The 210096-nt window shown below is 62.2% G+C and carries 204 protein-coding genes and 4 pseudogenes; 64 read left to right on the top strand and 144 right to left on the bottom strand.

Annotation, left to right across the window (positions count from 1 at the left end; genetic code table 11):
* Positions 1–450: 450 nt before the first annotated feature.
* Positions 451–1209, top strand: coding sequence for a hypothetical protein (locus tag AC1RL5_RS31095; RefSeq protein WP_015634689.1), 759 nt, complete (start codon positions 451–453; stop codon positions 1207–1209).
* Positions 1210–1272: 63 nt separating this feature from the next.
* Here AC1RL5_RS31095 and AC1RL5_RS31090 read toward each other — a convergent pair whose 3' ends face one another.
* From AC1RL5_RS31090 to AC1RL5_RS31080, 3 genes and pseudogenes are all read right to left on the bottom strand, one after another.
* Positions 1273–2136, bottom strand: a complete 864-nt coding sequence (locus AC1RL5_RS31090) for a methyl-accepting chemotaxis protein (protein ID WP_370059478.1) — start codon at positions 2134–2136, stop codon at positions 1273–1275.
* Positions 2134–2358: pseudogene (locus AC1RL5_RS31085) on the bottom strand (HAMP domain-containing protein); the annotation flags it as partial. The gene AC1RL5_RS31090 and the pseudogene AC1RL5_RS31085, both read right to left, overlap by 3 nt.
* Before the next feature lie 1046 nt (positions 2359–3404).
* Positions 3405–4166: an SDR family oxidoreductase gene (locus AC1RL5_RS31080; RefSeq protein WP_011060086.1), complete on the bottom strand. Its 762-nt coding sequence runs from the start codon at positions 4164–4166 to the stop codon at positions 3405–3407.
* 237 nt (positions 4167–4403) lie between these two features.
* Between AC1RL5_RS31080 and AC1RL5_RS31075 the strand changes: the two genes are divergently transcribed.
* Positions 4404–5408 carry an NADP-dependent oxidoreductase gene (locus AC1RL5_RS31075; protein ID WP_019095878.1) on the top strand — a complete coding sequence of 335 codons (1005 nt, stop codon included), beginning with the start codon at positions 4404–4406 and terminating at the stop codon, positions 5406–5408.
* A 105-nt stretch (positions 5409–5513) separates the two neighbouring features.
* Here the strand turns inward: AC1RL5_RS31075 and pyrF are convergent, their stop codons facing one another.
* Complete coding sequence (gene pyrF, locus AC1RL5_RS31070; RefSeq protein ID WP_011060084.1) at positions 5514–6215, bottom strand: orotidine-5'-phosphate decarboxylase; 702 nt, start codon at positions 6213–6215, stop codon at positions 5514–5516.
* A gap of 317 nt (positions 6216–6532) precedes the next feature.
* Here pyrF and AC1RL5_RS31065 point away from each other — a divergent pair, with 317 nt between their 5' ends.
* The 3 genes from AC1RL5_RS31065 to xopAW all read left to right on the top strand — a co-directional run bounded on the left by AC1RL5_RS31065 (position 6533) and on the right by xopAW (position 9078).
* Positions 6533–7297: a response regulator gene (locus AC1RL5_RS31065; RefSeq protein ID WP_011060083.1), complete on the top strand. Its 765-nt coding sequence runs from the start codon at positions 6533–6535 to the stop codon at positions 7295–7297.
* Positions 7297–8337, top strand: coding sequence for a sensor histidine kinase (locus tag AC1RL5_RS31060; protein WP_019095148.1), 1041 nt, complete (start codon positions 7297–7299; stop codon positions 8335–8337). The genes AC1RL5_RS31065 and AC1RL5_RS31060 overlap by 1 nt, the downstream gene beginning before the upstream one ends.
* Positions 8338–8451: 114 nt before the next feature.
* Positions 8452–9078, top strand: a complete 627-nt coding sequence (xopAW, locus tag AC1RL5_RS31055) for an EF-hand domain-containing protein (RefSeq protein WP_072451649.1) — start codon at positions 8452–8454, stop codon at positions 9076–9078.
* A 39-nt stretch (positions 9079–9117) separates the two neighbouring features.
* Here the strand turns inward: xopAW and AC1RL5_RS31050 are convergent, their stop codons facing one another.
* The 10 genes from AC1RL5_RS31050 to AC1RL5_RS31005 form a co-directional block, all read right to left on the bottom strand.
* Positions 9118–10170 (bottom strand): AI-2E family transporter, encoded by a 1053-nt coding sequence (locus tag AC1RL5_RS31050; RefSeq protein WP_011060080.1) that lies wholly within the window; start codon positions 10168–10170, stop codon positions 9118–9120.
* Positions 10171–10239: 69 nt separating this feature from the next.
* Positions 10240–11043 carry a DUF4892 domain-containing protein gene (locus AC1RL5_RS31045; RefSeq protein WP_053156988.1) on the bottom strand — a complete coding sequence of 268 codons (804 nt, stop codon included), beginning with the start codon at positions 11041–11043 and terminating at the stop codon, positions 10240–10242.
* Positions 11044–11051: 8 nt separating this feature from the next.
* Complete coding sequence (locus tag AC1RL5_RS31040) at positions 11052–11711, bottom strand: glutathione S-transferase family protein (protein ID WP_492590146.1); 660 nt, start codon at positions 11709–11711, stop codon at positions 11052–11054.
* A 50-nt stretch (positions 11712–11761) separates the two neighbouring features.
* Complete coding sequence (locus AC1RL5_RS31035) at positions 11762–12616, bottom strand: alpha/beta hydrolase (protein ID WP_041116759.1); 855 nt, start codon at positions 12614–12616, stop codon at positions 11762–11764.
* The gene (locus AC1RL5_RS31030) at positions 12613–13407 is read right to left on the bottom strand and encodes an alpha/beta fold hydrolase (protein ID WP_011060076.1); all 795 of its coding nucleotides are present in this window, start codon (positions 13405–13407) and stop codon (positions 12613–12615) included. The genes AC1RL5_RS31035 and AC1RL5_RS31030 overlap by 4 nt, the downstream gene beginning before the upstream one ends.
* A gap of 114 nt (positions 13408–13521) precedes the next feature.
* Positions 13522–13965 carry a hotdog fold thioesterase gene (locus AC1RL5_RS31025; RefSeq protein ID WP_011060075.1) on the bottom strand — a complete coding sequence of 148 codons (444 nt, stop codon included), beginning with the start codon at positions 13963–13965 and terminating at the stop codon, positions 13522–13524.
* Between the two features lie 31 nt (positions 13966–13996).
* The gene (locus tag AC1RL5_RS31020; RefSeq protein WP_103407551.1) at positions 13997–15664 is read right to left on the bottom strand and encodes an AMP-binding protein; all 1668 of its coding nucleotides are present in this window, start codon (positions 15662–15664) and stop codon (positions 13997–13999) included.
* A 170-nt stretch (positions 15665–15834) separates the two neighbouring features.
* A complete protein-coding gene (sixA, locus tag AC1RL5_RS31015; RefSeq protein WP_093406499.1) occupies positions 15835–16284 on the bottom strand; it encodes a phosphohistidine phosphatase SixA in 450 nt (149 codons plus the stop codon).
* Positions 16281–16628: a DUF4389 domain-containing protein gene (locus AC1RL5_RS31010; protein ID WP_123576770.1), complete on the bottom strand. Its 348-nt coding sequence runs from the start codon at positions 16626–16628 to the stop codon at positions 16281–16283. Before AC1RL5_RS31010 ends, sixA begins: the two co-directional genes overlap by 4 nt.
* A gap of 18 nt (positions 16629–16646) precedes the next feature.
* On the bottom strand, positions 16647–17672 hold the full coding sequence (locus tag AC1RL5_RS31005) for an NAD(P)H-dependent glycerol-3-phosphate dehydrogenase (protein WP_011060071.1): 1026 nt from the start codon (positions 17670–17672) through the stop codon (positions 16647–16649).
* A gap of 195 nt (positions 17673–17867) precedes the next feature.
* Between AC1RL5_RS31005 and AC1RL5_RS31000 the strand changes: the two genes are divergently transcribed.
* From AC1RL5_RS31000 to fabB, 5 genes are all read left to right on the top strand, one after another.
* Positions 17868–19991, top strand: coding sequence for a TonB-dependent receptor plug domain-containing protein (locus AC1RL5_RS31000; protein WP_093406504.1), 2124 nt, complete (start codon positions 17868–17870; stop codon positions 19989–19991).
* A gap of 1 nt (position 19992) precedes the next feature.
* On the top strand, positions 19993–20922 hold the full coding sequence (locus AC1RL5_RS30995; RefSeq protein WP_103407549.1) for an ABC transporter substrate-binding protein: 930 nt from the start codon (positions 19993–19995) through the stop codon (positions 20920–20922).
* On the top strand, positions 20919–22820 hold the full coding sequence (locus AC1RL5_RS30990) for an ATP-binding protein (RefSeq protein WP_015634677.1): 1902 nt from the start codon (positions 20919–20921) through the stop codon (positions 22818–22820). Before AC1RL5_RS30995 ends, AC1RL5_RS30990 begins: the two co-directional genes overlap by 4 nt.
* A 248-nt stretch (positions 22821–23068) precedes the next feature.
* Positions 23069–23584 (top strand): 3-hydroxyacyl-[acyl-carrier-protein] dehydratase FabA, encoded by a 516-nt coding sequence (gene fabA / locus AC1RL5_RS30985; protein WP_011060067.1) that lies wholly within the window; start codon positions 23069–23071, stop codon positions 23582–23584.
* A gap of 11 nt (positions 23585–23595) precedes the next feature.
* Positions 23596–24816 carry a beta-ketoacyl-ACP synthase I gene (fabB, locus tag AC1RL5_RS30980; RefSeq protein WP_072451654.1) on the top strand — a complete coding sequence of 407 codons (1221 nt, stop codon included), beginning with the start codon at positions 23596–23598 and terminating at the stop codon, positions 24814–24816.
* A 67-nt stretch (positions 24817–24883) separates the two neighbouring features.
* On the opposite strand, the gene AC1RL5_RS30975 is transcribed toward fabB, so the two are convergent.
* The 4 genes and pseudogenes from AC1RL5_RS30975 to AC1RL5_RS30960 form a co-directional block, all read right to left on the bottom strand.
* Positions 24884–25747, bottom strand: coding sequence for a methyl-accepting chemotaxis protein (locus AC1RL5_RS30975; RefSeq protein ID WP_404940410.1), 864 nt, complete (start codon positions 25745–25747; stop codon positions 24884–24886).
* Positions 25739–26509 (bottom strand): annotated as a pseudogene (locus AC1RL5_RS30970) (MCP four helix bundle domain-containing protein); the annotation flags it as partial. The pseudogene AC1RL5_RS30970 and the gene AC1RL5_RS30975, both read right to left, overlap by 9 nt.
* 139 nt (positions 26510–26648) lie before the next feature.
* Complete coding sequence (locus AC1RL5_RS30965; RefSeq protein ID WP_072451655.1) at positions 26649–27113, bottom strand: DUF3859 domain-containing protein; 465 nt, start codon at positions 27111–27113, stop codon at positions 26649–26651.
* Between the two features lie 72 nt (positions 27114–27185).
* A complete protein-coding gene (locus tag AC1RL5_RS30960) occupies positions 27186–28160 on the bottom strand; it encodes an amidohydrolase family protein (protein ID WP_370059477.1) in 975 nt (324 codons plus the stop codon).
* A 191-nt stretch (positions 28161–28351) separates the two neighbouring features.
* On the opposite strand from AC1RL5_RS30960, the gene AC1RL5_RS30955 reads away from it, so the two are divergent.
* Positions 28352–28768, top strand: coding sequence for an OsmC family protein (locus AC1RL5_RS30955; RefSeq protein WP_011060062.1), 417 nt, complete (start codon positions 28352–28354; stop codon positions 28766–28768).
* Positions 28769–28830: 62 nt separating this feature from the next.
* Complete coding sequence (locus tag AC1RL5_RS30950) at positions 28831–29703, top strand: pirin family protein (protein ID WP_072451657.1); 873 nt, start codon at positions 28831–28833, stop codon at positions 29701–29703.
* A 103-nt stretch (positions 29704–29806) separates the two neighbouring features.
* Here the strand turns inward: AC1RL5_RS30950 and AC1RL5_RS30945 are convergent, their stop codons facing one another.
* The 4 genes from AC1RL5_RS30945 to AC1RL5_RS30930 form a co-directional block, all read right to left on the bottom strand.
* Positions 29807–30535, bottom strand: coding sequence for a dienelactone hydrolase family protein (locus tag AC1RL5_RS30945; protein ID WP_015634672.1), 729 nt, complete (start codon positions 30533–30535; stop codon positions 29807–29809).
* Positions 30536–30606: 71 nt separating this feature from the next.
* Positions 30607–32511 (bottom strand): molecular chaperone HtpG, encoded by a 1905-nt coding sequence (gene htpG, locus AC1RL5_RS30940; RefSeq protein ID WP_011060059.1) that lies wholly within the window; start codon positions 32509–32511, stop codon positions 30607–30609.
* 90 nt (positions 32512–32601) lie between these two features.
* Positions 32602–33054 (bottom strand): PaaI family thioesterase, encoded by a 453-nt coding sequence (locus AC1RL5_RS30935; protein WP_015634670.1) that lies wholly within the window; start codon positions 33052–33054, stop codon positions 32602–32604.
* Positions 33051–33527: a PaaI family thioesterase gene (locus tag AC1RL5_RS30930; protein WP_015634669.1), complete on the bottom strand. Its 477-nt coding sequence runs from the start codon at positions 33525–33527 to the stop codon at positions 33051–33053. Before AC1RL5_RS30930 ends, AC1RL5_RS30935 begins: the two co-directional genes overlap by 4 nt.
* Before the next feature lie 158 nt (positions 33528–33685).
* On the opposite strand from AC1RL5_RS30930, the gene AC1RL5_RS30925 reads away from it, so the two are divergent.
* The gene (locus AC1RL5_RS30925; protein ID WP_011060058.1) at positions 33686–33937 is read left to right on the top strand and encodes a hypothetical protein; all 252 of its coding nucleotides are present in this window, start codon (positions 33686–33688) and stop codon (positions 33935–33937) included.
* A gap of 117 nt (positions 33938–34054) precedes the next feature.
* Here the strand turns inward: AC1RL5_RS30925 and AC1RL5_RS30920 are convergent, their stop codons facing one another.
* The 12 genes from AC1RL5_RS30920 to sdhC form a co-directional block, all read right to left on the bottom strand.
* Complete coding sequence (locus AC1RL5_RS30920; protein ID WP_072451659.1) at positions 34055–34528, bottom strand: hypothetical protein; 474 nt, start codon at positions 34526–34528, stop codon at positions 34055–34057.
* 43 nt (positions 34529–34571) lie between these two features.
* A complete protein-coding gene (locus AC1RL5_RS30915) occupies positions 34572–35309 on the bottom strand; it encodes a DUF599 domain-containing protein (protein WP_011060056.1) in 738 nt (245 codons plus the stop codon).
* A 176-nt stretch (positions 35310–35485) separates the two neighbouring features.
* Positions 35486–36799 (bottom strand): branched-chain amino acid transport system II carrier protein, encoded by a 1314-nt coding sequence (brnQ, locus tag AC1RL5_RS30910; RefSeq protein ID WP_011060055.1) that lies wholly within the window; start codon positions 36797–36799, stop codon positions 35486–35488.
* 328 nt (positions 36800–37127) lie between these two features.
* The gene (sucD, locus tag AC1RL5_RS30905) at positions 37128–38009 is read right to left on the bottom strand and encodes a succinate--CoA ligase subunit alpha (RefSeq protein WP_003223019.1); all 882 of its coding nucleotides are present in this window, start codon (positions 38007–38009) and stop codon (positions 37128–37130) included.
* A complete protein-coding gene (gene sucC / locus AC1RL5_RS30900; RefSeq protein ID WP_009047768.1) occupies positions 38009–39175 on the bottom strand; it encodes an ADP-forming succinate--CoA ligase subunit beta in 1167 nt (388 codons plus the stop codon). Before sucC ends, sucD begins: the two co-directional genes overlap by 1 nt.
* A 230-nt stretch (positions 39176–39405) precedes the next feature.
* A complete protein-coding gene (gene lpdA / locus AC1RL5_RS30895) occupies positions 39406–40842 on the bottom strand; it encodes a dihydrolipoyl dehydrogenase (protein WP_011060054.1) in 1437 nt (478 codons plus the stop codon).
* Positions 40843–40942: 100 nt separating this feature from the next.
* Positions 40943–42166 carry a 2-oxoglutarate dehydrogenase complex dihydrolipoyllysine-residue succinyltransferase gene (gene odhB / locus AC1RL5_RS30890; protein ID WP_025128636.1) on the bottom strand — a complete coding sequence of 408 codons (1224 nt, stop codon included), beginning with the start codon at positions 42164–42166 and terminating at the stop codon, positions 40943–40945.
* Positions 42167–42208: 42 nt separating this feature from the next.
* Positions 42209–45040 (bottom strand): 2-oxoglutarate dehydrogenase E1 component, encoded by a 2832-nt coding sequence (locus tag AC1RL5_RS30885; protein WP_011060052.1) that lies wholly within the window; start codon positions 45038–45040, stop codon positions 42209–42211.
* 263 nt (positions 45041–45303) lie between these two features.
* On the bottom strand, positions 45304–46008 hold the full coding sequence (locus AC1RL5_RS30880) for a succinate dehydrogenase iron-sulfur subunit (protein WP_011060051.1): 705 nt from the start codon (positions 46006–46008) through the stop codon (positions 45304–45306).
* A 12-nt stretch (positions 46009–46020) separates the two neighbouring features.
* Positions 46021–47793, bottom strand: coding sequence for a succinate dehydrogenase flavoprotein subunit (gene sdhA / locus AC1RL5_RS30875; protein ID WP_011060050.1), 1773 nt, complete (start codon positions 47791–47793; stop codon positions 46021–46023).
* 3 nt (positions 47794–47796) lie between these two features.
* Positions 47797–48165 (bottom strand): succinate dehydrogenase, hydrophobic membrane anchor protein, encoded by a 369-nt coding sequence (sdhD, locus tag AC1RL5_RS30870; protein WP_011060049.1) that lies wholly within the window; start codon positions 48163–48165, stop codon positions 47797–47799.
* A complete protein-coding gene (sdhC, locus tag AC1RL5_RS30865) occupies positions 48159–48545 on the bottom strand; it encodes a succinate dehydrogenase, cytochrome b556 subunit (RefSeq protein ID WP_015634665.1) in 387 nt (128 codons plus the stop codon). The genes sdhD and sdhC overlap by 7 nt, the downstream gene beginning before the upstream one ends.
* A gap of 350 nt (positions 48546–48895) precedes the next feature.
* Here sdhC and gltA point away from each other — a divergent pair, with 350 nt between their 5' ends.
* Entirely contained in the window at positions 48896–50185 is a 1290-nt protein-coding gene (gltA, locus tag AC1RL5_RS30860; RefSeq protein ID WP_011060047.1) for a citrate synthase, read from the top strand.
* Positions 50186–50471: 286 nt separating this feature from the next.
* On the opposite strand, the gene AC1RL5_RS30855 is transcribed toward gltA, so the two are convergent.
* The 3 genes from AC1RL5_RS30855 to AC1RL5_RS30845 form a co-directional block, all read right to left on the bottom strand.
* On the bottom strand, positions 50472–52130 hold the full coding sequence (locus AC1RL5_RS30855) for a cation acetate symporter (protein ID WP_011060046.1): 1659 nt from the start codon (positions 52128–52130) through the stop codon (positions 50472–50474).
* Entirely contained in the window at positions 52127–52438 is a 312-nt protein-coding gene (locus AC1RL5_RS30850) for a DUF485 domain-containing protein (RefSeq protein WP_011060045.1), read from the bottom strand. The genes AC1RL5_RS30855 and AC1RL5_RS30850 overlap by 4 nt, the downstream gene beginning before the upstream one ends.
* Before the next feature lie 190 nt (positions 52439–52628).
* Positions 52629–53480, bottom strand: a complete 852-nt coding sequence (locus AC1RL5_RS30845) for a glycine betaine ABC transporter substrate-binding protein (protein WP_011060044.1) — start codon at positions 53478–53480, stop codon at positions 52629–52631.
* 330 nt (positions 53481–53810) lie between these two features.
* Between AC1RL5_RS30845 and AC1RL5_RS30840 the strand changes: the two genes are divergently transcribed.
* Entirely contained in the window at positions 53811–55364 is a 1554-nt protein-coding gene (locus AC1RL5_RS30840) for a glycoside hydrolase family 17 protein (protein WP_103407548.1), read from the top strand.
* A gap of 27 nt (positions 55365–55391) precedes the next feature.
* Here the strand turns inward: AC1RL5_RS30840 and AC1RL5_RS30835 are convergent, their stop codons facing one another.
* Positions 55392–55757: a hypothetical protein gene (locus AC1RL5_RS30835; protein ID WP_011060042.1), complete on the bottom strand. Its 366-nt coding sequence runs from the start codon at positions 55755–55757 to the stop codon at positions 55392–55394.
* A gap of 233 nt (positions 55758–55990) precedes the next feature.
* On the opposite strand from AC1RL5_RS30835, the gene AC1RL5_RS30830 reads away from it, so the two are divergent.
* The 3 genes from AC1RL5_RS30830 to AC1RL5_RS30820 all read left to right on the top strand — a co-directional run bounded on the left by AC1RL5_RS30830 (position 55991) and on the right by AC1RL5_RS30820 (position 60245).
* Complete coding sequence (locus AC1RL5_RS30830) at positions 55991–57289, top strand: serine/threonine protein kinase (protein WP_026020029.1); 1299 nt, start codon at positions 55991–55993, stop codon at positions 57287–57289.
* Positions 57282–58070 carry an MlaA family lipoprotein gene (locus AC1RL5_RS30825; protein ID WP_011060040.1) on the top strand — a complete coding sequence of 263 codons (789 nt, stop codon included), beginning with the start codon at positions 57282–57284 and terminating at the stop codon, positions 58068–58070. Before AC1RL5_RS30830 ends, AC1RL5_RS30825 begins: the two co-directional genes overlap by 8 nt.
* A 141-nt stretch (positions 58071–58211) precedes the next feature.
* The gene (locus AC1RL5_RS30820; protein WP_492590149.1) at positions 58212–60245 is read left to right on the top strand and encodes an FUSC family protein; all 2034 of its coding nucleotides are present in this window, start codon (positions 58212–58214) and stop codon (positions 60243–60245) included.
* Positions 60246–60252: 7 nt separating this feature from the next.
* Here the strand turns inward: AC1RL5_RS30820 and AC1RL5_RS30815 are convergent, their stop codons facing one another.
* Positions 60253–61176 (bottom strand): DUF808 domain-containing protein, encoded by a 924-nt coding sequence (locus AC1RL5_RS30815; RefSeq protein WP_093406530.1) that lies wholly within the window; start codon positions 61174–61176, stop codon positions 60253–60255.
* A 169-nt stretch (positions 61177–61345) separates the two neighbouring features.
* Here AC1RL5_RS30815 and AC1RL5_RS30810 point away from each other — a divergent pair, with 169 nt between their 5' ends.
* Positions 61346–61954, top strand: coding sequence for a TetR/AcrR family transcriptional regulator (locus AC1RL5_RS30810; protein WP_011060037.1), 609 nt, complete (start codon positions 61346–61348; stop codon positions 61952–61954).
* A gap of 131 nt (positions 61955–62085) precedes the next feature.
* Here AC1RL5_RS30810 and AC1RL5_RS30805 read toward each other — a convergent pair whose 3' ends face one another.
* Positions 62086–62526 (bottom strand): GlcG/HbpS family heme-binding protein, encoded by a 441-nt coding sequence (locus tag AC1RL5_RS30805; protein ID WP_015634659.1) that lies wholly within the window; start codon positions 62524–62526, stop codon positions 62086–62088.
* A 268-nt stretch (positions 62527–62794) separates the two neighbouring features.
* On the opposite strand from AC1RL5_RS30805, the gene gcl reads away from it, so the two are divergent.
* From gcl to AC1RL5_RS30765, 8 genes are all read left to right on the top strand, one after another.
* Positions 62795–64570 carry a glyoxylate carboligase gene (gene gcl / locus AC1RL5_RS30800; RefSeq protein WP_015634658.1) on the top strand — a complete coding sequence of 592 codons (1776 nt, stop codon included), beginning with the start codon at positions 62795–62797 and terminating at the stop codon, positions 64568–64570.
* A 117-nt stretch (positions 64571–64687) separates the two neighbouring features.
* Positions 64688–65470 carry a hydroxypyruvate isomerase gene (hyi, locus tag AC1RL5_RS30795; protein ID WP_011060034.1) on the top strand — a complete coding sequence of 261 codons (783 nt, stop codon included), beginning with the start codon at positions 64688–64690 and terminating at the stop codon, positions 65468–65470.
* A 105-nt stretch (positions 65471–65575) separates the two neighbouring features.
* Positions 65576–66469, top strand: coding sequence for a 2-hydroxy-3-oxopropionate reductase (locus AC1RL5_RS30790; RefSeq protein ID WP_011060033.1), 894 nt, complete (start codon positions 65576–65578; stop codon positions 66467–66469).
* A 152-nt stretch (positions 66470–66621) separates the two neighbouring features.
* Positions 66622–67902: a glycerate kinase type-2 family protein gene (locus tag AC1RL5_RS30785; protein WP_011060032.1), complete on the top strand. Its 1281-nt coding sequence runs from the start codon at positions 66622–66624 to the stop codon at positions 67900–67902.
* Positions 67892–69307: a pyruvate kinase gene (pyk, locus tag AC1RL5_RS30780; RefSeq protein WP_015634657.1), complete on the top strand. Its 1416-nt coding sequence runs from the start codon at positions 67892–67894 to the stop codon at positions 69305–69307. Before AC1RL5_RS30785 ends, pyk begins: the two co-directional genes overlap by 11 nt.
* Before the next feature lie 102 nt (positions 69308–69409).
* The gene (locus AC1RL5_RS30775; RefSeq protein WP_015634656.1) at positions 69410–70330 is read left to right on the top strand and encodes an urea transporter; all 921 of its coding nucleotides are present in this window, start codon (positions 69410–69412) and stop codon (positions 70328–70330) included.
* A gap of 21 nt (positions 70331–70351) precedes the next feature.
* Entirely contained in the window at positions 70352–71176 is an 825-nt protein-coding gene (locus AC1RL5_RS30770) for an ion transporter (protein WP_492590151.1), read from the top strand.
* Between the two features lie 90 nt (positions 71177–71266).
* Entirely contained in the window at positions 71267–72268 is a 1002-nt protein-coding gene (locus AC1RL5_RS30765; RefSeq protein ID WP_011060028.1) for a sulfate ABC transporter substrate-binding protein, read from the top strand.
* Positions 72269–72333: 65 nt separating this feature from the next.
* Here the strand turns inward: AC1RL5_RS30765 and AC1RL5_RS30760 are convergent, their stop codons facing one another.
* Positions 72334–72783 carry a RidA family protein gene (locus AC1RL5_RS30760; RefSeq protein WP_011060027.1) on the bottom strand — a complete coding sequence of 150 codons (450 nt, stop codon included), beginning with the start codon at positions 72781–72783 and terminating at the stop codon, positions 72334–72336.
* A gap of 134 nt (positions 72784–72917) precedes the next feature.
* On the bottom strand, positions 72918–73547 hold the full coding sequence (locus AC1RL5_RS30755) for a hypothetical protein (RefSeq protein ID WP_492590153.1): 630 nt from the start codon (positions 73545–73547) through the stop codon (positions 72918–72920).
* Between the two features lie 245 nt (positions 73548–73792).
* On the opposite strand from AC1RL5_RS30755, the gene AC1RL5_RS30750 reads away from it, so the two are divergent.
* Positions 73793–75001, top strand: coding sequence for an MFS transporter (locus tag AC1RL5_RS30750; RefSeq protein ID WP_041116710.1), 1209 nt, complete (start codon positions 73793–73795; stop codon positions 74999–75001).
* 70 nt (positions 75002–75071) lie between these two features.
* Here the strand turns inward: AC1RL5_RS30750 and AC1RL5_RS30745 are convergent, their stop codons facing one another.
* The 11 genes from AC1RL5_RS30745 to ccmA form a co-directional block, all read right to left on the bottom strand.
* The gene (locus AC1RL5_RS30745) at positions 75072–76214 is read right to left on the bottom strand and encodes an alpha/beta hydrolase family protein (RefSeq protein ID WP_072451665.1); all 1143 of its coding nucleotides are present in this window, start codon (positions 76212–76214) and stop codon (positions 75072–75074) included.
* Positions 76215–76333: 119 nt separating this feature from the next.
* Positions 76334–76729, bottom strand: coding sequence for a hypothetical protein (locus AC1RL5_RS30740; RefSeq protein ID WP_492590155.1), 396 nt, complete (start codon positions 76727–76729; stop codon positions 76334–76336).
* A gap of 14 nt (positions 76730–76743) precedes the next feature.
* Complete coding sequence (gene ccmI, locus AC1RL5_RS30735) at positions 76744–77955, bottom strand: c-type cytochrome biogenesis protein CcmI (RefSeq protein WP_015634649.1); 1212 nt, start codon at positions 77953–77955, stop codon at positions 76744–76746.
* Positions 77952–78422, bottom strand: coding sequence for a cytochrome c-type biogenesis protein (locus tag AC1RL5_RS30730; RefSeq protein ID WP_011060022.1), 471 nt, complete (start codon positions 78420–78422; stop codon positions 77952–77954). Before AC1RL5_RS30730 ends, ccmI begins: the two co-directional genes overlap by 4 nt.
* Entirely contained in the window at positions 78419–78955 is a 537-nt protein-coding gene (locus tag AC1RL5_RS30725) for a DsbE family thiol:disulfide interchange protein (RefSeq protein ID WP_011060021.1), read from the bottom strand. The genes AC1RL5_RS30730 and AC1RL5_RS30725 overlap by 4 nt, the downstream gene beginning before the upstream one ends.
* Positions 78952–80940: a heme lyase CcmF/NrfE family subunit gene (locus AC1RL5_RS30720; protein ID WP_072451666.1), complete on the bottom strand. Its 1989-nt coding sequence runs from the start codon at positions 80938–80940 to the stop codon at positions 78952–78954. Before AC1RL5_RS30720 ends, AC1RL5_RS30725 begins: the two co-directional genes overlap by 4 nt.
* 3 nt (positions 80941–80943) lie before the next feature.
* A complete protein-coding gene (ccmE, locus tag AC1RL5_RS30715; RefSeq protein ID WP_011060019.1) occupies positions 80944–81399 on the bottom strand; it encodes a cytochrome c maturation protein CcmE in 456 nt (151 codons plus the stop codon).
* Complete coding sequence (ccmD, locus tag AC1RL5_RS30710; protein WP_011060018.1) at positions 81396–81572, bottom strand: heme exporter protein CcmD; 177 nt, start codon at positions 81570–81572, stop codon at positions 81396–81398. The genes ccmE and ccmD overlap by 4 nt, the downstream gene beginning before the upstream one ends.
* Complete coding sequence (locus AC1RL5_RS30705) at positions 81569–82324, bottom strand: heme ABC transporter permease (protein ID WP_072451667.1); 756 nt, start codon at positions 82322–82324, stop codon at positions 81569–81571. The genes ccmD and AC1RL5_RS30705 overlap by 4 nt, the downstream gene beginning before the upstream one ends.
* Before the next feature lie 90 nt (positions 82325–82414).
* Positions 82415–83083, bottom strand: a complete 669-nt coding sequence (ccmB, locus tag AC1RL5_RS30700; protein WP_011060016.1) for a heme exporter protein CcmB — start codon at positions 83081–83083, stop codon at positions 82415–82417.
* On the bottom strand, positions 83080–83715 hold the full coding sequence (gene ccmA / locus AC1RL5_RS30695; RefSeq protein ID WP_011060015.1) for a cytochrome c biogenesis heme-transporting ATPase CcmA: 636 nt from the start codon (positions 83713–83715) through the stop codon (positions 83080–83082). The genes ccmB and ccmA overlap by 4 nt, the downstream gene beginning before the upstream one ends.
* Positions 83716–83911: 196 nt before the next feature.
* Between ccmA and fliK the strand changes: the two genes are divergently transcribed.
* On the top strand, positions 83912–85495 hold the full coding sequence (gene fliK, locus AC1RL5_RS30690) for a flagellar hook-length control protein FliK (protein WP_072451668.1): 1584 nt from the start codon (positions 83912–83914) through the stop codon (positions 85493–85495).
* Positions 85492–85821: an EscU/YscU/HrcU family type III secretion system export apparatus switch protein gene (locus AC1RL5_RS30685; protein ID WP_011060013.1), complete on the top strand. Its 330-nt coding sequence runs from the start codon at positions 85492–85494 to the stop codon at positions 85819–85821. Before fliK ends, AC1RL5_RS30685 begins: the two co-directional genes overlap by 4 nt.
* Positions 85822–85879: 58 nt before the next feature.
* Here the strand turns inward: AC1RL5_RS30685 and AC1RL5_RS30680 are convergent, their stop codons facing one another.
* From AC1RL5_RS30680 to AC1RL5_RS30355, 66 genes are all read right to left on the bottom strand, one after another.
* Positions 85880–86272: a DUF2802 domain-containing protein gene (locus tag AC1RL5_RS30680; protein WP_011060012.1), complete on the bottom strand. Its 393-nt coding sequence runs from the start codon at positions 86270–86272 to the stop codon at positions 85880–85882.
* Positions 86273–86755: a chemotaxis protein CheW gene (locus tag AC1RL5_RS30675; RefSeq protein ID WP_011060011.1), complete on the bottom strand. Its 483-nt coding sequence runs from the start codon at positions 86753–86755 to the stop codon at positions 86273–86275. It abuts the gene before it with no gap.
* Between the two features lie 79 nt (positions 86756–86834).
* Positions 86835–87713 (bottom strand): chemotaxis protein CheW, encoded by an 879-nt coding sequence (locus tag AC1RL5_RS30670; RefSeq protein ID WP_011060010.1) that lies wholly within the window; start codon positions 87711–87713, stop codon positions 86835–86837.
* Positions 87714–87797: 84 nt separating this feature from the next.
* Positions 87798–88586, bottom strand: coding sequence for a ParA family protein (locus AC1RL5_RS30665; protein WP_011060009.1), 789 nt, complete (start codon positions 88584–88586; stop codon positions 87798–87800).
* A 50-nt stretch (positions 88587–88636) separates the two neighbouring features.
* Positions 88637–89521 (bottom strand): flagellar motor protein MotD, encoded by an 885-nt coding sequence (gene motD / locus AC1RL5_RS30660; protein WP_072451670.1) that lies wholly within the window; start codon positions 89519–89521, stop codon positions 88637–88639.
* Between the two features lie 2 nt (positions 89522–89523).
* Positions 89524–90264 (bottom strand): flagellar motor protein, encoded by a 741-nt coding sequence (locus tag AC1RL5_RS30655; protein ID WP_011060007.1) that lies wholly within the window; start codon positions 90262–90264, stop codon positions 89524–89526.
* Positions 90264–91385, bottom strand: a complete 1122-nt coding sequence (locus AC1RL5_RS30650; RefSeq protein ID WP_011060006.1) for a protein-glutamate methylesterase/protein-glutamine glutaminase — start codon at positions 91383–91385, stop codon at positions 90264–90266. The genes AC1RL5_RS30655 and AC1RL5_RS30650 overlap by 1 nt, the downstream gene beginning before the upstream one ends.
* A gap of 47 nt (positions 91386–91432) precedes the next feature.
* Entirely contained in the window at positions 91433–93718 is a 2286-nt protein-coding gene (locus tag AC1RL5_RS30645; protein ID WP_072451671.1) for a chemotaxis protein CheA, read from the bottom strand.
* Positions 93719–93730: 12 nt separating this feature from the next.
* Complete coding sequence (locus tag AC1RL5_RS30640) at positions 93731–94519, bottom strand: protein phosphatase CheZ (RefSeq protein WP_011060004.1); 789 nt, start codon at positions 94517–94519, stop codon at positions 93731–93733.
* Between the two features lie 30 nt (positions 94520–94549).
* Positions 94550–94921 carry a chemotaxis response regulator CheY gene (locus tag AC1RL5_RS30635; protein ID WP_003183998.1) on the bottom strand — a complete coding sequence of 124 codons (372 nt, stop codon included), beginning with the start codon at positions 94919–94921 and terminating at the stop codon, positions 94550–94552.
* Positions 94922–95086: 165 nt separating this feature from the next.
* Positions 95087–95827, bottom strand: a complete 741-nt coding sequence (fliA, locus tag AC1RL5_RS30630; protein WP_011060003.1) for an RNA polymerase sigma factor FliA — start codon at positions 95825–95827, stop codon at positions 95087–95089.
* Positions 95824–96654, bottom strand: a complete 831-nt coding sequence (fleN, locus tag AC1RL5_RS30625; RefSeq protein ID WP_011060002.1) for a flagellar synthesis regulator FleN — start codon at positions 96652–96654, stop codon at positions 95824–95826. The genes fliA and fleN overlap by 4 nt, the downstream gene beginning before the upstream one ends.
* 118 nt (positions 96655–96772) lie before the next feature.
* Complete coding sequence (gene flhF / locus AC1RL5_RS30620) at positions 96773–98095, bottom strand: flagellar biosynthesis GTPase FlhF (RefSeq protein ID WP_011060001.1); 1323 nt, start codon at positions 98093–98095, stop codon at positions 96773–96775.
* Between the two features lie 11 nt (positions 98096–98106).
* Complete coding sequence (flhA, locus tag AC1RL5_RS30615; protein ID WP_065363384.1) at positions 98107–100236, bottom strand: flagellar biosynthesis protein FlhA; 2130 nt, start codon at positions 100234–100236, stop codon at positions 98107–98109.
* Positions 100237–100380: 144 nt separating this feature from the next.
* Positions 100381–103899, bottom strand: a complete 3519-nt coding sequence (locus AC1RL5_RS30610) for a glycosyltransferase (protein ID WP_492590157.1) — start codon at positions 103897–103899, stop codon at positions 100381–100383.
* Positions 103900–103999: 100 nt separating this feature from the next.
* Positions 104000–105235: an FkbM family methyltransferase gene (locus AC1RL5_RS30605; protein WP_194238183.1), complete on the bottom strand. Its 1236-nt coding sequence runs from the start codon at positions 105233–105235 to the stop codon at positions 104000–104002.
* A gap of 58 nt (positions 105236–105293) precedes the next feature.
* Entirely contained in the window at positions 105294–105914 is a 621-nt protein-coding gene (locus tag AC1RL5_RS30600) for an LbetaH domain-containing protein (protein WP_492590159.1), read from the bottom strand.
* Positions 105911–107044, bottom strand: a complete 1134-nt coding sequence (locus tag AC1RL5_RS30595) for an aromatic ring-hydroxylating oxygenase subunit alpha (RefSeq protein ID WP_176876763.1) — start codon at positions 107042–107044, stop codon at positions 105911–105913. The genes AC1RL5_RS30600 and AC1RL5_RS30595 overlap by 4 nt, the downstream gene beginning before the upstream one ends.
* A gap of 48 nt (positions 107045–107092) precedes the next feature.
* Positions 107093–107731, bottom strand: a complete 639-nt coding sequence (locus AC1RL5_RS30590; protein ID WP_072451675.1) for an acetyltransferase — start codon at positions 107729–107731, stop codon at positions 107093–107095.
* Between the two features lie 17 nt (positions 107732–107748).
* Positions 107749–108507: an SDR family NAD(P)-dependent oxidoreductase gene (locus tag AC1RL5_RS30585; protein ID WP_072451676.1), complete on the bottom strand. Its 759-nt coding sequence runs from the start codon at positions 108505–108507 to the stop codon at positions 107749–107751.
* Between the two features lie 56 nt (positions 108508–108563).
* Positions 108564–109604, bottom strand: coding sequence for a ketoacyl-ACP synthase III (locus AC1RL5_RS30580; RefSeq protein WP_072451677.1), 1041 nt, complete (start codon positions 109602–109604; stop codon positions 108564–108566).
* A gap of 5 nt (positions 109605–109609) precedes the next feature.
* Positions 109610–109831 carry an acyl carrier protein gene (locus AC1RL5_RS30575; protein WP_072451678.1) on the bottom strand — a complete coding sequence of 74 codons (222 nt, stop codon included), beginning with the start codon at positions 109829–109831 and terminating at the stop codon, positions 109610–109612.
* Between the two features lie 82 nt (positions 109832–109913).
* Entirely contained in the window at positions 109914–111035 is a 1122-nt protein-coding gene (locus AC1RL5_RS30570) for a DegT/DnrJ/EryC1/StrS family aminotransferase (RefSeq protein ID WP_072451679.1), read from the bottom strand.
* A gap of 154 nt (positions 111036–111189) precedes the next feature.
* Positions 111190–112326, bottom strand: a complete 1137-nt coding sequence (flhB, locus tag AC1RL5_RS30565; protein WP_011059990.1) for a flagellar biosynthesis protein FlhB — start codon at positions 112324–112326, stop codon at positions 111190–111192.
* 3 nt (positions 112327–112329) lie between these two features.
* Positions 112330–113112 (bottom strand): flagellar biosynthetic protein FliR, encoded by a 783-nt coding sequence (fliR, locus tag AC1RL5_RS30560; protein ID WP_072451680.1) that lies wholly within the window; start codon positions 113110–113112, stop codon positions 112330–112332.
* A 4-nt stretch (positions 113113–113116) separates the two neighbouring features.
* The gene (gene fliQ / locus AC1RL5_RS30555; protein WP_011059988.1) at positions 113117–113386 is read right to left on the bottom strand and encodes a flagellar biosynthesis protein FliQ; all 270 of its coding nucleotides are present in this window, start codon (positions 113384–113386) and stop codon (positions 113117–113119) included.
* A 24-nt stretch (positions 113387–113410) separates the two neighbouring features.
* On the bottom strand, positions 113411–114160 hold the full coding sequence (gene fliP, locus AC1RL5_RS30550; RefSeq protein WP_072451681.1) for a flagellar type III secretion system pore protein FliP: 750 nt from the start codon (positions 114158–114160) through the stop codon (positions 113411–113413).
* Complete coding sequence (gene fliO / locus AC1RL5_RS30545) at positions 114160–114603, bottom strand: flagellar biosynthetic protein FliO (RefSeq protein ID WP_072451682.1); 444 nt, start codon at positions 114601–114603, stop codon at positions 114160–114162. Before fliO ends, fliP begins: the two co-directional genes overlap by 1 nt.
* Complete coding sequence (gene fliN / locus AC1RL5_RS30540; RefSeq protein WP_011059985.1) at positions 114604–115065, bottom strand: flagellar motor switch protein FliN; 462 nt, start codon at positions 115063–115065, stop codon at positions 114604–114606.
* 55 nt (positions 115066–115120) lie between these two features.
* Complete coding sequence (gene fliM, locus AC1RL5_RS30535) at positions 115121–116089, bottom strand: flagellar motor switch protein FliM (RefSeq protein ID WP_011059984.1); 969 nt, start codon at positions 116087–116089, stop codon at positions 115121–115123.
* Between the two features lie 9 nt (positions 116090–116098).
* Positions 116099–116599 carry a flagellar basal body-associated protein FliL gene (gene fliL / locus AC1RL5_RS30530; RefSeq protein ID WP_011059983.1) on the bottom strand — a complete coding sequence of 167 codons (501 nt, stop codon included), beginning with the start codon at positions 116597–116599 and terminating at the stop codon, positions 116099–116101.
* Positions 116600–116789: 190 nt separating this feature from the next.
* Positions 116790–118184 carry a flagellar hook-length control protein FliK gene (locus AC1RL5_RS30525; protein ID WP_207238963.1) on the bottom strand — a complete coding sequence of 465 codons (1395 nt, stop codon included), beginning with the start codon at positions 118182–118184 and terminating at the stop codon, positions 116790–116792.
* Between the two features lie 98 nt (positions 118185–118282).
* Entirely contained in the window at positions 118283–118627 is a 345-nt protein-coding gene (locus AC1RL5_RS30520; protein WP_011059981.1) for an Hpt domain-containing protein, read from the bottom strand.
* Positions 118628–118657: 30 nt separating this feature from the next.
* Positions 118658–120364: a fused response regulator/phosphatase gene (locus AC1RL5_RS30515; protein ID WP_065363380.1), complete on the bottom strand. Its 1707-nt coding sequence runs from the start codon at positions 120362–120364 to the stop codon at positions 118658–118660.
* A gap of 5 nt (positions 120365–120369) precedes the next feature.
* The gene (locus AC1RL5_RS30510; RefSeq protein ID WP_011059979.1) at positions 120370–120675 is read right to left on the bottom strand and encodes an STAS domain-containing protein; all 306 of its coding nucleotides are present in this window, start codon (positions 120673–120675) and stop codon (positions 120370–120372) included.
* 87 nt (positions 120676–120762) lie between these two features.
* Positions 120763–121212, bottom strand: coding sequence for a flagellar export protein FliJ (gene fliJ, locus AC1RL5_RS30505; RefSeq protein WP_011059978.1), 450 nt, complete (start codon positions 121210–121212; stop codon positions 120763–120765).
* Positions 121213–121218: 6 nt separating this feature from the next.
* On the bottom strand, positions 121219–122577 hold the full coding sequence (gene fliI / locus AC1RL5_RS30500; RefSeq protein WP_015634633.1) for a flagellar protein export ATPase FliI: 1359 nt from the start codon (positions 122575–122577) through the stop codon (positions 121219–121221).
* Positions 122567–123409, bottom strand: coding sequence for a flagellar assembly protein FliH (gene fliH, locus AC1RL5_RS30495; protein WP_019095440.1), 843 nt, complete (start codon positions 123407–123409; stop codon positions 122567–122569). Before fliH ends, fliI begins: the two co-directional genes overlap by 11 nt.
* A gap of 9 nt (positions 123410–123418) precedes the next feature.
* On the bottom strand, positions 123419–124438 hold the full coding sequence (fliG, locus tag AC1RL5_RS30490) for a flagellar motor switch protein FliG (RefSeq protein ID WP_011059975.1): 1020 nt from the start codon (positions 124436–124438) through the stop codon (positions 123419–123421).
* On the bottom strand, positions 124431–126218 hold the full coding sequence (gene fliF / locus AC1RL5_RS30485; protein WP_011059974.1) for a flagellar basal-body MS-ring/collar protein FliF: 1788 nt from the start codon (positions 126216–126218) through the stop codon (positions 124431–124433). Before fliF ends, fliG begins: the two co-directional genes overlap by 8 nt.
* Positions 126219–126233: 15 nt before the next feature.
* The gene (fliE, locus tag AC1RL5_RS30480) at positions 126234–126560 is read right to left on the bottom strand and encodes a flagellar hook-basal body complex protein FliE (protein ID WP_011059973.1); all 327 of its coding nucleotides are present in this window, start codon (positions 126558–126560) and stop codon (positions 126234–126236) included.
* Between the two features lie 128 nt (positions 126561–126688).
* Positions 126689–128095 (bottom strand): sigma-54-dependent transcriptional regulator, encoded by a 1407-nt coding sequence (locus AC1RL5_RS30475; protein ID WP_103407416.1) that lies wholly within the window; start codon positions 128093–128095, stop codon positions 126689–126691.
* A gap of 5 nt (positions 128096–128100) precedes the next feature.
* A complete protein-coding gene (locus tag AC1RL5_RS30470) occupies positions 128101–129294 on the bottom strand; it encodes a sensor histidine kinase (protein WP_207239436.1) in 1194 nt (397 codons plus the stop codon).
* Between the two features lie 128 nt (positions 129295–129422).
* Positions 129423–130898 carry a sigma-54 dependent transcriptional regulator gene (locus AC1RL5_RS30465; protein ID WP_011059970.1) on the bottom strand — a complete coding sequence of 492 codons (1476 nt, stop codon included), beginning with the start codon at positions 130896–130898 and terminating at the stop codon, positions 129423–129425.
* 171 nt (positions 130899–131069) lie between these two features.
* Positions 131070–131366 carry a flagellar protein FliT gene (gene fliT, locus AC1RL5_RS30460; RefSeq protein ID WP_011059969.1) on the bottom strand — a complete coding sequence of 99 codons (297 nt, stop codon included), beginning with the start codon at positions 131364–131366 and terminating at the stop codon, positions 131070–131072.
* An 11-nt stretch (positions 131367–131377) separates the two neighbouring features.
* A complete protein-coding gene (gene fliS / locus AC1RL5_RS30455) occupies positions 131378–131773 on the bottom strand; it encodes a flagellar export chaperone FliS (RefSeq protein WP_011059968.1) in 396 nt (131 codons plus the stop codon).
* Positions 131774–131901: 128 nt separating this feature from the next.
* Positions 131902–133356 (bottom strand): flagellar filament capping protein FliD, encoded by a 1455-nt coding sequence (gene fliD, locus AC1RL5_RS30450; RefSeq protein WP_011059967.1) that lies wholly within the window; start codon positions 133354–133356, stop codon positions 131902–131904.
* An 82-nt stretch (positions 133357–133438) separates the two neighbouring features.
* Positions 133439–133810: a flagellar protein FlaG gene (locus AC1RL5_RS30445; protein ID WP_015634628.1), complete on the bottom strand. Its 372-nt coding sequence runs from the start codon at positions 133808–133810 to the stop codon at positions 133439–133441.
* 73 nt (positions 133811–133883) lie between these two features.
* Positions 133884–134735, bottom strand: coding sequence for a flagellin domain-containing protein (locus AC1RL5_RS30440; protein WP_011059965.1), 852 nt, complete (start codon positions 134733–134735; stop codon positions 133884–133886).
* A gap of 237 nt (positions 134736–134972) precedes the next feature.
* Positions 134973–135242: a hypothetical protein gene (locus AC1RL5_RS30435; protein WP_072451687.1), complete on the bottom strand. Its 270-nt coding sequence runs from the start codon at positions 135240–135242 to the stop codon at positions 134973–134975.
* On the bottom strand, positions 135239–136528 hold the full coding sequence (locus AC1RL5_RS30430; protein WP_072451688.1) for a motility associated factor glycosyltransferase family protein: 1290 nt from the start codon (positions 136526–136528) through the stop codon (positions 135239–135241). The genes AC1RL5_RS30435 and AC1RL5_RS30430 overlap by 4 nt, the downstream gene beginning before the upstream one ends.
* An 82-nt stretch (positions 136529–136610) precedes the next feature.
* A complete protein-coding gene (locus AC1RL5_RS30425; RefSeq protein ID WP_011059962.1) occupies positions 136611–137537 on the bottom strand; it encodes a ketoacyl-ACP synthase III in 927 nt (308 codons plus the stop codon).
* Positions 137538–137768: 231 nt separating this feature from the next.
* Positions 137769–138821, bottom strand: a complete 1053-nt coding sequence (pseI, locus tag AC1RL5_RS30420) for a pseudaminic acid synthase (RefSeq protein WP_072451689.1) — start codon at positions 138819–138821, stop codon at positions 137769–137771.
* Complete coding sequence (pseG, locus tag AC1RL5_RS30415; protein WP_072451690.1) at positions 138814–140319, bottom strand: UDP-2,4-diacetamido-2,4,6-trideoxy-beta-L-altropyranose hydrolase; 1506 nt, start codon at positions 140317–140319, stop codon at positions 138814–138816. Before pseG ends, pseI begins: the two co-directional genes overlap by 8 nt.
* Entirely contained in the window at positions 140316–141023 is a 708-nt protein-coding gene (gene pseF / locus AC1RL5_RS30410) for a pseudaminic acid cytidylyltransferase (protein WP_093406569.1), read from the bottom strand. Before pseF ends, pseG begins: the two co-directional genes overlap by 4 nt.
* Before the next feature lie 97 nt (positions 141024–141120).
* Positions 141121–142290 (bottom strand): UDP-4-amino-4,6-dideoxy-N-acetyl-beta-L-altrosamine transaminase, encoded by a 1170-nt coding sequence (pseC, locus tag AC1RL5_RS30405; RefSeq protein ID WP_492590163.1) that lies wholly within the window; start codon positions 142288–142290, stop codon positions 141121–141123.
* Between the two features lie 96 nt (positions 142291–142386).
* Entirely contained in the window at positions 142387–145323 is a 2937-nt protein-coding gene (locus AC1RL5_RS30400; RefSeq protein WP_072451693.1) for a TIGR00180 family glycosyltransferase, read from the bottom strand.
* A 415-nt stretch (positions 145324–145738) separates the two neighbouring features.
* On the bottom strand, positions 145739–149308 hold the full coding sequence (locus AC1RL5_RS30395; RefSeq protein ID WP_492590165.1) for a glycosyltransferase: 3570 nt from the start codon (positions 149306–149308) through the stop codon (positions 145739–145741).
* Positions 149309–149429: 121 nt separating this feature from the next.
* Positions 149430–150998 (bottom strand): flagellar hook-associated protein 3, encoded by a 1569-nt coding sequence (locus AC1RL5_RS30390; RefSeq protein ID WP_011059955.1) that lies wholly within the window; start codon positions 150996–150998, stop codon positions 149430–149432.
* A gap of 13 nt (positions 150999–151011) precedes the next feature.
* Entirely contained in the window at positions 151012–153063 is a 2052-nt protein-coding gene (flgK, locus tag AC1RL5_RS30385) for a flagellar hook-associated protein FlgK (RefSeq protein WP_011059954.1), read from the bottom strand.
* Positions 153064–153073: 10 nt separating this feature from the next.
* Positions 153074–154336 carry a flagellar assembly peptidoglycan hydrolase FlgJ gene (flgJ, locus tag AC1RL5_RS30380; protein ID WP_072451695.1) on the bottom strand — a complete coding sequence of 421 codons (1263 nt, stop codon included), beginning with the start codon at positions 154334–154336 and terminating at the stop codon, positions 153074–153076.
* A 10-nt stretch (positions 154337–154346) separates the two neighbouring features.
* Positions 154347–155456 carry a flagellar basal body P-ring protein FlgI gene (locus AC1RL5_RS30375; protein ID WP_011059952.1) on the bottom strand — a complete coding sequence of 370 codons (1110 nt, stop codon included), beginning with the start codon at positions 155454–155456 and terminating at the stop codon, positions 154347–154349.
* 15 nt (positions 155457–155471) lie between these two features.
* Positions 155472–156167 carry a flagellar basal body L-ring protein FlgH gene (gene flgH / locus AC1RL5_RS30370; RefSeq protein WP_011059951.1) on the bottom strand — a complete coding sequence of 232 codons (696 nt, stop codon included), beginning with the start codon at positions 156165–156167 and terminating at the stop codon, positions 155472–155474.
* Positions 156168–156228: 61 nt separating this feature from the next.
* Positions 156229–157014, bottom strand: coding sequence for a flagellar basal-body rod protein FlgG (flgG, locus tag AC1RL5_RS30365; protein ID WP_011059950.1), 786 nt, complete (start codon positions 157012–157014; stop codon positions 156229–156231).
* Between the two features lie 45 nt (positions 157015–157059).
* Positions 157060–157800 (bottom strand): flagellar basal-body rod protein FlgF, encoded by a 741-nt coding sequence (gene flgF / locus AC1RL5_RS30360; protein ID WP_015634616.1) that lies wholly within the window; start codon positions 157798–157800, stop codon positions 157060–157062.
* Between the two features lie 205 nt (positions 157801–158005).
* Positions 158006–159574, bottom strand: a complete 1569-nt coding sequence (locus AC1RL5_RS30355) for a sigma-54-dependent transcriptional regulator (protein WP_093406584.1) — start codon at positions 159572–159574, stop codon at positions 158006–158008.
* A 307-nt stretch (positions 159575–159881) separates the two neighbouring features.
* Here AC1RL5_RS30355 and phhA point away from each other — a divergent pair, with 307 nt between their 5' ends.
* The 6 genes from phhA to AC1RL5_RS30325 all read left to right on the top strand — a co-directional run bounded on the left by phhA (position 159882) and on the right by AC1RL5_RS30325 (position 164198).
* A complete protein-coding gene (phhA, locus tag AC1RL5_RS30350; protein WP_011059947.1) occupies positions 159882–160673 on the top strand; it encodes a phenylalanine 4-monooxygenase in 792 nt (263 codons plus the stop codon).
* Between the two features lie 70 nt (positions 160674–160743).
* Positions 160744–161100 carry a 4a-hydroxytetrahydrobiopterin dehydratase gene (locus AC1RL5_RS30345; RefSeq protein ID WP_007930096.1) on the top strand — a complete coding sequence of 119 codons (357 nt, stop codon included), beginning with the start codon at positions 160744–160746 and terminating at the stop codon, positions 161098–161100.
* On the top strand, positions 161100–162290 hold the full coding sequence (locus AC1RL5_RS30340) for an amino acid aminotransferase (protein WP_072451696.1): 1191 nt from the start codon (positions 161100–161102) through the stop codon (positions 162288–162290). Before AC1RL5_RS30345 ends, AC1RL5_RS30340 begins: the two co-directional genes overlap by 1 nt.
* Before the next feature lie 194 nt (positions 162291–162484).
* On the top strand, positions 162485–162616 hold the full coding sequence (locus AC1RL5_RS30335; RefSeq protein WP_015634613.1) for a hypothetical protein: 132 nt from the start codon (positions 162485–162487) through the stop codon (positions 162614–162616).
* A gap of 83 nt (positions 162617–162699) precedes the next feature.
* A complete protein-coding gene (locus tag AC1RL5_RS30330) occupies positions 162700–162882 on the top strand; it encodes a hypothetical protein (RefSeq protein WP_103407421.1) in 183 nt (60 codons plus the stop codon).
* A gap of 116 nt (positions 162883–162998) precedes the next feature.
* Complete coding sequence (locus tag AC1RL5_RS30325) at positions 162999–164198, top strand: MFS transporter (RefSeq protein ID WP_072451697.1); 1200 nt, start codon at positions 162999–163001, stop codon at positions 164196–164198.
* On the opposite strand, the gene arfB is transcribed toward AC1RL5_RS30325, so the two are convergent.
* A complete protein-coding gene (gene arfB, locus AC1RL5_RS30320) occupies positions 164195–164608 on the bottom strand; it encodes an alternative ribosome rescue aminoacyl-tRNA hydrolase ArfB (protein ID WP_011059943.1) in 414 nt (137 codons plus the stop codon). The two genes, AC1RL5_RS30325 and arfB, sit on opposite strands and share 4 nt — an antisense overlap.
* 204 nt (positions 164609–164812) lie before the next feature.
* Entirely contained in the window at positions 164813–166234 is a 1422-nt protein-coding gene (locus tag AC1RL5_RS30315) for an amino acid permease (protein WP_011059942.1), read from the bottom strand.
* 1021 nt (positions 166235–167255) lie between these two features.
* Here AC1RL5_RS30315 and AC1RL5_RS30310 point away from each other — a divergent pair.
* Complete coding sequence (locus AC1RL5_RS30310) at positions 167256–167393, top strand: hypothetical protein (RefSeq protein ID WP_011059941.1); 138 nt, start codon at positions 167256–167258, stop codon at positions 167391–167393.
* Positions 167394–167456: 63 nt separating this feature from the next.
* Positions 167457–168422, top strand: a complete 966-nt coding sequence (locus AC1RL5_RS30305) for a CgnE/CgnB domain-containing protein (RefSeq protein WP_015634612.1) — start codon at positions 167457–167459, stop codon at positions 168420–168422.
* Positions 168423–168562: 140 nt separating this feature from the next.
* Here the strand turns inward: AC1RL5_RS30305 and rluB are convergent, their stop codons facing one another.
* The 6 genes from rluB to AC1RL5_RS30275 form a co-directional block, all read right to left on the bottom strand.
* Positions 168563–169753 (bottom strand): 23S rRNA pseudouridine(2605) synthase RluB, encoded by a 1191-nt coding sequence (gene rluB, locus AC1RL5_RS30300; RefSeq protein WP_041116636.1) that lies wholly within the window; start codon positions 169751–169753, stop codon positions 168563–168565.
* A 145-nt stretch (positions 169754–169898) separates the two neighbouring features.
* Positions 169899–170090, bottom strand: coding sequence for a DUF1289 domain-containing protein (locus AC1RL5_RS30295; RefSeq protein WP_011059938.1), 192 nt, complete (start codon positions 170088–170090; stop codon positions 169899–169901).
* Between the two features lie 77 nt (positions 170091–170167).
* On the bottom strand, positions 170168–171190 hold the full coding sequence (gene scpB, locus AC1RL5_RS30290; protein WP_093406594.1) for an SMC-Scp complex subunit ScpB: 1023 nt from the start codon (positions 171188–171190) through the stop codon (positions 170168–170170).
* 12 nt (positions 171191–171202) lie between these two features.
* Positions 171203–172021 carry a segregation and condensation protein A gene (locus AC1RL5_RS30285; protein WP_011059936.1) on the bottom strand — a complete coding sequence of 273 codons (819 nt, stop codon included), beginning with the start codon at positions 172019–172021 and terminating at the stop codon, positions 171203–171205.
* The gene (locus AC1RL5_RS30280) at positions 172022–172651 is read right to left on the bottom strand and encodes an L-threonylcarbamoyladenylate synthase (RefSeq protein WP_041120586.1); all 630 of its coding nucleotides are present in this window, start codon (positions 172649–172651) and stop codon (positions 172022–172024) included. It abuts the gene before it with no gap.
* A 13-nt stretch (positions 172652–172664) separates the two neighbouring features.
* Positions 172665–173525 (bottom strand): PHP domain-containing protein, encoded by an 861-nt coding sequence (locus AC1RL5_RS30275; protein ID WP_492590168.1) that lies wholly within the window; start codon positions 173523–173525, stop codon positions 172665–172667.
* An 87-nt stretch (positions 173526–173612) separates the two neighbouring features.
* Here AC1RL5_RS30275 and AC1RL5_RS30270 point away from each other — a divergent pair, with 87 nt between their 5' ends.
* The 6 genes from AC1RL5_RS30270 (at position 173613) to AC1RL5_RS30245 (ending at position 177704) form a co-directional block, all read left to right on the top strand.
* Positions 173613–174209, top strand: coding sequence for a septation protein A (locus AC1RL5_RS30270; protein ID WP_011059933.1), 597 nt, complete (start codon positions 173613–173615; stop codon positions 174207–174209).
* Between the two features lies 1 nt (position 174210).
* Positions 174211–174510 (top strand): YciI family protein, encoded by a 300-nt coding sequence (locus tag AC1RL5_RS30265; RefSeq protein ID WP_011059932.1) that lies wholly within the window; start codon positions 174211–174213, stop codon positions 174508–174510.
* A gap of 110 nt (positions 174511–174620) precedes the next feature.
* A complete protein-coding gene (locus AC1RL5_RS30260) occupies positions 174621–175031 on the top strand; it encodes an SH3 domain-containing protein (protein ID WP_019093743.1) in 411 nt (136 codons plus the stop codon).
* Between the two features lie 7 nt (positions 175032–175038).
* On the top strand, positions 175039–175716 hold the full coding sequence (locus tag AC1RL5_RS30255) for a response regulator transcription factor (protein WP_011059931.1): 678 nt from the start codon (positions 175039–175041) through the stop codon (positions 175714–175716).
* A gap of 143 nt (positions 175717–175859) precedes the next feature.
* Positions 175860–176297 carry a Spy/CpxP family protein refolding chaperone gene (locus tag AC1RL5_RS30250; protein WP_015634603.1) on the top strand — a complete coding sequence of 146 codons (438 nt, stop codon included), beginning with the start codon at positions 175860–175862 and terminating at the stop codon, positions 176295–176297.
* A 66-nt stretch (positions 176298–176363) separates the two neighbouring features.
* On the top strand, positions 176364–177704 hold the full coding sequence (locus tag AC1RL5_RS30245) for a sensor histidine kinase (RefSeq protein WP_011059929.1): 1341 nt from the start codon (positions 176364–176366) through the stop codon (positions 177702–177704).
* Between the two features lie 81 nt (positions 177705–177785).
* Here AC1RL5_RS30245 and AC1RL5_RS30240 read toward each other — a convergent pair whose 3' ends face one another.
* On the bottom strand, positions 177786–178352 hold the full coding sequence (locus tag AC1RL5_RS30240) for a nitroreductase family protein (protein WP_011059928.1): 567 nt from the start codon (positions 178350–178352) through the stop codon (positions 177786–177788).
* Between the two features lie 122 nt (positions 178353–178474).
* Here AC1RL5_RS30240 and AC1RL5_RS30235 point away from each other — a divergent pair, with 122 nt between their 5' ends.
* A complete protein-coding gene (locus tag AC1RL5_RS30235; RefSeq protein ID WP_011059927.1) occupies positions 178475–179929 on the top strand; it encodes a TrkH family potassium uptake protein in 1455 nt (484 codons plus the stop codon).
* On the opposite strand, the gene AC1RL5_RS30230 is transcribed toward AC1RL5_RS30235, so the two are convergent.
* Complete coding sequence (locus AC1RL5_RS30230; RefSeq protein WP_011059926.1) at positions 179886–180947, bottom strand: AraC family transcriptional regulator; 1062 nt, start codon at positions 180945–180947, stop codon at positions 179886–179888. The two genes, AC1RL5_RS30235 and AC1RL5_RS30230, sit on opposite strands and share 44 nt — an antisense overlap.
* A gap of 159 nt (positions 180948–181106) precedes the next feature.
* On the opposite strand from AC1RL5_RS30230, the gene AC1RL5_RS30225 reads away from it, so the two are divergent.
* Both AC1RL5_RS30225 and AC1RL5_RS30220 read left to right on the top strand, forming a co-directional pair.
* The gene (locus AC1RL5_RS30225; protein ID WP_011059925.1) at positions 181107–181418 is read left to right on the top strand and encodes an Mpo1-like protein; all 312 of its coding nucleotides are present in this window, start codon (positions 181107–181109) and stop codon (positions 181416–181418) included.
* A gap of 74 nt (positions 181419–181492) precedes the next feature.
* Positions 181493–182083 carry an HD domain-containing protein gene (locus tag AC1RL5_RS30220; protein ID WP_015634600.1) on the top strand — a complete coding sequence of 197 codons (591 nt, stop codon included), beginning with the start codon at positions 181493–181495 and terminating at the stop codon, positions 182081–182083.
* Positions 182084–182105: 22 nt separating this feature from the next.
* Here the strand turns inward: AC1RL5_RS30220 and AC1RL5_RS30215 are convergent, their stop codons facing one another.
* Positions 182106–182927, bottom strand: a complete 822-nt coding sequence (locus AC1RL5_RS30215) for a UDP-2,3-diacylglucosamine diphosphatase (RefSeq protein WP_011059923.1) — start codon at positions 182925–182927, stop codon at positions 182106–182108.
* Between the two features lie 132 nt (positions 182928–183059).
* Here AC1RL5_RS30215 and AC1RL5_RS30210 point away from each other — a divergent pair, with 132 nt between their 5' ends.
* Both AC1RL5_RS30210 and AC1RL5_RS30205 read left to right on the top strand, forming a co-directional pair.
* A complete protein-coding gene (locus AC1RL5_RS30210; protein ID WP_093406615.1) occupies positions 183060–183875 on the top strand; it encodes a helix-turn-helix transcriptional regulator in 816 nt (271 codons plus the stop codon).
* 51 nt (positions 183876–183926) lie between these two features.
* The gene (locus tag AC1RL5_RS30205) at positions 183927–184820 is read left to right on the top strand and encodes a DMT family transporter (RefSeq protein ID WP_015634597.1); all 894 of its coding nucleotides are present in this window, start codon (positions 183927–183929) and stop codon (positions 184818–184820) included.
* Here AC1RL5_RS30205 and AC1RL5_RS30200 read toward each other — a convergent pair.
* Positions 184814–185101, bottom strand: coding sequence for an Rdx family protein (locus AC1RL5_RS30200; protein WP_011059920.1), 288 nt, complete (start codon positions 185099–185101; stop codon positions 184814–184816). The genes AC1RL5_RS30205 and AC1RL5_RS30200 overlap by 7 nt on opposite strands.
* A 71-nt stretch (positions 185102–185172) precedes the next feature.
* Here AC1RL5_RS30200 and AC1RL5_RS30195 point away from each other — a divergent pair, with 71 nt between their 5' ends.
* On the top strand, positions 185173–187362 hold the full coding sequence (locus AC1RL5_RS30195) for a patatin-like phospholipase family protein (RefSeq protein WP_093406624.1): 2190 nt from the start codon (positions 185173–185175) through the stop codon (positions 187360–187362).
* Positions 187363–187458: 96 nt separating this feature from the next.
* Here the strand turns inward: AC1RL5_RS30195 and AC1RL5_RS30190 are convergent, their stop codons facing one another.
* Together AC1RL5_RS30190 and recQ are read right to left on the bottom strand one after the other, a co-directional pair.
* The gene (locus tag AC1RL5_RS30190) at positions 187459–187893 is read right to left on the bottom strand and encodes a MarR family transcriptional regulator (protein ID WP_011059918.1); all 435 of its coding nucleotides are present in this window, start codon (positions 187891–187893) and stop codon (positions 187459–187461) included.
* Positions 187894–188012: 119 nt separating this feature from the next.
* Positions 188013–190139 (bottom strand): DNA helicase RecQ, encoded by a 2127-nt coding sequence (recQ, locus tag AC1RL5_RS30185; RefSeq protein WP_065363346.1) that lies wholly within the window; start codon positions 190137–190139, stop codon positions 188013–188015.
* A gap of 274 nt (positions 190140–190413) precedes the next feature.
* Here recQ and AC1RL5_RS30180 point away from each other — a divergent pair, with 274 nt between their 5' ends.
* Positions 190414–191001 (top strand): UPF0149 family protein, encoded by a 588-nt coding sequence (locus tag AC1RL5_RS30180; RefSeq protein WP_011059916.1) that lies wholly within the window; start codon positions 190414–190416, stop codon positions 190999–191001.
* Between the two features lie 10 nt (positions 191002–191011).
* Positions 191012–191407: a YbaN family protein gene (locus AC1RL5_RS30175; protein WP_011059915.1), complete on the top strand. Its 396-nt coding sequence runs from the start codon at positions 191012–191014 to the stop codon at positions 191405–191407.
* Between the two features lie 80 nt (positions 191408–191487).
* On the opposite strand, the gene AC1RL5_RS30170 is transcribed toward AC1RL5_RS30175, so the two are convergent.
* Both AC1RL5_RS30170 and AC1RL5_RS30165 read right to left on the bottom strand, forming a co-directional pair.
* Positions 191488–192084, bottom strand: a complete 597-nt coding sequence (locus AC1RL5_RS30170; protein ID WP_015634594.1) for a tRNA-uridine aminocarboxypropyltransferase — start codon at positions 192082–192084, stop codon at positions 191488–191490.
* Positions 192085–192093: 9 nt separating this feature from the next.
* Complete coding sequence (locus AC1RL5_RS30165; protein WP_011059913.1) at positions 192094–192987, bottom strand: LysR family transcriptional regulator; 894 nt, start codon at positions 192985–192987, stop codon at positions 192094–192096.
* Positions 192988–193346: 359 nt separating this feature from the next.
* Here AC1RL5_RS30165 and speB point away from each other — a divergent pair, with 359 nt between their 5' ends.
* The 6 genes and pseudogenes from speB (at position 193347) to AC1RL5_RS30135 (ending at position 197253) form a co-directional block, all read left to right on the top strand.
* Entirely contained in the window at positions 193347–194297 is a 951-nt protein-coding gene (gene speB, locus AC1RL5_RS30160; RefSeq protein ID WP_011059912.1) for an agmatinase, read from the top strand.
* A 165-nt stretch (positions 194298–194462) separates the two neighbouring features.
* Positions 194463–194654 (top strand): annotated as a pseudogene (locus AC1RL5_RS30155) (DUF4440 domain-containing protein); the annotation flags it as partial.
* 21 nt (positions 194655–194675) lie between these two features.
* A complete protein-coding gene (locus AC1RL5_RS30150; RefSeq protein ID WP_072451701.1) occupies positions 194676–194891 on the top strand; it encodes a hypothetical protein in 216 nt (71 codons plus the stop codon).
* A gap of 132 nt (positions 194892–195023) precedes the next feature.
* Positions 195024–196403: a sodium:solute symporter family protein gene (locus tag AC1RL5_RS30145; protein ID WP_011059911.1), complete on the top strand. Its 1380-nt coding sequence runs from the start codon at positions 195024–195026 to the stop codon at positions 196401–196403.
* A 304-nt stretch (positions 196404–196707) separates the two neighbouring features.
* Positions 196708–196965: an acyl carrier protein gene (locus AC1RL5_RS30140; protein WP_072451702.1), complete on the top strand. Its 258-nt coding sequence runs from the start codon at positions 196708–196710 to the stop codon at positions 196963–196965.
* A 27-nt stretch (positions 196966–196992) separates the two neighbouring features.
* Positions 196993–197253 (top strand): hypothetical protein, encoded by a 261-nt coding sequence (locus tag AC1RL5_RS30135; RefSeq protein ID WP_093406627.1) that lies wholly within the window; start codon positions 196993–196995, stop codon positions 197251–197253.
* Positions 197254–197341: 88 nt separating this feature from the next.
* Here the strand turns inward: AC1RL5_RS30135 and AC1RL5_RS30130 are convergent, their stop codons facing one another.
* Positions 197342–197470 (bottom strand): PA1414 family protein, encoded by a 129-nt coding sequence (locus tag AC1RL5_RS30130; RefSeq protein ID WP_011059908.1) that lies wholly within the window; start codon positions 197468–197470, stop codon positions 197342–197344.
* Between the two features lie 133 nt (positions 197471–197603).
* Positions 197604–198497 carry a putrescine utilization regulator PtrR gene (gene ptrR, locus AC1RL5_RS30125; protein WP_011059907.1) on the bottom strand — a complete coding sequence of 298 codons (894 nt, stop codon included), beginning with the start codon at positions 198495–198497 and terminating at the stop codon, positions 197604–197606.
* A 104-nt stretch (positions 198498–198601) separates the two neighbouring features.
* Between ptrR and AC1RL5_RS30120 the strand changes: the two genes are divergently transcribed.
* Positions 198602–199762 carry a YbfB/YjiJ family MFS transporter gene (locus AC1RL5_RS30120; RefSeq protein ID WP_492590171.1) on the top strand — a complete coding sequence of 387 codons (1161 nt, stop codon included), beginning with the start codon at positions 198602–198604 and terminating at the stop codon, positions 199760–199762.
* An 8-nt stretch (positions 199763–199770) separates the two neighbouring features.
* Here AC1RL5_RS30120 and AC1RL5_RS30115 read toward each other — a convergent pair whose 3' ends face one another.
* The 3 genes from AC1RL5_RS30115 to AC1RL5_RS30105 all read right to left on the bottom strand — a co-directional run bounded on the left by AC1RL5_RS30115 (position 199771) and on the right by AC1RL5_RS30105 (position 202068).
* Entirely contained in the window at positions 199771–200694 is a 924-nt protein-coding gene (locus AC1RL5_RS30115) for a DMT family transporter (protein WP_207239435.1), read from the bottom strand.
* Positions 200695–200780: 86 nt separating this feature from the next.
* Positions 200781–201203 carry a DUF2177 family protein gene (locus AC1RL5_RS30110; protein WP_053149681.1) on the bottom strand — a complete coding sequence of 141 codons (423 nt, stop codon included), beginning with the start codon at positions 201201–201203 and terminating at the stop codon, positions 200781–200783.
* A 28-nt stretch (positions 201204–201231) separates the two neighbouring features.
* On the bottom strand, positions 201232–202068 hold the full coding sequence (locus tag AC1RL5_RS30105; RefSeq protein ID WP_026020046.1) for a CvfB family protein: 837 nt from the start codon (positions 202066–202068) through the stop codon (positions 201232–201234).
* 342 nt (positions 202069–202410) lie between these two features.
* Between AC1RL5_RS30105 and AC1RL5_RS30100 the strand changes: the two genes are divergently transcribed.
* The 3 genes from AC1RL5_RS30100 (at position 202411) to AC1RL5_RS30090 (ending at position 204451) form a co-directional block, all read left to right on the top strand.
* Positions 202411–202599: a PFL_1563 family small protein gene (locus AC1RL5_RS30100; RefSeq protein WP_016962619.1), complete on the top strand. Its 189-nt coding sequence runs from the start codon at positions 202411–202413 to the stop codon at positions 202597–202599.
* A gap of 197 nt (positions 202600–202796) precedes the next feature.
* On the top strand, positions 202797–203516 hold the full coding sequence (locus AC1RL5_RS30095) for a TorF family putative porin (RefSeq protein WP_011059901.1): 720 nt from the start codon (positions 202797–202799) through the stop codon (positions 203514–203516).
* A 65-nt stretch (positions 203517–203581) separates the two neighbouring features.
* Complete coding sequence (locus AC1RL5_RS30090) at positions 203582–204451, top strand: DUF6279 family lipoprotein (RefSeq protein ID WP_492590173.1); 870 nt, start codon at positions 203582–203584, stop codon at positions 204449–204451.
* A gap of 7 nt (positions 204452–204458) precedes the next feature.
* On the opposite strand, the gene AC1RL5_RS30085 is transcribed toward AC1RL5_RS30090, so the two are convergent.
* Complete coding sequence (locus tag AC1RL5_RS30085; RefSeq protein WP_011059899.1) at positions 204459–204851, bottom strand: hypothetical protein; 393 nt, start codon at positions 204849–204851, stop codon at positions 204459–204461.
* 196 nt (positions 204852–205047) lie between these two features.
* Here AC1RL5_RS30085 and AC1RL5_RS30080 point away from each other — a divergent pair, with 196 nt between their 5' ends.
* Both AC1RL5_RS30080 and AC1RL5_RS30075 read left to right on the top strand, forming a co-directional pair.
* A complete protein-coding gene (locus tag AC1RL5_RS30080; protein ID WP_258718301.1) occupies positions 205048–205791 on the top strand; it encodes a DUF899 domain-containing protein in 744 nt (247 codons plus the stop codon).
* A 117-nt stretch (positions 205792–205908) separates the two neighbouring features.
* Positions 205909–206856 (top strand): AraC family transcriptional regulator, encoded by a 948-nt coding sequence (locus AC1RL5_RS30075; RefSeq protein ID WP_053149673.1) that lies wholly within the window; start codon positions 205909–205911, stop codon positions 206854–206856.
* 140 nt (positions 206857–206996) lie between these two features.
* Here the strand turns inward: AC1RL5_RS30075 and AC1RL5_RS30070 are convergent, their stop codons facing one another.
* The 3 genes and pseudogenes from AC1RL5_RS30070 to AC1RL5_RS30060 form a co-directional block, all read right to left on the bottom strand.
* Entirely contained in the window at positions 206997–207578 is a 582-nt protein-coding gene (locus tag AC1RL5_RS30070) for a hypothetical protein (RefSeq protein ID WP_053156871.1), read from the bottom strand.
* 790 nt (positions 207579–208368) lie between these two features.
* On the bottom strand, positions 208369–208644 hold the full coding sequence (locus AC1RL5_RS30065; RefSeq protein WP_072451708.1) for a hypothetical protein: 276 nt from the start codon (positions 208642–208644) through the stop codon (positions 208369–208371).
* Positions 208645–210096 (bottom strand): annotated as a pseudogene (locus AC1RL5_RS30060) (hypothetical protein); the annotation flags it as partial. It lies immediately after the preceding gene.

Here is a 210096-nt window from a genome sequence, read left to right as displayed (position 1 = left end):
TCCCCTAGGGGACTCGAACCCCTGTTACCGCCGTGAAAGGGCGGTGTCCTAGGCCACTAGACGAAGGGGACACGCTACAGCATTCACTTCCTTCAACGTTTTGCTATTTGCTTTCCGTTGAAAGTGGCGCGCATTCTATGGATGCTTTGGGAGGCCGTCAACCCCCAGATATAATTTTATTTAAATCAATGACTTCGGGGCTGTTTTAGGCCCGCTTCAGGGTTTTCTGCCGTCCGCGCTTTGACGCCTATATTCTGGCACTCGACAAGGCGTTATAGTCCTCCACAGCCGGTGATGGCAATTTGAACCCTGGGATCCCCCGAGGCAAATGCCACCTATATAAGCAGCACAATCCATGCCCGGCTCGTCGAGCGGCGCTATGCGTCTAAATGCCAAGCCACTACACTCGCACGCGAATCCCATAACGAGGTTTTAACGGTGACACCACTCATGATCACCCTGCTGGTAATAGCCGGGATCGCACTATTGATCGCCATTGGCTACATGAACCATGTGGTGGAAAACAACAAACTGGAAAAAGCCCGCACCAAGGTCGAACTCAATGATCGCCTGCGTCGTTGCGGCGAGATCACCGAAACCTTCCCCGGCCAGTTCATGTCACCGGCCCTCAAGCTGCTGCTGACGCGCCTGGAGCTGAACGTCGTTCAGCGCATGCTCAACCTCGATAAAACCGACAGCGCCCTCAAGGCTCGCCTGGCTGAGCTCAATACCCTGGTGGGCCAGGGCGAGTCGATCCCGGTGAACAACCCACCGGCACCGATCCAGACCGAAGCCAAGGCCAAGGACGTGCGCTTCCTGCTGGAGGCCATGCACGGCCAGGTCACTCGCGCCGCCCACGACGGTTTCCTGCAGCCCAACGAAGCCAAGCGCTGGATCAAGGAGATCCGCCACATCCTGGTGCTGCTGCATATCGAGTTCTTCAACAACCTGGGCCAGTACGCCCTGCAGCAGAATCAGCCGGGCCAGGCCCGGCTGGCCTTCGAGCGTGGCGTGCAGTACCTGCGCAAGCAGCCGGACCCGGCGGTCTACAAGGAGCAACTGGAATACCTGGACAAACTCCTGGCCCGGGCCAATGCCATGGTGCTGTCGACCCTGGAACCTGCCCCGGACGAAGACAACCAGCTGACCCAGGGCCTCAAGACCGTGGAAGCCGACGCCGACTGGAAAAAGAAAGCCATCTACGACTGACAGAAAAAACCCTTGCCCGGAACACCCGGGCAAGGGTTTTAGAACGCTGCGCCCTCCCCGTCGCTACAAGCGGAAATGCCCCACCATCCCCTTCAGCTCCACGCCCAACTGCGCCAGTTCGATGCTCGACGCGGCGTTGCCCTGCATCGCCAGGGACGACTGATCGGCACTGGCGCGAATGCTGGTGACACTGCGGTTGATCTCTTCGGCCACCGAGCTCTGCTGCTCGGCCGCAGCGGCGATCTGCTGGTTCATCTGCTGGATCAATGACACCGCCGCGGCAATGCTGCCCAGGGCGCTTTCGGTCTGCAGGGCATCGCTGACCGCCAGCTTCACCAGCTCGCCACTGCTCTGGATCTGCTGCACCGAGGAGTCGGCCGCCGCGTGCAGAGCCGTCACCAACCGGGCGATCTCTTCGGTGGACTGCTGCGTGCGTTTCGCCAGGGCCCGCACTTCATCGGCCACCACCGCAAACCCCCGGCCCTGCTCCCCGGCCCTGGCGGCTTCGATAGCGGCGTTGAGGGCCAGCAGGTTGGTCTGCTCGGCCACGCTCTTGATCACATCCAGCACGCTACCGATGTTGTCGATTTCCGCGCTCAGGCTCTCGATACCACTGCTGGCACGGCTGGCGGAATCCGCCAGTTGCTCAATGCGCTGCATGCTCTGGCGCACCACTTGCTGGCCACTTTCGACCTTGTCGTCCGCCGCCTGGGCGGCTTGGGCGGCCTCCTCGGCATTGCGCGCCACATCGTGCACCGTGGCGGTCATCTGATTCATGGCCGTGGCCACTTGCTCGGTTTCTTCCTTCTGGGTGCTGACTTCCAGGTTGGTCTGCTCGGTCACCGTGGACAGCGACTGAGCCGAACTGGCCAGTTGCTCGATCCCCGCCTGCAGGCCACTGACAATGCCGCTCAGGCCGCTGCCCATCTGCTGCATGGCCTGCATCAACTGACCGATCTCGTCACGTCGGGTCACCTCCACGGTCGCGGTCAGATCACCGGCAGCAATCTGCTGAGCCACGTGCATCACACTGCGCAACGGGCGCACGATCAGGCGGGTGACGCTCAAGGCCGCCAACAGCCCCACCAACAGCGCCAGGGCCGAGGAGCCGATGATCAGCAGGGAGTTCTTGTCCAGTTCCCCCAGCATCGAATGCTCTTGCGCCCCGTACGCCTGATCAACCCGCGCCATCACCTGGGCGGCGCGCTCATGCAACTGCTGATAGACCTGCTTCTCCTGGGCCAGCAACCCGGTGTACTCGTTGAGCTTCTCGCTGAAGTTGCCGATATGCCCCGAGACTTCGTTGAGCACCGTCTGATAGCCCGCATCCTTGACCGTGGCCTTCAACTGCTCGGCCTGGGCCAGGGCCTGATCGGCCTGCTCGATCTTGCCCTGCTCGGCGGGCTCCTGGTCGCCGCCCTTGCGGTTCTGATCCAGGCGCAACCGGGCCTCATTCATGGCCTGCAGCATCAGGCGTGAAACCTGGCTGATCTGATTGGCCTGCTCGATGAATTCGGCACCATCCTTGCCCTGGGATTCCTTGAGCGTATAGGCACCGTCATCCGCCAGCCCCGCCTGCAGCACGTCCAGGTTATTGGCCACGCTGGACACCGACCAACTGGCCATTTCCAGGGCCAGGTCCTTGGCCTGGGTCAGCTCGACGAACTCGTCGAAGGCCTTGCGATAGTCCGCCAGCGCCAGCTCCACATCGCCCATCGCGGTCTGGTTGGCCGCCGACCGCACCTTGAGCTGCTGGGCCAGGGCCTGCAGGCCTTCCAGGCTTTCATGCAGGCTGTCCACGGTCTTGCTGTCGCCATGCAGAGCGTAGTCCTGCTCCTGCAGCCGCACCTTGAGCACGCCGCTATTGAGCTGGGACATCTGCTTGAGGCCATCGAAGCGCTGGCTGATGGTCTGCAGGGACCAGACACCGATCCCCGCCACCAGAGCGGTTAGGAGCAACACCAGGGCAAACCCGATACCCAGTTTCTTTGCCATGCCCAGGTTGGCAAAACGTCCACTTGCGGCCGAAGTCATGGTGCGCAGTCCCCTTCCAATCCCCAATGGCAATAGGGCCATCTTGTCTTGGCGAAGGGTCGCAACGGCATGCACCGGCGCACAAGTCTCTGACATCGGAATAATGGCAAAAAGCTACGCCGAGGTCGTTTTCAGGACACTGGAGGTCGATTCCATCGGCATCAGATCGCGGTGGCCCCGCCGTCGACCGCCAATGCATGGCCGGTGGTAAAGGCCGCGCCATCGCTGCACAGGTAGAGCACCGCACTGGCGATCTCCTCGACCTTGCCGATGCGCCCCACCGGGTGCATGGCCGCGGCGAACTCGGCCTTCTTCGGGTCCGCCTCGTAGGCACGGCGGAACATGTCGGTGTCGATCACCGCCGGGCATACCGCGTTCACGCGGATTTTCTTCTTCGCATATTCGATGGCCGCCGACTTGGTCAGGCCGATCACCGCATGCTTGGAGGCCGCATAGATGCTCATCTTCGGCGCCGCGCCCAGGCCCGCCACCGAGGCGGTGTTGACGATCGCCCCACCGCCCTGGGCCAGCAGCAGCGGCAACTGGTACTTCATGCACAGCCAGACCCCTTTGACGTTGACCCCCATGATGGCGTCGAACTCATCCATGGAGCCCTCCGCAAGGCGGCCCTTTTCGATCTCGATACCGGCATTGTTGAAGGCGTAATCCAGGCGCCCATAGGCTTCGATGGTGCGGGCCATGAGGCTTTGCACATCAGCCTCCAGGGTAACGTTGCACGGCACGAACAGCGCCTCGCCACCGGCCTCGCGGATCAGCGCCACGGTGCCCTCGCCCCCCGCCGTGTCCAGGTCCGCCACCACCACCTTCAAGCCTTGTGCGGCAAATGCCTGGGCGGTGGCCCGGCCGATACCATTGGCTGCGCCGGTCACCAGGGCCACCTGGCCGGAAAACGTCATGCTCATTGCAGGAATCCTCGATCGAATGTGGGTCAGCTACCCGGCCCAATCTAGCCACAGCCGGGGCTGGTGGCGTCAGCACTATCAAAAGCCCGGTTGGATGCTCATGCATTCTGGTGATGAATCTGCCGGGGGCTTTATCAGGGCGATCGATTGGCCTCCATTCGCTGCAGCGGCAAACCTTGCGGCACCGAGGCCAAGGGGCTATCAACTAGGGGTTCATTCATCCCACGAGTGCCTGCCATGACCGCCCTGACCAATCGCCAGTTCCTGCTCGCCAAACGCCCCATCGGACCGGCCACCCGCGATACCTTCACCTACCAGCAAGTGGCAGTGGGCGAGCCCGCCGCCGGGCAGATCCTGGTGCAGAACCAGTACCTGTCCCTGGACCCGGCCATGCGCGGCTGGATGAACGAGGGCAAGTCCTACATTGCCCCGGTGGCCATCGGCGAGGTCATGCGCGCCCTGGGCGTGGGCCAGGTGATCGCCTCCAGCCACCCCGGTTTCGCGGTGGGCGACTACGTCAATGGTGCCCTCGGCGTGCAGGACTACTTCCTCGGCGAGCCCCGAGGCTTCTACAAGGTCGACCCCAAGCTGGCCCCGCTGCCGCTCTACCTGTCAGCCCTAGGCATGACGGGCATGACCGCCTACTTCGCCCTGCTGGACGTGGGCGCGCCCAAGGCCGGCGACACCGTGGTGCTGTCCGGGGCCGCTGGCGCGGTGGGCAGCATTGCCGGGCAGATCGCCAGGATCAAGGGCTGCCGCGTGGTGGGGATTGCCGGCGGCCAGGACAAGTGCCGGTTCCTCATCGACGAGCTGGGTTTTGACGGCGCCATCGACTACAAGAACGAAGACGTCCACGCCGGCCTCAAGCGCGAGTGCCCCAAAGGCGTCGATGTGTATTTCGACAACGTCGGCGGCGACATCCTCGATGCCGTGCTCAGCCGCCTGAACGTCAAGGCGCGGGTGGTGATCTGCGGCGCCATCAGCCAGTACAACAACAAGGAGGCGGTCAAGGGGCCGGCCAACTACCTGTCGCTGCTGGTCAACCGGGCGCGTATGGAGGGGTTCGTGGTGATGGACTATGCCGCGCAGTTCGCCGAAGCCGGGCAGGAAATGGCCGGCTGGATGGCCAAGGGGCAGCTCAAGAGCAAGGAGGATATTGTCGAGGGCCTGGAAACCTTCCCGGAAACCCTGGGCAAGCTGTTCAGCGGCGAGAACTTCGGCAAGCTGATACTGAAAGTCTGAACCCGTAGGAGCCGGCTTGTCGGCGATCCGCAACGGCGGCCGGAAAGGGCCGCCAACCGCAAAACCGCTATCGCCGGCAAGCCGGCTCCTACAAGAGGAAGCGTGTTACAGGGCCAGTTCGGCCACTACGTCGGCCAGGGCCTTGGCCGGATCTGCCGCCTGGCTGATGGGGCGACCGATCACCAGGTAATCGGAGCCGGCATCCAGGGCCTGGCGCGGGGTGAGGATCCGCCGCTGGTCGTCCTGGGCGCTGCCCGCCGGGCGAATCCCCGGGGTCACCAGTTGCAGGGACGGATGGGCGCTCTTCAGGGCCTGGGCTTCCAGGGCCGAGCACACCAGGCCGTCCATGCCGGCTTTCTGCGCCAGGGCAGCCAGGCGCAGCACCTGCTCCTGGGGCTCGATGTCCAGGCCGATACCGGCAAGGTCTTCACGCTCCATGCTGGTAAGCACGGTGACGCCGATCAGCAACGGCTTGGGGCCGCTGCGCTGGTCCAGCACTTCGCGGCAGGCAGCCATCATGCGCAGACCGCCGGAGCAGTGCACATTGACCATCCACACGCCCATTTCCGCGGCGGCCTTGACCGCCATGGCGGTGGTGTTGGGAATATCGTGGAACTTCAGGTCCAGGAACACTTCGAAACCCTTGTCCCGCAGGGTCCCGACAATCTCGGCGGCGCAGCTGGTGAACAGCTCCTTGCCGACCTTGACCCGGCACAGTTTGGGGTCCAGTTGATCGGCCAGTTTCAGTGCGGCGTCACGGGTGGGGAAATCCAGGGCGACGATGATAGGAGTCTGGCAGGCGGACATGAAGGGGCTCTCAGGCAAGTCGAAATCGGCGCGGATTGTAGCGCAAGCCGCGCCGCTCCGGGACCCGATCAGAGGTAAATCCTCCTCAACGGTGCGCAAGAAGGCCGATTGCCCCGGCAATCGCTCCCCCACGCCACGGCATTTGTATCAACCTCGATACACTGACGACACGTCGGCAACAATCCCCGGCGCTACCCTCGCCAGCCGCAACACCCTCGAACAGCACTTCCAGCCCCCGGGCCGGACGCCTATGCTGAAGCCACAACCCCGCCGTCGCCCTAAGGCGCCGGCAGCCTACCTGGCAGACGACCGCACCCATGCAGAACACTTCAGCCCCTCTCAACGAAGACGCCAAAGCATTGGTCAGTGGCGACGACAAACGCTGGAACACCCGGGCCCTGATCGTCGACGACGACGTGCCGATCCGCGAGTTGCTGATCGACTACCTGGCGCGTTTCAACATTCACGCCAGCGGCGTCACCGACGGCGCGGCGATGCGCCAGGCCCTGCAGGCCGAGCACTTCGACGTGGTGGTGCTGGACCTGATGCTGCCCGGCGAAGACGGCCTGTCCCTGTGCCGCTGGCTGCGTACCGAATCGGACATCCCGATCCTCATGCTCACCGCCCGCTGCGAGCCCACCGATCGCATCATCGGCCTGGAGCTGGGGGCCGACGACTACATGGCCAAGCCTTTCGAGCCACGGGAACTGGTGGCCCGGATCCAGACCATCCTGCGCCGGGTGCGCGACGATCGCAGCGAGCAGCGGGCCAATATCCGCTTCGACAACTGGCGCCTGAACAGCGTGCTGCGCCAACTGATTTCCGCCGATGGCCTGGTGGTGCCGCTGTCCAACGCCGAGTTCCGCCTGCTCTGGGTGTTCATCGAGCGCCCGCGCCGGGTACTGAGCCGCGAACAATTGCTGGACGCCGCCCGCGGCCGATCCATCGAGGCCTTTGATCGCAGCATCGACCTGCTGGTCTCGCGCCTGCGGCAAAAGCTCGGCGACGATCCGAAGTCGCCGCAACTGATCAAGACCGTGCGCGGTGAAGGCTACCTGTTCGACGCCCGGGACATCGGCTGATGCGCGGGCGGTTCGATACGCTGTTCGGCCGCCTGTTCGGCGTCCTGCTGATCGCGATCGTCCTCGCCCACCTGCTGGCGTTCTTCTGGTTTCACCACTACGGCCCGCCCCCGCCGCCGCCCCCTCCCGATTCGGCGCAGTTGATCAATGGCCAGCCGCCGCCCCCTTATCCAAGGCGCCCGCCACGGCCCTGGTTCGGCGGCCCGCTGGTGCCCCTGACGTTCCAGTTCATCTCCCTGATCATCGCTGCCTGGTACGGCGCCAAGCTGTTGTCGCGGCCGATCCAGCGCCTGAGCGCCGCCGCCGAGCGTTTGAGCGAAGACCTCGACAGCCCGCCCCTGGAAGAGGTGGGCCCAAGGGAAGCCCGGCAAGCGGCCAGCACCTTCAACCAGATGCAGAAGCGCATCCGCGAGCAGGTGCAGCAACGCGGGCGCATGCTCGGTGCCGTCTCCCACGACCTGCGCACCCCGTTATCAAGGCTGAAACTGCGCCTGGAGCAGATCGAGGACAGCAAGCTGCAAGGGCAGATGCGCCAGGACCTGGACGACATGATCAAGATGCTCGACGCCACCCTCAGTTACCTGCACGAACAACGCACCAGCGAGGCCGAGCAATGGATGGACGTGCAGGCCCTGGTGGAGTCGCTGTGCGAGAACGCCCAGGACCAGGGCGCCGACGCTCAGGCCCAAGGCCATTGCGCGCCGCTGCTGGTGCAACCCATGGCGTTGCAGTCATGCCTCAACAACCTGCTGGACAACGCCCTGCGCTACGCCGGCCAGGCAACCCTGGCCCTGGAGGACGACCGCGGGCAACTGCTGATCCGGGTCATCGACCACGGCCCGGGAATTGCCGCCGACAAGCGTGAAGCGGTGTTCGAGCCATTCTTTCGCCTGGAAGGCTCGCGCAACCGCAACTCCGGCGGCGTCGGCCTGGGCATGACCATCGCCCGTGAAGCGGCGGAGCGCCTGGGCGGCCAACTGATCCTCGAAGAAACCCCCGGCGGCGGCCTGACCGCGGTATTGCGTCTACCCAGGCCTTGAGCGCCTTGTGTGGCGGCAGGTACAAACCGCCAATACCCAGGACAACTCCCCCCCTGAGGCTGCTTGGGCCGGTGTCCCCCCACCGGTTCTATTCATCCGCAGGGAGTGAGCCCCATGATCGATAGCCTCAGCAGCAACTATTCGAGCTATTACAGCTCCAGCAGCACCAGCCGTGGCCAGCAATTGCACAAGGAGCTGTTCGCCAAGCTCGACAGCAACGGTGATGGCGCGGTGGATCAGGACGAGCTGAAAAACGCCCTGTCGCAGAAAAGCGACAACGGCATCCTGGTCAGCCTGAGCAAGAACTTCAGCGACCTGGACAGTGACGGCAGCGGTAGCTTGAGCAGCGATGAAATGGCCGCCATGGCCCCTCCTCCGCCCAAGGACCGCGCCCCCGATACCCAACTGGCGGATGCCCTGCTCGGCGCCCTGGACAGCGATGGCGACGGAGTCATCAGCAGTGACGAACTGAGCACAGCCCTGCAAGCCTCGGGCAACAGCTCCACCAGCAGCGACACCAGCTCGGCTCTGCTGAAGATTCTCGACAGCGACAGCAGTGGCGGCATCAGTAGCGATGAGCTCAAGGCCGCGTTGCAGGCCGGAAGCAACCAGGACAGCGCCCCCCAGGACCCGCAGGCCAACCTCGCCGAAGCTCTGGGCAAGATGATCGCCAGCTTGAGCAAGCAGTATCAGTTGGACACCAGCAGCAGCCTCGGCGGCAGCGTCAACGTCGCTGCCTGACGTCCATTGCCGCTCCCGGGGGGAGCGGCAATCGGTGGTTCAACGCGGCTCCTGGGCCCGGGCCTGGCTGGCGCTCCAGTCCAGCAACAGGCTGTAGGCCACCGCCAGCAGCGTCGGGCCGATGAACAGGCCGATAAAACCGAAGGCGATCAGGCCACCGAACACTCCCAGCAGCACGATCACCAGCGGCAGGTTGCCGCCGCGGCTGATCAGGTACGGTTTGAGCACGTTGTCCACGCCGCTGATGATGAAAGTGCCCCAGATCCCCAGGAACACCGCCATGCCGTATTCGCCTTTCCAGGCCAGCCAGGCGGTAGCCGGGATCCATACCAGGGGCGGGCCCATGGGAATCAGGCTGAGCAGGAAGGTGACGATCCCCAGCACCAGCGCCCCGGGCACTCCGGCAATCAGGAAGCCGATCAGCGCCAGCAGGCCTTGGGCCGCCGCGGTGCCGATCACCCCGTTTACCACCCGTTGCACGGTGCCAGCCACCAGGTCGATGTAGTAGCCGGCGCGCTCGCCGATCAGGCGCTCCAGCAACTTGTGCACGAACAGCGCCAGGCGCGGGCCATCGCGGTAGAAGAAAAACACGAAGACGATGCTCAGGGTCAGCTCCAGAATGCCGCCGCCGATCTGCGCGCTGCGAGCCAGCAGCCAGTTGCCCACCTGCCCCAGATAGGGTTTGACCGCCAGCATCAGGGCCGCGCCCTGCTGGTCGATGCTGTTCCACAAGCCCACCAGGCGCTCGCCCACCAATGGCAGGTTGCCGAGCCACTCTGGAGCGGCGGGCAGGCCGTCGACCTGCACGTCCTTGATGAAGGCCGTGGCATCGCGCACATGGTCCGCCAGGTTGAGGCCGAGCCAGACCAGCGGCGCGGCCACCAGCACCATCCAGCCCAGGGTCAGCAGGGCCGCTGCCAGGGATTCTCGGCCATTGAGCCAGCGGGTCAGCAGGCGCATCAGCGGCCAGCTGGCAAACGCCAGCACGGCGCCCCAGAACAGCGCTGACCAGAAAGGCGCCATGACCCAGAAGCTGGCACCGAACAACACCAGGAGCAGGATCTGCACCAGCAGGCGATCGTTATTGGGCATGAAATGTCTCGCGCAAGAAGAACCAGTGAAGAGTAGGCGAACCCGCGAGCGCGGGCTGCCTGAAACAGCTTAACGCAGTAGTTCGAAATGCAGGCCTGCTGCGTCGGTGTTACCGGTTTCCATCCGCGAGGCCAGCACGCCCTGGCCAATCAGCGCCTGGCGCCAGGCTTCGGCCTGCTTGCCGGACAGGCTGATGCGCAGGGTGGTGTCCAGGTTCAGCCCGCGGGACAGCAGGTTGAGCCAGGTGGGCTGGGGCTCGGCGAGTTTCGGCAGGTCCAGCTTGCCGGTGTCCTTGAGCTGGCGCAGCAGGGTGGCCGAAGTGGGTAGCAGGTCCCCCAGCGGCGCGCTGGCGTCGAACTGCTCCACATGCAGGTAGGCCCTGCGGTTACCCCGGGTGATGCTGTACAGGGCTACCAGGGAGTTGTCCTGGGGCGCCGCCAACCGCAGCAGCAGATAGGCCTGCTGTTCATCGGCGCCAAACAGCTTGGCGTTGCCGAATACTTCGTTGGCCCACAGGCTGCTTTCACCGCAATCGCGTGCCTGGCACCAGAACAGCAGCTCGGCGCCCTGCTTTTGCAGCGCCTCCCTGGCCAGGGTGAAGGCCTCGTTGGATGTGCGCTCGGCGGGCAACTGGTAAGTGATGGCGGTGAGCTTGCCGCGGGCATTGACCTGGCCATCGAAACGCAACTGGCCGCTGATACGGCGGATCGAACCCAGGGGGTAGACGCGCTCCTGCTCCACTTCGGGGCGGTAGTCGACGATCTGTGCATCGGTCAGACGGGGGACCAGGGGCAGGTCGTGGCTGCCCGGCAGATCGGCGGCAAGCACCAGGGTACTTGCCAGGGACAGGCCCAGAACACTGATTGAACGCATGGAAACTCTCATCGGATAAGCATGGCCTGGGCGCCCTTGACGACGCTGGCATCGTCGCTGCGTTGTGGAACCTGCAAGCCTCGCTGCACCGCAGGACGGGCCTCCAGGGCCGCCATCCAGCGTTGCAACGCCGGCAGGCCCTGCACCGAAACCCCGGACCATTCATGGCCGCGCACCCAGGGGAAGGTGGCGATGTCGGCAATGCTGTAGTCGCCGGCCAGGTACTCGGCCTGTTGCAGGCGGCTGTCGAGCACTTCGTACAGGCGCCGGGTCTCGTGCTGATAACGGTCGATGGCGCCCTGCAGCTTCTCCGGGAAATAGCGGAAGAACACATTGGCCTGGCCCTGCATGGGCCCGACCCCGCCCATCTGGAACATCAGCCATTGCATGACCAGCGAACGGCCCTTGGGATCGGCCGGCAACAACTGGCCAGTGCGTTCGGCCAGGTACACCAGGATCGCGCCGGACTCGAACACCGGAAAATCGCCATTGTCGCGATCGACGATGGCCGGAATACGCCCATTGGGATTGATCTTCAGGAACGCTGGGGCCTTTTGCTCCTTCTTGTCGAAACTCAAGGCGTGCACCTCATAGGGCAGGTCGAGTTCCTCAAGCAGGATGGAAACCTTGTGACCATTGGGGGTCGCAGCGGTGTACAGATCTATCATGGTTGTCTCCCATTTCAACCCGCCCAGCCTCGACAGTTGATCCCGTCAAGTCAAGGAACGGCGAAAAACCGATTGAAACAGTCTGCGACAAAGGTGGCACCCGCCTCGTCGTTGAGGTGCAGGTGATGCCCGCCGGGCAACTGCTCAACGCTGAAGGGTAGACGCTGCAACAAGGCCTGGTGCTTGGCCAGCATGCCATCGGCGGCCACCACCAGTTGCGTCGGGCAGGCGACCCGCTGAACAAAGGACATGGCCTGCTCCTCTGTCAGGCGCAGCGGCGAAGCCAGGGTCAGGCGGCTGTCGCTGCGCCAGGTATAGCCCCCGGGCACCGGCATCAGGCCGCGCTGGGCCAGCAGTTCGGCCGCCTCGCGGCTGACCGCCACCAGGCCCTTCATGCGCGCCTCGATGGCCCGTTCCAGGGTGGCGTACACCGGCTTGCTCTTGTTCTGCAGATTCAACTGTGCCTGCAACGCCATGCCCAGGCGCTCGGCGGCGTCCTCGCCATTGGCCGTCGGCGGGATCACCCCATCGATCAGGGCCAGGTGGCTGACCCGCTCCGGCATCGCCGCCGACAGCACCAGCGAGACGATCGCCCCCAGGGAGTGACCGATCAGGGCAAAGCGCTTCCAGCCCAGTTGCTCGGCGGCTTGCAGCACGTCATAGACGTAGTCCCACAGGGCATAGCCGGCCCCCGCCGGGCGATGCCCGGAATGACCGTGGCCGGCCAGGTCCAGGGCAACGATGCGCAGGCCGGCGAGCTTGGGCGCCAGCCGGGCGAAGCTGTTGGCGTTATCCAGCCAGCCATGCAGGGCGATGACCGGCAGACCGTCCTCGGGCCCGAATAGATGGGCCGCCAGTTCGATGTGCGGCAGGTTCAGGCGGACTTCTTCGACGGCGTGGCTCATGCAGGGCTCCGTTGCCAGCGGGTGAACAGCTCCTTGAGCAGCGCCGCGGTGTCCTGGGGGCGCTCAAGGGGAAACATGTGGCCACCGGGCATGGTCAGCGACTCGCCCAGGGGCATGCGCCCGACCGCACTGGTGTGATGGCGCATCACCACCCGGCTCTGCTGTCCGCGCACCACCGCCAGCGGTACCTTGAGCTGGCGCGCACTGCCCGGGCTGGTATGAGGCACGCCGCGGTAGATGCTGATTTCCGTGGCCGGGTCAAAACGCAGGCGCAAGCGATCCCCCACCTGCTGCAGGCCGTGCTGCAGGTAAGCATCCAGGCAATCGGGATCGAAGGCCCGGAACAGCGTCTTGCGGGAGAAGTAACTGCGGGCGGCCTCGATGTCGGCAAACTCTTCGCGGCGCCCCAGGGTGCGCCCGGCCGGAGTCAGCCGGTCGATGAAGCCCAGGCGCTTGGCGGCGCGGATCACCCATTGGTCGGCCCGGGTCAGCACCGGCGAATCGAGCATCACCACCCCCCGATACAGCTCCGGGCAGCGCAGGGCCGCGTGCAGGTGCAGCACACCACCCAGCGAATGCCCCACGCCCCAGACCGGCTGGGCCTGCTGTTGCAGGTGGTGGATCAGTTCATCCACCAGGCTGCGCCAGTTGTCGTCCACCGGAAAGCGCGGGTCGTGGGCATGCTGCTGCAGATGAGCCACCTCGAATTCCGGCGCCAAGGCAGCAAACAACTTGCCGTACGTGCCGGAGGGAAACCCATTGGCGTGAGCGAAAAACACCTGTTGCGACATACCGACCTATCCATCCACCAAACGAACACCGATTGTCCGCAGGCCCTTGCACCAGGGCAATGACCGTAACGGACAGGAATGCTGACACCCAGGCTCAGCCTATGGCGCGTTGCCTCATTGCGCCGGCGGGTTCTGCCCGAGGGGCACTACCGCCATGGTCAGGCGCGAGACGCAACTGGCCTTGCCTTCATCACTGCTCAGGCGGATGTCCCAGACATGGGTGGTGCGCCCGATATGAATGGCCTTGGCCACCGCCGTGACCCGCCCGGTGCGCAAGCCCCGCAGGTGATTGGCATTGATCTCCAGCCCCACGCAGTAGAACTTGCTGGCGTCGATGCACAGGTAGCTGGCCATGGAGCCGACGGTTTCCGCCAGCACCACCGAGGCCCCGCCGTGCAGCAGCCCGTAGGGCTGGTGGGTGCGATGGTCGATGACCATGCTCGCGGTCAGTGACTGCTCGTCATAGGACTCGAAGCGAATATCCAGCACTTCGCCGATGGTGTTCTTCTGGATCGCGTTCAGTTGCTCGATGTTCGGAGTGGTGCGCCATAGACTCATCGCCGCTTCCCTTATGGGTGGTTATTGTCGGTCAATCCTGCCACAGCACGGCCTCGCTGCGCTCGCTCCAGGCTTGAAAGCTGCCGCCATAGGTGGCTTCGATCACATTGCGCTTGATCTTCAGGGTTGGAGTGAGAAAGCCGTTTTCCACCGCCCAACTGTCCTTGACCACCACCAGCCGATGCAGCCGCTCGTGCTTGTCCAGGCTGCCATTGACCTGGGCCAGCAGGCTTTCCAGGCTGCTGTGCAAGCCGTCCCGGGCACTGCCGGCGGCGGCCTGCACGCCCGCAGCCGAAAGCACGCACAGGCCCAGGGGGGCAATCAGCCCGTCGCCCACCACGCACACCTGCTCGATATGGGCATGCACCGCCAGGCGGTTCTCGATGGGCGCCGGGGCCACGTACTTGCCCTTGCTGGTCTTGAAGATCTCCTTGAGCCGGCCGGTCAGGCGCAGGTTGCCGGCGGCATCCTGCTCCCCCTTGTCGCCGGTGCGCAGGAAACCATCCTCGGTGACGGTTTCAGCGGTCTTCTGCGGGTCCTTGAAATAGCCCTGCATAGTGGCTCCGCTGCGTACCTGGACCTCCCCCGCCTCGTCGATGCGCACCTCGACTTCCGGGCAGGGCCGGCCAATCCAGCCGGGTACATGCTCACCGGAGCGGCCGATATGGGAGTAGCCGCAGCTCTCGGTCATGCCGTACACCTCCAGCACGTCCAGCCCGAGGCGTCGATACCAATGCAACAGGGTCTGGGGCACCGGTGCCGCTCCCGACAGCGCCACCCGCAACGCGTCCAGCCCGAGCCCACTCAGCACCTTGTGGCCGACACGCTTGCCGATAAAGGGCAGGCCCAGGAGAAAATCCAGGCGCTTGGCCGGCACCTTGCTGTAGACCCCCATCTGGAACTTGGTCCAGATCCGCGGCACGCCAAACAGCGCGGTGGGCCGGGCTCGCTGCAGGTCGGCGAGGAAGGTGTCCAGGCTTTCGGCGAAGAACACCGTCTGCCCGGTATAGATCGCCGCCATCTCGACAAACATGCGCTCGGCCACGTGGCACAGGGGCAGGTAGGACAGCAGCCGGTCCTCGGGGCCCAGGCCGAACATCTGCACACCATGGCTGGCGGCAAAGCCCAGGTTGCCGAAACTGTGCATTACGCCCTTGGGCAGCCCAGTGGTGCCGGACGTATAAATGATGGTGGCCAGCTGATCGGCCGCAGGGCTCGGGCTATCCTCGATCGGCGGACAGCGCTGCAGGTCTTCCCAACTGAAATCGAAAGGGCCTTCGGGGGCCAGGGGCAAGCGGATGGTGGGCAGCCCGGCCTTGATCCCGAGCGCCATTTGCGGCCAGTCGTCGAGCTTGCCGATAAAGGCCAGGGCCGACTCGGAATGCTCCAGCACCTGGGCCACCGACTCGGCCGTGAGATTGGGATACAACGGCACCGAGACATGCCCGGCGATCCAGATCGCCAGGTCGGCAATGACCCAGTGCGCGGAGTTCTTGCCAATGATTGCAATGTGGCTGCCGGAAGGCAGCTGGCGCTCGCGCAGCCATTGGGCGGCACGCCGGGCCTGCTGGCCCACCTCGAACCAGCTCAGCTCCTGCACCTGCCCGCCGGCACTGGGCTGGACCAGAAAGCGCTGCTGGGGATGACGAGCCTCGCGCTCGTAGAACACTTGCAGGGGCAAACGAAAAGCAGCAGACATGACTCGCTCCTTTGTTCTTATTCTGTTCGTGACACCAACCAAGCACTTGCTTGGTGGACTATTCCACGCACAAAGGAGCGCTGCAAGTTAAGAAATGTAGCGGATCGCAACCGGGCATCGGTGGGTTCGAGGCAACAACGGCGGCCCGGCATGCCCGGCCGCCGCGCCCATCAAGGGTGTGTCACGGCATTCAAGGTCATCAGCCCCGCCAGGGGCCAGTCGCCTTCGAGTTCCGCCAGGCTGGCGGTGTTCATCGGCTGCGGATCACGCAGGTGGCCGTGCTGCAACAGGCCGATCAGGTTGCCCACCAGGGGTTGATGGCTGACCAGCAGCAGGTTGTCGGCACTGTCCAGTTGCTCCAGCACCTGCAGCGGGTTGGCCTCGGGGGTGAGCCAGGGCACGGTGCGGATCTCGCCTTCAAACCCCAGGGCCTCGCGCACCAGTTGTGCAGTCTGCTGGGCACGTACATAAGGGCTGACGAGGATCGCGGCGATGGGCTGGCCGATCAGGTGCGCGGCGCTGCCCAGCACTTCCTCGCGACCGTGGGCCGTGAGGTTGCGCTGGGCATCGGTCGGCGCATGGGACTCGGCCTGGCCGTGACGCAGCACCCACAGCTTCACAGCTTGGGCTCCTCGTCACGCACCGGGTGAGGCGCTGGCGGCACGCTATGGGGGGCTTCGCCTTCAGGCGCCCGGGGAGCGGGCCAATCGGCGAACGGCCAGGGTTTCTGTTCGGTATGGAAGCTGCCGAACCGACCGATCTGCGCCAGGAACTGGCTCAGGCTATCGCCGAAGTTCATCAGGCCGGCATTCGGCGCGCCGTAGATCAGGCGATAGATCAACTGCACCAGCACCAGCACGCCCAGGAGAAACTGCGCCACCTGCCACACCAGCACGAATATCAGCATCCACAGCACCCGCAGGAGGATGGACTCGTATTTGGCTTCGGAATTCGTATCGTTCATGTCTGGCTCCTGTGCTGCTCAGTTGAATCCGCTGGTGGAGATAAAGTCGACGTCGGTTTTCGGCTCGCCGCGCATCAAGAGCTCGATTACCTGGTTCAGCGTACGCCCTTCGAACAGGATCGCGTGCAGGCCGGCCACCAGCGGCATGTAGACCCCCAGCTCCTGAGCCTTGACCTTGAGCACCTTGAGGGTGTTGACGCCCTCCGCCACCTCACCCAGGCGGGTCACCGCCTCTTCCAGGCTCAGGCCCTGGCCCAGGGCAAAGCCCACCTGGTAGTTGCGGCTCTTGGGCGAGGAACAGGTGACGATCAGGTCGCCGACCCCGGCCAGGCCGAGGAAAGTCATGGGGTTGGCGCCCTGGCTCACGGCAAAGCGGGTCATTTCCGCCAGCGCCCGGGTAATCAGCATGCTCTTGGTGTTTTCCCCCATGCCCAGGGCCACCGCCATGCCGGCGATGATCGCGTAGACGTTCTTCAGCGCCCCGCCCAGTTCCACACCAAAGCGGTCGGCACTGGCATACACACGGAAGGTGCGGCCGTGCAGCGCGGCCTGGACCCGCTGACAGAGCTCTTCGTCTTCACTGGCGACCACGGTGGCGGTCAGGGCGTGCTCGGCCACTTCCCGAGCCAGGTTGGGGCCGGAAAGTACGCCGATGCGCGCTTGCGGGGCGATGTCCTGGAGGATCTCGCTCATCAGCTTGAAGGTCTGGGCCTCGATGCCCTTGGTCAGGCTGACCAGCAGCTTGCCGCGGAGCAGCTCGGCGTGGGGCGCCAGCACCGAGCGCAGGGCGCTGGAGGGCAAGGCGACAAAGCACAGGTCACTGTCATTGAGGGTGGCCAGCAGGTCAGTGACCGGCTCCACCGCCGGATGAATCTTGATGCCCTTGAGATAGCGCGGATTCTCGCGGTTGACCCGAATGGCCTCGGCCTGCTCGGGGTCGCGCATCCACTGCCGCACCCGATGACCGTTCTCTGCCAGCAAATTGGCCACGGCGGTACCAAAACTTCCGCCTCCCAGGACCGCAATAGGGCGCTGTTGTGTCATATGCAATCCGTTAATCCATAGCAGTGGCGATGGCGGCATTATACGGGGCGGTTTTCTCACCACCAGCCCCAGGGGCCATTCAGGCAACCTGTCGGGAACACGTGGAGTCATTCGGGGAATGTCGGGCTTATCGACTGGAAAACTCGACTATCTCGGTTAACATGCGCGCCTTCCATCAAGATTCAAGGCTGTGTCGTGTCCGCTGGCCCCTCACCTCTTCGTCTGTCGCTGCTGCTGGGCATGTTGTTCGGCCACTCGGTGCTGGCCGACGATCTGTTCCTGGACGGCACCGCCCTGCCCGAGGTCCTCACCGCCACCCGCCTGAAACAGTCCCCTGCCGCAGTTCCCGGCAGCATGACGGTGCTCGACAACGAGTTGATCAAGGCCAGCGGCGCCCGGGACATCAGCGAACTGCTGCGCCTGGTGCCGGGGATGATGGTCGGCGCCATCAGCGGCAACCAGGCCACGGTCAACTACCACGGCACCAACGCCAGCGAAGCCCGGCGCATGCAAGTGCTGATCGACGGGCGTTCGGTGTATCGCGCCGGCCTGGCGACAGTGGACTGGAGCGATATCCCGGTGGCCATGGAAGACATCGAGCGCATCGAGGTGTTTCGCGGCCCCAATACCGTCAGCTACGGCGCCAACGCGCTGATGGCGGTGGTCAACATCATCACCCGCGCCCCGGCCAACAGCCATGGCACGCGGGTCAAGCTGACCCGGGGCCAGCGCGGCATCAGCGACTGGTACGCCAGCCAGGGTACCGGCTGGGAAAGCGGCGACCTGCGCCTGTCGCTGTCGGGGCAGGAAGATGATGGCTTCGACAAGAATCGCCTGGGGGCAGACTACCGCGACAGCAAGCGCTTGAACCGCTTCAGTCTGTCCGTGAGCCAGATGCTCAATGAACAGCAGAGCATCGACTGGCAGTTGAATGCCAAGGAAGGCACCAACCAGCGGCCCTATACCTATCAGCCGGTGTTCCACGGGGTAACCCAGCAAGGCAACAACTCCGATGTGGTGGCCAAGGATTACGCCGGGTCACTGCGCTGGAACCTGGAGCTCAACCCACAGCACAGCCTTTATATCCAGGGCTCGGCCCAGCACTGGGATCGCCAGCAGACCTGGCGTGCCTGCGACGCGGCAATTTCCTTCAGCCCCGAGCTGACACGCCTGTGGCAACTCAACCCGAACTACGCCGAGCGCCTGGCGCGCCACATGCCCGATTATTTAAGCGCGGCGCCCGGTGGAACCCCGACGGAACAGGCATTGGCCAACCAGGTCATCGACCAATGGAATACCGGCGGCAAGAATACCGTCTGCGGCAACATCGACCAGAGCTCTCGGGAAACCCGCTACGACCTGGAACTGCAGGACACCCTGAGCCTCAGCGACAACCTGCGGCTGGTCAGCGGCATGAACTATCGTTACGACCGGGCCGACTCCGAAACCTACTTCAACGGCACCCTTGACGACACCACCTGGCGCCTGTTCGGCCAGCTGGAGTGGCGGGCCAGCGAACATTGGCTGATCCAGGGCGGGGCTATGTACGAAGACACCCAGCTGACCGGCAACTCCCTGACCCCGAGGATCGCGGTCAACTACCTGATCAACCCGCGCCACGGCTTGCGGGCGGTGTATTCGGAAGCCATCCGCTCCCCGGACATGTTCGAGAACAACGTCAACTGGAGCTACCGGGTCACCGGCCTGAGTACCCCGGTCTACGGCCAGAACAGCGCCCAGTACTTCGTCAAGACCCGTGGCCCCGGCAACCTCGACCAGGAGCACATGCGTTCCCGGGAACTGGGCTACAACGGTTACTTCGTCGACCAGGCGCTGAACCTCGACATCAAGCTGTTCTATGACGAAATCACCGGGATGATCAGCGAGCCGCTGCGCAACAACCAGTACATCGCCAGCAACAGCAACGCCTCGCGCTTCGCCGGTACCGAGAGCCAGCTGGACTGGCAACTGAGCCGCGCCGACCGCCTGCGCCTGACCTACGCCTACGTCCATGCCCAGGCCAGCAACCGCCTGGACCAGCGCCTGACCGCCAGCAACAGCGGCTCCGCCGGCTGGCTGCGCAATTGGGGCCAGGGCTGGTCCAGCGCGCTCTTCTACTATGGCGACAGCGCCCTCAACGGCTACCGATTCGAACGGGTCGACACCCGCATCGCCAAGCGCCTGGCCCTGGGCAGCAAGACCAGCCTGGAACTGGCCGGCACCCTGCAGCAACGGCTCGACCACCAGCCCACCACCTTCGCCGACAATCTCTACGACTCGCGCCACGTGGTCTACTTCAGCGCGGAGCTCGAGTTCTGACATGGGCCACTGTCGGCCCTGGAAGGCCCTGCGCATACATCGTCGCCTGTGCCTGTGCCTGCTGGTACTGGGCATGCTGCTGGGCAGCCCGTTGTGGGCGGCCGATGTGCTGCTCACCGCCAGCGACGACAACAGCAGCGTGCGCACCTTCACCGAAGAACTGGCCGCCCAGCGCCCCCGGGACCAGGTGCGCTTCGTCCCCCTGGCCCAACTGCCGCCGCCGGGCCAGTTGCCCGGCAGCACGCGCCTGATCCTGCTGGACCCGCAAAGCCTCGACTGGCGCCTGCAAGATCCCTTGGGCCCGCCGACCCTGGTCCTGCGCATCAGCCGCCTGCAGGCCCAACAGCGCCTGGTGCAAAGCCCTCATCCACGGTTGAGCCTGCTATGGAGCGATCCGCCCCTGGAGCGCCAGTTACGCCTGATCCGCAGTGTTCTGCCCCAGGTGCGCCGGGTGGGGGTGCTGTACAGCGCCGACAGCCGGTTCCTGCTCAAGGAACTGCACCTGGCCGCGCAAACCCTGAACATGGAAATCATCGCCGAACCCTGGGACAGCACCAGCGACAGCCGCCCGCTGCAGAACCTGCTGCGCAACAGCGAAGTGCTGCTGGGCCTGGATGATCCGAAGCTGTACAACCCGAAAACCGTGAAGAACCTGCTACTGAGCAGCTACGCCCGGCAACAGGCGCTGATCGGCCCCAATGCCGGCTTCGTCCGGGCCGGCAGCCTGGCCAGCACCTACAGCGACCAGCAGGACTGGCTGCAGACCCTGGACAGCCTGCTCGACCAACCGCCGGCTCGCTGGCCCCGCGCGCTATACCCGACGGCTTTCAAAGTACTGAGCAACCCACAGGTGGCACGCTCGCTGGGCATCGAGGAAATCGACCCGCAGGCCGTTGCGCGCCAGTTGAGTGAAGGAGAGAAGCACCCATGACATTGCGTCGCCGATGGGATATCCAGACCCGCACTCAGCTCATCAGCCTGGGCCCGGCCCTGCTCCTGACCCTGCTGCTGATCAGCTTCTTTACCTTCGTGCGTATCCAGGACTTGCGCCAGGAGCTCAACCACACCGGGCAACTGATCGCCAATCAACTGGCGCCAGCCACCGAGTACGGGGTGATCTCCGGCAACAACGAGGGCCTGGAGAGCCTCCTGCAGGCAACCCTGGCCACGCCCCACGTGCACTTCCTGGAAGTGCAGGACAGCGCCAACAACATCCTGGTGTACGTGGAGCAGCCCTCGGCCAGCCACAACCACGCGCAGCAGATCAAGGTATTCCAGGCCCCGGTACGCCTGCAGCGCATCCAGGTGCACAACGACTTTCTGCAGAACGACCCGGCCAGCGTGGCCGCCCAGGGCGATGGTTACCTGGGCCGGGTGATCGTCGGCATGTCCAACGACGCCTTCAGCCAGCGCCAGCAGGAAATCCTCCTCAAGGCCGCCATCCTCGCGCTGTTCGCCCTGCTCTTCACCTTCCTCCTGGCCCGGCGCCTGGCGGCCGGCCTGGCACAGCCGATCCGCGCCATGGGCGATGCGGTGAAGGCAATCCAGGAAGGGGATTTCAAGACCCCGCTGCCGATCGTCGACGATGGCGAGCTGGGCAACCTGGCCCGGCACATCAACAACCTCGCCGCCGGCCTGGAACTGGCTAGCCGCGAGCAGCACCAGGCCATGTCCCAGTTGATCCAGACCCGGGAAGAGGCGGAACGGGCGAACAAGGCCAAGTCGGATTTCCTGGCGATGATGAGCCACGAGCTGCGCACACCGATGAACGGTGTACTGGGCATGCTGCAACTGCTGGAAACCACCCAGATGACCCAGGAACAGAGCGAGTACGCGGCGCTGGCGTCGGAGTCCACCGAACACCTGCTGAAGGTGATCAACGACATCCTCGACTTCTCCCGCATCGAACGCTCGGCCCTGGAACTGGAGCACATCCCGTTCAACCTTGCCGAACTGATCACCAGCTCGGCCCAGGCCTTCCAGCACAGCGCCCTGCAACGCGGCCTGGACTTGCAACTGCGGCTGCCGCCGGGCATGGAGTCGCTGCAGGTCAAGGGCGACCCGACGCGAATCCGGCAGATCCTGGTCAACCTGATCGGCAACGCCCTGAAGTTCACCGAGCAGGGCAGCATCACCATCGAGCCCCAGTGGCAGGCCCTGGATCACGAACTGCTGTGGTTCACCTGCGCAGTGCGCGACAGCGGTATCGGCATCAGCCCGGCCAGCCTGGAGCTGATGTTCGACGCCTTCCAGCAGGCCGACAGTTCGATTTCCCGTCGCTATGGCGGCACCGGCCTGGGCCTGCCCATCGCCCGCACCCTGGCCGAGCGCATGGGTGGCACCCTGCGGGCCCAGAGCGAGGAAGGCCGAGGCTCGGTGTTCACCCTGGAAATCCCCCTGGCGCTGTTCCAGCAGAGCCTGCCGGTACTGGCCCCGCGGGTGAGCAGCAATCAGCACTCCGGTGAAGGCCGCAACGTGCTGCTGGTGGAAGACAACCCGGTGAACCAGACCGTGATCCAGGCCATGCTGCGCAGCCTGGGGTTCACCGTGAGCATCGTCACCGACGGCGCCCAGGCGGTCCGCAGTGCCGAAAGCCTGATCTTCGAGGCGATTCTGATGGATTGCCGACTGCCGCTGGTCGACGGTTATGAAGCCACCCGGCAGATCCGCCAACTGCCCGGCTGTGCCGATTTACCGATCATCGCCCTGACCGCCAACGCCTTGCAGGGCGACCGTGAAGCCTGCCTTGCAGCGGGCATGAACGACTACCTGGCCAAGCCTTTCAAGCGCGCGGATCTGCAGCAAATTCTCCAACGTTGGGTGCAATAACCGGCTATTTTCCAACAGCTACGACTGGCGTCATGGGCGAAAGTGCGGCAGTCTTAGGCACCCGACGGGGCCCTGAAAAGGCCCTCAAAAAAAATTTCAGTGCACAAGTGTACATTCATGCCCTTTGCGCTGTGACTTTCACTACAACGCAATAGTCTATGAGTAGGCTGCCGGCTCGAGGCATGAACGCTTCGATCGGCCGGGAAGATTTGCCCAACCCTGCCGCACGGGACTATTGAGGAGCTCGCATGACCAAACAAAACGCCTTTACTCGGGAAGACCTGCTGCGCTGCAGTCGCGGTGAGCTGTTCGGCCCAGGTAACGCGCAACTGCCCGCCCCCAACATGCTGATGGTGGATCGCATCACCCATATCAGCGAAGAGGGTGGCAAGTACGGTAAAGGTGAGTTGGTCGCTGAGCTGGATATCACTCCAGACCTGTGGTTCTTCGCTTGCCACTTCGAAGGCGACCCGGTGATGCCAGGCTGCCTGGGCCTGGATGCCATGTGGCAACTGGTGGGCTTCTTCCTCGGCTGGCAGGGCTTGCCGGGCCGCGGTCGCGCCCTGGGTTCGGGGGAAGTGAAATTCTTCGGCCAGGTCCTGCCGACCGCCAAGAAAGTCACCTATAACATTCACATCAAGCGCGTGCTCAAGGGCAAGCTGAACATGGCCATCGCCGATGGTTCGGTCAGCGTTGACGGCCGCGAAATCTATACCGCCGAAGGCCTCCGGGTCGGCGTGTTTACTTCAACTGACAACTTCTAAGGGTTATCCGCATGCGCCGCGTCGTTATCACAGGTCTTGGCATTGTTTCGTGCCTGGGCAATGACAAAGAGACCGTCTCCGCTAACCTGCGTGCAAGTCGCCCTGGCATCCGCTTCAACCCGGAATATGCCGAAATGGGTCTGCGTAGCCAGGTTTCCGGCTCCATTGACCTGAACCTCGAAGAGCTGATCGACCGCAAGATCTATCGCTTCGTCGGCCACGCGGCGGCTTACGCCTACCTGGCCATGAAAGACGCCATCGCCGACTCCGGCCTGAGCGAAGAACAAGTGTCCAACCCGCGCACCGGCCTGATCGCCGGCTCCGGCGGCGCCTCGACCCTGAACCAGATGGAAGCGCTGGACATCCTGCGCGAGAAAGGCGTCAAGCGCGTTGGCCCATACCGCGTTACGCGGACCATGAGCAGCACCGTTTCCGCCTGCCTGGCCACCCCGTTCAAGATCAAGGGCCTGAACTACTCCATCGCTTCTGCCTGCGCCACCAGTGCTCACTGCATCGGTACCGCCATGGAACAGATCCAGATGGGCAAGCAGGACATCGTCTTCGCCGGTGGCGGTGAAGAAGAGCATTGGACCCAGTCGTTCCTGTTCGACGCCATGGGTGCCCTGTCCACCCAGTACAACGAAACCCCGGAAAAGGCCTCCCGCGCCTACGACGCCAAGCGTGACGGTTTCGTCATCGCCGGCGGTGGCGGCATGGTGGTGGTCGAGGAGCTGGAACACGCTCTGGCCCGTGGCGCCAAGATCTACGCGGAAATCGTCGGCTACGGCGCCACTTCCGATGGCTACGACATGGTGGCTCCAAGCGGCGAAGGTGCAATCCGCTGCATGGAAATGGCCATGTCCACCGTCGACACTCCTATCGACTACCTGAACACCCACGGCACTTCGACCCCGGTCGGCGACGTCGCGGAAATGAAGGGCGTGCGTGAAGTGTTCGGCGACAAGGCCCCGGCCATCAGCTCCACCAAGAGCCTGTCGGGTCACTCCCTGGGCGCTGCCGGCGTTCACGAAGCGATCTACTGCATGCTGATGATGGAAGGCAACTTCATGGCCGGTTCGGCCAACATCGACGAGCTGGATCCGGAAGTGGCCGATATGCCGATCCTGACCAAGACCCGCGAAGATGCCACCATCAACACCGTGATGAGCAACAGCTTCGGCTTCGGTGGCACCAACGCCACCCTGGTCATGAAGCGCTGGCAGGGCAAGTAAGCCCCGCCGCTTCGCCGAATGAAAAAGCCCCGACCGGTTCGGGGCTTTTTTTCGCCTGCCAGAAGGCTCAGACCGAGAAACGCGCCACCATGCTGTTCAGGTCCACCGCCAGGCGCGACAACTCCTGGCTGGCCGCACTGGTCTGATTGGCCCCGGCGGAGGTCTGCAAGGCCAGGTCGCGGATGTTCATCAGGTTGCGGTCCACCTCCCGCGCCACCGCCGCCTGCTGCTCCGAGGCGCTGGCAATGACGATGTTGCGCTCATTGATCTGGGTGAAGGCCGATGCGATTTCCTCCAGCGCCTGCCCTGCCGCCTTGGCCACCTCCAGGGTCGAATGGGCGCGGTTGTTGCTCTGCTGCATGGAACTGACGGCCTGGTCGGTGCCCTGCTGGATACCACCGATCATCTGCTCGATTTCCTGGGTCGACTGCTGGGTCCGATGAGCCAGGGCCCGGACTTCATCGGCCACCACTGCGAACCCGCGTCCCGCATCCCCGGCCCGTGCCGCCTCGATGGCCGCGTTCAACGCCAGCAGGTTGGTCTGCTCGGCAATGGAACGGATCACCTCCAGTACCTTGCTGATGCCATAGACCTTCTGCGCCAGATCCTCCACCTGGCTGGCATTGGCCGTCACGTCCTGCGCCAGCGACTCAATCGAGAGCACCGTCTGGTGCACCTGCTCGCGCCCGTGCTGGGCGATGCGGTCGGACTCCCGCGAGGCTTCGGACGTGGCCACTGCGTTACTGGCCACCTCCTCCACCGCTGCGGTCATCTGGTTTACCGCCGTGGCCGCCTGTTCGATCTCCAGGCTCTGCTGATGCAGGCCACGGGTCGCATCCTCGGTGACACAACTGAGCTCTTCCGAGGCCGAGGCCAGCTGGCTGGATGAATCGGAGATGCGCCGGATGGTTTCCCGCAGGCTGTGCTGCATGGCCTTGAGCGCGTGCAGCAGGCGCGCCGGCTCGTCCCTGCCGGTCACCGTGATAGTGCCGGTCAGATCGCCGCCGGCCACCACTTCGGCCACATTCAACGACTGCGCCAGAGGCAGGACGATACTGCGGGTCAACAACAGGGCCAGGCCGATGGTCACCAGCGCCGCCAGGGCAATCATGCCGATCACCCATACCCGCGACTTGCTGAACACCGCCTGGGCCAGATCGGTGGCATGGGTCGCGCTTTGCTTGTTCAGCTCCACCAGCTCGTGCAGGGTCGCGGCCATCTCATCGGCCAGCTGGTTCATTTCGCCATTGACCACCTTGACCGCTTCCTCCAGCTGGTTCTGGCTGGAGAGCTGCATGACCCGTTCCTGGCGTTGCAGGTACTGTTTTTCGATGGTCTTGAAGCGATCGAACAGGACCCGCTCCTGAGGCAGGAGGATCAAGGATTCGTAGCGGCTCTGGGCAACCCCCAGGACACTCTTGATCTCGTTGATCTTGTTTTCGTTCTGGGTGATCGCCTGCGGGTCGCGATTGATCAACAACCGCAGGGTCAGGGCGCGAATGCGCAGCAGGTCCTGGTTCATTTCCCCTACGGACATCACGCTGGGCAGCCAATTGCTTTCCACTTCATCGGACTGCTGGCGCATATTGCCCATCTGCATCAAGGCGAATGCCCCCAGGGCAAACACCATCAGCGCCAGCAAGCCGAAACCCAGGCTCGCCCGTAACGCAATGTTCAGACTTCTAAGACTCATTCCTCTGGCTCCTTCCTAGAGCGCTGCAAGAACTTGCAGCAGGGTGCTCTTAGACGGTATCGGGCCATTGGAAAATTGCGTAAGACAAAAACGTGATATCAAAACGCCCTAGCACTCCAATACTTGGGCGTAAAACGATTCAGCGCACAGAAAATCGCTGTTCTGCCAACAATCGGTCGCCCTGGAAGACCATGAAACGCCACTCGCCCGGGACCACCTCATGGCTTTCGGTGAACTCATAGGCCATCACGTCCTGGGGAGCGTTGGGCACCAGTTTCTGAGTGATTTCGAACTTGTCATGGCGTACCCCGTCCGGCGTACGGATGCCCGGCGTCAGGTAAAGAAGAGTCAGGGGCTGATCTTCGGCCACCTTGCCCAGCAACTGGTAACGCATGCCGAACTTGGTCCCCAGCCTGGCGGGCACCACGGAAGTCTGCTGGATCTTCTCGTTGCTGCGGCGCAGCACCCGCTCCCCCGATTGCAGCTCGGCCTTGGGACCTTCGAACACGCCGTATTCCACCGGCCCTTCGACACGGACTTCGGCGCAGGCCAGGCCACTGAAGATCATCAGCGCCGCCAGTGCGCTTAAACGAGTGAGGTGCATATCGCGCTCCTTGATTGAGATGGCGCGAGCTTATGAAGCAGGCATGACAGGCTGATGACAGTCTGGCGCCTGCTAGGGACGATGGTTGGCGGGAAGGATGGCGAGGAAATTGTCATGGGCCACCTTGCGTGCTACCTCCTGCGGCAAGGCGTCAAGAAAGCCATCGAACCCCCGCAGCTCGCTCCCCAGTTTGTTGAAGCGCCCGACCACGTCCGAACCCAGCATGAAGCGCTCCGGGAAACGCTCCACCAGCTGCAGCCAGGCCGGGTCGGGGTTGCCCTGCTTATCCAGCAGATAGGGCGTGAGCAGGCTCCAGGACAGGTCGATGTAGAGGTTGGGGTAGCTCTCCAGCAGCCGCGTCAGGGTCGGCAGCAGGAACTCCAGCCGGGTCTGGTGACGATGGATCTCGGCACTGGTGCCGGCATGGGCCCAGATAAAACGCGTATGGGGGTGATTGCGCAGCGGCTCTTCGATTTCCGCCAGGTACAGCGGATTGCGCTCGCGCTTGGAGGTGATGTTGGAGTGCAGCATAACCGGCAGGTCGTTCTCGGCCGCCAGGTGATAGACCTTGGTCATCGCCTCGTTATTGGCCCGCGGCGTGTCGCCGGCGGTCAGTGCGGTGAGATCGTCGTGCCGGGTGAAGACCTCGCCGATGCCCTGCCACAGCCCCGGGTCGAGATCGAGCATGCGCTGGATATGCGCCGCGGAGTTCTTGTCGTTGGGGTTGAACCCCGAAAGGAACGGATGAAAGCGCCGGCGCTGCTCGGCCGGCAGCTTTTTCACCGCGGCGGCCACCAGCACGTCGGTGGCGCTGTACCAGTAGGCCGCGGCATCGTCCCCGGCGTAGTAGCGCGGGCGCTTGGGCTCATCCTCGTGCCATTTCTTGGCCACCGGAATCCCGGCAATCATCACCTGCTCGATGCGGTTGTCATCCATGGCCTTGAGCAAGGCTTCCATGCCCGCGGTTTCCTGGAAGAAGTCCACGTAATGCAGGTGCGCGTCACTGTACACATAGTCACGCGCCTGGGCCACCGCCAGCGGCAGCATCAGCAGCGCCCACAAACAGCTTGCTTGAACAGGGTTCCAGTGCACCGGGCCGCCTCCCATGGATCGAAGCAGGATAGACCGCGACGCCGAGCCGCAGGTTCAGAAAAAGGGGAACGCCCGCGCTTCGATATGCTCTATAACTTCAGCACCCTTACAGCCTGATCCTTATTCATCACTGCCTGAGGTTTGCCATGACCATCACCGTCAATACCGAGTCCAGCGAAGGTTTCCGCCACAGCATCCAGGTCGACGACCACCAGTTGTTCACCGACCTGCCCAAGTCCGCCGGTGGCGAAGGCACCGCACCCGAGCCCCATGACTACTTCGATGCCGCCCTGGGCGCCTGCAAGGCCCTGACCCTCAAGCTCTACGCACAGAAGAAGAACATCCCGCTGACCGGGGTCACCGTGGAGATCAAGCACGACAACAGCGAAGAGCAGAAAGGCAAGTACGCCCTGCATGTGAAGCTGACCCTCAAGGGCGTGCTCACCGATGCCCAGCGTGATGAGCTGCACCGGGTGGCCGATCGCTGCCCGATCCACAAGCTGATGACCACCAGCGAAGTCAGCATCGAGACCCACCTCTCCGAAGGCGCCTTCAGCCAGTAGCGGCAAGGCTGGCACAAGCGGGTTATGCTCCCGGGCATAACCCGATCAGCCTGGAATCCGCCATGAACTCCCCCCTCGTGATCCGTCCCCGTGCCGAGGACGTTGAAGGCCAGCCCATCCTGCGCCCCCTGCCTTCGGCCCAGTGCCGCAGTGTCGGGCCTTTCGTGTTCTTCGACCACATGCTGGAAACCCGCTACCCGCCGGGCAAGGGCATGAATATCCGTCAGCATCCGCATATCGGCCTCTCCACCCTGACCTACCTGTTCGCCGGGCAGATCCAGCACAAGGACAGCCTGGGCTCCGACCAGATCGTGGGCGCCGGGGACGTCAGCTGGATGACCGCCGGCAGCGCCATCGCCCATGTCGAGCGCACGCCAGCGCCCTTGCAGGCCCAGGGGTTTGCCATGCACGGCCTGCAGGTCTGGCTGGCCTCGCCCAAAGAACAGGAGCAGGGCCCGGGGCACTACAGCCATCACCCGGCCAGCAGCCTGCCGGTGAGCGACAACCTGGGGGTGAGCATTCGGATGATTGCCGGCAGCGGTTTCTGCCTGGAGTCGCCGGTGCCGGTGCTCTCCCCCACCCTGTATGCCGAGCTGCGGCTGCAGACCGCCACCAGCCTGCTGATTCCCACCGAGCATCAACAGCGTGCGCTGTATGTACTGGAGGGCGAGGCACAACTGGACGGCGAGCCATTACCCGTGCACTCGCTGGTGGTATTGCCAGAGGGGGAGAACGCCACGCTGTTCGCCGAGAGCGATTGCCACGCGGTGCTGATCGGCGGCGCCGCCCTGGACGGCCCGCGGCGGATCAACTGGAACTTCGTCGCCAGCGATCCACTGTTGATCGATGAAGCTCGCAGACGCTGGGCCGCCGGGGACTGGCCGCAGGTGCCGGGAGAAAGCGAGCGCATCCAATTGCCACCCGCCCGCCACTGATCGGTAGGGGCCGATTTGCCGGCGAACAGGCCCGTGAGTCTGGCGTTGCTCTCACTGACGCCTTCGCTGGCAAGCCAGCTCCTACGGGATCAGGGTCGGTGGGTCAGCCGCTAAAGACTTCGTCCAGCAGGTAATGCATGGTGGCGAAGGCCCGGGCCGAGGTCTTGGCGTCGTACATCATCTTGCCCGGCAGGTTGGCGTGGGTGTCGGTGAAGGAATGCACCGCGCCACCGTAGCTGACCAGTTGCCAGTCCACTCCCGCGGCGTCCATTTCCGCTTCGAAGGCCGGCAGTTGCTCCTTGGCCACGAACGGGTCCGCCGCGCCGTGCAGTACCAGTACCGAGCCCTTGATGTTGTTGGCATCGGCAGGGTTGGGGGTGTCCAGGGTGCCGTGGAACGACACCGCCGCCTTCACCGGCGCGCCACTGCGGGCCAGTTCCAGGGCGCAGCAGCCGCCAAAGCAGAAGCCGAAGGTGGCCAGCCTGGAGGTGTCCACCGCGGCTTCGCCCTGGCTCTGCAAGGCCGCAAAGGCCGCCTGCATGCGCTTGCGCAACAACGCCCGATCATCCTTGAGCGGCATCATCGCGGCACCGGCCTGGCTCGCATCGCCGGGGCGCAGCGACTGGCCATACAGATCGGCGATCAGCACCACATAACCCTTGGCCGCCACCGCCTCGGCGATCTTCTCCGCGCCGGCGCTGACACCCATCCAGTTCGGCGCCATCAGCAACCCCGGACGCGCAGCTTTATGGGCGGCATCGAAGGCCAGGCGGCCTTCATAGGGCTGGCCATCGATCTGATAGACCACGGAACGCACTGTGATTTGACTCATGACTCATCTTCTCCAGTAGGGGGACACCAGAATGAAAAAACCCGCCGAAGCGGGTTTTTCTTGCAACGTGGTTAAACCGACAGCTCCACCAGCAGCTTGTTCAGCCGGCGCACATAGGCCGCCGGATCCTTCAAGCTGTCACCGGCCGCCAGGGCCGCCTGATCGAAGAGAATGTGCGACAGGTCGCCAAAGCGCTCTTCGCTCTGCTCGCCGTCGAGTTTCTCGATCAGCGGGTGAGTCGGGTTGAACTCGAAGATCGGCTTGGAATCCGGAACCTTCTGCCCGCTGGCTTCAAGGATCTGACGCATTTGCAGCCCCAGGTCCTGCTCGCCAATGGCCAGGATCGCCGGCGAGTCGGTCAGGCGGTGGGAAACCCGCACTTCGCTGACGCTCTCGCCCAGGGCGGTCTTGATCCGCTCAACCAGGCCTTCCTTGGTCTTGGCGACTTCCTCGGCAGCCTTCTTGTCCTCTTCGGAGTCGAGGTTGCCCAGGTCCAGGTCGCCGCGCGCCACGTCGACAAAACTCTTGCCGTCGAACTCGTTGAGGTAGCTCATCAGCCACTCGTCGATACGGTCGGTGAGCAGCAGCACTTCGATGCCTTTCTTGCGGAAGACTTCCAGGTGCGGGCTGTTCTTCACCTGGGCGTAGGATTCGCCGGTGAGGAAGTAGATCTTGTCCTGGCCTTCCTTGGCGCGTGCCAGGTAGTCGGCCAAGGAGACATTCTGCTCGCCGTCGTCGCCCTGGGTGGAGGCGAAGCGCAGCAGGCCGGCGATCTTCTCCTTGTTGGCGAAGTCCTCGGCCGGGCCTTCCTTCATCACCTGGCCGAAGTTCTTCCAGAAGCCCTTGTATTGCTCGGGTTCGTTCTTCGCCAGTTTCTCCAGCATGTCGAGGACACGCTTGGTCAGCGCCGACTTCATCGAGTCGATGATCGGGTCTTTCTGCAGGATTTCCCGCGAGACGTTCAGCGACAGGTCGTTGGAGTCCACCACGCCCTTGATGAAGCGCAGGTACAGCGGCAGGAACGACTCGGCCTGATCCATGACGAACACGCGCTGCACGTAGAGCTTGAGGCCCTTGGGCGCTTCACGCTGGTACAGGTCGAACGGCGCGCGAGCCGGTACGTAGAGCAGCGAGCTGTACTCCAGCTTGCCTTCGACCTTGTTGTGGCTCCAGCTCAGCGGGTTTTCGAAGTCATGGGCGATGTGCTTGTAGAACTCCTGGTATTCCTCGTCCTTGATCTCGGTACGCGGACGGGTCCACAGGGCACTGGCGCGGTTGACGGTTTCCCACTCCAGCGCAGGTTTCTCTTCGCCTTCAGCGGCAGCGGCTTCTTTGGGCAGCTCGATCGGCAGCGCGATGTGGTCGGAATACTTCTTGATGATGTTGCGCAGGCGCCAGCCATCGGCGAACTCGTCTTCACCGGATTTCAGGTGCAGGACGATGCGGGTGCCGCGCTCGGCCTTGTCGATGGTCGCAACTTCGAACTCGCCCTCGCCCTTGGAAGACCAGTGCACGCCTTCGCTGGCAGGCAGGCCGGCACGGCGGCTGAACACTTCAACCTGGTCGGCCACGATAAAGGCGGAGTAGAAGCCGACACCGAACTGACCGATCAGGTGCGAGTCCTTCTTCTGGTCGCCGGTGAGGTTCTTCATGAAATCGGCAGTGCCGGATTTGGCGATGGTCCCCAGGTGGGTGATCACATCTTCTCGGCTCATGCCGATACCGTTGTCTTCGAGGGTGACGGTTTTCGCGTCCTTGTCGAAGCTCACACGGATTTTCAGTTCGGCGCCACCTTCCAGCAACTCGGGCTTGGACAGGGCTTCGAAGCGCAATTTGTCGACGGCGTCAGAGGCGTTCGAGATCAATTCGCGAAGGAAGATTTCCTTGTTGGAATACAGCGAATGGATCATGAGGTGCAGCAGTTGCTTCACCTCGGTCTGGAAGCCCAGGGTTTCCTTTTGAGTTTCCACACTCATGGTCATCAAACTCCAATCAGATGGCATTGGCCGCGTTCCGGGAGCGGAGGGCGGCGGGATGACATGAAAGTGGGGGTCGCTCGCTGGATTTCAAGGGCCGGTGCTCTCTTCGATCTTGAAATGTGCGCGAGCGGTGGCAATCGACTCCTCGGCAGTGCTCTGCCAGGCGGTGATGGCGACATTGGCCACCCTCCTGCCCTGCCGGCACACCTGGCAGCGGGCAAAGGTGTCGCGAAACTGCCCGGCGCGCAGGTAGTCGAGGGAAAAGTCGATGATTTTCGGCACCCCGGGCGAGCCGGTGAGAATCAGCAAATGCAAGGCGGCCGCCAGTTCCATGAAACCGGCGATCACTCCACCGTGCAGGGCTGGAAGCAGAGGGTTGCCGATATTGTCCTTGTTGGCCGGCAGGCGAAACAGCAGTTCATCTCCCAGTTGCGTGCACTCGATGCCAATCAGCTTCGCGTAGGGGATCTGCTCCAGCAACGCGGTGTAATCGCCCTGCTGGCGAGCCTGCTCCAGGAGTGCTCGAAGGTCCGTGCTCATGCCCGCTCCCCCTTGATCGAGCTGGCCAGCCCGCGGCTGCCCTTGAGCCCCCGGCCCATGCGCATGAAAGTGCCGACTACATGAGCCACGGGACGCTCGGGATCATCCTGATAGGCAAAGCCGCGGGTAAAGATCACATCGGTGGTGACCCGGTAACACTGGGCAAAGCCGTGCACGTCATGATGAGGGACCGCCGGATGCATATAGTCTATGCGCAGGTCCAGGGTCGGACACACCTCGAACTCCGGCAGCACGCAAAGCGTGGCCATGCCACAGGCGCTGTCCATCAGCGTGGTCAGGGCACCGCCGTGAATGATCCCGGTTTGCGGGTCGCCGACAATCTGCGGACTGTAGGGCAAGGTCAGGGTCAGGCCCTCTTCAGAGGCGCTATGTACCCGGATGCCCAGCACCTGGCAGTGGCGCAAGGCGGAAAGAAAGCGCGCCGCACGCTCAGAAATAGGGTTTTGCGCCATGAGATTTATCTCTTTTTATTGTCGGGAATGTGCGTTGAATGAAGCAGGCAAAAGTTCCATGAAATGAGGACTTAATATATCTGTGAGTCTCAAGGAACTTAAATCACAAGGCCATGATCGAAAGGCCAGTAGATATCTTCACTAAGGAGAAACACCCCATGCGTAAGACTTTAGCTATTGCCCTGATGCTGACCGCTTCCCTCGGTCTGGCTGCCTGCGACAAAAAATCCGAGGACAAAGCTCAAGATGCCAATCAACATGCTGAGCAAGCCCAACAGAAAATGAACGAAGCTCAGGATAAAGTGAACGACGCGGCAAAAGAAAACGCCGAAGCAGCCAAAGATCAGGCTGAATCCAACAAGGCTGCTGCTGAAGAAAGCGCCAAGGAAGCAGCTCCTAAAACCAACTAAGTCGGTTTTAGCGCAACAAAGAACAAAGCCCGCCAAGTGCGGGCTTTTTCTTGCTCGTAAAACAGTCGCTCAATACAACAGTGCTTAGTTGCCGGGCAAGCAACTAAGCGTTGAAGATCAGCCGCCTGCCCCCAGGAACAATTCGTCCTGGTGGGGCTCTGCCTGCAACGGCTGCATTGGCACCGACTCATTGCCCGGGGACTCCAGTGCATAGTGCAAGGGGCTGGAAATGGGCAGCAACCTGATGGGAAAGTCGTAGTGGGCGGTAACAGGCGCCAGCCATTGGCGGGTCTGGTAATCCGCTGCCGCGATACTCATGAAGCAAGGGTGCGGGATGTCCTGCGGCGAACGCCCGGCCAGCAACATGACCCATTCCCAGTCCGTTGCCGCCTCGACCTTGAAGCTCCCGTCATCGGCCGTCAGGAACTGTGCGCCACACAAGGCGCCCTTGGCCCCGGCGATCGGCACGCCGCTCAATGCATCTACCACCCTGCCCCGGGCTTCGCCATTCAGATACAGGGTTTGCGCCCTGCAGCCCGACAACAGGAAAAACCCCAGGCACAGGTACTTCAGGGCACGCGAACTGCTCATTGGTCAACTCCTTTTAACCGTTCAATCGATCAGCCATCAACGCTCAGGCTGCATCTTTGGGGCTATCGACCACAGGTTGTTCTGTCGGTGTATAGACCATGACCTCAAGTACATCGGAGTGGAACTCCCGCCGATACAGGACAAACACCACACCCGCGCTCATCAGCATGAATAACCAGGGGCTGACGAACCAGGCCAGCATGGTCATGCCGAAGTAATAGGAACGCAATCCGAAGTTGAACTGGTTGGCCGCCATGGAAATTACCCGAGCCGCTCGCGATGCAAAAGCCTTGCGCTCCTGCTCGGAAACATGACGCTCGCCGATCATTGGCGCCGACCCCACCAGCACTGCGGCGAAGTTGTACTGGCGCATGCACCAGCTGAAGGTAAAGAAGGCATAGACGAACACCAGCGCCAGACACAGCAGCTTGATTTCCGACATGCCCTGGGACGCCTGCTGGACCATGGGAATGTCCGCCAACAGCGACACTGCACGCTCCGAGGCGCCCAGCACGGTGAGGATGCCCGCCAGGATGATCAGGGTGCTGGAGGCGAAGAACGAGGCATTGCGCTCCAGGTTGCCGATCACGCTGGCATCGGCGATACGGTTATCCCGCAGCAGCATGCGGCGCATCCAGTCCTCGCGATACAGGTGCAGGACGCTGGCCAGGCACGCGGTGTCCCTTCCCTTCCAACTGGCGTAGCGGGTATAGCCACCCCAGCAGACGACGAACCACAGGGCGGCCAGTAGGTGGATCAGGTTGGCTTGAACGAACGACATGCAAATTCCTGTAAGGCGTTGGCAGAAGACAAAAGCAAAGGGCACTGCTTCGACGCCCCGCAGGGGAAAAAGACACCGCTCTACGCCCATAAAAAATGCCCCGCATCCATCGATGCGGGGCATTTTTTAGGGGGCTCGGGGGCCGCTTGTGGCGACCCCGGGCCATCAACTTCAGGTCAGGCCAGGGCTTCGCTGCGCTTGCCCAGCAGGCGATCGCAGATCACTGCCACCACCAGCACGATCACCGACGGCACCAGCCACGCCAGGCCCTGCTCGCTCAGCGGCAAGTGCGACAGCTGGGTTGGCATCCAGCCGGCCAGGCCCGCGCCCTTGAGGGCATCGATCAGGCCGAACACGAAGGACACCAGCATCACCGGGCCGACGATACGGCGCTGGTCCTGCCAGAAGTCCTTGCAGAAGCTCAGGGCCACCAGGGCGATGCACGGCGGGTAAATCGCGGTCAGCACCGGGATCGAGAACGCGATCAGCTTGGTCAGGCCCAGGTTCGATACCAGCAGCGAGAACGCCGCGAGGATCACCACCAGCGTCTTGTAGGACAGCGGCAGGACACGGCTGAAGTACTCGGCGCAGGCACAGGTCAGGCCCACGGCGGTCACCAGGCAGGCCAGGGAGATCAGCACCGCGAGGAAACCGCTGCCCAGGGAACCGAAGGTGTGCTGCACATAGGCGTGCAATACCGCGGCGCCGTTGCTGGCACCGGCGGCCACTTCATGGCTGCCCGAGCCCAGACGGAACAGGCTGACGTAGACCAGCGCCAGGCCGACCCCGGCGATCAGGCCGGCGATCACGGCATAACGGGTAATGAGCCGAGGCGACTCGACCCCGCGGGAACGGATGGCATTGACGATGACGATGCCGAACACCAGCGCGCCCAGGGTATCCATGGTCAGGTAACCATTGATGAAGCCCTGGGAGAACGGTGCTGCAACGTACTCGGGAGTGGCGGTGCCGATGTCGCCGGCGGGCAAGGCAAAGGCCGCAATGCCCAGCACAGCCAGGGCGATGATCTTCAGCGGCGCCAGGAAGCGTCCGACGGTGTCCAGCAGCCGGCCCGGGTACAGGGAGATGAAGAACACCAGCAGGAAGTACACCGAACTGTAGAGGAACAGGGCCAGCGGGCTTTCGCCGGTCAACGGCGCCAGGCCCACTTCAAAGGACACGGTAGCGGTACGTGGCGTGGCGAACAGCGGGCCTACCGCCAGGTAGCAGACCGCTGCCAGCAGGCCACCGGCCAGCTTGCCGATAGGCGTGCTCAGCGCGTCCATGGCACCGCCAACCTTGGCCAGGGCAACCACGGTGATCACCGGCAGACCGACCGCAGTGATCAGGAAGCCCAGCGCCGCCATCCAGACATGGGGTCCGGACTGCAGGCCGACGATAGGCGGGAAAATGATGTTGCCGGCCCCGACGAACAGGGCAAAAGTCATAAAGCCGAGTGCCAGGATGTCCTGGCCTTTCAACACTTTCATTAAGGAAATACCACACTACTGAATCGGAATTTAGAGAGGGATTTCCCTTATGGGTGAGGGAAATGCTGTCAGTCCGTATAAGACTGACCCGTTTAGCGCGCAGCGACCTTGTGGGCAGCAGACGCAAAAAGAGGCGGCTAGATTACAGAATCGGTAAGACAAGCGCACTGTTCCAGGGCGAACTATCCGATATGCGACAGAATGATGTCGCATTTTTGAAATTATATTTCCCCCCGGCTCTGTGCAGGATGCAGGTCTCCTACGACAGAAAGCACAAAGGCCACCCGAAGGTGGCCTTTGTGGTTGAAGCGTCAGCTAAGCGCGAGGCTTACTTGACAGCCCAACCGGTCAGCTCGGCCAGGGCCTTGCCGATGTCTGCCAGCGAACGCACGGTTTTCACGCCTGCGTCTTGCAGAGCAGCGAATTTCTCGTCTGCAGTGCCTTTGCCGCCAGAGATGATTGCGCCAGCATGGCCCATGCGCTTGCCCGGAGGAGCAGTCACACCAGCGATGTAGGAAACAACCGGCTTGGTCACGTGAGCCTTGATGTAGGCAGCCGCTTCTTCTTCAGCCGAACCGCCGATCTCACCGATCATCACGATCGCTTCGGTCTTCGGGTCTTCCTGGAACAGCTTCAGGATGTCGATGAAGTTCGAACCCGGGATCGGGTCACCACCGATGCCGACACAGGTGGACTGACCGAAACCGGCGTCAGTAGTCTGCTTAACAGCTTCGTAGGTCAGGGTGCCGGAACGGGAAACGATACCGACCTTGCCTGGCAAGTGAATGTGACCTGGCATGATGCCGATCTTGCATTCGCCTGGGGTGATCACGCCTGGGCAGTTAGGGCCGATCAGGGTCACACCCAGCTCGTCGCACTTAACCTTGGCGTCCAGCATGTCCAGGGTAGGAATGCCTTCGGTGATGCAGACGATCAGCTTGATGCCGCCGAAGGCCGCTTCCAGGATCGAGTCCTTGCAGAAAGGAGCTGGAACGTAGATCACGCTGGCGGTAGCGCCAGTGGCAGCTACAGCGTCTTTCACGGTGTTGAACACTGGCAGGCCCAGGTGCTCGGTGCCGCCTTTGCCAGGAGTTACGCCGCCAACCATCTTGGTGCCGTACTCGATGGCTTGCTGGGTGTGGAAACTACCTTGCGAACCGGTAATGCCCTGGCAGATAACTTTGGTGTCTTTATTGATCAGGACGCTCATTATTTGCCCTCCGCAGCTTTGACAACTTGTTGAGCAGCGTCGGTCAGGCTGGTAGCAGCGATGATGTTCAAGCCGCTTTCTGCCAGTACTTTAGCGCCCAGTTCAGCGTTGTTGCCTTCAAGGCGAACAACAACCGGGATTTTCACGCCGACTTCTTTCACGGCGCCGATGATGCCTTCGGCAATCATGTCGCAACGAACGATGCCGCCGAAGATGTTGACCAGTACTGCAGCGACGTTGGTGTCGGACAGGATGATCTTGAAGGCTTCGGTCACGCGCTCTTTGGTAGCACCACCACCTACGTCGAGGAAGTTGGCTGGCTTGCCGCCGTGCAGGTTGACGATGTCCATGGTACCCATGGCCAGGCCGGCACCGTTGACCATGCAGCCGATGTTGCCTTCCAGGGCTACGTAGTTCAGTTCGAACTTGGCAGCGTGGGCTTCGCGCGGATCGTCCTGGGACGGATCGTGGAAGGTTTTCAGCTTAGGCTGACGGTACATGGCGTTGGCGTCGATGTTGATCTTCGCGTCCAGGCAGTGCAGATCGCCGTCGGCCTTGATCACCAGCGGGTTCACTTCCAGCAGGGCCAGATCGTGATCCTGGAACAGTTTGGCCAGGCCTACGAAGATCTTGGCGAACTGGGCAACTTGCTTGCCTTCCAGACCCAGTTGGAAAGCCAGCTCGCGACCCTGGAATGGCTGAGCGCCAACCAGTGGATCGATAGTGGCCTTGAGAATTTTTTCTGGAGTGTCGTGAGCGATTTTCTCGATGTCCACGCCACCTTCGGTGGAAGCCATGAACACGATGCGACGGCTCGAACGGTCAACGACAGCGCCCAGGTACAGCTCTTTAGCGATATCAGTGCACGATTCAACCAGGATCTTGGTGACAGGCTGGCCATTGGCGTCAGTCTGATAGGTCACCAGACGCTTGCCCAACCACTGCTGAGCGAATGCCTTAGCGTCTTCTTTGCTGCGAACCAGCTTAACGCCGCCCGCTTTACCGCGACCACCGGCGTGAACCTGGGCTTTGACAACCCACTCGGAGCCGCCGATTTTGTCGCAAGCTTCTGCTGCTTCTTCCGGGGTGTCTACCGCGTAGCCTTTGGATACTGGCAGGCCGTATTCAGCGAACAGCTGCTTACCCTGATACTCGTGAAGATTCATGCTTTTTACCGTCTTCGTTAGGTACTGCGCATTCGGCGCTGCGCTCAAGATTGAGTGCCGCACCACCTGTGACCGCTACTCTCAAAACCAGCGCCACACCTGAACCCGGAGCCTGGGCCCCGGTCCAGTGTGTGGCGCTACCTCGAGAGGTCGAGTCCAGCGGATATTCCGCGGTGAGTCTTGCGCACAAGGCTCACGACGGGCCAACCGCCGTGGTTTCTTATTATTGCTTAGCGTTTCTTGCGGTTGGCAATGTGGATGGCAGTGCCATTCACAGCCAGAGCTGCTTCGTGCAGGGCTTCGGACAGGGTCGGATGGGAGAAAACCATCATGCCCAGGTCTTCGGCGCTGGTGCCGAATTCCATGCCGATCGCACCTTGCTGAACCAGTTCCGCAGCGCTTGGGCCAATCACGTGGACGCCCAATACGCGGTCAGTCTTGGCATCGGCGATGACTTTGACGAAACCACCGGTGTCGTTGGCTGCCATGGCACGGCCGCTGGCGGCAAACGGAAAGGTGCCGACGTTAACTTCAACGCCTTCAGCTTTCAAGGCCTGCTCGGTTTTACCGACCCATGCAATTTCCGGGTGAGTATAGATAACCGAAGGGATCAGGTCATAGTTCATCTGGGCTTTGTGGCCCTTGATGCGCTCGGCAACCATGATGCCCTCTTCCGAGGCCTTGTGAGCCAGCATCATGCCGCGCACCACGTCACCGATGGCGTAGACGCCCGGTACGGTGGTAGCACAATGATCGTCAACGTGCACGAAACCGCGCTCGTCGAGGGTCACGCCGCAATCGGCGGCCAGCAGATCGGTGGTCACCGGACGGCGACCAACGGCTACGATCAGCTTGTCGAAAGTGATGGTCTGTTCGCCGTTGGCATCGGTATAGGTCACTACGACTTCTTCGCCGTTGACCTTGGAGCCGGTCACGCGAGCGCCCAGCTTGATGTCCAGACCCTGTTTGGTCAGGGTTTTCAGCGCTTCCTTGGAGACAGCGGTATCAGCGGCCATCAGGAAGGTGTCCAGGGCTTCCAGGACAGTCACTTGCGCACCCAGGCGCGACCATACCGAACCCAGTTCCAGGCCGATGACGCCAGCGCCGATCACGCCCAGGCGTTTTGGTACGGATTGGAATTCCAGAGCGCCGGTGGAATCGACGATGACATTCTGATCGACCGGAGCCGGTGGAATGTCGATCGGACGCGAGCCTGGAGCCAGGATCACGTTTTCGGCTTCGATCACTTCAACCGAACCGTCAGGCTTGGTGACTTCGACTTTCTTGCCGGCCAGCAGTTTGCCGTGGCCCTGGATCGAAGTGACGCCATTGGCTTTGAACAGGGTGGCAACACCGCTGGTCAGGCCTTTGACGATGTTGGCCTTGCGACCCACCATGGCTGGTACGTCCATGGTCACGCCAGCGTGGTTGATACCGTGGATGGCAAAACCGTCCTGGGCTTCGTGGAATTTCCAGGAGCTGTCCAGCAGCGCCTTGGAAGGAATGCAACCGACGTTCAGGCAAGTACCACCGAGGGCCAGCTTGCCCTCTTTATCGGTGTACTTCTCGATGCAAGCGGTGGTGAAACCGAGTTGTGCGGCCTTGATTGCGGCGACATAACCGCCTGGGCCCGCGCCAATCACTACCACGTCGAATTTCTGAGTCATAAAAGGTTCCTTTTAACGGCAAGCTAGAAGCTGCAGCCGCAAGCTTGAAGCCTCTTGCCCTGGGGCGCGAAGCTTCCCGCTTGCAGCATGCAGCTGCTTTTTAGATGTCCAGGAGCAGACGAGCCGGGTCTTCCAGCAGGTTCTTGATGGTCACCAGGAACGTCACGGCTTCTTTACCGTCGATCAGGCGGTGATCGTAGGACAGCGCCAGGTACATCATCGGACGGATGACCACTTGACCGTTGATCGCCATAGGACGCTGCAGAATGTTGTGCATGCCCAGGATCGCGGCTTGTGGCGGGTTGACGATCGGGGTCGACATCATCGAACCGAAAGTACCACCGTTGGTGATGGTGAAAGTACCACCGGTCATCTCTTCCATCGACAGCTTGCCGTCACGGGCCTTCTTGCCGAAGGTGGCGATGCCGCCTTCGATTTCGGCCAGGCTCATCAGTTCGGCGTTACGCAGAACCGGAACCACCAGGCCACGGTCGCTGGAGACCGCAACACCGATGTCGGCATAGCCGTGGTAGACGATGTCGGAACCGTCGATCGAGGCGTTGACAGCCGGGAAGCGCTTCAGGGCTTCGGTGGCGGCCTTGACGAAGAACGACATGAAGCCCAGGCGTACGCCATTGTGGGACTTCTCGAACAGGTCCTTGTACTTCGAACGCAGGGCCATGACTTCAGTCATGTCGACTTCGTTGAAGGTGGTCAGCATCGCCATGTTCGACTGGGCTTCAACCAGACGCTCGGCAACCTTGGCACGCAGGCGGGTCATAGGCACGCGCTTCTCGACGCGATCACCGGCAGCGAAGACCGGAGCAGCAGCGGCAGGAGCCGGAGCCTTGGCAGGCGCGGCAGCCGGAGCGGCTTTCTTCGCGGCAACAGCAGCGACCACGTCTTCCTTGGTCACACGGCCGCCTTTGCCGGTACCGGCAACGGAAGCGATGTTGATACCGTTTTCTTCAGCCAGCTTGCGCGCGGCAGGAGCAGCGATTGGATCGTCTTCGCCATCGGCAGCAGCCGGGGCAGCAGCGGCAGCGGCCGGAGCGGCGGCGGCAGCAGGAGCAGCGGCAGCAGCGCCGCCTTCAACGATGGAGCCCAGGACTTCGTCGGACAGAACGGTGTCGCCTTCGTTCTTGACGATAGCGCCCAGCACGCCGTCAGCGGTGGCCAGAACTTCCAGCACGACCTTGTCGGTCTCGATGTCAACGATCAGCTCGTCACGCTTGACGGCGTCGCCCGGTTGCTTGTGCCAGGTGGCAACGGTGCCATCGGCAACCGATTCCGGGAAAGTGGGGGCTTTGATCTCGATAGCCATTATCTGTGGTTCCTTAAATTCGGTTTCAGGTGCGCGAAGGCGTTAAACAGTAAAGGCATCTTGCAGCAGTTTTTCCTGCTGCTCAGCGTGCATCGATGCATAACCACAAGCTGGAGCAGCAGAAGCGTCACGGCCCGCGTACTCGAGTACGAGCGACTTGTTGTGACCGCTGATGATGCGACGCATGTGATGCTGGCTGCAGTACCAGGCACCCTGGTTCATCGGCTCTTCCTGACACCAAACGATGTGTTTGACGTTTTTGTACGGAGCCAGGACTTCGATCAGGTCGTCCTCAGGGAATGGGTACAGCTGCTCGATACGCACGATGGCGATGTCGTCACGACCTTCGGCACGGCGTTTTTCCAACAGGTCGTAGTAGACCTTGCCGCTACACAGAATGATGCGACCCACGTCTTTTGGATCCTGGGCATCGATTTCCGGGATAACGGTCTGGAACGAACCTTCCGCCAGATCTTCCAGGGTCGAGATGGCCAGTTTATGACGCAGCAGGGATTTCGGTGTCAGCACGACCAGCGGCTTGCGCAGCGGACGAATCACCTGGCGACGCAGCAAGTGGTAGATCTGAGCCGGCGTGGTCGGTACGCATACCTGGATGTTGTGCTCGGCGCACAGCTGCAGGTAACGCTCCAGACGAGCCGAGGAGTGCTCGGGACCCTGACCTTCATAACCGTGTGGCAGCAGCATGGTCAGACCGCAGAGACGGCCCCACTTGTGCTCGCCGCTGGTGATGAACTGGTCGATCACTACTTGTGCACCGTTGGCGAAGTCGCCGAACTGGGCTTCCCAGATCACCAGCGCGTTAGGCGTGGTGGTGGAGTAGCCGTATTCGAACGCCAGTACGGCTTCTTCGGACAGGAACGAATCGTACAGGTCGAAACGTGGCTGGCCTTCGTACAGGTGCTGCAACGGGATGTAGGTGCCGGCGTCCTTCTGGTTGTGCAACACCGCATGGCGGTGCGAGAAGGTGCCGCGGCCGATGTCCTGGCCGGTCATGCGAATCGGGTGACCTTCGAACGCCAGGGTCGCGTACGCCATGGTTTCAGCGTAACCCCAGTTGATCGGCAGGCCGCCGGCTTGCATCTTCTGACGGTCTTCGTAGATCTTCGCGACCTGACGCTGAACCACGAAGCCTTCCGGCAGCTCCAGCAGCTTGGCGGACAGTTCCTGAAGAGTCTTGAGGTCGAAGGTGGTGTCGTGACGCGCGGTCCAGGTATGGCCCAGGTACGGACGCCAGTCCACGAACAACTCTTTGTTCGGCTCCTTGACCAGGCTCTTGACCACGTGCAGACCGTTGTCCAGCGCGTTGCGGTATTCGTCGACTTTCGCCTGAACACGCTCTGCGTCGAGCACACCGCCCTGGGTCAGGCGATCGGCATACAGTTCACGGGTGGTGCGCTGCTTGGCGATCTGCTGATACATCAGTGGCTGGGTGCCGCTTGGCTCGTCGGCCTCGTTGTGGCCGCGACGACGGTAGCAGACCAGGTCGATCACCACGTCGCGCTTGTACTGCATGCGGTAGTCGATGGCCAGCTGGGTCACGAACAACACGGCTTCCGGATCATCACCATTCACATGGAGGATCGGTGCCTGGATCATCTTCGCAACGTCGGTGGCGTACTCGGTGGAGCGCGAGTCCAGCGGGTTGCTGATGGTGAAACCGACCTGGTTGTTGATCACGATGTGCACAGTGCCGCCGGTACGGAAACCGCGGGTCTGGGACATCTGGAAGGTTTCCATCACCACGCCCTGGCCGGCGAACGCCGCGTCACCGTGGATCGAGATCGGCAGAACCTTGTCGCCGGTCTGGTCGTTGCGACGGTCCTGACGAGCGCGCACCGAACCCTCGACCACTGGAGAAACGATTTCCAGGTGGGACGGGTTGAACGCCATCGCCAGGTGAACTTCGCCACCGGTGGTCATGACGTTGGACGAGAAGCCCTGGTGGTATTTAACGTCACCGGAACCCAGCTCGACCTTCTTCTTGCCTTCGAACTCGTCGAACAGCTCGCGCGGGTTCTTGCCGAAGGTGTTGACCAGCACGTTCAGACGGCCACGGTGGGCCATGCCGATTACCACTTCCTTGGTGCCGTAGGAACCGGAACGCTGGATCAGCTCGTCGAGCATCGGAATCAGGCTCTCGCCGCCTTCCAGACCGAAACGCTTGGTGCCCGGGTATTTGGTACCCAGGTATTTTTCCAGGCCTTCAGCCGCAGTGACGCGCTCGAGCAGGTGGCTCTTGATGTCGGCGGAATAGGTCGGACGGCCGCGTACGCTTTCCAGACGCTGCTGGAACCACTGACGCTGCTCGGAATCGGTGATGTGCGTGAATTCAGCGCCAATGGTGCGGCAATATGTCTGCTGCAACGCTTCGTGAATTTCGCGTAGGCTCGCTTCCTCTTTGCCGATGAACAGGTCGCCGGCACGGAAGGTCGTATCAAGATCGGCATTGGTCAAGCCGTAATGATTGATCGACAGGTCTGCAGGTGCAGGACGCTGCCACAGCCCCAGCGGGTCCAGCTGGGCTGCCTGGTGGCCACGCATCCGATAGGCCTGGATCAATCGCAGCACTTCAACTTGCTTCTTCTCGTGCTCACTGCTCACGCTACCGGCGGATACCGGTTGGGCGCGGCGCTGGTTCTTTGCCAGCAAGACGAAATGATCGCGGATTGTCGAGTGCGAAACATCGATGGCAGTGCTGCCGTCGGTAGGCAACTTCTGAAAGTAAGTGCGCCACTCTTCTGGCACAGCGTTAGGGTCGTGCAGGTAGAGCTCGTAGAGCTCTTCCACATAGGCAGCGTTACTACCGGATAGGTAGGCGCTGTTCCACATGCGCTGCATCACGCTTTCTTGCATGCTTGGTCACCCTCGGTTAGGGGAACACCACCGGCGACGACACCGAGCAAGCTTGCAGAAGTCCGAATGCAGCGACCAAAACAAGCCACTTAGGATCACGCTGATAGTCCGGGTACCAGCCCGGATGCCCCTGCTTGTCTCATTTCTTCAAAATATAGAGCAGCCACTTTGTGAGCTGCTGCTCAGGTTAGAGCCATGACGCGGGTTGAAGCCCGCGCCGTGGCTTTTACGGGTACAGCGGTCCTACGGGTACAGCAGCTGAATCACACGCCACTCTGCAGCAGCATGTTACGAATGTGACCGATGGCCTTAGTCGGGTTCAGGCCCTTCGGACAAACGTTGACGCAGTTCATGATGCCCCGGCAGCGGAATACGCTGAACGGGTCGTCCAGGGAAGCCAGACGCTCGGACGTCTTGGTGTCACGGCTGTCTGCCAGGAAGCGGTAGGCTTGCAGCAGGGCAGCTGGACCCAGGAACTTGTCCGGGTTCCACCAGAAGGACGGGCAAGAGGTCGAGCAGCAAGCGCACAGGATGCACTCGTACAGACCGTCGAGCTTCTCGCGCTCTTCCGGGGACTGCAGACGTTCGATGGCCGGAGCCGGCGTATCGTTCTGCAGGAATGGCTTCACCTTCTCGTATTGCTTGTAGAAGATGCTCATATCGACGACCAGGTCACGGATAACCGGCAGACCTGGCAGCGGGCGAACAACCAGCTTGTTCTTCTTGACCACGGCAGACAGCGGCGTGATGCACGCCAGACCGTTCTTGCCGTTGATGTTCATGCCATCGGAACCGCAAACGCCTTCACGGCAGGAACGACGGTAGGAAAAACCTTCGTCCTGCTCTTTGATCAGGGCCAGCACGTCCAGCACCATCAAGTCCTTGCCACCGGTGTCTACCTGGAAAACCTGGGTTTTCGGAGCCGAGTCGGTGTCAGGGTTGTAACGATAAACTTCAACTTGCAACATATCGATCACCCTTTAGTAAGTCCGGACTTTTGGTTCGAAAGTCGGAACAGTCTTCGGCGAGAAGTTGACCGCACGCTTGGCAACGCGCTTCTCACCCGGGAAGTACAGGGTGTGGCACAGCCAGTTTTCGTCGTCACGGTCTTCGAAGTCTTCACGGGCGTGAGCGCCGCGGGACTCTTTGCGCACTTCGGCAGCGATGGCAGTGGCTTCGGCCACTTCCAGCAGGTTCTGCAGCTCAAGTGCTTCGATACGCGCAGTGTTGAAAGCTTGAGACTTGTCGTTGATCTTGACGTTGGCGATACGCTCGCGCAGGTCAGCCAGCTGGGCGATACCCTTCTGCATGTATTCGCCGGTACGGAATACACCGAAGTAGTTCTGCATGCAGTTCTGCAGCTCGCGACGCAGGGTTGCAACGTCTTCACCGGTGGTGCGCTCGTTGAGCTTGGCCAGGCGGTTCAGGGCAACATCAACGTCGGTGTCGCTGGCGTCGCGGTATTCGATACCGTCGGTCAGCGCTTTTTCCAGGTGCAGACCGGCTGCACGGCCGAACACCACCAGGTCCAGCAGCGAGTTGCCGCCCAGACGGTTGGCGCCGTGTACCGATACGCAAGCCACTTCACCCACTGCGAACAGGCCAGGGATGATGGTGTCTTCGCCAGCGGCGTTCTGCGTGATGGCCTGGCCATGAATGTTGGTGGCAACGCCGCCCATCATGTAGTGGCAGGTTGGAACGACCGGAACCGGAGCAACCACCGGGTCAACGTGCGCAAACGTCTTGGACAGCTCGCAGATACCTGGCAGGCGGCTGTGCAGCACTTCCTCGCCCAGGTGGTCGAGCTTGAGCATCACGTGGTCGCCGTTCGGGCCACAGCCGTTGCCGGCGATGATTTCCTTGACCATGGAGCGCGCAACAACGTCGCGGCCAGCCAGGTCCTTGGCGTTAGGAGCATAACGCTCCATGAAACGCTCGCCATGCTTGTTGATCAGGTAACCACCCTCACCACGGCAACCTTCGGTTACCAGTACACCGGCGCCTGCAATGCCGGTCGGGTGGAACTGCCACATTTCGATGTCTTGCACCGGAACGCCAGCACGCAGCGCCATACCAACGCCGTCACCGGTGTTGATCAGGGCGTTGGTGGTGGAGGCGTAGATACGACCTGCACCGCCGGTGGCCAGAACGGTGGCCTTGGAGCGGATGTAGGTGGTTTCACCGGTTTCGATGCAGATAGCGATCACGCCGACAAAGGCGCCGTCCTGGTTCTTCACCAGATCGACTGCGTACCACTCGTTGAGGAAGGTGGTGCCGGCTTTCAGGTTGCCCTGATAAAGGGTGTGCAGCAGTGCGTGACCGGTACGGTCGGACGCTGCGCAGGTACGAGCAGCCTGGCCGCCCTTGCCGTAGTCCTTGGACTGACCGCCGAAAGGACGCTGGTAGATACGACCGGTTTCGGTACGGGAGAACGGCAGACCCATGTGGTCCAGTTCGAAGACCGCAGCCGGGCCTTCCTGACACATGTATTCGATAGCGTCCTGGTCACCGATGTAGTCGGAACCCTTGACGGTATCGTACATGTGCCAGCGCCAGTCATCGTTCGGGTCCGCCGAGGCGATCGCGCAAGTGATGCCGCCCTGGGCAGACACAGTGTGCGAACGGGTCGGGAACACCTTGGTGATCACCGCAGTCTTGTGGCCGCCCTGGGCCAGCTGCAGTGCGGCACGCATGCCGGCGCCGCCGCCGCCAATGATGATGGCGTCGAATGAAATGGTTGGAATGTTAGCCATGAATCAGATACCCCAGAGAATCTGCACACCCCAGACGAAGTAAGCGAACATCGCGACGCCGCATACTGCCTGGAAAAGGAAACGCACTGCTGTGGCCGACTTGCCCAGCGCCATCGGCGTCAGGTAGTCAGTCGAGATGGTCCACATGCCGACCCAGGCGTGAGCGCCCAGGGCCACCATGGCCAGCAGACTGAAGATACGCATCCAGTTGTTTGCGAACAGGCCATGCCACTGGGTGTAGTCAATGCCCGGATTCGCTACGAGGTATCCGATCAGGAAAATGAAATAAGCCGCGAGAACGACCGCAGACACACGCTGTGCCATCCAGTCGTAAAGGCCCGAACGCGACAGGTTCGTAACGCTGGTTACCATATCCAAACTCCCGCCAGAACGATTACCACCACGGATACGGCGATAACGATTTTCGAGCCCAGCTTGCCGCCTTCCAGCGTCTCACCGATGCCCATGTCCATAATCAGATGGCGTACACCGGCCACCAAGTGATACAGCAAGGCGGACAGGAGGCCCCATGCAACGAATTTGGCCAGCGGACTGGTCAAGCACGCCTTCACCTCGGCATAGCCTTCCTCGGAGCCCAGGGATTTGCTCAATGCATAAAGCATGATGCCGATGCCCAGGAAGAGGATGATGCCGGAAACACGGTGGAGAAACGACGTAACGCCGGTGATGGGGAGTTTGATGGTCCTTAGGTCTAGGTTTACAGGTCGTTGGCTATTCACGGCTTTTTTCACACTGAAGAGCCCCTAACAATCAGGGCAAAGTTGTTGGGGAGTGCACTGGTCAGGCAACCACTACCCAGGGAGTGCGACCCCCAGCAAAGCGGGCCCAGAAGCCTACGGAGGTCGGTGGCCGAGTATAGACAGTTAGGCTACTAATGACAACGCAAAGACCTTCCCCTAATAGCTGATTGCGTTAGCGTTATAAAAGGCGTAAATGGCGCTGAATTTCGCGAAAAAATCCCTCCCAAAGCCTTCTGGGACAAGACTTTAGGCAAATTGACATTCGGATTTATCTCACTATAGTGGTGCGGGCCCTGCGTGGGGGGTCTGTCTGATGATTTCAAGCATAAATAGGAGGCCACATGGCTGACAAAAAAGCGCAGTTGATCATCGAGGGCGCAGCCCCCGTCGAGCTGCCCATTTTAACCGGCACCGTTGGTCCCGATGTAATCGATGTTCGGGGTCTGACGGCCACGGGCCGCTTCACTTTTGACCCGGGTTTCATGTCGACCGCCTCCTGCGAGTCGAAAATCACCTACATCGACGGCGACAACGGCATTCTGCTGCATCGCGGCTACCCGATCGAACAGCTGGCCGAGAAATCGGACTACCTGGAAACCTGCTACCTGCTGCTCAACGGTGAATTGCCCACCGCCGAACAGAAGGCCCAGTTCGTCAGCACCGTGAAGAACCACACCATGGTTCACGAACAGCTCAAGAGCTTCTTCAACGGTTTCCGTCGCGACGCCCACCCGATGGCGGTGATGTGCGGCGTAGTCGGTGCGCTGTCGGCGTTCTACCACGACTCCCTGGACATCAATAACCCGCAGCACCGCGAAATCTCCGCCGTGCGCCTGGTGGCCAAGATGCCGACCCTGGCAGCGATGGTCTACAAGTACTCCATGGGCCAGCCGATGATGTACCCGCGCAACGACCTGTCGTACGCGGAAAACTTCCTGCACATGATGTTCAACACCCCGTGCGAGATCAAACCGATCAGCCCGGTACTGGCCAAGGCAATGGACCGGATCTTCATCCTCCATGCCGACCACGAGCAGAACGCCTCGACGTCCACCGTGCGCCTGGCGGGCTCCTCGGGTGCCAACCCGTTCGCCTGTATCGCTGCCGGTATCGCTGCACTCTGGGGCCCGGCCCACGGCGGTGCCAACGAAGCGGTACTGACCATGCTCGACGAAATTGGCGATGTCTCGAACATCGACAAGTTCATCGCCAAGGCCAAGGACAAGAACGATCCGTTCAAGCTCATGGGCTTCGGTCACCGCGTGTACAAGAACCGCGACCCGCGCGCCACCGTGATGAAACAGACCTGCGACGAAGTACTCAAGGAACTGGGCATCAACAACGATCCGCAACTCGAACTGGCCATGCGCCTGGAAGAGATCGCCCTGACCGACCCATACTTCATCGAGCGCTCGCTGTACCCGAACGTCGACTTCTACTCGGGGATCATCCTCAAGGCGATCGGCATTCCAACCAGCATGTTCACCGTGATCTTCGCCCTGGCGCGGACCGTCGGCTGGATCTCGCACTGGAAGGAAATGCTCTCCAGCCCGTACAAGATCGGCCGTCCACGCCAGCTGTACACCGGCTACGAGTCGCGTGACATCACCAAACTGGAAGACCGCAAATAAGACCTGCCTTGCGCAAACGTCTTAGCTGCACCGGATACGGCCTCTAACAGAGGTCGTATTTGTTTCTGCCCTCCCCTCGCCCCCCCCCAACCCGCAGGATCCGGCCTGCCGGCGAAGAGCCCTGCTCCTCACATACGCTTGCGCTGGCAAGCCAGCTCCTATGCTCCTGCACCTGCAGTCGGGGGGCTCCGGGTAGGGCGAGCGGACAGAAAAATGCCCCGGTCTCTCGATCGGGGCATTTCGCCATTACGCAGCTTCTATATAGAAGCCGATACATTCATCCCGCTTAGTGCGACACCGCCCCACTGGCACCCAGGCCGGTCTGCGAACGCACGAACTGCGGGAAGAACAGCGCCCGCTCGTTGACCGCCGCGGTCGACTTGTCGGTGATGGAGAAGAACCAGATACCGATGAAGGCGATGATCATCGAGAACAGCGCCGGGTACTCGTACGGGAAGATCGCCTTCTCGTGATGCAGGATCTGCACCCAGATGGTCGGGCCGAGGATCATCAGCGCCACGGCACTCACCAGGCCCATCCAGCCGCCAATCATGGCGCCACGGGTGGTGAGCTTCTTCCAGTACATGGAAAGCAGCAGTACCGGGAAGTTGCAGCTGGCGGCAATGGAGAACGCCAGGCCGACCATGAACGCGATGTTCTGGCTTTCAAAGAGAATGCCCAGGCCGATGGCCAGTACGCCCAATGCCACGGTGGTGATCTTGGAAACGCGGATCTCGTCCTTCTCGTTGGCCTTGCCCTTCTTGATCACGCTGGCATACAGGTCATGGGACACCGCCGAGGCGCCAGCCAGGGTCAGGCCTGCAACGACCGCCAGGATGGTGGCGAAGGCCACGGCCGAAATGAAGCCGAGGAACACGCTGCCGCCCACTGCGTTGGCCAGGTGCACCGCCGCCATGTTGTTGCCGCCCAGCAAGGCGCCTGCGGCATCCTTGAAGTCCGGGTTGGTGCTTACCAGCAGGATCGCGCCGAAGCCGATGATGAAGGTCAGGATGTAGAAGTAGCCGATGAAGCCAGTGGCATAGAGCACGCTCTTGCGAGCTTCCTTGGCATCGCTGACGGTAAAGAAGCGCATCAGGATGTGGGGCAGGCCAGCGGTACCGAACATCAACGCGAGGCCTAAGGAGAACGCCGAGATCGGATCTTTCACCAGGCCGCCGGGACTCATGATCGCTTCACCCTTGGGGTGAACCTTGATCGCTTCGGAGAACAGGGTGTTGAAGTCGAAGTTGACGTGCTTCATCACCATCAGTGCCATGAAGGACGCGCCGGAGAGCAACAGCACCGCCTTGATGATCTGCACCCAGGTCGTGGCCAGCATGCCGCCGAACAGCACGTACAGGCACATCAGGATGCCCACCAGGATCACCGCCACATGGTAGTCGAGGCCGAACAGCAACTGGATGAGCTTGCCGGCACCCACCATCTGCGCGATCAGGTAGAACGCCACCACCACCAGCGAGCCACAGGCCGACAGGGTGCGGATCTGGGTCTGCCCGAGGCGGTAGGACGCCACGTCGGCAAAGGTGTACTTGCCCAGGTTGCGCAGGCGCTCGGCGATCAGGAACAGAATGATCGGCCAGCCCACCAGGAAGCCGATGGAGTAGATCAGGCCGTCATAGCCGGAAGTGAACACCAGGGCGGAAATCCCCAGGAAGGACGCCGCGGACATGTAGTCGCCAGCGATCGCCAGGCCGTTCTGGAAGCCGGTGATCTTGCCGCCCGCCGCGTAATAGTCGGCAGCCGACTTGTTGCGCTTGGAGGCCCAGTAGGTGATGCACAGGGTGGCACCGACGAAGACCACGAACATCACGATCGCCGATACGTTGAGTGGTTGCTTGTGGACTTCGCCCGTCAAGGCGTCTGCAGCCCAGAGGGCGGGAGCGAAGGCGGCAAGACCGAGTGCTGCGAATAGACGTCGGATCATTGCTGAGCCTCCTTCAGGATCGCATTGTTCAACTCGTCGAATTCGCCGTTGGCGCGTCGCACATAGATGGCCGTCAGGATGAAGGCCGAGAGAATCAAGCCGACACCGATGGGAATGCCCCAGGTGATGGATGAGGTAGGACTGAGTTTGGCGCCCAGGATCTGGGGACCATAGGCGATCAACAGGATGAAAGCCGAGTAAAGCCCAAGCATGATCGCCGAGAGAATCCAGGCGAACCGCTCTCGTTTGCTGACCAGCTCCTTGAAACGCGGGCTGTTTTGAATCGAGAGGTAAATGCTGTCGTTCATTGTTTTTATCCTCGCAGCACAGATTTTAGGTGGAACCTAATCCACTCTATGCGGCTATGGAGCAGGTTCCAGACGACCTTAGTATTAGAACGACATTAGCGTTGGCGCCGGTTTTTTCTTCAATAAATGACAAGGCCGCCCACTGTTTCCAGTGCGCGGCCTCAAGACCCCTGATCTAGACGCGTTGTGCTTATTTAGCAGTCCACTCGGCAACCCTTTCCGGGTGCTTGCTCACCCAATCCTTGGCCGCCACATCGGGTTTTGCACCCTCTTGAATGGCCAGCATGACCTCACCGATTTCATCTTTCGAGGCCCACTGGAATTTCTTCAGGAAGGCCGCCACTTCCGGCGCCTTCTTCTCCAGGCCCTTGCTGCCGATGCTGTTGACGGTTTCAGCAGCGCCGTACACGCCCTTCGGGTCTTCGAGGAAGCGCAGTTTCCACTTGGCGAACATCCAGTGCGGCACCCAGCCGGTCACGGCGATGGAATCCTGTTTTTCTTCGGCGCGGGTCAGCTCGGCGATCATTGCCGCCCCGGAACTGGCCTGCAGCTTGTAGTCCAGGCCGTAGTCCTTGATCGCCTGGTCGGTCTTGAGCATCACCCCCGAGCCGGCGTCGATGCCGACGATCTTGTTCTTGAACGTGGTATCGGTCTTGAGGTCCTCGATGGACTTGGCCTTGACGTACTCCGGCACGATCAGGCCGATCTTGGCGTCCTTGAAGTTGGGGCCGTAATCCACCACCTTGTCCTTGTTCTTGGCCCAGTACTCGCCATGGGTCACCGGCAGCCAGGCCGAAAGCATGGCGTCGAGCTTGCCGGTGGCTACGCCCTGCCACATGATCCCGGTCGCCACCGCCTGCAGCTTGACGTCATAACCGAGCTTCTGCTTGATCACTTCCGCCGCCACATGGGTCGTCGCCACGCTGTCGGACCAGCCGTCGACATAGCCGATGCTCAGGGTCTTGCTGTCGGCACTGGCCAGAGTGGAGCTGATGGCAAGTACCAGTGCGGCACCTGCGCCTAAGAGTCGTCGCATCTTCATCGTTACTTCCCCGAAAAGTGCAGTGCCGGGCGGCTGCCAGGCACGTCAACGTATGGTTATGGTGCTCAGCGCCCCCATCACGCCTCACCGCGAACGCGTTCGATCATCAGCGGAGTACTGATGCCTGGATCATCAACCCGCCCTGTTCCGCGACCTGCTCTGTCTACGACCTCAAGGCAGCCAGCAGCGACATCAGATAGCCAGTAACCAACGGCCGGCCTCTCCCGGGCCGTGGGTCCGCCCGAACTTTGCATGTCAAAATCATGCAGCCCACCAAGCTGCGGACAAATGCGGGTAAGATGCCCGGCTTTGTTCCACGACGGCCCGATCATGCCCGCCACCCCTCGTTTCCCCGCCCTGCCCTATCTGTTCGCCTGCCTGCTCGGGCTGCTGGCCCTCTGCGGTTATTGGTACGGCCTTGGCCGGCCGGTGCACCTGCCGGATGTCGCCAGCGCCAGCCACAAGCTGCAGTGCGCTTCCTACACTCCGTTCGACAAGGACCAGTCGCCCTTCGACCAGCCGTTCAAGCTGCGCCCGCAGCGCATGGACGCCGACCTGGCCCTGCTGGCGACCCGTTTCGAATGCATTCGTACCTATTCCATGACCGGCCTGGAAGCCCTGCCTGACCTGGCGCGCAAGCACGGCCTGAAGCTGATGATCGGCGCCTGGGTCAACAGCAACCCGGTGGACACCGAGAAGGAGGTCGACCTGCTGATCGCCTCGGCCAACGCCAACCCGGACGTGGTCAGTGCGGTGATCGTCGGTAACGAAGCACTGCTGCGCAAGGAGGTCACCGGCGCGCAATTGGCGCGGCTGATCCTCAAGGTCAAGGCCGGGGTCAAGCAGCCGGTGACCTACGCCGATGTCTGGGAGTTCTGGCTCAAGCACCCGGAAATCGCCCCGACGGTGGATTTCCTCACCATCCACCTGCTGCCGTACTGGGAAGACGATCCGTCGAACATCGACGCCGCCTTGAACCACGTGGCCGAGGTGCGCCAGGTGTTCGGCAACCGCTTCGCCCCCAAGGACGTGCTGATTGGCGAGACCGGCTGGCCCAGTGAAGGCCGGCAGCGAGAAACCGCGCTGCCCAGCCGGGTCAACGAGGCCAAGTTCATCCGCGGCTTCGTCGCCCTGGCGGAACACAATGGCTGGCACTACAACCTGATCGAAGCCTTCGACCAGCCCTGGAAGCGCGCCAGCGAAGGTGCCGTCGGTGGCTACTGGGGGCTGTTCGATGCTGATCGCCAGGACAAGGGCATCCTCGCCGGCCCGGTGTCCAACCTGCCGTACTGGCCGCTGTGGCTGGGCGTCGGCGGCCTGATACTGCTCGGCACCCTGGTGCTCGGCGGCCGGCCCCGCGACCACCGCGCCGCCCTGCTGCTGCCCCTGTTGGGCGCAGTGGCCGCTTGCAGCATCGGAACCTGGGGAGAACTGGCGCGGGCAACCAGCCGTTTCGCCGGTGAATGGTGCTGGGCCGCGTTGCTGCTGGGGCTCAACCTGCTGGTGCTGGCCCACGCCGCCCTGGCCCTGAGCCCTCGCCAGGGCTGGCGCCTGGAGGCCTTCAATGCACTGGAGAAACGGGCCGGCTGGCTGCTGACGGCCGCAGGCTTCGCCGCGGCGGTGATGATGCTGGAGCTGGTGTTCGACCCGCGCTACCGCAGCTTCCCCAGCGCGGCCCTGCTACTGCCGGCACTGGTCTACCTGTGCCGCCCGGTGCGAGTGCCGCGCCGGGAGATTGCCCTGCTGACCTTTATCGTCGGTGCCGGCATTGCCCCGCAGTTGTATCAGGAAGGTCTGGCCAACCAGCAGGCCTGGGGCTGGGCCCTGGTCAGCCTGCTGATGGTAGCGGCGCTTTGGCGTAACCTGCGGGCCCGCAGGGCCTGAGGCCATAGGCCATGGCCGCTGCTGCGGCTATGGCTTGCTGGCGCGCACCAGGCGCAAGCCGGCAATCACCACGGCAAATACCGCCAGGGTGGTGTTGTAAAGGGCCAGGGCCGGGATGCCGATCAGCAACGCCAGTACGCCCAGCCCCCAACCGGCACGCCCGGGCATGACAAAACCCAGGAGCGCCACGGCCACCGCGCTCCAACCCAGCACCTTGAAGTGAATCATCCAACCCAGGCTGGAGCGCAGCCCGCACTCCCAGCGGCTGGCGGCCTCGACACAGGCACCCACCCAGCGCGCATCCTCCATGAAGCCGTAGCGCAGGCCATAACTGGCGGCCAGCCACAGCGGCAGGACCACGAGCAGCAGAATCAGGGGAAGGCGGCGGGACATGAAACACTCCGAACAGTCAAAACGGCGCCCAGCATAATCCCCCGCGAACGCTTGGCAAGCGCCAGGCGCAGATATCTGTCATGCAAATGGCGGCAAAGTGTATCGTCCGGCTACTATCACTTCCCAATAAGCCTGTCGCAGGCGTTATTTGTGCCCAACCATGGCACTTCGGCAGCAGCGCGGTGGTCATAGCCTGCGAACCTCATTCGGTACCTTCTTCTAGGGATACAGTCATGCTTCGTTCCTTGCGCTTCGCTGCCCTGTTTGGCGGCCTTATCCTGAGTGCGTCCGCGCTGGCGGTCGACGTCGACCCGGCCACCTATGGCTACCCGTTGACCAACCCCTTCGAAGCCACCATCGCCACCACGCCTCCGGAGTTGCGCCCGGAACTGCCCTCCAACGATGACATCCGCCAGTCTGACCACAGCCTGACGCTGCGTCCGGAACGGGAATTCATCCTCCCGGACAACTTCTGGGCGGTGAAGAAACTCACCTACCGCATTGCCACCCAGGACCACGCGGCGCCACTGATCTTCCTGATCGCCGGCACCGGGGCGCGCTATGACAGCAGCCTCAACGAGTACCTGAAGAAGCTCTACTACAAAGCCGGCTACCACGTGGTGCAGCTGTCCTCGCCCACCAGCTTCGACTTCATCAGCGCCGCTTCGCGCTTTGCCACCCCGGGCGTGACCCAGGAAGACGCCGAGGACATGTACCGGGTGATGCAGGCCGTACGGGCGCAGAATCCCAAGCTGCCGATCACCGAGTTCTACCTCACCGGCTACAGCCTTGGCGCGCTGGATGCGGCCTTCGTCAGCAAGCTGGATGAAACCCGGCGCAGCTTCAATTTCAAGAAGGTCCTGCTGCTCAACCCGCCGGTCAATCTCTATACCTCGATCACCAACCTCGACAAGCTGGTGCAGACCGAGGTCAAGGGCATCAACAACAGCACTACCTTCTACGAACTGGTGCTGGGCAAGCTGACCCGCTACTTCCAGCAGAAGGGCTATATCGACCTCAACGACGCCCTGCTCTACGACTTCCAGCAATCCAAGCAGCACCTGACCAACGAGCAGATGGCGATGCTGATCGGCACCTCGTTCCGTTTCTCGGCGGCGGATATCGCCTTCACCTCGGACCTGATCAACCGCCGTGGCCTGATCACCCCGCCCAAGTACCCGATCCGCGAAGGCACCAGCCTCACGCCGTTTCTCAAGCGTGCCCTGCAATGCGACTTCGACTGCTACCTGACCGAGCAGGTGATCCCCATGTGGCGCGCCCGCACCGATGGCGGCAGCCTGCTGCAACTGATCGACCAGGTCAGCCTCTACGCCCTGCAGGACTACCTCAAGGCCAGCCCGAAGATCGCCGTGATGCACAACGCCGACGACGTGATCCTCGGCCCCGGCGACCTGGGTTTCCTGCGTAAAACCTTTGGTGACCGCCTGACCGTCTACCCCCATGGCGGCCACTGCGGCAACCTCAACTACCGCGTCAACAGCGACGCCATGCTGGAGTTCTTCCGTGGCTAAACATCTCCTGCTTATCGCTGCGTTGCTCTGCGCAGGCTATGCCCAAGCCGACAACAGCAAGGCCAACATTCCCGTCACCCCCGACCCCGATGGCTTCACCGAGCCGTTGAAGAAGCTCAAGTTCAATCCGGGGCTGGACCAACGCGAGTTCGAGCGCTCGACCTTGAACGCCCTGAATATCTACGACCCGCTGGAATCGTGGAACCGCCGGGTCTACCACTTCAACTACCGCTTCGACCAATGGGTGTTCCTGCCGGTGGTGGACGGGTACCGCTACGTGACGCCGAGCTTCCTGCGCACCGGGGTCAGCAACTTCTTCAACAACCTGGGCGATGTGCCCAACCTGTTCAACAGCCTGCTGCAGTTCAAGGGCCAGCGCTCCATGGAAACCACCGCGCGCCTGCTGCTCAACACCACCATCGGCGTGGCCGGCCTGTGGGACCCGGCCACCAAGATGGGCCTGCCGCGCCAGAGCGAAGACTTCGGCCAGACCCTGGGCTTCTACGGCGTACCCGGCGGCGCGTACCTGGTGCTGCCGATCCTCGGCCCGTCGAACCTGCGTGATACCGCCGGGCTGGCGGTGGACTACACCGCCGAATCGGCGATCAACTTCCTCAATGTTTCGGAAGCCAGCAGCAACCACCCGGAAATCTGGGTCCTGCGCGGGGTCGACAAGCGCTACCAGACCAGCTTTCGCTATGGCCAGCTGAACTCGCCGTTCGAATACGAGAAAGTGCGCTACGTCTACACCGAGTCGCGCAAGCTGCAGATCGCCGAGTAACCCGGCCTCGCCCCGCCATCCGGCGGGGCGTCCGCTCACCGTCAAAGCCCCTTCCTCCCCGCTCGTTGAAAAGCCGATTGGCACACCCTGGCAAAATCGATACGATGCTAATCATTAGCTAGCTATCGATGTATCTGAAAGATGAAACTGCCGACCTTTTTCCGCGCCGATATCTGGCAAGCCCTCTTCGCCCCAGCCCCTGCCGACCTGCTGTTCGCCGCGCGCAACCTGATTGCCGGCGGCCTGGCCCTGTACCTGGCGTTCCGCCTGGATTTCGAACAACCGCAATGGGCCCTGACCACGGTATTCATCGTCAGCCAGTCCAGCAGCGGCATGGTCCTGGCCAAGGGCGCCTACCGCCTGCTGGGCACCCTGGTGGGGGCCGTGGTGTCGATACTGCTGATCGCTACCCTGGGCCAGGCGCCCCTGCTGTTCCTGCTGGCCATGGCCCTGTGGCTGGCCTTCTGTACCACCGGCGCCTCGCTGCTGCGCAACCACGCAGCCTACGGTTTCGTACTGGCGGGCTACACCACTGCCATCATCGCCCTGCCCGCCACCGCAGCGCCCTTGCAGGTGTTCGACCAGGCAGTGGCGCGCTGTTCGGAAATCGGCCTGGGGATCATCTGCGCCGCCGTGGCCAGCCAACTGCTCTGGCCGCGCCGAGTGGAACAGGCGCTGGCGGTCCAGGGCCGCGCCGCCTGGCTGGCCGGGCGCCAGGCCGCAGCCTCGGAGCTGCTGGGGGAAGACCAGCGCAAGGGGCTGCTGGAAGCCCTGGGGCGTATCGTCACCGTGGATGCCCAACGCGATCACGCCTGGTTCGAAGGCCCGCAGGGACGCCGTCGCTCCCAGGCGCTGCGGGTGCTGAGCCGCGACCTGCTGGGCTTGCTCCGGTCCGCCCGCGGCGTGGCGCGGCAACGGCAGATGCTCGACGCCGCCACCGCGCAGCAACTCCAACCCTTGCTCGGCGAGACCATCCAGGCCCTGCAGGCCGAACATGACGCCGCCCTGCCGCCCTTGCTCCAGCGCCTGCAACAGGCACTGCAGGACCCTTCGCTGTCCGCCGAAGGCCATCTGTGCCTGGTGCAACTGGCCCAGGTACTGGAGCGGGTGGAACAGAGTGCCCTGAGTGTCAGCGCCGTGGAACAGGGCCGGGTCCCGCCCGGCGCTCCCGGCGCCCTGTCCTGGCACCGGGATATCCAGCAAGGGGTGCTGGGAGGCTTGCGCAGCGCCCTGGCCTTTCTCGCCGTCGCCGGCTTCTGGCTGCTGTCCGCCTGGCCCTCGGGGCTGGGGGCTGTCTCCATCTGTGGCGTGGTGCTGAGCCTGTTCGCCGGGCGTGAGAACCCTGCCGCGTCCTGCCTGAATTTCTTCAAGGGCATTGCCCTGTCCATTCCCGTGGCGGCCTTCGTCGGCCTTGGCCTGCTGCCGGGCTGGGACGGTTTTCCCCTGCTGTGCCTGGGGCTGGCAGTGCCGCTGTTCTGCGCTTCGCTGTGCATGAGCCGACCGAAGCTCGCGCCCGTCGCCTCGGCGTTCTGCATCTTTTTCGTCAACAACGTCGGCCCCAGCAACCTGATGAGCTACGACCTCGGGACGTTCCTGAACAAGGCCATGGCCACCCTGATCGGTGTCGGCATCGCCGTGGTGGTGCTGCGCCTGGTCAGCCTCAACCCGGGCGAGCAGCACTACCGGCGGATGTTCAAGGCTTCGCTGTTCGATCTGGCGCAGCTCACCTCACGCCCGCCGGAGCAGGCCGAAAGCTGGTTCGGCGGGCGCATGGCCGATCGGCTGATCCGGGTGTCGCGGTATTGGCAGATGCAGCCCGAGAACCGCCGCAGTCACTGGGACAACGGCCTGCTGGGGCTGGACCTGGGAGATGAGCTGCTGCAATTGCGCAGTTGCCTGGACCCGGCCCGGGGCACCCTGGCCACGGAACGCGAGCATTATCTCGCGCACCTGGCGACGCTGCTCAGGCACGGTGGCCCCAGCGCCAACCACAGCGAACAGCTGGATGCGGTCTCGGCGGCCCTGCTCAAGGCCCTGGATGGCGACCGCGACCTGCCCCTGCAAGCCCGGGAGATGGCCCGGGCGGCGATCCTGCAACTGCAGTTCACCTGGCGCCGCTGGTGCCGGCAGCAACAAGCGGCCGCGCTGCCGACCCCGGTGCCGGCAGCGGGCTGAGCGCCCGTCAGCCGCGCAGTGCGCGCCAGGCCTTGCCCGCCAGGGTGACCGCCAGCAGCACCACGGCACCGGCAATGATCCCGGCCACGGCATTGAGCAGGGTCGGCATCAACGCCGATACCGGACCTATGACCCCGGCGCTGCGCTCGGCCAGCCCTTCGATCAGGTGGTGCACGACGGGCACACCGTGGGTCAGGATGCCGCCGCCGACCATGAACATCGCCGCCGTACCGATCACCGACAGGCTCTTCATCATCAGCGGCGCTGCCCGCAGGATCGCCCCACCGATGCGTTTGGCCAGGGCGGCGGGCTTGTGCACCAGCCACAGCCCCAGGTCATCGAGCTTGACGATGCCGGCCACCAGGCCGTAGACGCCGACGGTCATGACAATGGCGATACCCGAGAGCACCACCACCTGCTGGGTCAGGGAGGCCCCGGCCACGGTGCCCAGGGTGATGGCGATGATTTCCGCGGAAAGGATGAAATCGGTGCGCACCGCCCCCTTGATCTTGTCCCTCTCGAAAGCCACCAGATCCACCTGGGGGTCGGCCAGGGCTTGCAGGGTCTGGCTATGTTCGGCCGTCACTTCGGCGTGGTGCAGGTATTTGTGCGCCAGCTTCTCGAAGCCCTCGAAGCACAGGTAGGCGCCACCCAGCATCAGCAGCGGGGTCACCAGCCACGGCGCCAGGGCGCTGATGGCCAGCGCCGCCGGCACCAGGATCAGCTTGTTGCGAAACGACCCCTTGGCCACCGCCCAGACCACCGGGATTTCCCGCTCGGCGCGGACCCCGGAGACCTGCTGGGCATTGAGCGCGAGGTCGTCGCCCAGCACACCGGCGGTCTTCTTCGCCGCCATCTTGGTCATCAAGGCCACGTCATCGAGTACCGCGGCGATGTCATCGATCAATACCAGCAAACTGCTTCCGGCCATGAACCTGGCTTCCCTGCATGGAAATAAGGCGCGCAGCATAGCGTGCCGCTGGCAGCACAAGCGAGATGCCAGAAGCAGGAAAATGGCGGCCGCCGGGCATTCTTGAGCCTCGCGCGACGCCGGTGCTACCATGCGCAACCGCCCGAACAGGCAAGGAATCCCCTGGTTTATGAGCACCATCCGCGAGCGCAATAAAGAACTGATCCTGCGGGCCGCCAGTGAAGAGTTTGCCGACAAGGGCTTTGCGGCGACCAAGACCAGCGACATCGCCGCCAAGGCCGGGTTGCCCAAACCCAACGTCTACTACTACTTCAAGTCCAAGGAAAACCTCTATCGCGAGGTGCTGGAAAGCATCATCGAACCCATCCTCCAGGCCTCCACCCCGTTCAATGCCGATGGCGTGCCCAGCGAAGTGCTCAGCGGCTACATCCGCTCGAAGATCCGCATCTCCCGCGACCTGCCGTTCGCTTCCAAGGTCTTTGCCAGCGAGATCATGCATGGCGCGCCGCACCTGAGCCCGGAGCAGGTGGAACAGCTCAACGCCCAGGCCAAGCACAACATCGAGTGCATCCAGACCTGGATCGATCGCGGCCTGATCGCCCCGCTCGACCCCAACCACCTGATGTTCAGCATCTGGGCCGCGACCCAGACCTACGCCGACTTCGACTGGCAGATCTCGGTGGTCACCGGCAAGACCAAGCTCGACGAAGACGACTACGAAGCTGCGGCGCAGACTATCATCCGTCTGGTGCTCAAGGGCTGTGAACTGGATCGCTGATAGCGTTTCGATACTTTCCGGTTTGTTTCCCGGCCCGCAAGGGCGCAATAGTTTCAATCAAGATCCTGCGCGGCTTTTCGCAGCCTCGCGGGCTCGGCAGTGGCTACAGGCCGGGCCCGCGAGGTCGAGGGCTATGCGCTGACGCCAGCGTCCGCCGCCAGGCCCTGGGCTTCGATCGCGCTGATGGCGCACTGCTCATCGATGTCCGAGGTATCGCCACTGATGCCGATCGCCCCCATCACTGCCCCCGCCTGATCCCGAATCAACACCCCGCCCGGCGCAGGTACCACGCTGCCCTGCCCCAGACCGTTCAATGCGCCGATGAAGGCCGGGCGCTGCTGCGCGTCCAGGGCCAGCAGGCGCGAGCCCTTGCCCAGGGCCACCGCCCCCCAGGCCTTGCCGATGGCGATCTGCGGGCGCAGCAGGCTGGCGCCGTCCTCCCGTTGCAGGGTCACCAGGTGCCCGCCGGCATCCAGCACCGCGATGGTCAGCGGCGCCGCATTGATCTTGCGCCCCGCGTTGATGGCCTGGTTGGCCAGGTTGACTGCGACTTTCAAGGTTAAAGCGCTCATGGGTGCCGTCCTTATCTTGTTATTGAGAAAGCCTGGGGAAGCTTCTTGTAGGAGAAGTCCGATACAACAAATAGAACACAATGAATTTATTTTTTGTATACAATAATTCGCGAAAGGCAGCCCCTGCGACAAAAGGACGCCGGTTTATCGGGGCTTTGATGAAAGCCGCTGCCGCTCAAGAAAATGGATTGACCTGCGCCATCCGCCGTGAATACACTTTGCGCAAAACCACTTGTATACAATTACAAAACGCAAGAGGCACAAAACCATGAGCAAAATGAGAGCAATCGAAGCCGCCGTTCTGGTGATGCGCCGTGAAGGGGTCGATACCGCTTTTGGCATCCCGGGTGCCGCCATCAACCCGCTGTATTCCGCGCTGCAGAAGGTCGGTGGCATCGATCACGTGCTCGCTCGCCACGTCGAAGGCGCCTCGCACATGGCCGAGGGCTACACCCGCACCAAGGCCGGTAACATCGGCGTATGCATCGGCACTTCCGGCCCCGCCGGCACCGACATGGTCACCGGCCTGTACAGCGCCTCGGCCGACTCCATCCCGATTCTCTGCATCACCGGTCAGGCCCCCCGCGCCCGCCTGCACAAGGAAGACTTCCAGGCCGTGGACATCACCAGCATCGTCAAGCCGGTGACCAAATGGGCCACCACCGTGCTGGAACCGGGCCAGGTGCCCTACGCCTTCCAGAAAGCCTTTTATGAAATGCGCTCCGGCCGTCCCGGCCCGGTGCTGATCGACCTGCCGTTCGACGTGCAGATGGCGGAAATCGAATTCGACATCGACGCCTACCAGCCCCTGCCCCTGGCCAAGCCGGCGGCGACCCGCCTGCAGGCGGAAAAGGTTCTGGCCCTGCTGGACCAGGCCGAACGTCCATTGCTGGTGGCCGGTGGCGGCGTGATCAACGCCGACGCCAGCGAGCTGCTGGTAGAGTTCGCCGAACTGACCGGCATTCCGGTGATCCCGACCCTGATGGGCTGGGGCACCATCCCTGACGATCACCCACAGATGGTGGGCATGGTCGGCCTGCAGACCTCCCATCGCTACGGCAATGCCACCCTGCTCAAGTCCGACACCGTGCTGGGCATCGGCAACCGCTGGGCCAACCGCCACACCGGTTCGGTGGACGTCTACACCGAAGGCCGCAAGTTCATCCACGTGGACATCGAACCGACCCAGATCGGCCGTGTCTTCACCCCGGACCTGGGCATCGTTTCCGATGCTGGCAGCGCCCTGACCGTATTGCTGGAGGTGGCCCGCGAATGGCAGACCGCCGGCAAGCTCAAGGATCGCAGCGCCTGGCTGCATGACTGCCAGCAGCGCAAGGCCAGCCTGCACCGCAAGACCCACTTCGACAACGTGCCGGTCAAGCCGCAACGCGTGTACGAAGAAATGAACCAGGTATTCGGCAAGGACACCTGCTACGTCAGCACCATCGGCCTGTCGCAGATTGCCGGCGCGCAGTTCCTCCACGTCTACAAGCCACGCCACTGGATCAACTGCGGCCAGGCCGGCCCGTTGGGCTGGACCATCCCCGCTGCCCTGGGCGTGGTCAAGGCCGACCCGAACCGCCAGGTGGTGGCGCTGTCCGGCGACTACGACTTCCAGTTCATGATCGAAGAACTGGCGGTGGGCGCGCAGTTCAACCTGCCGTACATCCACGTGGTGGTGAACAACTCCTACCTGGGGCTGATCCGCCAGGCCCAGCGCGGTTTCGACATGGACTACTGCGTACAGCTGTCCTTCGACAACCTCAACGCGCCGGAACTCAACGGCTATGGCGTAGACCACGTGGCCGTTGCCGAAGGCCTGGGTTGCAAGGCCCTGCGGGTGTTCGAACCCAAGGACATCCAGCCGGCCCTGCGCCAGGCCCAGGAAATGCTCCAGACCTTCAAGGTACCGGTGGTGGTGGAAATCATCCTGGAGCGCGTGACCAACATTTCCATGGGCACCGAAATCAACGCGGTCAACGAGTTCGAAGACCTGGCGCTGGTGGGCAACGACGCCCCTACCGCGATTTCCCTGCTCGACTGATACCCCTGGCCGCTGGCACCGGCCGGGCCCCGCGCGCCACCTCCCGCCAGAGGTGGCGCCCGGGCCGCCCGCCCCCTGGCGCCAGCCCCAGGCTTGACCGAACCACAGGAGACCACCATGCCGCGCTTCGCTGCCAACCTGTCCATGCTGTTCACCGAACAGGACTTCCTCGCCCGCTTCAAGGCGGCCGCCGATGCCGGCTTCAGCGGCGTCGAATATCTGTTCCCGTACGAATTCAGCTCTGCCGAAATCAAGGCGCAACTTGACGCCCACGGCCTGAGCCAGGTGCTGTTCAACCTGCCGGCCGGCGACTGGGCCAAGGGTGAGCGCGGTATCGCCTGCCTGCCCGACCGGGTCGAGGAGTTCCGCGCCGGGGTCGACCTGGCCATTGCCTACGCCCAGGTCCTGGGCAATACCCAGATCAACTGCCTGGCAGGCATCCGCCCACAGGGCGCCGATGAAGCCCTGGTGGAAAAGACCTTGGTCGCCAACCTCAAGTACGCCGCCGACAAGCTCCAGGCCGTGGGCATCAAGCTGGTGATGGAAGCCATCAACACCCGCGACATTCCCGGCTTCTACCTCAACAATACCGCCCAGGCGCTGTCGATTCGCGAGCAGGTGGGCAGCGACAACCTGTACCTGCAGTACGACATCTACCACATGCAGATCATGGAGGGAGACCTGGCGCGGACCATGGCCAACCACCTGGGCCAAATCAACCACATCCAGCTGGCGGACAACCCCGGGCGCAACGAGCCGGGCACCGGCGAGATCAACTACCGCTTCCTCTTCGAGCACCTGGACCGCATCGGCTACCAGGGCTGGGTCGGTTGCGAGTACAAGCCGCTGACCACCACTGAAGCCGGCCTTGGCTGGCTGAAAACCCACAACGCAATCTGAACCTGTACCTGCGTAGGAGCCGGCTTGCCGGCGAAGAGGCCCGCAAGACCGCCTTCGCTGGCCAGCCAGCGCCCACAAGGTCCCGTTGAATAGAGGATTTTTATCATGGCTAAAATCGGATTTATCGGCACCGGCATCATGGGCCACCCAATGGCCGCCAACCTGCAGAAGGCCGGTCACAGCCTGCTGCTCTCGGAACACCACGGCAAGGCTCCGGCCGACCTGATCGCCGCCGGCGCCATCGCCCTGGCCTCGCCCCGGGACGTCGCCCAGGAAGCCGAGTTCGTCATCATCATGGTCCCCGATACCCCCCAGGTCGAAGACGTGCTGCTGCGCGCCGACGGCGTGGCCGCCGGGATCGGCAAGGGCAAGATCGTCATCGACATGAGCTCGATCTCGCCCACCGCTACCAAGGCCTTCGCCGCCAAGATCAACGAAACCGGCGCCCAGTACCTGGACGCCCCGGTGTCCGGCGGTGAAGTCGGGGCCAAGGCCGCCACCCTGAGCATCATGGTCGGTGGCGACAGCCAGGCCTTCGAACGTGCCCTGCCGCTGTTCCAGAGCATGGGCAAGAACATCACCCTGGTGGGTGGCAACGGTGACGGCCAGACTGCCAAGGTGGCCAACCAGATCATCGTCGCCCTGAACATCCAGGCCGTGGCCGAAGCCCTGCTGTTCGCCTCGAAGAACGGCGCCGACCCGGCCAAGGTGCGTGAAGCACTGATGGGTGGCTTCGCTTCCTCGAAGATCCTCGAAGTGCACGGCGAGCGGATGATCAAGGGCACCTTCGACCCGGGCTTCCGCATCAACCTGCACCAGAAGGACCTGAACCTGGCCCTGAGCGGTGCCCGCGAGCTGGGCATCAACCTGCCCAACACCGCCAACACCCAGCAAGTGTTCAGCACCTGCACCGCCATCGGTGGCGCCAACTGGGACCACTCGGCCCTGATCAAGGGCCTGGAACACATGGCCAACTTCTCGATCCGCGAGAAGAAATAAGCAGCATCCGTAGCCGCCCCGCAGGCTGCGCCAAGGTTCGCAGGAAACGCCTCACGGCGGGCCAGGGACAGGCCCTGCTGACCTTGCCGCCACCTGAGGTGGCGGCTACACCCGTTTCAAGCCCCCCATAACAAGAAATCCGGGAGCCCGCCATGTCGGTCGATCCGCAAAAATTCCTCCGTGAGCTGTTCGCCACAGCCATCGACGCCGCCCACCCGCAACAGGTTCTGCAAGCCCATCTCCCCAGCGACCGCAGCGGCCGCGTCATCGTCATCGGCGCCGGCAAGGCCGCCGCGGCCATGGCCCAGGTGGTCGAGCGCAGCTGGCAGGGCGAAGTCTCCGGGCTGGTGGTCACCCGCTACGGCCACGGCGCCCCCTGCACCAAGATCGAAGTGGTCGAAGCCGCCCACCCGGTGCCCGACGCCGCCGGCCTGGCCGTGGCCAAGCGCGTGCTGGAACTGGTCAGCAACCTGTCGGAACAGGATCGGGTGATCTTCCTGCTGTCCGGTGGCGGTTCGGCGCTGCTGGCCCTGCCAGCCGCCGGCATCACCCTGGCGGACAAGCAGGCCATCAACAAGGCCCTGCTCAAATCCGGCGCCACCATCGGCGAGATGAACTGCGTGCGCAAGCACCTCTCGGCGATCAAGGGTGGACGCCTGGCCAAGGCCTGCTGGCCGGCCACGGTCTACACCTATGCGATTTCCGATGTACCCGGCGACCTGGCCACGGTCATCGCCTCCGGCCCCACCGTGGCCGACCCCAGCACCTCGGCCGAGGCCCTGGCGATTCTCAAGCGCTATGGCATCGACGTACCGGCCGCGGTCCGCAGCTGGCTGCAGAGCCCAGAGTCGGAAACCGTCAAGCCCGGTGACCCGTGCCTGGCGCGCAGCCACTTCCAACTGATCGCCCGGCCCCAACAGTCCCTTGAGGCGGCGGCCGTGAAGGCTCGCCAGGCCGGCTTCAGTCCACTGATCCTCGGCGACCTGGAGGGAGAATCCCGGGAGGTGGCCAAGGTCCACGCCGGCATCGCCCGCCAGGTCGCCCTGCACGGCCAGCCCCTGGCGGCGCCCTGCGTGATCCTCTCCGGCGGTGAAACCACCGTCACCGTGCGCGGCAATGGCCGTGGCGGGCGCAACGCGGAGTTCCTCCTGAGCCTCACCGACAGCCTCAAGGGCTACCCGGGCATCTATGCCCTGGCCGGCGACACTGACGGCATCGACGGTTCCGAGGACAATGCCGGGGCCATCATGACCCCGGACAGCTACGCCCGCGCCGCGGCCCTGGGCCTGAGCGCCAGCGACGAGCTGGACAACAACAACGGCTATGGCTACTTCGCGGCGCTGGGGGACCTGATCGTCACCGAGCCGACCCGCACCAACGTCAACGACTTCCGCGCCATCCTGATTCTCGAGAACCCCAAACATGACGCCTGACAAGAAGGTCAAAATCCTCGCCACCCTGGGCCCGGCCATCGACGGCATCGAGGACATCCGTGAGCTGGTGCAAGCCGGGGTGAACATCTTCCGGCTCAATTTCAGCCACGGCGCCCATGCCGACCACGCCCAGCGCTACGAGTGGATCCGCCAGGTAGAGCGCGAACTGAACTACCCCCTCGGCATCCTCATGGACCTGCAAGGGCCGAAGCTGCGGGTCGGCACCTTCGCCGAGGGCAAGGTGCAACTGGTGCGCGGCCAGGCCCTGCGCCTGGACCTCGACGCGACCCCGGGCAACGCCCAGCGGGTCAGCCTGCCGCACCCGGAGATCATCGCCGCCCTGGAGCCGGGCATGGACCTGCTGCTGGACGACGGCAAGCTGCGCCTGCGGGTGATCGCCAAGCACGCCGATGCCATCGAGACCACCGTGCTCAATGGCGGTGAGCTGTCGGACCGCAAGGGCGTCAACGTGCCCCAGGCGGTACTCGACCTCAGCCCGCTGACGGCCAAGGACCGTCGCGACCTGAGCTTCGGCCTGGAACTGGGGGTGGACTGGGTGGCCCTGTCCTTCGTGCAGCGCCCGGAAGACATTCGTGAAGCCCGTGCGCTGATCGGCGACAAGGCTTACCTGATGGCCAAGATCGAGAAGCCTTCGGCCGTCACCCAACTGCGGGAAATCGCCGAGCTGAGCGATGCGATCATGGTGGCCAGGGGCGACCTGGGGGTGGAAGTACCGGCAGAAAGCGTGCCGCAGATCCAGAAAAACATCATCAGCACCTGCCGCCAGTTGGGCAAGCCGGTGGTGGTGGCCACCCAAATGCTCGAATCCATGCGTTTCTCCCCTGCGCCGACCCGGGCCGAGGTCACCGACGTCGCCAACGCCGTGGCCGAGGGTGCGGACGCCGTGATGCTGTCGGCGGAAACCGCTTCCGGCGAATACCCGCTGGAGGCCGTGCAGATGATGAGCAAGATCATCCGCCAGGTGGAAACCGGCCCGGACTACCAGACCCAACTGGACGTCAGCCGGCCCCAGGCCGAGGCCACGGTCTCGGACGCCATCAGCTGCGCGATCCGCCGGGTGTGCAGCATCCTGCCAGTGGCGGTGCTGGTGAACTACAGCGAATCCGGCAGTTCGACCCTGCGCGCCGCCCGCGAGCGGCCTTCGGTGCCGATCCTCAACCTGACGCCGAACCTTGCCACTGCTCGCCGCCTGACAGTGGCCTGGGGTGTGCATTCGGTGGTCAACGACCGACTGCGCCAGGTCGACGAGGTGTGTGCCACGGCCCTGGAAATCGCCCAGGCCCAGGGCCTGGCCAAGCGCGGCGACACCGTGGTGATCACCACCGGTGTGCCGTTCGGCCAGCCGGGCACCACCAATTCGTTGCGTGTCGAAACCCTTCTCTGACCCGCAGCCCATGGCGCCGCTGACCGGCCAGAGCCTCCCGCAGAGGAGGCCTGGGCGGGCAAGCGCAACCCTCGCCCAGGGGCCGCCCCACTGATTTGCATCATGCCTTCACAGTCTTTCAATGCCTTCTGCCCCGACTGGGCCACTGCCCTGCTTAACGGCTTCAGTCAGATCTTTCTCCAGCGCCATCCGCTGTGCGGCCTGCTGTGCCTGCTGGCGATCCTGGTCAGTGCCCCGGCACTGCTCGGCGCTGCCCTGCTGGGAGCCCTGGCCGGGCTGCTGACCGCGCAACGCCGGGGGTACGCCAAGGCCGACCGCCAGGCCGGGCTGTTCAGCTACAACGGCGTACTGCTGGGCCTGCTGCTGGGCCTGTACCTGCCCTGGTCGGTATTGCTGCCGCCGCTGATCATCGCCGCCGGCGGCCTCAGCGCGATCATTACCCAGCAATGGCTCAAACGTGCCCGCAACCCCGCCAGCCTGCCGGCCTACACCGCGCCCTTCGTCGGCCTCGGCTGGCTGCTGCTGAGCCTGATCGAGCCGCTGCCCGCGGCCACCCAGGGCGTGCCCGGGCTGTCCTTGGCGAACCTGCTGGGTGGGCTGTTCCAGGGCCTGGGGCAGATCATGTTCCTCGGCCAGCCCCTGGCCGGCCTGCTGATTCTGCTCGGCCTGCTGCTGGCCAGCCGCCGCGCGGCAGCCTGGGCCCTGTTCGGCTCCGCCTGCGGCCTGCTCTTTGCCCTGCTGCAGCAAGAGCATGCCCAGGCCCTGCAGGGCCTGGGCGGCTACAACTGCGCCCTGGTCGCCCTGGCCCTGGGCCAGCAGGCCCGGCACCCCTGGCGGCCGCTACTGGGGATGCTGCTGGCACTGCTGATCAGCCCGGGGCTGGTCGCCCTGGGTCTTGCGCCCCTGACCGCACCCTTTGTCCTGGCCTGCTGGCTGGTGCACACCGTCGACCGGGTGCTGGGCCGAAACGTGCGGGGCGACGCGCCTTGCGCTCCCCCGGCAAATCCCCCTAGGCTTCGCTGACTTTCGATTCAGGCGATTTCCATGGGCAACAGCGACAACTGGCGGCAGCGCCTCTACGTAATGATCTTCCAGACCGATACGGTGGCGGGGAGGCGCTTTGACAGCACCCTGCTGCTGATCATCCTCGCCAGCCTGGTGATCGTGATTCTCGACAGCATCGATGAGGTGCACAGCAACTACGCCGACGTCCTGGCCTACATCGAATGGGGCTTCACCCTGATCTTCGCCATCGAGTACGGACTGCGCCTGTATTGCTCCCCCAAACCCCTGCGCTACGCCTTCAGTTTCTATGGCCTGGTGGACCTGCTGGCGATCGTCCCCGGCATCCTCGCCCTGTACTACAGCGACGCCCAATACCTGCTGATCATCCGCATCATCCGCATGCTGCGGATCTTTCGCGTGCTCAAGCTGGCGCCCTACCTCAAGCAGGCCCACTACCTGCTGGACGCCCTGCGCGGCAGCAAGCAGAAGATCCTGGTGTTCCTGCTCAGCGTCTGCACCCTGGTCACGGTGTTCGGCACCCTGATGTACGTGGTCGAAGGCCCGGAGCACGGTTTCACCAGCATTCCCAAGGGCATCTACTGGGCCATCGTCACCCTGACCACCGTGGGCTACGGCGACATCGTGCCCAAGACCGTGATCGGCCAGGTGATCTCGTCCATGGTGATGATCACCGGTTACTCGATCATCGCCGTGCCCACCGGGATCTTCACCGCGGAACTGGCCAGCGCCATGCGCGGCGAGCAGCTCAAGCACGACTGCCCGGTGTGCCGCAAGAACACCCACGAACCCGCCGCGGCCTTCTGTTCCCGCTGCGGCAATGCGCTATTCAGGAAACTGGAATAAGCAAAGTACTTTTTAATCTTTAAAGAGATATAGCGCCCCGGCTATAGTCGGCGGCAAATTGCCTTCACTCTCGAACAAAAGGAATGTGCAGTGAAAAAACTCTTCAGCGCCTCGCTACTGGCCGCCGGCCTGGCCCTGGGCAGCGTCGCCCAGGCCGCACCGACCCTGCTCAACGTTTCCTACGACGTGATGCGCGACTTCTACAAGGACTACAACGCCGCCTTCCAGAAACACTGGAAAGCCGAGCACAACGAGAACATCACCCTGCAGATGTCCTTCGGCGGCTCCAGCAAACAGGCGCGCTCGGTAATCGACGGCCTGCCGGCGGATGTCATCACCATGAACATGGCCACCGACATCAACGCCCTGGCGGACAACGGCAAGCTGGTGCCGGACAACTGGGTGACCCGCCTGCCGAACAACAGCGCGCCGTTCACCTCGGCCACCGTGTTCATCGTGCGCAAGGGCAACCCCAAGGCCCTGAAGGACTGGCCGGACCTGCTCAAGGACGGCGTGCAGGTGATAGTGCCCAACCCCAAGACCTCGGGTAACGGCCGCTACACCTACCTCTCGGCCTGGGGCTATGTGCTCAAGAACGGCGGCGATGAGAACAAGGCCAAGGACTTCGTCGGCAAGCTGTTCAAGCAGGCGCCGGTGCTCGACACGGGTGGCCGCGCCGCCACCACCACCTTCATGACCAACCAGATCGGCGACGTGCTGGTGACCTTCGAGAACGAAGCGGAGATGATCGCCCGCGAATTCGGTCGCGACCAGTTCGAGGTGATCTACCCGAGTGTGTCCGCCGAAGCCGAGCCGCCGGTATCGGTGGTGGACAAGGTGGTAGAGAAGAAAGGCACCCGCGCCGCCGCCGAGGAATACCTCAAGTACCTGTGGTCGCCGGAAGGCCAGGAAATCGCCGCCAACAACTACCTGCGCCCACGGGACCCGAAAGTGCTGGCCAAGTACACCGATCGCTTCCCGAAAGTCGACTTCCTCTCGGTGGAGAAGACCTTCGGCGACTGGCGCAGCGTGCAGAAGACCCACTTCAACGACGGCGGGATCTTCGACCAGATCTACACCAACGCCAAGTGACCCCTCGCGGGTGAATGAAAAAAGCGACCTCCGGGGTCGCTTTTTTTATGCCCCAGGGATGGCGCTCAGAGGGCTCGCGCCGGAGTGAACAGCGCCGCTTCGGCGACCTGATGGCGCTCCTCCAGCACCGCCTCCGCCTCGACTTCGATCAGCCACTCTGGCAGCGACAGCCCGCTGACGATGATCCATGAAGACGCCGGCGGCTGGCTAGCAAAGCGTTCGAGCAAGACTGCGCTGATGTGTTCCTGCTGGTTGCGGGCCGCTTCGGCGATGTAGATCCGCAGCATCACCACATCCGCCAGCCGGCCACCCGCCTCGGCCAGGACCCGGGCGATATTGTCGAAGGCCTGCTCGGTCTGCTCCCGCAGGCCCGGGCCCACGGTGCGCTCCTGCTCATCCACACCCACCTGGCCGGAAAGCAGCAGGCGCCGCCCACCGCGCACCTCCACCGCCTGGCTGAAACCGTATTGCAGGGAATTGAACACACTGGCTGGGTTGAACGTCGACTTTTCCATAAGGCACTCCCGGCGCATTGAACGACCGGAAACCGTAAACCAAGCCTTTGCCGACTTCCACTGCAACCCGCGCGCAGCAACATTTGGCAATGCAAGCCCCCACCCGCCTGGTGGCAAACCCGTGCAGCAGCGGCCTACATCGGCGGTGCGACCCCATCCTTGCCCGCGGAGATCGACTGCGCGGTGAGTTTGCCGTCATCGCTCTGGGTAACGAACATCACCACCTTGACCCCGACCTTGAGCAGGCTGCGGTCGCCGGGAGTCAGGTTGACGATGGGCACATCGTCCGGCACCAGGATCTTCTGCTGGCCGCCCTTGTAGTTGACGGTCAGGGTACGGCCATTGCTCACCACCAGGTCACCGACGCTGCCGTTGGTCATGCTGCTGCCCTTAGCCAAGTCGAAAGGCCGGTGGCCATCACCCGTACCGGCCAACTGCGGTGCAAACACATGCACTTCCAGCGCCTTGAGGGTGCCGTCGGCCATGGGCATGGCCGCCGAGCCGATGTAGCTGCCGGGCTTGATGTCCTCGATATTGGCCAGGGTCACGGCACGCACCTGGGTCTGGGGCGTCAGCTCGACGCTGACATTCTCCCCACTGTTGACGTGCACCCGCACCACGTCGCCGCCGACCCCGGTGATCTCCCCACGTACGCCAATGCGCATGCCCGGCGCGTCCTGGGCCAGGGCCGCGGCGCTGCCCAGCAGGAACGCCAGGGCCAGGCATTGAAGGTTGCACAACAAACCAGGCAAAGACCGATTCATGGAACGGATTCCTCAAGGCAATGGGTGCACAGAGCCCGTCAGTCGACTGCAAGGCCCCGGGGGAGCATGAGCATGCTATCGAACAGGATGTAAGTAAATGTATCATCGCCCCTCGACAGCGACACGCCCCGGTACTCAACGGGCCTTCATCATTCGATCGCTGACCTTTGCCACCCGGCCCGCTCCATCGCTTTGCCACGGGGTCTTGCCGACCTCGCTCCTTGCGCTTGCCCCAGAGATCGCCAATGAATTCCACGACCCAGGCTCTGCCCACCGGCAGCGCGACAATGACCCGAGGCATGGTGCTGCTGTTCGCCTTCTGCTGCGGGGCCATAGTCGCCAACATCTACTACGCACAACCGATCATCGAGCTGATTGCCCCGGACCTCGGCCTGTCCAGCGCCCTGGCCAGCCTGATCGTGTCGCTGACCCAGATCGGCTACGCCCTGGGCCTGTTCTTCCTGGTGCCCCTGGGCGATTTGCTGGAAAACCGCCGGCTGATGATCTGCACCACCCTGGTGGCGATTGCCAGCCTGCTGGGCGCGGCCTTTATCCAGCAGCCCAATGCCTTTCTCCTGGTGTCGCTGTTGATCGGCTTCAGTTCGGTGTCGGTGCAGATCCTGATTCCCCTGGCCGCGCACCTGGCCCCCGAGGAAACCCGGGGCCGGGTGGTGGGCGGGATCATGGGCGGCCTGCTGCTGGGGATTCTCCTGGCCCGGCCGGTGTCCAGCGTGGTGGCCGACCACTTCGGCTGGCGGGCGATGTTCATCGCCGCGGCGCTGCTGATGGCGGCCATCAGCCTGGTGCTGATGCTCACCATTCCCAAGCGCCAGCCGGCCCACAGCGCCACCTATGGCCAACTGCTGCATTCCCTGGGCAACTTGCTGCGCCAGCAACCGGTACTGCGCCAGCGCGCCTTCTACCAGGGTTGCCTGTTCGCCACCTTCAGCCTGTTCTGGACCGCCGCACCGCTGGAGCTGGCGCGCCAGCACGGCCTGAGCCAAAGCCAGATCGCGATCTTTGCCCTGGTGGGCGCCATCGGCGCCATCGCCGCGCCCATCAGCGGGCGCCTGGCAGATGCCGGCCATACCCGCATCGCCTCACTGCTGGCCATGCTGCTGGCGGCCCTGAGCTTCATCCCCAGCCTGGTGCATCCGGCCTACAGCGTGATCGGCATGGCCGTGACCGGGGTGGTCCTGGATTTCTGCGTGCAGATGAACATGGTGCTCGGCCAGCGCGCCGTGTACGCCCTCGACGCCCACAGCCGCAGCCGCCTGAATGCGCTGTACATGACCAGCATCTTCATCGGCGGTGCCTTTGGCTCCTCGATTGCCAGTGCGGTGTACGAGCATGGCGGCTGGCTGGGCATCGTGCTGGTGGGCAGCGCCTTCCCGCTGCTGGCCTTGATGCGTTTCCTGCTGGTGCGGGACAACCGCCGCCCGGCCCGGGCCTGAGGAAAAGGCGCGGCGCCCTTGCCCCTGCCCGGAGTTGCCCGGGCAGGCAAGCTGCACCGGGGCGGGCGCCTCAGATGCGTTCGCGCACCAGGACTTCGATATTGGCCGCCGCCCCCCAGAGCCGCAGGCGCCCGATCAGGCCGGCATCGGTTTCCCCCACCAGGTACAGAGTGTCGATGGTCTGGGTCGCGGCCCATTCGACGAACTCGCTGCTGTCGAAGTCGGCCAGGCTGGCCAGCTGGAATTCACTTTCATAGAAGCCCGGGGTGACCGGGACCGGGGTGTCCTGGGGGCCGGGCGCGCCGATGAAGTCGCAGCCCAGGTGCACCACACCCCAACGGGCTACCCGCCAATTGCCCAGGGCTTCATCCAGCCGAGCCCGGGCGCCACGGGCAAAACCCAGGCCATCGATGACCACGCGGCGGTTGATGATCAGCCACAGCTTGCGCCGCCGTGGTGCCTTGAGCAGCACTTCGCCGGTGACCTTGGAGGCGCGCAATGCCAGGGCGATCACCAGCAGCAAGGGCACGAAGTAGCTGTAGAGCCTCTCGGTAGCGCTGACCGTTACCAACCCGTACAGGCGCCGCACCTCGGCCCGCTGCTGCTCCAGTTCCTTGATGCTTTCACTCAAGCCCTGCAGCCATTGGCGGATGGGAGCCGCCGTGTATTCGCCGCGGATATCCTCCAGCGCCTGCTGCACCTTGACCTCTGCCAAGACCGAAAGGCGCCCGTCCGCGGTGCGCTCCAGCGCTGCAAAACGCTCGCACAGGCTGCTGACCTGGGCCGCATCCTGGGGCTCGTAGCGAGCGATGGCCGCCTTGCAGTGCTCCACGCCCAGCATGTCCTCGATCTCCGTGGCCACGCGCCGCTGCAGCCCGGCCTGGGCCTGCTGCGCCAATTGGTAGTCGGTCTGGAACCAGTCCACGCGCACCGCCTGGGTGGCGCTGATCAGGGCCAGGGACGCCAGCAGCAGCCAGGCGTAGTCCACGCGCTTCCAGCCGATCTCGCCCAAGCGAAAGACCGAGATCAGGCTCCAGCAGAAGAAGTAGTACATGAAGACGAATGCCAGCAGCAGGCACACCGGCTCCAGCGACAGGTAGATCAGCTCCGGCACCTCGGTCGGGCCAAAGCCATACACCAGCAACAGCACACAGATCAGCGCAAGCCAGAACACCATCGGCGTGAAATAGGGTTTGTTCAGGTCATTCTTCATCGGGCGCTCAACGGCTGATACTCGGGAACACCCCGCTGTATCGGCCAGGCATCCCGAGGCTTAAATAATCCAGCCCGGGCGCAGGCTCTGGCCTGCGCCTCTGCGCTTATCGGACAGGGTTACTGGAACTGGCGACCAAGCCCGGCAGGCACACCATGGATATCGGTGTCTTCCCAGGGCCCGTCAGGGCTGATGGAGCGGCTCCAGCCATTGTTCCAGCGGTAATAGGTGCGCTGGCGGTAGAAGGTGTTGCTCTGGTCATCCAGCACATAGACCCCCAACCGCGCATCCCAATGGCTGTGCCCGCCCGGTGGCGGCGCGAAGCTGGCGGAGGTGCGTGGCAGGGGCTTGGCGGCGGGGATCGGCGCGCTGGGCGTACCCGGCGCCGTGGACGGGCGTGTGCTCGGACCTGCCGGCGGGATCGGCTCGGAGCTGGTGGGCACCGGCCGATGGACCGTACATGCGCTCAACCCCAGGACCAGTGATAACAGGGTGATACGAGCGATGGCGGTCATGGCGGCTTCTCTGATTATTGATCCGGGCTGTCGATGGTCAGCTGCTGGGCAGCGGTGGTGCTGCTGGCCAGAGGCTGGCTGCGCCCGACCCACTCGCCGGCCGTCGGCTGGCCGGCGCGGGACACGCGCGCAACCAGTTGGACTTCAGGGAAGTTCGACAGTTTCAACTGCGGCATCATCGCGTCGGCATCCGCCAGCTCGACCGTGGCCGGCAAGTCGGCCACGGTCAGGCGCTTGGCCGCCAGCGGCGCGGGTGGGCCCTGGGTGGCGCGAGCGAAGATGAACACGCTGTCGCCCGGCTGGACCTTGGCCTTGAGCTCGGCCGCCAGGTCGACCCTGACCTTGAGCACCGCGCCCTTGGCCTGAGCCTTGGCCGCAGGTTCGCTGGCAACCTTGCCGCCACTGGCCACCAGCTTCTCGCTGGCGCGGTCGATACCACCCTGCAACGCGGCGCGGGAGTTGTCGTCCGGCGGCAGTTGCGCCTGCAGGCGCTTCCAGTAGTCGATGGCTTCCTGGAAACGCCCGCCTTCGAAGGCGGCGATCCCCAGCAGCCCGAGGCTGGTGACTTCATTGGGGTCGGCTTTCAGGGCTTCGTCGGTCAGGCCCTGGACCTTGTCCGACCATTGCTTGTTGTCGGCAAAGTACTGCGCCTGGGCCCATTGCCCCAGCAGCTCGGGCTGGCGCCCGGCCAGGGCCACGGTGCGTTCGAAGATCTTCGCCGCGTCCGCCGGCCGGTCCTGGGCCATGTAGGTTCGGCCGAGGAAGTACAGGCCTTCGGCGGAATCCGGCTGGGCCGCTACCGCACGCTCCAGGCGCCGGGTCATTTCCTCCATGGACTGTGGCGCCTGGGCGAACTCCCGGGTCAGCTCGACCTTGTCGCTGGCACCAAAATGCAGGTACAGGCCCAGGCCCAGTACCGGCACCAGCAGCGCGGCCAGCAACGGCAGCGGCTTGCCCAGGCGCGAAGTGCGCACGTTAGCGCTGCCTTCGGTATCGGCCAGCAGTTCGCGCGCGGCTTCGGCACGGCCGCTGTCCATCTGTTCGGCACTGAGCACGCCTTCTTGCTGCTGGCTGTGCAGTTCGGCCACGCGCTCTTCATAAAGCGCCACGTTCAGCGCGGTACGATCCTCTTCACGCTGAGCGCGACGCTCACGCAATACCGGGATCAACAGGAAACTCAGGGCAATCAGGAGCAGCAGGCCTGCCGCAAGCCAGAAATCAATCATGGGTGGTTTTTATCCAGCAGTTGGTCGAGGCGCTGACGCTCTTCGACGGAAAGCGTGTTCGGGCTATCGCTGCGCTGCACGCGCCGACGCCGGACAATCACGACAATGATCACCAGCCCGCCCAGCAGCAACCCGGCGGGGCCGAACCAGAGCAAGGCAGTCTTGCCGGTCAGGGCCGGCCGGTAGCGCACGAAGTCACCGTAGCGATCGACCATGAAGTCGATGATCTGCTGGTTGTCCTTGCCCTCGCCGAGCATGCGGAAAATCTCTTTGCGCAGGTCGGCGGCAATCGGCGCGTTGGAATCGGCGATGTCCTGGTTCTGGCACTTGGGGCAGCGCAGTTCCTTGGTCAGCTCGTGGAACCGTTCGCGATCGGTGTCGTTGGCGAACTGGTAGGTGTCGATGGCGGCATGGGCCATGCCGGCGATGCCCAGGCCCAGGATGGCGGCGGCTAACCAGCGCTTCATGGCTTGGCCTCGTCGACCAGGGCCTGGTACTTGGCGGCCAGTTGCTCGCGCCACACCACTTCGTCGATCACCCCGACGTACTTGTCGCGGATGATGCCCTTGGCGTCGATGAAAAAGGTTTCCGGAGCGCCGTAGACGCCCAGGTTCAGCCCCAGGGAGCCCTCCTCGTCACGCACGTCCAGCAGGTAGGGATTGTGGAATTCGGCCAGCCACTTCAGGGCATCGGCGTTGACGTCCTTGTAGTTGATGCCGTAGATCACCACGCCCTTCTCGGCCAGCTTGTTCAGTACCGGGTGCTCGACCCGGCAGGAAATGCACCAGGTGCCCCAGACGTTGACCAGCGCCGGCTTGCCCAGCAGGTCGGCGCGGGTCAGGGTCTTGTCGCCCTGCACCGACGGCAGGGAGAACTCCGGGAACGGCTTGCCGATCATCGCCGACGGCAGTTCGGCCGGGTCCAGGTACAACCCCCGATAGAGGAACACCGCCACCACCAGGAACACCGCCAGGGGCAGCATCATCATCCAGCGTCTCATGCCGTAGCTCCTGTCATGCCCAGCGCTTCGCGCACGCGGCTTTTAACCTTGACCCGGTAGCGCCGGTCCAGGGCCGCCAGCAAGCCACCGAAACCGGTGAGCAGGCCGCCGAACCAGATCCAGCGCACGAACGGCTTGACGTGTACCCGCACCGCCCAGGCGCCATCGCCCAGGGGCTCGCCAAGGGCCACATACAGGTCGCGGGTGAAGCCGGCATCGATCCCGGCCTCGGTCATCATCGAACTCTGCACGGTATACAGGCGCTTCTCCGGATGCAGCACCGCCACTTCCTTGCCGTTGCGCACCACGCGGACGGTGCCCTTGTCGGAAGTGAAGTTCGGCCCTTCGAAGTGCTTGGCGCCCTCGAAGATGAAGTGATAGCCGGCCAGTTCCATGGATTCGCCCGGCGCCAGGCGCAGATCGCGCTCGGCGCTGTTCTGGCTCGACAGCACCACGCCCAGGGCGCAGACCGCGATGCCCAGGTGCGCCAGCTGCATGCCCCAGTAGCTGCGGGTCAGGCTCGGCAGGCCCTTGATCAGGCCCTTGTGCCGGGTCTTGTCGAGGATGTCGCGAGCCCCGGCCAGCAGCACCCAGGCCGCCAGCAGGAAGGTTGCCAGCACGGCCCAGTTGAAGTCGCCATAGGCGATGCCCGCAACCACGGCCAGGGCCACGCTGCCCAGCAGTACCGGGCCGAGCATGCCCACCAGCCATTTCACCGGGGTATCTTTCCAGCGCACCAGCACGCCCACCGCCATCACCACCATCAGCAGGGCCATCAGCGGAATGAACAGCGCGTTGAAGTACGGCGGGCCCACCGACAGCTTGGCGCCGGTCAGGGCGTCCAGCACCAGCGGGTACAGGGTGCCGAGGAGAATCATCGAGGCCGCCACCACCAGCACCAGGTTGTTGCCCAGCAGCAGGGTTTCCCGCGACCAGAGGTTGAAGCCCACCTGGCTCTTGACCACCGGCGCGCGCAGGGCGAACAGGGTCAGCGAACCACCCACCACGAACAGCAGGAAAATCAGGATGAACACGCCGCGCTCAGGGTCAGAGGCGAAGGCATGCACCGAAGTCAGGACGCCGGAACGCACCAGGAAAGTCCCCAGCAGGCTCAGGGAGAAGGCGGCAATCGCCAGCAGCACGGTCCAGCTCTTGAACACCCCGCGCTTTTCGGTGACCGCCAGGGAGTGGATCAGCGCCGTGCCCACCAGCCAGGGCATGAACGAGGCGTTTTCCACCGGGTCCCAGAACCACCAGCCACCCCAGCCCAGTTCGTAGTAGGCCCACCAGGAGCCCAGGGTGATGCCGATGCCGAGGAAGGCCCAGGCCACGATGGTCCAGGGCCGCGACCAGCGAGCCCAGGCGGCGTCCAGGCGACCGCCGAGCAAGGCGGCGATGGCGAAGGCGAAGGCCACCGAAAAACCCACATAGCCCATGTAGAGCATCGGCGGGTGAACGATCAGGCCAATGTCCTGCAACAGCGGGTTGAGGTCGCGACCATCGGCCGGCACCTGGGGCAGGATCCGCGAAAACGGGTTGGAGGTCATGATCAGGAACAGCAGGAAGCCGGTGCTGATCATGCCCATCACCGCCAGCACCCGGGCCAGCATCACCTGGGGCAACTGGCGCGAGAACACCGACACGGCGAAGGTCCAGCCACCGAGGATCAGTGCCCAGAGCAGCAGCGAGCCTTCGTGAGCCCCCCACACGGCGCTGAACTTGTAGTACCAGGGCAAGGCGCTGTTGGAGTTGCTGGCGACATAGGCCACCGAGAAATCGTCGCTCATGAAAGCGTAGGTCAGGCAGCCGAAGGCGAACGCCAGGAAGGCGAACTGGCCCCAGGCAGCCGGCTGGGCCAGGCTCATCCACAGGCGATCACCGCGCCAGGCCCCCAGCAGCGGCACCACGGCCTGGACCAGGGCGAAGCACAGGGCGAGGATCATCGCCAGGTGACCGAGTTCGGGAACGAACAGTGCGGAACTCATGGCTTAACCCTCTTTCGCTGGTGTCGGTGCCGACTGGCCGCTGTCTTTCAGGGCCTTGGTGACTTCCGGCGGCATGTACTTCTCGTCGTGCTTGGCCAGCACTTCATCGGCCACCACCACGCCATCGGCGTTGAGCTTGCCCAGGGCAACGATGCCCTGCCCTTCGCGGAACAGGTCCGGAAGGATGCCGCGGTAGGTGATGGTCACCGACTTGTTGAAGTCGGTGACCACGAATTTCACGTCCAGGGAGTCGGCGGAACGCTGCAGGGAACCGGCCTGGACCATGCCGCCGGCGCGGATCCGCGTGTCCAGCGGTGCTTCGCCATTGGCGATCTGGGTCGGGGTGTAGAACAGGTTGATGTTTTCCTTCAGCGCGCTGAGGGCCAGGCCAACGGCAATGCCGACACCGACCAGAATCGCCAGGATGATCAAAAGACGCTTTTTACGCAGCGGATTCACTTACCGTTCTCCCGGCGCAGACGACGCGCCTCTTGTTGCAGATAGCGCTTGCGCGCCAGGATCGGCGCCACCAGCTCACGAGCCAGGACCACCAGGCAAATGCCATAGGCCGACCAGACGTAGAGGCCGTGATGGCCCATGGCGAGAAAATCGCTGAAGGATGCAAAACTCATCGGGCGGCCTCCAGGCTGCGTTGGACTTCGGCCTTGACCCAACTGGTCCGGGCTTCACGCTTGAGCACCTCAAGGCGCATGCGCAGCAACAGCAGCACACCAAACAAACAGTAGAAACCCAACGAGGTCAGCAGCAGCGGCAGCCACATTTCCACCGGCATGGCAGGCTTTTCGGTCAGGGTGAAGGTCGCGCCCTGGTGGAGGGTGTTCCACCATTCCACCGAGTATTTGATGATCGGGATATTCACCACGCCGACAATCGCCAGCACCGCACAGGCCTTGGCGGCGCTGTCACGATTGCTGATGGCGGCATTGAGTGCAATCAGACCTGCGTACAGAAACAGCAGGATCAGCATCGACGTTAGTCGGGCATCCCAGACCCACCAGGAACCCCAGGTCGGCTTGCCCCAGATAGCCCCGGTCACCAGGGCCAGGAAAGTGATCGAGTGCCCGATGGGCGCCGCGCATTGCAGGGCGACATCGGCCAGTTTCATTTTCCACACCAGCCCGACCACACCGCACACGGCCAGCATGACGTAGCAGGACTGGGCTAGCATCGCCATCGGCACATGGATGTAGATGATGCGGAAACTGTTGCCTTGCTGGTAATCCGGTGGCGCAAAGGCCAGGCCCCAGACCACGCCGATGCCGATCAGCAACACGGCGGCAACACTCAGCCAGGGCAGCAGCTTGCCACTGATGCCGTAAAACCATTTAGGCGAGCCGAGCTTATGAAACCAAGTCCAGTTCATTCACTATTTCCATCACGGGTGCTTTTCGTGGTCGAAAAGCCTGGGTCTTTTCTCAGAAAGAAGTGATCAAAAAATGATCAGACCTCATTATTATTCGCCGACGCTGATCTTCAGGCCAGCCGCTATTGCAAAGGGTGTCAAGGTTACTGCCAGGGCGGTCAGGCTCCCAAGCCACAGCAGGTAACCGGTTGCCGGCATGCCCTGCAATGCCGCCTGCAGGGCGCCACTGCCGAGAATCAGTACCGGGATGTACAACGGCAGGATCAGCAGCGCCAGCAGCAGGCCGCCACGCTTGAGCCCTACCGTCAATGCCGCGCCTACCGCGCCCAGCAGGCTGAGCACCGGGGTCCCAAGCAGCAGGGACATCAGTAGCACCGGCAGACAGGCGGCAGGCAGCCCCAGCATCACCGCCAGCAAGGGCGCGAGCAAGACCAGTGCCAACCCGGAAAACACCCAGTGTGCCAGTACCTTGGCCAGAACCAGAAGAGCCAGGGGGTGCGGCGAAAGGACCCACTGCTCCAGGGATCCATCCTCGAAATCACTGCGAAAAAGCCCGTCCAGCGAGAGCAGGACGGACAATAGGGCCGCTACCCAGACCAGCCCCGGAGACAAGGTTTGCAACAATTGTGTCTCAGGTCCCACGGCCAGGGGGAACAGTGCGACAACGATTGCGAAAAATACCAAGGGGTTGGCCAGTTCCGCCGGGCGCCGGCACAACAGGCGCGCTTCACGGGCCACCAACAGGGCAAACACACTCATGCGGCCCACCGTCCCAGGTCAATGTCACGGTAGCCGGAAGGCATGCGGGCCAGGCTGTGGTGGGTGGTCAGGACCACCATGCCGCCACGCTCGCAATGGCCCGCCAGGTGTTCTTCGAGCTGGGCCACGCCCTGCTTGTCGAGGGCGGTGAAGGGTTCGTCGAGTATCCACAACGGCGGGCTGTCCAGGTACAGGCGCGCCAAGGCCACGCGGCGCTGCTGGCCGGCGGAAAGGGTATGGCAAGGCACATCCTCGAAACCGCGCAGGCCGACCGCCGCCAGGGCCTGCCAGATCGCCTCGCGCCGGGCAGGCTGGTGCAGGGCACAGAGCCAGCTGAGGTTCTCCTCGGGGCTCAACAGCTCCTTGATGCCGGCGGCATGGCCGATCCACAACAGGTTGCGGGCCAGTTCCGCGCGCTGGGCGTGCAATGGCTGGCCATTGAGCAGCACCTGGCCGCTGGTGGGCTGCATCAACCCGGCCAGCAGGCGCAGCAGGCTGGTCTTGCCGCTGCCGTTGGGGCCGCTGATCTGCACCATGTCGCCGCCCGTCAGACGCAACTCGAGGTGTTCAAATAGCATCCGCCAATCGCGCTCACAGGCGAGTGCTACGGCTTCGAGAAGAGGGCTGGTCAAGGGATAGCGGGCCTTTACAGGTTCAAGTCGGCAACGGAGCGGCCGTTAAAGAGATGCAGGATAAATGCATTGGCGGCCTGTTCTAGAGAGCTGCGTCAAACAATTGCAATGTTTTCACCACTCCCCCAAAGACGGGCGGCATTATACATGCGAAGCCCTACGCTTATGAGGGCTAATTTCCACAGGTTGTGTCCGAATGACAGGCGAAATGAACATCCTGCCTGCGCCCCAGGTGCCCGCGCCCGGCGCCTCGCGCCCCCAGGCGATCAGCGGGGAACTGCTGAAGCTGGTGCCGCCCCTGGAAGGCCTGATTGCCGCCGGCCAGAGCGCCAAGGCCGAAGTACTGTCGCTCAAGCAGACCGACCAGACGTTCCAGTTGCTGCTCAAAGTGACCCTGGACAACGGCCGGCAAACCACTTTGCAGGCCACCAGCAATCAACCCCTGCCCCAGGGCACCAGCCTGGCGGTCACCCAGCCCTCGGCGGGCAACCTGGCGATCACCGTGCAACAGGCCATCGCCTCCAGTGTCGCCGCCCTGACCCGCCTGGACACCAGCCAACTGCCCCCCGGCACCCTGATCCAGGCCAAGGTGCTGACCAGCCAGATGTTGCCCCAGGGCACCAGCCAGCCGGCGATCTATCGCTCCCTGGTGAGCCTGCTCAACACCGCACAGAGCGGCGCCACCCTGAGCATCGAAAGCCCGCAGCCGCTGCGCATCGGCAGCCTGCTCAGCGCCCTGGTCTCGGATGCCCAGACCCTGAGTTTCGTCCCCCTGAGCAGCCGTCAGGAGCAATTGGCCATCGCCGCCCAACTGGCCAGCCAGCAAAGCCGCCAGGGCTCCCTCAGCGGCTTGATCAACGCCCTGCAGAACCTGCCCGCCGACAGTGCCCCCTCGACCACCTCCACCGACCTGCGCGCCGCCGTCGAGCGCCTGCTGGCCGGCCTGCCCGACGTGCAGCAACTGAGCAACCCGCGCGGCGTGGCCCAGGCCTTGCTGGGCAGCGGCCTGTTCCTGGAAGCCCGGTTGCTGGCCGGAGCCAACCCAGGGCAGGTGCCGGACATGAAGGCCGACCTGTTGCGCCTGATCGCCCAGCTGACCCCAGGCCTGCCCGCCTCCACCAGCTTCAACGCCATCCTGGCCGCCAACACCCTGGCCCAGTCGCTGCCCAGCTTCGTGCGCAGCGCCCTGGGTACCCTCGGCCAGGTCAGCGCCAAGGCTTCGCCCACCGGCTTTCCATTGCCGGAACGGTTGCTGCAGAGCCTGGAAGGCGAAGGTGACCTGGAACAACTGCTGCGCCTGGCCGCCGCGGCCGTATCGCGCTTGCAGAGCCATCAACTGTCGAGCCTGGAGCAAAGCGGCCTAACCGACGATGGCCGGCTGTTGAGCACCTGGCAGTTGGAAATCCCCATGCGCAACCTGCAGGACATCGTGCCCTTGCAGGTCAAGCTGCAGCGCGAAGAGGCGCCGGAACCGGAGCCGGAACACAAACGCGAGGAACGTGAGCCCAAGCAGGCCCTGTGGCGGGTCGACCTGGCCTTCGACCTGGAGCCTCTGGGCCCGCTGCAAGTCCAGGCACAGCTGATCCAGGGCCGGCTGTCCAGCCAGCTCTGGGCCGAGCGCCCCTACACGGCGAGCCTGATTGAAAGCCACCTGGGCAACCTGCGCGAACGCCTGCTGGCCTCGGGACTGAATGTCGGCGACCTGGATTGCCACCTCGGCACTCCGCCCCAGGGCCCGCAAACCCGATTGGAACAACGCTGGGTGGACGAAACCGCATGAAGCACTCTCCGCCACCACGCCAGGCCATCGCCCTCAAATACGATGGCCAGCAAGCTCCGACCCTCACCGCCAAGGGCGATGACGAACTGGCCGAAGCCATCCTGAAGATTGCCCGGGACTATGAAGTCCCGATCTACGAGAACGCCGAGCTGGTGAAGCTGCTGGCGCGACTGGAACTGGGCGAGAGCATTCCGCCGGAGCTGTACCGGACCATCGCCGAGATCATCGCCTTCGCCTGGAACCTCAAGGGCAAGTTCCCGGCGGGGCATGATCCGCAACGGGCGGAACTGGAGAAGGACGTCACCGAACGCGGCGACGATTACTGATACAACCCGTCCGCATAAAGGCCCCAGGGGCCTTTTGCGGCGGGCGTTCGCGGCTACATCAGCCTTTGTGCAGCTTGCTGACCAGCTCCGCTTCGGCCTGGGTGAGGCCGCAGGACTGGGTCAGCTCGTCGACGCTGGCGCCCATGCCCACCAGGCGCGCGGCCTGGGCGAACGACAGGCTGGAAGGGTCACGCTGCTCCAGCTGGGCCAGCTTGTCCGGCAAAGGCGCTACCACAGCGCGCAACTCGTGCAGGTCCTCGCCCATGCGCACCGTACCGCTCTGGTAATGGTCGACGCGCTTGGCCAGCTCCTTGATCCGCTGGTCGCGCACGGCGTCACCCTCAGCCTGCTGGGCAGCAATCTGCCGCTGGTTGCGGGTGTAGGACAGGAACAGAGCCAGAGTGGCGACCCAGAGGATCGCCAGGACAATTACCGCTACCTCGAGGATCAATCAGATACTCTCCAGTTCCGACCATTCCTCTTCGCTCATCATCTTATCCAGCTCAACCAGAATCAGCAGTTCGCCGTTCTTGTTGCACACGCCCTGGATGAACTTGGCCGACTCTTCGTTGCCGACGTTCGGCGCGGTCTCGACTTCCGACTGGCGCAGGTAAACCACTTCGGCGACGCTGTCCACCATGATCCCGACCACTTGCTTGTCGGCCTCGATGATGACGATCCGGGTGTTGTCGTTGACTTCGGTCGGCACCAGGCCGAAGCGCTGGCGGGTATCGATCACGGTCACCACGTTGCCGCGCAGGTTGATGATCCCCAGCACGTAGCTGGGTGCGCCCGGCACCGGAGCGATCTCGGTGTAGCGCAGCACTTCCTGGACCCGCATCACGTTGATGCCGTAGGACTCGTTATCCAGCTTGAAGGTGACCCATTGCAGGATCGGATCTTCGGAACCCTGTGCAGACGACGACTTATTCATACCCTGACCCCTCAAATAACCGTTGAAAACGGCGTGTGTTCTGTGTGGCCACGCCCGACGGACGTGGCCTGTTGTTGGTTTACTTCGGCTTGTGGGCCGCTTGACTGATCGCCATCTGCTTGGCGCCACCGGTGGCGATCAATTCCGCCAGTTCGGCAACATCGAGCAAGGCGCACATATGTTCAATCACCGTGCCGGCCAGCCACGGGCGTTGGCCACGGTGACTGCGCCACTTGATTTCATTGGGGTCCAGGCGCAGCGAGCGGCTGACCTGGTGCACCGCCAGCCCCCACTCATAGCCTTGGACCGAGATCACGTACTGCAGGCCCTGGCGGAAATCGTCGCGGTAGCGATCCGGCATGACCCAGCGTGCGGTATCCAGCACCTTCAGGTTGCCAGCCTGGCTCGGCAGGATACCGAGGAACCATTCCGGCTGGCCGAACAGCGGCGTCAGCTCCTGCCCGGCCAGGGAATAGATCGAGCCCAGGCATACCAGGGGCACCGCCAGGGTCAGGCCCGCGACATCGAACAACAGGCACTCGAACGGCTCTGCCGCCCAGGCGGGACGATCGCTGCCGGTGACCGGAGGCGGCGTATTGCTCGGCGGCAAGTGCACTTCCACCACGGGCGGCACCAGGGCCTGGAGCATCGGCACCACGGGCGAGAGGGTGCTTGGCATGGGCTCCGGCGCTTCCAGCACCGGGGTGGCAACGGGCTCTGGCGCGGCAACCGCAGGCGCCGAGTGCTGCTGGAGCTCGGCGTCACGGGCCTGCTCCTCCAGTACCGCGGCCTGGAATTCATCCAGCACTTCACTGGAGGCTTCGACCACTACCGGGGCGGGCACCGGGATCGGCGGCTCTGGCAGCAACTCCTCGTCGGTGGCGTCCTGCAGCAAAGCGTCCAGGTACGACTGCAGCGCCAACTGCGGCCGGCTCTTTACATCCAGAGGACGGTTCATGAGGATGCCCACGCTAAAACCCCGATACAGTGACCTGTAGGGGTTATCGGCCGGGCGGCGTGGCGACTTGAATAACGCTTCACGTCAAGCCACCTGCGCCACGAGCTGCTGGGCCAGCAAGTGCTTGAGCAAGGCCTTGTAGGCCAGTACGCCGCGGCTCTTGCCATCGAATTGCGAAGGGGTGACCCCGGCCCGGCTGGCGTCGCGCAGGCGGGTATCCACCGGAATGTAGCCTTGCCAGATCTCCTCGGGGAACTTGTCCCGCAGTACCCGCAGGGTGCCCAGGGAGGCCTGGGTACGGCGGTCGAACAGGGTCGGCACGATAGTGAACGGCAAGGGTTGCTTGCGCGAGCGATTGACCATGGCCAGGGTATTGACCATGCGCTCCAGGCCCTTGACCGCCAGGTGCTCGGTCTGCACCGGGATCACCAACTGCTGGCTGGCCGCCAGTGCGTTGACCATCAGCACCCCGAGCAACGGGGGGCTGTCGATCACCGCATAGTCGAAATCCTGCCACAGCTGCGCCAGGCTCTTGGCGATCACCAGGCCCAGGCCGCTCTGCCCTGGCGACTGGCGCTCCAGGGTGGCCAGCGCGGTGCTGGACGGCAACAGCGAAATACGCTCGTGGCTGGTGCCCAGCAACAACTGGCCCGGCAGGTCCTGGGGCACATTGCCCTTGTGCAGGAACAGGTCGTAGCTGCTGTGCTCCAGGCTGTCCGGGTCATAGCCGAAGTAGCTGGTCATGGAGCCGTGGGGGTCGAGATCGACCACGACCACACGCTTGCCCGCCTCGGCCAGCAAGCCGGCTAAAGCGATGGAACTGGTGGTTTTACCGACACCACCCTTTTGATTGGCAACTGCCCAGACTCTCATTCGGTTGGTTCCTCCCGCCCGGCCACAGCGGGGCGAGACATAGCGCTAAGTTATAAAGCAGGTGACGGAGAATTGACGGCGCTTCCCTGTACCGGCGTTTTGACCGGGGTTGGTGCAGTTTGTGTGCCAGCACGCTTGAGTGCCGCATCCGGTGTTGCATGGGCGGTGCCGGTACCGGTCAGGCTGCGGCGCACATCCAGGTTGCGCGACACCACCAGCACCACCCGGCGATTGCGCGCCCGGCCTTCGGCGGTGGCGTTGTTGGCCACTGGCTGGAACTCACCGTAGCCCACCGAGGCCATGCGCGCCGGGTTCACCCCCTGCATCGCCAGCATGCGCACGATGCTCGCAGAACGGGCCGAGGACAGTTCCCAGTTGGTCGGGTACTGCGCGGTCTGGATCGGCAGGTTGTCGGTGAAGCCCTCGACATGGATCGGGTTGTCGAAGGGTTTGAGGATCTTCGCCACCTTGTCGATGATGGTGAACGCCTGGTCGCTGGGCATGGCATCGCCACTGCCGAACAGCAGGCTGGAGTTGAGTTCGATCTCCACCCACAGTTCATTGCCGCGCACGGTCATCTGGTTGGAGCTGATCAGGTCGCCAAAGGCTGCGCTGATGTCATCGGCGATGCTTTTCAGCGGGTCGCTGGCCCCGGCGATGCCAGCGTCGGTCTGGTCGCTGTCCTTGACCAGGGGCTTGGCCGGGGTCACGGTCTTGGGACGCTCGTCGCCGATGGGAATCGGCTTGAGGCTACGATCGGAGTCGGTGAAGACCCCGATCAAGGCTTCGGAAATGACCTTGTACTTGCCCTCGTTGATCGAGGAAATCGAGTACATGACCACAAAAAACGCGAACAGCAAGGTAATGAAGTCGGCGTAGGAAACCAACCAGCGCTCATGGTTGACGTGTTCTTCATGCTGGCGACGACGGGCCATAATCAGTCCATGAAGCCTTGCAGCTTCAGCTCGATGGAGCGGGGGTTTTCGCCTTCGGCGATCGACAGGATGCCTTCGAGGAGCATTTCCCGGTAACGCGACTGGCGCAAGGCAACGGATTTCAGCTTGGCGGCGATCGGCAGCAGCACCAGGTTGGCACTGGCCACCCCATAGATAGTGGCGACGAAGGCCACGGCGATGCCGCTACCCAGCTGGGATGGATCGGCCAGGTTGCCCATCACGTGGATCAGGCCCATTACCGCGCCGATGATGCCGATGGTCGGCGCATAGCCGCCCATGCTCTCGAACACCTTGGCGGCCTCGATATCACGACTTTCCTGGGTATAGAAATCCACTTCGAGAATGCTGCGGATGGCTTCGGGTTCGGCACCGTCCACCAGCAACTGCAAGCCCTTGCGCGCATAACTGTCAGGCTCGGCATCCGCCACGCCTTCCAGGCCCAGCAGGCCCTCCTTGCGCGCGGTGAGGCTCCAGTTGACCACCCGGTCGATGCCGCCCGGCAGATCGACCCGGGGCGGGAACAGGATCCAGGCAAGGATCTGCATGGCCCGTTTGAAGGCGCTCAGCGGCGACTGCAGCAGTGCCGCACCGATGGTCCCGCCGAGCACGATCAGTGCCGCCGGACCATTGGCCAGGGCCGACAGGTGCCCCCCCTCCAGGTAGTTGCCACCGATGATGGCGACAAACGCCATGATGATCCCGATAAGGCTGAGCACATCCATCAGAGACAGGCCTCGACCAGGTGCCGGCCGATGTCGTCCAGGCTGTACACCGCATCCGCCAGGTTGGCCTTGACGATGGCCATGGGCATGCCATAGATCACACAGCTGGCCTCGTCCTGGGCCCATACCGCACTGCCGCCCTGCTTGAGCAGACGCGCGCCTTCGCGACCGTCGGCGCCCATGCCGGTGAGCACCACCGCCAGAACTTTGTCGCTGTAGGACTTGGCCGCAGAGCCGAAGGTGATATCCACGCACGGCTTGTAGTTCAAGCGCTCATCGCCCGGGAGAATCTTCACCGCACCACGACCGTCGACCATCATCTGCTTGCCGCCAGGCGCCAGCAGCGCCAGGCCCGGACGCAGGATGTCGCCATCCTCGGCTTCCTTGACACTGATGCGGCAGAGCTTGTCCAGACGCTCGGCAAAGGCTTTGGTGAAGGCCGCCGGCATATGCTGGATCAAGACGATGGGGGCCGGGAAGTTGGCCGGCAGCTGGGTCAGGACCCGCTGCAGCGCCACCGGGCCGCCTGTGGACGTACCAATGGCCACCAGCTTGTAGGCCTTGCGCTTGGGTGCCGGCGAATTCGCACTGGCCGCCGGCGCCGCTGCGCGGGCCGGAGCCGGTGCGGGAGCTGGCGAGCGCGAACTGGCGAAGCTCGAAGGAGCAGGTGCCGGCGCACTCGCCGGCTGCGGCGCCGGAGCACTGTAGCTGCTGAAGCGCCGATTGCTGCGCGAGATACTGTGGACCTTCTCGCACAGCAACTGCTTGACCTTCTCGGGATTGCGCGAGATGTCCTCGAAGTTCTTCGGCAGAAAGTCCACCGCCCCGGCATCCAGCGCATCGAGGGTCACTCGGGCTCCTTCGTGGGTCAGGGAGGAGAACATCAGGACCGGCGTCGGGCAGCGCTGCATGATGTGCCGCACTGCGGTGATGCCATCCATCATCGGCATCTCGTAGTCCATGGTGATCACGTCCGGCTTGAGCGCCAGGGCCTGATCGATCGCCTCTTTACCATTGGTCGCCGTGCCGACGACCTGGATATTCGAATCCGCTGAAAGAATTTCCGAGACGCGGCGGCGGAAAAAACCCGAATCGTCCACCACCAGGACTTTGACTGCCATAAACACTCCGTTAGGTGGGGCGAGGCCAACCGCCCCTCCCCGCCGAATCAAATACGCCGTGCGGCGTAACGCTTGAGCATGCTCGGAACATCGAGGATCAGAGCAATGCGGCCGTCACCGGTAATGGTGGCGCCGGACATGCCCGGGGTTCCCTGAAGCATTTTGCCCAAGGGCTTGATGACCACTTCTTCCTGGCCTACCAGTTGGTCGACGACAAAGCCGATCCGCTGGGTACCCACCGAAAGGATCACTACGTGGCCCTCGCGCTGCTCTTCATGAGCGGCGGAACTGACCAGCCAGCGTTTGAGGTAGAACAGGGGCAACGCCTTGTCGCGCACGATCACCACTTCCTGGCCGTCCACCACGTTGGTGCGCGACAGGTCGAGGTGGAAGATCTCGTTGACGTTGACCAGCGGGAAAGCGAATGCCTGGTTGCCGAGCATGACCATCAGGGTCGGCATGATCGCCAGGGTCAATGGCACCTTGATGACGATCTTCGAGCCCTGGCCCTTGGTCGAATAGATGTTGATCGAACCATTGAGCTGGGAAATCTTGGTCTTCACCACGTCCATGCCCACACCGCGACCGGACACATCGGAAATCTCGGTCTTGGTGGAGAAGCCCGGGGCAAAGATCAGGTTGTAGCACTCGGTATCGCTCAGGCGGTCGGCGGCATCCTTGTCCATCACGCCGCGCTTGACGGCGATGGCGCGCAACACGTTCGGGTCCATGCCCTTGCCGTCATCGGAGATCGACAGCAGGATGTGGTCGCCTTCCTGTTCCGCCGCCAGTACCACCTTGCCGCCACGGGACTTGCCCGAGGCTTCGCGCTCTTCCGGCGATTCGATGCCGTGGTCCACCGCGTTGCGCACCAAGTGCACCAGCGGGTCGGCCAGGGCCTCTACCAGGTTCTTGTCGAGGTCGGTTTCTTCCCCCACCAGTTCCAGGTTGATCTCTTTCTTGAGCTGTCGGGCCAGATCGCGAACCAGGCGCGGGAAGCGCCCGAAGACCTTCTTGATCGGCTGCATGCGGGTCTTCATCACCGCGGTCTGCAGGTCGGCAGTCACCACGTCGAGGTTCGACACGGCCTTGGACATGGCTTCGTCGCCGCTGTTGAGGCCCAGGCGCACCAGGCGGTTACGCACCAGCACCAGCTCGCCCACCATGTTCATGATTTCGTCCAGGCGCGCGGTATCGACACGCACCGTGGTTTCCGCTTCGCTGGCAGGCTTTTCCGCCGGCGGGGCCGCAGCGGCGGCGCGAGCCGGGGCCGGGGCCGCAGCAGGAGCAGCGGCAGCTTTCGGCGCCTCGGCCTTGGGCTCGGGCTTCTTCGCCGCCGGCTTGACGACGGCAGCGGTGGCCGCCGCAGCCGGAGCCGCAGTAGCCGCGGCTGGCTTGGCCGCACCCGGGGTTTCGGAGAATTTGCCCTTGCCGTGCAACTCATCCAGCAGGGATTCGAATTCGTGATCGGTGATCAGGTCGCTGCCGGCTGCGGCTGCGCTTGGTGCGGCTGCGGCAGGAGCGGCAGGCGCCGCCGCCACGGCCGAATCCAGGGCCTCCACGGCGAAGTTGCCCTTGCCATGCAACTGGTCCAGCAATGCTTCGAATTCATCGTCGGTGATCTCATCACCTGCGCCAGCCGCACCACTGGTGGCACTGGCCGCGGCCGGTGCCACGGCATCCGGGGCGAACTGGCCCTTGCCGTGCAACTGATCGAGCAGGGATTCGAACTCGGCGTCGGTGATTTCATCGCTGGCCGGCTCGCCCTGGGCCGCAGGTGCGGCGGCAGGCGCTGCTTCGGCTTCGGCCTTGGCGGCATTCAGCGAGTCGAGCAACAGCTCGAATTCGTTATCGGTGATGTCCCCTGCCGGGCTTTCTTCAGCCACAGGCTCGGCAACCGGCTCAACCACCTCTTCCACAGCAGGTGCTGCAGGCTCGGCACCGGCAGGTTCGGCCAGGCGCGCCAGGGCCGCCAGCAACTCCGGTGTGGCAGCGGTGATTTCGGTGCGCTCACGGACCTGGCTGAACATGCCGTTCACCGCGTCCAGAGCTTCAAGCACCACGTCCATCAGTTCCGAGTCGACTCGCCGCTCACCCTTGCGCAGGATGTCGAAGACGTTCTCGGCGATGTGGCAGCACTCCACCAGCTCATTGAGCTGGAGGAAGCCGGCGCCCCCTTTAACAGTGTGAAAACCGCGAAAAATTGCATTGAGCAAATCCGCATCATCCGGCCGGCTTTCCAGCTCGACCAGTTGTTCGGACAGTTGCTCTAGAATCTCGCCGGCCTCAACCAGGAAATCCTGAAGGATCTCTTCATCGGCGCCGAAGCTCATTAATGGGTGCTCCTAGAATCCAAGGCTGGAAAGCAAATCGTCTACATCGTCCTGACCGGACATAACGTCTTCCCGTTTATCGGCATGAATCTGCGGACCTTCACCCTTGGCGAGATGTTTTTGCGGATCTTTTTCAGCGAGGATCGATTCACGGTCATGTTCGATACCGGCGAAACGATCGACCTGGCTGGCCATCAAGACGAGTTTGAGCAGATTGCTTTCGACTTCCGTGACCAACTGGGTCACACGCTTGATCACCTGACCGGTCAGGTCCTGGTAATCCTGCGCCAGCAGAATGTCGTTGAGGTGGCCGGAAACGGTACGGGTTTCCTGTTCGCTGCGCGTCAGGAAACTGTCGACCCGGCGCGCCAGCTCGCGAAACTCTTCAGCGCCGACCTCGCGCCGCATGAAGCGCCCCCAGTCTGCGCTCAAGGCCTGGGCTTCAGTGCTCAGGCCGTTGACCAGCGGGGTGCTGCTCTCCACCAGGTCCATGGTGCGGTTGGCTGCGGCTTCCGTCAGCCGGACCACATAGGACAGGCGCTCAGTGGCATCCGTGATCTGTGAAACTTCCTCGGCTTGCGGCATGTGCGGGTCAATCTGGAAATTGACGATCGCGCTATGCAGCTCGCGGGTGAGCTTGCCCACTTCCTGGTACAGGCCGCGGTCACGGGTCTGATTGAGCTCATGGATCAATTGCACCGCTTCGCCGAACCGGCCCTTTTCAAGGCTCTCGACCAGTTCCAGCGCATGTTTTTTCAGGGTCGACTCAAAGTCGCCCAGTGAAGATTCGTTATGCTCCATAGCTCCCCCGTGGCGGAATGGCTACGCGTCTCAACCGATGCGTTCGAAGATTTTTTCGATCTTCTCTTTCAACGCCTGAGCCGTGAATGGTTTGACGACATAGCCGTTTACGCCGGCCTGGGCAGCTTCGATGATCTGCTCGCGCTTGGCTTCAGCAGTCACCATCAATACCGGCAGGTGCTTGAGTTTTTCATCGGCGCGCACGTGGCGCAGCAGGTCGATACCGGTCATGCCCGGCATGTTCCAGTCCGTTACCAGAAAGTCGATGCTCCCGCTGTTGAGTACCGGAATGGCGGTAGTGCCATCGTCGGCCTCGACCGTGTTGGTGAATCCCAGATCACGCAACAGGTTCTTAATGATCCGCCGCATCGTTGAAAAGTCATCAACGATGAGGATTTTCATGTTCTTGTCCAATTCGACCTCCAAGCAGTCTTAAACGCATCCAGCACCTGAACGCGCCATTCAATCAATCCGGCATAACACACAACGACTGCATGGAGCACATACTGCAAGACCGGTGCAGCGCTTGCTTCACCGGTCCTGAACGCAGTGTCCCCACACTGCCTGTCAGCGCGCTCGCCACTCCCCCAAACGCCCCCGCAAACGGGCTGCGCACTGGCTGTGTAACTGGCTGACCCGCGATTCGCTGACCCCCAGGACCTCACCGATTTCCTTGAGGTTCAGCTCTTCGTCGTAGTACAGCGCCAACACCAGTCGCTCGCGCTCCGGCAAATTGGCAATCGCATCCGCCAACGCGGCCTGGAAGCGTTCATCCTCCAGGTCCCGTGACGGCTCGAGATGAGCACTGGCGCCATCCTCATGCAGCCCTTCATGCTCGCCGTCCTGCAACAGGTCGTCGAAACTGAACAGGCGGCTGCCCAAGGTGTCGTTCAAAATCCCGTAATAATCGTCGAGACTCAATTGAAGTTCGGCCGCAACTTCATGATCTTTAGCGTCACGACCGGTTTTAGCTTCAATTGCGCGAATCGCATCACTGACCATGCGCGTATTACGGTGCACCGAACGCGGTGCCCAGTCGCCTTTACGAACCTCGTCGAGCATCGCCCCACGGATACGGATACCCGCGTAGGTTTCGAAACTCGCCCCCTTGCTCGCGTCGTATTTGGTCGACACTTCGAGCAAACCGATCATCCCGGCCTGAATCAGGTCTTCTACCTGAACACTGGCCGGCAACCGCGCCAGCAGGTGATAGGCAATACGCTTGACCAGAGGCGCGTAGCGCTCGATCAATTCGTACTGGCTGTCACGCGCCGACTTCTTGTAGAGGTTGTAGCCACTGGCAGTCATAGCACCGGTCCCGCTGTTTGATGCACTAGCCGCTCGACAAAAAACTCCAGATGCCCGCGTGGGTTCGCCGGCAACGGCCAGGTATCGACTTTTTGCGCGATGGCCTTGAACGCCAATGCACACTTCGAACGAGGAAAGGCTTCATAGACCGCACGCTGCTTTTGCACGGCCTTGCGTACGCTTTCGTCGTAGGGAACTGCGCCGACGTATTGTAAGGCCACGTCCAGGAAGCGATCCGTGACCTTGGTCAATTTTGCAAACAGGTTGCGACCTTCCTGAGGGCTCTGAGCCATGTTGGCCAGGACCCGGAAACGGTTCATGCCGTAGTCGCGGTTGAGCAGTTTGATCAGCGCGTAGGCGTCCGTGATCGAGGTCGGCTCGTCGCACACCACCAGCAGTACTTCCTGGGCCGCGCGGACAAAGCTGACTACCGAGTCACCAATACCCGCAGCGGTGTCGATCACCAGCACATCGAGATTGTCGCCGATATCGCTGAAGGCCTGGATCAGGCCAGCGTGCTGCGCGGGGCTCAGGTGCACCATGCTCTGGGTACCCGAGGCGGCCGGTACGATGCGGATGCCTCCAGGGCCCTGGAGCAGCACATCGCGCAGCTCGCAACGGCCCTCGATGACGTCGGCCAGGGTATGTTTGGGAGTCAGGCCCAGCAGGACATCGACATTGGCCAGTCCCAGGTCGGCATCCAGCAGCAAGACCCGCCGGCCGAGCTCAGCCAGAGCCAGGGACAAGTTCACTGACACATTAGTCTTGCCGACGCCACCTTTGCCGCCGGTCACCGCAATCACCTGTACGGGATGCATGCTGCCCATGTTCTTTCTTTACCTTGTCTTACTTAGACGGGGCCACATAACTGGCTGCGCGTTCACCATTGGAACAATGCATGGCAGACCATCGATGTAGATACACTGCAATCTATTCATGATTACCTCAGCCAACCCGTTTGGACGGGCTGTGGTAAAGGTCAGCGAACATGTCGGCCATGGCTTCCTCGCTGGGTTCTTCCTGCATCTGTACGCTTACCGCGCGACTCACCAGCTGATGCCGGCGAGGCAGGTGCAGATCGTCAGGAATCCGCGGACCATCGGTGAGATAGGCAACCGGCAGTTCATGACTGATGGCCAGGCTCAGCACTTCGCCAAGACTGGCTGTTTCATCAAGTTTAGTCAGGATGCAACCGGCCAGGCCGCAGCGTTTGTAGCTGTGGTAGGCGGCGGTCAGCACCTGTTTCTGGCTGGTGGTAGCCAGTACCAGATAGTTCTTCGCACGAATGCCACGACCGGCCAGGCTCTCCAGTTGCATGCGCAACGCCGGATCGCTGGCCTGCAGGCCGGCGGTATCGATCAGCACCACGCGCTTGCGCAGCAGCGGATCCAGTGCCTGGGCCAGGGACTGGCCCGGGTCCACATGGGTCACCGACACATTGAGGATGCGCCCCAGGGTCTTGAGCTGCTCCTGGGCGCCGATGCGGTAGCTGTCCATGCTCACCAGGGCAATGTTCTGCGCCCCGTACTTGAGCACGTAGCGCGCCGCCAGCTTGGCCAGGGTGGTGGTCTTGCCCATGCCGGCCGGGCCGACCATGGCGATCACACCGCCCTCTTCCAGAGGCTCGACTTCCGGGGTCTGGATCATTCGCGCCAGGTGCGCCAGCAACATGCGCCAGGCCTGACGGGGTTCGTTGATTTCGGTAATCAGTGCCAGCAGGTCGCGGGCCAGCGGGCCCGACAGGCCGATGCGCTGCAGGCGACGCCAGAGGTTGGCCTGCTCCGGACGGCTGCCCTGCAACTGGCTCCAGGCCAGGGAGCCGAGCTGCACTTCCAGCAGTTCGCGCAGACCGTTGAGCTCGAAACGCATCGAGTCCAGCGCCCGCGTATCGGCAGGTGGCGCTGCAGGAGCCGGCGCCGGGCGCGGACGCTCGGTCAGGGTCGGCTCGATCAGGGGCTCGGCCGCGGTCAACGGCAGGCCGGCGAACAGCTGGCGATTGGTGATCGAGGCACTGTCGCCCTCGCCCCGCAGGCTCAGTTCGGCCTGGGCGGTGACAATCCGCGACTGGGTCTTGCGCAGCTCGTCCTCGAGTTCCATGTTCGGAACCCGTGGCGACAAGGCCGACAACTTGTAATCCAGCGCAGCCGTCAGCTCGACACCGCCGGCGATCCGCCGGTTGCCGATGATGGCGGCTTCAGCGCCCAACTCATCACGAACCAGTTTCATGGCCTGACGCATATCGGCGGCGAAAAAACGCTTAACTTGCATAACCCACTACCTCAGCCGTTGGGCCCTACTGTCGCAACGATGGTCACTTGCTTGTTGTCCGGAATTTCCTGGTACGCCAGCACATGCAAACCCGGGACGGCGAGACGGCCGAACCGCGAGAGCATGGCGCGGACCGGCCCCGCTACCAACAGAATCACCGGTTGACCTTGCATCTCTTGACGCTGCGCCGCATCGATCAGCGAACGCTGCAGCTTCTCTGCCATGCTTGGCTCCAGCAGAACGCCTTCTTCCTGGCCTTGTCCTGCCTTCTGCAGACTGCTGAGCAAAATTTGTTCCAACCTTGGCTCCAAGGTGATCACAGGCAGCTCAGACTCAGTGCCTACAATGCTTTGGACGATGGCACGAGACAATCCGACGCGTACCGCGGCAACCAAAGCGGCAGTATCTTGACTCTTGGCGGCATTGTTGGCGATGGCTTCGGCAATGCTGCGGATGTCGCGTACCGGCACCTGCTCGGCCAGCAGCGCTTGCAGGACCTTGAGCAACTGCGACAGCGACAGCACGCCCGGCACCAATTCCTCGGCCAGCTTCGGCGAACTCTTGGACAACACTTGCAGCAACTGCTGGACCTCTTCGTGGCCGATCAGTTCGCTGGAGTGCTTGTACAGAATCTGGTTCAAGTGGGTGGCGACCACGGTACTGGCGTCCACCACGGTGTAGCCCAGGGACTGCGCCTGCGGCCGTTGGCTGATTTCGATCCACACCGCTTCCAGACCAAAGGCCGGGTCCCGAGCGGAGATGCCGTTGAGCGTGCCATAGACCTGCCCCGGGTTGATCGCCAGCTCGCGATCCGGATAGATCTCCGCTTCGGCCAGGATCACCCCCATCAGGGTCAGGCGGTAGGCGCTCGGCGCCAGGTCCAGGTTGTCGCGGATATGCACCGTGGGCATGAGAAAGCCCAGGTCCTGGGAGAGCTTCTTGCGCACCCCCTTGATCCGCGCCAGCAATTGCCCGCCCTGGTTGCGATCCACCAGGGGAATCAGGCGGTAACCGACTTCCAGGCCGATCATGTCGATCGGCGTCACGTCGTCCCAACCCAACTCCTTGGTTTCCAGGGCACGGGCCGGGGAAGGCAGCAGGTCCTGTTGACGCTGGACCTCTTCCAGAGCCTTGACCTTGACCTGGTTCTGTTTTTTCCAGACCAGGTAAGCGGCGCCACCGGCCACGGCCGCCAGGCTGAGGAAGGAGACGTGCGGCATGCCCGGCACCAGCCCCATCACGGCCATCAGGCCGGCTGCCACCGCCAGCGCCTTGGGCGAAGCGAACATCTGGCGGTTGATCTGCTTGCCCATGTCTTCGGAACCCGAAGCCCGGGTCACCATGATCGCCGCCGCAGTGGACAGCAACAGTGATGGCAATTGCGCCACCAAACCGTCACCGATGGTCAGCAAGGCGTATACCCGGCCCGCATCGCCAAAGCTCATGTTGTGCTGGAAGATACCGACGGCCATGCCGCCGATCAGGTTGATGAACAGGATCAGCAAACCGGCGATGGCGTCACCGCGCACGAATTTGCTGGCACCGTCCATGGAACCGTAGAACTCGGCCTCCTGGGCCACTTCGAGACGGCGCAGCTTGGCCTGGTTCTGGTCGATCAGGCCGGCGTTCAAGTCAGCATCGATGGCCATCTGCTTGCCGGGCATGGCGTCCAGGGTGAAGCGCGCGCTCACCTCGGAAATACGGCCGGCACCCTTGGTCACCACCACGAAGTTGATGATCATGAGGATCGCAAAGACCACGATACCGACCACGTAGTTGCCGCCGATCACCACCTCACCGAAGGCCTGGATCACCTTACCGGCAGCGGCGTGGCCCTCCTGGCCATGGAGCATCACCACCCGGGTCGAGGCCACGTTGAGCGCCAGGCGCAGCAGCGTGGCCACCAGCAGAATGGTGGGGAACACGGCAAAGTCCAGCGGCCGCAGGGCGTACACGCACACCAGCAGAACCACGATCGACAAAGCGATGTTGAACGTGAAGAACACGTCCAGCAGGAACGCCGGGACCGGCAACATCATCATGGCCAGCATGACCAACAGCAGCACCGGCACACCCAGATTGCCTCGACCGAGGTCAGCCAGGTTGCTGCGAGCCGTGTTGATTAACTGAGAGCGATCCACCGATTTACCCCGTTCCGTAAAGCAAACTTTTGACGCCTGAAGCGGCACGGGGCTGCTACTGCAAGAAACCTTCCAACTTTTACCGAAAGGAAATATGGCGCCGGCATTGAGCCGAAAATGCCGGAAACCTCAGAGTGGCCGTGATTAATCCGGCAGCCAGGCAGCACGCCACGCCATCAATGCGCTAGCGTCCAGCATCCAGTCGCGCCGGACGACTTCACGCAGGGCATCCCCGGCCCGGGCATTGGCCTGTGGATCATCCAGATGCATGCGGATCGCCGCCCTCCAGTCCTGGAAGTGATTGGCAACCCGAGTCACCGGCAAATCACCGCGGAAACACGCCAGATCACTGCAGATGACCGGATAACCACAGGCGCCATACTCCAGGAGACGCAGGTTGCTCTTGCACTCGTTGAGCAGACTCTGCTGCATGGGCGCTACTGCCAGATCCAGATTCAGCCCGGCCAGCGCCGCCGGATACAGGCTGATCTCCACACCACGATGCACTTCCTTGACATAGGGCAGCAGTTCCTCGGGACAAGCCCCCATGAACACCCAGTCGACTTCCGTCGCCAGGGCTTTCACCACCTCGCCGATCACTTGAAGATTGGCCAGCTGCCAGTCCGCGCCTGCCCACCCTACCCGGGGCTTGTCGCCGGCACACCGCTGGCTGCTTGGCAACGCCCCCCAGCCCTGCTGGTCCAGACGACTGTGGATGACCCGGGTATCCGGATGCAGGCCATGCAGAGCGTCGGCCAGGGCTTCGGTGGACACCACCAGGCGATCGACGCAGGCCACGGCTTCGCGCAAATAGTAGGAAATATCCCCAGGCGTCATGCCCTGGGCAGCCTCCCCAACAGCCAGGCTTGGCAGGTGATCGTTCAGCTCAAAGACCTTGAAACTGCGCGAGAAGGCTTGCGCACGACGCATGGCGCTGAGCGACTCCTCGCCGATGTGGCGCTGGAAAACCATCGAATCCGGGGCCACTCGCGCCAGTTCGGCCGGCGATAACAGCGCCATCGACAGCACCCCGTCGATCAGGCCCGCCGAACTCTGCTCCTCCATCGGTCGAATGGCCCGATAGTGACCACTGCCATAACGATCCGAAGGATGCACCAGCACCACTGGCAACGGGCGCCAGATCAGCGGACGCCAACTTAACGACGGCTCGGCCAGTTGGAAGCCCTTTGGCTGCCCCAGGGAAAAATTCAGGTTGTAGGCCGGGTCCCGCGCCAGCACCGAAAGCCAGCGCTGGGACAAGGCATCTTCATCCCGCGGCGCAAACGCGGCCGGCGGCATACCGTGCATGACCCGCGCACGCGGCGTCCACACGGTCAGATAACCATGGCCCGCCAGGCGCAGGCACAGGTCAATATCCGCTCCCGCCTCAGGGAACAGCTCGGCATCCCAGCCACCCACCCCATCAAACAGGGCTTTACGTACCATCAGGCAGATGTCGGCGACCGCACTGCAATTGCGATCCACCTGCAAGCCATTCATGTACCCGGCAGCGTCGGCCTGCTGCCCGGCAAATGCTGCCGCCCCGCCGGCCGCCAGCCCCAGGATCAATCCGCCATGGCTCACTTCGCCATCACTGGAGAGCGCTTTGGCCCCCACTACCGCCACCTCCTGGCGCAGCGCGTGATTCAACAGCGCATCAATCCAGCCACCGTCGAAGATCGCCGTCAGCGCACGCAGGAATACCAGATATTCACCAGAAGCCTGCTGCGCCCCCAGGTTGTTGGCGGTGGAACGATCCACGGCATAAGGCAGGCTGACTACCCGGATACGCTCAGCCGACAGCTCCGCGACAGCCTGCAACCACTGCCTTGCCTCTGCGGCCTGACAGGCGTTATCGACGATCAGCAACTCGTAGAAAGGGTAACGGGTGTGCTCCAGGACACTGAAAATACAGCGCTGCGCCGCCGCCAGGTCGTCACTCACCACCACCACGATCGATACCAGGGGGCGGGCCTGGTGCCCGTAGTCGATCAGATAGTGTCCCGCAAGCGAGCTGTCGACCTGCGCGCTGGCATAGCCACGCTGCGACAGGTGCTCGACCAGCGCACGGCGCTCATCTTCATTTTCATCCAGGGCCACGGGCGGACAACTCAGCAGCAATTCCGGGATATGCCCGAAACCGTCAATGCCACCTTGATTGATCAGGCGCAGGATCAGCTCGAACTCCAGGGCCCGCGCGTAGGCACCATCAAAACCACCCGCCTCGATCAGCACCCGACGCCTGAAGATCCAGTGACGCGCCAGCACCCCCGGGAAACTCAGCAGGTAATCCAGGTTGAAGTCCGGGCGCAGCATGACCCCCGTGTCGCCATTGGCTTCTCGCAGCACGCCATCACAGAACACTGCACGGCAGTCGGGATCCGGCAGCAACTCCAGGCTGGCGACCAACAGGCCGCTTGGCGTGAACTCATCACCGGCGCGGACCAGCACACACCATTCGCATGCATCTTCTTGCAGCAAACGATTGACCTGCTCTGCGTAGTTCGCCTGAACCGGTGTGAAGTGCAGCTCGGCGCCGCCGGCAACCAAGCCAGGCGCCTCATGCCCCAGTACCGTCACTTTCAGTTGCACAAGCCCCTGCGGCTGCGCCGCCAGGCTATGCAGGGTGCGCGCCAGCGCCTGGGCATCCGCGGCCAGATCAAGGACGATGATGCCGATTGAAGGAGCACCGCCGCCGGACTGCAGATAGCCCTCCATCAAATGCAACTGGGTCGGGCTTGGCACCCGCTGCTCGATCCAGCTGTTGATCTGCCGGTCGGCCACGCCCTTGGCGTAACTCTGGCGCAGAGCAGCCAGGATATCCACCGGCTCGAACCTGTCGCCGCCATACAGGGAACGCACCGAAACCAGATGGTTATCCAGCCCCCCTCGATGCCAGCCCAGTTCGCGCAATGTCCGTTTGAAATCAGCGTGCCCCTGGTTACCGATACCCGGCTTGTCGCGCCCCTGCTGACTGCCCTGCTGCAGGGACACTCGGAAATCGGTCAGCGGCTGCTTCAGCAACGCCAGGTTGCCCTTTTGCAGCAGCTTCACATACATCGCCAGGTCGCCCACCCAATAGATCAGGCAACCATTGAGCGACATAAGGCCATCCCCCAGCGCCAGCAGATCCTCTCGGCGACAAAGCACGCAACTCGGCTCGCCGATGAAGTTGAGGCTATGGTCGGCCAGCAGGCTGGTCAGCTCCTTGCCATCGATAACCACATCGGTAGCGAAAGGCAGGGATGTGGCCAGGGCATCCGGTTGCGGGACCCCGTCGGAATCGATCAGGCGGCGACGCGAAGACGCCATGGCCACAGAGGGATCTGACTCCATCGCAGCCACCAGTTGCGCGACACATTCAGGGTGCAATACATCGTCGTCATGGAGGAACTTGATGTACTTTCCACTGGCGACTTTTATGCACTCAATGGCATTGAAGAGCTCGCCGCGCAGAGACTCATTGAACTCATAGCGAATCGGAAAAGAGCAGGACTCCTGATAACGAGCCGTGCACTCACGGATGGTTCCGGTACGCGAGTCATCGCATACCACCACCTCCAGATGCTCGTAGCTCTGCGCACAGACACTGGCCAGCGCCGCTTCAAAGTAAGTTGCCTTGTAAGCAGGAATGACCACACTGACCAGTGGCTTTGCGCTCATATAAACCTTCTTGCTAGTTAATGCCGATAGCCCGCCACCTTCGCTCGAGTGGCACAGGCCCAATCAAATGGCGCGCCAATGCAGCGCGCCAGCACGCAGATCAATAGAAGTACAGGCAGGTATCCCAGCGCTCTTCGGTGTGGTGGCGCAGGCCGATCTTGTAGTCGCCACGCACACTTTCGACAAAACGGGTGATATCCAGCAAATCGCCAGACCGGTGATAAGCCGAAATGGCCATTTTCGGGCGCCCACGACTGATGTGCTCACGGGCCCCCTGCAAGGCCTGCAATTCCGCCCCTTCGATGTCCATCTTGATCAGCGTCGGGCTGTCATCAAGCAATGAATCCAGACGGCGCACATCGACATCCCGGCAGATGGCCTGGGCAGTAGCGGCAGATAACAGGTGACCGCCGTGCCCGCCCTCATGCAAGAACGGCATCAGCCCGTCTTCGTTGCTCAACGCACAACCCAGCAACTCGATGGCACCTGACTGGGCAGGCGCGAGAGTACCGTTGTAACCGCTGATGAAGGATTGAATGGTGGCCCGATTGACTTCATCCGGCTCGATCATCCAGATCTTCTGGAAGCGGCCGTCGGTCGCATCGAGAAAGGCCTTGGCGGACTCGGCAATCGAGGCGCCACAGTCAGCGAATCGCTCATTCTGATCAGGCAGCCACAAGCCGGAACGGAAATACAGGGTCAAGTAGGGCTTGGCAGCGTTGAGTATCCACTCGGGGTCGCACGTCAAATGGCCGAGCAAAACGCTGAACAGGGTGAAGCGTGAATAGTCATCGTCCAGACGCCGCCCGAGAGCGATCAACTCCTGGGCGTGAGCAACAATGTAGCTGCCCCAGTCATCAATCCGATGGTCGCTCGCCGGGTTGATGGAAAGCAGCCGCAAGCCCTGCTCAAAGTTGAGCATGGGGATGTTGTTGCGCAGCGCCAGGCTTTTGAAATAACGCCGGGAGTGATCATACCGACAGCCATTGACACTGATCAGCGCAGTATCCCGGGCCAACTTCAGGAAGGCATCCGAACTGATCACCGGAACGCCATGAAAGCTTTCCATCTTGCCGGCCTTGAAGTCGTCGACCACGGCAACAATCCGCACTCTGCCGGCAGCTTCATTGATAAAGAGTTGAGAGAACTGGGTCGTTCCCAACAGCACGACTTTTGTTTCACGCCCATTTGCGTCGTAGACATGACAGGCCTCAGGCGCAATACAGAAGCGCGGATCATGTTGATACGCAGAGACCGCCCGCTGAAAGATGGTGACCAGGTTTTCATAGTTACCAGCCACTTCCAGCCCTTTAACACCAGCATAATTACTCGGCATACCCACTCCAGAAACGGCCCGCCCAATTGCCTGAGCGAATCGGCAAGATAATTAACATTCAGTTTTTCAGGATTCTGGCGCCATCTGGCATCAGGGCATCATAAAAGGACTTGTCAGCAAGGACTTCCGGCAACTTCCCGCCCAACAACCACTCGCAATGGCGACCGACTTTCGTGCCCGCCAGCGCAAAGCTGCCAGCGGAGAGCGTGGTGCCCCTGCCGATTTCCACGCCGCGCCCCAGGGTCACACCCGCCTGCAAGGTCACACAGGCCCCTAACTGCACGGAGCAGTCCAGAGTTACCTGGCGATCAAGCCAGGAGCCCAGCCCCACTACCGCACCGGAGGCCAGGTTGCAGCCCGCCCCCACATAGGCATTGCCTTGCAGAACGGCGTTTTCTTCAACAATGGATCGAGGCGAAACCAGATTGAACAGGCGATACCCCGCCAACCGAACCTGAGCAATCAACTTGTATCGCGAATAGTTGACCGCACGCTCATCCAGCGCCACAAACACTTCGAAGTCTTGCGCCGGATACCGATCGATGAATTCATCCAGCTGAAAGTTGTAACGATCAGCCGAAAGCAGGCGGTGCTGCACATGGGGCAAGCCCAGCTCAGTGGCCATCTGGCAGGCATGCTCGAAGGCCCAGCCCTCCCCCAGCACGATATGGCGAGTCATGGGCGCTCTCCCAAAACATGAGTTCTATACCAGAGATGCTGTTGAACGATATGCGCCTCATACTCGCCGTGCATGAAGCGCCGAGAGTGCTCACCGAACCCATCCTGCAAACGCTCGAGCACAACCGTGTCCTCGGCTATGACCTTGCGCTCGCCACGAATCAAAGTTGCCAGCAACGCAGTAAAGTCGGTGCGGACATCCTTGCGTGTGGCGGTCATCATCCACAGGTGATAATCGGTAACCCCAGGGGATACGGGATCGTACTGCTGAAGTAGAAAGTGATCACCCTTGACACTACAGAAGTTGACATTGGGATAAATGAACCAGTTGTAGTAGGCATGTTCACTGCCATATTTTTCGCACAACGGCGCAAACCAGTTCTCGTAGGGCTTGATCAGAGCCTTGGTGCTGTAACTCAGCGAGTCAAGTTCAGGAGATTCGGCAGTAGAAATCAGCCTGATGACTTCCGATCCTCCGTCATCGCCAACTACAGGGATCTCCTTGACCATTTGATTCATGGCCGGCATGAAGGTTTGCGGATGAATAAAAGGAACGTGGTTATAGTCTTTCACGTTCTCCATATTCAACTTCCAGTTATACCGGACCTGATGGCAACTGTAGATAATCTGCGAATCCAGATGAGAGGACACATCCTGCAACTGCCCGATGAACTCATCCGTAAATTGCTCATTCAGTGCAATGGGACTCTGCGCAAAATTCACAAACAACAACTGGCCGACTTCCTCCAGATGAAGTTTCTTCAGGCAGATCTTTTCTCGCTCCGCGGCACTGAACTGGTAAAGCCCATGATTGGGTATGCCACGCAACTCGCCCTCGGCACCAAATGACCAGGCATGGTAAGGGCAGACCATAGGGCGCTTGCCGGCACTCTCGGTCTGAATAGGCGACAGCCGATGGGGGCACTCATTGATAAAGGCCCGGATACCGGCTTCGGTTCTCTGAACCAGGATCGGCACACCCGCCACCTTGCGAGTGAAGAACTGATTTCGCTCGCGCACCATCGACGTGAACCCGACGAAGGTCCACAACGCGCCAAACAAGTGGGCACGCTCGCGAGAAAGAGTTTCCTGGGAGGTGTAATGGCTTGCATCCAACGCATGACGCGACATAAAACGTATCCACAAAAAAGACCGAGCAGCGAGATGAATACCCAGCCTTCAATCCTGCTTGGTGAAAATGACTCGAGCAGGGTTGCCCACCACCGTCGCACCGGCAGGAACATCCTTGAAGACCACGGCTCCCATGCCGATCACCGCTCCATCACCCACAGTGACCCCGCGGGATAGCATGGCCCCGGAGTTGATCACCACACCGTTGCCCACCTTGACGTAGCCGGCCAACAAACAACGGGGCGCGATATGTACATAGTCGCCAATCACCACGTCGTGACCGATCATGCTGTCTTGATCGATAAAGCAGTAATTACCGATCTGACTATCAACGCCGCAACTTACGTCATAGCCGAAAAACGTTGGCCCCCAAGCTGTTCTAACACCAAGGAAACCAGGTCTTCCATAGTCAATGAACTTCGCGCCTTTGCCGAGCAGCAGTTTCACCTGTTTTTCTCTACTCGCAGGATCTCCGATCGCAACGATAAACAAGTCGTCGGACTGTGGTTGAAAATGCTCCGGATACCCTAACCAGGGACAATTAAGAATCTCCGCTACAACCTCAGGCCCACGCTCATCCAGAAAACCGGCGATGATCCAATCAACTCCACAGGCTACATCAGCCTCCATTCGAGCCAATACCTGACGCCCAAGTCCGCCAGCCCCCAATATGATCACTCGCCGCATATTGCCCCCATGGCTCGTTAAATGGTTAACCCACCGTCCATGATAAGCGTCGAGCCAGTTATCCATCGGCTTGCATCGGAGAGCATGAAAATGCATGCATTGGCTACATCATCCGGCATACCAAAGCCCAGAAGTTGCCCTTGGCCCAGCGTATCCATGGAGACCATCTTTTCAGCATCGTCCACCAAGGGCGTATGTACCAATGCTGGCGAGAGACAATTAACCCGGATTCTATGTTTAGCCACTTCCGTTGCAAGGCATCGCGCCATGGCAATCAATGCTGCCTTGGTACCGGAATAGCCGCCAACCCCTGCCACTCCTTTATGTGCAGCAATGGATGCAATAAATAAAATAGCCCCATCAGCCGCAACAAGATTGCGTCTCAAAACACCTTGAGTCAGCAGAAAAGGGGCTTCGACATTGGTTCGGTGAAGCACTTGAAGATGGGACTCAGTCATCATCCGAGTTGGAGACAGCCTGGAGATCCCCGCTGAATGTACCAAACCGTGTATCTTCGAATCGAGTGCAGCGATTACAGCATCTCGCTCAGCCGCAACGGTAAGATCCGCTACAACCATTTTATGATCCAGACTCGAAATGCTCTGCAACTCTTCAAACGTCTTGGTCAGGCGCTCCTTATCACGCCCAGTGGCAATAATCTCGGCGCCCATGCGAGCACAATTCAAAGCCGTTGTGAGTCCAATCCCCGAACTGGCCCCGGTCACCAAGACCCGCTTGCCCTTGAGACTGAATGGATTAAAGCTGTTATCAGCCACTATGCTGCCCTCCGAAGAAATTTGCGGTCAGTGGGAGGAGTGACCTCCCGGCCCTATCAGGACTCAATCAAATCAGGAAACTTCGCCCCTTGGATATCCACCAAGCAGGTTCCCCATGACAAGCCAATACCAAACCCTGACAGCACTAAACGCTTAGTTCCTTCTTCAAGCTGTTTATTGATTCGTGCAGTCATGGTGACTGGCAGCGAAGCACCGCTGGTGTTGCCAAAATCCCGCAAGGTCGAAGGAACTTTCTCGACTGGAAGTTCCAACTTTCTACGAATGGTCTCGTTGATCATTCGATTGGCCTGGTGAAAGATGAAGTAATCGACTTCGTCTTTTGAAACATTGGCATATTCAAGCAATTTTTCTACCGCCGGTGGAACCCGCTGAGTGGAAAAGCTCAGCACCGCAGTACCGTCGAGTTGCAAGTCGACAGCTCGATGCCAGTGATCATTTTCATTCTCACGGAATGGCACCAGATGCTGTATGCCTACCGGCTCACGATGCCCACCAACCGGAAGGATGATCGCTTTGTGGCCGCTACCATCGCTATTCAGGTCGAAGTACATGGGCGGGGCATCCGCACAGAACTCCATCGCCGTAGCGGTGCCGGCATCCGAAAAGATCGGGTCATTGAGCTGGGCACCGCTGTCCCCAACCAGCACCAAGCCTTTCTTGATACCTCCGGCACTGATCAGCGATCCGAGCAGATGCAGGCCGAACGGATAGCCGGAACACCCGAGGTTGACGTCGAACGCCAGGGTGGTATGGGGCAACCCCAGACGATCCTGAAGAATGATCGCAGTGGCAGGCGCCAGGTAGTCCGGGGACTGGGTAACCACGATCAGCGCGTCGATTTCCTCGAGCTTCCACTCCAGGCTTTCAATGAGCTTGGAGGCTGCATCGAAGGCCAGGTCGGAAAAACACTGCCACTCTTGCGTCAGCCTTCGCAGCTCGATACCGATATTGCGCACCAGCCTTTCGCGTTCTGGGCGAATCTGCGGCTTGCAATCAGTCAGATTGGAAACAACTCGTTTAGGAACGCAAGTTGCCATACCGGCAAAGCGCACGGAATTCAACGTAACGAGTGGCATGAGGCTTATCCTACCAAGTTGTAAAGATCACCAACGGTAACAGCCTTTTCAAGGTCGTCGCCCGAGATCACTTTCTTGTACTCAATATCAAACATGACAATCACACCCAATGCCGCGAGCGAATCCCACTCTGGCAAATTGCGCAACTCCGTCTCCATGGTGACTTCAACTGGCTCCTGAAAATCGGTGGCAGACAGAAAGTTTTCGATAAATGCTTCTTTGCTCATAACAGCCTCTTAATAATCAGAATCTGCGGTTTAAAATTCCGCAAAACACTCGCCTTCTTGGCGAAAGCCCCTCTCCAGTACGTTATATATTCGCCGAGTTTCCTGAGCGAATGACAGCAACGATCCGTTGCAGGTCCTCTGGCTCCAACCCTGGATAAATGGGCAGACAGATAACCTTTTCAGCCAACGCTTCGGCCACTGGCAAAGCATGGCGATGGAGTCCTTCCATACCTTCATACACCGACATCTGGGTAATCAGGGGATAGAAATAACGGCGCGCGAATATATTGTGCTCCTGCAACAACCCATAGAGTTGATCGCGGCTCAGCGCATATTCGGGCTCAATGGCAATCGGAAAGTAGGCATAGTTCGAGACAAGAGCGGCCGGTACCGGGTCCAGGTTAATACCTTTGATGGTTCGCAATTCAGAGCGATAGAAACAATCGATAGCTCTACGCTGTTCCAGGGCCGCGTCGATATGCTGCAGCTGCAAGAGCCCGAACGCAGCATTTACTTCACTCATCTTGCCGTTGATGCCACAGGTCACCACCGTGACCTCATCCACAAAACCAAAATTCCTCAATTGATCGATATGCAACTTTGTCTGTTCATCCGGGCTGATGATCGCACCGCCCTCGAAGGTATTGAAAACCTTGGTTGCATGCAGACTCAGGACACTGAGGTCGCCATGGCGCAGTACACTGCCACCGGCATCTTCCACGCCAAACGCGTGGGCGCCGTCAAAAATTACTTTCAATCCATGTTTATCGGCGATGGCCTGAATCGCCTCTACATCACAGGGATTGCCATAGCAGTGCACCGGCATGATGGCGGTCGTCTGTGGCGTAATGGCCTGTTCTATCTTTTTAGGGTCGATGTTGAAGGTCTGTGGATCGATATCGACAAACACCGGGGTCAAGCGATTCCACACCAAGGCATGGGCCGTAGCGACAAAAGAATAAGGCGTGGTAATCACTTCACCCTTCACATGCAGCGCTTGTAAAGCGGTAATCAGGGCCAATGTTCCATTGGCAAACAACGACAAATGCCCGACCCCCAAGTAACGAGCCAGTGCTTGCTCAAGTTCTTGATGGAAGGGACCGCAATTGGTCAGGCGCTTGTTTTTCCAGATCTGCTCCAGATAAGGAACAAATTCCTCTAACGGCGGCAGTAGCGGACTGGTAACTGTAATTATTTTTTCCATGACTTATCAGTTCTGAGCAGTTCGAACATCCCAAAGAACAAAGTCAATCCACCCGCTTTTTTCAGATTGATTCTGCCTAGTCAAAAAAGTAACCATTTCCATACACTGGCTACCCACAAGCAATAATCCAGCCAACAATCTGGCGGCGCTCGCCTCAGGAGTCGCGCCGCAGATCCGGCGGAATCGGCAGGTCCTTGAGCGGATCCGGGCGCTTGCCCTTGCCCGCGCGGTGCTGGCGGATCTGATAGACGTAGGCCAGTACCTGGGCCACCGCCAGGTAAAGCCCGGCAGGAATCTCTTCCTCAAGCTCGGTGGAATAGAAGATCGAACGCGCCAGGGCCGGCGACTCCAGCAGCATGACTTCGTGGGCCACGGCGATCTCGCGAATCTGCAAGGCCAGGAAGTCGCTGCCCTTGGCCAGCAGCACCGGCGCCCCGCCCTTCTCGGCATCGTATTTGAGCGCCACGGCGTAGTGGGTCGGGTTGGTGATGACCACATCGGCCTCCGGGATCGCCGCCATCATCCGCCGCTGGGACATCTCGCGCTGCAACTGGCGAATCCGCTGCTTGACCTCGGGCCGCCCCTCCTGGTCCTTGTGCTCGTCGCGCACTTCCTGCTTGGTCATCAACAACTTCTTGTGGGCCTGGTACAGCTGCACCGGCACATCCACTGCGGCAATCAGGATCAGCCCGCAGGCCATCCACAAGGTGCTCCAGCCCACCACCTGGATGCTGTGGATGATCGCCTTCTCCAGGGGCTCATGGGCGATACGCAAGAGGTCGTCGATATCTGCCGAGAGCACCGAGAGCGCCACGAACAGCACCAAGGCAAACTTGGCCAGGGCCTTGAGCAGCTCGATCAACGCCGTGGGGGAAAACATCCGTTTGAGGCCATTGGCCGGGTTCATCCGGCTGAACTTGGGCGCCAGGCTCTTGCCGGCGAACAACCAGCCGCCCAGGGAAATGGGGCCGATGACCGCCGCCAGCAGCAGGGTCAGCAGTACCGGCTGCACCGCCAGGATGGCGATCTTGCCCGAATGCAGCAGGTACAGGCCCATGGCCCCGGGGCTGAGCAGCACTTCACGGGGCAGGGAGAAGTTCAGGCGCATGATTTCCAGCAGGTCCAGGGCCAGGCCACCACCATAGACCAGCAGACCGCCCGCCCCCGCCAGCATGATGGCCAGGGTATTGAGCTCCTTGGAGCGGGCAATCTCGCCCTTTTCCCGGGAGTCCTTTTTGCGTTTCTCCGTGGGCTCTTCTGTCTTGTCCTGACCGCTCTCGCTCTCTGCCATGGCTCAGCGCGCCTTTGCCAGTTCGCGTAAGAACTGCAAGGCCTCGGAGGCCAGCGGTTGATACTGATTGAGAATGTCAGCCAGGCTGACCCAGACGATGCCCATACCCAGCACCAGGGTCAGGGGAAAGCCGATGGAGAAGATGTTCAATTGCGGCGCCGCGCGAGTCATGACGCCAAAGGCGATGTTCACCACCAGCAGCGCGGTGATCGCCGGCAATACCAGCAGCAGCGCCGCCCCCAGCACCCAACCGAGCTTGCCTGCCAGCTCCCAGTAATGGTTGACCATCAGGCCGCCACCCACCGGCAGGGTGGTAAAGCTCTCGGTAAGCACCTCGAACACCACCAGGTGGCCGTTCATGGCCAGGAACAACAGGGTCACCAGCATGGTGAAGAACTGCCCGATCACCGCCACCGACACACCGTTGGTGGGGTCGACCATGGAAGCGAACCCCATGCCCATCTGGATCGCCACGATCTGTCCGGCAACCACGAAAGCCTGGAAGAACAGCTGCAGGGAAAACCCCAGTACCGCGCCGATCAGGATCTGTTCGGCGACCAGCAACAGGCCACTGAGATCCAGGGCGTGCACTTCGGGCATGGGCGGCAGCCCCGGCGCTATCACCACGGTGATCGCCAGGGCAAAGTACAAGCGTACCCGCCGCGGCACCAGAGTGGTCCCGAAGACCGGCATCACCATCAGCAGCGAGGTGACCCGGAACAGCGGCAACATGAAGCTCGCCACCCAGGTACTGATCTGGGTGTCGGTCAACGCCAGCAGGGACATGGGCTCAGCCGATCAACTGCGGAATACTGCCGTACAACTGACGGATGTATTCCATGAAGGTTTGCACCAGCCAGGGCCCGGCGACAATCAGGGTCACCAGCATCACCAGCAGGCGCGGCAGGAAGCTCAGGGTCTGTTCGTTGATCTGGGTGGCGGCCTGGAACATGGCCACCATCAGGCCCACCAACAAGCTGGGCACCACCAGCACCGCCACCATCATGGTGGTCAGCCAGAGCGCTTCGCGAAACAGGTCTACCGCGACTTCCGGAGTCATTGTCGATCACCCGCAAACAAGGTTTTAAACACCACCGAAACTGCCCGCCAGGGTGCCGATGATCAACGCCCAACCGTCCACGAGGACGAACAGCATGATCTTGAACGGCAGGGAAATGATCAGGGGCGAGAGCATCATCATGCCCATGGCCATCAGCACACTGGCCACCACCAGGTCGATGATCAGGAACGGAATGAAGATCATGAAGCCGATCTGGAACGCAGTCTTGAGCTCGGAGGTGACGAAGGCCGGGACCAGGATGGTCAGCGGCGCCTGGTCGGGGCTGGCGATGTCGGTGCGCTTGGACAGGCGCATGAACAGCTCCAGGTCGCTGCTGCGGGTCTGCGCCAGCATGAAGTCCTTGATCGGCACCTGAGCCTTGGCCACGGCGTCCTGGGCGGTGAGTTTTTCCGCCAGGTAAGGCTGCAAGGCGTCCTGGTTCACCCGGTCGAACACCGGCGCCATGATGAACAGGGTGAGAAACAGCGCCATGCCGGTGAGGATCTGGTTCGACGGGGTCTGTTGCAGGCCCAGGGCCTGACGCAGGATCGAGAAGACGATGATGATCCGGGTAAAGCTGGTCATCAGCATGACGAACGCTGGAATGAAGCTCAGCGCCGTCATGATCAGCAGGATCTGCAGGCTGACCGAATACTCCTGCTGGCCGCTGGCATTGGTGCCAAGGGTGATCGCCGGGATCGACAACGGGTCCGCCGCCAACGCCAGCGGCGCCGCCAGCATCAGTGCCAACGTCAAGATGATGCGCAACGGCATTACTTCTTATCCTTCTGATCCTTGCCCAACAGCTCCATCAGGCGCTGGGCGAACTCGGGCGTCGCCTGCTCGGCATTGGGCACCTGCACCGGCTCCTTGAGCACATGCAACGGGGTGATGGTGCCCGGAGTCAGGCCCAGCAGGATCTGTTCGTTGCCAACCTGCACCAGCACCAGGCGATCGCGCGGGCCCAGAGCCCGGGAGCCGATCAGTTCGATCACCTGCCCCTTGCCGGCAGGACCGGCCTGCTGCACCCGGCGCAACAGCCAGGCCAGGAAGAAGATCACGCCGATCACCAGCAGCAGGCCCAGTACCAGCTGGGTCAACTGGCCGCTGACACTGCCGGTCACGGGCGCAGCCGCAGCCACCGCGGCGGTGGCCGCCGGTTCCGCGGCCAGGGCGCTCAGAGGCAGCGCGAATGCAATGCCAAGCAGCTTGTTCACTTAGCGCAGCTTCTTGATGCGTTCGCTGGGGCTGATCACGTCAGTCAGGCGAATGCCGAACTTTTCGTTGACCACCACCACCTCGCCATGGGCGATCAGGGTGCCGTTGACCAGCACGTCCAGCGGCTCGCCGGCCAGGCGATCGAGCTCGATCACCGAGCCCTGGTTGAGCTGCAGCAGGTTGCGAATGTTGATATCGGTGCTGCCCACTTCCATGGAGATCGATACCGGGATATCCAGAATCACGTCCAGGTTAGGACCGTCCAATGTGACCGGCTCATGGTTCTTCGGCACGCTGCCGAACTCTTCCATCTGCAAGCGCCCGGAACTTGACGCGGCGCCGGCGTCCGCCGCCAGCAGGGCATCGATATCCGCCTGACCGGCATCACCGGTTTCTTCCAGCGCAGCAGCCCACTCGTCGGCCAGCGCCTGGTCGTCCTGGGAGTTAATTTCGTCAGCCATCATGGGTCCTCGACGGGCAAAAATTCATTGAACAGCAAACAGGTTGGAGCGCCGCTCAACGGCGCTCGATCGGCTCGATCACTTGCAGCGCCAGGTTGCCCTTGTGGGAACCCAGCTTGACCTTGAACGACGGCACGCCATTGGCGCGCATGATCATGTCTTCGGGCAGCTCCACCGGGATCACATCGCCAGGCTGCATGTGCAGGATGTCCCGCAGGCGCAACTGACGACGGGCGACAGTGGCACTCAGCGGCACGGCCACATCCAGCACGTCCTCGCGCAGAGCCTTGCTCCAGCGTTCGTCCTGGTCGTCCAGGTCGGACTGAAAGCCGGCGTCGAGCATTTCGCGGATCGGCTCGATCATCGAATACGGCATGGTCACGTGCAGGTCGCCGCCACCGCCATCGAGCTCGATGTGGAAGGTCGACACCACGATGGCTTCGCTGGGACCGACGATGTTGGCCATGGCCGGGTTCACTTCCGAGTTTATGTACTCGAAGTTGACCGGCATGATCGCCTGCCACGCCTCCTTGAGATCGACGAAGGCCTGCTCCAACACCATGCGCACCACCCGCAGTTCGGTCGGGGTGAATTCACGCCCTTCGATCTTCGCGTGGCGGCCATCGCCGCCGAAGAAGTTGTCCACCAGCTTGAATACCAGCTTGGCGTCAAGAATGAACAGCGCGGTGCCGCGCAGCGGCTTGATCTTCACCAGGTTCAGACTGGTAGGCACGTACAGCGAGTGCACATACTCGCCGAACTTCATTACCTGCACGCCACCCACTGCCACGTCAGCCGAACGGCGCAGCATGTTGAACATGCTGATACGGGTATAGCGAGCGAAACGCTCGTTGATCATTTCCAGGGTCGGCATGCGTCCACGGACGATGCGATCCTGGCTGGTCAGGTCATAGCTTTTGACACTGCCGGGCTCGGCAGCGTGTTCGGTCTGTACCAGACCGTCGTCGACGCCATGCAACAGCGCATCGATCTCATCCTGGGACAGCAGGTCCTGCACGGCCATGTCGTGTTCCTACTGCAGTACGAAGTTAGTAAAGAGCAACTGCTCGACCACCACTTTGCCCACCTCTTTCTGCGCCACTTCCTGAACGCTGGCGGTGGCCTTCTGGCGGAGCATTTCCTGGCCGACCGGAGTGGCCAGGGTGTCGAAACTCTGCCCGGAGAAGAGCATGACCAGGTTGTTGCGGATCACCGGCATGTGCACTTTCAGCGCATCCAGGTCGGCCTGATTGCGCGCCAGCAGGGTAATGCTCACCTGCATGTAGCGCTGCCGGCCGTTCTGCGTGAAGTTGGCAACAAAGGCTGGGGCCATGGGCTCGTAGATCGCCGCAGGCTTGACGTTGCTGGCGGTCTCCGCAGCCGGGGCCGGCTTGCTCTGAGCACTGTGCATGAAGTACCAGGTGGCGCCGACCGACAGGCCGATGGCCAGCAACAATGCCAGGACAATCAAGAGGATAAGCTTGAGTTTGCTTTTCCCTGCGGTGGGTTTTTCTGCTGCTTCGCTCTTCGCCATGCCAATAATCCGTCACTAATCGGGGGTTCACAGTCGCACGGCAAGGCAAGAGCAAGTGTTATGCCAGATTTGTCAGAAAGGCGGGGATCAACAGCGAAGGGCAATGCTGCGAAGGGAAACCTGGGGTGCAAGCTGTTGCAGTTACACCACGAGGATCAGTGCAGGGGCCGGTAGCGGCCCCCGCCACAGGTCAGGCGTAGTAGTCGACGGCGCTGCTGCCGATCACGGTCTGTACCGGAGCCTGCACTTCCGCCACGGCCGGGGACGACTCATCATCGCCACTGTCCAGGCGCCCGCCGCTGGTGCTGGAACCGCTGCGGCGATTCTGCTCCTGCTGGGCCTGCTCCTGGCCCTGCCAGCCACGGGACTGATCGGAGACGTTGACGTCCACCTGCCCCAGGCCCTGCTGGTTGAACATGTCGCGCATGCGGTGCATCTGCCCTTCCAGGGCTTCGCGAACGCCAGCATGGGCACTCATGAAGGTGACCTGGGTCTGCTGGTCCGGAATCATGTGCACGCGAATGTCCAGGCGCCCAAGCTCGGCCGGCTGCAACTGGATGTCTGCCGACTTGAGGCTGGTGCTGGACAGGTACATCACCCGGTTGACCACCTCTTCGGTCCAGCCATTCTGGTGCATGGCCAGCGGCTGGTTGACCGGCACCGCGTTGGCCGTCTTGGGCGTCGCGGCCTGGGTCAAGGCCGCCAGGCGATTGGCGAAATCATCCACCCGGGTATCACTGGAAGCCCCCTTGAGGTCCTTCAAGCCATCGGCGATCAACCCGCTAAAGGCCTTTTCGCCGCCCTGCTCGGTGCCGCTCTTGCCCGCCTGCTGCTCGAGCATGCCGGCCATGCCATTGGCGAAGTTCTGCACCGAGGCCAGCTGCCCTTCATTGCCGGCATTGCCTGGCGCGGCCTTCGGCTGGCTCTGGCTGGACGCCGACACATGGCCGCCCTGCTCCATGGCCAGGCGCACCGCAGGCAAGGCATCCAGAGGATCAGCCTCGGGGTCGAATTCAGGCTTGGCCGGCTCGACGGGTGGCGCCACCACTGCGGCAACGATGGCCGGCGCAGGGGCGACGGGAGCCGCCTCGACCGGAGGCGGCGCAGGTGTCGCCGGGGCCGGTTCAGCCGGCACCACAGGCTGTGGCGGCGCGACCTGTACCAGGCTTGGATCCAGCATCGGATCGCTGGGGGGCGGAGCGTCGGTTTGTGCGGTATCAGCCGGCTTGGCAGCATCTGTGGGCGCTGTTTTGCTGTCGCTGCCGGCCGGCTTGTCGGCAGGCAAGGATTTGCCGCTATCGGCAACGGCTGGCTGCGGCGCGGCAGAAGAGTCCTTGCTGACATCCTTCTTCGGGCTACTGTCAGCCCCCTTGTCGCGCACCGGTTTGGGCGAGTTGTCGGCAAAGCTTGGAGGCTTGGCCTGCGGCTGGTTCTGGGATTCCTTGGCGTAGAGCTGCGCGAAGCTGGAAGCCTTGTCCCCAGGCTCGGCAATGCTCGCCAGGGGGCTGACAGGCGCCGCTTGAGTCTTGGACTTAGCGCTGGCCTGGGCAGTGGCCTGAAGAAGCGAATTAGGGGTAACAGCCATGGGACAGTCTCCGCTGCACGGGGATCATAGGTACAGTTGGAAGACTTGACTGCAAAGGCCGGGCCAGCTTTATCAATCCGCAGATAAAAAGCTGTTTCTCAACAATGAAAGCGCTGCAGCTCCTGCTCGCACAAGCGTCGAACGATAGCGAACTCGCCGTCGATCTCCCCCACCAATTGTCGAATGCCATCCGCGGCCGACTGCCCGGCCCGCAGTTCCAGCTGATGACAGAGTTCGGCCAGGCGGGTGGCGCCCATGTTGCTGCTGCTGCCCTTGAGGCTGTGGGCGGTGGCTACCAGCAAAATCGTATCCTCGGACTTATGCAGCAGCCGCACACGCTCCTCGGAATCACAGACGAAGGTATCCAGCAGGACGGGATATTCATCCTCCATCACCTCTTGCAAAGCATTGAGCACCGTGTGGTCCAGATGAATCTCAGCCACTTGTTCACTCCTTGATCAAGAACCCGGGAATTATGCCAGAGCCTCCCAAGAAAACTCCACGCAGACACTGCGCCCATCATCCGCCCACACGGCCTGCCGGCTCATCTGCCGGATCAGACTGACGCCACGCCCCGACAGACGCTCCATATCATTGGGCCGCGCCAGGACCGCAGCCACATCGAAACCCTCGCCACTGTCCTCGACACGCACCACCAGGCGCCCTCCCGCTTCCAGGGGCTGCACTTGCAGATGCACCCGGACAAAACCCTCCTGCAACTGCGCAAGCCGGGTCGAGCGTTCGCGGTAATAGCGGGTAAACCCCTCGGCATCGCGCTTGAGCCGCGAGTCGAGCTTGAGCACGCCATGCTCCAGGGCATTGGAGTAGAGCTCCGCCAAAACGCTGTACAGCGCCCCGCTCTGGGAACGCAGGCCATGCACCTCAAGCAACAGTTGCAGCAGATAGGGCAAGGGATTGAAACGCTTGAGGGTGGCAGCCCGAAACTCGAAACTCACCGACCAGTCCAGCGGGCAGGACTGGCCACTGTCGGAGTACACCAGAGCCGGCGGCGCCAATCGGGGAAACTCCGGCAACCCCACCTCGACCATGCTCACATCATCCCGGGCACTACCGCCAAAGCGCTCCAGGGCCTGCCGAATCTCTTCGAACAGCTGATCTTCCTGGCGATTGGCGGCAAACACCTGGTGCAATCGCTCGACGCCAAACAGTTGCTCCTCGGTGTTACACGTATCGATCACCCCATCCGACAACAGGAAGACGCGGTCTCCCGGCGCCATGGAAAACACCTCGGTGCTGTCCTCGAAGGCCTCGGCGCTCAACACACCCAGGGGCAAGTGGCGAGCCACCAGCGGCGTGCGTGCGCCGCTGGCGTGCCGATACAGATACCCTTCGGGCATGCCGCCGTTCCACACCTCCACCGCCCGCCGCTGGGAACTCAGGCACAGCAGGGTGGCACAGCAGAACATGTCCACGGGCAGGATGCGCTTGAGCTTGGCATTCATCTCCCGCAGGGTTTCCGGCAGGCCGTAGCCCTTGGCGGTCATGCCGTAGAACACCTCCGCCAGCGGCATGGCGCCTACCGCCGCAGGCAGCCCATGGCCGGTGAAATCCCCCAGCAGTACGTGCATGTCTCCGGCCGGGGTGTAGGCCGCCAACAACAGGTCGCCATTGAACAGGGCATAGGGCGATTGCAGGTAACGGATATTCGGCGCATCCAGGCAGCCGGCATGGGCGACCTTGTCGAACACCGCCTTGGCCACCCGCTGCTCGTTGAGCAGGTAGTCGTGGTGGCGAGTGATCTGGTCACGCTGGTGCAGCACGGTCTCTTGCAGACGGCGCAGGCGGTCCATGGCGTTGATCTTGGCACCCAGCACCACCGGGTTGTAAGGCTTGGCCAGAAAGTCGTCGCCACCCGCTTCCAGGCAGCGGGCCAGGGCCTCGCCACCGCTCAAGGAGGTGAGAAAGATGATCGGCACCAGGGTCTCGCCGGCCAGGGCCTTGATCTGCCGGGCAGCCTCGAAACCGTCCATCACCGGCATCAATGCATCCATCAGCACGATATGCGGGCGCTGTTGCTGAAACAGCTGCACCGCCTCGGCGCCGTTGCTTGCCGCCAGCACCTGATGCCCCTGGCGCCGGATGATGCTGGACAGCAGCATGCGGTCCGCTGCGCCATCTTCGGCGATCAGCACACACAGGGGCTCGAGCATCGACCGCATACCGGTCAACTGATGTCGAAAAGCTTGTCGAAGTTGGAGATGGCGAGGATCTTGCGCACATCCGAGTTGCTGTTGATTACCCGGACATCGGCGTTGTCGCCGCCGGCGTGGTCACGCAGCAACAGCAGCATGCCCAGGGCCGAACTGTCGAGATAGGTGGCTTCCTTGAGGTCCACCACGATGGACTCCGGTGTCCGGTTGAGTCGCTCGTAGGATTCGCGAAACTCCTGGTGGCGTCCGAAATCGAAACGGCCTCTGATGGAGATCGTGAGTTTTTGCCCGTCCGGGGATATTTCTGTAACGACCGACATGTGACTGCTTCCTTGTCATTGACGACGTTTAAAAGGTTTAGCACCCACTCGCCGGGGGGACAACCTGCGTGAGGCAAATGAGCACTATCAGTATGGGCTCTGACGAGGCAAGCGCTGGGAAAGTTCATCCAGCAACTTCTGCTCACGCTTGTCCTCAAGCGCCCGCGCCTCGTCGATATAGCGCTGCACCAGCTTGCGCAGCCCCTCGACCCGGGCATAGGCCTGCTGCCAGGCTTCCCGGGCGCGATCGAGGTTGTTCTGGTGCCAGGCCAGGCTCTGTCGCTGCTGACCGACGGCGGTATCCAGCTGGCTGAGAAAGTACTGGTAGTTCATCAGCCAGTGGCCACTGACCCCCAATTTGCCGCGCTCGACCCACTGTTCCTGGTAGTCGCCACGAAAACGCTCCAGGTCCCCCAGCTTGCTCTCGGCCACACGCACCTGGCCGTGAAAGTACTCCAGGCGCTGGGCGGCCGTGCGCTCGGCACTCTCTGCCATGTCCACCACCGGCGCCAGGCGCGCGGCACGGCTATCAGCCATGGCCGGTTACCCGCCCGCTGCCGGAGCGAATAGCATTTCCAGGTGGGTCTGGCTATGGCCCAGGCTGATGTTGTCATTGAGCCCCTGGCGCAGGTACGCAACCATGGCCGGATGCAGGGAAATGGCCGTATCGGTATCCCGGTCGCCGCCGGCCACATAGGCACCGACGCTGATCAGGTCCCGGGCCTGCTGGTAACGCGACCACAGCTGTTTGAAGTACTGCGCCCGCGCCATGTTGTCAGGGCTGATCACCGCCGGCATGACCCGACTGATGGAGGCCTCGATGTCGATGGCCGGGTAGTGCCCCTCTTCCGCCAGGCGCCTGGACAGCACGATATGCCCGTCGAGCACGCCCCGCGCCGAGTCGGCGATCGGGTCCTGCTGGTCATCGCCTTCGGACAATACCGTGTAGAAGGCGGTGATCGAACCGCCGCCGGCCTCGGCATTGCCGGCACGCTCCACCAGTTTGGGCAGCTTGGCGAACACCGAAGGCGGATAACCCTTGGTGGCCGGCGGCTCGCCGATGGCCAGGGCAATTTCCCGCTGGGCCTGGGCGAAACGTGTCAGGGAATCCATCAGCAACAGGACGTTCTTGCCCTTGTCGCGAAAATATTCGGCGATCCGCGTGCAGTACATCGCAGCCCGCAGACGCATCAGCGGAGCGTCATCCGCTGGCGAGGCCACCACCACCGAACGCTTGAGGCCTTCCTCACCCAGGATGTGCTCGATGAACTCCTTGACCTCACGTCCCCGCTCGCCGATCAGCCCGACCACAATGATGTCGGCCTCGGTAAAGCGGGTCATCATGCCCAGCAGCACGCTCTTGCCCACGCCGGTACCGGCGAACAGGCCGAGACGCTGACCACGACCTACCGTCAATAAACCGTTGATGCTGCGAATACCCACATCCAGCGGCTGGCTGATGGGGTCGCGCTTGAGCGGGTTGATGGTGGGACCGTCCATCGGCACCCAGTCTTCGGCACGCATCGCGCCCTTGCCATCCAGCGCCCTGCCGGCGCCGTCCAGCACACGCCCGAGCATGCTCATGCCCATGGGCAAACGGCCGGTGTCGGCCAGGGGCACCACGCGCGCGCCCGGAGCGATCCCGGCCACGCTGCCCACCGGCATCAGGAATACCTTGCTGCCGGAGAAACCCATGACCTCGGCTTCGACCTTGACCGGGTGGTAGCTGTCATCGTTGATCACCATGCACCGGGTGCCCATGGCCGCGCGCAAGCCTTCGGCTTCCAGTGTCAGGCCGACCATGCGCAACAAGCGGCCCTCAAGGATCGGCTGGCCCGGCAGGCTGATGGCCTGGGCATAGCCCCCCAGGCGCTTGCCGAAGCTGGTGCGTTCAAGGCGCATTGCTAGGGTCCGCTGGCTCGTGCGCGGCGTCAGGGTCAATAGCGGGGTCGGCGATGTCGCTCTGCGGCGCCGAGGGCGTCAACGGCCCCAGGTCCAGGCCAAGGTCCGCCTCCGCCGGATGCAGCGATTGTTCGTGCAACTGGTCGGACAGCTGGTCCATCGCCTGGGCGATCCGGGTTTCCATGCTGGCGTCGATACGGCTGTGCTCGGTCTCGACCCGGCAACCGCCGGGCAGCAGCGCTTCGTCCTCGACGATGCGCCAGCTTTCCTCATGGCGCTCGCGCAGGCTTTTGACCTGCTCGAAATCCTGCGGATTGACGTACAGGCGTACATTACCGACGCCCAGGGGCAGCAGCTTGAGCGCCTCGCGCATGACATGTTCGATCTGCGTGGAGTCCATCGCCAGCTCGCGCTGGATCACCTGGCGGGTGATATGCCGCACCAGCTCCACCAGGGTCTTTTCAATCTGGGTGTCCTGCTCGGCAATGGGCTCGAACAGGTTGGCCATCAGCTGCTCGAGCGCCTGCAACTTGGCGCTCAGTGCCACTTCGGCTTCCTGGCGCACTTTGAGGGTGGTGCTGTGAAAGCCCTCTTTCTCGCCGGTGGCGAACCCTTCGTTATAGGCTTCCTGGCGGATGCTCTCGAGCTCTTCAAGGGTCAGCGGCTGGACTTCCTCCAGCGGCACTTCCTCGATCTCCTCCTGCACCTCTTCCGGCTCGGGCTCAGGCTCGGGCGGCTCGGGATCGAAACTGGGCAGCGCCCAGACGTCAAAACCCTCGACGTCCCGGGCGCGAATCAGCTCGCTTTGGGACTCATCACTGCTGGACGACATAAAGCGACCTTAGATCATTTCTTCGCCGCCCTTCCCGCCGAGAACGATTTCTCCGGCTTCGGCCATACGGCGGGCAATGGTGAGGATTTCCTTCTGCGCGGTTTCCACATCGCTGACGCGAACCGGGCCCTTGGCTTCCAGGTCGTCGCGCAGCAGTTCCGCCGCACGCTTGGACATGTTCTTGAAGATCTTTTCCTTGACCCCTTCGTCCGAGCCCTTGAGGGCCAGCACCAGCACGTCGGAAGAGACTTCGCGCAGCAGCGCCTGGATACCGCGATCGTCGACATCGGCGAGGTTGTTGAAGACGAACATCAGGTCTTCGATCTGGCCCGACAGGTCTTCGTCCACTTCGCGGATCGAATCCATCAGTTGGCCTTCGATCGAGCTGTCGAGGAAGTTCATGATGTCGGCTGCACGCTTGATACCACCCAGGGTGGTCCGCGATGCGTTGGAGTTGCCGGAGAACTGCTTCTCGAGAATCTGGTTGAGTTCCTTGAGCGCCGCGGGTTGCACGGTGTTGAGCGAGGAAACCCGCAGGATGATGTCCAGGCGCGCCTTGTGGTCGAAGTTGCCGAGCACTTCGCCGGCCTGGTCAGGATCGAGGTAGGCCACCACGATGGCCTGGATCTGCGGGTGCTCGTAGCGGATCACGTCGGCAACGGCCCGCGGCTCCATCCACTTCAGGCTGTCCAGGCCGCTGGTGTTGCCACCCAGCAGAATGCGGTCGATCAGGCCGTTGGCCTTGTCTTCGCCCAGGGCCTGGGTGAGCATCTTGCGCACGTAGTCATCGGAACCGACGCCGAGGCTGGTCTGGTCGCCGACAATGTCGACGAACTCGCTCATCACCTGTTCGACCTGCTCACGGTGCACGTTACCCATCTGCGCCATGGCCACGCCCACCCGCTGAACCTCTTTGGGGCCCATGTGGCGCAACACTTGCGCAGCATCGGTAGAACCCAGGGACAGCAGCAGGATCGCGGCTTTGTCGACCCGGGTCAGTTTGGCGGTAGCGGCTCGGTTATCACTCATCTGCGTTAATCCACTCTTTCACGACCTGAGCCACTCGACCCGGGTCTTCAGCCACCAGACTCTTGATTGCGTTCAACTGAGCGTCATAACCCTCGCTCGGGCTCGGCAGCAGAATGCTCTGCGGGCCGCCGAGGCTCACGCGGTCGTTGCCCAACTCACCGTCCAGGCCGCCCATGCCGCCCAGTTCGACGTCACTGCCCAGGCCTGCCAGTTCTTTGTTCTTGCCGCCGCCAGTGATGTTGTTGAGCACCGGACGCAACACGCCGAACACCAGCACCAGGATGAACAGCACGCCGAGCACTTGCTTGACGATGTCCCAGAACCAGGGCTGCGAGTAGAACGGAATATCGGCGATCACTTCCCCGCGTTCGGCGGAGAACGGCACGTTGATCACGCTGACGCTGTCGCCACGGCTGGCATCGAAGCCCACGGCGTCCTGCACCAGACGGGTGAAACGCGCCAATTCGTCGGCGCTCCACGGCGCTCGGCTGGTTTCGCCATTGGCCGGGTTGACCTTGACCTGGTCGTCCACCACTACCGCTACCGACAGACGATTCAGGCGACCCTGCTGCTGCTTGGTATGGCTGATGGAGCGATCGAGCTCAAAGTTCTTGGTGGATTGTTGACGCTTGTCCGACGGGTACGGCGCCAGCATCGGCTGGCCGGTGGCCGGGTCCATGATCTGTTGGCCGTTGGCGTCCAGCAGTGGCTGGCCCGGTTGCACCATGCCGGCGGCGGCAGTGGCGCCACCGGTGGTTTGTGGCGCAGAGGCCGGCGCTGGCGGCTGGTTGCTCAGAGCACCCGGCACGCCTTGCGGGCCGTTGCTGCTGGAGCGCTGCTCATTCACCGACTGCTCGCTGCGCAGGGCCGGCTGGTCGGGGTTGAACTGTTCGGAGGTGGATTCCACGGCACTGAAGTCGACGTCCGCCGAGACTTCAGCCTTGTAGCGATCGTTGCCCAGCACCGGTTGCAGGATGTTGTGCACCCGCTGGGTCAGCATGCCTTCCAGGCGGCGGCTGTAGTCGAACTGCTTGCCAGCCATGGTCAGTGCGGAGTTTTCCGCCTGATCGGACAACAGGTTGCCCTTCTGATCGACCACGGTGACCTGGGACTTGTTCAGCTCGGGAACACTGGTCGCCACCAGGTTGACGATGGCCATGACCTGGCCGGGCTCCAGGGAACGGCCGGAGTAGAGTTCTACCAGGACCGAGGCGCTGGGCTTGCGTTCATCACGCACGAACACCGAGCTTTTGGGAATCGCCAGGTGTACCCGGGCGCCCTTGACGTTGTTCAGGCTGGAGATGGTGCGAGCCAGCTCACCCTCCAGGCCGCGACGGTAACGGGTCGCTTCCATGAACTGACTGGTACCCAGGCCCTGCTCTTTATCGAGGATCTCGAAACCGACGTTGCCGTCACCCGGCGCTACGCCAGCAGCGGCCAGCTTCAGGCGAGCTCGGGACAGGTCATCGGCCTTGACCAGCAAGGCGCCGGAATTGGGCTCTACGGTGTAAGGAATGTCGGCAGAGGCCAGGGTATCCATGACCTGCTTGGCGTCCATGCCCGCCAGGCTGCCGTACAGCGGCCGGTAATCGGGTTGCTGGGACCACAGCACCACGGCAAAACCAATCGCCACGCTGGCGGCCAGGCCCACCAACAGGCCGACCTGACGCAGCATGGTCATCTGGGACAGGTTTTCCAGGAAGGACAAACCGAACAGCGGCGGTTTACCGTCGATCGGGGCGGCCTTGGCCGGTACGTTATCGGCGACTGCTTCTGCCATGACTCAATCTCGTCCTTAAACCGGCATCTGCATGATGTCTTGATACGCTTGAACCAGCTTGTTGCGAACCTGGGTCAAGGCTTGAAAAGACACGCTGGCCTTTTGCGAGGAAATCATCACGTCCGTCAGGTCGACACCGCTCTTGCCAATTTCAAAGGCACTGGACAGCTGATTGGACGCCTGCTGAGTGTCATTGACCTTGTTCACGGCCTGGCCAAGCATGTCAGCAAAGCTGCTGCCGCTGACTTCTGCCACCGCGGCGGATTTAGGCTGCGACATTGCGTCCATCTGCATGGCACGCATATCCAGCATCAACCGATTAAATTCAACACCTTGGCTCATGGTCTACTCTCTCTGACGACCCGCAATTTTTTGACGCTCACTCAGCGGTTAGTGAGGTGTTAGCAACAAGGGTGCCAGCTCCATGGCCCTTATCGACAAAAGCCCATCCCGGGCTTGCCTCTCACAGATCAGGTCGCGAACAGATAGGCCTCGACGTCCATTCCAGCATCGCGCATTTGCGCCAACTTGTAGCGCAAGGTCCGCGGGCTGATACCCAGGCGTTCCGCGGCCTCCTTGCGTCGCCCGCGCTCGGAGCGCAGGGTATCGATGATCATCTGAAACTCCCGGCGCCGCAGGTCATCGCCCAGGCCGCCGGATTCTTGAGCCGGCACCTCCACCTCGGCAGCCGTGCCCCGCGCCGCCATCTGCACCACGGGCGCCAGCGCCGGCAGCGGAGCACAAGCCACAGGGCCGGCAAGACAGAAATCTTCCGGCTGGATCAAGCCCCCCTGCTGCAGGATCAATGCGCGCTGCAATGCGTTGTCCAGCTCTCTAACGTTGCCTGGCCATGGATAGGCCAGCAGGCAGTCCTGGGCCTTGGCCGACAGCCTGGCCGCCGCGTGCTTCATTTTATTGACGTGCTTGGCCAGCAGGCGCTCGGCCAGAGGCAGGATATCGGCGGTACGCTCGCGCAACGGCTTCCAGGCCAGAGGAAATACCGACAAACGGTAATACAAGTCCTCACGGAAACGGCCGGCCGCTACCTCCCCCGCCAGATCGCGGTTGGTGGTGGCGACCACGCGGATATCCAGGGTGATCGGCTTGCGCGCACCAACCCGCTCCACTTCGCGCTCCTGCAAGACCCGCAGCAGCTTGGCCTGCAAGCCCAGAGGCATTTCGGAAATCTCGTCCAGCAGGATGGTGCCGCCATCGGCCTGCTCGAACTTGCCGGGCTGGGCAGCGATGGCCCCAGTGAAAGAACCCTTTTCGTGCCCGAACAAAGTGGCTTCGAGCATGTTGTCCGGGATGGCCGCGCAGTTGATGGCGATAAACGGCTGATTGACCCGATGGGAATGCTGATGGATATAGCGCGCCAGCACCTCCTTGCCAGTGCCGGATTCACCGGAAATCAGCACCGTGGAATCGCTGCGGGCCACCCGCGCCGCCAGCTCCAGCAACTGAGCGCTGGCTGGTTCGAAGGCCACAGGCCCCTCATCCTCGCCAACACCCAGGCTGCCCAAGGCATGGCGCGCCACCAGGTCCAGCAGGGCCCGCGGCTCGAAAGGCTTGACCAGATAATCGGCCGCCCCCTGGCGCATGGCTTCCACGGCACGCTCGACGGCGCCATGGGCAGTCATCAGCAACACCGGCAGTTGTGGCTGGCGGGCTCGCAGCAGGCCAAGCAATTGATGACCATCCATGCCCGGCATGTTGACGTCGCTGACCACCAGGCTGAAGGGCTCGGAGGCCACAGCTCCCAATGCTTCCTCAGCACTGCCGACAGCCTTGTAGTCATGACCGGCCAGCAGCAGGGTATCCGCCAGGGCCTCGCGCAATGCGCGGTCGTCTTCAACCAGTAGAACCTTGATTGCCATTACCTTCACTCCACTCCATGCACGCTGGAGAACAGAGGCAGTGTCACCAGCGCACAAGTACCGCGCCCAGGACGCGAGCGCAGCGACAATTCTCCCTGATGAGCACGGGCTACCGCCTTGACCACCGTCAGGCCCAGCCCGGTTCCATTGGCCTTGGTGGTGAAGAACGGCTCTCCCAAGCGCTCCAGGACCGCGGCGTCGATACCACTGCCACTGTCACTGATGCACAGCCGCAAGGTGTCGCCGCGGCTGTACAGGTGCACCTTGAGTCGCGCCGCGCCGGCACTGGCCTGCACCGCGTTCTCGATCAGATTGAGCAGGGCGCCCACCAGAGTGTCGCGATTGCACAGCAACTCACCGTGGTGGCTATCGCACTGCCAGCGCACGGCAATGTCCTGCACATGGGTCAGGGCCGCGGCCTGCAACGACTGCAACAGCGACTTGGGCGTGAGGCGATCGGTCAGGGGCAATTCGCCACGGGCGAACACCAGCATGTCGCGCACTTGATGTTCCAGCTCGTGCAAACGCTCCTTGAGCCGCCCGGCAAAGCGCTGATGGGTAGCTACCGGCAGTTCCTGCTCAGTGAGATGGCTGGCGTACAGCAGGGCCGCCGACAACGGCGTGCGGATCTGGTGAGCCAGGGAGGCAACCATCTTGCCCAGGGAGGACAGACGCTCATGACGGGCCAACTGGTCTTGCAGATGACGGGTTTCAGTCAAGTCATTGAGCAGCACCAACTGCCCGGGCTCGGCATCCAGCGAGCGCGTGGCAATCGACAGGCGTCGACCGTCGCGCAGGGAAATTTCATGGCCATCGTCTTCGCGAGGGGCAAAGCTGCGGGCGATGATGTTGCGCCACAACTGCCCTTCCAGCGGCAGCCCCAGCAGCTCGCAGGCTGCCGGGTTGGCCTCGGTGACGATGCCATGACCATCAATCACGATGACCCCGCCCGGCAACAGGTCCAGCAGGTTCTGTAGACGATTGGCCAGACGCTCCTTTTCCGCCAGCTCCTGCATGCGCTGGGCGCTGACCACCGCCAACTCGCCCTTGAGCTCGGTCACCCGGGCCTCAAGCATGCTGTAGGAGTCAGTAAGTTGGCTCGACATCTGGTTGAACAAGGCGAAGGCCTGCTCAAGACCTAGCCGGCTTGCCTGCTCTACGGACGACGATTGCCCCTGTGCATCAGGGGCAGGAGACATCTGGGCGGCTTGGGGCATCGTGCACTCTCGCGTGGCTGACCGTCAGTTAAACGGAACGTTGCAAGAGACTTAGCAATACCCGTGCCTAAAAAAAACCACCCAGTTTTCAAAGACTTGAAAAACCGGCGTCAATCATCCGCCTGTTCATCACCTTCACGACGGCTCATACCGTACTTGCGCATCTTCTCCACCAGGGTGGTGCGACGGATACGCAAACGCTCTGCGGCCCGCGCCACGATGCCATTGGCGTCGTCCAGCGCCTGCTGGATCAGCCCTTGCTCCAGGCTGCCGAGGTAGTCCTTCAGGTCCAGGCCTTCCGGCGGCAGCATGGCCGTGGCGGCAAAGTCTGGCGCGTGACCGTTGATCGCTACGCGCTCTTCCAGATCGCTGCGCAGGCTGTCCACCAACTGCTCGTCTTCGTCATCCACATAGCGGAACTTCTTCGGCAACTCGACGACGCCAATCACGCCATAGGGATGCATGATCGCCATGCGCTCCACCAGGTTGGCCAGCTCACGAACGTTACCCGGCCAGCCATGCCGGCACAGCGACATGATGGCGGCAGAGTTGAAGCGGATCGAGCCGCGCTTCTCGTGCTCCATTCGCGAAATCAGCTCATTCATCAGCAGCGGAATGTCTTCCACTCGCTCACGCAGCGGTGCCATTTCAATGGGGAACACGTTGAGGCGGTAGTACAGATCCTCACGGAAGCTGCCTACCTCGATCATGCTTTCCAGATTCTTATGGGTGGCAGCGATGATTCGCACATCAACACCCTGGGTCTTGTTGCTGCCCACGCGCTCGAACGTGCGCTCCTGCAGCACCCGCAACAACTTGACCTGCATCGGCAGTGGCATATCGCCAATTTCGTCGAGGAACAGGGTGCCGCCATTAGCCAGCTCGAAACGTCCGGCACGACTGGTGATAGCACCGGTGAACGCGCCCTTTTCATGGCCAAACAGCTCACTTTCCAGCAGCTCTGCCGGAATGGCGCCGCAATTGACCGGCACGAAAGGCGCGTCGCGCCGCTTGGAGTGATAGTGCAGATTGCGCGCTACCACTTCCTTGCCTGTTCCCGACTCGCCAAGGATCAACACGCTGGCGTCGGTATCCGCCACCTGCTGCATCATCTGCCGCACATGCTGGATGGCGCGACTGGTGCCTACCAGGCTGCGGAAAAGATTGGGTTCACGGTGACGACCACGCTCACGGGCCTGATCGTACATTTCACGATAGACCTGGGCCCGGTGCAGGGAGTCCAGCAATTTGCTGTAGCTGGGAGGCATTTCCAGGGTGGAAAGCACACGACGACGCTGGTCTTCAGGCAGATCAATGGAAGAATTTTCGCCCATCAACAGCACTGGAAGGAACTCATCCCAGGTTGAGAGTGTCTTTAACAGGCCCAGAAGTGCACCAGGAGCATTTACAGTCCCGATGAGGACGCAAATTACTTCGCGACTTGACGACAAAGAGCCGACAGCCTGCTGCCAGTCATGGCTACCGCAGGGTAAATTTTCTTCGCCAAGAAAATTTAAAATCACCGCCAGGTCGCGGCGGCGCACGCTATCGTCATCGATCAGCAGAATTTTGGTTTCACGCCACATGCAATAGCAACTTCCCTAGTCAACTCAATGCCCAGATAAGGGGCAAGCTAGACGCGCTTGTAGGCATTTTCTGCCTTATAGACGCCTGAAATCTGAAAACAGCCACTAGTTAAGTCAAAAAAGCGTGCACAGTCAAATTTATGGCGCGCAGTGTTCGGGATTAACTCAACATCAACCGAACAAATGGTAAACCTTTGCCGCGTTCTGTGCTTGCTGGATCTGCGACATCTCGTCGACTATCGCCTGGCGCTCCCCTGTTGCCACCTCAAGCAGCTGCCGGTACACCCCCAACAACTCCTCCAGATTGTCGCGCAGTGCCGCCTCGTCGACCTCAGCCTCGCTGAGCACGTCCTCCATGCATGAACGGCACGCCAAGTCCAGCTCGCCAATGGCTTGCCAGTTGCGCTCGGCCAGGGCGCCGACCAGCGCCTCACGGGTTTCTTCAATGCGTTGCAGGACAGCACTCATGGTGTTCCTCCTTAAAACTGCGGACCCGGTGCGGCAATGGCATCCCAGCCATCCTTGACCGTACGCAGCAGATCGGCGACCTCATCGAGAATCTTCGGATCGGTCTTGATATTGGCTTCAGCCAGGCGCTTCATCATGTAGGTATACAGACTGTCCAGATCCCCCAGGGTATCCAGGGAGTTTTCCAGGTCCAGACCTTCGCGCAGACCACCAATAATGCCAATGGCCTTGCTGATGAATATGCCTTTGTTGGCGATATCCTTGCGCTCGATCGCCCCCTTGGCCTGAGCGATACGATCCAGGCCGCCTTCCATCAGCATCTGCACCAGACGGTGGGGACTGGCTTCGGAGGTCTGCGCCTGCGCACCGATCTTCTGGTACTGCCGAAGGGCTAACATCGGATTCATGTAATACCTCTTCAAAACTCAAGGGTTCGTATAAGCAATATATCGACGCAACGTCAAAAAACTTTAGGCCAAATACAAAAGCCCGGAGCGCTGAAAAACGCTGCCGGGCTTTTGGCGCTGAGTGAATATCAGCCTTTTTGCTGTGCGGTCAAGGCTTCAAACATCGACGTGATGTTGCTGGCGGTGGCCTTCAGCTTGCCCACCAGGGTGTCCATGTCGTTGTACTTCTTGGTCAGTACCGCGGTCAGGGTAGCCACCCGCCGATCCAGGGCATCCTGTTGATCACTGAGCTTTTTCTTGGTGATATCCAGAGTCTTGGTACGAGTGGTCAGGATCCCCTCGGTCATGCTACCTACACCCTGGGTAAACGGCTTGATCGCGTTAGTCATGCGCTCCAGCAGACCCGGGTTGGTACCATCACCGGTAAACAGCTTCTGCACTTCACCACCGAGCTTCTTGTCGGTCATAGCAGCCGTGAATTTCTTGTCGTCGAAATCCAGTGCACCGGTCTTCTGGTTGGTGGTGATCCCCAACTGCGCCAGCACTGTCAACTTGTCGCCGGCCCCCGTTTCGGACAGTGGTGCACGAATAGCCGCCAGAATCGAACGAGGCAGCGAGTCACCAGTGAGCTGTGCCGGGATGGTCGGGTTGCCACTATCATCCAGGGAAGGCTTGGTCAGCGTAGTAATGCCATTGGCCACGGCGTTATAGGCGTCGACAAACTTCTGGATCGAGGTCTTAAGACCCTCAGTGTTTGTGGCAACTGTCACGGTGATCGGCGTGGTGGTTGGCGCAACCAGATTGAGTTTAAGACCGGAAATGGCCTGCGTGACTGTATTGGTCTTGCTGGTCAGTTGCATGCCGTCGACACTGAAAACCGCGTCTTTGGCCAGCCCACCGATATTACCGGATGAGGCAGCGGAAGCCGGATTGGTATCACTCGACATCGGCTGAGTGCCATCGATCTCCAAACCGGCAATACCGCTGACAGAAATGTCGGTGCCCGCACCGGTCTTTTCGGAGCCGATCACTAGTCGCGAACCGAACGAGTCGGTCACGATGTTCGCGCTGAGCCCGGCCATGTTCATCTTCGAATCGGCGTTGATCGAGTCACGCACCGATTGCAGCGTCGCATTGGCGCCGACGGTCAACGGGTAGTTAATGCCATTTTGAGTGATGTTTAACGTACCACTCGGAATGGCACTGGTATTTCCTCCGCTAAAAGCCGCACTAGCCACTTTTGACGAAGTTGCAAGATTTTTGACGGTAACCGAGTATTTGCCGGCAACCGCATAGTTGTCTGCGGTGGCGTCTACGGTCTTGCTGTCGCTGGAGGTCGCAGCGAAACCGGCAAAGGCGGGATTCACAGAGCTTCCCAGCCCAGCAACCGACAGCGTGCTCTGGAAGGTCGACAACAACGACTGCAATGTCCCGATACCAGAAATACTGGCGCTATTGGTGGTGGTCGCGCGATCGATCTGACCTTGCTTGGCCGCCTTGTCAGCAGCTACCAACGCCTTGACGATAGCACCGGTGTCGAGGCCGGAACCCAAGCCGGTACCCGGTAGAATTGGACTTGCCATGTGTCTCTCCCTTCAGTGTGCCGCCAGTCTTTTGACCACAACAGCGCTCAAACGTAACCAGCAACAATTTTCATGCCAGCTGTCAGGCCTTGGCACTGAACAACAGACTACTCGCATCATTCAAGCTATTGGCCAGTTTCAACACTTCTTCATTGGGGATCTGGCGAACCACTTCACCCGAATCACTGGCAATGACTTTGACCACGACCTTTCCGGAAGGCTCGTCGATCGAGAATTCTAGATTGCGCTTGACCGACTGGACGAACTTTTCAATTTCCTGAACGGCCATTTTCAACTTTTCCTGCTCGGTCCGAGCTTCTTTCTTACTGTCCTGAGCCGCGGTTTTGGCAACTGCAGGAACGACCTCTCGAGGCTTCTCCACGGGCTTGTCAGCGACAGGCGTCACCGGCTTGGCCGCTGGATAAGACAAGTTCAGCTTCACGCTCATATCCATGTCCATCACCTCTTAAAGTAAAAAAGCGAGAGAGCACGACCAGCGCACTCCCCCGCCAAAGCTTAGCCAGCTATTACTGAAGCAGTTTCAGTACAGCGGATGGCAGTTGGTTGGCCTGGGCCAGAACTGCGGTCGAAGCTTGTTGCAGAGTCTGCTGCTTGGTCAGCTGGGCAGTTTCAGCAGCGAAGTCGGTATCTTGTACGCGACCCAGTGCAGCACTGGCGTTTTCGTTGATGTTCTGCAGGTTGGAGATGGTGCTGGTCAGACGGTTCTGGGCAGCACCGAGGTCCGCACGGCTGGAGTTGATGGTAGCCAGAGCCTTGTCGATGGCGTCCATCGCGGCCTTGGTGTTGGTCTCGGCAGTGGTGCTGTCGTTACCGGTGATGTTGATGGTGCCGGAGTCAACGCCCAGGGTGGCAGCGTCGAAGCCGCTGTCCAGGGTGATGGTGATCTGGTTGGTGGAACCGGTGTTGGAACCAACCTGGAAGGTCATGGTGCCAGCGGAACCGTCGATCAGGTTCTTGCCGTTCAGGTTGGTCGACTTGGCGATACGAGTCAGCTCGTCCGACATCTGAGCAAATTCTTTGTTCAGAGCAACGCGGTCTTGAGTACCGTTGGAGTCGTTTCGCGACTGAACAGCCAGTTCACGCATACGCTGCAGGATGTTGGTGGATTCTTGCATCGCGCCTTCAGCGGTCTGGGCGATGGAGATACCGTCGTTGGCGTTTTTGATCGCCATGGTCTGACCACGGATCTGCGAAGTCATGCGGGTAGCGATCTGCAGGCCGGCGGCGTCGTCTTTTGCACTGTTGATCTTCAGGCCGGAAGACAGGCGAGTCATCGAAGTCGACAGAGCGTCGGAAGCGCGGTTCAGGTTTTTCTGAACGTTCAACGACGTGACGTTAGTGTTTACTGTTAAAGCCATGACGAATTCCTCGTTGGTTGGGTACTGCGGCTTCCGGCCCTGGCAACCGCCGGGTAATGGCCTAGAGAACCTTCGTAATAGTTATCGTCGGTAATGCAAGTTGCTTTAGGGCTTTTTCAAAAATATTTGCCATCACCCGGCCATCCCTCGGAAAACAAGGGGTTAAGCCAACACCGAACGAAAAACTGACGCCAGAAAATCCCCACCAAAAACACTCGCCCAGCCTGCCCCCCCCCCTCATCCACCAAACTCGGCCTGCAACCAGTCCAGCAGCTCGTACTCCAGATAGTCGGCCAATCCCAACCAGTCCTGCCCTTCCTGGCATGCCAGCATCAGGGTCAGCAATTGCGCCCAATCCTGCTGGACAGGCAGCACAGCTCCATCCACCAACGACTGGATGGGATCGAACAGCTCAACCATGACACCCACCGCCTCGACATCACGTCCCAGACGAAACAGATCGGCGACTTCTCTGGCTCGGGAAAACACAGGCTCTAGCTGATTCATTGAGCAAAATCCGGGTGAAAGGTGGTACCGAGGATCATCGCGCCATCACGGCTGGTATTGAAAAACGCCACCTCAGGCTGACTGCTGATATAGCGCTCCAGTTCACACAGGTAGCTGCGGAAATTAAGCTGGGTCTTGACTCGCTGCCCATGCCCATCCAGCACCCAGTGTCGGGCCGCGCCGAGTTGCGGCCCAAGATCGCCGTCATGCCAACCGGCATGGGTACGGTTCATGGGGAACGCGAAGTCCGCACCAAACAGGGTGATCCGTCGCCCTCCCATCTTCACTGCCAGATCCACGGCCGGATGAATCACGCTGCCACCGGCATGCAGCTGTGCCCGGGGTATGCGCTGGCGCAATGCCTGGAACACCGGGCTGGCGGAATACGCCACATACCGCGGCCCGAGCCAGCCCTCGAGTACCTGCGGGTCCGCCAGCGGCATATACACCAGAGCGGTGCCGTCACTGCCTTGAGCAGGCAGGTGCCGGGTGGAAATTCGCTGGTCGACACTCACCACCAGGTCCACCCGGATGCCCTCTTTGAGCAGCGGCTGGTATGCCGTGTCGACACAGATCAGCAGCGGCCGCTGCGCCTGGCCGGACACGGCGCGCAATGCCGCGTAGTGATGCTCCAGGCTCGGCCCCGTAGCGATAACAAAGACTTCACTCCCGGGATTGCGATCAAACAGCTCGGCAATATCGCGATCCATCCCAACCCAAGGCTCAATGGCAGCCAGGCGCTCGGCGATATCCGCTGTATCTGCGGCAAACAAACGATTATTGAAGGACAGATGAGTCTCGCTGATCAACCGATCGCGGATCTTCGCGTTGTAGTCATCGGCCAGCACCAGCTCGGCCGGCAGGGCGAAAAACGGCAATGCAATCTCCGGCAGGTCGCCGGCATACAACAACTCGACCCGCGGATCAGCCAGCCAGGCCTGCTGCTCCAGCAGTTGCAGCACCAGCTTGAACAGTGCGCCATTGAGAATGTGCACATACAGACGCTCCAGCCCCGGCCGCTGCAGCAACGCCATTTGCAGGTCACCCAAGCCACAGCCGTAAAGATGCAATACCGCCGCCTCAGGCAGGCTGGCGGCCTGGACCTGAGCCTCGCGACTGCGATCATGGCGACTGGTCAGCTGGACCCCGCCAATGCTCAGGGTCGAGCCAAGGCCTTCCACCAGATCCGCCTGCAGCACAGCAGCATCCTCAGCCTGCACCCGTGCCAGCAGCGCCGGCCAGCGCTCGCCAATCACCCGGGCGTTGTGTTCAAAGCTGTCGCTCATGCCGCCTCGCTTATCACTCGTGCAAAAAAATAGCGCTCAAGATTACACCTTGAGCGCTATCTGTGCCGCTGCGAGCTGAAACTCAGGAGCGGTAGATGATGGCCGATCCCCAGGACAGACCAACGCCGAAGCCACTGAGGGCAACGCGCTTCCAACTGGAATCGAACATGTGCTTTTCCAGCAGTAGCGGAATGCTGGAGGACACGGTATTGCCGGTCTCCACCATGTCCTTGATGAACTTGTCGGGGTTGCCTTCGAAACGCCGGGCCACCGCATCGACGATCGCCGCGCTGCCCTGGTGAATGCAGAAGGCATCGATATCGTCAGACTTCAGCCCCGACTCATCCAGCAACTCGTGCAGGTGCGCGGGCACTTTCAACAGAGCGAAGTTGAACACCTGGCGGCCGTTCATGAAGAACACACCATCGGTGACCTTCAGGTGCGGAGCCCCCGAGCCGTCGGTACCGAACTTGGCCTTGCCCAGCTGCCAGGTGGCGTCTTCGCCCAGCCAAGTGGCCGTGGCGGCGTCACCGAACAGCATGGTGGTATTGCGATCTTCGGGATCGACAATCTTCGAGTAAGGGTCAGCGGTGACCAGCAGGCCATTCTTCAGGCCAGCAGCTTCCATGAACCCCTTGATGGCATAGATGCCGTAGACGTATCCGGAGCAACCCAGGGAAATATCAAAGGCCGCGACGGTGGTGGGCAGGCCCAGCTTGTCCTGTACGATCGCTGCGGTGTGAGGCAAACCTTCTTCGTCACCGTTCTGGGTAACCACGATCAACACATCGATGGCTTCGCGCTTGAGTTCCGGGTTAGCGGCAAACAATGCATTGACTGCTTCGACACACAGATCGGAGGTTTCTTGCCCGGCGTCTTTGCGCGGCAGGAAGGCCGAACCGATCTTGCCCAGGATGAACTCTTCATCCTTGGCGAATTTTGCACCTTGTGCGTAATTGTCCACGCCGGCTACAGGCACGTAGCTCGCAATGCTTTTTATGCCAATCATTACGGCTTCCCAATAATAAACAGCTCAATACCCCCGCGCGATGACCGAGCAGGGGCTGCCGAAAAAACACAGATACTTGCGCCGAAACACGGCGGTATCGGGAAGAACCAAGGGCTATCACTGGACCTGTCACACAGGGCTGGCGCCATCTTCCCGGGCGATACAATACAGTGAAGATGCACGTTATGACTCACAGGTCACGCTATTTTGCCGAAACTGCCATACAAAGGGCTACTCGACGAATGCCCAGTCCAGCGCGGTGCCGCGCTTGAGGGCCTGGCGCGCGCGACGGCCAAGCAGGGCGTCATAGTGCTTGGGAGCGAGCCCCAGCCCGGGACGGATGGCCCGCACGTTTTCGGCGCTGAACAGCTCTCCGGCCTGCATGTCTTGGGTGACATACAGCGACCGGCGGTAAACCAGCGATTTGCTCTCGGCCTGGGTGGCGCCATAGCTGACCTGCCCCATGGCCTGCCAGGCCCGCTCGGTTTCCAGCACCAGGCTGGCCATCTCTGCAGGCTCCAGGGAGAAGCTGGCGTCGACCCCACCGGCAGCTCGATCCAGGGTGAAATGTTTCTCGATCACTGTGGCACCTAACGCCACCGCCGCCACGGACACACCGACACCCATGCTGTGATCGGACAAGCCCACCTCACAGCCGAACAGCTCCCGCAGATGAGGAATGGTCAGCAGATTGCTGTTGGTCGGTGATGCAGGATAGGTGCTGGTGCACTTGAGCAGCACCAGATCGCGGCAACCCGCCTGTCGTGCAGCCCGGACACTTTCGTCCAGCTCGGCAATGCTGGCCATGCCAGTGGAGATGATCAGGGGCTTGCCGGTAGCGGCCACCCGACGAATCAACGGCAGGTCGGTGTTTTCAAAACTGGCGATCTTGTAGGCCGGAACGTCGAGGCTTTCCAGGAAATCCACGGCGCTCTCATCGAATGGCGTGGAGAAGGCCAGCATGCCCAGGGCCTTGGCCCGGGCAAAGATCGGCTGATGCCATTCCCAGGGTGTGTGGGCCTGTTGGTACAGCTGGTAGAGCGATGATCCGGCCCAGAGGCTGTCCGGGTCCTTGATGAAGAACTCGCCCTGAGCGAGGTCCAGCGTCATGGTGTCGGCGGTATAGGTCTGCAACTTCAGTGCATGGGCACCGGCCTTGGCCGCTGCCTCGACAATCTGCAAGGCCACATCCAGCGACTGGTTATGGTTGCCGCTCATCTCCGCAATGATCAACGGCCCATGGCCGGCGCCCACGAAGCGCGAGCCAATCTTGAAACTAGTCATCCAGATGTTCCTTCAACATACGGGTGAATTCGCAGGCGCCTTGGCGATAGCCAGCCCGGCGAAACAAACTCAGCGACACTTGGTTATCCGACAGGACCTGTGCCCGCAGGCGCTGCACATCGGGCCAATGGCGCAGCAGGCAGGCCTCCCCCCGCTCCAGTAGAACCTGCCCCCAGCCTAGCCCGAAGCGTCCGGCGAACAGGTAGATCGACACCTCGGCCTGCCCTCCCTCCCGGTCATAACGCAGCATTCCCAGAGGGCCATCTGGCAACTCGGCGATCAGCAGCAAACACTGTGGGTCGCTCAGACAGGCCTCCAGCCACTGCACATGGCTCGACCAGTCGATGGCCTCGGGCTGCTGCGACCAGCGCCTGACCAGATCACTATTGCGCCCGTCAAATAGCAGCTGGGCATCGTCAAGGGTCGCCGGTCGCAGACGCACTGCCGCCGCGAACAGCGCCGCGGCCACCCGCTGCGAGCCCAGGCCATCGACCAGCTTCCGGGCACGAGCAGCCAGGCTGTGGCGCAATCCAGGGTTGCCCAGCATGAGCTTCACGGCATCGCGCAGTTGTTCGACTTCCACCTGCTCACAAGGCCCCAGGTACAAGTGGGCACCCGCTTCAGCCAACAGCCGGGCATTGGCCTGCTGATTGCCGGCCACGGTGATGCACAACGTAGGCACGCCCAGCACTGCACGCTCCCAACTGGTACCGCCCCCGGCCCCCAGGCACAGGTCTGCTTCGGCCAGCAACCCGGCGAAGTCGTTCACATAACTGTGCAAGTGCCAGTTCGGCCGGTCTGCTGCCAGCACCTGCATGGCCTGCCAATCCGGGTTGCCACTGCCAGCAACAAAATCCACCTGCAGCTCATGCAGGTCCGCCAGCGCCAGCATGGCCTTGAGGGTCTGGCCGGCAGCATCGAAACCTCCAAAGTTCACCAGCAGCCGCTGGGCCTGCGGCCGAATCAGGATCGGAGGACGCCGGAACTCCTCACGCAGCAAGGCAAAGTGCGGCCCGAACAAGGTCCGGCACTGTGTGCCGTACAACCCGGCATACGCTTCGGCCGAGCCACTGAAGTTCTGGTCCAGCAACAGATCTGCGGCATGCCGGCGGTTGGCCAGATCATCGATCGCGGCGATCCGCGGCGCCCACTGGCGAGCGGCGCTTTGCCACTGATGATCAAGGCCGTAGTGATCCACCAGCACCCAGTCGAAGGCCGGCTGATCTACCAGGGCTTCCTGCAGTGCCACGATATCGGCCTGCCAGGGCAAGGGCGCTTCGATACCCAACCGAGGATTCTCATCGGTATAGAACTCAGGCAGTGCAAAGGTCGGAAAGCCTTCAGCTTGCAAGGCCGCCAGGCGATTGCCGGGCAGGCGACGGCAGGCGAATGCAACTTCGGCACCCTGCTGGCGCAGCACCTGAGCCAGGGTCAAGCAGCGGGCCACGTGGCCGCTGCCGATCGCCGGCGAGGCGTCAGCCCGGATCAGCACCCTCACTCCAGCTCTCCTGCGGCCTTGAGCGCCGCGTACAGGTATTGCGCCCGCCGCCAATCCTCTTCGGTGTCTATATCCTGCACCAGGTGACGCGGCAGGATCACCGGCAAGCTGCGAGAAGAGAACAACGCCTCCCCCTCCAGCCAGGCCTGGCTTCTACCCCAGTAGAACTGCGCCGCATCCTGATAAGCCACGGGCAAATCCTGGGAGCGGGCCTGACTGAACTCCGGATACAGCGCGCCCAGAGCGCCCTGCTCGTCGAGCGTCAGCGCCCGTTGCACCGGAAAACCAAAACTGCACACCGAAAAGGCAAACGACCTGTCCTGATGCTGCTCCAGCAACGCCAGCCCCTGGCGCAAAAAACGCAGTTGCAACAGGGGGGCGGTGGCATAGATGCAACAGGCATATTCGAATTGCTGCCCCAGCTCCCGCAAGGTTTGCAAGGCATGCACGATCACCGCCGCAGTGCCGGTGAAGTCATCCGCCAGAGCCTGCGGTCGGACAAAAGGCACCTCTGCGCCACAGGCAATGGCCAGCTCGGCGATCTCGGGATCGTCAGTGCTGACCACCACGCGCTGGAACAACCCCGAACCCAGCGCCTTATCGATGGAACGGGCGAGCATCGGCACGCCATCGAAGGGCTTGAGGTTCTTCCTCGCAATTCTCTTGCTGCCACCTCGGGCAGGGATCAAGGCCACACAACTCACACATCGCGCTCCACGCAATAGGCCCCCGCCTCGTTCAAACAACCAGGACCTGACGATGCAGCCTGAGGGAAGCAAGGTCCAGCCATGGCAAAAACCGTCAAAGCAGAATCCGCCGCATATGTGCCACCACTTCATCTTGCAGCGCGTCGGTCAGCTCCGGGAAAAGAGGCAGACTGAGAGCCTCAAGGAAGTAGCGCTCGGCTTGGGGGAAGTCTCCCTCGGCGAACCCCTGCTCCTGATAGTAAGGCTGTAGATGCACGGGAATGTAGTGCAGGTTTACCCCAAGGCCCGCTGCGCGCAGCGCATCAAAGACCTGCTTCTGACTCAGGCTGATACGGCTCAGATCCAGCCGCACCACATACAGATGCCACGCCGAATCGGCGCCCTCCTGCAGAGTTGGCAGGGTCAAAGGCAGATCCGCCAGCAGCTCCTGGTAACGCGTAGCGAGCTCGCGGCGTCGGGCCACAAACTCATCGAGCCGTGCCATCTGCGACAAGCCCAGTGCAGCATGCAGATCGGTCATTCGATAATTGAAACCCAGCTCCAATTGCTGGTAGTACCAGAGCCCGTTATCCGGAACCTGCATCAACCCCGGATCACTGGTAATGCCATGGCTGCGCAAACGCCGCATCCGCTCGGCGTACTCCGGATTATTGGTGAGCACCATTCCGCCTTCGGCGCTGGTAATGATCTTCACCGGATGAAAACTGAAGATGGTCATCGCCGCATGGGCCCCACACCCCACCGGACGTCCCACATAGGAAGCCCCCACCGCATGGGCTGCATCTTCGATCAGGACAAAACCGTAGCGCCGGGAAAGCTCGGCGATAGCCTGCATATCGGCACTCTGGCCGGCAAAAGCCACCACCACCACAACCTTCGGCAAGGTGCCGCTGCGCTCTGCCACTTCAAGCTTCTGCGCCAGCAGGTTCGCATCCATGTTCCAGGTATGCGGATCGATGTCGACGAAGTCTACCCGGGCGCCACAGTAACGCGCGCAATTGGCCGAGGCGACGAAGGTATTGGGGCTGGTCCACAGCAGGTCCCCCTGCCCCAGGCCGGCAGCCAGGCAGGCAATATGCAATGCCGCCGTGGCATTACACACAGCCACTGCATGTTCGGCCTGGCAATACTCGGCCAACCCACGCTCAAAGCGCTCAATGGTCGGCCCCTGGGTCAGCCAGGGAGACTCAAGCACTTGCACCACAGCATCAATGTCGGCCTGACTGATGCTTTGACGCCCATAGGGAATCCGATAGGGAGTCATGATGGCAGTCCATTGCAGGCCGGCCTGCTCAGGCACTCAGACACCCGGTGAAGCATCAATAGGCTGTTGTGCATGTGGATCTCCTTGGGGCAGTGATCAATTGGACAGCAACTGCTGCCAGTCCACCCGGCTCGCGGTCCCCAGGGCAAAGCCCTTGCCAGTCAACGCCAGGTTCTGGTTGTAGGCCGCATCCTGCGCAAAGCGCGCCGCCCATTTGTCTTTCAGGGCTGCCAAGGCCTGTGGATCTTGCGCCAGGGTGCCGGGATGCATGACCTGCGCTTGCGGAGTCAGGACGGTGAGATAACCGGCATCGGCCACCTTCAGGCACAGGTCGACATCGGCGAAGGCCTGGTCGAAATGCTCCTCGTCCAAACCACCTACGGCCTCGAACAACGCCTTGGCGATCATCAGGCAGACGCCGGATACCGCCGAGTAGTTCTTCTCCACCCAGAGGCTGTTCATGTAGCCCGGAGCATCCTTGGCCTCTCCGGCGAAGGCTGCGCCCAACTGGCCATTGAGGCCGAGGATCAGGCCCGCCTGGGTGGTCATGCCGCGCTCATTCACCAGCCTGGCGCCGACAATCCCGATCTCCGGACGCTGTACCTGGTTGAGCAGGCTGTCGATCCAGTTGGCATTGACCACTTCGGCATCGGCCGAAAGCAGCAGCAGGTACTCCCCCTTGGCTTCAGCGCAGGCTGCATTGTGCAGTGCCGAAGTGCTCACCCGCTGGCCGCTGCGCAACACCCGGATCCGCTCCCCCTGGCGTTCCAGGCTGGCCAGCCAGCTATCGAGTTCGGCGTTCTGGCTGTGGTTCTCGGCAATCAGCACCTCGTAACGCTGGTAGCGGGTACGTTGCAGCACACTCACCAGACAGCGTTGCAGCTCGGCGAAGTTGTCCTGGCTCGGCAGAATGATCGAAACCAGCGGCCGCTCGGCATGTTGATAGTCGATCTGGTAGGTCCCTGGCTGGGCAGAACTGACCTGGGCCCGATACCCACGATTGGCCAGGTGACGGCTCAGTACCTGGCGCTCCTCGGCATTTTCCCCGGCTGGCGCAGCCTGGCAGATCAGCAGCGGCTCGGCGAGATGAGCCAGGCCGGCCAGACCGCCGTCTTCGATCAGGCGCAGAACCAGATCCAGCTCGACGGCCCGAGCAAACTCGCGGTTGAACCCACCCGCCTGCACCAGCACTTCACGATGCAGCAGCCAATGGCGCGCCATCAGATTGGGGGCGCTTTGCAGCAGGTCCAGATTGACTCCGGGACGGAACACGTGACGCAAGGTGCCATCGGCTTGCCGCTGCACCTCGTCCATCGCCACGGCCCTGATGCCTTCGGCGCCCAGCAACTCCAGGCTTGCCCGCAGCAGCCCGCTTGCGGTGAGCTGGTCACCCGCCTCCATCAGGAGTACCCAGTGCGCTGCGGACTGCGCCACCAGCTGATTCAGGCGCTCGATATAGTTGCCCTGGCTGACCTTGACGAAGTGCACAGTGTCCTGTGCCGTGGTCATCGCCGGCAGGTCGCCGGTGGTCAGCACCACCAGCTTGAATGCCTTGCAGTGGTTGGCCATCAGGGAATCGAAAGTGGCTTGCAACTTGATCATGTCGGCGTCGAGGTCGAGCAGCAGAATCTGAAACTGCGGCCCGCCGGCGCGCCTTCCCAACAGATGGGCGATCGACTTGAACTGACCCGGTTTCGGGCCACGGCCTTCCAGCCAGCTGAACAACTGCCCGGATTGGGTATTGGCAAACAACGCGCTGCTATCGGTGGCCGGCAGCGCCTTGAGGCGGGCTGCCCACTCCTGCAGTTCGCGGAACACCTCCACTTCGTCGGTATCGCGCATCGACTCGGCAAGGCGCTTGACCACGGTGAAGTTGAACAGGTTCAGCGCCATGGCTTCCCACAGCCGGCTGCGAAGGGTTCGCGCCGTATCATTCGAGTGCACCCGCAGCAATTCCTCCTGCTTGAGCAGCACCCCCTCCAGCTCATTGAGCTGCAGGCGCCCCGCAGGCATCGCATGCACAAGAAACTCGATCTGCGTCAACAGATCGAACATCGGCTGGTTGTAGAACGGCATTTCGACAAACTGCTCCGAGCCGAAAGCACGCACCGGGTCCTTGCCGACCTCGCTCCAGGTGGAGCGAAAGATCATCACACCCTTGAGCGAACGGCCACTTTCAAGGCACTCGGCCAAGGCGGCAAAGCTGTCCAGCGCCAGCTGCTTCATCTGCTGCGCATCCGGGCCTTCGCAGTTGTGCGGCAGGGTCGCAAGAAACTCGGCAAATTGCTGATGCTGGGCCAACGAGCCGGCATCCTTGCTGCTCAGCAACGCCTGAATGCGGGCCGTGCGCTCCAGGGCCTCCCTATTGGCCTCACGAACAATGAACGGAACCGGCAGGATCCGCGCCTTGGCAGTGGCCAGCAGGAAGAAGGCGTAACCGATATCCAGCCACTCGGCGCTCACCGCAGGTGGCAACTGGCTGTACCACTGGCGCAGCACATCGGTGCGGGTCACGGCATTGAAGGGGCTCAGGTAATGCCCCATGAAACTCATGATCCGCTCACGCCCGTTCGCGGCGGCGAAGTCTTCGGGCCCCTTGCGATCGCGCAGGTAATAGCTGGTTTCCAGGACCCGCGCCGAATACATCAGGCCATAGCCATGGCAGACCGCGTAATCGGGGTGGGCATCAAGGAAAGCAAGCGCGGCGCTAATCCCATCGGCGATCAAAAAGTCGGTGTCGCTGGCAATCGCCAGGTAGGGCGTGTCGACCAGGCCCACACCGTAAGTCAGCTTGCCCTGCTGGTCCTGCCGGGAAAACTGTGGCACGTGGCGGTAATCAACCTTCGGGAATTGGCGAGCCAGAGACTCGTCCGCCTTTTCCGAGGAATCCAGAACCAGGATTGAACAGGCAAAGCTGCTGTAGTAGCGCAGCGCTCGCTGTGCCAGCGCCTTGGCCTCGTGGGTCAATAGCACCAGAGTGAAACGCTCACTCATCGGGGCTGCATCCTCGTTTGCTTTTGTTTGAACCCACATCTGTCCATTCCCTCATCCGGCTGATCGCCTGGAACCTCAAATCATTAATGTTGTACGAACCCGATCCCGGCATGTCCCTCTCGGCTCATCCATCCCGCGAGCGCAACTGCGCCCCTGGATGCGCCAAAGAATTGGCTTGAGAACTGCTCAACACCTGGCCAACGCTACGCCTGACTCCAGGCACCGGCCACAACAGGCGAGCCGGAAGCTACCCGCACGCGTGCGCTACACCCATGAGCGCCGGCAGACACACCCGATCATCGACAGCGTTCGTTTTATGACAATTGCCAGCAAGGCTGCAGGAAACGCGCCAGTTCCATCGGTGCGTAGAGCGCAGCCCCCGCCACTGCGAGAGGCCACGCAAGAAACAAAAAAGCCACGCTTGGCAGGCGTGGCTTTTTTTGCAGCGGCTTCTTCAGTCTGCCAACCAGCCCCACATCCAGTGCTGCAGGTTGTCGGGGCCCAGCATGAAGTCGCGCCGCACCGCCTCGCGCAATTCATCTCCCATGCGGTAGCTGGCAACAGGGTCGCTGAGGTGCATGCGGATCGCCTGCAGCCACTCTTCGGTCGTGTTGCTGCGAACCCTGGTGCACGGCAGGAAGCCACGATAGGCCTCAGTGTCGGTGCAAATAACCGGGTAGCCGCAGGCTCCGTACTCCAGCAACCGCAGGTTGCTCTTGCAGTCATTGAAAATATGGAACTCCAGAGGTGCCAGAGCCAGGTCGAGGTTCAGGCTGGCGAGCTTGAGGGGGTAAGCCTGCAAGCCGATCGCCGGATGGAACTCGTGCACATAAGGGCGCAAGGCGTCGGGGCACATGCCGAAGAACACCCATTCCACCTCAGAGGCCAGTTCACGCACGACATCGGCAATGACCTCCAGGTCCCCGGTGTGACTGGTGCCCCCACCCCAGCCAACCCGCGGCTTGCTGGAAGTACCGCGACGGCTGCTCAGCCCCGCCCAGGGCTCAGGGGCGAGCATATTGGGTACTACCCTGATATCGCTGTGCATGTCCGACAGGACATCCGCCAGCGGCTGAGTGGTGACCACCAGCCGATCGCACAGGGCAATGCCGTCGCGCAGCATCTGCTCGATGTTCGCCGGCTTGTTGCGAGCATGGCTGTTTTTCTTTGGCGCGCTGACCACGTAATCATCGAGTTCGAAGACCCGCAACGCACTGGAGTACTTCTTCATTCGCAGAATGTCGCTGGCCGCACCGTCGCTGTAGCGCCCCTGGAGCACGATGGTATCGGGCGACAAACGCTCGATTTCCACGGTGGTCGGAGATTCGTATGCCACCCGGGCGATGACCCTGCCTGCAGCTTCCAGCTCGCGCAGTGGCCCGGTGACCCGGTAATGCCCGACCGCGCTGCTGTTGACCGGCAAGCCGAGCACCAGCGGCAAGGCTCGTGAGCAGAACGGGTTCCAGTTATTGCGCAGGCTGGGTTCCAGGCTGAAGCTGGAGAACCCCAGGCTCAGGGCCGGATTGTAGGCTGGATCGCGAGCGATCTTCGGCAGCCACTGACGGTAGAAGCGCTCCTGTTCAGCCTCCTGCACCTGCTGCTCAGGCGCCTGCGGTGGCGCCAACGCCGGGGCCAGCATCAGGGTGGCGTGGGGGGTCCAGACAACCAGGTAGCCATCGCGATCGACGCGCAGGCACAGGTCGGCTTCCCCCAGGTCAGCGCCGAAACTCTGTTCATCCAGCCCGCCCAGACTGTCGAACACGTCCTTGCGGATCATCAGGCAGTCGCGGCTGACCGCACTCCAGTTCTGCACCACCTGCAGACGCTGCATATAACCACGGGCACCCAGTGCCTCGCCGATGAACGGCGAGCCCACGGGCCCAGACATGCCCAGTACCTGCCCGGCATGCAGGATGGAGCCATCGGTAGCAAGGATGCGCGCCCCCACGACAGCCACCTCCGGACGCTGGGCCTGGTTGAGCAACTCGTCCAGCCAGTCGCTGGTGCAGATCCGTGTGTCGTGGCTGAGCAACAGCAGGTAGTCGCCGCGAGCCTGGGCCGCAATGCTGTTGGTCAAGGCCGCCTGGTTGGCGGGGCCGACATAAGGCAAGACCCGCAGCATGTTGCCCCCCAACTGCCCCATGGCCGCCAGCCAGTCGGCCATGTCCGGGTCGCGACTGCCGGCAGCCACCAGCAGGATCTCGTAATGGTTGTAGGCGGTCTGCTCGATCAGGCCTTCGACGCAACGCTGCAAGGCCGGCAGCGAATCCCCGCAGGTGATGATGATCGACACCAGCGGCCGCGCACCGTGCTGATAGTCGATGCGATTGAGCAAGGGCAAATCATCATGGCGGATCCGGTACTGCACGCCGATGCGCTGCAAGTGCGCAGCGACCAGCCCCTCACTGGCTTCGATGACCTGGGGCCGGGACAGCCACTTTGCGAACGAGAACTCGGACTCGATCTGGATATCGGCAATATGCTCGATGGTTTGCGGGCCCACATTTTCCACCAGCCGCCACAACAGATCCTGGGGCGCCAGCTCGCCACGTGCGCAATCGAAGCCTCCCTCACTCAGGAAACGCTCACGGGAAAAGGCCAGCGAGCGCCCGACATAAGGGTAGGCACGCATCAAATCGAGGTTGAAGTCGGGCTTGAACACCGGTTCGGTTGACTGACCATCAAGCAATGCGCCTTCGTCACTGTAGGCGCAGAGCATGGCCGGGGTGTTGGCGATCCGCTCGGCCAGCACCAACAGTGCCGTGTCACGCAGTTGGTCACCCGACTGCAACAGATAGAACCAGTCACAGGTATCCAGGCGAGGGATCAGTTCGTTGAGTTGCCCGGCCCAGTCGGCCCGCAAGGGTTGACGCAGCACAGCCTCCCCGGCTGTACCGGTAGCGGTGGACAACACCACGATCGTTTCGGCTGGGTACAACTGGCCGGCCAGGCTGCCCAGGGTCCGCTCGAGAGCGGCGCCATCACCTGCCAGGTCCATGACGATCGGCACGATCCGCACCCGCCGCGGCCAGCTTTCGATGCGCTGCGGCAGCAACCGCTGTTCCGCCGCCGACAGGCAACGTGCCGCCAGCCATTGCTGGTAGAACTCCTCGTAGCTTTGACTCTCGCCCCCTACCCGACCGTTGACCACGGCGCTGCGATTGCCCAGCACATGGAGCACCCCCAGCTCACGCCATGGCCGTGGCTGCTCGGCAGCTCGCGCCAGGTCAACGTAACGCACCCAGCCCGCCGCGGGCGCCGACTCGCCAGAGCGCTCGGAGAGCATCCGCAATAGCCATTCCCATTCGGTGGCAACGGCCTTGAGCACTTGCGGCGTGCGGCTGAAACGCCCCTGATACAGGCGCTCGCAACTCAACACGGTGGACAGGGCCGCCAGATTGCCGCGGCGCATCAGGCAGATGAACAGCGCCAGGTCCAGCAAGGCGACAAAACCGGCGCCCTTGTGGATCAGGGCTGGCAGTACCTCCAGCACGTCGGCTCGACGCATCAGTGCCGCACTGAAGTTGCCGAGGAAATTTTTCCGCGTGCCCTCGAAGATCGCCAGCATGTCATCGCCTTTGAGCAGCACGTCGAGCGGCGCAAAGCGGCAGTTTTCAATCCGCGGCGGAAGAATGGAGTTGCCTTCGTCGTTGAACAGCCGTAGTGCGAACACCAGATTGACCTCAGGGTGCTCGATCAGCACTTGCGCCTGCAGGGCGATGCTCGGCGCAAACAGCCGGTCATCGTCGCAAAGCACCTTGATCAGCTCGCCCCGGGCCTCTTTCACGCAGCGCAACAGGTTTTTCTGCAACCCCAAAGGTTGCGGGTTGCGCAAGTAACGCACCGGGTGCGCGGGTTCGCTCAGCCCTTGTACAACCTGCTGGATTTCATCGCCGGGACTGTCGTCGCAAACAACGATCTCCAGTGGCTGATAGGTCTGCGCCAAGGCACTTTCCAGAGCCTGGCTGAAGAAGCGTGGGTTGAAGGCGGGAATGACGATGCTGACTAGAGGGGCTTGGCTCACGGCGGGAAACTCTCGAGCGGCGAGCCCTGGCCAGTGATGCCAGGGCTGCAAGACCGCTTAAAAAAGACGGCTGGCTGCTCGAAGATCGCGGCGTCCGGGCGCCAGCCCGAACGCCACGCACTCAGACCTTGTTGAACAGACCCAGTTGGGCAATCTTGCTGAAGGCCAGCTGCGAGGCTTGCAGCATGGTCTGTTGCAGGGTCAGGCGGGTCATCACTTCGGCCGGATCGGAGTCGCTGATGGCCGAGCGGGTCTTGGTGTTGGCAGCTGCCAGGCTTTCGTTGATTTCGGTCTGGGTGTCCAGGGCCGAACCACGACCACCCACCGAACTGATACCGATGGACAGCTGGTCGATGCCACTGGCCAGGTTGGCCATCCCCGAGGCGAGGTCGGCCAGTTGCTTCTGGGTTGCCAGGGTGTTGCCGGCGGTTGGCGTGTTCAAGGCGTTTTTCAGCTGGCTCACGGTATCCAGTATGTTCTGGGTCTCGTGGGTGTTGACCGACACACTGAACTGATCGTTGGCCGCCGGAGAAGGCGCGCCGGTCAGGGTGAAGCTAACGCCTGCCGCGGTGGCGACGTTGCCCGGCCCGACCACGCCCGAGGACACCGGCTTGCTATCAGCGGTCAGTGGCGCAGCGTACAGATCGAAATTGGTAGCGCTGGTGAACTTCAGGATCGCCGAACCACTGGGGAAGGTGGAGTTGTAGGCCACCGGATCGGTAATGCTGGTGTTCGAGACCTGAGTCATGCTCGGGTTGCCCGGAGAGCGCGCCACGTTGAAGGTGTCCGGCTTGGAGCCCAGGGTGAAGGTATGCCCCGGCAGCACGGCGTTGGCGTCGTCACCGGACTTGAGGTTGACGTTCAGGCTCAGGTCGACCCCACGGAAGCTCACGGTCTGGTTCGGCGCAGTGCCGAAAACACCGCCTTTGCTGGCCTCGGCCGTCACATCGTTGCCACTGCCGTCGACGATCTTCAGCTGGGTGCCCGACACGAAGGACACGGTGTAAGGCTCGCCGCTGCGGAATTGGCTGTTGTAGGCACCGTTGTTGGCCACCTGACCGTTGGACAGGGAAATCCGCCCGTCATCCACGGCTGGCGCGGTCATGGTGACCTGGCTGCGGCTGGTGTTCAGTGCCTGCTGGAACACGTCCCAACCGGTGCTGTTGGCGGCCATCATCATGGTGTCGCCGACCGGCAGTTGCAGGCTGCTCTGGTCACCGTTGTAGCTGTAGGTGCCATCGGAGTTGCGGCTGAACGGCGGAACATCATCCTTGGAGCCACCGAAGATGTACTTGCCGTTTTCGTCCTGGGAGTTCATCAGGCTCAGCAACTGCTCTTCGATCTGCCCCAGTTCCGAAGCATTGGCCTGGCGGTCGGCGTCGGTGTAACCGGCGTTGCCGGCACCGGAGGCCAGTTCCTTGGCGCGGGCCAGCACGTTGTTGATGCTGGTCATCACCGATTCGGTCTGGCCCAGGGAGGCCTTGATCGAGTTGGTGTTGGTCTTGTACTGGTCCAGCAACGAAGCCTGTTGGCCCAGTTGCAGCAGGCGCGCGGCACCTACCGGATCGTCGGCAGCGGTCTTGACGCGAACCAGGCTGCTGGCCTCTTCGCTGCTCTGGACCACTTTGGAAAAGTTCTTCTGGTAGTTGGTAGCCGAGGACTCGTAAAACTGGGAGGTGGAAATGCGCATGGGCTACGACTCCTTAAAGGCTGTTGATCAGCGTGCTGAAGGTTTCCTGCGCAGCCTTGATGATCTGCGACGACGCTGTGTAGTACTGCTGGAACTTGACCAGGTTGCCGGTCTCATCATCCAGGTTGACCCCGGACAGCGAGTCCCGGGCGCCCTTGGCGTTAGCCAGGATTGTGCCGGTAGCAGCGCTGTCGAGGCTGCCCTGACTGGCCTTGGCGCCGACGTTCTCGATCAGCTTGCCGTAGGCATCCACCAGGGTGATGCCTTTGCTGGCAGAACCTGTATCGACTGTCTGCTTGCTCTGCAAACCGGCCAGCGCCAGGCCGTTGCGGTTGTCCGAAGAACCGGCGCCGTTCACCGAGATGTTCATGCTGTCGCCGGCGGCGGGAGCGCCGGCCACGGTCATCTGCACGCCGAACGTCTTGGTCACCGGTGGCGTGCCGCCGTCGGTGATCGGCGCACCGCTGGCATCCAGCATGTTGATCTGCAGGTTGAGGGTGTTGGTCTGCCCGGGAACGATGGAGCCGCTGCCCATCTTGTTGCCCTTGGCATCGAAATAGTCGTAGCTCTGGCTGCCGCCTGCCGGCGCATTGAACACCACTTTGACCGGGCCCGAATTCTTGATTGCGGTCTGCATCTCAAGCTTGGCTGCGGCGTCGTAGTTGTCGATCGGCACGCTCAAGGAAGGCTGCGCGGAAATGCTCAGGGAGCTCTTGAGCCCGGCAGCCAGCTCGGCCTTCAGCGGAGCCGCGAGGGCCAGGCGCTTGGGGTCGGTCATTTCGGTCTGGATGGTGGTGGCGGCATTGCGGGTCGGGGTGATCTTGAAGCTGTCACCGGCACCGACCGTCCCATTGAGTTTCAGCGAGAAGCCATCGATCACCGGTGCCGGGCTGGTGGTGGTGCTGAAGCTGCCCATGTCGGTGCCATCGGAGCGCTTGACGCTGTAGTCGGTGGCACTGCTGAAGGTCACGGTGTAGTCGCTGGTACTCAGCTTGCCAGTGTCCTTGATGGTGACATCGAAGTTGCCCGAGCCTGCGCTGTTGGTGGCACTGCCAATGCTGCGCTGGCTGATCATCCGGGCGCTGTTGATGTCGTTGAACAGGTTGCCGCCGAAATCACCGTTCTTGTCGATGCCCTGAGCCATCAGGCTGTTCATCTGGTCGGCGACCACGAGGGCTACGCGGCCCAGCTCGTTCATCGCCGGATCCAGCACTTCGCTGCGGTAGCGCAGCAGGCCGCCGATCTCGCCACCGGTGGTGAGGTTGGTGATGTCGATGCTGCTCGAGCCCCGGTTCAACTGCAGCGCGGAGCGGCTCGGGTCGTTCTTGCCCTGCACCACTTCCAGGGTATTGGCCGAGTTACCCATGACCAGCGGCTGGCCGCTGCCCAGGTACAGGTCGACGCTGGAGCCACGCTCCGAGACCTGCACGCCGATGAAGGTCGAAAGCTGGCGCACGGTTTCATTACGCGCATCGAGCAGATCGTTGGGCATGCCGTTGCCGTTGGTCGACAGCTCGGAAATCTTCTGGTTGAGCTGGGCCACGGTGTTGGCCAGCTTGTTGACCTGGTCCGCCATGTTCGCCAGGTTGCCGTTGATATTGGTGTTCTGCTGGTTGAGCTGGCTGGATACCGAGTTGAAACGGTTGCTCAGGGCCTGGGTGTCGCTGAGCAGCAACTGCCGGGAAGCCTCGTCGGTAGGCTTGGCGTTGAGGTTCTGCACCGAGGCGAAGAACTTGGTCAGGGCGCCGGTCATGCCGGTGCCGCTGTCCGAGAGCAATTGGTCGATCGGGCTGATCTGCCCCTGGAACGCCGCGGCATCGCTGTTGAGCGAGGTGGCGGTGCGCAACTGGGCATCGAGGAAGCTGTTATAGACCCGGCGCACGTCCGCCAGGGTGGTGCCGGTGCCGATGAAGACGTTGCCATTCTGGCTGGAGGCCTTGGTGCCCTGCACGGTCTGCTGACGCGAGTACCCGGCGGTGTCGGCGTTGGCAATGTTGTTACCCGTGGTCATCAACGACGTTTGGCTGGCGGCCAGCCCCGACATCCCGATATTGAGCAAACTCATGATTCAGACCTTATAAATTCGTGGAAACGCCAGCCGCAGCGTAGTTCTGGTAATTCTTCATCTGCTTGGCTATCTGCGAAATCTTGCTTGCGTAATCCGGGTCCGTTGCATACCCGGCTTTTTGCAACTCGCGAACAAACTGTTCTGGTTTATCGGCCACCTTCAGCACTTCTTGATAGCGATTGTTGCTCTGCAACAAGGTCACCAGATCGTGGAAGCTGTCCTGATAGGAATCGTAGGAACGGAACGCCGCCGTCTCCTTGACCATCTGCCCGTTGCGAAACTCGCTGGTGATCGCCCGGGCCTGTGCACCCTGCCAACTGCTGCCGGCCTTGATGCCGAACAGGTTGTGGCTGCTGCTGCCATCCTGCTGGCGCATCACCGATTTGCCCCAGCCGGTTTCCAGGGCGGCCTGGGCCACCAGGTAGCGTGGATCGATCCCGATACGCTGGGCCGCCTGCTGCGCCATCGGTAGCATGGTGGCGACGAAGTCGTCGGCGGAACTGAAGGCACGCTTGGCCGGTGCCAGCGGCGGCTGGGCCATGGCCCGGCCATAGACCCGCATCTTGCCCTGGGACGCGGCGTAGCCCTGATTGACCCGCCACTCGCCCCGCAGCACGGCATCGGCGGCCGGGCTGTTGCGGGTCGGCGCGGCGTTCTGTGCGCCGCCCTCGGCGGCACCGGCCGACGGCACGATGCCGGTCAACAGGCGATCGGTGAGCTTGCTGGGCAGGGACAGACGCCGCTGGTTGAGCAGCACCATGTCGTTATGCGCCACGCTCGTGCGCAAAGGATCGTGGGCCCGCGAAGCCCACATCGGGCGCTGGCCGTTGACCCGGCTCAACGGACCATCCTGGGCCGTGGTACCGGCAGCGATCGGCGTCGGAGTCGCCACCGGCGCCGCGGCCGGCAAAGTCGTGGTGGCCGCATTCGGATGAGCCGGCTTGTTCTTCATCATCTGGCGCATCAGCACATTGGCCAGGCCGATACCGCCACCCTCGCGAGACAGGGACACCGCCAACTGCTGGTCATACATGTCCTGGTACTGCTTGGCGGCCGGGGTATTGAGCGGGTTGTCCTGGCCTATGACGTCAGTGGCCTTGCGCATGGACTTGAGCATTTCATTGAGAAACAGCGACTCGAACTCCTGCGCCACTTTGCGCACGTTGGCTTCGCCGTCCTTGTCGCCGACCTTCAGTTGCTGCAGGCGGTTGAGGTCGGAGTAAGACCCGGAGTCGCCGCTGCCAATCAGTCCGCTCTTACGAATATCCATGGCGCTCACCTCAAATCACGATCAGGTCGGCCTGCAAGGCGCCGGCCTGTTTCAAGGCTTCAAGGATGGCCATCAAGTCGCCTGGCGCCGCGCCCACCTGGTTCACCGCCCGGACGATCTCATCCAGAGTGGTGCCCGGGCCGAACTTGAACATCGGCTTGGCTTCCTGCTGAGCATTGACCCGCGAGCGGGGCACCACCGCGGTCTGGCCATTGGACAGAGGGCCGGGCTGGCTGACGATCGGGTCTTCGGTAATGGTCACGGTCAGGCTGCCGTGGGTCACCGCCGCCGGCGAGACCTTGACGTTCTGGCCGATGACGATGGTGCCGGTACGGGAGTTGATGATGACCTTGGCCACCGCCTGCCCCGGATCGATCTCCAGATTCTCCAGGATCGACAGGTAGTCCACACGCTGGCTTGGGTCCAGGGGCGCGGTCACCCGGATCGAGCCACCGTCGATGGCTTGGGCCACGCCTGGGCCGAGCATGTCGTTGATCTTGTCGACGATGCGCTTGGCGGTGGTGAAATCCGAACGGTTGAGGTTCAGGGTCAGGCTATTGCCCTGGTTGAAACCACTGGGCACGGCACGCTCGACCGAGGCGCCACCAGGAATCCGCCCGGCCGACGGTACGTTGACGGTGATCTTCGAACCGTCGCGTCCTTCGGCATCGAAACCACCCACCACCAGGTTGCCCTGGGCGATGGCGTAGACGTTGCCGTCGATACCCTTGAGCGGCGTCAGCAGCAAGGTGCCGCCGCGCAGGCTCTTGGAGTTACCAATGGAGGACACGGTGATATCCACCTGCTGGCCCGGTTTGGCGAACGCCGGCAGATCGGCACTCACCGACACCGCCGCGACGTTCTTCAACTGCACGTTGCCGGAGCCGGCCGGCACCTTGATGCCGAACTGCGACAGCATGTTGTTGAAGGTCTGCAGGGTGAACGGCGTCTGGGTAGTCTGGTCGCCGGTACCGTTAAGCCCGACCACCAGGCCATAGCCGATCAACTGGTTGGAACGCACGCCGGAAATGCTGGCGATGTCCTTCAACCGCTCGGCCTGGACGCCAAGGGAAGTGGACAGCAACAACGCCGCCGCCATCAGGTGCTTGAAATTGAGCATGAGTCTTTTCATCACCTAGAAAGGGAACAGCGGGCTGAGGAAGAAACGGTCGAACCAGCCAGGCTGGTTGGCATCGGCAAACGAGCCGGTGCCCGAATAGGTGATGCGAGCATCCGCGACCCGGGTCGAGGACACGGTGTTGTCGGTGGCGATGTCGTCCGCCCGTACCAGGCCTGCAATCCGCACCAGCTCATCGCCGGTGTTGAGGGTCATCCACTTCTCGCCGCGCACCGCGATGATGCCGTTGGGCAGTACGTCGGCCACGGTCACGGTGATCGAACCGGTCAGGCTATTGCTCTGGGCCGCCTTGCTGTCGCCCTTGGTGGCGCGGTTGCCGCTGTAGCCGGCATTCAAGGTCAGGTCGCCGTCGCCCAGCGGATTGTTGGTGTTGGGCACGGCACCGAACAGCGAGGTCAGGCCAATGCTGTTGGAACTGGTCTTGGTCAGCGCCGAGTTGGCACCCTTGCTGGCGTTGGTCCGCTCGTTCAGGGTGATGGTGATGATGTCACCGACCCGGAACGCCTTGCGGTCGCTGTACAGGTTCTGCTCGAAGCCGGCCTGGTAGATCGAACCGTTGTTGGACGCGGAAGGCAGCGGCGTACGCGGCAGCACCGGCGCGTAGTAAGGGTCATTGGGCTTGGGCGGCGGGGCGACACAGCCCGCGAGCACGGCACTCCCACTCAGCGCTAGAACACAAATAAACCGATTCATGACCCTTCCTCACGATGTTGCCGGTGCGCCACTTCAGACCCGTGGCGACCTCAAGACTTGATTACAGCTTCTGCGTAATGAACGAGAGCATCTGGTCCGCGGTGGAGATCACCTTGGAGTTCATCTCGTAAGCGCGCTGAGTGGTGATCATGTTGACCATCTCCTCAACGGTGCTGACGTTGGAGGCTTCCAGAGTGTTCTGCAGTGTGGTGCCGAAACCGTTGAGGCCCGGGGTACCGATCTGCGGCGCGCCACTGGCGGCGGTTTCCAGGAACAGGTTGTTGCCCTGGGCCTGCAGGCCTGCCGGGTTGATGAAGTCGGCGGTTTGCAGGTTGCCGATCACCTGGGACGCCGGGTTGCCGGCAATGGTGATGGACACGGTGCCGTCCTGGCCTACGGTGAAGGTCTGCGCATCGTTGGGCACGACAACCGCAGGCTCCAGGGCAAAACCGCTGGCGGTGACGATCTGGCCGTCGGAGTTCAGGTGGAAAGTACCGTCACGGGTGTAGGCCGTGGTGCCATCGGGCTGCAGGATCTGGAAGAAACCGCGGCCGTTGATGGCCAGGTCCAGAGGCTGCTCGGTGGTCTGCAGGCTGCCGGCGGTGAAGTTCTTCTGGGTGCCGACAATGCGCACACCGGTACCGACCTGCAGGCCGGTTGGCAGCTCGCTGTCCTGGGTGGACTGGGCCCCCGGCTGACGCTTGATCTGGTACAGCAGGTCCTGGAACTCGGCGCGATCACGTTTGAAGCCCGTGGTCGAGACGTTCGCCAAGTTGTTGGAAATGACAGTCAGGTTGGTGTCCTGGGCGGACAGACCGGTTTTGGCAACCCATAGAGCCGGAAGCATTGATTTCTCCTCTCGCGCCTGTTTTACGGCGCTAGATACTGGTAATTAGCTGATCTGCAAGACCCGAGCCATGGCCTGGTCGTCTTCTTTGGCGCTGTTCATCATCTTCACGTGCAATTCGAACTGCCGGGACAAGGCCAGCACCGCGGTCATCTCTTCAACGGCGTTGACGTTGCTCGACTCCAGGAAGCCCGAGACCACCTGGACATTGGCATCGGCGGGTGCCGGCTGGCCGTCCTTGGTCTTGATCGAGCCGTCCAGGCCTTTGGTGAGGTTCTTGATGTCCGGGTTGACCAGCTTGATGCGGTCGACCTCGGCCATGACTCGCGGGCCCTCGCCCATGGCGCGAATGCTGATGGTGCCGTCCTGGCCGACTTCAATCTTCTGCTCCGGCGGCACGGCGATCGGACCGCCATTGCCCATCACCGGCATGCCGTTGCCGGCGCGCAGCACACCTAGGGCGTCGACATTCAAACTGCCGGTGCGCACATAGCTTTCGCTGCCGTCGGGGCTCTGCACGGCGATCCAGCCGTTGCCGCTGACGGCCACGTCCAGGTCACGACCGGTCTCCACCATCGAGCCGGCACTGAAATCCGTTGCCGGGCGCTCGCTCATGGCAAAGGCGCGCGCCGGAAAGCTGTCACCAAATACCGGCATCGCACGGGCCTGCTCCAGGTCGCGCTGAAAACCATTGGTAGAGATGTTCGCCAGATTGTTGGCATGAGCCTTTTGCGCCAGTGCATTCTGGCTGGCGCCGGTCATTGCCACATAAAGGTACTTGTCCACAGTCTTTCCTCTGTCTGCCGGACGTTTGCCGCCCACCGCTGTACTGCGAAGCCATAAGCAATAAGCGCACCAACTTTTTCACGCAGTGGTGATCCCCAGGCGGGGCAAGGCTTTGCCTGATTACAGAGGAAAAAACAGCGCTGACAGAAGACGGAAAAACGGCGGTCTTATGCCGCTACCGGCAAGTAACGGCCCGGATACAAGCCTAGGGATTGTCGCCGGCATTCTTGCCGACCTCGTATTCGCGCAGTTTGTTGGCGATGGTGGTGTGGGAAACCCCCAGCCGCTTGCCCAACTGACGGCTACTGGGATGTTCGGCGTACAGACTCTCGAGCACGGCCTTTTCAAAGCGCCCGACAATCTGTTCCAGGCCACCCTCCAGGGAGAAATCGCCAAGCGGCTGGCGCGCACCATAGTCCGGCAGCCGGATGTGCTCGGTCTTGACCGTACCGCCATCGCACAGGGAAACCGCCTGAAACAGCACGTTCTCCAGTTGCCGCACATTGCCCGGCCAGTGGTAGTGACTGAGGCGTTCCATGGCCGCCGGCGCCAGACGCGGCAACGGGCAACCGATCTGCCGGCTGGCCTGGTCGAGAAAGTGCTCCGCCAGGGGGGGCAGGCCGTCGAGGCATTCGCGCAATGGCGGAATGTGCAGGGACAGCACATTCAACCGGTGATAGAGGTCCTGGCGGAACTCGCCCCTGGCGCACAGCTCGGAAAGATCCACCTGGGTCGCGCAGATCACCCGCACATCCAGGTACACCTCTTCATCGCTGCCGACCCGGCGGAAGCAGCCATCCTGCAGGAAGCGCAGCAGCTTGACCTGCAAGCGCGGGCTCATCTCCCCTACCCCGTCGAGAAACAGGGTGCCACCGGCGGTCAGCTCCAGCAGCCCCAGCTTGCCCTCTGCCCGAGCCCCCTCGAAGGCGCCGGGGCCGTAGCCGAACAGTTCGGTCTCGGCCATGGACTCCGGCAACCCGGCGCAGTTCAGGGCCATCAGCGGCGACTGCCCGCGCGGGCTGGCCAGGTGACAGGCACGGGCCAGCAGCTCCTTGCCGGTCCCGGTCTCGCCCTCGATCAGCAACGGCGCATCCAGCGGCGCCATGCGCCGAGCCTCACGCACCACCGCCGCCATGACTTTCGAACTCTGGAAGATGCTGTCGAAGCCCCGCAGCTCCTGCTTGCGCACGTTGTAGATGCGCTCGCCAACGCGATCCGCCCGGTGCAAGGTCAATACCGCGCCGGCCATGGCTTCGCTGTCGTCATGTTCCGATTGCAGCGGCGCGATGTCCGCCAGGAACACATCGCCCCTGACCTTGACCCGCAACCCGTTGATCCGCGACTGGTTGGCCCGCACCAGTTCCGGCAGGTCGAAGTCTTCGGCGTAGCGCGACAGGGGAATGCCCGGCACCTCGTCCACCCGCACCCCCAGCAACTGCGCTGCAGCCCGGTTGGCCGCCACGATGGAGCCGCCCATGTCGATGGACAGCACCGGGAATTCCAGGGCCCCCAACAGCGCATTGAGCTCCATGTGCCGGCGCTCGCTGGGCATCAACCCGACTCGCTTGACGCCAAACACCCCGGCGATGGACTCGAACTTGGGGCGCAGTGCCTGGAATTGCAGGTTGATCAGGTTCGGGCAGTGCAGATAGATGGCATTGCCATGCTCGCCCCCCACCTCGCCACGGGCCACGTTGATCCCGTATTCCACCAGCAGGTTGAGAATGTCGCGCAGGATGCCGATGCGATTCTGGCAGTGAACTTTGATACGCATAGAAGGAAGGCCCTGGGACTGGCAGTGAAAGGCATAAGCGCCGAAAACCGACGCTTATGGCATCGGGTTTTACAAACTTTCTGCAGGATGGCGCAGATAGTCGTCAAGATTATGTGACAGCAAACGGCTTTTTCAAACCTGAAAACCCACCACAGGGTGGAGACCCCGCCAGATTCGTAACGTTTACTTTACAAATTGATGCGCGACAGCCCTCTACCCGCACCGGCCACCTGCTGCAAAGCGTCGCACCCTCGGGTATCACTGGGGTCACACATAACAAGAACGCATCCCCTGGCAGGAGAGCAGCATGAAGCAGACGCAGTACGTGGCCCGCGAGCCCGACGCGCAAGGTTTTATCGACTATCCACCCGAAGAACACGCGGTGTGGAACACCCTGATCACACGCCAGTTGAAAGTGATCGAGGGCCGTGCGTGCCAGGAATACCTGGACGGCATCGACAAGCTCGGATTGCCCCACGACCGTATTCCGCAACTGGGCGAAATCAACAAGGTCCTGGGTGAAACCACCGGCTGGCAAGTGGCCCGGGTACCGGCGCTGATCCCCTTCCAGACTTTCTTCGAACTGCTGGCCAGCAAGCGCTTTCCCGTGGCGACCTTCATTCGCACCCGCGAAGAACTCGACTACCTGCAAGAGCCGGACATCTTCCACGAGATCTTTGGCCACTGCCCGCTGCTGACCAACCCCTGGTTCGCCGAATTCACCCACACCTACGGCAAGCTCGGCCTGCAAGCCACCAAGGAAGAGCGGGTGTACCTGGCGCGCCTGTACTGGATGACCATCGAGTTCGGCCTGGTGGACACCCCGGCCGGGCGGCGCATCTATGGCGGCGGCATCCTGTCCTCGCCCAAGGAGACCGTGTACAGCCTGTCCGAAGAGCCGGAACACCAGGCCTTCGACCCGCTGGAAGCCATGCGCACGCCGTATCGCATCGACATCCTGCAGCCGATCTATTTCACCCTGCCCAACCTCAAGCGCCTGTTCGACCTGGCCCACGAAGACATCATGGCCCTGGTCCACCAAGGCATGCAGCTGGGCCTGCACGCCCCCAAGTTTCCGCCAAAACCCAAGGCGGCCTGAGCGGCCCGCACTCGCGAGCCGCTGCGAAAGATAGTAACTTCCAACAAGAATTGAATCCTGGGAACCCACCATGACCGCTCTGAACCAAGCCCATTGCGAAGCCTGCCGTGCCGATGCTCCTCAAGTCAGCGACGAAGAACTGCCGGTACTGATCAAGCAGATCCCTGACTGGAACATCGAAGTTCGCGATGGCGTGATGCAGCTGGAAAAAGTCTTCCTGTTCAAGAACTTCAAATTTGCCCTGGCCTTCACCAACGCCATGGGCGAGATCTCCGAGGCCGAAGGCCACCACCCGGGCCTGCTCACCGAGTGGGGCAAGGTGACCGTGACCTGGTGGAGCCACTCGATCAAGGGCCTGCACCGCAACGACTTCATCATGGCAGCCCGCACCGATGAAGTGGCCAAGACCGCAGAAGGACGCAAGTAATGCACTTCGACGCCATCGGCCGGGTTCCCGGCGACCCGATTCTCGGCCTGATGGGGGCCTACGCCAACGATCCCAACCCGCGCAAGTTCGACCTCGGCGTGGGGGTCTACAAGGACTCCCAGGGCCTGACGCCGATCCCGCGTTCGGTGAAGCTGGCCGAACAGCGCCTGGTGGACAGCCAGGACACCAAGATCTACATCGGCGGCCATGGCGACGCGGCCTTCGGCAAGGTGATCAATGAACTGGTACTGGGCAGCGATTCGAAACTGATCGCCACCCAGCGTGCCGGCGCCACGCAAACCCCGGGCGGCACTGGCGCCCTGCGCCTGAGTGCCGACTTCATCGCCCACTGCCTGCCGGGCCGTGGCGTGTGGCTGAGCAACCCGACCTGGCCGATCCACGAGACCATCTTTGCCGCGGCCGGGGTCAAGGTCAGTCACTACCCCTATGTGGGCAGCGACAACCGCCTGGACGTCGAGGCCATGCTGGCGACCCTGAACCAGGTGCCCGAGGGCGACGTGGTGCTGCTGCACGCCTGCTGCCACAACCCCACCGGCTTCGACCTCGGCCACGCCGACTGGCAACGCGTGCTGGACGTGGTACGCAGCCGCAAGCTGCTGCCGCTGATCGACTTCGCCTACCAGGGCTTCGGCGACGGCCTGGAGCAGGATGCCTGGGCAGTGCGGCTGTTCGCCGCCGAACTGCCGGAAGTGCTGATCACCAGCTCCTGCTCGAAGAACTTCGGCCTGTACCGCGACCGGACCGGCGCTTTGATCGTCTGCACCCAGGACGCCGAGAAATTGCTCGATGTGCGCAGCCAACTGGCCCATATCGCCCGTAACCTGTGGTCCACGCCACCGGATCACGGCGCGGCGGTGGTCGCCACCATCCTCGGCGACCCGGAGCTGAAAAGCCTCTGGGCGGACGAAGTGGAAGCCATGCGCCTGCGAATCGCGCAACTGCGCGCCGGCCTGCTGGAGGCCTTGCAGCCTTACGGCCTGGCCGAACGTTTCGCGCATATCGGCGTGCAACGGGGAATGTTCTCCTACACCGGCCTGAGCCCTGCCCAGGTCCAGGAACTGCGCGACCACCACAGCGTGTACATGGTCAGCTCCGGCCGCGCCAACGTGGCCGGGATCGACGCCAGCCGCCTGGACTTGCTGGCTGAAGCCATCGCCCGGGTCGTATAGCAACTTGCGCACCGTCACAGGCAGCCCTCTGGCTGCCTGTGACGGCAAGCCGCACCACTCGATGAAATCCCTTTCATCCCAAAAAGCGCGATAAAAATCTTTTTGTCATTTCCAGTGCTGTATCCTGCCCAAGCTTTTTAAAAGCGCGGATCTACCCAGCGATTTAAAAAACAGACTTTGCGAGGAGCAACGACATGCATGAGATCCCGAATCTCCCCTTCCCAAGCCTGCACGAAACTGAGCAGACAACTCCGCCACAAGCCAGTGCCGACAAGCCTGTAGTGCAAGAAGCCGCCGACAGCCGCAAGGCCGACAGCGAAGACTGAAAGCTGTAACCAGACCGTGTGGAAAGCGCTACTCAAGCGCTTTCCACACCGCCTGAAACCCTCCTCCCGAGCCCCGCCGCACCATGACCGAATCCTTCAGCGAAACCCAAGCCAGCGTGCTGATCGGCACTGCCGAACAGATGATCGACGTGTGGAATCGCCTCAGCGAAGCAAAACAGGCCGCCCTGCTGGCCCGCTTCGGCACCCAGGAAAACGCCCTGGCCGCCCTGGTCACCACCCGGTTGCTGGGCAACAATGACGCCTGAACCGACTCCGGCCAGGTAAAAATCTGAACAACACATCGATTTCCCCCACAACCCCTCCCTGCACATCGGTATCATAAGCAGCCTATCTATTGAGCTGTCGCAGTGGTCCCCTTCCCATGCCAGATACCCAGCGCCCCTTGACGGTCACGCTGCACGTCGTCTCTATCGTCCTGTTCACCTTTATCGGCTACCTGAATATCGGCATTCCGCTGGCGGTGCTGCCGGGCTACGTGCACAGCGAGCTGGGCTTTGGCGCCGTGATCGCCGGCCTGGTGATCAGCGTGCAATACCTGGCCACCCTGCTCAGCCGGCCCTATGCCGGGCGCATCATCGACAATCTGGGCAGCAAGCGCGCGGTGATGTACGGCCTGGCCGGCTGCGGCTTGAGCGGGGTGTTCATGCTGCTTTCGGCCTGGCTGCACAACCTGCCGACCCTGAGCCTGATCAGCTTGCTGGTCGGCCGCCTGGTCCTGGGCAGCGCGGAAAGCCTGGTGGGCTCGGGCTCCATCGGCTGGGGCATCGGCCGGGTCGGGGCGCAGAATACCGCCAAGGTGATTTCCTGGAACGGCATCGCCAGCTACGGCGCCCTGGCCATCGGCGCGCCGCTGGGGGTGTGGCTGGTAAGCCGGCTGGGGCTGTGGAGCATGGGAGCGAGCATCATCCTGCTGGCGCTGCTCGGCCTGCTGCTGGCCTGGCCGAAACTCGCCGCGCCGATCGTTGCCGGCGAGCGCTTGCCGTTCATCCACGTGCTGGGCAAGGTGTTTCCCCATGGCTGCGGCCTGGCCCTGGGCTCCATCGGCTTTGGCACCATCGCCACCTTCATCACCCTGTACTACGCCACCCGGCACTGGGACAACGCCGTACTGTGCCTGAGCCTGTTCGGTGCCAGCTTCATCGGCGCGCGACTGCTGTTCGGCAACCTGATCAACCGCCTCGGCGGCTTTCGCGTGGCGATTGCCTGCCTGTCGGTGGAAACCCTCGGCCTGTTGCTGCTGTGGCTGGCCCCGGATGCCAATTGGGCCCTGGCCGGCGCAGCCCTGAGCGGCTTCGGCTTCTCCCTGGTATTCCCGGCCCTGGGGGTGGAAGCGGTGAACCTGGTGCCAGCCTCCAGCCGCGGCGCGGCAGTGGGGGCCTACTCGCTGTTCATCGACCTGTCGCTGGGCATCACCGGCCCGCTGGCGGGGGCGATTGCTGCTGGTTTCGGCTTTGCCTCGATCTTCCTGTTCGCCGCCATCGCTGCCTGCACCGGCCTGGTGCTGAGCCTGTACCTGTACCACCAGGCGCCCAAGCTGCGCCAGGAACGCGAGGCGCGCTAGAAGTCCACTTTGCCGCGCCCGGCCTTGATGCTGCCGCGCTTGGCCTTGGTCTCCAGGCGGCGCTTCTTCGAACCCAGGGTCGGCTTGGTCGGGCGGCGCTTCTTCTCCACCTTGATGGCGCTGAGAATCAGCTCGGTTAGGCGCTCCAGGGCATCGGCGCGGTTCTGCTCCTGGGTTCGGTACTGCTGGGCCTTGAGGATGATCACGCCGTCACTGGTGATGCGGCTGTCGCGCAACGCCAGCAGGCGCTCCTTGTAGAACGGAGGCAGGGACGAAGCCGGAATGTCGAAGCGCAGGTGCACCGCGCTGGACACCTTGTTGACGTTCTGCCCACCGGCGCCCTGGGCACGGATGGCGGTCAGCTCGATCTCGGCATCCGGCAGATGCACGTTGTTGGAAATCACCAGCATGGAACAGGAATCCGTCTTCAGGGCGCATAGGATACCCCCATTCCCCACGCTCTTGCGGGCCTCTTCGCTGGCAAGCCAGCCCCCTACAGCGGTCAGGCACACCGTAGGAGCCGGCTTGCCGGCGAAAGCGATCTCAGCCCCCGACAAAAATCACGGCCATGAAAAACCCGGCCGGAGCCGGGTTAGTCGTTGCCAGGGCCGCGCTTACTTCAGCGAAGCACTGGCTGCCTGCAGCGCGTGCTGGGCACTGCGCTTGTTCTTGATGCAGTAGCAGACCCACATGAACACCACCCACACCGGGATCGCGTACACCGAGATCTGGATGCCCGGAATCATCAGCATGATGCCCAGGATGAACACCACGAACGCCAGGCAGACATAGTTGCCGTAGGGGTACCACAGCGCCTTGAACAGCGAGGTCTGGCCGGTACGCTCCATGTGCTGGCGGAACTTGAAGTGCGAGTAGCTGATCATCGCCCAGTTGATCACCAGGGTCGCCACTACCAGGGACATCAGCAGCTCCAGGGCATGCTGCGGAATCAGGTAGTTGAGCACCACGGCGACGAAGGTCACCAGCGCCGAAGCGAGGATCGACATCACCGGCACGCCGCGCTTGTCGATCTTGGCCAGGGCCTTGGGCGCATCGCCCTGCTCGGCCATGCCCAGGAGCATGCGGCTGTTGCAATAGGTGCCGCTGTTGTACACCGACAGCGCCGCGGTCAGGACCACGAAGTTGAGGATGTGCGCCGCGGTGTTGCTGCCCAGCATCGAGAACACCTGGACGAAGGGGCTGCCGCTGTAGGCATCGCCGGAAGCGTTCAGGGTCACCAGCAGGGTGTCCCACGGCGTCAGCGACAGCAGCACCACCAGGGCGCCGATGTAGAAAATCAGGATGCGATAGATCACCTGGTTGATCGCCTTGGGGATCACGGTCTTCGGCTTGTCGGCTTCCGCTGCAGTGAAACCGAGCATTTCCAGGCCACCGAAGGAGAACATGATGATTGCCATGGCCATCACCAGGCCGCTGACCCCATTGGGGAAGAAGCCGCCGTGGGACCACAGGTTGCTCACCGAGGCCTGCGGGCCGCCGTGGCCACTGACCAGCAGGTAGCTGCCCAGGGCGATCATGCCGACGATGGCGACCACCTTGATGATGGCGAACCAGAACTCGGCCTCGCCGAAGACCTTGACGTTGGCCAGGTTGATGGCGTTGATCATGACGAAGAACACGGCTGCCGAGGCCCAGGTCGGGACGTCCGGCCACCAGTAGTGCACATACTTGCCGACCGCTGTCAGCTCCGACATGCCCACCAGGATATAGAGGATCCAGCAGTTCCAGCCCGAGAGGAAACCGGCAAAGCCGCCCCAGTATTTATGGGCAAAGTGGCTGAAGGAGCCGGCCACCGGCTCCTCGACGATCATCTCGCCGAGCTGGCGCATGATCATGAAAGCGATGAAACCGCAGATGGCATAACCGAGGATCATCGACGGGCCGGCGGACTTGAGCACCCCGGCCGACCCCAGGAACAAACCGGTACCAATCGCGCCGCCCAGGGCGATCAGTTGAATATGGCGATTCTTCAGGCCGCGTTTCAGCTCGCCCGAATGCGAGTTTTGTCCACTCATGAAAAGGCTCTCACGCAAGGTAATGTGTGTCAGACGTTGCCGCCCGGTAAAGGCTTAAGCGGCGCGGATCAAACCCCAGCGCAGGCACCAGAAGTTCAGCGTTCTTTTAACGGTCATGCGTCACCTGTTTGTTTTTATCTGTGACGAAATCGAACCCACCACGCTCGTGACGCGGCGGAGTGAACAAGGTGGATAACCTTGAGTTTATTGGCCTTGCAGCGAGCTCTTCAGCGCCTCGCAAGCGGTCTGGAAAGCACGTTTCAGGCGCAAAATGCGCGGGTACGCAGTTGGGTCACAGTTAAAACGCCGCGCATTGTACACCCCTGACTCCCTGCCGCCAGACACCGCTTTATCAGCGTGCCGGTAACCGGAATCCTGCGGGGCCAGCCCGATGCTCGGCATCGGCGGCGCGAAAGTGGACGGACCGAGTGGGGTCGTCGATGAATGAGCGAAGGCCATCGCCCATCGAAGGGTGTGAGTGAAAGTCGGTTACGGCGTTCATTGCGCCTCCTTCTTGTTATGCACCTGTACGCAGGCAGATGTGCATCTCACCTGCCTTGGCGCCCCGGAACAAGCGGGCTAGAGCCTCGGCGGTGGCTTTCCCGAACAACTGCCGGCAGCTTTTCCTTACAGTGCATCCATCGCCGCGGATTACAGGCGGATCACGGCGCATTTCGTAATTTTTTCTTTACGAGGCGTAACGATAAATTGCCAAACCAGATCAACTGGCGAACCGACTGCAAATTGACACCCACACCGCCCGACAAGCGGAAAAGCCTTAGCTTTTTGTTTTCAAGGGATAAATATTTCACCTCAAAATAGAAAATAAAGTTCAGCAGAAAATAATCTAATTATTTTTTTGCACTTCAAAATGCCCTGGACTAGGTTTCCAGCCACTTGCCGGCTCAGCCAGCCGACAAGTTCCGGGAGTGGATGAGCGGCCCAGCAACCTTCCCGTTCTCCGCTGTTCAACTGCTCCGCCAATGGACTGCTTACACGCACTGTATCTAGGAGAGACACCATGCAAGCACTGGAACAAGACCTGGAAACCGAACTGCAACTGGACGATTGGTTTGAAGCCGCCACCCATGAAGCAGCAGTGGAAATGATGCAGGCTGACGCGGTGGTGCCATTCGGCACCGCCATGTGGCCGATGTAAGGCGCCCGGACCGGTGCAGGCCTGGTGCCTGCGCCGGTCACCTTTGTCCTCCAGGGAGGTTTTATGGACCAGACCCGCGCCATCCGCCATTTCCTGTACTACCTCGAGCGGCATCCGGCCTTGAGCGGCGCCCAGCCCTCCAGGGTGGTGATCGGCCACACCGCCGAGTACCAGGCCATGGTCAGCGCCATCCTCGAACAGTCGCGCCAGGCCACCCCACTGACGGTCAGCGCCCTGCGCCTGGACCAGGAGCCGGCGGCGACCCTTGCCCAGGCCATCATCGACTGTGACCTGTACATCTTCTTCTACGACTCCTCGACCCTGCCCCAGCCACGCCCCGACGGCCCGGAGTTCCTGCGGCCACTACATGGGCTGATGGCCGAGCACTGGAAGAAGTCCCTGCTGTTCAAGGATTACGGCGAGTACTTCTACGACACCTTCAGCGTCGAGCCGCAACGCATTGCCGACCTCAACGCCACTCTGATCCGCCGCCTGTCCCAGGCCACCACCCTGAGCTTCAGCGACCTTCAGGGCTCATATTTCGAAGCGCCCTTGAACAGCGTGAAGAAATGGACTGACATCAACGGCGTCGGCAACTACGACCTGGCACCGGGGGAAATCGCCACCCACAGCGATGCCATCAACGGCCATGTGAAGTTTCTCGGCACCTTCCTCAGCACCATCCCTTTCGCCCGCAAGTACGGGGTGCTGAAAGCACCGCTGGAACTGTGGATCGAGAACTCCAGCATCAGCCGGGTGGCCACCGAGGTGCCGGGGCTGGCCAATGACTTCAACAAGTACCTGGATGCCAACCCGTCCAACCGGCGCATAGAGGAACTGGGAATCGGCACCAACGAGGGCATCAGGTCCCTCTACGGGCGCAACTCCGGCTTCGAAGAGCGCCATTGCGGCCTGCACCTGGGCCTGGGGGGCGGCGCCAAAGGCAGCCATCACCTGGACCTGATCTTCAGCTCCGGAGTGCTGGCGGTGGATAACAAGCCTGTGTTCGACGGCCAGTTCGCCTTCTAGCGTAGGAGCTGGCAAGCGAAGGCCGCTTTCAGCCTGCGCAAGCCGGGTGGCCCGGTTCGCCGGCAAGCCGGCTCCTGCGCAGTTGCAGGCAAAAAAAAACGCCAACCCGGAGGTTGGCGTTTTTGTCGGCAGGCCGGGAATCACTCCGGCTTGCGGCGACCAAAACCGGGACGCTGGCCGGAACCGGCCGGGGCGCCACGGCGCTTGCCGGACGGTGCGTCCTTGTCCAGCACCAGGCTTGGGCGCTTGGACTTGGGCGCCGGCTTGGCCGGACGCTTGGTGTCCGCCGGGCGTTCGGCCACCGGAGTGCCGCGGCCAGTAGCCGGACGCGGAGCACGGGAGCCACGCTCGCCATCCGGACGGGCAGCCGGCTTGCGGCCAGGACGCTCGCCTTCGATCTGCGGCTCGCGGGAAACACGCGGCGTGGCCGCGCTGCCATTGGCCGGACGCAGGGTGCGCACGCGCTCGCTCTTGCCCACCGGACGCGAGGATTTGCGCTGCATGCGCTCCAGCTTGTCCTTGGACTTGGCATTGAGCTGCGGCATGGCCACCGGCGTCAGGCCGACTTCGGCGCTGAGCACATCGACTTCGTACTGGCTCATTTCGCGCCAGCGGCCCATGGGCAGGTCGGAGTTGAGGAACACCGGACCGAAGCGCACGCGCTTCAGGCGGCTGACCACCAGGCCCTGGGATTCCCACAAGCGGCGCACTTCACGGTTGCGACCTTCCATCACCACGCAGTGGTACCAGTGGTTGAAACCTTCGCCACCGGGCGCCTGCTGAATGTCGGTGAACTTGGCCGGGCCGTCTTCGAGCATGACGCCGGCCTTGAGGCGCTCGATCATCTCGTCGTCGACCTCGCCACGCACACGCACCGCGTACTCACGGTCCATCTCGTAGGAAGGGTGCATCAGGCGGTTGGCCAGCTCACCGTCGGTGGTGAACATCAAAAGACCGGTGGTGTTGATGTCCAGGCGGCCAATGTTGATCCAGCGGCCTTCGCGCGGACGCGGCAGCTTGTCGAATACGGTCGGGCGGCCTTCCGGGTCGTCGCGGGTGCAGATCTCGCCGTCGGGCTTGTTGTACATGATCACGCGGCGCACCGATTCGGCGGCCTCTTCGCGCTTGATCACCTTGCCATCGATGGAAATGGCGTCATGCAGGTCGACGCGCAGGCCCAGGGTGGCCTCTTTGCCGTTGACCTTGATCCGGCCCTGGCTGATCCAGGACTCGACATCGCGGCGCGAGCCGACGCCGATGCGGGCGAGGACTTTCTGCAGTTTTTCGCCGGCTGGACGGATTTCCTGGTCGTTCTGATCGGTATCGCTCATCTGGGCACCTCCCGGTGTGTCGCTTCAGGCTTGAGCGGCCTGAAGGGTGGAAAACAGGGTCTGTGGCGAAGGGATCGCCAAAGGGTCGCGAATCATACGCTCATGGCGGCGGTTGCGCATCACAGACTAGTTGATAAGTCGCCCCTCAGGACTTTTTCCGCCGGCCGGTGGCGCGCAATTGCAGCAGGCGCATGGCGGCTTCAGCCAGCACTTGACGGCGCTCGGCCTTGTCGAGCTTCTTCCAGGCCTTGATCTCACGCTTGCTGCGCCCGCAGCCGATGCAGATGTCATCGCTGAACTTGCACACGCTGATGCAGGGATCCTTGGCAGAACTCATCCATCACCTCTGTAGGAGCCGGCTTGTCGGCGAAAAAAACCGCCAGCCATGCGCCGAGCCGGCCAGCGACTACAAGGTCAATCGTCCAGCAGGCGGCGTTCGTTTTCGATGGCTTCGGCCAGGGCCAGGGCTTCGGCCTCTTCCTCGCTCAACTGCGGCGTAGCAGGCTCCAGTGCGGCTACTGCGGCGAGCAACTTGGCCCGGGCCTCGGCCACGCCCAGCACATCATCCTCTGCTTCGACCGGCGGCCGGTCCTCGGGTTCGACCGGGAATTCATCGGGTTCATCGGGTTCATCGGCGAGGAACTCAGATTCGGTCCGGGCCTCCTCCTGCGGGAGATCCGGCACCGGCTCTTGCACTCCTCCCTGCTCCGGTTCCACCACACCATCACGGTGCAAGTCTTCGAAGTCGGTCTTGATCCCCTCCTCCATGGAATCCAGCTCCAGCAGCAGGGTATGGAAACTGGTTTCTTCCTTGGGCTCCTCCGGCTCGGCGCTGGCATCGGCCAGTTGTTGCAGGTGCTCGGGCACCGGCGCGTCGTCGAATTCCAGTACCGGCTCGGCCTCGATTTCCCGCAGTTCCGCCAAGGGCGGCAGGTCGTCGAGGTTCTTCAGGTTGAAGTGATCGAGAAATGCCTTGGTGGTGGCGAACATCGCCGGCTTGCCCGGTACGTCGCGATACCCCACCACGCGGATCCACTCACGTTCCAGCAGGGTCTTGACGATATGGCTGTTGACCGCCACGCCACGCACGTCCTCGATCTCGCCCCGGGTGATGGGTTGGCGATAGGCGATCAGGGCCATGGTTTCCAGCATGGCGCGCGAGTAACGCTGCGGGCGCTCTTCCCACAGGCGGCCGACCCAGGGCGCGAACTTCTCGCGGATCTGCAGGCGATAGCCCGAGGCCACTTCCTTGAGCTCGAAGGCCCGCCCTTCGCAGGACTTGCCGAGCAGGGCCAGGGCTTTCTTGAAGACCGCCGGGTCCGGCCGCTCGGCTTCTTCGAAGAGCTCGAACAGGCGTTCCAGGGACTGGGGTTTTCCCGAGGCCAACAGAAAGGCTTCGAGCAGGGGCGCCAGCTCGCGGGGTTCATTCAGGTTCATGATTTAAGCTCGTTATTCGGCTCGCGCCCGTACGTGGATGGCCGCAAAGGGCTCATTCTGCACCAGCTCGACCAGGGATTCCTTGACCAGTTCGAGGATCGCCATGAAGGTCACCACCACCCCCAGGCGCCCTTCCTCGGCGGTGAACAACTCGACAAAGGGCACGAAACCGCCGCCCTTGAGCCGTTCCAGCACATCGCTCATGCGCTCGCGGGTGGACAGCGCCTCGCGGCTCACCTGATGGCTTTCGAACATGTCGCCACGGCGCAGCACCTCGGCCATGGACATCAGCAACTCTTCCAGGGCCACATCCGGCAGCAGCTTGCGCGCCCGGGCCTCCGGGGCGTCGAGCTTGGGCACCAGCACATCGCGACCGACCCGGCTCAGGCCGTCGATGCCCTCGGCGGCCGCCTTGAAGCGCTCGTATTCCTGCAGGCGGCGGATCAGTTCGGCCCGCGGATCGTCCTCTTCTTCCTCGACCTCGGCTGAGCGCGGCAGGAGCATGCGTGACTTGATCTCGGCAAGCATTGCCGCCATCACCAGATACTCGGCGGCCAGTTCCAGGCGCACCGACTGCATCAGCTCCACATAACCCATGTACTGGCGGGTGATCTCCGCCACCGGGATGTCGAGGATGTTGATGTTCTGCTTGCGGATCAGGTACAGCAGCAGGTCCAGCGGGCCCTCGAAGGCTTCGAGAAAGACTTCCAGGGCATCCGGGGGGATGTACAGGTCCAGGGGCATTTCCATGACCGCCTGGCCGTAGACCATGGCGAAGGGCAGCTCCTGCTGGGCGCCGGCCTGGTCGTCGACGGTTTCCACTGCGGACATCTAGGCCTCGGCCATGAACGGCGCAGGGTCGCCGCAACCGACGCGGATCACTTCCGGCTCGCCGTCGGCGAGGTTGATCACCGTGGACGACTCGGTGCTGCCGAAACCGCCATCGATGATCAGGTCCACCTGGTGCTCCAGCAACTGGCGCATCTCGTAGGGATCGCTCAGGGCCTCGGTATCACCGGGCATGATCAGGCTGACGCTCATCAGCGGCTCTCCCAGCTCGGCCAGCAGCGCCAGGGCGATCGGGTTGCTCGGCACCCGCAGGCCTATGGTCCGGCGCTTGGGATGCAGCAGCAGGCGCGGCACTTCCCGGGTGGCGTTGAGAATGAAGGTGTAGGGCCCCGGCACATGGGCCTTGAGCAGACGGAAGGTGCCCGTGTCGATCTTGGCGAACAGGCCCAACTGCGAAAGGTCGCTGCAGATCAGCGCGAAGTTGTGCTTGTCGTCCAGCTGGCGCAGGCGTCGAACCCGTTCGATTGCGCCCTTGTCACCCATCTGGCAGGCGACGGCGTAGGACGAATCCGTGGGATAGATCACCACACCGCCGCTGCGAATGATCTCGACGGCCTGTTTGATCAGGCGTGGCTGGGGGTTTTCCGGGTGGATCTGGAAAAATTGACTCACTGTCTCTACCTGTTCAGGCGGCAATAATTGGCTCATGTTTGAACCGACACCAAAGGGGCGGCAGGTCTTCCGGGACCGGGCGATATTCACCAATCTCGGACCAGCCTCCAGGGCCATGAAAGTCACTGCCAGCGCTGGCCAGCAGTCCGAATTCACGAGCAAGGATAGCCAAACTGCCCACTTGCTCTGCAGGTTGGTGGCCATTGACCACTTCGATGGCATGACCACCGGCTTGAATATAGTCGGCAACCAAGCGGCGACGCTTGCTGCGGGTGAAATCGTAATGCCAGGGATGGGCCAGGCTGACCCAGGCCCCCGCGGCCCGCAGTGTGCCAACGGTTTCTTCCAGGGTCGGCCAGTGCTGCTTGACGTCCCCCAGCTTGCCGGCCCCCAGCCATTTGCGAAACGCCTCGGCGCGATCCTTCACGAAGCCGGCACGCACCAGGTAGTCGGCAAAGTGCGGCCGCGCCGGTGCATTGCCACTGTCCCCCAGTTCCTGCTGGATCGCCCGGGCGCCTTCCAGCGCTCCCGGCATGCCCTTGAGGGCCAGCTTGCGGCTGATCTCCTCCGAACGCAGCCAGCGGCCTTCGTGGAGCTTTTCGATGGCTTGCACCAAAGCCGGGGCCTGGGTATCGAAGCCGTAGCCCAGCACATGGATAGTGGCGCCGCCCCAGGTGCAGGACAGCTCGACGCCATTGACCAGCTGCATGCCCAGTTGCTGCGCCGCCTGGCGCGCTTCGTCCAGCCCCTCGAGGGTGTCGTGGTCGGTCAGGGACAGGATTCGCACGCCTCTCTCGTACGCACGCGCAACCAGAACCGCGGGCGCCAGGGCGCCGTCGGAGGCCGTGCTATGGCAGTGCAAATCAACATTCACAGGACGATAAAACCTCAAGTCAGCTGGCGCTTTCGCTACCAAGGATGTTTGTTATTATGCCGGGACATCCTGCTTCTGGCTGCCACTGTGAAACAATTCATCGACTTCATCCCGCTGTTCCTGTTTTTCATCGTCTATAAAATTGATCCCCGCGTCGTCGACCTTGCCGGTCACGAAGTCACCCTGGGCGGCATCTACAGCGCCACAGCGGTGCTGATCATCAGTTCCCTGGTGGTGTATGGCGCCCTGTTCATCTCCCAGCGCAAGCTGGAAAAAAGCCAGTGGCTGACCCTGATCGCCTGCCTGGTCTTCGGTAGCCTGACCCTGGCCTTCCACAGCGAAACCTTCCTTAAATGGAAAGCTCCGGTGGTCAACTGGCTGTTCGCCCTGGCCTTCATCGGCAGCCACTTCGTCGGCGACCGCCTGCTGATCAAGCGCATCATGGGCCACGCCCTGACGTTGCCAGACCCGGTATGGACCCGCTTGAACATCGCCTGGATCGCCTTCTTCCTGTTCTGCGGCGCCGCCAACCTGTTTGTCGCCTTCACCTTCCAGAGCATCTGGGTCGACTTCAAGGTCTTCGGCAGCCTGGGCATGACCGTATTGTTCCTGGTGGGCCAGGGTATCTACCTCTCGCGCCACCTGCATGACGCCGATCCCACCACCCCGAAAACCGAGGACTGACATGCTTTACGCAATCATTGCCACAGACGTCGCCAACTCCCTGGAAAAACGCCTGGCCAACCGGCCGGCGCACCTGGAGCGGCTGCAAGTGCTCAAGGACCAGGGGCGCGTGGTACTCGCCGGCCCGCACCCGGCGATCGACAGCAATGACCCGGGCGCGGCCGGTTTCAGCGGCAGCCTGATCGTCGCCGAGTTCGACTCCCTGAGCGCCGCCCAGGCCTGGGCCGACGCCGACCCGTTCGTGACCTGCGGCGTCTACGCCCATGTACTGGTCAAGCCGTTCAAGCAATCGATGCCGTAAATCCTCCCGGGTGCGATGAACCTTCGCGGTTCATCGCGCTCTCAATCGCTCATTATTCTCGTTTGACTGCCGACAACCTGCCCAACACTCGATTGGAATCAGGAGTTTCGATGCGCCAAGGTCCGCTGTGCCTGCTGTTGGTCATGTTGTCGATCGGGGCTCCAGCCCTTGCCGAGGAAACCCAGGACACCGGCCATTCCACGCCGTTGTCCCTGAGCGCCGGCAGTCAGATCACCGAGTTGCAGCAACGCTTGAAAGAAAGCGAGCGCCTGCGCGATGAACTGAGCAAACAATTGCAAAATACCGATGCCGAACGGGAAAGCCCCCAACTGACCCGCTTGCGCCAGGAGAACCAGCGCCTCAAGCTGCAGCTCAAAGAGGCCCAGGCCAACCCGGCACCCCGCCTGTTGACCGATCAACAGCAGTGGTTCGTCACCGGCGGCGGCGTGGCCCTTCTGGCCCTGCTCTGCGGGATCTTCGCCAGTGGCGGGCATCGCAAGCGTCGACAATGGCTAAATTGAGAGATTCATGAGCGACCTGTTACTGATTGATGATGACCAGGAGCTGTGCGAGCTCCTGAGCAGTTGGCTGAGCCAGGAAGGTTTTCTGGTGCGGGCCTGCCACGATGGCCTGAGCGCCCGTCGCGCCCTGGCCGAAACGGCGCCGTCAGCGGTGGTACTGGACGTGATGCTGCCCGACGGCAGCGGCCTGGAGCTGCTCAAGCAACTGCGCAATGAGCACCCCGACCTGCCGGTGCTGATGCTCTCGGCCCGTGGCGAACCCCTGGACCGCATCCTCGGCCTGGAACTGGGTGCCGACGATTACCTGGCCAAGCCCTGCGACCCCCGTGAACTCACCGCCCGCCTGCGTGCCGTACTGCGCCGCAGCCATCCGGTGGCGGCCTCCAGCCAGATGGAACTGGGCGACCTGTGCTTCAGCCCGCTGCGCGGTGTGGTCAACATCGACGAGCAGGACATTACCCTGACCGTTTCCGAAAGCCGCCTGCTCGAAGCCCTGCTCAAGCAACCGGGCGAGCCCCTGGACAAGCAGGAACTGGCGCAGATCGCACTGGGCCGCAAGCTGACCCTGTATGACCGCAGCCTGGACATGCATGTCAGCAACCTGCGCAAGAAGATCGGCCCGCACCCCGACGGCCGTCCACGGATCGTCGCCCTGCGCAGCCGCGGCTACTACTACAGCCTCTGATCCCGATGTGCCCTGGCAGATATGTCAGGGCCGTGAAATACCTTCTTTACCCAAGCTTTACCCTCCGCTGACTGCCGCTGACCTTGATCTGGGTAACCTGAACTCATCCGGAACTTACCGGGAATGAGACAAGGAGATACACCATGCGCAAGACCCTGATCGCTCTGATGTTCGCCGCCGCCCTGCCAACCGTGGCCATGGCCATGCCGGAAGGTCACGGCCCGATGGGCCCCATGGACGGCCCTCGGCACAGCGAGCACATGCGCGGCAAAGGCCCTTTCAGCCAACTGGACCTGAGCCGCGAACAGCGCCAGCAGATCGGCAAGCTGATGGGCGAGCAAATGCACGACCGCAAGGCCGTGGTGGAAAAGTACCTGGAGAAACTCTCGCCGGCCGATCAGAAAGCCATGAAGGATGAGCTGACCGCCAAGCACCAGAAGACCCAGGCCGATATCCGCGCCCTGCTCAAGCCAGAGCAGCAGAAAGAGTTTGACGCCATCGTCAAGAAACAAGAGGAGCGTCGCGCCGAATGGGCCGAGTTCAAGGCCTGGAAAGCGCAGCAACCGCAAAAAGCGCAATAATGCGCTAGCGTCCACCCCCAGCCCAGTGGCCTCCCCCCACTGGGCTTTCGCGTTCGAGGAGTTCCTGTGCGTTCATTGTTCTGGCGCATCCTGGCCAGCTTCTGGCTGGCCATCACCCTGGTTGCAGGGCTGTCGATCCTGCTCGGGCACATGCTCAACCAGGATGCCTGGATCCTCAGCCGTCACCCTGGCCTCAACAGCCTGACCGAGGAATGGACACAGACCTACGAGAACCAGGGCGAGGACGCCGCCCAGGACATCCTCCAGCAGCGCAAGCGCCAGTACCACATCGATGTCCAGGTGCTCAACGAGAGCGGCGACCCGGTGGTTCGCGGCACCTTCCCGCGCCGCGCCGCGGCCTTCGAAGCCCGGCAGAACAATGACGACCGGCACCTGCCCTGGCGCCGCCTGACAGCGGAGTACACCAGCCCGAAAACCGGCGACACCTACCTGTTCATCTATCGCATCCCCCATCCGGAACTGGACGCCTGGCACCGCGACAGCCTGACCTGGCCCCTCAGCGCCCTGGCCATCGCCCTGGTGGTGCTGACCCTGTTCAGCCTCCTGGTCACCCTGTCCATCACTCGTCCCCTGAGCCGCCTGCGCGGCGCGGTACACGACCTGGGCCAGGCCACCTACCAGCAGAACAGCCTGGCGCGCCTGTCCAACCGCCGCGACGAATTCGGTGTACTGGCCCGGGACTTCAACCGCATGGGCTCGCGCCTGCAGAGCCTGATCGGCAGCCAGCGCCAACTGCTGCGGGACGTGTCCCACGAACTGCGCTCGCCCCTGGCCCGCCTGCGCATCGCCCTGGCATTGGCGGAACGGGCCGCCCCCGAAGAACGGGAAAAGCTCTGGCCGCGGCTGACCCGCGAATGTGACCGCCTGGAAGCGCTGATCAGCGAGATTCTGGTGTTGGCCCGGGTCGATGCGGACAACGCCAGCGCCGAAGAAGTGGACCTCAACGCCTTGCTGGTCGCCGTGCAGAAAGACGCGCAACTGGCCTGCCCGGAACAGCCGGTGCTGATAACCGCCCCGCCACAGCTGCACCTGCGCGGTTGGCCGACCATGCTGGAGCGGGCAGTGGACAACCTGCTGCGCAACGCTCAGCGCTTCAACCCCGCCGGGCAAGCGATCGAAGTCACGGCCCAACGCCAGGGCGAGAAGATCCAGATCAGCGTGCGCGATCATGGACCCGGCGTAGAAGCCGAGCACTTGAGCCAGCTGGGAGAGCCCTTCTTCCGCGCCCCGGGGCAAAGCGCTCCGGGCCATGGCCTGGGGCTGGCCATCGCCCGCCGCGCCGCAGAGCGTCACGGTGGCAGCCTGCTGCTGGCCAACCACCCTCAGGGCGGATTCATCGCCACCCTGGAACTGCCCCTGGTCCCCGGCGCCGTGGTGCAGGCCTGAACGCAACGCGGGCAAGCCGCTGCCGCCGGGTCCGGCAACAGCGGGCTTGCCCGCGAGGTACACAGCGTTAGAAGAGGAAAATCAGGCCTTGGCAGTCCAGGCGCTGACGAACTCGGCGGTATCGACCTTGGGGGCGATCCGCGGCTCATTCAGCGGCGTGCCAAGATACAGGAAGGCAATGATCTCTTCGCCGTCCTCCAGGCCCAGGCCCTTGGCTACATGGGGCGAGTAGGACAACTCGCCAGTACGCCACACCGCGCCGATCCCCTGGGCGTAGGCCGCCAGCAGGATACCGTGGGCCGCGCAGCCCGCTGCCAGCAACTGCTCGCTCCTGGGCACCTTGAAGTGCTCCTGCAAACGGGCGACCACCACAACCACCAGTGGTGCGCGCAGGGGCATGGCCCGGGCCTTGTCCAGGGCCGCCTGGGTCACTTCGCCGCCCTGCAGCTGTACCGCCTCCACCAGCAACTCGCCCAACTGCTCGCGTGCCGCACCTTCGACGGTAAGGAACCGCCAGGGGCGCAACTGGCCATGATCCGGCGCGCGCAGGGCGGCGGCGAACAAGGCTTCGCGCTGCGCGGCGCTAGGCGCGGGCTCCACCAGGCGCGGCACGGAAACACGGTTGAGCAAAGCGTCGAGAGCCTCCATCGGCCACCTCCTGAAAAAAATGTCCGGCCATTCTAGCGGGATCTGCCGACCGGGTGCCGGTTTACATGCCCTGCCCCGCAGGTAGAATGGGCGCCCTTCATCTACCAGCCCGAGCGGAATACATGGCGTTGCCGACCTTAAGGATCATTGGTTTCATCATCGGCATCTTCCTCATCACCCTGGCGATCGCCATGGTGGTGCCGATGGCGACCCTGGTGGTCTTCGAACGTACCGGCGACCTGCCGTCCTTCCTCTGGGCCAGCATGATCACCTTTATCGCCGGCCTGGCCCTGGTGATCCCCGGGCGCCCCGAGCACGTTCATCTGCGCCCCCGCGACATGTACCTGCTGACCGTCTCCAGTTGGCTGGTGGTGTGCATCTTTGCCGCCCTGCCATTCCTGCTGACCCAGCACATCAGCTACACCGACTCGTTCTTTGAAAGCATGTCCGGCATCACCGCCACCGGCGCCACCGTGCTCAGCGGCCTGGACAGCATGTCGCCTGGGATCCTGATCTGGCGTTCGATGCTGCACTGGCTGGGGGGCATCGGCTTCATTGGCATGGCGGTGGCGATCCTGCCGTTGCTGCGTATCGGTGGTATGCGCCTGTTCCAGACCGAATCCTCGGACCGCTCGGAAAAGGTCATGCCGCGCTCGCACATGGTTGCCCGGCTGATCGTCGCCACCTACGTGGGCATTACCATCTTTGGCAGCCTGGCGTTCTGGTGGGCCGGGATGAACGTGTTCGATGCCATCAACCACGCCATGTCGGCGATCTCCACCGGCGGTTTCTCCACCTCGGACGATTCCCTGGCCCACTGGAAGCAACCGGCGGTGCACTGGGTGGCGGTGGTGGTGATGATCCTCGGCAGCCTGCCCTTCACCCTCTATGTGGCCACTTTGCGTGGCAACCGCCGGGCGCTGATCAAGGATCAGCAGGTCCAGGGCCTGCTCGGGCTGCTGCTGGTGACCTGGCTGGTACTCGGCACCTGGTACTGGTGGACCACCAACCTGCACTGGCTCGAGGCCCTGCGCCACGTGGCGCTGAACGTGACGTCGGTGGTTACCACCACCGGCTTCGCCCTGGGCGACTACAGCCTGTGGGGCAATTTCTCACTGATGCTGTTCTTTTACCTGGGGTTTGTCGGCGGCTGTTCCGGCTCCACTGCCGGCGGGATCAAGATCTTCCGCTTCCAGGTCGCCTACATCCTGCTCAAGGCCAACCTCAATCAGCTGATCCACCCGCGGGCGGTGATCAAGCAGAAGTACAACGGCCATCGCCTGGACGAAGAAATCGTCCGCTCGATCCTGACCTTCTCGTTCTTCTTCGCCATCACCATCTGCATGATCGCCCTGGCCCTGTCGCTGCTGGGCCTGGACTGGATGACCGCCCTCACCGGTGCCGCCAGCACCGTGTCGGGCGTGGGCCCGGGCCTGGGCGAAACCATCGGCCCGGCCGGCAACTTCTCGACCCTGCCGGACGCCGCCAAGTGGATCCTGTCCCTGGGCATGCTCCTGGGCCGGCTGGAAATCATCACGGTGTTCGTGTTGTGTATTCCGGCATTCTGGCGTCATTGACCGGGGCCGGCGCGGCCTGTAAGCGCGCCCGATACTCACCGGGCGTGGCATCGAACCAGCGGCGGAATGCACGGAAGAAGTTGCTCGGGTCGGCAAACCCCAGCAAGTAGGCAATTTCCAGCAGGGTCATGCGCGGCTGCGCCAGGTACTGCTCTGCCAGTTCCCGGCGGGTGTCATCCAGCAGCGCCTGGAAGCTGGTGCCCTCTTCCTGCAGGCGGCGCTGCAAGGTGCGCTGGGACAGGTGCAGTGTCTGCGCCACCATCTCGCGCTTGGGCTCCCCTTGGGGCAGCAGGCGACACAAGACCTGCCGCGCCTTGTGGGTCACCCGGCTTTCGGAGAAGCGCGCCAGGTATTCGCCGGCGAAACGATCGTGCAGCAGGGCCATGGCCTCATTGGCGGTGGGCAGCGTGGCCTCCATGTCGGCACGCTCGAAGATCAGCGCATCAAAGGGCGCGGCAAACACCAGGGGCGCGTGGAACATGTCCTTGTAGGGTTGCAGGTCCCCGGGCTGCTCGCCCTGCAGCAACACCTTGCGCGGCTGCAACGCGCGCCCCGTCAGCCAGCCGCACAAGGCCAGGGCACAGGCCAGCGAAGCCTCGGCACTTTGCCGGGTGGGCGGTAGATGGTCGCCATGCACCGTCAGGATCAGTGCATAGCCCTCGGGAAGAAGGCGGAAACTCAAGTCAGCGCTTTCGGCAATGATCCGCTGATAACGCACCAGCCGCTGAAACCCCTCCGCCAGGGTACGACTCGACATCAATGCATACCCGGCCACGTGAAAAGACGCCGGACGCACCACCTTGCCCATGTTCAGGCCGATCGCCGGGTTGCCGGAAAGCTCGACGGCGCGCTGCCAGAGCCGGGTCATGGAGTCCTGGGTGAAGCGCGCGTCGGGATCTTCCAGGGCACCGTAGTCGAGCCCCAGCTGCTTGAACAAGGCCCGGCAATCCAGGCCGTCCATCTCCAGGGCCTTGACGATGCCCAGGGTCCAGCTTGCAGAAGTCGTTCGTTCGCTCATGAGGGGTTCTTACATGATGAGCCGCATGCTACGGCCAATTTCCCAAGGATACTAAAGTGGCGCCTATTGTCACTGGCCTGCGCCGCCAAGGACTCTAGACTCAAATAAGCTCCCCGCCGAACATCCGCCGACAGAACAACAGACACAGAGATCGCGGCCATGGAAAACATCCGACAGTTCAACAGCTTCGCCGAGTTCTACCCCTACTACCTGAGCGAGCACAGCGACAGCACCTGCCGACGCCTGCACTTCATCGGCACCAGCCTGGTGATCTTCATCCTCGCCCTGGCCATCGGCAAAGGCGCCTGGTGGCTGCTGCTGGTGTTGCCGATAGCCGGCTATGGCTTCGCCTGGGTCGGGCATTTCTTCTTCGAGAAAAACCGCCCGGCCACCTTCCAGCATCCGCTGTACAGCTTGCTGGGGGACTTCGTCATGTACCGCGACATGATCCTCGGTAAGGTGCCCTTCTAGACCCCAGGGCCGCCAGCGGCTCCCCACAGGGCCAGGCCTTGCAGACCCGCCCCATGACAACAAGAGGATGGCCGATGAACACCCATGCGCGCTTTACCCATATGCAGGACGGCACCCAGGAGGACTGGGCGATTATCGCCGCGGATTTCAGTGCCTACGCCAAGCAGTTGCCGACACGCATCCTGGCCCACCTGCAATTGCTGGAAGGCGACTTCGGCGGCTTCCCGGTGGACCGCCTGACCCATTCGCTGCAGACCGCCAGCCGCGCCTGGCATGACGGGCGCGACGAGGAATACGTGGTCTGCGCCCTGCTCCACGACATTGGCGATACCCTGGGTTCCTATAACCATCCGGATATCGCCGCCGCCATTCTCAAGCCCTTTGTCAGCCCGGAAAACCTGTGGATGGTGGAGAAGCACGGGATCTTCCAGGGTTACTACTTCTTCCATCACCTGGGCATGGATCGCCACCTGCGCGAGCAGTTCAGTGACCACCCGCTGTACCAGTACACCGCCGAGTTCTGCGCCAAGTACGACGCCGCCGCCTTCGATCCGGCCTACGAGAGCCTGCCCCTGAGCTTCTTCGAGCCCATGCTGCAACGGCTGTTCGCCCAGCCCCGGCAGTCGCTGTACAAGGCGGCCATGGAGCAGGCCAGCCCGGCCTGAAAAACCGTGTTCGGCCCCGGGCTCAGGCCGGCTCCGCGACTTTCATCCGCTCAGCCTTGAGTTGGGCCTCACGGGCCTGGGCTTCGGCCAGGCGATAGAGCTCGATGCTGCCGTCCCAGTGCTCGATCAGGGCCGTGCAGGACTCCACCCAGTCACCGCAATTGAGGTAATCCACCTCGCCCACCTTGCGGATCTCGGCATGGTGAATATGGCCACAGACCACCCCGTGTAACTCGCGCTTGACGCATTCGTGGGCAATGGCTTCCTCGAAATCGCTGATGAAGCTCACCGCCGTCTTGACCTTGTGCTTGAGGTAGGCCGACAGCGACCAGTACCCATAGCCATAACGCGCCCGCCAGTGGTTGAGCCAGCGGTTGAGGGTCAGGGTGAATTCGTAGGCCGAGTCGCCGAGAAAGGCCAGCCAGCGGTGATAGCGAGTAATCACATCGAACTGATCGCCGTGGATCACCAGCAGATGACGCCCGTCCGCAGTGACATGTACCGCCTCGTCCACCAGTTGGATATTGCCGAGAATCAGCCTGGAGTAGCGTCGCAGGAATTCGTCGTGGTTGCCGGTGACGTAGATCACCTCGGTACCACGCTTGCTCATGGTCAGCAGGCGCCGGATCACGTTGGTATGGGCCTGGGGCCAGTACATGCCGCCGCGCAGCTTCCAACCATCGATGATGTCGCCCACCAGATAGATGCGATCGGCGTGATAGGCCTTGAGAAAGCGTGCCAGGTGTTCGGCCTGGCAATCCCGGGTGCCCAGGTGCACATCTGAAATCCACAGGGTCCGCACCCGTTGCTTGCGGCTGGGCTTGGCGAGTTCGGCATGGGTCATGGACGCTCTCCTGGATTTTTTGCGAGCTTGCGCCCCAGCGATTAATAGCCTGTGACACAAATGCGGCAGCGCGATGACAGCGCGAAACGCCCGACCGCCGGTGTAGACTGGCCGCCTGCCAAGGAGACCGTGATGGGATCTATCCTCACCCTGCGCCACTACACCCATGACCTGATCGCCCACAGCCACGAACATGCGCAACTGGTGTTCGGCCTGCGTGGCCAGCTCGATTTCGAAGTCGAAGGCCAGGGCAGCCAGGTGCAGCAGCAGAGCTTCGTGGTGGTGCCGGCCGGCGCCCGGCATGTCTGCGGCAGCCCCAGCGGCAGCCATTGCCTGGTGCTGGACATACCCGGCGAACACTGGGTGCAGCAATCGTTGGGGGAACATGCCGAGGCCAGCCGGCGTTTGCTCGATGCGCCCCGACACCAGGTCCTGGGGCCGAGCCAGAGCCGCCTGGTCAACTGGCTGGCGGACAGCCCGGTGGACGACCCCTTGATTGCCCAGCAAGGCGCGGTCTTGCTGCTGGCCAGTCTCAATCATCGAGCCGACAGCCAGCCCGGCGAGCGCCGCCTGCCCTATGCCGCCCTGAATGCCCATATCGATCGTCACGCCGCCCACCCCTTGCAGGTGGCCGACCTGGCCCGTATCGCCGGGCTGTCGGCTGCCCGCCTGCATGCACGGTTCATCGCCGAGTGCGGGGCCAGCCCCATGGAATACGTGCGACGCCGGCGCTTGCACATGGCCCTGGAACTGTTGCGCGGATCGACCTTGCCCATGGGCGAAATCGCCAGCCGCGTGGGCTATAGCTCCCAGAGTGCCTTTGGCGCGGCGATTCTGCGGCAGTACGGCCACTCGCCGCGCCAACTGCGCCAAGGGGCAGACGCTAGTCCCTCGACAAAAAACGCCAGGATCGCGACAGACCAACAGGCCGCCCCGCCCGTAGACTGAGCCCATTGCCGCCTAAGGCCATTACTGCCCGTCTTGTGGTTAAGGATAAAAATGACTCCGCGTACCGCCCTTGGCGCCTTGCATATCGGTGCCCTGATGTTCGGCCTGACCGGTGTATTCGGTAAGCTCGCCGCCGCTTCGCCCGCGGTCATCGTCTTCGGTCGTGCAGCCTTTGCCGTGCTCGCCCTGGGCGTCTTCGCCCGCCTGGCGAGCAACACCCCCTGGCAGAAACTGGCCGCCACCGATTGGCGGCGCCTGCTGCTCAGCGGCCTGCTGCTGGCCGGGCACTGGGTGAGTTTCTTCGTGGCGGTGAAGGTCGCGGGGGTGGCTATCGCGACCCTGGGCTTTGCCAGCTTTCCGGCGTTCACGGTGATTCTCGAAGGCCTGATCTTCCGCGAGCGGATCCGCTTCAACGAAATGCTGCTGGTGCTACTGGTCAGCATCGGCCTGGTGCTGGTGACCCCGGACTTCGACCTGGCCAGCCAGGCCACCACCGGCCTGCTCTGGGCCGTGGGCTCGGGCCTGCTGTTTGCGCTGCTGTCACTGAACAACCGCGCCAGCTCCGGGCGGATCCCCGCGGTGCAGGCGGCGCTCTGTCAAAACGTGGTGGTCGCCCTGTGCCTGTTGCCGGTGGCGGCTCCCGAGCTTGGCCAGGTGCGGGCCATGGACTGGCTGTGGATCAGCCTGCTGGGAATTTTCTGCACCGGTCTGGCCCACAGCCTGTTTGTCGCCAGCCTGGCAGTGATCAAGGCGCGCACCGCAGCGGTGGTGTTTGCCCTGGAACCGGTCTACGGAATTACCGTGGCCTGGTTGCTGTTCGGCGAAAACCCGACCCTGCGCATGTTGTTCGGTGGGGCCTTGATCATCGTTGCCATCGTGGTTTCAAGCCGCCTGTCGGCGGGTTCGGGCAGCAAGGCAGCCACGGCTGAAGCCGGCTCTCACTGAGTACGGTCGTTGTGGCCCAGGTCGCGCTCGGGGTCGATCTGGTCGCGAACCCGCTGCTTCAGCACCTTGGCCTCGGGAAAGCCACCATCGGCCTTGCGCTCCCAGATCTGCACGCCATCGCAGGTGATGCGAAAAGCCCCGCCGGTTGCCGGCTCCAGGGACACCTTGCCCAGGTCGTCGCTGAAGGTGCTCAACAACTCCTGGGCCAGCCACGCCGCCCGCAGTAGCCACTGGCATTGGGTGCAATAGGTGATGATCACTTCGGGTTTACGTTCAGTCATGGTACAGCCGACTCCTGGATTCAAGGGCGTCGTTATAATAGCCGGCTTTATCGCCCGCCCCGAGAACCGTAATGCGCCGCCTGCTGTCCTGCCTGTTCCTCTGCCTGCTGCCCTTGCTCGCTCAATCTGCCGAAGCGCCACGACCGAAAATCGGCCTGGTGCTGTCTGGGGGCGCCGCCCGCGGCCTGGCCCACATCGGGGTGCTCAAGGCCCTGGAGGAACAGGGCATCCGCATCGACGCCATCGCCGGCACCAGCATGGGCGCGGTGATCGGAGGGCTGTATGCCTCGGGCTACAAGATCGACGAGCTGGAAAAGCTCGCGCTGGACATCGACTGGCGACAGGCCTTGTCCGATGCCCCGCCCCGGGAAGACGTGCCGTTCCGGCGCAAGCAGGACGACCGGGATTTTCTGGTCAAGCAGAAGCTCAGCTTCCGCGACGATGGCAGCCTGGGCCTGCCGCTGGGGGTGATCCAGGGACAGAACCTGGCACTGCTGCTGGAAAGCAAGCTGGCCCACGCCAGCGATACCCGTGACTTCGACAAGCTGCCTATCCCCTTCCGGGCCGTGGCCACCGATATCGCCAGCGGCGAGAAAGTGGTGTTTCGCAAGGGCCACCTGCCCCAGGTGATCCGCGCCAGCATGTCGATCCCCGCGGTCTTCGCACCGGTGGAACTGGATGGCCGCCTGCTGGTGGACGGCGGCATGACCGATAACATTCCCCTGGACGTGGCACGGGACATGGGAGTCGACATCGCCATCGTGGTGGACATTGGCACACCGCTGCGTTCGCGCAAGCAACTCAATACCGTGGTCGACGTGCTCAACCAGTCCATCACCCTGATGACCCGGCGCAACTCGGAGGTGCAACTGGCGGCACTGCACAAGGACGACGTACTGATCCAGCCAGCGCTGTCGAGCTTTGGCGTTACCGACTTTGGCCGGGCCCAGGAAATGATCGACGCCGGCTACCGCGCCACCCGCATCCTCGACGCGCGTCTGGCCCGTCTGCGTCCGGCCCATGCGCTGGATGCCGAACTGACCGCTGCGCGCCAGCCCAGCCAGCGCACGCCGATCATCAGCGCGATCAAGGTGGAAAACGACTCCAAGGTCAGCGACGAAGTGATCCGCTACTACATCCGCCAGCGCATCGGCGAGCCGCTGGACCTGGGCCGCCTGGAAACCGACATGGGCACCCTGTACGGCCTGGATTTCTTCGAACAGGTGCAGTATCGCGTAGCCCACAAGGGGCAGGACAACACCCTGGTGATCAGCGCCCGGGGCAAGCGCAGTGGTACCGACTACCTGCGCCTGGGGCTCAACCTGTCCGATGACATGCGTGGCGACAGCGCGTTCAATATCGGCGCCAGCTACCGCATGAACGGCATCAACAGCCTGGGTGCAGAATGGCTGACCCGGGTGCAGATCGGTGATCAGCAGGAACTCTACAGCGAGTTCTACCAGCCACTGGATGCCGGTTCACGCTACTTCATTGCGCCCTTCATCGCCGCCGAAGCGCAGAACGTCGAGGCGGTGCTGGACAACGACCCGATCGCCGAATATCGAGTGGAACGCTACGGTTTCGGGCTCAACCTCGGGCGCCAGATCGGCAACAGCGGCGAAGTGCGTTTCGGCGTCGGCGAGGCCTGGGGCAAGGCCGATGTGCGCATCGGCGACCATAACCTGCCCAGCGAAAACTTCAACGAAGGCTACTACCAGTTGCAGTACTCCTTCGACTCGCTGGACAACGTCTACTTTCCTCACTCCGGCGAAGACATCAAGCTGAGCCTGCGCCAGTTCGAACCGAGCCTGGGTTCGGACAATCGCTACCGGCAGTGGGAGTTCAAGCTGGACAAGGCGCTGAGCAGCGGCCCCAATACCTTTGTCCTGGGCGGTCGCTATGGCCGGACCCTGGACAACGCCGACGTGGTGACGTCCAGCTTCCTGCTCGGTGGAGCTCGACAACTGTCCGGTTTCCGTCAGGACGCCCTCTCCGGGCAGAACATCAGCCTGGCTCGCGCCGTGTACTTCCGTCGCCTGACACCGCGCTCCTACCTGCCCCTGGACTTTCCACTGTACCTGGGAGGCTCGCTGGAGCGGGGCCGGGTGTGGAACAACGACAATGCCTTCGACAGCGGCTACATCAACGCGGCGAGCATCTTTCTCGGCTTCGACACGCCGCTGGGGCCGCTGAACTTCAGCTACGGCTTCAACGACGACAATCAGAAAGCCCTGTCACTGAATCTGGGCCAGACCTTTTGACAGGCACGCAAAAAACGCCCATGGGCGCAGCAGGCTTGAATTCAGAATGGCAGAGGAACAAGACAAACCGGGGTCAGGCAACCCCGGTTGAAGGCGTCAGGATTTTTCCAGATTGGCCAGGATGCGCTCATGAACGCGAATGCAGACCCGCAGGTCTTCTTCGTCAACACCAACGAACAGCTCATGACGCAGGGCGGTGGCGATGGTTTCGATCTGTTCGATCAAGGGCCGGGCGGACGGACAGAGAACGATTTTCTTCGCCCGGCGATCTTCCACCACCGACTGGCGCTGAACCAGGCCCTGGGTTTCCAGGCTGTCCAGCAGCCGGGCCAGGGTCGGCCCTTCTACGCCGACGCTTTGCGCCAGCTCGCGCTGAGTGGGCGCCTCTTCGAAGCGGGCCAAATGCAACAGCACCAGCCAGCGGGCCTGGGACAGGCCGAGCCCCGCCAGGCGGCGGTCCAGTTCGGCACGCCAGCCGCGAGACATATGCGCCAGCTGCATACCAAAACGGTGTTCATCGGTTAACGGCATAAAACACTCATGATCAGACTGAAAATAAAGAAAAACTAATTATTAGTCAGCTAAGCATGCCCCTTGCCCGGAGGCAAGGCCTGTAAGGGACTGAATCGTTACAACATTGACGCACCCCTTCACATTTCAAACTCCGACTCCAAGGCCGCACGCACGCAATACAGCACCCCTTCCGGCACCCTTCCGGCAAACACCGGGATAACCTCGGCCACTGGCGGCAACTCGCCCTCGCCGTCGAGGAACGCATCCTGGATCTCTCCCAGCAGGTCTTCCGGCAAGTCCAGGGCCTGCTCCAGCGACAGCTGCTGCTTGCCGATGGCTTCGGCGAGCAGGGTGTAGACGTTCTTTTCCGTGCACTGCAACTGGCCGGCGATCTGCACCGGAGTCATCCCCGCGCGAGCCAGGGTGATCAGTTCATGGCGCAGGTCGGCAACCACTTTCGGCGCCTCGACACCGCCGCCGAGGACTTCGAGGAAGGCTGCGCCATAACGCTCCAGCTTGCGCGCACCCACGCCGCTGACCTCGGCCATTTCGGCCATGGAGCCGGGCTGGCTGCGGAGCATTTCGAGCAAGGTGGAATCGGGGAAAATGACATAAGGCGGCACCCCATGTTCTTCCGCCAGCTTGCGTCGCAGGGCCCGCAGCGCCTCCCACTGCTCGCGCTCCTCGCCCCGTACCAGTTGGCTGGCCTGGCTGGTGCTGCTCTTGGGGGTGGTTTGCGGCTTGAGATCACGACGCAACTCCAGGGTCACTTCGCCCTTGAGCAGCGGGCGGCAGCTGTCGCTCAGGCGCAGGCCGCCATAACCTTCCAGATCGATGTCGGCCAGGCCGCGGGCCACCAGCTGGCGGAACAGCGAGCGCCATTCGCCTTCGCTGCGGGCCTTGCCGACACCAAATACCGACAGGTGCTGATGGCCGAAACTGCGGACCTTTTCCGTATCCTTGCCCAGCAGCACATCCACCAGGTGACCGACACCGTAGCGCTGGCCAGTGCGATAGATCGCCGACAGCGCCTGGCGTGCCGGCTCGGTGGCGTCCCAGGTCTGTACCCCATCGACGCAGTTGTCGCAGTGACCGCAGGGTTGCGGCATGTCTTCATCGAAATAGGCCAGCAGGGTCTGGCGCCGGCAACGAGTTTCCTCGCACAGGGCCAGCATCGCATCGAGCTTGTGCTGCTCAAGACGCTTGTGGCGCTCGTCGCCCTCGGAGTTCTGCAGCATCTGCTTGAGCATCAGCACGTCCTGCAGCCCGTAAGCCATCCAGGCGTCTGCCGGCAGGCCGTCACGGCCGGCGCGACCGGTCTCCTGATAGTAGGCTTCCAGCGACTTGGGCAAGTCCATGTGGGCCACGAAGCGCACGTTGGGCTTGTCGATGCCCATGCCGAAGGCAATGGTGGCCACCATGATCAGGCCTTCTTCGTTGAGGAAGCGCTTCTGGTGATAGGCCCGCAGCTCATTGGGCAACCCGGCATGGTAGGGCAGCGCGGTGAAACCCTGTTCGCAGAGAAATGCAGCCACTTCGTCGACCTTTTTGCGCGACAGGCAATAGACGATCCCGGCATCGCTGCGCCGCTCGTTGAGGAAGGCCTGCAACTGCTTGCGTGGCTGCTCCTTGGGCACGATGCGATAGAAGATGTTCGGCCGGTCGAAGCTGGAGAGAAAACGCTCGGCATCCTGCAGGTGCAGGCGATTGACGATCTCTTCCCGGGTGCGCTTGTCAGCCGTGGCGGTCAGGGCAATGCGCGGCACCTGGGGGAACATTTCCGCCAGTTGCCCCAATTGCAGGTATTCGGGGCGGAAGTCGTGGCCCCACTGGGACACACAGTGGGCTTCATCAATCGCGAACAAGGCGATTTCCAAGCTCTGCAGAAACGCCAGCATGCGCGGCTGGACCAGGCGCTCGGGGGCCAGGTAGAGCATCTTCACTTCGCCGCGCCGGATGCGCGCGGCCAGGTCACGCTGCTGCTCGGGGCTGAGGGTGGAGTTCAGGGCTGCCGCTGCGACACCGAGTTCCTCCAGGGTCGCAACCTGGTCGTCCATCAGCGCGATCAGCGGCGAAACCACCACCGCCAGCCCTTCGCGAAGTAGCGCCGGGACCTGGAAACACAGCGACTTGCCACCACCGGTGGGCATCAGTACCAAGGCATCGCCGCCGCTGGCCACGCGCTCAATGATCGCACCTTGGCGACCACGGAAACTGTCGTAGCCGAAGATGTCCTTGAGGACGCGTTGAGCCTGTTCGAGCATGAAAAACTCCAAAAATCGCTGAAATCCCTGGGGGCAGACTGGACGAAAAGCCGGCACGCTTCACCGACATTTGCGTTAGCGGACTTGTCCGGAGCGGACGACCAGCCTGCAGGGCATCACAAAACGCGCGAGTATACCCGACCCCTTCCCGGCAGAGGGCACCGACAATGGACCGCTGGTAACCTTTAGAACCGCTCAAATCGGCACCGCGGCTGGCTTGAGCGCGCAAGAAAGCCTAGAATTCAGCATCGTTTATTCCCCAAGGTAGCCGTCAATGTCCTTCGCTGAGCAACTAACCCGCCTGCAAGTCTTCCTCGATGCAGATGATCTGCACGACGAGGCGCTGGACTACGTGGCCGCTCACGGCTACCTGACCGCGCTGTCCATCTGCTCCGAAAGCGTTCCGGACCGTGAATGGATCGACGCCCTGTTCGCCGAAGAGCCGCACTACCGTGACGACGCCGAACGCGAAGCCATCGAGTCGACCCTGCTGGCCCTCAAGGCACACATCGCCCGCCAACTGGCTTCCGACGAAGAATTCGAGCTGCCCTGCGAACTCGACCTGGGCGAGGACCCGGACGACTCCGACCTGCGCGGCTGGTGCATCGGCTTCATGGAAGGCGTGTTCCTGCGTGAAGCGGCCTGGTTCGAAACCGCCGAGGAAGAAGTCAGCGAGATGCTGCTGCCGATCATGGTGGGTTCCGGCCTGTTCGATGAACAGCCAGAGTTCTCCGACATCGCCAGCGATGCCAACCTGATGGACGACATGATCGTGCAGATCCCGGAAGCGCTGACCGCGCTGTACCTGCTGTGCAACGCCCCCGACGAAAAACCTGCGCTGCTCAAGCCGCGCCACCACTGAGTCGTTGCCTATGGCCAAGCCCATAGGCCAACGCCCCCTGCTATGGCGTTACGTTCTGCTGGCCATCGGCTGGTCGAGCGTAGCGCTGGGGGTAGTGGGCATCTTCCTTCCTGTATTGCCTACCACACCTTTCCTGCTGCTGGCAGCCGCCTGCTTTGCCCGTAGCTCGCCACGCTTCTACCAATGGCTGGTGCAACACCCACGCCTGGGTCCGTGGATCCGCGACTATCTCGACGGCAACGGCATTCCGCTCAAGGGCAAGGTCTACGCCATCGGCCTGATGTGGTTGAGCATCGGTTTCTCCTGCTACCTGGTGCCATCGCCCTGGGCCCGGGGTTTCATGCTGACCAGCGCAGTGCTGGTGAGTCTCTATATCCTGCGGCAGAAGACTCTGCGGCGCTCCTGAAGGTTTATGGGGTGGCCGGCAAGAACGGGGCCACCGCGCGCCATTGCCGCCTGCGGCAGCGGCGCCAGATTCGGGAGCGGTCAGGATTTGGCGTGGTTGCGCTGGTAGGTGTCTTCGCCCATCGCGGCAATCTGCCCTTCGATCAGGGCCTCGAAAGGCCGCAACAGCGGCTCGAACGAAGCAGGAGCTTCAAGTACCTGCAATGCCTGAACGATCGCTTCCACAGTGGACAAGGCTCCCGGCCCCGGGGCCTTGCGCAGGCGATAGCGAGACTCCACCCCAGTCGCCAGGGTCACCCTTGGCAGCGCCGCCAGCAACGGATTGAGGTGCAGCAACTTGCGCGCCTTGCGCCAGGTGCCGTCGGGCACCACCAGCAGCAGCGGTGCATCCGTCTCGGCATAGGCCTGCAATGGCCGGGCATCATCCGCCGGGAACAGCAGGCATGCTCGATATCCGGGCTGGTCGAGCAACGCCGGCAGCTCCTCGAACACCTCCCCCACCACCAGTTCGGCGTTGTTCAGCCCCAGCGCCGCCAGACGTGCGGTGTTCAAGGCATGATTGACCTCACTGGGATGCTGCAACAACAGCACTCGGGTGCGGCTGGGTAGCTGGGGAATCAGCGGGCACAGACAATGGCCCGCAGGGCGCAGGCAACGCTCGCAGCGTGCTCGAGACATGGGACCTCCTTATGACTGGTTGAGCTGCGCCTTGAGCAGGTCGCGAAAGGTCTGGATCAGCGGCTCTCGACCGCGTCCGCGACGCATGATCATGGAGAACGGCGCCTGGTAGCCAAAGGTTGCCGGCAGCAGCACCCGCAAGTCGCCCTTGTCCGCCCAGGCCTGGGCGTAATGCTCCGGCAGGTAGCCGATGTAGGCGCCGGACAGCACCAGGATCAACTGCGCCTCCATGCTCTCCACCGTCGCCGCACTGTGCTTGAAGCCGTGCCGGGCCAGTTCGGCCTGGCTCCAGTAGCCGCGGCCGACCATGCGTTGCTGGGTGATCACCTGCTCGGGAATGCGCCGCTCGCTGTACAGCGGGTGACGGTTGCTGCAATACAGCCAATGCTGCTCGCGGTAAAGCGGCATGTACACCAGGCCACTCATGCGCGTGGAAAAGGCACCGATGGCCAGGTCCAGGCGATTGTCCTGCACCCCCAGCTGCAACTCGTGGGGGCTCATCACCGACAGGTGCAGGTGCACCGCCGGATGCTCCTGGCTGTAGGCGCCGATGGCCTCGGCGAACGGCAGGGCCTTATCGCTCACCGTGGAGTCGATCACCCCCAGGTTCAGGGTCCCGCGAAGCTCGCCCTTGAGGGCTGCGGCGTACTGTTCGAAACCTTCCAGCTCGCCCAGCAGGCGCAGGGTTTCCTGGTGGAACAGCTCGCCCTTGCTGGTCAGGCTGAAACCGCCCCGGCCACGGTGGCAGAGCACCAGGCCCAGGGATGCCTCCAGCTGGCTCATGTAGGTGCTGATGGCCGAGGTGGAAAGATTGAGTTCGTGCTGGGCGTTGGCGAACCCCTGATGCCGCACCACGCTGACGAAGATGCGTAATAGTTTCAGATCAGGTAAAGCGTTGGCCATGACAGGCTCCGATAACAGGCAAAACGACAACGTCCCTGCGGCGAGGGTGCGGGTTCTCGCCGAGCGGCAAAGCAACCCCGATGGCCTCCATGCCCGCTTTCAATCCAACCCTGCAACCCGGATAACGGTGGCTGCACCACCGGACGGGAGCAAGCTCCCTCGCCACCAAGGGCCCGGGGAGCAGCGCGGGAGTCTAGCGCGCCATCGGCCATTAGTTTAGAAAAATCTGAACTAAGTATTTGTTCGTAGCGATTCTTTCCCCGCACTACATTTCGCAGAATCGGCCCCACTCGGTTGCTCGGGCAGGATTCGCTGCGCCGTCGACCCCATAAATATAAAACAACGATGAGGCCTATCCCGTGGACAAGATTCTCCACCAACCACTGGGCGGCAACGAAATGCCGCGCTTCGGCGGCATCGCCACCATGATGCGTCTTCCCCATCTGCAATCCGCTGCCGGCCTGGACGCTGCGTTCGTCGGCGTGCCCCTGGACATCGGCACCTCGCTGCGTGCCGGCACCCGTTTCGGCCCGCGGGAAATCCGTGCCGAATCAGTCATGATCCGCCCTTACAACATGGCCACCGGTGCTGCCCCGTTCGACTCGCTGTCGGTGGCCGACATCGGCGACGTAGCGATCAACACCTTCAACCTGCTGGACGCGGTGCGCATCATCGAAGAAGCCTATGACGGCATCCTCGAACACAACGTGATTCCCCTGACCCTGGGCGGCGACCACACCATCACCCTGCCGATCCTGCGGGCCATCCACAAGAAACACGGCAAGGTCGGGCTGGTGCACATCGATGCCCACGCCGATGTCAACGACCACATGTTCGGTGAGAAAATCGCCCACGGCACCACCTTCCGCCGCGCCGTGGAAGAAGGCCTGCTGGACTGCGACCGCGTGGTGCAGATCGGCCTGCGCGCCCAGGGCTACACCGCCGAAGACTTCAACTGGAGCCGCAAGCAGGGCTTTCGCGTGGTCCAGGCCGAAGAATGCTGGCACAAATCCCTGGAGCCCTTGATGGCCGAAGTCCGCGAGAAAGTCGGCAACGGCCCGGTGTACCTGAGCTTCGACATCGACGGCATCGACCCGGCCTGGGCCCCAGGCACCGGCACCCCGGAAATCGGTGGCCTGACCACCATCCAGGCCATCGAGATTGTCCGTGGCTGCCAGGGCCTGGACCTGGTGGGCTGCGACCTGGTGGAGGTTTCGCCGCCTTATGACACCACCGGCAATACCTCGCTGCTGGGCGCCAACCTGCTGTACGAAATGCTCTGCGTACTGCCTGGCGTCGCCCATCGCTGAGACTCAGCACATGCTGCGCGCCGCCAGACCGTTTGCGGCGCAAAGCGGTACTACCCGCTTCATCTTTACCCCGTCCTCGGCTGCTGTTGCGCAATGCCTGCCAGGCATTAGCCGGGCCGATAAGGGGCCAAGGATGGTTCCGAGGTGCGGTGACGCATCCCGGACAACGCCGTCGTCCGCCCACAGGGGGACGGCGCCGGATTGACTCATGACGTAGCCACGAAGCTGCGCATGCAAGGGGAGCAAGACTTCAGCCAGGAACGCGAAACCATTGGGTCTCGCACAAAACAACAAGGCCTCTGGCTGGCCTGTCACAACCATTTGTCCGCTGTGCCGGAAGGGCTGCCACCCCCTTAGCCAATGTGATCGGAGCAGATCATGAATAACAACAAAGAAAAAACCCCTAGCAACATCGCAACCAACAGGATCGGACAGATCCTCGAGCACCAACGCGACACCAGGCCTTGCGACCTGTTTCGCCTACCCTCCGGCCTGGCCAGCACCGCCATCGCCACTCTCGAAACTGCGCACTCCAGCATGGCCAGCCGCTGTACCAGCGGGCTGCTGGCAAGTCGCGCGCTACTGCCCGGATAACCTCCTGGAGCGGCCCGTATCGCGATAGAGCCCCTGGGTCTTGCACAAGACTTGACCCCGCCTTCGCTGAGCAGCCAGCACCTGCATGAACCGTTTGTTTCACATAAAAAAGATAATCGGAGACACGCCACCATGGCTTTAGATCTATTTGTCGTACTCATCTATGCCGCCGGCATGCTCGTACTCGGCTACTACGGCATGCGCAAGGCCAAGACCCACGAGGACTACCTGGTGGCCGGCCGCAACCTGGGCCCCACCCTGTACATGGGCACCATGGCCGCCACGGTCCTGGGCGGTGCCTCCACCGTCGGCACCGTGCGCCTGGGCTATGTCCACGGCATTTCCGGTTTCTGGCTGTGCGCCGCCCTGGGGGCGGGGATCATTGCCCTGAACCTGCTGCTGGCCAAGCCGCTGCTCAAGCTGCGCATCTTCACCGTCACCCAGGTGCTGGAGAAGCGCTACAACCCCATGGCCCGCCAGGCCAGCGCAGTGATCATGCTGGCCTACGCGCTGATGATCGGGGTGACTTCGATCCTCGCCATCGGCACCGTTCTGCAAGTGCTGTTCGGCCTGCCGTTCTGGGTTTCGGTTTTGCTGGGCGGCGGCGTGGTGGTGGTGTACTCGGCGATCGGCGGCATGTGGTCGCTGACCCTGACCGACATCGTCCAGTTCGTGATCAAGACCGTGGGCCTGATGTTCATCCTGTTGCCGATCTGCCTGTACCGCGTAGGCGGCTGGGATGAATTGGTGGCCAAGCTGCCAGCGTCCAGTTTCAGCTTCACCGCCATCGGCTGGGACACCATCATCACCTACTTCATGATCTACTTCTTCGGCATCCTGATCGGCCAGGACATCTGGCAACGGGTGTTCACCGCCAAGACCGAGAAAGTCGCGCAATACGCCGGCACCCTGGCGGGCTTCTACTGCATCCTCTACGGCCTGGCCTGCGCCCTGATCGGCATGGCCGCCCATGTTCTGCTGCCGGACCTGGACAACGTCAACAACGCCTTTGCCGCCATCGTCAAAGCCTCACTGCCGGACGGCATCCGTGGCCTGGTGATCGCTGCGGCGCTGGCCGCCATGATGTCCACTGCCAGCGCCGGCCTGCTGGCCGCCTCCACCACCCTGACCGAAGACCTGCTGCCAAGGCTGCGCGGCGGCAAGCAATCGAGCCTGGGGATCAACCGCCTGTTCACCTTCCTCACCGGCATCGTGGTGCTGGGCATTGCCCTGGTGGTCAACGACGTGATCAGCGCCCTGACCCTGGCCTACAACCTGTTGGTGGGCGGCATGCTGATCCCGCTGATCGGCGCCATTTTCTGGAAACGCGCCACCACTGCCGGCGCTATCGCCAGCATGGGCCTGGGCTTCGTCACGGCTCTGGCCTTCATGTTCAAGGACGGCCTGGATGCCAACACACCGATCTACTACAGCCTGGCCGTGGGCCTGGTGAGTTTCGTGGTGGTGAGCCTGGCCTCCCGGCGCCCTGCGCCCCTGGCCAACGCAATCTGACGTGAAGCCGGAGGTCTGAAGCTTTTCTTCGACGGGTGCGGCGTCGGTGGCCGCACCCGTTTTTTTTCGCCTGGCAAAAGCCTCGCGGCACCGACGGGCAAAGCCCTCAGCCATTTTCGTCAGGACCATGAATGGACGAATGGTTACCCCGCCGGAAAAAAACCTGTGCTGTACTCAGATCCAGCGACGACTGTTCCCGCAGGAAAACAGTACAAGGATCGCTGGCCGCCTCAGTGCACGCTATCGCTTCACCCTTGGATGGGGTCATAAAACAATAAGAGCCTCTCCCTGCCCCGAGGTGTTTATGGACCTTTTCTCCATCCAGCAAAGCATCCGTCATGCCATCGATGCACAAATGGCCCAGAAGTGGCCAATCCCGCCCAGCCAGGCCCGCGAACACGACACCTACTCCCTGGACCTCAAGGTCCTGCTGCACAGCCTGGAGCGAGAGTTCAACATTCGCCTGGATCCCGACCGCGACCTGTATCGAATCAGCAGCATCAGCGAGCTGAGCCTGTTCATCCTGGAAAAGACCCGCGCCGACGCCGCCCGTCCCGCCTGACCTGCTGTCGTATTGGGAGCAACGCAGATGAATCGGGCCCAAGCGCGCGCGGCAGTGCACCTGCTCATTCGCCACTGGCTGGATGAGCCTGTGGATTTCGATGACCAGTGCGGTCTCTCTGAACTGGGGCTGGACAGGGATGATATCGAGGCGCTGCTGTGGCGCCTGGAGGACAGGTTCGACCTGGGTGTCTTGCCCCGTGAAGAGCAGCGAGCGCTAGGGCAGTTGGAAAGGGTGGATGACCTAGTGCAATGGTTATTGGAAAAGGCCCGGCAAAACCAGGATTGACCCGATTGCCCCAGGCCTGTGGCCCAGCGACTGCCGGCTAGAAGACATCCGCGAGAGCCGGAGCCTGCACTCCGCTCTCGCCTCTGCTTCAGCGACGACGTTGTTGACGGCGCCGCAGCTCTTCGTCGGTAGGAATCGGCACCGGTTGCAGCGGTGGCTCGATCAGGCCCAGTGCGACGCCAAGGTCGTGCAGCCAGCTTTGCAGTTTGTCTTTCATAGTGCCCCCTCAGGGTCGTGCCGAGCGGCGATACTGCGCCGCCTCAAGCAGATAATAGCCCTATCTTTTCCAGCGCGCTGCTGCGCAATGGCAATGAACTGTTACTGGATTAAAGCCAATGGCCATCGGGTGCTCAAGCATGGGCCCGCGCCTGCTGCGCAAGCTGCACGCCAGCGCCCTGTTGCAGCTCGATCCAGGCATTGAGATTGGCCCCGACCATGCCCTTGCGCCACATCAGCCAGGTAGTGGCACGGGCAAAAGGCTCGGCCAAGGCATGCACCGCCACACTTTCGCGCCCCGGCAGGCTGTCGAGCATCGACTGAGCCATCAGCGCCACCCCGGAACCGGCGATCACACAGGCCAGCATGCCCTGATAGGACTCGATCTCCATGGCCCGCCCCATCGCGGCGTGGTAGTGGGCAAACCAGGATTCCAGACGCATGCGATAGGAGCAGCCCTGGCGAAAGGTGAACACCGCACGGCCCTCTACGTCCCGGGCCGTACGCACCGGCGGATGGTCGGCTTCGCTGATCAGTACCAGGGTCTCGTCGCACAGGGGCACGCCATCCAGGCCTGCCAGCTCCAGCGGCCCGTCCACCAGGGCTGCATCCAGGCGCCCGGTGAGCAAGCCTTCGAGCAACTCGCCGCTGGGCCCGGACTGCACCTGCAGGTTCACCGCCGGATAAGCCCGGTGATAACGCGCCAGCAACGCAGGCAAGTGAATCGCCGCGGTGCTGTACATGGTGCCCAGGACAAACTCCCCGGCCGGCTGACCGCCCTGCACCGCGGCATGGGCCTCGTCGTGCAAGGCGAACAGGCGCGCGGCGTAATCCAGCAGCACCTTGCCCGCCGGCGACAACTGCAGGCGCTGACGCTCGCGCAGGAACAGTTCGACCCCCAGTTGCTCCTCCAGTTGCTTGAGCCGGGTCGAGAGGTTCGACGGCACTCGGTGCAGGCGCTCGGCAGCGCGAGTGATGGAGCCTTCCTCGGCCACCGCCTGGAAGATGCGCAATTGGCTGAACTCCATGACTTTCTCCAAAACTGAACAAGTTACTCAATATTATTCATTTTTAAAGAAAGTCAATCAGACCTAGCCTGACGGTCATTGTCCCCATCGATGGAAAGCCGACCATGTCTCCCTTGCTCCGCCTGCTCGCCAGCTTCATTGCCCTGATGATGGCCATGGGCATTGGCCGCTTCGCCCTGACCCCGCAACTGCCGCACCTGATCAGCGAAGGCCAGGTCGACCTGACCGCCGCCGGGCTGATTGCCGCTGCCAATTACCTGGGCTATTTCCTCGGAGCCCTGGACGCCATGTTCGCCCGGCGTCCGGCCCAGGTGCGCCTGCGCCTGCTGGGCGGCTTGTGGCTGTGCGTGCTGCTGACCCTGGCCTCGTTCTGGGCCCAGGGCTTCTGGCCGCACCTGCTTCTGCGCTTCGGCACCGGGGTGGCCAGCGCCTGGGTGCTGGTGATGATCACGGCCCTGAGCCAACCCCTGGCCCAGGCGGCGGGGCGGCCACGCCTCGGAGCCCTGGTGTTCGCCGGCCCGGGGCTGGGCATCATGCTCACCGGGCTACTGGCCCTGGGCTCCAATCTTCTGGGGCAAAGCTCGGCCAACCTGTGGCTGCTGTATGCCGCGGTCGCCTTGTTGATGCTGCTGGTGATCCTGCCGATCCTGCCCCCGGCCTCGGCGCGCCCCAGTGGCGAAACGCAGAGCGCCTGCGCCACCGAGCACAGCGTGGCGCGCCTGGGGCTGGTCTACGCCCTGTATGGCGTGGGCTACATCATCCCCGCGACCTTCCTTTCGCAGATGGCCAATGCGCGCTTCCATGGCCAGTGGCAGGCCGACCTGTTCTGGCCCGGTTTCGGCCTGGCCGCGACCGTGGGCGTGGCCCTGGCCAGCCTGCGTCGGCACACCCCGCACAGCACCCGGCAATGGCTGATGGCGACCTTGTGGCTGCAGGCCGCCGGGGTCTTTGCCTGCCTGCTGGGCAGTGGCCTGGGGCTGGTATTGGGCGTGTTGCTGTGCGGCACGCCGTTCCTGGCCTGCATGCAGTTGGTGATGCAGCGCTCCCGGGAACTGGCACCGCAGTCGGCCCAGCGCAACGCCGGCCTGCTCACTGCCTGCTTTGCCGTGGGCCAGTTGAGCGGCCCGTTGCTGGCCGCCCTGAGCAGCCACTTCAGCGGCGACCTGCAGCTGGCGCTGGTGGTGGCGGGCTGCGGCTTGCTGATCGGCGCCAGCCTGCTCTGGCAACTGCGACCAAGGGCACAGCGCTGTGCGGTCGTCTCGTGAAGCGCGGGCTACAACAAGCGCTGGATCCGCCGCCGCAGCCACTGTTCGGCGCTGACGAAGGTAATACCCAGCAGCACCAGCATTGCCCCCAGCAAGAAGTTGAGGCTCAAGGGCTCGTCCAGTAACAGCACGCCGAAGGTCACGCCGAACATCGGGGTCATGAAGGAAAACACTGCCAGGTTCGCCGCCAGATAACGCCGCAGCAGCCAGAACCAGGTCAGGTAGCTGAAGAACGATACCACCAGCCCCTGGAACAACACGCTGGCCACCGCTACCGGCGTCAGGCTGACCTGGGTCACCTGGCCGCTGAGCACGGCGATCAGCAACAGGCCGACGAAACCGACGATCAACTGATAGAACAGGGTCAGGGTCGCCGGCGCCTCGGACAGCCGCGAAGCCCGCACCACCACTGTGGTCGCGCCCCAGGCCAGCCCCGCCAGCAATCCCAGAATGTCGCCCAGGAGCATGCGCCGGTCCAGGTTGTCCAGGGAGATCCCGCCGGCAAAGGCAATGCTGATGCCGATAAAGGCCAGGACGATCCCCAACCATTGCAAGGGCCGCAAGCGTTCGCTGGGCAACAGCCAATTGACCCCAAGGGCGGTGAAGATCGGTGCGGTGTAGAGAAACACCGACATGTGCGCGGCACTGGTGAGCTTCAGGCCTTCGGCGATAAACAGGAACTCCAGGCCGAACAGAGCGCCGGCCAGCAAGCCGCCGCGCCAGGTACTGGAAACCTGGGACCAGCCGCCTTTCCAGCACATCAGTACAGCCACCAGCAGCGCCGAGATCCCCGAACGGGCGGCCGCCTGCATGATGGGCGCAATGTCCGCCGCGGCCCACTTGATCATCACCTGCTGCACGCCCCAGATCAGGCACAGCCCCAACATCACCTGCAGGGCAAACCCATCGGCGTTGCGCCGTTCGATGCTCACCGCCATACCTCACATTGATTCAATGACATGACCCCTACCCGAAATAAAGAACTGCCGCCGCGCCTGACGGGTCCCCTGGAGCAGACCTAGTTCCCGCCGTTTGCGCCAGGCGCCCAGCGGCAGGCACAGAAGACGCCGAAACTGCAGGCCAGGGCACTGGCCAGCATGCCCCAGGCCATGTCCAGCAGCGCCAGGGAAGCCGACCAGCCCTGCAAGGTCGCCCAGTTGCTCAGGTCGTAAGTGCCGTAGGCCACCAGCCCGAGCAGCGCCCCCAGGCACGCAGCCCGGCGCCAGCCGCCCTGCTGCAGGGCGGGTCGCACGGCGAACAGCAGGCAACCGCTAACGTAGAGGAGGTAGAACAGCGCTGCCGGCAACAGCCGTGGCTGTTCCAGCAGCAGCGCCCCCAACTGGGCCCGGTAGGTTTCGCCCATCATCAGCCCCAGCCAGAGCGCGTCGAGTAGCAGGAACGCCAGCAAGGTGGCGAGCCAGGCAACCAGCGTGGTTTTCATAAGCCTCGCCCGCAGCGTGAAGTGAGTCTCAACTTAGCTCGATACGATCCGCGTGAATGACTATCTGGCCCTGCTTGTAGAGGGCACCGATGGCCTTCTTGAAGTTGCCCTTGCTAACCCCGAACAAACTGCTGATCAAGGCCGGGTCGCTCTTGTCGCTGACCGCCAGCGAGCCATCGTTTTCCCGCAACTTGGCGAGGATCTTCGAGTTCAGGCTGGTGGCCGCCTGTTCACCGACAGGTTGCAGACTCAGGCTGATCTTGCCGTCGGCGCGCACTTCCTTGATGAAACCTTTCTCTTGCATCCCCGAGCGCAGGAACTTGAACACTTCGTTCTTGTGGATCAGGCCCCAGTGCTTGTTGTTGATGATGGCCTTGAAGCCCATGTCGGTGGACTCGGCCACCAGCAAGTCGACTTCCTGGCCGGCCTTGTAGTTGGCCGGCGTCTTGTCCAGGTAGCGGTCCAGACGGGCCGTGGCGGTGATACGGCGAGTGTGCTTGTCCAGGTAGACATGCACCACGCAGTATTCGCCGGCGTTCATCTGGCGCTTTTCCTCGGAGTACGGCAGCAGCAGATCCTTGGGCAGCCCCCAGTCCAGGAACACCCCAATGCTGTTAACTTCGACGACTTTAAGACTGGCGAACTCACCAACTTGAACTTTCGGCTTTTCGGTAGTTGCGATTAACTTGTCAGCACTGTCCAAGTAAACAAAAACATTCAGCCAGTCTTCATCTTCACTGGGAATGTCCTTGGGGATATAACGATTGGGCAGCAATATTTCTCCGTCTGCCCCACCGTCCAGATACAAACCAAAGTTAGTGTGTTTAACCACTTGCAAACTGTTGTAGCGCCCGACTAAAGCCATTTCCAATACCCTCATTGCGTGGGCGGCATTCTACCTGTTTTCCAGGCCTGCGTTGACGCTCCTGAATCGCCGACCACGAAATCCTTGATTTTTCTGGCGTTCCCGGCGCTCAACCGGCCGCTCGTCAGGCAAACAGCCGTGCATCGAGCCTTTTCGGAGCACAGCGAGAGGGCATTTTTTTCGATGGGTCCTTAGTTAAAACAGCGACTTAGGAAAATATCCGAAAAATAAACTTAGGAAAAACAGCAGGAAGCGCCTTTCTGTTCCAGGGGATATTTACCAAGCAATTGTCAAGTATTTCTGATAAGATGCCTGGCCAAATTAATTTTCCCGAAAGGTTAAATGGCCGCCATGCGAGTAAAAGCCTCCAACAGCAAAGCAAAACCAGCTCCCGCCGTTGAAACCAGTGAATCGATCAACGAACAGATCGCAGCGTTCCTGAAATCGGGCGGCGAAATCCAGCAGATCGCCAAAGGCGTCAGCGGCCAGACTTTCGGCCCGTCCAAGCAGATCAGCCTGGGCAAGAAGTAACTCCCCCGCGCATTATCCTGGTCCCTTAGCGCTTTGCCCTCAAAGCGCTAGGACTGGCACCCGCTCTCCTCCCCACTACCAGCAAATCGACGAACGGCCTTCAGCCAATGGCATTCGCCGGTATCCTTTACCCCCTCTAGATCAATCGTTTCAGCCGCCTTTCAGGTTGTCGCTCCGCGCAGTTCAGGGAGTGCTGCATGCTCAAATCCTCGTTGCTGGCCTGCAGCCTGCTGTTGGCCTGCCCCATTGCCCATGGGCAAATCTTCCAGCGCGAGCTGGGGGATTTCGACCTCAAGCTGGGCACCAGCCCCAGCCGCAGCATGGCCCAGGGCCTGGTCAAGCCGTCCTCAAGCGGCTCGTTCCACGGCGGCCTCGACCTGAGCCACGACAGTGGCTGGTATGCCGGCCAGTGGGCCCCCAGCATGGGCCTGAGCCCCTCCAGCAAACTGGAGGTGGACTCCTACCTGGGCTTCAAGCAGCCCTTCGACCAGACCCTGGGCTACGAACTGGGAATGATCCACTACAACTACCCGCAGTTGCGGACCCAGGACAGCCAGGAATTCTACGGCGGCCTGACCCTGCTCGGTAGCCGCTTCGGCGCGGCCTTCAGCAATGACCCGGACAAACGCAACAGCACCCTGTTCGCTGACCTGGGCGGCAACGTACCGTTCGGCATTGGCGTCAGCGTCAAATACACCACCCATCAACTGAACAATGGCGTCTCGATCGCCGACGGCGGCTACGTGGCCGGCTTCAATGACTGGTCGATCAAGCTCTCGCGCCCCTGGCTGGGGATCGACCTGAACCTGATCTACAGTGACTCCAGCCTCAGCGGCAACGACTGCAGCGCCTACTCCGGGCATAACCCGCAATGCGACGGCCTGCTCACCTTCAAGGCCGAACGGGCGTTCTACTGAACGTCTGAACTGCGAGGCACCTTCAGGGTTCAGATACAGCAACCCGCACTCGCAAGGACTCGAACATGGCGCGCCGCTGGCACCTCCTCATTCCGCTCCTGATCATCAGCCTGCTGCTGGGCGCCTGTAGCCGGGTCGGCCTGGCCTATCGCAACCTGGATGTGATCATTCCCTGGAACCTCAACGACTACCTGGACATGAACAGCGAGCAGAAGAGCTGGTTCAACCAGCGCCTGCAGCAGCACCTGAGCTGGCATTGCACCACCCAGCTCCCAGGTTACCTGGACTGGCTCGACCGCCTGCAACTGATGGTGCAGAACAACCAGGTCAGCGACCAGGGCTTGCAAGAGCGCACCCGGGAAGCCAAGCAAGCCATCGCCGAAACCGCCCGGCAGATCGCCCCGTCCGCCGTGGAGCTGCTCCAGGGTCTGAACGACCAGCAAGTCAAAGAGATGAATTCCGCCTTCGCCAAGGACCTGCAGGAACACCAGGAGCAATACCTCAAGCCGCCGTTGGCGCAACAGATAGAGCAGCGCAGCCAACGCATGAGCAAGCGCCTGAACGCCTGGCTCGGCCCCTTGAGCCCGAGCCAGCAGCAACGGGTGGAACAATGGTCCAGCAGCCTGGGCGAGCAGAACCAGCAGTGGATCGCCAACCGAGCCCACTGGCAGGCGCAATTCAGCGCGGCTGTGGAGCAACGGCAAAACAGCGATTTCCCACAACGTATCGAGCAATTGCTGGTACACCGCGAGAGCGTATGGACGCCGGACTATCGCCAGGCCTACGCCCACACCGAACAGGCCGCACGCAGCCTGCTGGTGGACCTGATGGCACAAAGCACCCCGGCCCAGCGCCAGCGCCTGCTGAAGAAAATCGACGGAGTGCGCAAGGACTTCGCCGAGCTCAAATGCCTGCAGAACGCCCGCCAGGGCTAGGCGCAACCTAGGCGATCTGGGCCTTGGAGGCCACCTGATCGAAGGTCGCCGGATCCAGCGCATCGGCCTGCTCATCCAGCACCTGGCGCGGGTGATCATTGCCCGGGATGCTGCTGTCGATCAGGCACAGCAGGCTGGAACCACGGGGCGTGAGCACGAAGTTCTCGCCATTGCCGCCCTCCTCTTCCGGCCGGCTTTCGATAAAGCCACGGTCCAGCAGTAACTTTTCGTACTCGGTGGCGGTGACTTTCAGGTCATCCAGATTGCCGGTGGGCTCGCCTTCCGCCGCCTTGGCCGCCGCATGCTGCTCGGCATAGGGCCGCGGAGTGAAGCTGTGGCCGGCGCCGTTCTGCACTTCGTGCAGCAGCCGTTCGATCAGATCCCAGTTATAAGTCGTCATCCTGATTCAACCTCCAGACAAGCGAATGAAATGCCTTCACAAGTTGTGACCGGCAGGCCATTCAGCCGTTCAGGAAATCCACCCCAGGCCGCCGCTCCTGATCGGAAAACCGCTGGGCGGTTTGTCGATCCACTCCAGCGCCAAACGACTAGCGTGTGTAAGACCCATCGCCCCCACTGCCTTGAGGAGAGATGTCATGTCCGTTACCGAGCATCCCGTGGTCTCCCGGGAACAATGGCTGCAAGCCCGCAAACAGCACCTGATCCACGAAAAAGCCTTTACCCGCCAGCGCGACCAGCTCAGCGCCGAACGCCGGGCGCTGCCCTGGGTAAAAATCGACAAGCCCTATCAGTTTCATGGCCCCGATGGCCCGCTGGGCCTGGCCGATCTGTTTGGCGACCACAGCCAACTGCTGGTCTACCACTTCATGTTTGCCGAAGGTTGGGAGGAGGGCTGCAAGGGCTGCTCGTTCGTCGCCGACCACTTCGATGGCGCCAACCAGCACCTGGCCCACCACGATGTAGCGCTGGTGGCCATCTCCCACGCCCCTTATGCCGAGTTCCAGGCCTTTCGCCAGCGCATGGGTTGGCATTTCGATTGGTATTCCAGCGCCGGCGACGACTTCAACCAGGACTTCGGCGTCAGCCTCAGCGCCGAGCAACTGGCCCAGGGCACTGCCAGCTACAACTACGAACAGGCCAGTGGCAATGAGCAGGAGTTGCCCGGGCTCAGCGTCTTCTACCGCAACCCGCAAGGTGAGATATTCCACACCTATTCCACCTATGCCCGCGGGCTGGACCTGTTGCTGGGGGCCTACAACTTCCTCGACCTGACGCCCAAGGGGCGCAACGAAGAGCAGATCATGGGCTGGGTCCGGCACCACGATCGCTACCAGGCAACGCCCCAGGGCAAGAACAGCAGTTGCTGTTGTGACGATTGAGAACCTGTTCGCCGGCAGAACCTGCCGCAGGAGCCAGCTTGCCGGCGAATCGCACTCACAAACGGCACAAATCTGCGGCAGACTGTGACGACCCACCCAGCCAACTAAGCTGTAGACATGAGCGCCGCCTATCACAGCCTCCACGAATACACCCTGCGCATGAGCCGGGTGCTGGAGCATATCGACCAACACCTGGACCAACCCCTGGAGCTGGCGGACCTGGCGCGGGTCGCCCATTTCTCGCCCTACCACTTCCACCGCCTGTTCAGCGCCTGGGTCGGCGAGCCCCTGGGTGCCTACCTGCGCCGCCGACGCCTGGCCTGCGGCGCCTACCTCATGGCCAGCCGCCCCTCGGCCTCAGTGCTGGAAATTGCCCTGGAAGTCGGCTTCGGCTCCGGCGAGGCATTTTCCCGGGCCTTCAAACAGCACTTCTCAGTCTCCCCCAGCACCTGGCGCGATACCGAGCCCAAACGCTGGCACCGCCGCCTGGACGACATCCGCGAACGCCGCCTGCGTGAATTGCGCAATCCTGATCAGACCCACATCCCCGCCTTCGACGATCCTGACGCCTTCATTCACCTGAAGGAAACCGCGATGAAGGTCACCCTGCAGCAACTACCCGCCACCCGCGTGGCCTACCTGCGCTATATCGGCGCCTACGGCCCGGGCATTGGCATTTTCTGGCGCGAAACCGCCGCGCCGTGGATGCTCGAACACCAGCTGTTCAACCGCGTGCGCTACGGCATCGGCCACGACGACCCGGACCTCACCCCCGCCGACAAATGCCGCTACGACGCCTGCGTGGAAGTGCCCGAAGACTTCAAGGCCAGCGCCCCGGCCGTCGTCACCACCTTGCCCGGCGGCCTCTACGCCGTGGCCCACTACCGCGGCCTGGGCCCGGCTATCGCCGACGCCTGGATCGAACTATGCCGCGACTGGCTGCCCAAGAGCGGCCTGCAATTCGACCCGCGCCCGGCCTTCGAACGCTACCCGGCGGATGCCTTCTACGACGTCAAGACCGGGGAGCTGGAGTGTGAGATCTGCATTCCGGTGAAAAAGCTATAACCCAAAAAGCACGTTGATCCCCCTGTAGGAGCGAGCTCGCTCGCGAACAACGCCAACGATAACGCGCCGCTACTGAAAGAACGCGACGCCCTGGCGCTCATCGCGAGCGAGCTCGCTCTACAATCCCCCCACACACTCACTCAACGAGAAGGAATGGCCGTGATATCGCGAACGATGAACCTCGGCAGAGCACGAATGTAGAAGTTCTCCACATCCGAGTTACCGCTGTTGGTGATCGCCCCCAACATGGTCTTCATATTGCGCAACTGGCCCATGGCCCCGGCAGGCTGCAAACCATCGCGCTCCTGGGCGAAATGCAACACCTCGGCGCCGTCGCGCTTGACCTGCACCTTGTAGCCAAAGTCGACACTGGCAAGGATCGTATTGTCATCGACGACCATCGACACCAGCCCGCCCTGGGAATCACTGAGGCGGCGCTTGTACACCGCATCTACATCCAGCAGGTAGTCGGCACTGTCCTTGGTGGCGGCGTAGCGATTGGCATTGCCCAACTGCCGGATCAACTCCATGCCCAGTTGCTGACGCAACTTGTCCTCAGGCAGAAAACGCTCGCTCTCGCCGACCAACTGCAGGTTGAAGGTGTCGATCCAGTAAGTCGCGTTGGCGGGAATCTGCACCGGTTTGGGCGAGATGTAATAGTCCGGAGTGGAGGCGCAACCGGCGAGCAAAGCGAGGGTGAAGAGCAGAGACAACAGACGCATGACGGATCTTCCTTGAGAGGTTTTCAACAACAACTGAGAAAAACTTAGCGACGCGTACAGACCTAATTAATCCGCTATAAAAAGAGCTCAACAAAACAACCACTACAAGAGTAAATTCAGGCCAAAATACGCCAATTTTGAAGACCATATAACAACACCAAACCCAATAATTTCCAACTATATTTTTCACCCCACAAAACTAGAGCATCGAAAAAACCAGCTAGCTCCTCACAAAAAAACAAAAGCGTTAGGCTACTTTACCTTTTCCACAACCAAGGGCAGCTTTGGCTCAAAAATCTCCCCACTACCAAACAACACCAAGTTACAATCAAAGTTAGCGGCAAGATATATAATTTCCTCTATCAGAAATAAAGATAATCTCTCAAAACCCAAACAATATAAAGATATCATCTTCCCAAATCTCTACTCGCCCACCACCCTTACAACCAAAAACTCTTACCTCACTAGCCCACGACTAAACTTCCGAGAGCAAACGAAAAAACCCAACCAACAACAAATCAATATCTACCCTTCCTAACAAACAGTTAGAAAATCCGCCTAAAACCTCCCCTTCCCCACTATATCCAGGAATATCGCCTCACCATTTATCCACAAACATTTACTATTCTTTAATCAAAAACCAAAGCAAATTCAAAGTACCCAACAGCCATCATATCTCTCCTCTCTATTTAGGCTACGGACATCTCCAATTGCATCCAACATGTAACGCCCTTTAGAACCTTATGCAGCAACCATAACAAAAATTGTTATTATAGAAAAAAACCACCAATCAAGTTCCCCCCTCCAAAAAGTCATCTCCTTCAACATAGTCATACAACTGGATCTGCGAAAAGTCGTCATCATTAACGAATAGTAAATCGTGCCCTTCATGCTGCTGAAAAAAGGCCTGAATAATATCCCATGCACGCTTATCATTGAGCCAAGCCCTTTCCTTATCAGAGTAGACCCCCTGAACAACTAATCGCTCCCCTTCCTTCGCCAGCTTTTTTCCTAAGTTCAATGAAATTCGGCAAGTTTTGCAGCACAAATAATAATACGTACCCATTTACTTCCCTCTCACAATCGGCATTTGAATAACCCCATGTTGTGTGATTGCAAAAACCTGCTCCAACTCAGGACGCTTCGGCACCACGTTATTTAAAGCTCTATCTATATAGCCAGCAACCTGCTCAGATGACAAACTCAATGCACGCGCATCAATCACCACCGCACTTGGAAAACCATTAAGCTGCGAACTCCCGGTACTAATATTTCGCTCAAATATTCTCTTTATACGATTATCCGTCAGCTCTGACACCGGAGCATCTGGAGTTTCAAAAGTTTTAAACTCTGCACGAAGCCTTGTGCCATCTGGCAAACGAATAGTCGCGTCACCACTTGGTGTATTAGAGCCTCTCAACAGAACACTCACCCCTCGCTCTTCGGCAAGAATATTAGCAATATCAATTTCTTTTTGTAGAGGCAATCTACTATCAGGGAGGTTCTGTGCAATGGTCACAGTTCCTTTTTCCGATACCTTTTCACTATACACAATACCCGGACTTAGCTTGTGCTCCGGAGTCACATAGGCACCATCCTTCTGCACTCCATCCAGCTGAGTACCGCCGGTATGCGGCGTTGTAATAACTCCGCCACCCTCAGCGTAGCCTCCACTGGCAGGATTCCATCCTGATGCATCAACAATCGGATTGACCAGCTTTCGGTTTTCATCATCAAGCAGGTGAATTGGAAACGTAGTGAGGGTTATCAACTCCCAAAGGCCGATCGAAATTTTTAGCTGCCTCTGCACCTCTTCCTTTGCAACACCACCTGACTTTTTAGCGCTCTCAACAACCGAGTTGGCTGTGTTACGCATATTTTCTTGAGTCTGGGGTGACGCTCCTGAGTAAACCAGCGCAAGCGCTAAGGCCCCCATCATTCCTACGCCAGGAGCAGCAGCGAGATTTAGCGATCCATTTGAAGGGTTCTTCAAACTGGCCAACATTTCTGCTAGCTCAAGTGACTTCTCCGGGCTCTCGCGGGCAATATCCTTCATCCGAGCGAAAAGAAGTTTTGCAGCCTCCCCATTCGCCTCGCCGACTTTGGACCGGATCAGATAATCCATGCCCTCCGCACGTTTGTTCTCATCCTTGCTGACGAGTTTTCGAGCGTTTTCACGGATCACCAGCACGTTGTTCACGTGCCTGGATGCAAATTCGATATCGCTTCCCGCTGTAAGTAGCACGACCATACTGGCCATAAGCTCGTCGAGCTTTAACATCGCGTCTCGACTGTTCTCCCCATACAACTCAACATTCTTCTTCCACTGCTCATACGTCTTCTTCGGGCTCGCCACCGCTCCAAGGGAAGAACTGCTCGCATACAAATCCGTACGCGACTCTTCATCCTTAGTGATCTCATACGCCTTGTTCACATCCCGATTCAGCCCGGCCGTTGAATCGGCCCCGGTCTCGGCATCCTTGCGCACCACGATCTCGCCCGCCCCGACGATGGCGCG

This window comes from Pseudomonas sp. GW822-FHT06D10, from assembly GCF_058799535.1.
The sequence above is the reverse complement of the archived record's forward strand: the minus strand, read 5'-3'. Positions and strand labels throughout refer to the sequence as shown.

Bases quoted from the DNA above. Each gene is read 5' to 3' on its own strand.
- AC1RL5_RS31095 (WP_015634689.1), top strand. From the start codon at position 451: ATGATCACCCTGCTGGTAATAGCCGGGATCGCACTATTGATCGCCATT.
- AC1RL5_RS31090 (WP_370059478.1), bottom strand. From the start codon at position 2,136: ATGGGCAGCGGCCTGAGCGGCATTGTCAGTGGCCTGCAGGCGGGGATC.
- AC1RL5_RS31080 (WP_011060086.1), bottom strand. From the start codon at position 4,166: ATGAGCATGACGTTTTCCGGCCAGGTGGCCCTGGTGACCGGCGCAGCC.
- AC1RL5_RS31075 (WP_019095878.1), top strand. From the start codon at position 4,404: ATGACCGCCCTGACCAATCGCCAGTTCCTGCTCGCCAAACGCCCCATC.
- pyrF (WP_011060084.1), bottom strand. From the start codon at position 6,215: ATGTCCGCCTGCCAGACTCCTATCATCGTCGCCCTGGATTTCCCCACC.
- AC1RL5_RS31065 (WP_011060083.1), top strand. From the start codon at position 6,533: ATGCAGAACACTTCAGCCCCTCTCAACGAAGACGCCAAAGCATTGGTC.
- AC1RL5_RS31060 (WP_019095148.1), top strand. From the start codon at position 7,297: ATGCGCGGGCGGTTCGATACGCTGTTCGGCCGCCTGTTCGGCGTCCTG.
- xopAW (WP_072451649.1), top strand. From the start codon at position 8,452: ATGATCGATAGCCTCAGCAGCAACTATTCGAGCTATTACAGCTCCAGC.
- AC1RL5_RS31050 (WP_011060080.1), bottom strand. From the start codon at position 10,170: ATGCCCAATAACGATCGCCTGCTGGTGCAGATCCTGCTCCTGGTGTTG.
- AC1RL5_RS31045 (WP_053156988.1), bottom strand. From the start codon at position 11,043: ATGCGTTCAATCAGTGTTCTGGGCCTGTCCCTGGCAAGTACCCTGGTG.
- AC1RL5_RS31040 (WP_492590146.1), bottom strand. From the start codon at position 11,711: ATGATAGATCTGTACACCGCTGCGACCCCCAATGGTCACAAGGTTTCC.
- AC1RL5_RS31035 (WP_041116759.1), bottom strand. From the start codon at position 12,616: ATGAGCCACGCCGTCGAAGAAGTCCGCCTGAACCTGCCGCACATCGAA.
- AC1RL5_RS31030 (WP_011060076.1), bottom strand. From the start codon at position 13,407: ATGTCGCAACAGGTGTTTTTCGCTCACGCCAATGGGTTTCCCTCCGGC.
- AC1RL5_RS31025 (WP_011060075.1), bottom strand. From the start codon at position 13,965: ATGAGTCTATGGCGCACCACTCCGAACATCGAGCAACTGAACGCGATC.
- AC1RL5_RS31020 (WP_103407551.1), bottom strand. From the start codon at position 15,664: ATGTCTGCTGCTTTTCGTTTGCCCCTGCAAGTGTTCTACGAGCGCGAG.
- AC1RL5_RS31010 (WP_123576770.1), bottom strand. From the start codon at position 16,628: ATGAACGATACGAATTCCGAAGCCAAATACGAGTCCATCCTCCTGCGG.
- AC1RL5_RS31005 (WP_011060071.1), bottom strand. From the start codon at position 17,672: ATGACACAACAGCGCCCTATTGCGGTCCTGGGAGGCGGAAGTTTTGGT.
- AC1RL5_RS30995 (WP_103407549.1), top strand. From the start codon at position 19,993: ATGGGCCACTGTCGGCCCTGGAAGGCCCTGCGCATACATCGTCGCCTG.
- AC1RL5_RS30990 (WP_015634677.1), top strand. From the start codon at position 20,919: ATGACATTGCGTCGCCGATGGGATATCCAGACCCGCACTCAGCTCATC.
- fabA (WP_011060067.1), top strand. From the start codon at position 23,069: ATGACCAAACAAAACGCCTTTACTCGGGAAGACCTGCTGCGCTGCAGT.
- fabB (WP_072451654.1), top strand. From the start codon at position 23,596: ATGCGCCGCGTCGTTATCACAGGTCTTGGCATTGTTTCGTGCCTGGGC.
- AC1RL5_RS30975 (WP_404940410.1), bottom strand. From the start codon at position 25,747: ATGCAGCACAGCCTGCGGGAAACCATCCGGCGCATCTCCGATTCATCC.
- AC1RL5_RS30965 (WP_072451655.1), bottom strand. From the start codon at position 27,113: ATGCACCTCACTCGTTTAAGCGCACTGGCGGCGCTGATGATCTTCAGT.
- AC1RL5_RS30960 (WP_370059477.1), bottom strand. From the start codon at position 28,160: ATGCTGCCGCTGGCGGTGGCCCAGGCGCGTGACTATGTGTACAGTGAC.
- AC1RL5_RS30955 (WP_011060062.1), top strand. From the start codon at position 28,352: ATGACCATCACCGTCAATACCGAGTCCAGCGAAGGTTTCCGCCACAGC.
- AC1RL5_RS30950 (WP_072451657.1), top strand. From the start codon at position 28,831: ATGAACTCCCCCCTCGTGATCCGTCCCCGTGCCGAGGACGTTGAAGGC.
- AC1RL5_RS30945 (WP_015634672.1), bottom strand. From the start codon at position 30,535: ATGAGTCAAATCACAGTGCGTTCCGTGGTCTATCAGATCGATGGCCAG.
- htpG (WP_011060059.1), bottom strand. From the start codon at position 32,511: ATGAGTGTGGAAACTCAAAAGGAAACCCTGGGCTTCCAGACCGAGGTG.
- AC1RL5_RS30935 (WP_015634670.1), bottom strand. From the start codon at position 33,054: ATGAGCACGGACCTTCGAGCACTCCTGGAGCAGGCTCGCCAGCAGGGC.
- AC1RL5_RS30930 (WP_015634669.1), bottom strand. From the start codon at position 33,527: ATGGCGCAAAACCCTATTTCTGAGCGTGCGGCGCGCTTTCTTTCCGCC.
- AC1RL5_RS30925 (WP_011060058.1), top strand. From the start codon at position 33,686: ATGCGTAAGACTTTAGCTATTGCCCTGATGCTGACCGCTTCCCTCGGT.
- AC1RL5_RS30920 (WP_072451659.1), bottom strand. From the start codon at position 34,528: ATGAGCAGTTCGCGTGCCCTGAAGTACCTGTGCCTGGGGTTTTTCCTG.
- AC1RL5_RS30915 (WP_011060056.1), bottom strand. From the start codon at position 35,309: ATGTCGTTCGTTCAAGCCAACCTGATCCACCTACTGGCCGCCCTGTGG.
- brnQ (WP_011060055.1), bottom strand. From the start codon at position 36,799: ATGAAAGTGTTGAAAGGCCAGGACATCCTGGCACTCGGCTTTATGACT.
- sucD (WP_003223019.1), bottom strand. From the start codon at position 38,009: ATGAGCGTCCTGATCAATAAAGACACCAAAGTTATCTGCCAGGGCATT.
- sucC (WP_009047768.1), bottom strand. From the start codon at position 39,175: ATGAATCTTCACGAGTATCAGGGTAAGCAGCTGTTCGCTGAATACGGC.
- lpdA (WP_011060054.1), bottom strand. From the start codon at position 40,842: ATGACTCAGAAATTCGACGTGGTAGTGATTGGCGCGGGCCCAGGCGGT.
- odhB (WP_025128636.1), bottom strand. From the start codon at position 42,166: ATGGCTATCGAGATCAAAGCCCCCACTTTCCCGGAATCGGTTGCCGAT.
- AC1RL5_RS30885 (WP_011060052.1), bottom strand. From the start codon at position 45,040: ATGCAAGAAAGCGTGATGCAGCGCATGTGGAACAGCGCCTACCTATCC.
- AC1RL5_RS30880 (WP_011060051.1), bottom strand. From the start codon at position 46,008: ATGTTGCAAGTTGAAGTTTATCGTTACAACCCTGACACCGACTCGGCT.
- sdhA (WP_011060050.1), bottom strand. From the start codon at position 47,793: ATGGCTAACATTCCAACCATTTCATTCGACGCCATCATCATTGGCGGC.
- sdhD (WP_011060049.1), bottom strand. From the start codon at position 48,165: ATGGTAACCAGCGTTACGAACCTGTCGCGTTCGGGCCTTTACGACTGG.
- gltA (WP_011060047.1), top strand. From the start codon at position 48,896: ATGGCTGACAAAAAAGCGCAGTTGATCATCGAGGGCGCAGCCCCCGTC.
- AC1RL5_RS30855 (WP_011060046.1), bottom strand. From the start codon at position 52,130: ATGATCCGACGTCTATTCGCAGCACTCGGTCTTGCCGCCTTCGCTCCC.
- AC1RL5_RS30850 (WP_011060045.1), bottom strand. From the start codon at position 52,438: ATGAACGACAGCATTTACCTCTCGATTCAAAACAGCCCGCGTTTCAAG.
- AC1RL5_RS30845 (WP_011060044.1), bottom strand. From the start codon at position 53,480: ATGAAGATGCGACGACTCTTAGGCGCAGGTGCCGCACTGGTACTTGCC.
- AC1RL5_RS30840 (WP_103407548.1), top strand. From the start codon at position 53,811: ATGCCCGCCACCCCTCGTTTCCCCGCCCTGCCCTATCTGTTCGCCTGC.
- AC1RL5_RS30835 (WP_011060042.1), bottom strand. From the start codon at position 55,757: ATGTCCCGCCGCCTTCCCCTGATTCTGCTGCTCGTGGTCCTGCCGCTG.
- AC1RL5_RS30830 (WP_026020029.1), top strand. From the start codon at position 55,991: ATGCTTCGTTCCTTGCGCTTCGCTGCCCTGTTTGGCGGCCTTATCCTG.
- AC1RL5_RS30820 (WP_492590149.1), top strand. From the start codon at position 58,212: ATGAAACTGCCGACCTTTTTCCGCGCCGATATCTGGCAAGCCCTCTTC.
- AC1RL5_RS30815 (WP_093406530.1), bottom strand. From the start codon at position 61,176: ATGGCCGGAAGCAGTTTGCTGGTATTGATCGATGACATCGCCGCGGTA.
- AC1RL5_RS30810 (WP_011060037.1), top strand. From the start codon at position 61,346: ATGAGCACCATCCGCGAGCGCAATAAAGAACTGATCCTGCGGGCCGCC.
- AC1RL5_RS30805 (WP_015634659.1), bottom strand. From the start codon at position 62,526: ATGAGCGCTTTAACCTTGAAAGTCGCAGTCAACCTGGCCAACCAGGCC.
- gcl (WP_015634658.1), top strand. From the start codon at position 62,795: ATGAGCAAAATGAGAGCAATCGAAGCCGCCGTTCTGGTGATGCGCCGT.
- hyi (WP_011060034.1), top strand. From the start codon at position 64,688: ATGCCGCGCTTCGCTGCCAACCTGTCCATGCTGTTCACCGAACAGGAC.
- AC1RL5_RS30790 (WP_011060033.1), top strand. From the start codon at position 65,576: ATGGCTAAAATCGGATTTATCGGCACCGGCATCATGGGCCACCCAATG.
- AC1RL5_RS30785 (WP_011060032.1), top strand. From the start codon at position 66,622: ATGTCGGTCGATCCGCAAAAATTCCTCCGTGAGCTGTTCGCCACAGCC.
- pyk (WP_015634657.1), top strand. From the start codon at position 67,892: ATGACGCCTGACAAGAAGGTCAAAATCCTCGCCACCCTGGGCCCGGCC.
- AC1RL5_RS30775 (WP_015634656.1), top strand. From the start codon at position 69,410: ATGCCTTCACAGTCTTTCAATGCCTTCTGCCCCGACTGGGCCACTGCC.
- AC1RL5_RS30770 (WP_492590151.1), top strand. From the start codon at position 70,352: ATGGGCAACAGCGACAACTGGCGGCAGCGCCTCTACGTAATGATCTTC.
- AC1RL5_RS30760 (WP_011060027.1), bottom strand. From the start codon at position 72,783: ATGGAAAAGTCGACGTTCAACCCAGCCAGTGTGTTCAATTCCCTGCAA.
- AC1RL5_RS30755 (WP_492590153.1), bottom strand. From the start codon at position 73,547: ATGAATCGGTCTTTGCCTGGTTTGTTGTGCAACCTTCAATGCCTGGCC.
- AC1RL5_RS30750 (WP_041116710.1), top strand. From the start codon at position 73,793: ATGAATTCCACGACCCAGGCTCTGCCCACCGGCAGCGCGACAATGACC.
- AC1RL5_RS30745 (WP_072451665.1), bottom strand. From the start codon at position 76,214: ATGAAGAATGACCTGAACAAACCCTATTTCACGCCGATGGTGTTCTGG.
- AC1RL5_RS30740 (WP_492590155.1), bottom strand. From the start codon at position 76,729: ATGACCGCCATCGCTCGTATCACCCTGTTATCACTGGTCCTGGGGTTG.
- ccmI (WP_015634649.1), bottom strand. From the start codon at position 77,955: ATGATTGATTTCTGGCTTGCGGCAGGCCTGCTGCTCCTGATTGCCCTG.
- AC1RL5_RS30730 (WP_011060022.1), bottom strand. From the start codon at position 78,422: ATGAAGCGCTGGTTAGCCGCCGCCATCCTGGGCCTGGGCATCGCCGGC.
- AC1RL5_RS30725 (WP_011060021.1), bottom strand. From the start codon at position 78,955: ATGAGACGCTGGATGATGATGCTGCCCCTGGCGGTGTTCCTGGTGGTG.
- AC1RL5_RS30720 (WP_072451666.1), bottom strand. From the start codon at position 80,940: ATGAGTTCCGCACTGTTCGTTCCCGAACTCGGTCACCTGGCGATGATC.
- ccmD (WP_011060018.1), bottom strand. From the start codon at position 81,572: ATGAGTTTTGCATCCTTCAGCGATTTTCTCGCCATGGGCCATCACGGC.
- AC1RL5_RS30705 (WP_072451667.1), bottom strand. From the start codon at position 82,324: ATGAACTGGACTTGGTTTCATAAGCTCGGCTCGCCTAAATGGTTTTAC.
- ccmB (WP_011060016.1), bottom strand. From the start codon at position 83,083: ATGAGTGTGTTTGCCCTGTTGGTGGCCCGTGAAGCGCGCCTGTTGTGC.
- fliK (WP_072451668.1), top strand. From the start codon at position 83,912: ATGACAGGCGAAATGAACATCCTGCCTGCGCCCCAGGTGCCCGCGCCC.
- AC1RL5_RS30685 (WP_011060013.1), top strand. From the start codon at position 85,492: ATGAAGCACTCTCCGCCACCACGCCAGGCCATCGCCCTCAAATACGAT.
- AC1RL5_RS30675 (WP_011060011.1), bottom strand. From the start codon at position 86,755: ATGAATAAGTCGTCGTCTGCACAGGGTTCCGAAGATCCGATCCTGCAA.
- AC1RL5_RS30670 (WP_011060010.1), bottom strand. From the start codon at position 87,713: ATGAACCGTCCTCTGGATGTAAAGAGCCGGCCGCAGTTGGCGCTGCAG.
- AC1RL5_RS30665 (WP_011060009.1), bottom strand. From the start codon at position 88,586: ATGAGAGTCTGGGCAGTTGCCAATCAAAAGGGTGGTGTCGGTAAAACC.
- motD (WP_072451670.1), bottom strand. From the start codon at position 89,521: ATGGCCCGTCGTCGCCAGCATGAAGAACACGTCAACCATGAGCGCTGG.
- AC1RL5_RS30655 (WP_011060007.1), bottom strand. From the start codon at position 90,264: ATGGATGTGCTCAGCCTTATCGGGATCATCATGGCGTTTGTCGCCATC.
- AC1RL5_RS30650 (WP_011060006.1), bottom strand. From the start codon at position 91,385: ATGGCAGTCAAAGTCCTGGTGGTGGACGATTCGGGTTTTTTCCGCCGC.
- AC1RL5_RS30645 (WP_072451671.1), bottom strand. From the start codon at position 93,718: ATGAGCTTCGGCGCCGATGAAGAGATCCTTCAGGATTTCCTGGTTGAG.
- AC1RL5_RS30640 (WP_011060004.1), bottom strand. From the start codon at position 94,519: ATGGAGCATAACGAATCTTCACTGGGCGACTTTGAGTCGACCCTGAAA.
- AC1RL5_RS30635 (WP_003183998.1), bottom strand. From the start codon at position 94,921: ATGAAAATCCTCATCGTTGATGACTTTTCAACGATGCGGCGGATCATT.
- fliA (WP_011060003.1), bottom strand. From the start codon at position 95,827: ATGACTGCCAGTGGCTACAACCTCTACAAGAAGTCGGCGCGTGACAGC.
- fleN (WP_011060002.1), bottom strand. From the start codon at position 96,654: ATGGGCAGCATGCATCCCGTACAGGTGATTGCGGTGACCGGCGGCAAA.
- flhF (WP_011060001.1), bottom strand. From the start codon at position 98,095: ATGCAAGTTAAGCGTTTTTTCGCCGCCGATATGCGTCAGGCCATGAAA.
- AC1RL5_RS30610 (WP_492590157.1), bottom strand. From the start codon at position 103,899: ATGAGCGCAAAGCCACTGGTCAGTGTGGTCATTCCTGCTTACAAGGCA.
- AC1RL5_RS30605 (WP_194238183.1), bottom strand. From the start codon at position 105,235: ATGCCGAGTAATTATGCTGGTGTTAAAGGGCTGGAAGTGGCTGGTAAC.
- AC1RL5_RS30600 (WP_492590159.1), bottom strand. From the start codon at position 105,914: ATGACTCGCCATATCGTGCTGGGGGAGGGCTGGGCCTTCGAGCATGCC.
- AC1RL5_RS30595 (WP_176876763.1), bottom strand. From the start codon at position 107,044: ATGTCGCGTCATGCGTTGGATGCAAGCCATTACACCTCCCAGGAAACT.
- AC1RL5_RS30590 (WP_072451675.1), bottom strand. From the start codon at position 107,731: ATGCGGCGAGTGATCATATTGGGGGCTGGCGGACTTGGGCGTCAGGTA.
- AC1RL5_RS30580 (WP_072451677.1), bottom strand. From the start codon at position 109,604: ATGCCACTCGTTACGTTGAATTCCGTGCGCTTTGCCGGTATGGCAACT.
- AC1RL5_RS30575 (WP_072451678.1), bottom strand. From the start codon at position 109,831: ATGAGCAAAGAAGCATTTATCGAAAACTTTCTGTCTGCCACCGATTTT.
- AC1RL5_RS30570 (WP_072451679.1), bottom strand. From the start codon at position 111,035: ATGGAAAAAATAATTACAGTTACCAGTCCGCTACTGCCGCCGTTAGAG.
- flhB (WP_011059990.1), bottom strand. From the start codon at position 112,326: ATGGCAGAGAGCGAGAGCGGTCAGGACAAGACAGAAGAGCCCACGGAG.
- fliR (WP_072451680.1), bottom strand. From the start codon at position 113,112: ATGTCCCTGCTGGCGTTGACCGACACCCAGATCAGTACCTGGGTGGCG.
- fliQ (WP_011059988.1), bottom strand. From the start codon at position 113,386: ATGACTCCGGAAGTCGCGGTAGACCTGTTTCGCGAAGCGCTCTGGCTG.
- fliP (WP_072451681.1), bottom strand. From the start codon at position 114,160: ATGCCGTTGCGCATCATCTTGACGTTGGCACTGATGCTGGCGGCGCCG.
- fliN (WP_011059985.1), bottom strand. From the start codon at position 115,065: ATGGCTGACGAAATTAACTCCCAGGACGACCAGGCGCTGGCCGACGAG.
- fliM (WP_011059984.1), bottom strand. From the start codon at position 116,089: ATGGCCGTGCAGGACCTGCTGTCCCAGGATGAGATCGATGCGCTGTTG.
- fliL (WP_011059983.1), bottom strand. From the start codon at position 116,599: ATGGCGAAGAGCGAAGCAGCAGAAAAACCCACCGCAGGGAAAAGCAAA.
- AC1RL5_RS30525 (WP_207238963.1), bottom strand. From the start codon at position 118,184: ATGGCTGTTACCCCTAATTCGCTTCTTCAGGCCACTGCCCAGGCCAGC.
- AC1RL5_RS30515 (WP_065363380.1), bottom strand. From the start codon at position 120,364: ATGCGGTCGATGCTCGAGCCCCTGTGTGTGCTGATCGCCGAAGATGGC.
- AC1RL5_RS30510 (WP_011059979.1), bottom strand. From the start codon at position 120,675: ATGTCGGTCGTTACAGAAATATCCCCGGACGGGCAAAAACTCACGATC.
- fliJ (WP_011059978.1), bottom strand. From the start codon at position 121,212: ATGGCTGATAGCCGTGCCGCGCGCCTGGCGCCGGTGGTGGACATGGCA.
- fliI (WP_015634633.1), bottom strand. From the start codon at position 122,577: ATGCGCCTTGAACGCACCAGCTTCGGCAAGCGCCTGGGGGGCTATGCC.
- fliH (WP_019095440.1), bottom strand. From the start codon at position 123,409: ATGTCGTCCAGCAGTGATGAGTCCCAAAGCGAGCTGATTCGCGCCCGG.
- fliG (WP_011059975.1), bottom strand. From the start codon at position 124,438: ATGAGTGATAACCGAGCCGCTACCGCCAAACTGACCCGGGTCGACAAA.
- fliF (WP_011059974.1), bottom strand. From the start codon at position 126,218: ATGGCAGAAGCAGTCGCCGATAACGTACCGGCCAAGGCCGCCCCGATC.
- fliE (WP_011059973.1), bottom strand. From the start codon at position 126,560: ATGAGCCAAGGTGTTGAATTTAATCGGTTGATGCTGGATATGCGTGCC.
- AC1RL5_RS30475 (WP_103407416.1), bottom strand. From the start codon at position 128,095: ATGGCAATCAAGGTTCTACTGGTTGAAGACGACCGCGCATTGCGCGAG.
- AC1RL5_RS30470 (WP_207239436.1), bottom strand. From the start codon at position 129,294: ATGTCTCCTGCCCCTGATGCACAGGGGCAATCGTCGTCCGTAGAGCAG.
- AC1RL5_RS30465 (WP_011059970.1), bottom strand. From the start codon at position 130,898: ATGTGGCGTGAAACCAAAATTCTGCTGATCGATGACGATAGCGTGCGC.
- fliT (WP_011059969.1), bottom strand. From the start codon at position 131,366: ATGAGTGCTGTCCTGCAACGCATTGAAGAAACCCGTGAGGCGCTGGTC.
- fliS (WP_011059968.1), bottom strand. From the start codon at position 131,773: ATGAATCCGATGTTAGCCCTTCGGCAGTACCAGAAGATCGGTGCGCAG.
- fliD (WP_011059967.1), bottom strand. From the start codon at position 133,356: ATGGCAAGTCCAATTCTACCGGGTACCGGCTTGGGTTCCGGCCTCGAC.
- AC1RL5_RS30445 (WP_015634628.1), bottom strand. From the start codon at position 133,810: ATGGATATGAGCGTGAAGCTGAACTTGTCTTATCCAGCGGCCAAGCCG.
- AC1RL5_RS30440 (WP_011059965.1), bottom strand. From the start codon at position 134,735: ATGGCTTTAACAGTAAACACTAACGTCACGTCGTTGAACGTTCAGAAA.
- AC1RL5_RS30435 (WP_072451687.1), bottom strand. From the start codon at position 135,242: ATGAATCAGCTAGAGCCTGTGTTTTCCCGAGCCAGAGAAGTCGCCGAT.
- AC1RL5_RS30430 (WP_072451688.1), bottom strand. From the start codon at position 136,528: ATGAGCGACAGCTTTGAACACAACGCCCGGGTGATTGGCGAGCGCTGG.
- AC1RL5_RS30425 (WP_011059962.1), bottom strand. From the start codon at position 137,537: ATGATTGGCATAAAAAGCATTGCGAGCTACGTGCCTGTAGCCGGCGTG.
- pseI (WP_072451689.1), bottom strand. From the start codon at position 138,821: ATGACTAGTTTCAAGATTGGCTCGCGCTTCGTGGGCGCCGGCCATGGG.
- pseC (WP_492590163.1), bottom strand. From the start codon at position 142,290: ATGACTCCCTATCGGATTCCCTATGGGCGTCAAAGCATCAGTCAGGCC.
- AC1RL5_RS30400 (WP_072451693.1), bottom strand. From the start codon at position 145,323: ATGTGGGTTCAAACAAAAGCAAACGAGGATGCAGCCCCGATGAGTGAG.
- AC1RL5_RS30390 (WP_011059955.1), bottom strand. From the start codon at position 150,998: ATGCGCATTTCCACCTCCCAGTTTTACGAGTCCTCGGCTACCAACTAC.
- flgK (WP_011059954.1), bottom strand. From the start codon at position 153,063: ATGAGTTTGCTCAATATCGGGATGTCGGGGCTGGCCGCCAGCCAAACG.
- flgJ (WP_072451695.1), bottom strand. From the start codon at position 154,336: ATGGATATTCGTAAGAGCGGACTGATTGGCAGCGGCGACTCCGGGTCT.
- AC1RL5_RS30375 (WP_011059952.1), bottom strand. From the start codon at position 155,456: ATGCTCAATTTCAAGCACCTGATGGCGGCGGCGTTGTTGCTGTCCACT.
- flgH (WP_011059951.1), bottom strand. From the start codon at position 156,167: ATGAATCGGTTTATTTGTGTTCTAGCGCTGAGTGGGAGTGCCGTGCTC.
- flgG (WP_011059950.1), bottom strand. From the start codon at position 157,014: ATGCTTCCGGCTCTATGGGTTGCCAAAACCGGTCTGTCCGCCCAGGAC.
- AC1RL5_RS30355 (WP_093406584.1), bottom strand. From the start codon at position 159,574: ATGCGTATCAAAGTTCACTGCCAGAATCGCATCGGCATCCTGCGCGAC.
- phhA (WP_011059947.1), top strand. From the start codon at position 159,882: ATGAAGCAGACGCAGTACGTGGCCCGCGAGCCCGACGCGCAAGGTTTT.
- AC1RL5_RS30345 (WP_007930096.1), top strand. From the start codon at position 160,744: ATGACCGCTCTGAACCAAGCCCATTGCGAAGCCTGCCGTGCCGATGCT.
- AC1RL5_RS30340 (WP_072451696.1), top strand. From the start codon at position 161,100: ATGCACTTCGACGCCATCGGCCGGGTTCCCGGCGACCCGATTCTCGGC.
- AC1RL5_RS30335 (WP_015634613.1), top strand. From the start codon at position 162,485: ATGCATGAGATCCCGAATCTCCCCTTCCCAAGCCTGCACGAAACTGAG.
- AC1RL5_RS30330 (WP_103407421.1), top strand. From the start codon at position 162,700: ATGACCGAATCCTTCAGCGAAACCCAAGCCAGCGTGCTGATCGGCACT.
- AC1RL5_RS30325 (WP_072451697.1), top strand. From the start codon at position 162,999: ATGCCAGATACCCAGCGCCCCTTGACGGTCACGCTGCACGTCGTCTCT.
- arfB (WP_011059943.1), bottom strand. From the start codon at position 164,608: ATGCTGGTGATTTCCAACAACGTGCATCTGCCGGATGCCGAGATCGAG.
- AC1RL5_RS30315 (WP_011059942.1), bottom strand. From the start codon at position 166,234: ATGAGTGGACAAAACTCGCATTCGGGCGAGCTGAAACGCGGCCTGAAG.
- AC1RL5_RS30310 (WP_011059941.1), top strand. From the start codon at position 167,256: ATGCAAGCACTGGAACAAGACCTGGAAACCGAACTGCAACTGGACGAT.
- AC1RL5_RS30305 (WP_015634612.1), top strand. From the start codon at position 167,457: ATGGACCAGACCCGCGCCATCCGCCATTTCCTGTACTACCTCGAGCGG.
- rluB (WP_041116636.1), bottom strand. From the start codon at position 169,753: ATGAGCGATACCGATCAGAACGACCAGGAAATCCGTCCAGCCGGCGAA.
- AC1RL5_RS30295 (WP_011059938.1), bottom strand. From the start codon at position 170,090: ATGAGTTCTGCCAAGGATCCCTGCATCAGCGTGTGCAAGTTCAGCGAT.
- scpB (WP_093406594.1), bottom strand. From the start codon at position 171,190: ATGAACCTGAATGAACCCCGCGAGCTGGCGCCCCTGCTCGAAGCCTTT.
- AC1RL5_RS30285 (WP_011059936.1), bottom strand. From the start codon at position 172,021: ATGTCCGCAGTGGAAACCGTCGACGACCAGGCCGGCGCCCAGCAGGAG.
- AC1RL5_RS30265 (WP_011059932.1), top strand. From the start codon at position 174,211: ATGCTTTACGCAATCATTGCCACAGACGTCGCCAACTCCCTGGAAAAA.
- AC1RL5_RS30260 (WP_019093743.1), top strand. From the start codon at position 174,621: ATGCGCCAAGGTCCGCTGTGCCTGCTGTTGGTCATGTTGTCGATCGGG.
- AC1RL5_RS30255 (WP_011059931.1), top strand. From the start codon at position 175,039: ATGAGCGACCTGTTACTGATTGATGATGACCAGGAGCTGTGCGAGCTC.
- AC1RL5_RS30250 (WP_015634603.1), top strand. From the start codon at position 175,860: ATGCGCAAGACCCTGATCGCTCTGATGTTCGCCGCCGCCCTGCCAACC.
- AC1RL5_RS30240 (WP_011059928.1), bottom strand. From the start codon at position 178,352: ATGGAGGCTCTCGACGCTTTGCTCAACCGTGTTTCCGTGCCGCGCCTG.
- AC1RL5_RS30235 (WP_011059927.1), top strand. From the start codon at position 178,475: ATGGCGTTGCCGACCTTAAGGATCATTGGTTTCATCATCGGCATCTTC.
- AC1RL5_RS30230 (WP_011059926.1), bottom strand. From the start codon at position 180,947: ATGAGCGAACGAACGACTTCTGCAAGCTGGACCCTGGGCATCGTCAAG.
- AC1RL5_RS30225 (WP_011059925.1), top strand. From the start codon at position 181,107: ATGGAAAACATCCGACAGTTCAACAGCTTCGCCGAGTTCTACCCCTAC.
- AC1RL5_RS30220 (WP_015634600.1), top strand. From the start codon at position 181,493: ATGAACACCCATGCGCGCTTTACCCATATGCAGGACGGCACCCAGGAG.
- AC1RL5_RS30215 (WP_011059923.1), bottom strand. From the start codon at position 182,927: ATGACCCATGCCGAACTCGCCAAGCCCAGCCGCAAGCAACGGGTGCGG.
- AC1RL5_RS30210 (WP_093406615.1), top strand. From the start codon at position 183,060: ATGGGATCTATCCTCACCCTGCGCCACTACACCCATGACCTGATCGCC.
- AC1RL5_RS30205 (WP_015634597.1), top strand. From the start codon at position 183,927: ATGACTCCGCGTACCGCCCTTGGCGCCTTGCATATCGGTGCCCTGATG.
- AC1RL5_RS30200 (WP_011059920.1), bottom strand. From the start codon at position 185,101: ATGACTGAACGTAAACCCGAAGTGATCATCACCTATTGCACCCAATGC.
- AC1RL5_RS30195 (WP_093406624.1), top strand. From the start codon at position 185,173: ATGCGCCGCCTGCTGTCCTGCCTGTTCCTCTGCCTGCTGCCCTTGCTC.
- AC1RL5_RS30190 (WP_011059918.1), bottom strand. From the start codon at position 187,893: ATGCCGTTAACCGATGAACACCGTTTTGGTATGCAGCTGGCGCATATG.
- recQ (WP_065363346.1), bottom strand. From the start codon at position 190,139: ATGCTCGAACAGGCTCAACGCGTCCTCAAGGACATCTTCGGCTACGAC.
- AC1RL5_RS30180 (WP_011059916.1), top strand. From the start codon at position 190,414: ATGTCCTTCGCTGAGCAACTAACCCGCCTGCAAGTCTTCCTCGATGCA.
- AC1RL5_RS30175 (WP_011059915.1), top strand. From the start codon at position 191,012: ATGGCCAAGCCCATAGGCCAACGCCCCCTGCTATGGCGTTACGTTCTG.
- AC1RL5_RS30170 (WP_015634594.1), bottom strand. From the start codon at position 192,084: ATGTCTCGAGCACGCTGCGAGCGTTGCCTGCGCCCTGCGGGCCATTGT.
- AC1RL5_RS30165 (WP_011059913.1), bottom strand. From the start codon at position 192,987: ATGGCCAACGCTTTACCTGATCTGAAACTATTACGCATCTTCGTCAGC.
- AC1RL5_RS30150 (WP_072451701.1), top strand. From the start codon at position 194,676: ATGAATAACAACAAAGAAAAAACCCCTAGCAACATCGCAACCAACAGG.
- AC1RL5_RS30145 (WP_011059911.1), top strand. From the start codon at position 195,024: ATGGCTTTAGATCTATTTGTCGTACTCATCTATGCCGCCGGCATGCTC.
- AC1RL5_RS30140 (WP_072451702.1), top strand. From the start codon at position 196,708: ATGGACCTTTTCTCCATCCAGCAAAGCATCCGTCATGCCATCGATGCA.
- AC1RL5_RS30135 (WP_093406627.1), top strand. From the start codon at position 196,993: ATGAATCGGGCCCAAGCGCGCGCGGCAGTGCACCTGCTCATTCGCCAC.
- AC1RL5_RS30130 (WP_011059908.1), bottom strand. From the start codon at position 197,470: ATGAAAGACAAACTGCAAAGCTGGCTGCACGACCTTGGCGTCGCACTG.
- ptrR (WP_011059907.1), bottom strand. From the start codon at position 198,497: ATGGAGTTCAGCCAATTGCGCATCTTCCAGGCGGTGGCCGAGGAAGGC.
- AC1RL5_RS30120 (WP_492590171.1), top strand. From the start codon at position 198,602: ATGTCTCCCTTGCTCCGCCTGCTCGCCAGCTTCATTGCCCTGATGATG.
- AC1RL5_RS30110 (WP_053149681.1), bottom strand. From the start codon at position 201,203: ATGAAAACCACGCTGGTTGCCTGGCTCGCCACCTTGCTGGCGTTCCTG.
- AC1RL5_RS30105 (WP_026020046.1), bottom strand. From the start codon at position 202,068: ATGGCTTTAGTCGGGCGCTACAACAGTTTGCAAGTGGTTAAACACACT.
- AC1RL5_RS30100 (WP_016962619.1), top strand. From the start codon at position 202,411: ATGGCCGCCATGCGAGTAAAAGCCTCCAACAGCAAAGCAAAACCAGCT.
- AC1RL5_RS30095 (WP_011059901.1), top strand. From the start codon at position 202,797: ATGCTCAAATCCTCGTTGCTGGCCTGCAGCCTGCTGTTGGCCTGCCCC.
- AC1RL5_RS30090 (WP_492590173.1), top strand. From the start codon at position 203,582: ATGGCGCGCCGCTGGCACCTCCTCATTCCGCTCCTGATCATCAGCCTG.
- AC1RL5_RS30085 (WP_011059899.1), bottom strand. From the start codon at position 204,851: ATGACGACTTATAACTGGGATCTGATCGAACGGCTGCTGCACGAAGTG.
- AC1RL5_RS30080 (WP_258718301.1), top strand. From the start codon at position 205,048: ATGTCCGTTACCGAGCATCCCGTGGTCTCCCGGGAACAATGGCTGCAA.
- AC1RL5_RS30075 (WP_053149673.1), top strand. From the start codon at position 205,909: ATGAGCGCCGCCTATCACAGCCTCCACGAATACACCCTGCGCATGAGC.
- AC1RL5_RS30070 (WP_053156871.1), bottom strand. From the start codon at position 207,578: ATGCGTCTGTTGTCTCTGCTCTTCACCCTCGCTTTGCTCGCCGGTTGC.
- AC1RL5_RS30065 (WP_072451708.1), bottom strand. From the start codon at position 208,644: ATGGGTACGTATTATTATTTGTGCTGCAAAACTTGCCGAATTTCATTG.